The sequence below is a fragment of the Ilumatobacter sp. genome (assembly GCF_046290335.1).
Classification (GTDB): domain Bacteria; phylum Actinomycetota; class Acidimicrobiia; order Acidimicrobiales; family Ilumatobacteraceae; genus Ilumatobacter_A.
The window spans coordinates 1,152,029-1,382,714 of sequence record NZ_JBKAGH010000001.1; the positions used below are offsets into that span (position 1 = coordinate 1,152,029).

Below are 230,686 nucleotides of genomic sequence, written 5' to 3' on the forward strand. Positions count from 1 at the left end.
GCTGCCCAAGCGGACCACCACGGTGCGGCGTGCGATGTCGCTCCCCGACCCGGCGACATACGCCGAGATGTGGGGCGGGTCGGGCAATCAGGAAGTCTCGACCACGATGGGCTTCACCCGTCTGCTGCGCAGCCTCGCCCGCGACGAGCAGATGGGCAAGCGCGTCGTCCCGATCATCCCCGACGAAGCCCGCACGTTCGGCATGGACTCGTTGTTCCGCGAGATCGGGATCTACGCATCGCAAGGCCAGAAGTACCAGCCGGTCGACCACGACCTGCTGCTCTCCTATTCGGAGTCGGCGCAGGGCCAGATCCTCGAAGAAGGCATCACCGAGGCCGGTTCGATGTCGAGCTTCATCGCGGCGGGCACCTCGTACGCCACTCGTGGCGTCCCGATGGTGCCGTTCTACACGTTCTATTCGATGTTCGGGTTCCAGCGGGTCGGTGACCTGATCTGGCAGGCGGCCGACATCCGCGCTCGCGGCTTCCTCATGGCTGCGACAGCGGGGCGCACCACCCTGATGGGCGAAGGGCTCCAACACCAAGACGGACACAGTCTCGTACTCGCGTCGACGGTGCCGTGCGTCCAGGCCTACGACCCGGCCTTCGCCTACGAGGTCGCGGCCATCGTCGAGGCAGGCATCGAGCGCATGTACGGCGGCAGCACCGACGCGAACTGGACCGACGTCTTCTACTACATCACCCTGTACAACGAGAACCACGAGATGCCCGCGCTGCCCGAGGTCGACGGCATCAAGGACGCGATCGTCGAAGGCATCTACCGCTTCGCTGACGCTCCCGATCTCGGCGAGGGTGCCGAAGACTCGGCGAAGCGGGCGACGATCCTGTTCTCGGGTTCGGCGAACCTGGCCGCGCGCCACGCGGTCGACGAGCTGGCCGAGCACTTCGGCGTGGCCGCCGAGCTGTGGTCGGTCACGTCGTACAAGGCGCTGCGCGAAGAGGGGCTCGAAGCCGAACGCGAGAACCGGCTCCACCCGAGCCGTGATCGCCGTGTGCCGAGGGTGGCTCAGATCCTCGACGGAGCGCCTGGGCCGATCACCGCAGTGTCGGACTTCATGGCCGTGGTGCCCGATCAGATCCGCCAGTTCCTGCCGGGTCGCACGTTCACCACACTCGGCACCGACGGAATGGGTCGCTCTGACACTCGTGAGGCGCTGCGACGCCACTTCGAGATCGATACTGGCAACGTCGTCGTGGGCGTGCTCTACGGCCTCGCCCAGGACGGGCTCATCGAGGCGTCGGTCGTGGACGACGCGATCGCCCGCTACGACATCGATCCCGACGCCGTCAATCCCTACATCGTCTGAGCGACAGAGTGGGTCAGACCCACTCTGTCGCTCGCCGGTAGATTCGACGTATGGCTGCGGGAACTCTCTACATCACCGGCGACAAGGCGGCAGACAAGCTGCTCAACTCCAACGCGAACGCGCTCTTGCTCGGCATGTTGCTCGATCAACAGGTACCGATGGAGTGGGCCTTCAAGGGGCCACACACGCTCAAGCAGCGGCTGGGGCATCTCGATCCGAAGAAGATCGCAGCGATGGACGTCGACGAGTTCGTGTCGGTGTGCTGCGAGACACCGGCGATTCACCGCTTCCCCGGCTCGATGGGCAAACGCGTGCACGCGGTGTGCACCGCGCTCGTCGACGACTACCGGGGGAGCGCCGCGAACATCTGGAAGGGTGTCGAAGACGGCAAGGAGATCTACCGGCGGCTCAAGGCGCTGCCCGGCTTCGGCGACGAGAAGTCGAAGATCTTCGTGGCGTTGCTCGGCAAGACCCAGCAGGTGCAGCCCGCTGGCTGGCGTGAAGCGGCCGGTAAGTTCGGTGACGACGTGCCGCGGTCGGTCGCCGACGTCCACGACGAGATCTCGCTCGGCAAGGTACGCGACTGGAAGAAGGCACAGAAGGCCGCCAAGAAAGACAAGCAGGACAACCCGATCACCTGAGCCGGCCCGTCACGGTTTGTGTCGAACACCAACCGTTTCGCCTTCAGCGGCGGAGCCGGTTGGCTGCGTCAGCGATCCGGCGGATCGCCTTGATCGGCCGACGCTGCAACTCGGCGTTGAGCGATGCCGAGTCGACCCGAAGTGCCTCGATGTCACGCTCCAGTTCGGCAACGCGCGCGTCGGATATCCGCAGCGCTCGCAGGATCGTTGCGACCTCGACGGCCGCTCCCGGACCCGCCAGCAGCGGCGCCGACCCGAGGCGTTCGAGCGTCTCCCGTGCTGCGTCGTCCGAGCGCCGCCACCCGGCCGGCGCCGCCACCGTGCCATCTCGGGTGTCGACGACGCCGCACACCATCGTCGCCTCGACCAGCAGTGCATGCGCGTCGAGATCCATCGGACTCGTCGGGATCTGCGTACTCGTCTCGCGCAGAAACGCCGTCGGGAACGCGATGGCCGCCGACGGCGTCACCTCGGCCAGGTAGTGATCGAACAGCGCAAACCGCGCCGGCCACTCGATGTCGAGGCCAGCGCGACCGGACTCGGCTCCGGCCAGCGCGTCGTGGTCCGGGGCCAACGGACCCGAGCGGACGGTTGCGGCCGGGTAGCGGCGTGCGACGGCGAGGAACTGCTCGGCCCAGTCGCCAGCGAGACGTTCGCCGCCGCGCAAGATGGCGACGTACGAGGTCGGGATCGACGCGATGACCGACTCGAGATCGTCGACCGTGCGGAGTCGGATCGTCTCGACCGGGCCGCTGGTCTGCGCGGCCAGTTGCTCGGCGAGCGCATCGTGATCGCCGTCGGAGCAGTCGGCTGCGACCAGCGCGGTCACCGCGTGCCGAGGCCGCGGCGGCACCGTGGCGAGCAGCGTCGGCTCGACCGCGCGATGCAGGTCGGGGGCGAACAGGCGGACGAACTGGAACGTGTCGCCGTGCGCATCGCCGAGCGCGCGAACCTGCCGCAAATGGCTCCCGAGCAACGCCCCGTCCGACAGCATCGGGTGCACGTCGGGCCACTCCTGGTCCGACTTCGGCGACGACACGTCGTGGCGCGCCACTTCGACCATCGCGACCGATCCGAACATCGCGCCGACGGTGCGATCGGTGAAGAAACGGAGATGCGTGTGGTCGAGCAGCCCCGACGGGGTCATGTCGAAACGACCCGACAGCAGTTTGAGCACCACGTCGGCGTGGCTGACGTTGGGCAGGCTCACACCGAACAGCGGCACGCGACGTTCGGTCATCCACGTCCGGATGCCCGCCAGGGTGAGATGCGGGGTGACGAGGTGCTCGAGCACGTCGAGCGCGAGCACGGCCGACACCTGGTCGGCGTCGGGGCCGGGGCCAGCGGCGCTTTCGGGGTCGCCCGCCGCGTGCTCGGGCGCTGCGTCGACGACCGAGGTCATCGCGTCAAGCAGTGCAACGACGTCGTTGGCATCGGCGACCGCTGCTTCGAAGCCGCGTGTTCGGAGATGGGCGACCGCGTCCGGGTCGGCATCGACGCCGACGTAACGGAACCCGCGCTGCTCGAGGCGCTCGGCGTGGGGCGCGTAGCCGCAGCCGACGTCGACGATGATGCCGTTCGGCGCGTGTTCCATCAACAGCTCGACGATGTGCCCGTGCGACGACTCCCACGAGAAGGGCACGTTGTAGATCGGACGCGCGGAGGTCGACGGCTCGTCATCGGCCGTCACGTCGCCGGTCGCGTCGGCCGTCACGTTGCCGGTCGCGTCGGCCGTCACGTTGCCGGTCGCGTCCTGGCCAGGAGGCGTCGGGCCAGCCATCAACGTTGGACCTTCGCTCGAACGCGTGCCACGTAGGGCGCGGCTTCACGGCGGGCACGCCCGGCCAGACGCCGGGGAAGGCTGCGTCGGGACGCGCCGCCCTGGTCCGGTTCGACGGCGTCGCCGGATCCCTCTGCGGGAGGCGACCACCGATCGCCGAGGACGTCCACCACGCTTGGGTCGTGGTCGAGCCAGTGCCGATACCGCACCGCGTCATTGCCGTCACGCTGGGGAAACGCGGCGCGGAGATCGGGACGCGAGTCGTAGAGGCCGACCTCGAGACGGGTGAAGCGGATGTCGTCGGTCCCGGCCAGATCCTCGGCCAACCATGCTTCGAAGCGATCGGCGGTCGAACCGAATGCCATCGGCGCCGACGTGTTCCACTCCCCCGCTTCGGTGCCGGTGCGAGCCCCATTGAGGAGCTGCCGACGACTGATCGATCGCACCAGCGGTGTCAGGTCGTGGCCGGTCGCCGAGGTGTTCCACTGATACGGGGTCGTGCGCCGCGCATGATGCCCGTTCGCCTCGAGCGCAGCGCCGTAGCTGTCCGCGAGCGAACGGATCACCGATCCCGCGGCGTGCGCGGTCCGCGGTCGCTCCTGGTGCTTCGAGAAACGATCGGGCTGCGACGGGTCATACCCGCTGAAGTGGATGAAGCGCAGTGGCGCCCCGTTCGAGGTGACGACCCCACCGGTCATGTCGCCGTGCGGTCCAGCCGCTTCGCCCGACTCGATCGGCGTCACCGCGAGCTCGCGTTCGTGGATGTTCCACCAGGCGATGTTCATGCCCGGGTCCCGGCACACCTGGCAACCGAACAGCGCTGGCACCCAGTCGATCCAACGCTGGTCGGTGAACAGGTTGGCTTCGACGTCGCTGACGGAATCGACGAGCAACCGCTCTTGCCACCAGTCGAGGAAACCCGTTGCGCCGCGACCGACGGCGATGAAGCCGAGGTTGAAGATGCCCGACTGCATGATCATCCGTTCGTCGGGCGCCGTGCCGTCACGCGGGATCGGCGCGAGCACGTGAGGGGTGAGCACGATCCCCGACGTCAGCGCAGGTTGCATCAGGTCGCCGAATGGGGCGTAGACGTAGATGTCCGGGTCGAGATACACCGCGATCGGATCGTCGGCGAGGAGCAGCTTCAAGAACGACGGCTTGACGGCGGTGCTGAGCTCCATCACGTCGTAGATCGTCCTCATCATGTCGAGCTCGGTGTCGCCGAGCTCGAGGTCGCTGAGGCGCACGATGTCGAAACCGCGCTCGGGCTCCGCTCCCTCGCCCGGGTTCGTCACGGTGCCGCCGAGCTCACCGACCGGCAGGTCGTCGACGACGAGGATCGCGAACGAATCGTCGGGGTGTTGCGCCAGGAACGACTCGGCCAACAGCCGTGCCATCTCCAGGTAGTTCGAGGCCACGATCGTGCCGGCACGCATCGTTGCGAGGCTAGCGTCCGCGCCGCGAACGCTGACCCGAAGCGCCGCTTGCGACGAGCCGACCCCATCGGGCGCAGCGGCTCGCACAGTGTCGGGGATCGCAGCTGGTACGCGCTTGGCTCGGCGACAGGCGGTCGCTGATATCGTCCGGTCCCGCTTGGCCATTCACTGCGACGACCTGAACCTGCTCTACCTGTGCACGGCGAAGACCGGCAGTACGTCGGTGTCGTCGGCACTGATCGACCAGCTCGGTGGACGCTGGGTGCCCCGCGACCACATCTGGGACGGCGATCGCATCCTGGTCGACTTCAAGCACTCGAGTCTGCAGGATCTCGTCGACGTCGACCTGTTCGATCGTGCCGAGTTCGAGTCGATGCACGTGGCACTGACCGTCCGCAATCCGTTCGCGTGGGTGCTGTCCGATTACCGCTATCGACAGCGCGTCGTCCGAGAGGCGCAGGATCTGGGCGCAGCGACCCCGAATTGGATCCGGTCCCGACAGGACCTGGTCGAACGCGCCGCCGACGTGTCGTTCGACGAGTTCGTCCGCAACGAACTGACGGGGCGAACCGACAGCATGTTCGGCCGCTACGTCGAGGGGTTCCGCGACCTGCCGTCGCTCACGTATCTGAAGATCGAGTCGATCGACGCCGATTTCAACGCATTGCTCAGCGGGCTCGGCGTGGGATGGCACCTGTCGTTTCCGCACGACAACGCCACCTCCGGGCCTGGCTACCGCTCGGTCTACTCCGACGAGGGCCGTGCACTCGTCGAAGCCGCCTTCGCCGACGACCTGGCGATGTTCGACTACCGGTTCTGATACACCCGCGCCGCAAACCCGATCTCGGCCCCAAATCGCGCCGCGCGAATTCGATCTCGACCCCGAATCGCGCCAGCACCTGGTCCAAAACCGGGTCGAGATCGAAACGAGCGAGCGGGCGGCGGTGTCGTCAACGCTGGAGGTCGAGGAGATCGACGAGGCGTTCGACGAACTCCGTTTCGCCCGGCATGGCCAACATCGCCGCTCGCGCCGCCTGCCCGTAGCGTCGGCACAGGTCCGGATCAGCGGCGAGTCGCCGCATCGCGTCGGCGGCGTCCGCCACACGCGGTTCCGCCCACGTCGCTGCGGCGGGATACGGCGCAAGGCCCGGTCCGACCGGCACCATGTCGGCGTCGATCAGGATCGCCGACCGCTCGTCCATGAAGTCGAGGTTGCCCGAGTAGTTGGTCGCGATGATCGGCCGCTCCAGCCACATCGCCTCGGCAAGATGCAGACCGACGCCCTCGCTGCGATGCAGCGACACGAGCGCATCGAACGCCCCGATCAGCGCGACGTGGTCGGCGATCGGCAAGAGCTCGTCCCAGATCACGATGTCTTCACGCCCCGCGGCCTCGACCAGCAGCCGCTCGTGGTCGGCCCAACACGTGGCCGCGTTGATCGTCTTCACCACCAGCATCGGACCGGCGCCGGTCGAGTCGGGTTCGAACGCGTGGCGGAACGCGCGGATCGCCGCGACCGGATTCTTCCGCTCCGTGATGCTGAGGTGATCGAGCACGACGCCGAACACGAAGCGGTCGTCGGCGTCGGCAAGCGGCGGGAACGTCGAGCGGGCACGCCCCGAGCTCGTCGGCTCGGTGAAGGGCACGTGGACGTGATGCACCGGGACGCCGAGCCCGCGGAACGGATCGGCCATGAACGTCGTCGTCCCCCAGATCTGGTCGACGTGCTGGTGGCCGACGGGGGTGGCGCCGTCGATCGTCTCGAGCTCCCACGACCACATCCCGATGACCTGCTGGCCATCACCGAACATCTCGGGGATGTCGTTGCGCAGGTGGTTGAACTGGTCGCCGTTGACGAACGCGAGGCTGTTGGCGAACTCGATGCGCTGATCGGTCACGGGCTCAGGGACGATGGGCGGACTCCATGTCCGCTCGTAGGCGACCGTCGTGTACGGGACGCCCTGCCGGTCGAGGATGCCTGCCACGCGTCGCCCGACGTTGGAGACACCCGACTGATGCTTGAAGTAGCCGACGAGATTGACGCCGTCGAGCCGCTGGCCGGTGCGTGTGACCGACGAGGTGGAGCGCAGCACCGATGGGTCGATCATCACCGGCGCGTCACCGTCGACGGCGGCGCGCCGCGCCCACGCTCCGAACCGGTCGGCATCGAGGCCGGTCGGGTGCGGGAACACGTGCTGGAGATCGGGTCGTTCGCGATGCAGATCGGTCCAGTACCGAGCGTGCAGCCAAGCGCGGAACTCGCTCGCATCGCTCCAAGGCCGGTGCGGCAGCGCCGTGTGGTCCCGAGCGATCCGCCGAAGCGGCTTGTCGATCTCGATGCCGCCCGGAAGCCGGAGTGGCTCGGTGCTCCCGGCCAGTTGCTCGGCCGCCTCGGCAACAGCTGCGAGACGCTCGGCGGTTCCGAGCGAGACGCGCGGCGGGCCGTCGAGGGTGGCATCAGCCAACCACGGCGTCGCCTGGTCGTGATGCGGTAGATCGAGCAGATGCGCACGGGTGTCGGGCCAGCGCCAGACGGAGGCACCGATGCGCGGATCGTCGCACGTTCGCGACGGGAAGTAGCCCGCCGCCAACTCGAGGAGCCGAGCAGCCGGGACACCGAACTCCAGACGTGACGGCACGATCAGCCGGTCGTGCAACCAGGTGATCGCGGCCTGCGTTCCCACGCCGAAGGCGGCGACCGAGTCACTCACCGCGCCTTCTTCCGCGAGCGCGTCCATCGCCGGGTGACGCCCCGGTTGATCCGGTGGGTCGAGGAGGCGTGGCACGACAACGATCTCCCCCTCGGCGGGTACCAGCGACGACACGTCACCGAGCACCGCGACCCCGCAGACCAGCACGATCGCCGGGTGCTGCGAAGACGGATGTCGGTCACTGGAATCGTCGGATCGCGCAGTGAGCGCGGTCGTGGCGACGAGCCAGGGAACGCCGTCGGCGTCGACGCGCAACAGGTCACCTTCGTCGACGTCGACGTCGAGCCAGCGCCCAGCGGCGAGCGCGGGGCGAAGTTGCGGGTCGGCCGCCCAGACCGGAAAGGCGACCCAGTCCGGGTGAGCAGCAGCGAGCGCTGCCAGCAGGGGCTCGGGTCGGCGACTTCCCGGCGGTACGACGACGAACACGTCGACCCGCGACGTCGGGTTCGCTCCGGTCACGGCCATCACGCCGGGGCCGCCGCGTCGGGCGCATCCGCCACGTCGGGCGCATTCGCCACGTCGAGCGCATCCGCTACGTCGAGCGCATCCGTCGCGTTCGCCGCATCGGATCGTCGTCGATGGCCGAACGCGGCGAAGTCGGCGGCGTAGATCCGTTCGATCGACGCGACCACGTCCGGTGCGAGGAAGTCGTCGGCGTGTGGGAGCGGTGGGCCCTCAGCGATCGTGATCCTCGGTTGCAGATCGGCGATCGCGGAGGCATCGGCAAAGCGATGGGCCGAGCGCTGGACATGATGCGGTGGCTGCGGAAGCGAGCCGAGGTCGACATGGTCGAGTCCGAACCGGCGCTCGACCGCAGCGAGGTCGTCGGCCAACGATTCGAGTCGCAGATACTCGAGGTCGTCGATCTCGGCGTCGAGCGCTGTCAATTGGCTCGCGAGATGGTCGTCGACGAGGTCGATGTCCTGCGTCTCCAACCAGGCCAGGAACTGTCGGAACGAAAACGAGTATCCGACGTCGTCGGTGCCATAGACCATCCGTCGGATCGCTGCCCGCATCGGCAGCGTGTCGTGGGTTGCGCCGTCGGGGATCTCGAGCAGGCTCAGGTACGAACTCACCGCCCGCTGATACGGATCACGCACGAGCTTGAACGCCGGGACGCCGGACTCGAGCCAGTCACGCAGGTGCTCCGCCTGTGCGGGCCGACGGAGCATGACCTCGCGCTCGTAGTCGTGGACCCAGCGTCCGTACGCCACCGCTGCGTCGAGTTGCCCGGCATGCGCGAGAAACCAGGTGAGCAGCGTCGTACACCCCGACTTCTGCGACCAGAGCAGCACGAACGGCACCGACTCGTCGTGGTACGGAGTTCGGCGGTCGAGCAACATCGGATCGATCGACCGCTGCGGCGTCGCGATCGAACGGCGTGAGCGGAACCAACGTTTCACGATGGCGTCACGCAGATCGTTCGGCCGCGGCGAGACGGGCCGAGACGTCGTCGAGCACCACCGACACCGACGCACGGATCTCGGCCATGTGCGCGTCTTGCGTCGCCTGCATCGCATCGAGCTGTTGCTGCAGCGACTGGATCGACCGTTGCATCTCGTCGATCCGGGCGGGGCCCGACAGCATCCACGAGATCCGTGACTTCACACCCATGTGCTCACGGTACCCGCCGCTCGGTGACCAGCGCGTGCTCCTCGAGCCGGGCTGGCTCGACGCCGACGAGCGCCGCGATCGCAGCTCCGACCTCGGCCCGGGCCGGCTGAGCCTCCATCCGTGACCGTGCCGCGCCAGCGATCGAGTCTCGTAGGGCGCAATCGTCGGCGAGTCGTGTCATCCACGCTGCGGCCTGGTCGAGATCGGGGTCGGCCCACTGCGACGAGTCGGGGTACGCCCCGTGGCCGTTGGTGACGGCGATGAGCCGGGCACCGACGAGCGCTGCGGACTCGTCGTCCATGAGGTCGAGGTTGCCCGACCATCGGGTGGCGAGCACCGGCGTGTCGACCCACATCGCCGTCGCCAGGTGCAGGCCGAGCCCTTCGCTGCGGTGCAATGACACGTAGACGTCGGCGGCGGCGATGAGCGCATCGAGTTCGACGTCGGTGACGTAGCGGTCGACGACCGTGATCGACGGGTCACCGCCGGCTGCGTCGAGGATCCGCTGGAGATCGTCGGGGCGCTGGTCGCCGTTGAGCGTCTTGATCACGAGCCGGACGCCACGGCCGTCGGAGGAGCGTCCGTCGGGAAACGCTCGCCGGAACGCCTCGATCACGCCGAACGGGTTCTTGCGTTCGACGACGCTGAACAGGTCGAGGCTGGCGACGAACAACACCGTCGGCTCGTCTGAGCCGTGATTCGTGTCGTGATCTGAGCCGGATGCCGCAGGCGCAGCGAGCAGGGTCGAGCGCCAGGCAGCGACGGACTCGGCGTCGATCTCGGGGCGTTCGATCCGGGTCGGAACCCTCCGCACCGGCGTCGACCCATCGACCGCTGCCGCGTAGGCATCGTGCACGAAGGTCGTCGGGGTCCAGATCTCGTCGACGAGGCCGATCGCGTAGCGGTGCTCGTCGGGGACGTCGGCGAGTTCCCAGAACCAGTAGCCGATCAGACGCTGCTGCGCGGCTCGGACCTCGGGCAGCGCGTCGAGCGCGCCGGGGAGTTGCGGGGCGGTCACGACCGCGATCGTGATGGAATGCAACGTGGCCGGTATGGGTGCGGGCGGGCGCAAGGTCGGGCTGCCGGTGGCGGCCACGTCGACGGCGACGCACGGCACCCCAGCGGCGACCAGCGACGTGTGGATCTCGCGAGCGATCGCCCCGAGCCCGCTCGCCGCATGGTGGTACCCGACGACGTTGATCCCCACCGACCCGTCACGGTTTGTGTCTGACACCGACCGAGACGGGTCGTCGGCGACGTGGGTCGTCGCCCACGCGAGCAGGCCGACCGACGCAGCGAGGTGCATCACCAGCAAGACGACCGGCGGGACGACCGTGTCGTAGGTGTTCCAGTCGAGTGGGTTCATCGACCCGCTGAGACCGACGCCGAATCGGCGCATCATCGTCGCGAGCGCGACGTTGGCGACGATCAACCCGATCGACGCGACGATCACCCCGATGCGGCGACTCTGCGCTCGGTCGAGGCGCACCGCACCGAGCACGAGCGGGACACCGACGAGCAACGGGACGTAGTAGCGGCCTTGCCAGTACAGGCCGGACGGATCGTTCTGCAGCATCGACAGCGTCCACGACGCCGCGATGCCGACGCCGAGTACCGCCGCCGCACCGCCTGCGAGCCGCCATGTACCGGTGACGACCACCGCTCCGGCCAGGAGGCCGAGCCCGATCACCCACAGGTAGACGAACGGCGTCGGCACCGGAGTGTCGAGCCAGCCCAGCACCCCGATCGTTTCGGTCAGGTCGAGCCCGGTCTGGCCGATGGTGGCGCGCAGCACGCCGCGATCGAAACCGGACGAACGCCGCGACATCACCGCCAGCATGACGAACGGGATCAGCGCGGCGACGCCGCCGATGGCAGCGGCGCGGCGGCCTCGGGTAGCGAGGAGGGGGCTGCGCCAGACGCGACGGGCGACGGCCGCGGCGACGATCGTGAGCGGCGCGGCGAACAGCGCCATCGACGCATTGGTCTGACTGCGCCACGCCCAGGCCAACGTGGCGAGCGTCGAGACAGCGATGACGACGAGTGGGCCTCGACCGATCCGACGCAGCACGCGACGAATGTCGTGGTCGACGATCAGGATCGCGAGCGCGACGACGAGCGAGGCGTAGACGAGGCCGTCGCGCCGCGGCAGCACCATCGCGGCCCAGCCGATCGCCAGCAGCCACGCGGTCGCCCGCGCGGTCGTCGCAGGTCTCTCGGCGGCAACCGATCGTTCCTCGAGCGTCACCGAACCGCCCGGTACTGACGCGGGGGCTGGCGCGAGGGACAGAGCGAGCAGCGCGCTCCACACGGCGATGCCACCGGCGATCACCGTGCCCGACGGGTTGACGACGCCGAGCATGAACCACACGATCGGCGTGACGGCGAGCACGGTCGCGCCGAACGGGGCCCAGCCGCGACGCGCAGCGAGCAGCAGCGAGCCGACGATGAGCGCGGCGGGCAGCAGCGCGTCGAAGAGGCGCATCGACCAGTCGTGCGTGGATCGAGGAAGCAAGGAGCCGGTACCTGCGGCGAGGTGCCCCCAGATCGGGTAGTCGGTCGCGCGGGTTCCGAGTTCGGCGTTGCCGGGTGGCGGGTCGAGCGACGTCGCGCACGTCGCCGGCACCTCCGGCTGGAATGCGTAGCAGCCGGGGTCGGGGAAGCCGATCGTGGCAGGCAGGTCGAACCCGCTGTAGGTCGACGTGCCAGGCACCCGGTCACCGTCGAGCATCCCGCGCACGAGCCCGGCGGCGCGCACGGCGTGCGTCGGCTCGTCAGGGCCCGCCGACGGTGGTGTCGCCATGATCCACACGGAGACGAGCAGCACGAACAGCACGGCGAGCAGCGGCGCGCCACGTCGCAGGTTCACGCGCCACGCCCCCGGTGACGCCGAGCGCGTTCGACCAGCGCGCGCGGGAGCCGTGCGAGGCCGCCGAGCAGCGCACGCCGATGCGCGGCCGTCGGTTCGTGTCGGAGGCGCCGAACCGACAACCACCACGCTCGTCCGAGCATCGGCCACGTCCCGAAGCGAGCGACCGTCACGAGGCGATTGCGTTCCTGCAGAGCCCGCCCGCCGTCGTCCAGCGATGCCGTGGTCGCGCCCATCTCGTGTTCGACGACCGAGGCCGGCACGCACGCGTATCGCCAGCCGCGCTCGGCGCCGCGCAACGCCAGGTCGACGTCTTCGTAGTACAAGAAGTAGCGCTCGTCGAACCCGCCGACCTCGTCGAGAAACGCGCGCCGTAGCAGCACCGCGCCGCCGGTGAACATCTCGATCGGCGACACGACCGACGCTGGATCATCGACAGGCCGGCCGGATGCGGCGACGGCGTCGGGCGTTCGGTACCCGAGGTCGCTTCCGGCGCCGTAGCGGTCGATGGTGACGCCCAGGCTGTTGATCAACACCGGGTCGGTACCGGCGAGCAGCAACTTCGGTTGGACCGCGCCGAGTTTCGGATCGCCATCGAGCGCGCTGACGAGCGGTTCGAGCCACCCGTCGCCGACGGTCACGTCGTCGTTGAGCAGCATCACATAGTCGGTGGTGGCGATCGTCGCGTCGCCGAATCCGACGTTGGCGGCCGCACCGAATCCTCGATTGGCGCAGCGTCGACGTGTGACGACCGACGGCGACCCCGGCAGGTCGTCACCGCGGGTCTCGCGGCGATCGTCATGGCCACTGTTGTCGACGACGACCACGCGGCTGTGCGTGGTCGCGGCGACCGCGTCGATGCAGCGCGTCAGCATGGGCCCGGCACCAGCGTGCGTGACGACGACGATCCCGACCCGCTCGTGGAGCCGGCCGTGGCCGTCATGCGTTCGATGCGGATCTTCCGAAACCTGGACGTCCGACAGCTGGACGTCCGGAGGCTGGTGCGCCGGCTCATTCACGCGCTCGCCGCCTGTCGAGCAGCCGGCTGATCGCGTTGGGCCGCGTCTCGACCGGTGGCGCCCCCGATCGCAGCGGACGCTCCATCCAGTCGGAGCGGTTCGGCGCGAGGTTCGGGTTGTAGTACGGATCGTTGTTGATCTCGTAGTGCCAGCGCTGGTTCACGAACTCGTACTCCTCCGGCAGCAGCACGCTGGTTCGAGTGCGACTCTCGAAGTGGTACCACGAGGCGTGCGGCGTCCAGACGACGCGATGCCCATCGGCGCGCAGCTTGAGTGCGAAGTCGACGTCGTTGTAGTTGAGCGGCAGGTCGGTCGAGAACCCACCAACCGCCTCGTACGCGTCGCGGCGCACCACTGCGGCCGCCGCCGTCACCCCGCTCGCCTCCCGCGCCACGGCGAGTGGACGCAGCGGGCTCGGGCCGGTCGCGTCGCTGGCCCAACCGAAGCACGCGTGCATCAGATCGTGGTGATAGACGTGTCCGCCGTGCTGCAGTGTCCCATCACCGAACAGCAGCTTCGCCCCGGCCATCGCTACCCGTCCGTGGGCTCCGTCGGGTCCCTCGGCCGGGCCGAGCACGATCGTCACCAGTTCGTCGATACTCGTGGGCTCGATCAGTTCGGTGTCGTCGTTGAGGAGCAACAGCAGATCGGCGGACGCGGCCTGGACGCCGACGTTCATCTTGGCCGAGAAGTTGAAGTCGCCGGCGAAGGGCACGATCCGCACACGGTCACCGAGCAGGTCGCGCAGGGTCCAGATCACCGCGTTGGGGGTGTCGTCGTCGACCACGATCACGAACTCGAGCGCCGGGTAGGTGGACCGCTCGACGATGCTGCGAACGGCATCGACGACGAACGCTCGAGTCATGCCCCACACACGACCGCTCGATCCGCGGGTCGGGATCACGACGCTGACGAGTGGGGCCGGATCGGGCAGTCGACGCGTCACGCGGGCGACGCCCTCGTGATCGGTGGCGGCGACATCGACCTCGAGACCGATCCGTGCGCAGTGATCGGCAACGGCGCGGCGCCCGGCGTCGAATGCCCACGGCTTGCCAGGGCCCCCACCGGACACGCTCGAGGGCGCCTGGCGCCAGTGGTAGAGCACACGCGGGACGTGCACGACCGGCGTGTGACGTTCGCCGAGGCGCAGGATGAGGTCGTGGTCTTGTGCGCCGTCGAAGCCCTCGCGCAGCCCGCCAGAGTCGGACACCGCGTCACGTCGAGCGACGACGAGGTGGGTGATGTAGTTCTGGTTGCGGAGGCGTTCGGGCGAGAAGTCGGGTTTGTAGCACGGGTCGACGAAGCGGCCGTCGGGTCGGATGAAGTCGTGGTCGCTGTAGCCGACCGCTGCGTCGGCGGAGCGCAGCGCTGCGATCATCGATGCCAGCGCGTCGGGTTCGAGCACGTCGTCGTGGTCGACGAAGGCGACGTACTCGCCGCTGGCACGGGCGAGCGCATCGTTGGTCGCCGCCACGATGCCGCCCTGCTCGGCGCGGGTGACGACGACGGCGCCTCCGGCTGCCGCAGCCGCCTCGGCGAGGATCGATCGGACGTCACCGCTCGTCGACGCGTCGTCGACGAGCACGTGCTCGACGTCGACGCCGAGTTGGTCGGCGACCGATGTGAGGCAGGCTCGAAGGTGCGCCGGATCGGGATCGAACACCGGCGTGACGACCGAAACCGTCGGGGACGCCTCGGACGACGAAGTGGTGGCAGGTCGTGTCACGCGCTGACCGTCAGAAGAAACGCGCCCGCGTCGAGCGGTTGAGACGACTCACGATCGACTTGCCGCGGCCGACGACCATGCGCTGGAAGTGGTCTTGGTCTTGGCGCGCTCGCCCGAGCGCAGCATGCAGTTCGGCGTTCTGGCCGCGCAGCGCGCCAGCGGCCGCCTCGGCTCCCTTGGCGACGTCTCGAGCGGCGAGGAGGTCGAGACGCAAGTCGTCGTACGACTGCTCGGAGGGTCCGACGAGTCGACGCAGGCGGGTCACCTCGGCAAGCAACTCGTCGCGACTCGCGGTCTCGTCGTCGATCATCCCGAGCAGCATACGAGAGCGACAGAGTGGGTCAGACCCACTCTGTCGCTCACTCTGTCGTCAGTTGGATGGCCAGGGCAGGCTCGGGTGCAGCGCGTGCAGATGATCGAGCATGAGGTCGCCGAACAGGTTCGACGTCGCGATCATCGAATCGGGTTGCGTGCGGTACCGGCCGAGGATCTGTGCGACGTGGACCCCGCGTCGACCGGCCGCCGCGAACCGCAGCCACAGCTCCCAGTCTTCCCAACCGAACATCAGCGGATCGCCGGTGCGGTAGCCACCGATCTCCTCCCACGCCGTTCGACGGATCATCGCCTGCGCGTCGATGTAGTTGCCGTCGCACAGCCACGCAACGTGCCAGCCGAGCGCGCTCTGCAGACCGTGCCGGTCGCCGAATTCTTCCAGGATGGCATACGCGAACGCAGCGTCGAGATCGGCGTCGAGCGCGTCGGCGAGGCGCCGCAGGCAGGTCGGATAGACGACGTTGTCGGCGTCGAGCACCATCACCTTGTCGGCGCGAGCGTGAGCGAACGCCTCGTTGCGACTCGCCGGGAGGCCTCGGTTGGCGTCGCTGCCCAACAGCAGGATCGCCACGTCGTCGTGCTCGGCCATGAAGCGAGCGACGACCTCGCGGCCGTCATCGGTCGAATGGTCGTCGACGATCACGATCTCGAACTCGACGTCTCGGGAATCGAGCACGGACGCCAGCGTCTCCTCGATGACCGTCGCGTAGTCGAACAAGGTGACGATCACGCTGACTTCGGGTGACGTCGTTGCGTAGGCCGACGTCTCCCGCCGGTCGACGTGATCAGGGGTACCGAATCGCAGGGCGCAGCGTTGCGCATCGATGCGGCGCTGCAGGTCGGCCTCGGCCGCCCAGGATCGCTGGATCCGTTGCCGCATCGGACGGTTCGGACGGAACGCGGGGAGCAACGGCACCTGGCGCGCACGCGTGAGCTGCGTGCGGTAGCGGGGCGTCCGCGACCGCCGGGGCGCGAACACCCCGGACGGCGACGATCTCGGGGGACTCGCGTCGTCGCCCAGTCGCCGGTCGAGCAGGTCGAGCACCGGGCCGAGGGCGTGGACGAACGCCAGGTCATCGTGGACGAGTTCGGCGGCCCGCTCCCCGATCGCCGCAGCGTGGTCGCGATCGTCGAGCAACCGGGCGACGGCAGCGGGCAGGTCGTCGGTCATCACGAAGTGCTCGTCGGGCACGAGCGGCTCGTACCCGGTCGATGGTTCGGTGACGACGGTAACGCCGTTCGCCATCGCTTCGATCAGGCGCGCCCATTCGAAGTAGCCGCCCGTCGTGTCGGTCGTGTCCGGCGCGCTGCGATGGACGTTGAGCAAGGTGCGAGTCGACGCCAGCAGGTCGTACTTGGCGTCCCCGAAGACCAGTCCGCCGACGCCGCCGTGCACCGGCCGGGTGAACGAGAACAACCGGAGGTCGACCGAGCGATCCCACAGCAGCGGAGCCAACTCGGCGAGGCGCTCCTCGCGATGTGGCGTGCGCCCTCCGAGGAAGAGCAGATCGAGTGTCCGATCCGCCACTGCGCTGCGATGATCCATCGACGGCACCGCACCGATCCGCAGGTGGTGCGCGTCGTGACCTCGTTCGGTCAGTGCGTCGACGCCGTGGCGGTTGATGTCGAGCACCACCGGGCTCGCAGCACACAGCAGACTCGTCATGTCGAACCAGGGGGTACCGGGCTGTTCGGTGCAGACCGGGACGCTGCGTTCCGCCGACCGGTGGATCTGTGCGTCGTGGAGATCAGACAGCACGTAGAACTCGTGCGGAGCGACGACGAGGTTGATCGTGCGCGGATTCGTTGCATCGGCAGGACTCCGACCGTCGCTCACGAGCTGCGCCGATCGACCGAGCAGCGTGGCCGCTTCGACGATCCACGCTGCGATGTCGGTCATGAACGCGTTGCCGCTCGCTGCCACGAAGACGTCGACGGGTCGACGGTCACCGGCGTTCATCGGCGAAGTCGAGCGATGAACTCGCCGGGCAGGCGGGCGATCTTCGACAAGGTTCGCGTCGCGACGGTTCCCTTGTCGGGCGCGTCCCGCACGCTCACCGCGAGTTCCTTGATCACGACCCGACGGCTCGTCACCGCCGGGAGGTCGGCGGCGATCGCCTTCAACTCGGCCTGGCGGCGGCGGGAGTCGGCCTGCAGCTCGGCGAGCGCACGGTCGGCGGCATCGAGGCGAGCAGCCACCTCGGCTTCATCGGCAACGTCGTCGACCACGGCGGACAATCTATGCGACCTACGACAGAGTGGGTCAGACCCACTCTGTCGTCGCTGGCCATGACGTCACGCCCATGCGACAGAGTGGGTCTGACCCACTCTGTCGCGTGGGTTGGCACCGGGCTGGATAGCGTTTCTTCCCGCATGTCGCTCCGGACGGCGGTGGCCCACCGCAACCTGCTCTATCTGCTCTCGCTGAAGGAGCTACGGACCCGCTACCGCAAGTCGGTGCTGGGCTGGGCGTGGACGCTCCTGAACCCGCTCAGCCAGATGGTGATCTTCTCGTTCGTGTTCCTCGTCGCGTTCAAGCAGACGGCGCCGATCGGCAACCCGTCGGGCCTCGAGAGTTTTCCGCTCTACTTCCTCGCCGGACTGCTGCCGTTCCAGTTCTTCTCGATCTCCGTGACGGCGGCGATCGCATCGGTGTCGGGCAACTCGAGCCTCATCACCAAGGTCGCGTTCCCGCACGAACACCTTGCCCTGTCGATCATCATCGCCCAGTTGGCGACGTTCCTGATCGAGATCGCCGTGCTGTCGGTAGCGCTCCTGATCGCCGGCCAGATGGTGCTGCCGTGGCTGATCCCGTACCTCGGGTTGGTCATGTTGCTGACGATGTTCACCACCGGCGTCGCGCTGGCGTTGTCGGCGGCCAACGTGTTCTTCCACGACGTCAACTACCTGTGGTCGATCGTCGCGCAGGTGCTGTTCTACGTGACGCCGATCATCTGGATCCCGTCTCGTATCGACAACGATCTACTCGACACGGCGAGCAACTGGCATCCCACCGGTAGTTTCATCCGAGCATCGCAGCAGCTCCTGTATGGCGGGCACATGCCGAGCATGTGGCGATGGTTGCACCTGTTCGTCATCGCGACCGTCGTGTTCGCCGTCGGCGCCTGGATCTTCAACCGGTTGTCGCCTCGGTTCGCGGAGGAGGTGTGATGGGGTCGATGCTGAACCGCGAACCCGTCCCGACTGGGGAAAGCGAACTGGCGCTCGTCGTCGACCACGTGACCAAGACGTTCCGGATTCATTCCGAGAAGGCCTCGTCGCTCAAGCAGTTCATCGCAACGGGCGGCCGTAACCGGTACGAGGACTTCTACGCCTTGCGCGACATCTCCTTCGAGGTCGAGGTCGGCTCGGCGGTCGGCATCATCGGACACAACGGCTCGGGCAAGTCGACCCTGCTGAAATGCATGGCGCAGATCCTGACGCCCAACGAGGGCTCGATCACGGTCAACAAGCGGATGGCGGCGCTGCTCGAACTCGGTGCCGGGTTCCACCCGGAATTGTCGGGACGCGACAACGTGTTCCTCAACGCGGCGATTCTCGGGATGGCACGCAAAGAGATCGCGGAACGCTTCGACGAGATCGTCGACTTCTCCGGTCTGCACGACTTCATCGATGCTCCCGTCAAGACGTATTCGTCGGGGATGTACGTTCGTCTGGCGTTCGCCGTGGCGATCAACGTCGATCCCGACTTGTTGCTGATCGACGAGATCCTCGCCGTCGGCGACGTCACGTTTCAGCAGAAGTGCATGGAGAAGTTCGCCCGATTCCGTGAAGAGGGTCGCACGCTGGTGCTGGTCACCCACGACACCGGCAGCGTGCGCCACTTCTGCGATCGGGCGATCTGGATCGACCACGGCCAGATCAAGGCCGACGGCGAACCCGCTGCGGTGATCGACGAATACAACGAGAACATGCTCGGCGGGGAGGAGAACCCCGAGGGTGGTGGCATCCGGCGCGGCGACGGCCCGATCCGGGTCACCTCGGTCGAGATGCTGGTCGGCGGCCGGCCGACCGATCGGTTCCGCACCGGCGACGACGTGACGTTCCGACTGCACTACGAGTCGAGCCGGGCGATCCAGAAGCCCGTGTTCGCCATCACGATCAACAGCCTCGCGGGCCCGGTGGTGACCGCTCCCGCGAGTCGTGACGTCGACCAGGTGCCGACCGCGCTCGGCGGCACCGGCCACGTCGACATCGCGATCCGCGACGTGCCGCTGCTGCCCGGCCCGTACGTGCTGCACACCGAGATCACGAAGTTCGGGCGGGCGAGTCTGTTCGATCACCTGCAGAACGCGTTCTCCTTCGACGTCATCGCCGGCACGTCGGCGGAGACCACCGGGTTCATCACGCTGCACCCCACCTGGACGATCGAAGGCAACGAGATCTACCCCTGAGGCTCCGAGCGCGGCCCGCGCCGGTTCCTCTGCGATCTCGACCCCGTTCAGCCCCACCGTCGGCGATCTCGACCCCATCTCGCGCCAGCAGCCGGCACGAATCCGGGCCGAGAACGAAATCAGGCGGCGCGAATCCGGGCCGAGAACGAAATCAGGCGGCGCGAAACCGGGCCGAGAACGCGATTGGAGCTCCGACGCCGCATCCCGCATCCATCCCGACCCGATCTCGACCCCATTTCGCGCCAGCAGCTGGCACGAATCCGGGCCGAGAACGAAATGGGGCGGCGCGAAACCGGGCCGGGAACGCGATTGCGAGCGGGTTGGGGTGGCGAGAAACCGGGCCGAGAACGCATCGGGGCGAGCTGGCGTGCGTCGGGCGGATCGGGTCGGGTGGTTAGCCTTCCATCGATGGCCGTGTCACGAGTTCCCGCACCGAGGTCGGCGCGTCCGTTCTCGCCGGCGCTCGAGCGCGTCGTCGGCGTTTTCTCACGGCCGTTGACCTTCCTGTGGGACCGCGGGTTCCGCTTCCTCGGCGTCCTCGATGCGATCGCGCTCTTCGCGCTGATGATCGTGATCAGCTTCGTGCGATTCGGGTTCGGGTTCGACTGGAACACGTATCCGCTCAGCCATTACTTCGTCGGTTTCACCATCGCTACCGCGATCCACCTCACGGTCAACTACTTCGCCGGACTGTACGAACGCGAGCCGCGTCTCGGGCGCAAGGCGTGGCTCCCGAAGGCGATCGTGGCGACCGGTATCGGTGTCGGCGTGCAGGGCATCGCGTTCGTGGTGCTCGACCGTTACCTGATGCCGCGCCTCAACCTCGCGGTGTTCCTCCTGCTGGCGTCGTTCGTGTTGTCGATGAACCGGGCGCTGTCGAGGCGGCTGGCCGTGCGCCGTCAGGGCCCGCCCAGGGTGGTGCTGGTGGGTGACGTCGATGCGATCGATCTGGCGGCGCAGCATCTCGCCGTGTCCGACCGCAAGGCGACGGTCGTCGACCGGGTCGAGGCACCGCATCGACTCGTCGAGTCCGTCGTCGCCCACGACGCCACCGACGTCCTGCTGCTCGACGTGACCGCGTTCGGATCGGTGTATCCGGAGCCGCTGAACTCGCTCGAGCTCGCCGGTGTCGGGTTCCTGCAGCGGGTGAGCGCCCGCGAAACGCTGCTCGGCTTGAAGTCGGTGCGAGAGATCAGCGGGATGCCCTTCGTCGCGTTGCGAGCCCACACCGTCCCGACCCACAAGGTGAAGCTGAAGCGGATCTTCGACGTGGTGCTGATCGTCGCGACGGCACCGATCTGGCTCACCGCGATGGCGCTCCTGGCGCTGTACGTACGCATCGTGGCCGGTGGCCCCGTGCTGTACCGCCAGGCGCGGGTCGGTCGTGACGGCAGGATCTTCCAGTGCGTGAAATTCCGCACGATGGTCGTCAACGCCGAAGAAGACGGGCGCGCCCGCCTCGCATCGATGAACGACGACCGGATCATCCCGGCGCTTCGGTGGATGCGGGCGATGCGCGCCGACGAGCTTCCCCAGTTCTTCAACGTCGTGAAGGGTGAGATGTCGCTGGTCGGCCCGCGCCCGGAGCGCCCGGAGTTGGTGGCCGAGATCGCCGCTCGCGTGCCGGGCTACGTGCGTCGCAACGAGTTGCCGCCCGGTGTGACCGGCCTCGCGCAGGTCGAGGGGCGCTACGGCACCGACGCCGAGTTCAAGCTCGGCTACGACATCCAGTACCTCGTCAACTGGTCGTTGGTCCTCGACCTGCAGATCCTGTTCCGCACGATCTGGGTCGTGCTGTCGCGCCGTGTCTGAGCCTGCCGTGTCTGAGCGCGCCGTGTCTGAGCGTGCCGTGTCCCAGCGTGCCGTGTCCGAGGGTCCGCAGCGAGACGGATCGCACCATCGGAGACACGCTGACCAGGTGCGATGCAGTCAGCGGCGGGCGGTCTCTCCGATGGCGGACACGGAGCGCCGAGATGTTCGAGACCACGACTGCTCGATGACGAACGCAACGACACCCCGATGACGAACACCAGCGGCTCGGCGACCGGCAGCACAGCCGCCGTGTCGTGGCGAGACGATCCGGCGTGGCCCGATGTCGACGTCGTGATGCCGATCCGCAACGAGGAAGCGCATCTCGCGCAGGCGGTCGCTTCAGTGCGGGCGCAGGAGTATCCGGGCGCGTTGCGGATCATCCTCGGCGTCGGGCCGTCCGACGACGACACCGAGCGGGTCGCCGCCGAGTTGGCGACCGACGCCGACGATCTCCTCGTCGTCGACAACCCGTCGGGACGCACGCCGTCCGCGCTCAACGCGGCGATTCGGGCCGGATCGGCGCCGGTGGTCGTGCGCGTCGACGGTCACAGCGTCCTGGAGAACGACTACGTCCGTCGGGCCGTCGAGATTCTGCGGGCCACCGGTGCGGTGAACGTCGGTGGTGTGCAGCGACCCGAGCCGACGACGCCGTTCGAGGAGGTGGTGGCCGATGCGACCACGTCGCTGCTCGGCACCGGCGGTGCGGCGTACCGCACGGGCACCGAGGCGCACGCGGTCGACACGGTGTATCTCGGCGTGTTCGACCGAGCCGCTATCGAGGCGGTGGGGTTGTTCGACGACGACCTGATCCGCAATCAGGACTACGAACTGAACATTCGCCTGCGCGCTGCCGGGGGTACGGTCTGGTTCGACCCGTCGCTGTCGGTCGGCTATCGGCCCCGGGGGTCGTGGCGGTCGCTCGCCAAGCAGTACTACGAGTACGGCTGGTGGAAGTCGGTCGTGATGCGCCGCCACCCCGACTCGATCCGGCTCCGCCAGATCATCCCGCCGCTCGGCGTCGCCGGCGTCATCGTCGGGCTGGTGGTGGGTGCTCGCTGGCGCCCGGCGCTCGCCGTTCCGGTCGTCTATGTCGCCGCCGTCAGCACGGCCGCACGATCGAGCCGCCAACCCCTCGCCACCGCCGCCGCGCTCACCGTGATCCACACCACCTGGGCCGCCGGCCTGTTGCGCGGCTTGGCGACGCACGTTCGCGGCTCAGCGACAGGCTGATCCAGAGCACCTGTGCTGCCGGCAGCACCTGTGCTGTCAGCCTGCCGCTTGGCTTCGCCACCCGCTTCAGTCGGTCATCGTCGACGTGACCGACGCCGAACTGCGCCGACGAGTTCGCGGACTCCTCCACGTCGCAGCGCCGCCACGGCCGTACGCGCCACGGGCACCCGCGAGTTCGTCTCGGCGCTACAGATCGCGACAGTGGAACGCCATCTGTTCCACGCGGCGATGAAGTCGTCGTCGACGGGATCGGCGCGAAGCAGCCAGTCTTGGTGCTCGGGGGCAGGCTCGACCGTCGGACGGGCTCGCCAGTCGGGGTCGAGATCGAGCGGATAGCAGTGGTACTCGATCCCGTCGATCGCCGCAGCGATCTCGGCTGCCGGCCGCTGGCCCCGACGATTCAGCACCTCGATCACGATGGTCGGCCGGTGCGTCTCGATCGTCGCTCGGGCGCCGGCGAGGACCTTCGACTCGTGTCCTTCGACGTCGATCTTGATGACGTCGGGAACGTTGCCGCTCATCTCGACAACGCGATCGAGCGTGTTGACCTCGACGACCACCTCGCTACTGCTCGCCTTGAAGCCGGCTTCGAGCGAGTTCGACACGTCCGAGGCATCGGCGAGGTGGAGCGTGGCAGTTCCGGCCGACTCCGACAGCGCGACCTGAAGCACGCCCACCTCGGCCCGATTGGCGGCCGCGAGTCGCCGGGCCCAGTCGGCCAGCTCCGGCGTGGGCTCGAACGCCGTCACGCTGCGGGGTCGGAACATGGTCGCGGCCAGGAGTGAGTAGAGGCCGATGTTGGCGCCGATGTCGGCGAACGAGAAACCCGGATCACGGCGCTCGAACTCCGTGAGCAGCGCTGCGACCGTCGACGGCTCGTAACCGGCGAGGCCGGTTCGCCGAAGCGAGCGTTGTACCGCGGTCGAGTACGGATCGATCAGATCGAGCGTCGGCCGCGTCGACGTCGAGCCGGACGGCGAGCCGGGGAGTGCGATCCGATACGTCACGATCGGCGCAGGCGGTTCCGCAGGCTCGACCACCGTCGCCGCAGACCCGGGCGAACGACGTCGTCGACGAATCGTTGGCCACTTGTGCGGAGCTCCCGGACCCCGCCGCGCCGATACGCCGCGCGGGCCGCGCCACCGATGGGCGGGCGCGAGTTGCGATCCCGGGTGCACGCCGTCAGGCGCTGCGACCAGATCGTCCACCGCTCGGCGAAATCGGCGGGCAGCGGCTCGGGTGCGAGAAGCCAGTCGCGTTCGACCGTGCCCGAACCGGTGATCGAGGCCGCCGGCTGCCAGTCCGTCGTCGCCGAGAGCGGGTAGAACGAATAGCCGAGGCCTTCGAACGCCGCCTGGATGATCGGGCCCTGGTCGGTCTTGCGGCGGCGCAGCACTTCGATCACGACGTAGGGCCGTGTCGCAGCGATCATCTCCATCGCACCGGCGAGCACTTCGGGCTCGTGCGTTTCGACGTCGATCTTCAGCACCGCCGGAGCGACGCCGGTCGTCGCCCAATGCTCGTCGAGGGTGATGCGCTGAACGTCGATCTCGCCGATCGACGTCTTGAAACCGTCGACGAGCGAGTTCGACGCGTCGGAGGTCTCCGACAAGAAGAGGGTCGCGGTCCCTGGCGAGTCCGACACCGCCGCCTCGAACACCTCGACCGGCAGCGAGTTGGCGCGGGCGATCGAGCGGGCGATCTCAGCGACGTCGGGCGTCGGTTCGAACGCATGCACGGTCGCATCGTCGAACATCGCGGCGCACAGGTGCGAGTAGAGCCCGATGTTGGCCCCGACGTCGTAGAGCGTGAACGGTCCGTCGTGCTGATCGAACAGTGCAAGCAGCGTGGCCGCTGTTTCGGGCTCGTACGCGGCCAGACCTTCACGGCGAAGGAAACGCTGGACCATCGACGAGAACGGGTCGATCACGTCGAGCGTCGGGCGCGCGCCGCCGGCCGGGAGTGGGATCCGATAGCTCATCGCGATTCACCCATCGGCGTCATCGGTCGATCCGGTGCTCGGGTGCGTCGACGTCGACGTCGATCGCACCAGCCAGGAAGGCCGCGTCGTCGAGGCGCCACGTGTTGTCGTCGGAGCGAACCTGGGTGAAGTTGAAGCGGTCGGCGGCGAAGGTCGAGATGCCGCGCCTATGGCACGCTGCGAGGAACGCACGGTCCTCCCCGAGCGACACGTCGGCGAAGCGCAGATCGCCGACCCGGTCGCGGTCGATGACCAGCGTGCCGCCCGCCAAGGTCGAGCTGTAGCGGAACTCGTTCGTGGGGAATCGGAGCACCGTTCGACCCGACGCAGTCATCGAGGCGTAGTACGAGTGCTTGCCCACGACACCGGCACCAGCGTATATGTGCGCTCGCAGCGAGTCGGCGAGGTGGTGGGGGCCGTAGAGGTCGTCGTCGTCGATCTTGGCGACGAAGCGAGCGTCGGTGAGATCGAGTGCCCGGTTGAGCCCGGCGCCGAGTGTCGTCCCGGCGGGCGGGATCTCGAGGCGGAACGACGAGAACCCGGAGAAAGCCGCTTCGATCTCTGCGACCATCGATGCGCCGTCCGCCGATGCGGGATCGATCGGTCCGGATTCGACCGCGGCGAGGTTCGCCACCACGACCACGTCGAGTCGTGACGGGTCGATCTCCTGCGCTGCCATTTGCTGCGCGACCTGCGCAATCAGCTGCGGGCGCCTCGACACGCAGACCGCGGCGATGCGACCCGCAGCCGGTTCGATCGAACGCCGGTACGCGTCGTGACGGTCGGAGGTCGCGCGCAACCACTCGATCGGGTCGGTGCGGTCGGGCTCGCCCAGCGCAGCGAGCGCCGGCGCGTTCGATCCGGCACGCGTCACGACGCGGCGAGCGTCGGCGGCCGCGCGCCAGGCGCGGTGCTTCATCGCGGCGAGTTGCGCCTCGAGTTTCACGCGCCGCTCCCCTGGCTCGGCTCGCGTTCCCACGGTGACGCGATCGGGAACATCGTCTCGAAGAACGCGCTGATCCGCTCCTCTCGGTCGCGAGCACCGCCGGCCGCGCTGTGGGTCTCGTTGATGCAGAACGTGTCGAACGCGCCGCTGAGTCGTATCCGGTCGAGATGCCACTGCAGTCGACCCGATTCGACGTGGACGTACTCGGAGGAGATGTCGCCGAGCACGCTGTCGGCGACGGCGAGGCCGTAGTGCTGAGCGAACGACGCAGCAATGCTGAGGTCGCTCGGCGATCGGAACCGGCTGTGCGCGGTGCGCCCGACGATGTCGGGAAACTCCGCTTCCATCCGTTGGAGGGTGCTGCGTCGTAGCGGGTACGGCGCATGCAGCGGCTTGTGGGTGACGACCCGACCGAAGCGCTCGGCGAGCAGTTCGCGACCCCGGAGCGCTCCGGTGTCTACGGCGAGGGTGTGTTCGTCTTCGGCTCCTTCGACGCGCGCCCCGCTCTGGAACACCCGAGCGAGACCGTTCGGGGTGAAGAACAACTCGGGGCGGATCGGACGCCCGATCGCCATGTCGTCGTTGAAGTACACGAAGTGCTCGGCGAGACCGTCGATGTGATGCAGTGCGGACTCGATCGCATGCGAATTGAAGGTCGGCAAGGCCTCCGACGGAAGGATCTCGGCGTGGTCGACGACCTGCACCCGTTCGTCGTCGATCAGCCAGTCGGGGCGTTGTCCGGCGGTGACGATCCAGATCTTGCGCACCCACCCGCAATACGCCCACACCGAACGCAACGAGTACCGGAGTTCGTCGCGGCTGCGGTAGCGGGCGTCGTCGAGCGCGACGTCGTCGACGGATCGCCCTGCTGCCTGGGCTGTGGTGCGGAACGACTCGATCCACGCCGGGTCGGATCCGTCGACCCACGTGTAGACGATGTCGATCGGCTCGGCGACGTGCTCGAGGTTGGCGCCGACCGGAAACGCCGTGAGGCCCGGATACTCGCGGCCGTCGATCGCCTCGACGGTCGGTCGACTGCGCACGTCGAAGCGCTCGTGACCGCGTGTGCCGATGCGCTCGGATCGACCCGAACTCCCGACCTGCCAGAACGAGATCTCGGTCGCCTGCTGCTCGCCGATCGCCTCGTCGCCCCAGCCGTACGCTCGGAACACACGCCAGGTGCGGGCACGCCGGACGTGCTTGTCGGTGCCTGCGAGCGGGACCGCGACGAGACCGTCGTGTGCGCCGTCGAACCATCGCAGCATCCATCCGTCACCGGCGAGGTGGGTGACGAGCGCCCCGAGCGCTGCGGAACGGTCGTCGAGCGCGATGCCGAACTCGAGGCCGTCGCCCGAGCGGTCGACGACGAAGGCGTCGACGTCGTTCGATCGCAGCGACTGGAGCACGGTCTGTGCGTTGTCGTGGCCGAGGTCGGCGGTGGAGCGATCGAGTGGGCCGGCGACGACGACTCGACGGTTGTCGAGCACGCCGGTCGCCGTGGCGGCACCGATCGGCCCGACGACGGGACGCCGCCGGGCCTCGCGGTGGCGACGAGCGGCGGTTCGGCGCAGCGACGTGGTCTCGGTGAACAGCGCCATGACCTGCGGCGGGAGCCGTCGGTCGACGCGGTAGCGCCGCACCAACCCGCGGAGTCGCAGCACCTTCGAACGCATCGCTCCGAGGCTAACGGCGACGCTGGGGTGCGGCAGCCGACCCCACCTTGCTCGCGGTCGGGCGGCTCGCATCCCGCCGATCCGCTCGACGGTCGCTCAGATGATCGGCGGCCGGCCGAGGCGGGTCAAGCGCCACACGGTGCGCCAGCGAATGGGCGACCGGCCGACGTCGCCGCTCCACCCCGATCGCCAGCCGCGCAGGTATCGGCGCCGGCTCTCGCCCTTGGGTGCACGCATCGCACCGAGCGCGAGCCACGCCGTGACGTGGACGATCGCGACCGGCCACGGCAGGGTGCGTCGGGCGATCCAGACGCGGTTGCGTCCGGTCAGTTCCCAGCCGTCGGCGTGGCGCTCGATCGTGGTCTTCGGGTGGAAGACCTCGACGTCGGCGAGGTAACGGATGCCCCAGCCCTTGTCGACGAGACGCCACGACAGTTCGAGTTCTTCATGGCCGTAGAACAGGTCGGTGAAGTACCCGCCGACGTCGTCGTAGGCGGCGCGGCGAATCGCACAGGCGCCCCCGAGGAACAGCGCGACCTCGCCGGATTGCTCCGATTCTCGGCCGCCCGGACGCGGCACGTGGCGCCGTGACGTGGCGCCGTCCTCGTCGACCAACCGGAGCGAGACGGCACCGAGTCGGTCTTCAGCGGCGAAGGCGTCGACGATGCGGTCGGTCGCCCCGGGCGGGGCGACCGCATCGTCGTCGAGGAACCCGACGATCTCGGACGTGGTGGCGCGGACGCCCTCGTCTCGGCCTCCGGGCACGCCGTGGTTCGCCTCGAGACGGAGCAGGTTGAACCCGTCGACGGAATCCGCCGGTTCGCTCTCGCTGTTCAACACGACGAGCGGTCGCTGCGGTGACAGTGAGTCGACGGCTGCGACCAGCGCATCGGGGCGGTTGCCCATCGTGAGCAGCACCCAGGTGATCGTGGGTCGTGCCGCCTCAGGCACACGCTCGGACATGTGACCGGACACTATCCAGACGCTGGGACGACACGCGATGAGCACCTCCGACCGAGCCCCGTCGATAGCATCGCTGTGATGTCTGCGACTGCGATGACCGAGCTCCCGGAACTGCGGGATGCTCACGAGTCCTCGCGGCTCGGGGTGTATCTGCGGGAGCTGTACGAGCGCCGCAGCTACATCAACCACGTTGCAACGAACGAGCTCAAGAGCCGTCAGATCACCAACGTCCTCGGCAACTTCTGGCACCTCCTCAACCCGGCGCTCTCGATCGCGGTGTACTACCTCATTTTCGGCCTGCTCCTCGACACAGGCCGAACCGAGAACTTCATCTTGTTCCTCACCGTCGGTCTGTTCATCTACCAGACGACCCAGAAATCGACGACCGACGGGGCCAAGGCGATCGTCACGAACAAAGGCGTGATCAAGGCCGTGCGCTTCCCCCGGGCGCTGCTGCCGATCAGCTCGACATGGACCGAGTTTCTCGCGAGCTTCCCGAATTACCTCGTCATCTTCACGATGGCAATGCTCACCGGAGTGGCTCCGCGATGGTCGTGGCTCGCTCTCGTACCGCTCGCCTTGCTCCAACTCGTGTTCAACACGGGCGCGGCCATGATCGCCGCCAGGCTGACGACTCACTTCGTGGACATGATCCAAATTCTTCCATTCGTCTTCCGACTGCTGTTCTACGGCTCGGGCGTGATCTTCAGCGTCGAGGCGTACGTCGAGAGCGACTCAGCGGTCTCGCTCCTCTTCGAACTCAATCCGCTCTACGCGTTCGTCACACTCGCGCGCTGGTCGGTCATGGGTGGCGGCTTCGAACCCTTGCTGCTGCTGTCAGCGACGGTCTGGTCACTGATCCTGCTCGTGTTCGGATTCTTCTGGTTCCGCGCTGCCGAGGAGACCTATGCCCGTGACTGATGCCCTCGACACCGAGCAGAGCACCGGATCGATTTCGACGCGGCCAATCTCGATCCTGGCAGAGGGTGTCGACATCCGCTACAAGGTCTACGAAGACCGATCGTTCAGCGCCCGCAAGCTCGTCAGCGGCGGGTTCGCCGGACGTCGGGCGATCGAAGTGCATGCAGTGAAGTCAGCGTCATTCACTGTGCACGTCGGGGAAGCTGTCGGTGTCGTCGGCACCAACGGATCGGGCAAATCGACGCTGCTTCGGGCCGTTGCTGGTTTGCAATCACTTGCCAGCGGATCGATCAAGGTGCGAGGCGAGGTCGGCCTGCTGGGTGTTGGCGCTGCGCTCAAGCCATCGCTCTCCGGCTACCGCAACGTGTACCTGGGAGGTCTCGCAGTCGGGCTCTCGAAGGACGAGATCGACGCAAAGCTGCCGGAGATCGTCGAGTTCTCCGGGCTCGGCGAGGCGATGGCTCGACCGATGGCCACCTACTCGTCGGGCATGAAGGCCCGTCTCGCCTTCTCGATATCGACACTCAAGGTGCCCGACATCCTGCTCATCGACGAAGCACTCGCCGTCGGCGACAAGGACTTCCGCGAGAAGAGCTTGGCGAGATTGAACGAGATCCGCGAGCAGGCCGGCACCATCATGATGGTGACCCACAACCTCAACGAGATCCGCCAGAGCTGCACCCGAGCAATCTGGCTCGACCAAGGCGAGCTCCTGGCCGACGGGGCCGTGGACGAGGTCGTCGAGCGGTACGAAGCCGCCCGTTGAGCCCGGCGTCCCGGCGTGATGCCGTCGGCAGGCGAGCCAACTCGGCGATCAGAGCTTGACTGCGTCGGCGAGGCCCGAGCCTTCGGGCTGGCCGTTGATGGCGGCCGCCCGCATCATGTTGCCGTTCTGGTAGCGGTCGACGACATCGATCACCCGCTGGCGACTCTCGTCCGAGTGCGTCCAGCGATCGAGCTCGATGGCTGCGGGGTAGAACGAGCGGAACGCAACCCCGCCGAATCCTGCCCTTCGGAGCATCGGGGCGAGGGTCGCCGGCTCCCAGAACATCAAATGGTTTCGGGTGAAACAGTTCCAGCCGTTGCGATACGCCTTGAGCTCGAGCGACTGGGCGTTGACCGTGTAGATGAACAGAACACCGCCAGGCACGAGGAGGCTCCGCAGTTTCGAGAGCTGTTCGAGCGGGTCTGCGAAATGGGCGAGAACGGACCACAACGTGATGATGTCGAACTTCTGGTCGCGTAGCTCCGGAACGTCGAGGGGGTCACCCCACCACGTCCGCTGCGAGCCAAGTCGCTCGTTCGCGACGTCGACCGCATCCGGCGCAAGGTCCACCCCGTATGCATCGAAACCTCGCTCGAGGGCGAGCTCGACGAAGACACCCGTGCCGCTCCCGAAGTCCAGCAGGCGACGACCTGCCCCGTCGTCGAAGAACCCGCCGTAGGTATTCATCGTCCGGATGTAGCGGCTTCTCCTGCCAGCCCGGTAGTTCCCGTCGAGGAAAGCGCTGTAGCTGCCCGTGTTGTACAGATCCGGGACACGGGTCACCTTGATCGCCGGGACCCTGTACAACAGCGAGCACTCAGCGCATCGTCCAGCCTTGTACTGGTACTTGCTGTGGGACCGGTCATAAAGGACTCGAACACCGTCCGCACCGCAGAGCGGACACAGCTGATGTTGCTCCATCTCATTCGGAATCACCGAGTGGTTGAGTTGTGCCACCGATTGCCGCGGGACGAGACGGCGCCGAAGCGGCTCGAAACGCTCGAGGGTCTCGGCCACACCCGGAACGACGTAGGGAAACACGTCGTTCGGCGTCTCGGAATACGGACCGATCTTTCGAAGTCTGCGAACGGCAAGTCGCGCCGGATTGTCCATGCGCGAAAGCTATCGCTCGGTCGCAACGGCTTCTGGGCGCACGAGTCGAAAACCCAGACCCGAGCCGCTGTGCTGCGAGATGAGACTGCGTGACGCAAGCACCGGCGACTCCACCAGTGGTCGATGGCAGAATGCTGGGATGGTCGCCAGGTGCCAGGTTCCGACGCCGTTCGACGAATGTCGGCGGCCATGATCGTTCGTGATCGAGCGCTCGCTGTCTTGAACACGGTCGGGGCTCTCCGAACGCTGACGCTGTGGGCAGCAGCCACAGTGGCAATCCGGCGCGGTGCTGACGAGTCGATGATCGGCCATATCCGCAATTCGGGGCTGGATCTCACCCGGGCGCTCCAGGCCATCTCGTGGGCCAGCGCAGCGGCGGGCGCCGGCGCACCGCCACGGCACTTCCAGCCGGGCGACCATTTCGTCGACCGAGATGCCCGAGCGCGCGCGGCATCGCTGGCACGTGCCGCCGAGGACCCTCGGGTGCGGAGCGCTCTCATCGGGCTCGATGACGATCTCGAACTCTCGGCGCTTGGAGAGCTCATCCAGACCGACCTCGTGAAGATGCTCGCCGACGCAGCAACGAGCCCATCTCAGCGCACCGCTGTCGCTCCGGGGTCGCAGCGACACATAGCGAAAGCGGTGACGGGCGTGCTGGAGCCGACAGGCATTCAGCCCTTCTTGATGAGTGGCTCATTGCTCGGGGTGATCCGGGACGGCGGCTTCATGGCACACGACTACGACGTCGACCTCGGTCTCGTTCCCGGCACCGACCGCGACCAGGTGCTCGCAGCGCTCCACAGCATTCCCGATGCAGAGGTGGAGTGGATCCCCGGTCGCTTCGTGATTCGGCTCGAGGGAGTCGTGGCCGACCTGTTCACGCACGAAGAACGGGATGGCTTGTGGTGGCATTCGACCCTCGTGCACGACTGGTGGAACACGCCGTTCGGCTTGCAACGTGAAGCTGCGACCGGATGCGACTTCTGGATTCCGGACGACCCGGAGCGGTACCTCGTGGAGAACTACGGCGACTGGTCTCGTCCGGTGCCGTTCTACGAGATCAGCTTCGACACTCCCAACCGGGTCTACCGCCGCGGCCCTGATGCGTTGAGGTTCCTCCACTCTCGTGTTCGCATCGGCTTGCGGACCTCCGATCGATGGCTCGTGGAGTCGGCGGCTCGAGAACTCCGCGACTCGTTCGGCGTCGACATCACGAACCAACTCGCCACATCAGGATTGCTGAAACCCGTAGAAGGGCGGGAGCCGCCGTCGGTCTGACTCGGCTCGATACGGTGAGGGCTCCATGCGCATCATCATCCTCGCCGCAGGTGTCGGATCACGGCTTGGTCGGCCGATTCCTAAACCTTTGACGCAACTTGCCGATGGATACACCATCTTGGAGCGTCAGATTCGAATGCTTCAGGCCCACTTCGACGGAGTTCAGATCGTCGTGGTCGTCGGATTCAAGAAGGACATGATCATGGAGGCCCATCCCAACGTGTTGTTCGCGTACAACGAACGGTTCGGCGAGACCAACACGTCGAAGAGCCTGTTGCGGGCGCTGTCACAGACCGGTGACGATGACGTCCTCTGGATGAATGGCGACGTCGTCTTCGACGCATCCCTGCTCGAGGCGATCTCGAGGGCCAGAACGCGGTCGATGTCGTTCGTCGCCGTCAACCATGCGTCTGTCGGCGACGAAGAAGTGAAGTACCGCCTCGGTGAGTCGGGGTCGATCTGTGAGTTGTCGAAGCTGGTCGTAGGCGGTGAGGGCGAGGCGGTCGGCGTGAACTACGTGACCGCTACGGACAAGCCAAGCCTGATCCAGCGTCTCGACGAGTGTGCGGACGACGACTACTTCGAACGCGGCATCGAACTCTCGATAGATGTCGACGGCACGCAATGGGTGCCCGTCGACGTCGCCGGCCTCTGCATCGAGGTCGACTTCGAATCGGATCTCGCCGACGTGAATCGACGACTGGAGCAACACGACTGATGCGCCGCGCGCTCGTTGCGGTCGTTGCCGTTGTTCTCACTGCCATTCCGGTGATCGATTCGGCTGAGCCGGCGCACGCAGCTCTCCAGGAGTGGAACGCAACCGTCGTGAGCGTGATCGATGGCGACACGTTCTGGGCCGACGTCGACGGGAGTGCCGGGCCGGTTCAGATCCGTGTCGGCGGGTTGCAGACGAACGAGAAGGACGGCGTCTTCGGGGGTACCGAGTGCATGGCTGACGAGGCAACGCTCGGCCTGACCGAGCTACTCGACGGAAAGCGAGTGGTGCTGAAGGCCCGACGAGCCTCGTCCCAGAGTCTCGGGCGCCCGATTCGGCACGTATTCGTCGACGGCGTCAACGTCGCTCAGCCGATGCTTCGCCGCGGACTCGGGGTGCCTGTGGTGTTCAACGAGGAACCGGACTTTGCCGTGTCGAACGCAAACGCTGCGCTCCTCGCCGCTCGCGACGAAGTCGGGGTCTGGGTCGACGACGTGTGCGGTGCTGGCCCAGCGGCTGGCGCCGTGATCGACATGGTCACCAACTATGACGCTGCTTTCGACGACTACACGAACGTCAACGGCGAGTACGTTCAGCTTCGCAACCGCGGAACCGAACCAGTCTCGCTCAACGGATGGACGTTACGGGATACAGCGCTTCGGCGGTTCGACCTTCCGAAGGGATACGTCCTCGAGCCCGGTGACAGGATCCGGATTTTCGTGGGTAGGGGCTTCAACACCGATGACTCGATCTACCTCGGTTCGGACAAACCACTGTTCGGCAATGACGCCGACGGCGTGTTCCTTCACGACCCGGACTTCGACATCCGAGCGTTCAGCCTGTGGCCCTGCACCGAAACGTGCAAGCCGCCACCGCTGCTGAAGATCACTCACGTGAACTACGACGCACCTGGCGACGATCGGGTCAACCCGAACGGTGAGTTCGTCGTCATCACCAACGAGAGCGCTGCAGTGATCGACTTTCAGGACTGGATGATCGATCTCCCGAGATTTCAACTCACGTCGATCGCGTCGCGGGAGCTCTCCCCGGGCGAGTCCTTGACGGTCTTCATGGGTAGCGGGGTCAATACACGAACCTCGATGTATCTGGGCCAGACCGGCGGCGTTCTGAGCAATTCCAACCACATCGTGGTCCTGTACACCCCGGAGCGCACCGTGGCATCCTGCGATGCGCGCGGAGCGAGCGTGTGCCCGCCCGTGGTCTCCGTCACCGACCCGAACGCGCCGAAGTCCGCCGTTCGTCTGGGCGGCGCCTACCGGGTCTGAGCCTGAACGGCACCAGCCGAGGGAAGGCGCCGACGAATCGCCGCAGAGATGATCGCCCGCTGCGCTCTCGTCGGAAGCGTTCGGAACGCTCGGATTCGGTCGGCGAGCGAATCGGACTTGAGCAGCGTTGCCAAAGCACGGGCGTCGCTCGGTGACTGGGCGATGACAGCCTCTCGAAGAAGGCAATGCATCGGTCCGACCGAGCTGACCGCCTGCGGCGACAGCCTAAGCATCACGGGCCGAGCGGCACCGAAGAACTCTTCGGCATAGCCCGAGTCCGACTCATCCGACGGCGTCAGCTCTCGTGCATAGAGCGGAAGATCGATGGTGATCAGCTTCATGCCGTGGCGTCGCCAGACGTTCGGTGGCGCCTCGCCCTGGATGAATGCGTCTGTCGCCCCGAGGGCAGCGAAGCGTGCCGACACCGAGCCCGGTCGTCGACGGTCCTGCGTGATCGACACGTGGTCGGTCGGGCGGCTCCGCCAGAGATAGGTCGGCCTCGCCAGGATGTCAACCGTCTGAGCGAGACAGTGCGCGCGAGTGGCCACTTCGATGTCCTCGAACAGCGTCCGTTCCGGGAACTCGAATCCGTGGCGATCCCAGAACGACCGCCGGAACAGTTTCGAGCAGATGATGTGATCGTTGAGCAAGCTCGGGCGCTCGTAGACGTGCGTTCGCTCGAGGTCGTCATTGAAGCCGCGGCGGTAGAGCGAGGCGCGCCATTGGGACCCGTCGTCGAACCGGTTGGCGACACCCGTCACGAAGTCCGATCCAGTTCGCTCGATGGTTGCGACCATCCGTTCGATCGCATCGAGCGGAACGATGTCGTCGCTGTCCACGAACGCGAGGTAGTCGCCGCGTGCGACTGCGATGCCACTGTTCCGCGCTGCACCCAAACCGGCGTTTTCCTGCGTCACAACACGAAGTCGAGGATCACGAGCTGTCCACTCGGCTAGGACCACCGCCGATCCGTCCGTGGATCCATCGTCGACAGCGATGACCTCGAGATGCGCATAGGACTGCCCGAGCACGCTGGAGAGGCACTCCTCGAGGTAACGCACCGTGTCGTAGCACGGCACGATGATCGAGACCAGCCGGTCGGTCATTGTTCGGTCGAGTCGAAGCTGAGATCAGGCATTGCCGAGAAGCGGTGTTGGGTTGAACGCCGCCGTGACATCTACGCCGAAGCAAGCCTTGAGTTCACGCGCTACCGATTCGGCGTACCACCGATCGCCGTGCTCCAGTGCTCGAACGAAGCGCTTGTGCAGATAGAGGAGCGCCTCAGGCGTCTTTCGGTACACACGGTTGGGTGTGTCGAAGCTGAAGTTGTAGAACGCGACCGGTCGGCTCCAGTCGCCGTAGTTCTCGGTCAGGTAGCGCTCTGCGTCGTCGGGGATCCAGATCGCGATGCCTTCGAGCTCGGCCGGCTCGAGCTCGAACGGTGTGTTCCACCACTCGTGGATGTCCGTTCCGTGCCACAGCAAGCCGTCGCGTTCGTAGTGGAGAAAGATGTCGACCACGGCGCCTGACTCTGAGCGGCAGACGACCTTGTCCTCTCCGATCTCCACGTCGAATCCTGCGACGGTGAGCGCCCGGGCGATCTCGCCAGGGTCACCGTCTCCCGGCAACAGCCCGAGGTCGATGTCATAGTCGTGCGCCAGCAACCCACCATCTCGAACGAGACCCAGAAGTGTCCCACTCACCAAGAACGGTCGAACGCCAAGACTCGTCAACTGCTCGGCGACGCTTCTGAACACTTGCATCTGAGGCGGATCCCGACGTTCGACACCCGCAGCCTCCTTGGGAGGCGACGCTCGAAGGCGGCGATCGAGATCTTCGTGCACGAACGTCGAGAGTTCCGACAGGTCAGGATTCGCTTCGAAAGCAAACAACTGCCTCCAAAGAAACTCGCCCGCATTGGGATTGGCGCCAAGATACGCCCGAAGCGATACCGCTGATTCCGACCGGCCCTCGGCAGTCTTGACGTGGTAGGCCGCGGGAAACCACTTCGGAAAGCGCCCGAACCCTTCGACTGCGTCCGCCCACATGATCATTTCGAGCGTCCGCGTCAGTTCTCGTTGACGTCTCCCCTCGAGCGCTTCGACGAGGATCGGAGAGCTCATATCGGACCGGCTCCGCCACGCAGCGGCGCGCGACACGATCGACCTCGTCGCGGGCAGACGATCGGCAACATCGATCAGGAGCGAGCGGAACTTCGGCATGATGGGTCGGCACCAGGTGGCTGTTTCTCGATCCTAGGGCCTTGGAGTTGCCATCACGCAGATCGGCAACTGTGCGCAGTTCTCCTCCTGCGGTGCACGTGTCGGAAGACCAGCGGATATTGTCACCTGCCATGCGGCGTCTAATGGAACGATCGAACGCGCCTGTTGCGATCGCGCTAGGAACCGTCTGCGCATCGCTGCTGTTCCTCCTGCCTTCCCTTTGGTCAACGCGAAGACTTCGGCCGGTAGCCGACGACTACTGCACTGGGGCGGACGTTGCTCAATTCGGGCTGTTCGGAGCGACACGCAACTCGTACATGAACTGGAGCGGCGACCTCGCCTCCGTCCTCGCCAACAACATCGTCACAGGCCTACCCCTCGCCTACCTGCCATGGAGCATCGCCTCCGCGATCGCTTTTCTCTTCATGCTTCTCGCCATGGGCATATGTCTGGTCTACGTCATCACACTTCGCTGGTCGTTTGATGGGCGTTATCTCCTGCTCGTCCCAGTGATACTTGTGGTCGGTTGCGTCTCATGGCTCACGTTCTTCTGGGTACCCCTCTCCTGGTCTTACTCGGACGAGGAGTTCCGATTCGCCAACGGAATGACTTCGTGGCAGGTCGTAAACGGCCTGTATTCGATACCTGCCATCGGACTCAGCGCACTGCTCGTCTGGGTATTCGTCACCGCGTCGCGGGCATCCTTCTGGGAACGTCCGAACAAATGGATGTTGCTCGCCCAACCGATTGCCGCAATGTCGGGCGTGGTCCTCGGAACATCTTGGAGTCTAGCTTTTGCCATTGTGGCAATGTGGTCGCTTTTCGCTCGGCGTCACGGAGTCGCACCGCGGAGATACCTGCTCACGCTCGTCGCGTACACCATGGCGTACGGGGTCGGTTTCGGAGTCATGTTCTTCTCGCCTGGGCTCAAGGCACGGCGAGACTTCTACGACGAGAGCGAGACCTTCGTCTACCCACTCGCGGACCGTTCGATCGGGTCGCTGCTTGACTGGACATTCCCCGAAACGGTGCGTCTCTGGCTCGAAGGCGTGTACAGCTCCGGTTCGGTCATAGCGTTCGCCACCACCGTCCTACTCGGCGTCATCATGGGTTCAGTCGGCACAGTCCGCCCAGCATCCTCGGGAATGCGCCTCATAGCGCTGAGTACTGCGCTGATGATCTTTTCGTTCACAACGGCGATGATGGCTCGGATTGGCGAGAGCGTCACATACGTTGCGTTTTGGCACCTGGCCTCGTCTCGAACGATTACCCTCGTCGCTGTGCTCGTAGCCGGGCTCGCAGTCGGCGACCGCCTAGCCCGAACCACCGTGGAAACTCGCACCGCCGTTACGTTCGCCGCGGGAGTGGCGATCATCGCGATCGGAGGACCAGCAATACGCCTGATGGATAGAAGTGTAGAGCAACGCTTCGACCAGTGGATGGAGGGACCGGCACCAATCAGCGTGGTACGCGACATTGAACCCGAGAGCGGCTGGGTTCAGGCATGTTGGAACCGGCTAATCGAACAGCGCGATGACGGAGGCCGCGTTATCGAGAATCCTTGATTCGGCTCGTGGCGACGATCTCAGTCGACGCAGCGAGGTCGCGTCGAATCGACTCGATCGTTGCTGCGATTCCAGCAGGCAGGGGCGTGCGAACACGTCGATCGATCTCCGGAACAACCACCGAGCGAAAACTGAGCGCGGATCCTTGCATAGCGCTCCTGCTCGATGTCGTCATGACTATGTTCGGGGCACGACCGAGGACTCGCCGGATCTCGCCGAGGACGCCACCGATCGACACCGAGTCGCCCGAGGCCACGATCTTGATTAGAGATGATCCTTCGCCAAACTCTGCGGCACCAGCGAGTAGGTCGAGAATTATTGCTGCCGCATCATCGACGTAGACGTAGTCTCGGATGGTGTCGAGCGACACATATATAGATACCGGCTTGCGGGTCAGGGTCGCGAGACACGCCTGCGAGATCAAGCCTTGTTGTTTCGCCATCGATTGACCAGGGCCATAGAGGTTCGAGATCCTACCGATCACGGCGCGGGCGCCGGTGCGCGTGGCCCATTCTCGAACGATGGCCTCCTGACGCAACTTGTTGCGACCGTAGGAGGAAATCGGGTTGGGATCCGATTCCTCGGAAATCGGATTCTTCTGGCCCGCACCGAAGACGCCGCCAGCAGACGACGACAGGAAGAATGTGCAGTGTGCACCCGACAACTCGTTGAGGACCGTCTCCAGGGCACGAGTTTCGGCGTCGAGAACGTCGTCCGCGGTCCCGATCACACCTGCGCCGGCACACCAAGCCACCGCACACGTCCGATGGGCGGTCGCCGCTACGAACCGTTTGGCCTCGGAGGCCAACTCCTTGTTTGCCGTTCGCTCGGCCCATCGGACCGTACCGGCTACATGAACATCGAAGGCGGGCGATCCGAGCCGATTCACGGCGCTGCCCAACATCCCCCCCGAACCGATGATCCAGAGCATCGGTCGAGCTTTCATCTCAACTCAAGCGTCCAAGGGGGCCATCCGCTGAGTCCCCGACGATGAGATACGGAGGCTTGCCGAGTGCCATCCGCGATGCTACGCCGATGTACTCGGCGACAATGCCGAGGCTGAAGAGGATCAGCCCAGTCCCTACGAGCACGACTGTCGCAAGTGACGCCCAGCCTTCCACTTCAATGCTGCCACTCATGCGGCCGATGACAATCGCCCCGGCTGCGGTGAAACCGAGCACAGCGAACACCGCTCCAATGACGCTCATGATCCGGAGCGGACGTGTTCCGGACGTCAACACCAGTCGCCAGAAATGCGACATGAGCGACCGAAATCGATACCCCGAGTCTCGATGGCCGTCGTCTCGAAGTACAACCGGGCAATAGGCAAAGTCAGATGTGACCCACCCAAACCCGACATCGAGATACAGACCTGACCCGGAGTACGCCGCTACGCTTCGACCGATCTCACCTAGCACCAGACGGTAGCTGTGGTAGCCCGGTTGCCCCTCGCTCGACAGAACGTTCACGAAGGCCCACTTCGCTAGCCGCGAGGAGGCATTTCGAACTGCACCGTGCGTCGGGGAGTTAGTCGGTGCGGCGTAGACCACGGACGCCTGTTCGCTGAGCGCCACATCGAGCATCCTAGGAATCGCCATTGGGTCGTGCTGTCCGTCTTCGTCGAGCGTCACGATCCAATCGGTTGATGTCGACGCCATCCCTGCGAGAGTCGCTGCATGTTGTCCGAAATTCCGACTTAACCAAATCGGTCGGATCCAGGGGTACTCGGACGCGAGTTCTCGAATCACCCGGTCCGACCTGTCGGGCCCTCGGTCATGAACGAGCAGCACCTCGGAAACGATTGCTCGATGCCCATCTGGTGTGGTGAACGGCTCCGTCAAGGAGAGCATTTCCTTGGCCAACGAGCCAAGCGTGGTCTCGCCGCGGTATACCGGCACGACGATAGATATGGAGTGCGACTGCGCAGGTCTGATGTCCATCCCTCGTCATGGTAGGCGGTCGCGCTCCGCAAGACTGACCCTCCCGTTACCGCCCCCTCGGATCTATGCGGGATGGGGTGAGGGCCCGCCCAGGCGCGGCCAGGGACTCCAACAGTCGGTGGTTCCGACGCCGTTCGAATCCTCGGGGCCTCTGTGCAGTGCAATTCCTACGCGAATGTGCGAGCGGCCAGCCTGATGTGAGCGCCTTCGCCGGCGATGGCCATGATGATCGACCGATGGCGGGTCACGCTGATACCGGGCTAGGACATGCGTAGCGTCCCCGGCGCGGCTCGCGGGCGACGGTCAAGCAACATCCCATTCGTGGAGTTGGCTGGCTTGCTGCGTTTCGGACGGAAGGCCCTGCTGGCGCGGAGCGAGCACCGCTTGGGTTGAGGGAGCGCACCTCGACCAACTCGTCGACGACACGGCGGACCCAGAGATGGCCATCGAGGCCCGCTCACTGGCCGGCACCGTCGTGCGTTGGCACGACCAGACTCTCGCATGCGGACTCGCCAGCGTCGGCAACGGGTCGACCAAGGCACTCAGCAACCTGAACAGACCCACCGGCCGGTCGCGTTCGGGATGCGCCAGTTCCACCACGGCCGCGTCCGCTGCCGGCCATACCCCCTTACTTGTTGAGCAGTCCTGATCGGCAACGATGAGGGCTGGTGCTCGGCAGTACGGGCAGGGTTCATGCCCCCTGTCACTTCGATGGCCTGGGGGATGTTGCCACCTGTGCTGTCCGGGCGCGGCTGACCTCTGACAGGGGCATGCACTTCGCGGCTGATTCGTAAGGTGGTTGATGGCGGCCATGCCGATCGAGCATCGCGTCCGAATCGACTCGAACGGAGAACTCATGGAGAGCTTCGACCATCGCGACATCGACGTGTTCGTCGGTATCGACATGGCCAAACAGGATCACTACGCCCACACGACCAATCGCGATGGGACCTAGTTGTTCGACCGCACGGTCGGCAACGACGAAGCCGCAATCAACCGGCTGATCGACGCCGCCGGCGAACATGGACGGGTTGCGTTGGTGATCGACATGCCGTCCTCGCCAGCTCAGCTGCTACTCACGATCGCCCGCACGCGCGAGATCCCCGTCGCCTACGTGACGGGGCTGCAGATGCGTCGAGCAGCCGAGCTCTACGCGGGTTCAGCCAAGACCGACCCGCGCGACCCATGGGTGCTGGCCGACTTCGAGCGACGTCACACCGACCAACTCGTGTGGCTCGACATCGGCGACGAACTCCTTGCCAAGCTGCGGATCCTGAATGGCCGCGGCGTCGATCTCGCCGAAGACGCCAACCGCTCCAGCAACCGCTGCCGTGACGCCCTCACCAGCATTTCCCCAGCTCTCGAGCGTGCACTCGGCTCCCGGCTCGGTCAATCCGGGGTTCGTGACCTCCTCGCCGCCTACGAGACGCCGACCGCTCTCACCGCAGCCGGACCCGACGCCATCCGTGCTGCGATCGCGGTCCGCTCACCCCGACTCGCGACCAAGATCACCGACGCTGTCGTCACAGCGTTGGCCGCCCAGACCGTGACACTGCCCGGCGAAGAAACCTGGGGCGAGATCGTCGCCGACCTCGACCGCATCCACACCCAACGCAACGCGCTCGCCAAACAAATCGAGACCGTGTTCCTGGAACACCCTCTCGGACAGGTCCTGGTGACACTCTGCGGGTTCGGCCCCAGGACCGGAGCACGAACCCTCGCCGAGATTGGCGACCCCACTCGCTTCGCCAACGGCGGTCGCCTCGCCGCCTACGCCGGCCTCGCACCCATCGACCGCCGCTCAGGCCGCTCCATCAACAACGCTGCTGCGTCCCGCCGAGGAAACCACCGACTCAAGAACGCGATGTTCCTCGCCGCGTTCGACGCGATCCAACACGGCACCCACGCCCGCGCCTACTACGACCGCAAACGGTCCGAAGGCAAGAAGCACAACGCCGACGTCATCTGCGTCGCCCGACGACGCTGCGACCTCATCTGGGCCATGCTCACCACCGACCAGCCCTACGACGCCACCCGAACCCGAAATCACCCGATCGCAGCTTGACAACGAGACAGGACACCCCCAGGGAAACGGACCCAGCCATCAAGGTGGTGGACGCGACCCACCAACGTTCATGGCCAGTGCACTAGCTCAACTCGAGTCCAGATCCGAATCGCCGCACGTCGAGAAGGTATGATTCGGCCGGTGAAGCGCCCGCCCAGCAGGTCAACGACAGGTCGAATGTTTGAGGCCGTCGCAGGTTTCGCTGATCCACACGAAGAGTTTGAGCGAATTCTGAGGCGAGTCTTCGAGACCGCCCTGGAGCCTGGAGACGGTGCGATCGATGCGGGCGCCCACGTCGGGAAGCACACTGTTCCGTTCGCACTTGCGGTGGGCCCGACTGGGTGGGTGGCGGCAATCGAGCCGTTGCCTTGGGCGGCAGAGCGGCTCAGAGCCCGTCTCGACGTCGCCGGCTTGACACCGTTCGTAAGTGTTCACCAGAGCTGCGTTGGCGCCGAGTCAGCGAAGAGCATCCGCTTTCACGAGGTTCGAGATCACCCTGGATGGAGTGCCAAGGCAGTTCGCTCACACGCCACGGACCTGGTCGAGCACGACGTGCCGCAGCTCACAATCGACGATGTGAGTAACGGTCGTCCAACTCGGGTCATCAAGATCGACGTCGAAGGTGGCGAGTTGGACGTACTGCTTGGCGCAAGGGACACTCTCAGGAGATGGCGACCCGTGGTCCACGCAGAACTAGTGGCTGGCGCCATCGAGGCCAACTCCTGGGACGCGATCGAGCTCCTCGATCTGTTGCACGAACACGGCTATGAGGTCTTCGACGTGATCGGCAACGAACTGACCGAGGAGAACCGAGATGGCTACATCCATTCTCCAGGTCCGATTGACCACTTCGGCGGTTTCGACCTCGTAGCGATCCACAAATCCGACCCCGCTCGGTCGGATCTGACCCGGTGCTTGCTTTCCTCATTCGGATCAGAGCGACTCGACCTCGAGCGCCACCGTGTTCCTGAGCTCATCGGACCGTTGCCAGCGGTTGCTTGCACCCTGGACGAGCCCGCAGCAGTCGTTGTTGACAGTGTGGTGGGCTTCCGTGAAGACCTTCTCGTCGGACCTCAACATCCACTGCCGTCCCTTTGGCCATCCGGAACGAGCGACGCCGACAAGTGCGCCATTTTTTGGGCGACAAGCGGGGCCGTCCTCCTCGACTTCAACAGCGCCACGCTTTCGTCACTTGAGCGACTCGAGAAAGTAGAACTTCCGGTCGGTGCCGGCCAACTTGACCTGGACGATGATCACTGTGCGGAGATCGTGGTTGCAACGCCACTGAAGAAGTCGGCGAAGCACGCGCAAACACTCTGCGAATTCGATTTCGGACGTGGATTTGCGACTGGAATCGTCCGGATCACCATGTCCGGAGAACTCGAGATCGTCTGGGAGCAGGACGGTCGCACCGCATCGATTGATCGTGTACCTTGCACTCACCTACCAAGCACGAAGATCACGCTGTCTCGCAAGAGAGACAGTTACACGCTGACCGCGTCTGGCGGCCAGCGGACCGTGGTGTCTCAGGTTCGCCTTCGAGCATGTTCGGGAACACTCTCTGTCCAGGTGGGCCGCCGAGCGGGCTCGATTGCACAAGACCCTGTTGCAAAGCCGGCTCTTTCGTTGAGCGCATCTCTTGCGCCTGCATCGAGCGCTCACCTAACTGAGCTTTCTCGTAGCGCTATGTCGATATCGCGTCGAGGGGCAAAGGCCGTCGCTCATCGGGTGCCGGGCGCGATGAATCTCGTTCGAGCGATCAGACGAGCCCTCGCATGAGGGTGTCGATCCTTGTCGACTTCCTGCGCCCGAACGGAGCCGGGCTGATGGCTCTTCTGCAGGGCCAGTTGCTCAGGGACGCAGGCCATGATGTCTCCTTCATCGCAGCAGCGGCTTCCGACGAAATCTCGTCTGCCATTGCTGAATCCGGGATCAGAATTTCGGCCTTTCTGCACTCCGAGCAGCCATTCGATCGAACACTTTCTCCGCGGGATTTTCTGACGTTACGAGAGGATGCGCGGCAGTGGATGCAGAACGAATTGACGTCACAAAACGCCGATATCTTGTGCGTCCACAATTGCGGGCGGCTCCTCGACCAACACATGGTCTCCGACCTCAGTCGACAGCTTCCGGTCGTCATGACCGTTCACGATGAATGGTTTCTGACCGATGCCCACTATCGGCTGAATATCGACTCCGAACTCGTCAGATCGTTCGAACCGCACCGTGACGCTAGTCTCGCTCGGCATCGCTACGAGCACCTCGACGAGGTCTCCGCACGAGCGGGAAATCTCACGATTATCGCACCGTCCTCTTGGCTCTTCGAGCGCTGCCGGCGTCGTTTTCCAGGCCTTCGTTGTATCCATCTTCGTAATCCTGTTGATCCGCAACTCTTCGATGCAATGGGCCGGACCGAGGCCCGCTCGTTGCTTGGAGTCGATCAACGGGTCCCTTTGGTGATGGCGGTGGGGAATCCACGCGAGAAGCGCAAGGGCCTGGGGCATCTGGCCCAATCGATGAACCTCGTCGAGGGGAACCCGATTCTGCTGGTAGTCGGAGGCAGCAGCAGTTACGTGGGGCAGGAGGCATCGTCCTTCATCGAACCGGGCTGTCTACAGGCTGTCCTCGACGAGAATCGTGTGCCCGACCTCAGACTGCACGGTTATCAAGACAGAGCGATCGCCGTCGGCGGGTGTCCGCGATCGATGATGAGGCTGCTCTACGCCGCGGCTGATGTAGTTGCGCACCCGTCCGTAATGGATAATCTCCCGACCGTCCCGATTGAGGCAGGCTTGGTCGGCGTCCGCTGCCTCGCCACGGACGTTGGTGGAACTTCCGAGACCATCGCGGATGCTGACGGTTTGTTTCCGCACCACGCTTCGGCTGAGTTTCTGGCTGACCGGCTCGCAATCGAGCTCCGCCGCAGCCGTGATGAGACAGCCGAGGTGCGATCCGAGCGAAGAAAACGCCAACTGCATCGCTTTTCACCCGAGCGACACCTGGAACTACTCGAGCCCCTTCTGGAAAGCCTGGTGAGCAAGTGACCGCGCCGCTTCCGCAATCGACGTCGATCTCACTCCGCCTCGCCGAGACGTGGGCGCTTCGAAGCATCGTCGACCTTCCGTGCAGAACCGCGGTAGCCACTGGCGACGCCGCTTCCCATCTTCGATTTGGGTACGTCTCGAAGGTAAGCGACGCGGAGCGGCTGGTCCAGCGAACCTTCCGAGCCGTCGACGTACAGGGCCGAAGTGAACTCGGTCGAGCCGAGGTACTCACACGGATTGCGAATGGGGAAATCGTCGCATTCGTGAGCGACGAAGAGTCGATGCTGCGCGAATGCGTCAATTCCCAGTGCCCCGATCCGACTCTCGTGAAGTCCCGGCAAGCCATACGACGAGAGTTGAACGAGATGCGTTTCCTTCTTCGCCAGTTCGCGCTCGACGAAGCCGGTTCGCATCAAGGTGCCTCCTCTGCACTTGTGGCCACCATCCAGGAAAAATGGCACGACCATCTGGCTGTTGTCATCGACGTCGCCATGCAGCTCTCGCTCGGAGCAGACCGACAGAGGTATACCGATCCGCTCTTCCAAGAACGCTTCAACCTCCGAATCCCCGCCGCATATCGACGACTGGTTCGGCTCGGCGTCCGCTCGAATCCACTGCTGGTGTTGGACTGACCATGCTCGTTTCGATCATCATCCCAAGCTTCGAGCAATCTCAGTTCCTTCTTGCTTGCATCGAAAGCGCCAGGAGTCAAGATCACACAGACCTCGAGATTCTCGTGGTCGATGATGCGAGTTCCGATGCCTCGCTGGCGATCGCTCGTGAGATCGCACTGGTGGACGATCGGATCCGGATCATTCGGCGGACACGCAATGGCGGTCTCGGCCGAGCGCGCAACACCGGGATCGCCTTCGCCCGAGGAGAACTCCTCGGGTTTCTCGACTCCGACGATTGCCTGTATCCGGATTCGGTCTCAGCGCGGGTCGACGCTTACTTGGCCGCGAGCGTCGATCAGCCTGGCCTGATCGGAGTCTTCGGCGATTGGCAGCACACAACCGAGGCCGTCGATCTCCCGGCGCGTCGAGACCCTCGGGAATCCGTTCCGGACGTCACCGCCGAGAGCTTCCGCGGCGAAAACGGCTTCATCTGCTCGGCACCCCTGGTTCGTGCTGATGTCGTTCGCAGCGTCGGCGGGTTTCCTGAGGGATTGCCGCTCTTCGAAGACTTCTCGATGTGGACACGCATTTTGGCGACCGGGGGGTTTTTCCGATACGTCCCATCCGTCGTGTCGACCTACCGGCAGCGACCAATGTCGATGCTTCGACGAGCCGACGTGATCGGTGCCACTTACGCTGACAGCATTGTCGGCGATGCAGTCGAGCGCGGAATCTCTTTGGCCGGCAGCAACATGCTCGGCCTGACGGCGGAGTTCGCTTCACCCCGTTCCGGCCAACGTCTTTCATGGCTTCGCTCGACCCAGTTCGGCACGAACCTCGATCAAGAGTTCGGGGACGCAGCGGCAATCCTGACGGGTGGGAAACGAAGGAACGCTGCCGAACCTGAGCCCCCTCAGGAGTCGGCCCCTTTCGTACAGAGGGCAGCCGGGTCGCTGGACGACGCTGCGAACGACGCCGTCGAGATGCTCACCGCCGATCTTCCAGACAACGACGAGTCCGTGATCGTGGTGTCGCCGTCATCGATCGAAGACGCTTTCGAGATCGTGGCGATTGCTGAGGGTTGGTCCGGCAAACAGAGGCTGGTCGTGGCACTGAACGAAGGCACCGCCCTATCGGACCTGTGGCCGATCGCTGGATACGACCTGCCCGTCACAACCGCGGACAACGCGATCAAGCGGTGGCCCGGGGCACAGTGGATGGTGTTCGGCTCGGACGACGGTGAACGAGGCCAGATCGTTCGAAGAATCGGCAAGCAGCGCTGCACGATTCGCTCCACCGGACTCACCGCTCTGCGCACATTCGAGAACGGTGCAGCACGTCGTTTCCGAGAAGCTTCCCACACCATCGTGAGAAACGAATTGGAGGCTGCTGAGCTCGGCGACCGCTCCGTCGAGATCGTTCGGTCTGGGGTGGCAATCGGAGCTCGGCACATCTTTGAGTCCCAACCCGGGCTTTCTCCCAATGGACCCATCGTGGTCTTCGTGCCCGACGGCTTTCTCGACGAGCCGTACGCTGACGGATGGTTGTCCACAGCGCTCGCCACGGCTGACAGCTTCCCAAACCGCTCCGTCCTTGCGTCGAAAGCGATGCCAGCGTCCAAACTTGGCGGCTTTCGCGTGCGCCCTCTCAGCTTGCGGCTGCTCGGCGAGGCGTCTGCGATCGTCCTACCAATATGCGACGAATTGCCTATGTTCGAGGCGCTTGGCCTTCGGGTGGTCGTCTTCGACCCTGCGTTATCGGATACTCTGAACCTCACACTTGTCAGGCATCTCGCGCCGGCACAGAATTCGGCATCGTTGCGCCGAATCCTCACCCAGACCCTCACTGGATCCAGCCGGCATCCAGACGAGTTCGCTACCCGTCTCAGCCGCTTTTTCCCACACGATGGCAACGCCAGCGAGTTCGTCAGTGATCTGTTCGGGGACTCAACGGAGCACGATCATGAAGGCTGAACGGCCCCTCTCTCGACGAATTCTGAGCCGGGCGTATCGATCCCTTCCTCCTGGACTCAAGCCAATAACGAGCAACGTCTGGAACTCGGCCAGAGGGCGATCCAAACAACTCATGAGCCCTCGTCGCTCCAGGAGCCTGGTCCCGTTGATCGTTCAAAACGACACAGGACGACCGATCGTCAGCGTGATCGTGGCCGCCTTCGACGAGCAATTACATCTTGGGACTGCACTAGAGAGCGTCGCTGCGCAGACCTTTGGGGACTTTGAATGCATCGTGGTCGACGATGCCTCCTATGACCACACGCTTGACGTCGCCATGGAGATGCGTGCGTGCGATAGTCGCTTTCGCGTGATCAGACACCCAGAAAACGCTGGGCTCAGCAAGACACGGAACAGCGGCCTCGCGGCGGCTCGCGGCACCTACGTCACGTTCCTGGACGGCGACGATTTCATGTTCCCGAAAGCACTCGAGCGTCGGATCGAAGCGCTCCTCGACACCGACGATGAAGAGGTCGCAGGTGCGTTTTGCGATTGGGTACCGGTACCCCATGATGCTGCACCCGGCATCGCAGTGCGTGAGCCGAGGAGACTCGGCAACGCTGATTACTTCTCGTCCGCGGGCAAGCCACCATTCATTGCGAGCGCGCCGCTCTTGCGTACCGAGCTCGCAATCGCGAGCGGTGGGTTCGATCCCGATTTCGGATCGGCGGAAGACTTCGAGTTCTGGTCTCGGCTCATGCGGCTCGGGTATAGATTCATCTACAGGCCCGATGTCGGGATCGCCTACCGACAACGCCGCGACGGCATGGTCCAGGGGCAGCCGGCAGTCCATGCAGCTCACGTCGACCGGGTGATGACCTGGCAGGAGTCCGACGTCGACCTGGCCCCGCTGAACGTCGTCGCACCGAGCCCGTTCTCCAGAGGTCGCTCACACTACGACAGCGTTGTTCGCAAGACCGAGCGCCTCATCGAGTCTCTCGCACTGGCGATCGCCGCCGACGACGCACAGCAGATTCGGGACGTCATCGAGATGTTCCCTGCCGACGCTCACCAGGTCGCTCCGTACGCCCTCAACGTTCACGGGATCGCCAGAAAGGCGATGAAGCGAACGGGTCTTGCGGACGAGACCATCAGCGACGACGAGCTTTGCGACATCGCCCGTCGGACTGCCACCCAGTTCGGGGCGTTGAAGAAGGGCGGCCAATCGATCCGCTCCGGCCTCAAGCCTCCTGACCTCCGAAACCGCTCCGGAAACGCCAAGGAGATTCGAGAAGCCGCCAGGCGGGCACCCTCCAGAGGGCGCTTCGGCGGAGTCGTTCTGGTCCCATTGGCGCGGTATCACACAGACGAACTCGTCCCACTGGCACACGCACTCGAACATCTCGGGATGCGGTCATCGATGCTGCTCACAGAGCGTGAAGGGCCCGAGGTCTGCAAAGAACTGTGGAAATCGGACCTTCCCGTCTATTCGTGGCCAGACGAACTCCGATCGATCGGCCGTTTCAGTGCCATGCTGACCCTCAACGATTGGGGCCCAACAATCCCGCTTGCCAAGCTCGCTGCTCAGCGCGGGGCCTTGTCTATCGCCAAAGTCGAGGGAGTTCAGGACTTCGAGGATGCCGACACCGGAAGAATACGTCGCGCATACCGACGAAGCGACCTCGTGCTGTGCCAAGGCCAGAACGACGTGACGGCGTTGAACGGAGAAATCACCGCCGTTGTGGGCAATAGCCGACTTCAGAACGTTTGGGAAGAGGGGGAGCGGAGCTTTGGAACGTCTCGGACCGCGGTGATCAACTCGAACTTCACGTACAACGTGCTAACTGGAGAGAAGACCGGCTGGCTCGAGTCCGTGCTCAAAGCGTGCCGATTGGCCAATGTCCGCCCGCTGATCAGCCAGCATCATGCTGACGGCGGATTGGATGCAGATCTCCCGATCGCGACCCGCCCGATGAAGTGGCTCCTCAAGTACGAAGCGGACCTCTTGATCTCACGGTTTAGTACCGTTCCGTTCGAAGCGATGGCCCGGGGGGTTCCGTTTGTCTACCACAACCCTCATGACGAGAAGGTCCCGACTTTCCGCACGCCGGGTGGCTCGTTTGCGACGAGCGCGTCGGTACATGAACTCGCTGAAGCGATTGATACGGCACTCGAATGGCGAGGTACGTACCGAGAACGATCAGCGGAGTTCTTCGCTGCGCAGGTGTCGATTGATGACTCTCTGACGCCCGCCGAGCGGGCGGCTCAGTGCATCGTCGACCGTGTATCGCATCGGCGGTGATCACTTGGTTGCGAAGAACACCAGCCCATTGCACACCAGATCGGTTTCTCCATAGCGCTCGACAAGATCGAGAGGCGGGAGAGTCGGTACGCATAGCTTTTCGTGCGACACATGCTCGAACGGCGAACGAGCGAATGCCAGGATGATCTCGCTCGCAGCGAGTCGGTTCTGCTCGGGTGACGTGAAGACGTATTCGGCGATGATGGCAGCATCATCTCCCACCTCGGTGGACTCCCTCAGGTAGTCCTCGAGGGATTCACGATCGTGCGTTAGCTGGCACCAGTCTGGAAGCAGATCTGGCATGACATCGAATCCGTAGTGCGTGCCGTCTGCGCCCTTCACGGCCATGTGATGTCCCTTCGGGCTCAGGTACAGGGGGCCACCGTCGAGGTAGAGGACACCGCCGTCCTCAAGCACCCGATGACACTCGGCAAGAAAGTGGTCCAGACCGGAGATATGTTCCAGGACAGCTCGACCGAACAGCATGGAGAACGACGCGTCGGGGAACTCGAGAGCGTCGATGCCGGTCTGCCGGACGGTGATCGGATACTGCCCGACGTTGCCTTCCAGGCCATCGACAACCAAGTTCGTGGCCACAACCGGCAGCCCGGTGAGTTCATGCAAGACTTTGGCCCCGGCCAATTGCCCATCAGCGCCGATCTCGAGGATCGGCCGATCGGAGTTGTCGACCGTCTTGAGCTTGACATTGGCCAGCATGCGTGCGAACGTTGCCCTCACCACAGGAATCCGCGATTCGTTCCACGCTCCACGTCCTCGAAGCGCTGACTCGAGAACCCGTTCCACTGTCGCCAGCGCCTCCGACTTGGCGGCTTCATCTGGGCTCGAACGCCCGGCTGAGGCGCTTAGGGCTACCGAATCCACGATCGGTGATGAAACAGGACTCGCAGCCGAAGGCAGCGATGGGGCCAAGGCGGGCGCGTCCGGCGAAATGATTGCCGCGACCCTGCGACGCAGTGCACGCACAGCTCGCCTCGGGTCGGTCCGAGCAACTCTCGCCGCGTGGGCCAACGACGACGAGAAGATTCTCACGGTCGGAACGCTAGCGCCGGCTGAGCTCTCGTGCCGATCAGGCGACGACCAGGAGCAACGAACGCGAGTTCGTCCTTTCGACTCTGCCACCGAAGCGATGAGCTCGAGCAACAGCGGCATTTGCTTGGACCGATCCTCGGCAAACTCTATCCACTGACGGTTTGCGGCCCGGTCAGGCTCAGTGCTTTGTTGCCCCTCGAGGAGGCGAGACACGATCTCCACCACTCCGTCAGCGTCGCCAGCCTGGACGAAACTCGCTCGGAATCCTTCCGATTCCATCGCCCGATACTCAGGCTGATCGGTACAAACGACGTCCATACCGGCTGCCGCTGCTTGCAGCATGCTCAAGGATCTCATATCGCGGGTCCGCTTCAGTGAGAGGCCTATGTCAGAGGCGCTGCAGTAGGCCTCGAAGTCGTTCATATCGACGTTTCCTGAGACAATTCGGAACTGCTCGCTGACACCGGCCTGCGCCGTCGCACGGAGCGCGGCGCGGGCGTCCTCCCAATTGCCGACCCCAGCAATGACGACGTGGTAGGTCGCCGGAAAGCGTCGAGCGATCGCAATCTGAGCTGCGAGCGCCGTGTCCCCTCCCCAGGCATCGCGTAGACGCCGGGTATTGAAGACGATCGTGCTGTCCTGAGGAAGACCGAGCCGCTCGCGAGCCTCGAATACCACCTCGGTCGAACGACGTGGGATGCCCGACAGATCGACGCCCCACGAGATCGACCGGGCTCGATCCCGCGGCACCGAGAATCGATCGCAAATTGTGGGGAGCGACGACACAGCGCTCGGGATGCAGAGCTCAGATGACCGCAGAGCCGACCGCACGAGTCGACTTGCAGCTCGCGAGGCTGGGGCATAGTCGAAGAGGTCATCGCCCCACGGCATCACGACGACGGGAATACCCGAGACACGTCGGGGAACCCATCCGTAGTGAAATGCGTGGTTGACGAAGACGACACGAGGCTCCAACTGTCGAATGACCGATGCGATTCGCTCGCCGCGCTCGATCGGCCGGCGAATCGACAGCAGTTCAGGATCCCCGCCGAACTCCGCAGCGAATCGGGCGATTGCCCGCTGATCGAAGCGAAGAAGCCGATGCTCCAACCAGCCCCCTACCTGACCACAGCGCTGGGCGCGTTTCTGATCCGCGCTCGCCAGTCTCGTATCCGCCGACAAGAGTGAGACGCCATGCGCAATCTCGAGGTCTTCTGTGGCAACACCGTCGAGCACTGCGACCTTCCAACCTCTTGCGGACATCTCGGAGGCAAGCAGTACGACGATCGGGTGTGCAGCGACACCGACGATCACGCAGTCGAACTGCTCGTCGGTGGTCATTTGACGTGCCGTGGCAACGACGCGGCCTCGTGCCAGATCTCTGCGACGAGTTGACCAATACGATGTGCCGCTTCAACGGTGACGCTACGCCCGGTCGGGAGAGCGAGGCACGCCGCCGCCCACCTGTCGGCGTTTGGGAGTGGCCTCGACGCAAAACCCTCGTAGTCAGCGAACCGATGCAAGCCGGGAGAGAAGTATCGACGTGCCAGCACATTCTCTGCCGTGAGCGCCAACCACAGTTGGTCGCGCTCCAGCGGCGCCGTGCCGGAATCGACTATTGCCACTATGTAATGGTGAGTGGGTTCCACATCGTCGGCGTGCCGGAACAAATCGACTCCGGCGAGTGCGAGCAGTTCTTCTCCATATGCTTCATGCAGTTCGTGATTGTGGTCGATCACTCGATCGAGTTGATCGAGCGAGAGCAATCCCATTGCAGCCTCGAATTCGTTCATTTTCCCGTTGATGCCACGTCGGTCGACAACGTCGTAACCGCTAAATCCGAAGTTTCGAAGTGAACGCAGATCGGCGGCCAACCCATCGTCGTCTGTCACAATCGCGCCGCCTTCGATCGATTGCACGATCTTCGTCGCATGAAAGCTAAAGACCGAAGCGAGGCCCTCTCGCCCGACCGGGGTTCCCTTGCGGCGCACGCCGAAAGCATGAGCAGCGTCGAACATGACGGGGCATCCAACTTCTGTTTCTACTCGCTGCATCTCCGACGCACTCACCGGGTCACCCCAGACGTGAACGGCAAGAAGGCCCGAGACCGATCGCCCGGCACACTCGGCGATAGCTTCGTCAGCGCTGATGTTCGGCGAGGTTGGGCTGCTGTCAACCAGAATCGGATCTTGGCCGATCCACGACGCCGCCGCCGCAGTCGCAACAAAGGTGAAGGCTGGGCACAGGTACCCGTCCGTCCCTCCATCGGCGGCTAGCAATATCTCGATTGCAGACGTGCCACTCGACGTCGCGACGCAATGGCGAACCCCGACTCGTTCGGCAATTCGCTCCTCGAACTCGCGCACGACCGGGCCGTCGTTGGTGATCCACTGGCGGTCCAGGATCTGGTCGATCGATCGGTGGAGCGCAGCGCGATCAGGCAGGCTGGGTCGCCCGACGTGGAGCGGCGCTTCGAAAGCCGGCGTACCGCCGAGGATCGCGAGTTTTCGAGTCATGGGTTCGACACGCTCCTAAGTCAGCGACCCGACGCTAGCGGTCGCGAGGAATGTTCTGCGTTGCGCAGTTCGACACGGTCGCCCAGTTCGTCGCCAGTCGGCCAACGACGTGAGTACATTCGCTCCCAATATGGCGAAGACTTCCGTCTCGAATACGTATGGTCTCCTCGGAGCTGCCGGGCATGCCAGCGACGTACTCGGAGTCATCGAAGCGATTTCGCTGAGCTCCGAGGCAAAGCACGAAGTCGTCGCGTTGTTCGTTGATGGTGACCCTGACCTGGCCAGGTTCGAGGGTCGCAGGGCACGTCTGAGTGGTTCGATCGCTGATGCTCGCCACTTCGACAAACTCCGGTTCGTCGCGGCTGCGGGTTACCCGAGCGCACGGCGGCAGATCGCGGCTGCGGCCGGACTGGCGCCAAGCCGGTTCGTCACGTTGATACATCCGACCGCAACCATCGGCACCCTGGTCGAGATTGCCGCCGGGAGCGTCGTGTTGGCAGGGGCGACAGTATCCCCGCTCGCAACTCTCGGGGCTCACTGCGTTGTCCATCAGGTCGTCTCGATTGGGCACGACACGGCGCTCGGTGACTTCGTCTCGGTCATGCCCGGGGCCACCATCGGCGGAAACTGCAGCATTGAGGACGGCGTATTGATCGGCTCCGGTGCCACAGTTGTCGAACGGATCAAGATTGGTAGCAACGCCGTAGTCGGCGCCGGAGCCGTCGTCGTCCATGATGTCCCCGCAGGGGTGACCGTGGTCGGTGCACCAGCTCGACCGGTCGCATGACCGTCGCGGACGAAGGCCGCTAGCGTTGCGGCGGTGAATGGCGACAACCTGCCCACAACATCGATCGTCATTCGGGCGCTGAACGAGGCGGAGCATCTGCCGGCGTTGTATTCGGGGTTGCTGCGACAGACGCAGCAGCCGGATCAGATCGTGCTGGTCGATTCCGGTTCAACGGATGACACGGTTGCGATCTCGGAGGCGCACGGAGCCGACATCGTTCGCATCGCGCCAGAAGACTTCTCGTTCGGTCGTTCACTCAACATCGGGTGTGCTGCGGCGACGGGCGACATTCTGATCTTCGTCAGTGCGCACGTGTATCCGATCGATGAGCATTGGTTGGCGAATCTGGTGGAGCCGTTCGAGCGTGACGAGGTCGTGCTCAGCTATGGCCGCCAGACCGGCGACCATCGCACGAAGTTCTCGGAGTTGCAGCTGCTTCGTCAGTGGTTCCCCGACGTGTCCGACCCCGATCAGAGGACTCCGTTCTGCAACAACGCGAATTGCGCAGTTCGAAGGTCGGAGTGGGAGCAGCGTCACTACGACGAGGAGCTCACCGGTCTCGAGGATCTGGCATGGGCCGAGCAGGCGCTCAAGCGTGGAGGCAAGATCGCCTATCGTTCCGATGCGACCATCGCTCACATTCACGATGAGCATTTTCCGCGGATCCGTAACCGGTATCGGCGCGAAGCGATCGCTCATCGGCGGATTTTCGACGACCAGCGACTGGGCGCGTTCGAGGCCGTGATGTTGTTCGGCGCGAACGTTGCTCGGGACTATCTCGCCGCGGCGGCGAGACGTCAGCTGCTCCGCAATCTCGTCGACATCCCCTCGTTCCGGGCTGCCCAGTACCTCGGCACGTGGGAAGGCTTCCGTTCGCGTGGCGACGTATCGACCGAGCTCAAGCGACGCTTCTACTATCCGAAGGGCATCGACTTCCGAGCGACCCGCCAACCCAGCAATCGGAGTAACTGATCATGTCGATGTCCGTCGTGGCGTTCATGCCGATGCGCCACAGCAGCGAGCGCGTGCCGGGAAAGAACTACCGAGACTTCAACGGAAGCCCGCTGTTCCACCATGCGGTGCGAACGATGTTGGCAGTGCCCCAGATCTCGACGATCGTGATCGACACGGACAGCCCGACGATCACCGAGCAGTGCGCAGAATTCTTTCCGGAGGTGCGCTGCATCGACCGACCTGAGCACCTTCTGGGCGGCGAGACTCCGATGACCGACGTGTTGCAGCACGACGCCTCGCTGTTCCCGAGCGAGTGGTATCTACAGACGCATTCGACGAATCCGTTGCTGCGCTCGGACACGATCACGGCGGCGATCGAAGCGCTGGAGTCGTCGCTCGACCGCCACGATTCGCTGTTCTCCGTGACTCGCCTACAGACTCGGCTGTACGACGCCGCTGGCAACGCCGTGAATCACGATCCGGCCGTGCTGCTGAGGACGCAGGATCTTCCACCGATCTACGAAGAGAACTCCAATCTCTACCTCTTCACGGCTGATCAGATCGCGGCAGGGCGGCGTATGGGTACGACGCCGTTGATGTTCGAGATCGATCCGCTGGAAGCGGTCGATATCGACGAGGAACACGATTTCGTGATCGCTGAGCTGCTGCAGCAGCGGATCGGAGCAGAGTGATGACGACCGTCGGAGTGACGTGTATCCAGTTGCTACGCGACCTCGCCGGACATCGCGGGCCGATCGACGATCTCGGTTGGTCGATCGTGACTCCCGAGGTCCGGGGACAGCATCTGGAGGGCGAGGAACTGATCGCCGCAATGCAGGGTTGCGTGGGTGTCGTCGCCGGCGACGACAAGTTCACCGCCGACGTCCTCGATGCCCTCCCCGACCTTCGTGTGATCTCCAAGTGGGGGATCGGCATCGATGGAATCGACCTGATTGCTGCGGCCGAGCGTGGCATCGTCGTGCGCAACACCCCTGGGATGTTCGACGACGAAGTCGCTGACGTGACGATGGCCTACATCACGATGCTCGCCCGGCAGTTGGCCTTCATCGATCGGGGCATCCGACAGGGCGCGTGGCCGAAGCCGGCTGGCACGTCGCTGCGTGGCCTGACGGTCGGCATCATCGGGCTTGGCGGTATCGGTCGAGCGGTCGCTCGGCGGACCGCTGTCGCCGGGATGGCCATGGTGGGTGTCGACCCGTCGCCCGAGAGCCAGCTCGCCGCGTCGGAGCTCGGAGTCAACGTCGTCGAACTGGACGAATTGCTCCGGGTCAGCGATGTGATCTCGGTGAACTGTCCGCTCAACGCATCGACGTTCCATCTGCTCGACGAGGCAGCGTTCCGAGCGATGAAGCCGGGCGTGTTCATCGTCAACACCGGGCGCGGCCCCGTCATCGAGACCGCCGCACTGATCGAGGCCCTCGAAGTCGGTCGGATCGGCGGAGCGGCCGTCGACGTGCTGGAGATCGAGCCGCCAGAGGAAGACTCGCCGCTCAAGCGGTTCGACAACGTGATCTTCGGATCGCACAACGCGAGCAACACCCTCGAAGCCTCGGCGCGCACGAGCGACATTGCGATCACACACCTCATCGAAGAGATCCGAGCGCTGTGACGAAGAACGTCATCATCACCGGGGCCTGCGGTGGCATCGGGCGGGGCGCTGCGACCGCCTTCACCGACGCTGGCTGGCACGTCATCGGAGTCGACCGCTCCCCTCCGATCGAGCACCTCGACGTCCACGAGTTCGTCCAAGCGGATCTCGCCGCCGACGACGGGATCAGCGCCCTGCGCACCCAACTCGCTCACGTCGAACGCCTCGACGCCCTCGTCAACAACGCCGCACTCCAGGTCAACCAGCCACTGGTTCAGACCTCTGACGACGAATGGGCAGCGGTGATGAACACCAACGTCCGCGCAGCGTTCCAGATGATTCGCGAGTTCCACTCGGCACTCGCAGCCGTACGCGGTGCCGTCGTAAACGTCAGCTCGGTCCATGCGGTTGCGACGTCGATGAACGTCGCCGTCTACGCGATCTCCAAGGGAGCGCTCGTGGCGCTCACCCGCAGCGCAGCACTCGAACTCGCCGCCGAAGGCATCCGCTGCAACGCAGTGCTCCCAGGCGCCGTGATGACGCCGATGCTCGAAGCAGGCCTGTCTCGTCGACCGCATCCCGACGGCCCAGACGGCAACCTCAACGCGTTGATCGATCGGACACCACTGGGATTCGTTGCAACACCGGCGCAGATCGCACCGACGATCATCCACCTCGCCGACACCGAGCTCTCCCCGTACACGACCGGCCAGATGATGGTCGTCGACGGCGGAGCCACCATTCGCCTCGGGACGGAGTGATGATCGCCGATCGTCTGGCTGCGTGCGGCCTGGTATTGGGCGAGGGCCCGATCTCGCTCGGAGGCGACCGCTTCGCTTGCGTCGACATCCGCTCCAACTCCATCCATGTCGGAAGCCTCGATGGAGAACTGCGCTCGATCGCATCATTCGACGCCACCGTGAGTTCCATCTGCGTCGCCGACGACGAACAGCTCGTCGCCACCGTCGGCACGACGCTGAGGTCGCTCGATGGCACCGCCTCGATCGAGCTGCCAACCCAACCAGCCACGATTCGACTCAACGACGGCAAACCAGATCCATGCGGACGCTTCGTCGGCGGCACGATGGGCGACCCACCTCAGCCAGGCCTCGGAGGACTCTGGGCATTCGAGAACGGCCGCGCCACGCAACTCCTCGCCGATGTGGCCATCTCCAACGGGTTGTGCTGGTCAGCCGACGGCGAGACGCTGTTCTACATCGACACCCCGACGCGTCGAGTCGATGCCTTCGACTACGACCTCGCGACCGGGTCGATCTCGAATCGAAGGACTGCGGTATCGATCCCCGACGGTGCTGGCGACCCCGACGGTATGACGATCGACGCCGACGGTGGACTCTGGGTCGCGCTCTGGGGCGGCAGCGCAGTGCACCGCTACATCGACGGATCGCTGGACGAGGTCGTCGAGGTACCCACCCCCTACGTCACGTGCCCGGCGTTCGTCGGCACCCAGCTCGACAGGCTGCTCATCACCACCGCCTCGGAACCGAATCCCGGCGAACCAGGAGCCGGCGACATGTACGTCGCCGTCCCCGGCGTGAAGGGTCGACCAGCCCTGCGGCTCGTGACCTCGCTCGTCTTCTGATCCCGGAGAGCCACCACGACGCTGCGGAGTCCCCGCACACGGGCGTGCGGCGCACATGTGGCATCATGAGGACATGAGCCATTCTCGTGCAGCACGAGGAGCCGTCAGCGCCGTCGTCGCCTTCACCAGCCTTGCGTCAGTTGGACCGAGCGTGGAGGCCCAGCCTGCCGCGCCGGACCCGCTCGCCACGGTCACCCCCATCGACGGCGCTGAGAGTTCCGACCCGAACGTTCTCGTACTCTCCAACGGCAACTACGTGATCGGCGATGAGTCGTTCAGCCGTGGCGACTCGTCGGGTGTCGGCGCGGTGTCACTGTACGACGGACGCACCAACGCGCTCATCAGCCGCGTCGAGGGCAACTTCACGAGCGACAGGGTCGGGCGTCATCTGTTCGAGGTCGGCGACAGCAACGTGCTGGTCGGCAGCCCCAACGCCAATTTCTTCGGCGTTCCGGATCTGGGGGCCGTGACCTGGATCGATGGTCGCCGAGGACTCGGCGGACGCATCGGGCTGGACAACAGCCTGATCGGGTCGCAGATCAGCGACCGCCTCGGCGCATCGATCACCGTGCTCACGAGTGGTCACGCCGTCGTCTCGAACTCCAGCTGGAGTCCTGACGAGAGCCGAAAGTTCGCCGGAGCCGTGACGTGGATCGATGGTGATCGAGGTCTCGTGGGAACGCAAACCGTCGACAACAGCCTGTACGGAACTCAGGCAGGCGACTACGTCGGAACCCGTGAATTCGGCGACGGGGTCGCTGCGCTCGCAAACGGAGACTTCATCGTGGGGAGCAGGGTAGGTCAGGGCGAACGCGCCATCACCTACGCGAAGGGCGATGGATCGACCATCGGGCCGGTGACCGTCGAGAACAGTTTGGGCGGCCTCGGACAAACCACGCTGTATCCGATGGGTGGCGACGGATTCGTCCTGGCGTCGCATGGATGGAACCTCGGGAACCGCAATGGGGTCGGCGCGGTGGCGTGGATCAACGGCGCCGACGAGGTGCGCGGAGTTCTGACACCCGAGCGGGTCCTTCACGGGACGACTGCGTTGGACCGGGTCGGCGTCGGCGGCGTCGTGCAACTCGACGACCACAGCGCGCTGGTGATGTCGCCCTACTGGTCGACCCAGGGCAGGGCCAACGTTGGCGCCGTGACCGTGCTGCGATCCGATGACTCGGTCACCGGGCCGGTTTCGTCGTCGAACAGCCTGCACGGTACGAATGATCAGGACCAGATCGGCCAGGCCCAGGACGGCGGGGTCGAGTCGGTTCCTGGCGCAGCGGTGATCGTTGCCGAAGGTTGGGACAACGGACCGGTCGAAGACGCAGGCGCAGCCACGTGGATCGCGCCCGACGCTCCTCCAGTTGGCCCGATATCCGCGGCGAACAGTGTGCTCGGCTCCACGACGGGTGACTTCGAACGCCGGCAGCGACCAGGGAACGTGTTCGAGGGGGCTCGCTTGACACCACTCGCCGACGGACAAGCAGTGCTCCGTCTCCCGGCTTGGGACGACGGCGACACCGAGGACGTCGGCGCCGTCGTGTACATGGACGCCACCGGCTCGACGAACGGGACCGTGAGCACGACGACGTCACTTCACGGAACCCGGCCGAATGACCAGGTCGGCATCGTCGTGGAGGCTCTGACCGACGGCCGATACGTCGTGGGATCGCCGTATTGGAGCGCTGCCACCGCGTCCTCCGTCGGCGCGGCGACCTGGGCCGCGACCGACGGATCGACCGTCGGTGCGGTGTCCGAGGCCAACAGCCTGCACGGCACCACGACGAACGACCAGATCGGGAACGACATCGTCGCCGACCGCAATGGTCGGGCCGTCGTCACGAGCCCCGATTGGACCTTCGGCTCGTTCGCGATTGCCGGTGCGGTCACCTGGGTCGGAGCAGGCGAGACCCCGATCGGACCAGTGACTCCGACCAACAGCCTGCACGGAACCAGATCCGCAGACCTCGTCGGCGGCGGAGGAGCAACAGTGTTGTCGGACGGCTCGGTGATCGTCCGGAGCCCTGAGGCCACCGTCGGCGGACGTGAACATGCCGGCGCGGTCACGCGGTTCTCGGCGTCCCCTCCCGTGGGCCCCATCTCGAGCGCGAACAGCCTGGTCGGAAGCACGGCAGGCAACCGCCTCGGTTCCCGCATCGCCGATCTCGGTCGCGGCGACGTGTTCCTCGGTCCTGGCGCCAACGCTCCGACGTGGGCCTTCGTCGCTTCCTCGGCGACGTATCTCGGCATCGTGCCGGGTAGCGCGTCGTTCGACATGTACGGCGGCTCGTTCGACCCCTGGCCGGGCGGGTCGGGCAATGATCGCGAGTTCGTGGATGCGACGCTCACCTCGGGTGACGGAGCGGTCTTCGCAGAGGGCTTCAACGCTCCGACATTTCCCCGTCAACTCATCGTGAACGTCGAGCGAGGGCCGGTGTTCGTCGACCCGCCGGAGCGTGTGTCAGTCGTGTTGCCACCTGGTTCGTCGTCTGGTGCCGTGTGGTACTCGACCCCGGTCGCGATCGACACCACCTCATCCGCCGCGGTGTCATGTTCGCCTGCGCCCGGGTCGGTGTTGCCGGTCGGCGAGAAGGTCGTGTCGTGCACTGCTACCGATCAAGGCAACCTCCAGACCCTCACGTCGTTCACCCTCGACGTGCAAGCACCCACCGAACTCCCTGACGTCATGACCGCTGACCCACTCCGTCTCCTCGACACCCGAACCAGCGGCACCACCGTCGATGGAGACTTCGCGGGTGACGGACGGCTCGCGGCCGGAAGCGTGCTCGAGTTCGATATCGCCGGACGCGGCAACGTGCCGACCAGCGGTGCCGCGGCAGCCATCGTCAACGTCACCGCCGTGCGCCCCGACGACCGCGGTTTCATCACGGTGTACCCGTGCGCCACACGGCCGCTCGCGTCATCACTCAACATGAGCGCCGCAGGCGGCATCTTCGGCAACGAGATCGTGGCTGGCCTCGACGCAGACGGACGCACCTGCATCTACACCTCCACCGACACCGACCTCACCATCGACCTCGCCGGCTGGATCCCTGACACCTCGACCTACACACCCGTCACCCCAGCACGGCTCCTCGACACCCGCCCCGACAGCATCACCATCGACGCAACCAACACCGGACAAGGACGAAACGCCGCAACCGGCGGCGCACTCGAAGTCCAGATCACCGGTCGCGCCGGCGTCCCGACCACCGCCACCACTGCCGTGCTCAACCTCACCGGCATCAACCCCGACCGACGCGGGTTCGTCACCGCCTACCCCTGCGGCCAGCGGCCACTCGCCTCATCCCTCAACTTCGACAACGCAAGGATCGTGCGCGGAAACGAACTCATCGCTCCCCTCTCGCCGACCGGCAGCATCTGCCTGCACTCCTCCACGGCAACCGACCTCACCCTCGACGTTGCCGGCTACTTCACTGCGGGCGACTTCAACGGCATCACCCCAGCCCGAGTCTTCGAAAGCCGAATCGTCGAAAGCACGATCGACGGCGACGGCGAACACAACAAACGCATCCACGGTGGCGAAACCGTTCGCATCCCCATCACCGGACGTGCCGGGGTACCAACCGACGCCCGCTCCGTGGTGGTCAACGCCACCGCCGTCAACTCCATCAGACCTGGCTACCTCTCACTGTTTCCGTGCAACGGCAGACCCCCAACCGCATCCGTCAACGTCACCACCCCCGGCGCCATCGTCGGCAATGAAGTCGCAGTCGACCTCTCTGCGGCTGGCGACATCTGCGCCTTCAGCACAGCGACTACAGATCTCACGATCGACCTCGCCGGCTACATCACCAGTTGAACCACCGGCGTCTTCGGACGGACAAGTGAACCGTCTCCGCTTGAATCGGCGGACCGGGTATCGTCGCCGACGTGGCCACCATGAATTCGCTTGACGGAACCGTGCTCGTGACCGGTGGGGCCGGGTACATCGGGTCGCACACGGTGCGTTCGCTTCGCGAGGCCGGGCGAGACGTGGTGGTGCTCGACTCGCTCGAGTTCGGGCGACGCGAAGCCGTGATCGACGCACCACTCGTCGTCGGCGACATCCGCGACCAAGACCTCGTCACCGCCACCTGCAACGAGCACGGCGTCACCCAACTCGTCCACTTCGCCGCCTACAAAGCCGTCGGCGAATCCATGGAACAACCCGCCCGCTACTGGCGCAACAACGTCGCCGGCACCGTCGACCTCGTCGAAGCATGCCTCGCATCCGGCGTCAACGACATCGTGTTCTCCTCGTCATGCTCCGTCAACGGCACCCCCGCCGTCAACCCCGTCACCGAAGACGCACCGATCCAACCCGAAAGCGTCTACGCCGAGTCCAAAGCAATGGTCGAACGGATCCTGTACTGGTACGGCCAGACCAGCGACCTGCGCTCCGTCAGCCTGCGCTACTTCAACGCCGCAGGCGCCAGCTTCGACGGACGCATCGGCGAAGACTGGACCCACTCGCAGAATCTCATCCCCCTCGCGATGAAAGCCGTCCTGCTCAAAGACCGCCGCCTCAGCGTGTTCGGCGACGACTACGACACCCCCGACGGCACCTGCATCCGTGACTACATCCACGTCGCCGACCTCGCCGACGCTCACGTCAAGTCACTCGACTACCTCGCAGCAGGCGGCGCGACGACGGCGGTCAACGTCGGCACCGGCATCGGCTCCTCGGTCTACGACGTCCTCGAAGCCACCGCCGCAGCCGCCGGCGAACCAGTCCCCTACGACATCGCACCACGCCGAGCAGGCGACCCCGTCGCCACCTTCGCCGAACCGTCCTACGCGCAACGCACCCTCGGCTGGAGCGCCCAATACGGCCTCACCGAGATCGTCGACACCGCCTACGCCTGGCACAAGTCCCAAGTCGAACTCGGCCGCTGAACCACCCACCAAAGGTCATCGTGCCAGGCACCATGACCTTTCCGGGCTGGACGAGCCGACCGATGCCGTGGGCGTCTACTTGTTGAGCCCGACTCGTTCGGTGGCTTGGCGTTGACGGAGGGGTTCCCACCACCATTCGTTGTCGAGGTACCACTGGACGGTGTTGCGGAGCCCGGTGTCGAAGGTGTGCTGGGGCTCCCAGCCCAGCTCGCGTTGGATCTTGGTCTGGTCGATCGCGTAGCGATGATCGTGGCCGGGCCGGTCGGCGACGAAGGTGATCAAAGAGCGGCGCTGTTCGCCGGAGTCGAGCGGCCCGGCGAGTTCGTCGACCAGGTCGCACAGGGTTTCGACGACCTCGAGATTCGTGCGTTCGGCTTTGCCACCGATGTTGTACGTCTCGCCCGCGATGCCGCTCTCGACAACCGTGACCAAGGCTGCGGCGTGGTCTTCGACGTGCAACCAGTCACGAATGTTGTCGCCGGTGCCATACACGGGGAGCGGTTCGCCATGAAGGGCACGAATGGTGACCAACGGGATCAGTTTCTCGGGGAAATGGAACGGCCCGTAGTTGTTGGAGCAGTTGGTGATCAACACCGGCAGGTCGTACGTCTCACCCCACGCCCGAACCAGGTGGTCGGAGCCCGCCTTCGACGCCGAGTACGGCGAGCGAGGGTCGTAGGGCGTCGCCTCGTGGAAGGCCGGGTCGTCGACACCGAGCGACCCGAACACCTCATCGGTGGAGATGTGATGGAACCGCTCGACACCGGCGGCACGGGCTGCCTCCAGCATCGTGAACGTCCCGATCACGTTGGTGTGGATGAAGGCTGCGGGCCCGTCGATCGAACGATCGACGTGACTCTCGGCAGCCAGATGCATCACCACGTCGGGCGCATGCGCCGCGAAGATCTCGGACATGCGACCTGCATCGCAGATGTCCCCGCGCTCGAAACGCAACCTCGGGCTCTCAGCCACCGATTGCGTCGACCCTTCGGTCGCTGCGTAGGTCATCGCGTCGACGATCACGACCTCGTGCTCGGTGTGTTGGATCAGGTGGCGAACCACGGCAGAGCCGATGAATCCTTTGCCGCCGGTGACGAGCACCTTCATCGGCGGCCTCCGTCCAAGAGCCTCAACAGATACTGACCGTAGGTGTTCTTCTCCATCGCATGCCCCGCGTCGCGCAGAGCGGCGTCGTCGATCCAGCCGTTCAGCCAGGCGATCTCCTCCAGACACGCGATCTGATGGTTCTGGCGATGCTGAATGACCCGGACGAACTCCGACGCTTCGACCATCGAGTCGAACGTGCCCGTGTCGAGCCACGCGAAACCCCGGTTGAGCTGCTCGACATGCAACTCGCCGCGCTCGAGGTAGTAGTCGATCACCGAGGTGATCTCGAGTTCGCCTCTCGCTGACGGCTTGACGGCCTCGGCTGCCTCGACGACCCGACCGTCGAAGAAGTACAGGCCGGTCACGGCCCAGTTGCTCGTCGGCCGATCAGGCTTCTCCTCGATCTTCGTCGGGCGCCCCTCGGTATCGAGATCGACGATCCCATACCGCTGCGGGTCCTTCACGTGATATCCGAACACCGTCGCACCCGTCGAGCGCGCCGCCGCATTCGACACGAGCGCTGACAAACCAGACCCATAGAACAAGTTGTCACCGAGCACCAGCGACGCACCCTGCCCGTCCAAGAACTCCGCACCGATCAGAAACGCCTGCGCGAGGCCATCGGGCGACGGCTGGGTTGCGTACTCGAGACGCATCCCCCACTGCGACCCATCGCCCAACAGCCGCTCGAACGCCGCCCGATCGTCCGGCGTCGTGATCACCAACACCTCACGAATGCCAGCGAGCATGTGCACCGACAACGGGTAATAGATCATCGGCTTGTCGTAGACCGGCAACAACTGCTTCGACGTTCCCAGCGTGACCGGGTGCAGACGCGAGCCGGTCCCACCGGCGAGAATGATGCCCCTCATGGCGCCAGAGGATACGTCGCCGACGACGATCCGGGGCTCACCCCACCATCAAGGAACACAGGTCATCGTGCCAGGCACCATGACCTTTCCGGCCTGGTGCTGGCCGGGGTTCAGGCGTCGATCACCGCGCTGACCGCTGCGAGCACGTCGTCGTGGAATCGGCCGCTGGTCGCGACCACGCCACGGTTCGCTTCGAGTCGCGCCCCCTGGCCGAAGTCGAGCGGTGATCCAGCGACGTCGGTCACGACACCGCCGGCGCACTCGACGATGAACTTGCCTGCCGCATGATCCCAGATCTTCTCGACGTAGTCGGCACGTGTTGGCAACCGCAGGTAGATCGACGCATCGCCACGCCCGACCGCGGCGTACTTGCACTGACTGTCGATCCGATACGGCTCCGACACGATCCCGAGCCGGCGAGCGATCTCCGCCGACTGGCCCTGATCGGAGTGGCCTGACTCCACCGACTCGCACAGCCGGGCCTGCGCGAGCATCTCGGGCGAATCGACCCGGATCGGCACCGGCGGCCCCCACGCCGCCCCGCCTTCACGCTGGCGACCCGTGGAGATCGTGGCTGCGCCATCAACACCCACCAAGACCGCACCACGCGACCCGTCCGGATTCACCAGGTTCGGGCACCCCAACACGCCGAGCACGACCTCACCGTCGTCGACCAACGCCAGCGCGATCGCATACTGATCGCCACGCAAGAAGCCCTTGGTGCCGTCGATCGGATCGAGCGTCCAGTACCGGCCTCCGGCCGATGCATCTGCACCGCCCAGCGCGATCGCAGCGAGCACATCCGCGTCGCTCAGCGTCTCGGCCCCCGGAACCGACGCGCCCCGCACCAGCGACGTCACACCCGCCAACAGCTCCGGACGATCGGCCAGGTCGTCGGGCGTCTCCTCGCCGACTACCGCCACCGACCCGAACGCGTCGGCCAGCACACGGCACACGATCGCCTGCGCCGCGAAGTCGGCCACCGTGACCGGGCTGTCATCGCCCTTGGTCAACGTCGAACCCGACGCCAGACGCCCCTGCGCAGCCGACGTCACCGCCGATGCCGCCTGTACCGCAGCAACCGCCACACCGACCACGTCATCGAGTTCACTCATCGCTCACGAGTGTGGACGGGCGCAGACGAACACGCAACCACGGGGGCGATCCATTCGGCCGACCAGCATGGCCGGCGCGCAGATCGCAGCGACCCGGCGGAGTCGTGGACCGACGATCGCGAAGAGCAACACCGGAGGCTTCGCCGACACAGGCAGCGCCGCGACCGATCCGCAGCCCGCCGATCGACCGACCGCCCACCCGGAAAGGTCATCGTGCCTGGCACCATGACCTTGCCATGACCTTGCCATGACCTTTTCGCGGTGCGGGGCGTCAGCGGAACTCGGCGCTCGGGTGGGTCTGCATCGAGCGCATGCGGTCGAGCCAGCCGAGCAGGATCGCCACGGCTCGCGGATCGTGACGCAGCCGGTGGCCGGCACCGTGCAACAGGCTCAGCTCAGCCGAGCCGTGCGCGTTCGCGAGCTGGCGGGCGTCGGTGACCGGGACGCTGTCGTCCTCGTCGCCGTGCATCACCAGCATCGGTCGAGGCGCGAACCGGCGGGCGGCGGCGACCGGACGGAACCGGCGGAACTCGCGGGTCCACTCGTCGACCGACGGTGGGAACCGCGGATCGTGGATCGCCCCGACCTCCCGGGCATGTTCGAGGAAACGGCGAGGATGGTCTGCCCAGTCGTCGAAATCGGCACGCGGGCTCAACAGCCCCACCGCAGTCACCCGCGGGTCGTCGGCAGCGACGCACACCGCGATCGATCCACCCGTGTTCGCCCCCACCAGCACGACCCCGTCACAACCGCTGTCCGAGATCAGGTGCGAGATCGCGTTGCGGAGGTCGTCGACCCACCCCTGCAGCGAGAAGTCGCCCTCGCTCTGGCCACAGCCACGAAAATTGAAGGTCATGGTCACGCAGGCCAACGTGCTCGCCATGCGATCCATCAGCTGCGGGAACGTACCTCCCGACCGCTCGGCGTCGAGCGACGCCAGCGGAAATCCATGGCAGAGGATGACGCCAGGGCCAGCCTGCACGTCGCCGGGAGGTCGGCCGAAATGGCACGACAGCTTCAGGCCGTTCGACACGAACGTCTGGTCCATCCCCGGCATCGCGTGTGACTACCTCATCCTCGACGGCACTCGAGCGAGCGCCACGGTCGACATCGGGACGGCTCGGCCAGCATGGCTCAGGCTCGTGGCTTGCGATGGCGACGCGTCGTGCCGGGCGTGGCGAGCGTGTAGCCGCGGTTGCGTGCCTCGTCGAGCGTGTCGGGGCCGAACCCCAGGCCAACGCCCTCGGCGGCGATCTCGTTGATCACGTCGTCGTCGTCCCACGACTCCAGGTCGTAGACGAGCTGCGTGCGCTTGTCGCCGATGAAGCGGAATCCCTCGAACTTCGGGTGGTGATCCATCACGATGAGCAAACTAGCCGCCGAGGCACCCGATCCGACAGGCCGTGCCCGGCCGAGCCGCATCGACCACACCGTCGACGACGGCCCGTTCGGCCCCGGACGCGACGATGCCAGGCCCCGGGTGAGGCCTGGCATCGATCGGACTGAATGGGACTGAGCTCACCACGAACGAGTCATCGACGGGAGTCGACGGGCTCGAACACCGCTGGGACCACGTGCGGCGATGAGATCAGCGGGGGTTGGCGGGAATTCGCCAGGCCGGTCCAGCCTGTTGACCTAGCGGCCAACCACCTCCAGGGTCCCTCGTAAATTCTCTGGCATTGTCTGGACCACCTCCTCTCTCTGGTGGTGACATCTCAGCACACACCGACGTCCCCCGTCACGTCGGTTTCAGGATTTTTCCACGCCCGTAACACAACGGGGCAGGCGCACGGTTCGGCAGCTCGCAGGCGACGCCGTCAGATCGTGTAGCTCGCATTGGCGAGCACCCGCTCGGCGACCTCGGCGTCGCCGTCGACCTCGATGCGGTCACGCAGCGCGTCGAGCGTGGAGCGACCGGCACACAATCGGGTCATCACGCCGACCGGCATCGTGAGCGTCGTCGTGGCGTCGCCGTCGAGGGCGTCGACGACCTGGGCTCGCTCGCCCACCGCGACGTGGATCGAGCGCACCACCGTTCCCCCGTCGGTGAGAGCGAACGTGACCGATCGCCCCGATTCCACGCCCGCCCGCTTGCCGACGACGAAACCCATCGCCGTCGTCATCTCGTCGAGCGTGACCTCCACGGCGAGCCCGGTCTCGTGACCCGGGCGACCGAGCGCATCACGGATGTCTTGCTCGTGCAGCCAGCAGTCGAACACCCGGATCTGCATGAACCGTCCGAACGTGGCCTTGCCGGCCGGCGTGAACGATTCCGCGTTCCAGTCGTCGAGGCTCATCGCATCGAGCGCGACGAGACGCCGGGTCGTGTAGTCGTCGAACAGTTCGCGGACGTGGGTCGTGGTCGCTCCACGCAGGTGCTCGACCCAGACCTCGTTGAACTCACCGATGTCGTTGCGGACGTGGTCGAGGCCGTCGCGATCGATCTGCACGTCGGGGTTCGAGATGCCGAGCAGCATCGCCTCGGTGCCGACCATGTGCGACACGTTGTCACGCACGTCCCAGCCCGGCAGCGGGCTCGGTTGGTCCCAGTCGCCGTCGTCGAGATCGGCCAACAGCTGCGACGTACTCGCCCACACCTCACGGAGGGCGGCAACGGTTCGGTCCTTCGGAATGCTCGATGCCATCCCCGCATGCTGCCAGACCCGAACCCCCCACAGGTCACGAGAGGTCATCGTGCCAGGCACGATGACCTCTTATGGGGCAATCGGGGCAGGTCATGGTGCCTGGCACGATGACCTTTCGTGAGCTTCGGAATGGTGGGCGGGTAGATTCGGCGCTCATGCGCCGGCCCCATCTCGAGTTTCGTCGACCGCCGCTGCGCGAACTCTTCGACCGCCACGAAGGTCGCCTCGTCCACAAGGTCGACCACTACTTCCCGATCTACGAGCGCCATCTGTCCCGATTCCGCGGCACCAAGCCGCGCGTGCTGGAGATCGGCGTCGCGCAAGGTGGTTCGCTCGAACTCTGGCACCAGTACTTCGGACGCGGCACCGAGACGATCGGCCTCGACATCGAACCGCGCTCGGCGTCACTCGCCGGTCGTCGGCGCAAGATCTACGTCGGCGATCAGGGCGACCCGCAGTTCCTCGAACGCGTCGCGGTCGAGTGCGGCCCGTTCGACGTCGTCATCGACGACGGCAGCCACATGCCGGCGCATCAGATCCTCGCCCTCGAGTTCTTCTGGGAACATCTCTCACCCAACGGCGTGCTGCTCGTCGAAGACCTCTGCACCAACTACTGGCCGACCAACTACGGCGGCGGATACGGGCTTCCGCACACGTTCATGGAGCGGATCAAGCCGATGGTCGACGACCTCAACGCGTTCAACTCGCGGGAGGATCACTTCCGAGCGAGCCACTGGACGAGCACCGTCACCGGCATGCACGTCTACGACAGCGTGGTCGTATTCGAGCGAGGCGAGCATCGGCCGCTCACCACGTCGATGGCTGGCCGACCCAGCTTCGACACCGTCAACGGGCAACCGGTCGACCAAGCGATCCCCGCCGACCACCAGGCACGCATCGCCGCCATGAGCACCCCGGCCGCCAAGGCCAAGCGAGCGGTCCGTCACCCGAGCGCGGCGTTGCGCACGCTGCGACGCCAGGTCGCCCGACACCTCCCGGGTCGCTGATCCGCGACGCCGGCCCAGCACGCCGGTCCAGCACGTTGGTCCGCGCCACCGGCCAGCGCCACCGGCCAGCGACGCCGGTCGGCGGCACGGATCGGCCAACCCGTCCACCCGCGCGCAACGCGACCTAGTCTCTCGGCCATGGCGATCAAGAGCGTGCAGGACATGGTGGCAGCGGCGAAGGAGAAGCTCGACAACATCTCCCCCGCGGAAGCCAAGCGACGGGTCGACGAGGAGGGGGCGCTGCTCGTCGACATCCGCGATGTCCGCGAGCTGCAGCGCACCGGCGTACCGGCAGGGGCGCACCACGCACCTCGTGGCATGCTCGAGTTCTGGGTCGCCCCGGACTCGCCGTATCACCAGGCGATCTTCGCTGAGGACCGGGAGTTCATCTTCAGCTGCGCTTCGGGATGGCGTTCGGCGCTCACTGCGAAGACGTTGAAGGACATGGGGCTCGAGCGAGTGAGCCACATCGAGACGGGCTTCACCGGTTGGAACGTCGACGGGATGCCGATCCAGCCCTACGACGAGTGGAACACCGCCCGCAAGTCCGCCGACGCCTGACGCGCAAGACGACCTGCCGGAACACCTGACAGTTCCACCCGCAGCAACACTTGACAGCCCCACCTGCATGTTCCATGCTGGCGACATGGGGAGGAACCAACACCGCCAGCCACACCGACGAGCGCGCACCGGACGAGGTCGGGCCGTCGCCGCGATCGCCGCCCTCCTCGCCGTCATCTCAGGCAGCCTGCTCGGTGCCACGACTGGCTCATCGCCCGTCGCCGCCACCGCGGTGTCCGATCCACGCCCGACACTGGCCGCAGGCACGAACACCATGTGCGTCGTCGCCGACACTGGCGTCCTGAGCTGCTGGGGCAGCAACCTCTCCAACCAGATCGATGCTCGGCCCGACACGGTCCTGTCGTCACCGGCTGTGGTCGAGCCTCCCAGCGGACGCTCGTTCACCGCCGCGGCACCCGGCAGCAACCACAACTGCGCCATCCTCGACGACGGATCGATGATCTGTTGGGGCGGCAACGGCTTCGGCGAGCTCGGCACCACCGACACGTTCACACCGGGACCCTTCAACCAGTCACTGGTTCCGGTGTCGGTCGCGCTGCCCGCGGGCCGTACCGCCGTCGCTGTCGATTCCGGACAGGTCATGACGTGCGCACTCCTCGACGACGGGTCGATCGCCTGCTGGGGCTCCATCCTCTCGCAAACGCCAGGCCCTCTCGTGCGATGGACATCGCCGACCCCCGTCCTCATCACGCTTCCTGCCGGGCGCACCGCGACGTCGCTCGACCTCGGCGTGTGGAGCGCGTGCGCGACGCTCGACGACGGCTCCGTCGCCTGCTGGGGCACGAACGATCACGGCCAGCGCGGCAACGGAACCATCGGGCTCGGCCCCTCCGATTCCGAGACGATCGCCACGCTGGTGTCGTTGCCCGCCGGCCGCACCGCCACCTCGGTGTCCGCCGAGTACCACACCAGCTGCGCACTCCTCGACGACGCCTCCGTCGTGTGTTGGGGCACGGAGGTCTACGGCACCTTCGGCGATGGAGCGCCGAGCGCGTCGATCTCCACGACACCGGTCGTCCACCAACTCCCCCCAGGGCGCACCGCCATCGACCTCGTCGCTCAGGGCGACAACGTCTGCATCCTGCTCGACGACGGGACGGTCATCTGTTCCGGTCGTGACGTCGAGTTCTACAGCGCCAGCTACTCCGACCCCGACACCCCGGATCCGGTGTCGATTCCGATCCCGCCAGGGGCCGACATCATCGCCATCGACATGCAGTTCGGAACGCTGTGCATCCAGCGCAGCGGCGACACGGTGCAATGTGTCGGCACCGGAACCGCCGGCCAGTTGGGCAACGGCGCCGCAGCGAACTCCGACACGTTCCAGACCACCGATCTCGACTCCGGCGCGCCGTCGCTGACGTTGCCCACCACACCGGTCGTCGCGCCGAACGACCCGGGCGCCGCCACCGCCGTCGTGTCATTCGCCGCCACCGCGACCGATGCGGAAGGCAACGGCCCGGGACACACCAGCTCGGTTCCGGTCGAGTGCGTGCCGGCGTCGGGTTCGACGTTCCCGCTCGGTGTGACCACCGTCGACTGCACGGCCTCCGACCTGCTGGGGAACACGGCAGCTGGCTCCTTCACGGTGCGCGTCGACGATGTCGAACCGCCCGTGGTATCACCACCGACGGTCACGACGTTCGCGCTCGACCCCGGCGCGGCCTCGGGCCCGATCACCTTCAGCCCGATCGCAACCGACAACGCCGGGACCCCGAACGTGGTGTGCACGCCGGCGTCGGGCGTGGTCTTGCCTCCCGGTGACCACGATGTGAGTTGCACCGCCACCGACGGCGCCGACAACCAGACGACCGCACAGTTCACGCTGACGGTGTCGGCGGCCACGACCCCGACGACCGCCGCGCCCACCACCGCCGCGCCCACCACCGCCGCGCCCACCACCGCCGCGCCCACCACCGCTGCGCCCACCACGGCGCCGCCCGCGACCGCTGCACCGACCACCGTCACGGTGACGTCCACGCCGACACCGAGCCCGAACGTCCAACTCCCCGCGACCGGCAGCGACGGTCTCCGCACGCTCACGGTGCTGGGGCTCCTCCTCCTGCTCGCCGGCCTGTTGACGACCGGGGCGACACGTCGAACAGGCAGCGCGGAGCGCCGGTGATGGCGAGTCCGTCGAGACCGTGATGGCCGTCGAGGCCGTGATGTCCGTCGAGGCCGAGGCGACACGGTCCGCAGTAGCGTGACGTGCGTGGGAAGCCCGCAATCGTGACCACACCGTCACGTCGTCCGACGAAGAGCACACCGCCGTCCGCGTCGTTCCCGCCGGCGCCGGCGCCCAACCCGAGCGGTACCGAGCGCGACGCCACCGACGGCCGCATCGCCCTACGCCTCCGAAACCGTCAGCGAGTGGTCGATGCGCTCATCGCACTGGTCGAAGAGGGTGTCGCGTCACCCACGCTGGCCCAGATGATTGAGCGATCGGGCGTGTCGGAGCGATCGATCTTCCGCTACTTCGACGACCTGGGCGACCTGTCGCTGGAGGCGATCCGGGTGGCGATGCTCGAGGCCCAACCGCTCGCAGCGATCGACGACGCCGGCAAAGGCGACCTCGACCACCGGATCAAGCAGCTGGTCACTTCGAGAATCCGGGTGGTGGCGAAGGTGCAGCCGTTCGGGCGGCTCGCGCGCCAACGCCTCCACCACGTGCCCGAGATCGCTGTCGGCCTCGACAACGTGATCGCCTCGCTGCGCGACATCGTGACGACGCAACTCGCGCCCGAGCTGCGCGAGATGACCGCCGCGCAGCGACGACGTGTCGTCGACACGATCGTGGCCCTCCTCAGCTTCGAGGGCCACGACGTGCTCACGCGCCAACTCGGCAACTCCGATCGCGCCGTCGCCCGCCTCTGGACCGACGCCATCCGAGCGCTCGTCACCGCACCCTGACCCGCATCGCCGACCAAGCGACAGAGTGGGTCAGACCCACTCTGTCGCTCGCGTCGATCCGTCGAGCCGGATCCCTCGAGCCGGATCCCTCGAGCCGGATCGGTCGGTGGCCTGTCGGTGGCACTCAGTCGTCGGCCGGCCCGGCGAGCGATCGGCGCAGGACGGGTGTGGCGTGCTCGAGCATTGCGTCGAGCGCGACGACGAGACTGCTCGTCGACGACGACTCCTCGCCTCGCAGTTCGACCAGCTGAGCTCGCCGAGCGAGTTCCTTGATGAACGCCGGCGCCACCCCGTCGAGCCGCTCGACGAGGTCGTCGTCGGACGCGTTGTGCGGGTCGAGCGGGCGGCGGGTGTAGAGCTCGACGAGGCGACGACGAGCACGAGCGTCGGGGAGCGAGATCTCGATCGCCTGATCGATACGGCCGGGGCGAGCGGCCAGCGCCGGCTCGAGCATCTCGACCCGGTTCGTGGTGAGCACGAAGAGCACGTCGGCATCCTCGGCGAGGCCGTCCATCTCGTTCAGCAACTGGAACAGCAGCGCGTTGTGGTCACCGCCGGGAAGCTGACGATCCATCGCGATGAGGTCGACGTCTTCGATCACGATGGTGGCGGGCTGCAGCGACCGGGCGATCGTGCCCGCCTGACCGACCGCACCGACGGCCCCACCCGCCAAGATGATGGTGGTGCGATCGCGCATCGCCCCGACGAGGTACGAGATCGTGTGGGTCTTGCCGGTGCCGGGAGGGCCGTACAGCAGGAGGCCGCGCTTGACGTGCTGGCCGGCAGCTCGGAGCCCGTCGGCGTGCTCGGTGATGCCGATCGAGTGGGCCTCGATCGCTTCGAGCTCACCGGGACCCAGCACCACGTCGTCGCGTCCGACGGCGGGCAGCTTGACGAAGGTGAGTCCGAACTCGCCGTGCATCCCGAACGAGAACGCCACCACCTTGCCGCGAAAGGCGTTGTGCTCGTGCATGAGCTCGCGCAGGCGGGCGAGGAACCCATCGGCTGCGGCCTGGGTCGCGCCGACGACCTCGACGATCAGTTCCTGGCGATAGTTCTCCGACGCATACATCAGTGCGACCACTGGTTCGCCGTCGATGCCGGTCAGGACGAGCCCCGACTTCAAACAGTCGATCGACTCGCCGACGCCGATGTCGACCGCGACGTACTGGCGCGCAGCTTCCCCCGGCCCGTGCCACGACCCCGTGACCATTCCGGTGAGCGAGACGCCGCCGTAGTTGCCGATGTCGCTCTGCAGACCGATCACGTCGAAGCGATCTGTGGACGCCGCGAACGCATCGAGCGCGAGCTGGACGTTGACGCGCTCCACCACCGGCACTGACATCGACGTGCTCGACACGTCGTCCCCCACACCGCCCAGGTGTTCCGACAGACGTCGAGTCAACGGCGACGAGCGCTGCGGCAACGCTCGGTCGGCCATCGAGGCGAGTTGCACGACCGCCTGCACGAACGCCTCCGCCTCGTCTCTCGACAACTCGGTCACCGACCAACCATAGGTCAGCCTCAGCGGCGAGCCCGACGACGACGCCGAGCGACAGAGTGGGTCAGACCCACACTGTCGCTGCGAACCGACGATGGCTCACCACCGGCATGTTCGGTCGTGTCGGACATCGACGACGACGCGACCATCGACGTCGTGCAACGGAATTGCCATCGGCCCGTGTGGTCGGCACGATCGATCTCGGAAACTCGCCGATTCGGTGTTGACGATCGAACACTTGTTCGATACTCTTGCCGTATGTCAGTAAGCAAGCGACTCCAGTGGTTGGAAAGCATCGACATCTCCGCGCTCTCGGCGGGTGCGTCAACGGCTGCGCTGCGCGACATCGCGGTCATTCGCGGCAAGACCGACCAGCTCGAAGCTGCGCTCGCCCGCCGGATCAGCGAGCTCCACGCTGCCGGCGACTCGGCACCGGCCGCGGACGCACTCGGGCGCTGCGGCACCGCCTCGCGGCGTGCCACCGAACGAGCCGAGCGGCGAGCCGACGCCCTGGGCGAGACGCCCCAGCTCGACGACGCGCTCGGAAAGGGCAGGGTCGGCGCCGAGCACGCCGACGCGCTCGCCAGTGCGGCCAGCCGCCTCGACGACGCGCAGCGCGCCGAATTGTTCGCCCGCGACCGCGAGATCACCGAGCTCGCTGCTTCCGCCACACCGGATGTGTTCCGACGACGACTCACTCGCATCGTCGACGACATCACCGACGACGATGGGCTCGACCGCGCCAGCAAGCAGCGGCACGACGCGACGCTGTCGATGAAGATCGACGACGACACCGGGATGCACACGCTGTTCGCCCGACTCACCCCCGAGGACGGGAACCGGCTCCGACGAGCGCTGGATCACGAAGCCGCCGCGCTCGCGAACGGCAACGGCGAGCACAGCGAGGAATGCCGTGGGTTGCGGCGCGATCAGTTGCTCGTTCAAGCGCTCGTTCGAATCGTCGCCGGCGAGGCGATCGGCACCGGGATGGGGCCGGCCGAGGTCGCCGTGCTGATCGACTACGAGACGCTCGTCGCCGGCCTCCACGAACACAGCGTGTCCGAGTACTCCGACGGGTCGCCGATTCCCGCCGAAACGGCCCGACGCCACGCCTGCGAGGCCAAGATCATTCCGGTCGTGCTGGGTGAGGCCGGGGAGGTGCTCGACGTGGGTCGGGCCCAGCGGCTCGCCACGCCGGCACAGCGCACCGCACTGCGGTCGATCTACCGAACCTGCGCGATCGACGGCTGCGACGCACACTTCGATCGCTGCCACGTTCACCACATCCACGAGTGGGAGCACCATGGTCCGACCGACCTCGACAATCTGCTGCCGCTGTGCAGTTTCCACCATCACCGAGTCCATGAAGGACGATGGCAACTCCGACTCGAGTTTCCCGACCGGCGACTCACCGTCACACTGCCAGGCGGCCGATGGCACTCCACCTCGCTCCCCGATCGACTCCCACGAACGAGCGCAGCATGATGAACCCTCGACGCCCTCTCCCGCCGGCGCTCGCCCCGGTCCGCGACTCGGACCGGCCGACCGATCTGGGCAACACGATCTGGGCAACACGATCCAGCATCGCCCGACGCACGACCAGCCGAGGGCGACGCGGCGAGCGTGTCCGGCCACGTCGACCGGCATCGCCTATCTCACTCGGCCTGATATCGCCCCGTCCACACGAAGCGGCCAACGTACCGAACCCGTATCGGCGATTCGTCCGCCGAGCACCAGCAACACCTCAGCCAACGCGGGCGCGCATTGGCATCGGGCGCTACTCGATGACGTCGTCGAGAGGGGCTTGCGGGCCGACCGCACCGATCGCCTCGAAATAAGCGAGGTGCGCTTCGACCACGTTGACGGCGTCGATGTCGTCGAGCAGGTCGACGTCGTTGCGGTCGGCTTCGCCGAGCAAGTAGGCAGTCAGCGAATCCTCGGTGACCACCACGGTGTCGTCGATGTCCTGTCGACGATCGACGACCTTGTCCGGCTGCAGGCCTTGGCTGTGCAGCCACTGCATGTGGAACACGAGCAACTGCTCGACCTCTTCGGGGGTGAGTCGTGCCTGACTCTCGACCGGCAAGCGGTCACACACGAAGTCGACCGCTTCGTCGAGCGCATACACCGCACGCGGCGCCACGGCGTCGAGGCGATGCGCTTCTCGACCGACGGTGACCGCAGCGATCACGAACACGGCGATGGCCGCCACCACAGCGAAGACGATCGTCACCACATCCACCGTCGCAGTCTACGAAGCGCTCGCACTCCCCCTCACTCGTCAACCCACGCCCCTTACGACGCACCCCGCCACCCCCGGACTCGGCGGCGCGTGCCAGCCTGCGACGGATCGGCGTCCCGGCTGCACCCGGCTGCACCCGGCCGTCATCGGCTGAACTCTCCATGCGCCGACACCGCAGTCGGTCCAGCGATCGTCGTCGCCGATACCATCGCAGCCGATGCATGCCAGCTCCCACGAGATGATGGGCGAGTTCGTCGACGTGCACCTCGCCGACGCCCGTACCACCCCACTCGAGATCGTCGACTTCGGCGCGCAGATGATCGGGGCCGAACAGGCGTCGTACCGCACACATCTCGCCGTAGCACCGTGGAACTATCGAGGGATCGACATCGTCGAAGGTCGCAACGTCGACGTCGTCCTCGCCGACCCGTACCGCTGGTCGGAGCTGCCCAGCGAATCGATCGATCTGTTCGTCTCAGGCCAAGCGTTCGAACACATCGAGCACTTCTGGGTCACGATCTTCGAAGTGGTCAGGGTGCTCAAGCCCGGCGGAATCACCGCGATCATCGCTCCGTCGAGCGGATACGAACACCGCTTCCCCGTCGACTGCTGGCGCTTCTACCCCGACGGATTCGCCGCGCTCGCTCGCTACGCGCAGTGCGAGGTCGTCGATGTTTTCGCCGACTGGGGCAACGGCGACTGGGGCGACGCCATCCTCGTGCTGCGCAAGCCCGTGTGGTCCGACGACGAGCGGGCCCGGTTCGACCGACGAGCCGGCATCCAACGCCTCATGTTGTCCGACCAGGCGATCTCGGCGGCGCTGATCGCCGACGAGTGGCAGTTCCAGCCGCAATCCGGCGTCGGGCCCGCCAGTCCGCTCGCGTCGGTACGAGCCGGGGCGCTCACCGACCGACTCACACTGCGACGCGATCGACGCGTCGCGACCGAGATCGGCGAAGCCGAGATCGGCGAAGCCGAGTTCGCCGAGGCCGCCCGCGCCGAGCAGCTCGCCTCGCTCGAGTCCCGCACCGCCCAGCTGAGTGCCGACAACGACGCGCTGCGAGCCGCACTCGACGAGGCCCAGCGAGCGGCAACAGCCGCCACCGACTCGACGCTCATGAAGAGCTACGGCGCCGCCCGCGCCAAGATCGCCGACGCCGCCGGCGACCGCGGGCGGGCGCTCTACAAGAAGCTCCGCGGCCGCGCCTGACACCGCCCGCCCGCGCCTGCTCCCCTGCCGCCACGGACAGAGCGCCACGGACAGAGCGCCGCGGACAGAGCGGGACGGACAGCCCAGGACGAACCCCGACGGATCCGCTCGGTCGCTGCCCGGGCGGCGACCCGGATGGCGACCCGGAAGGCCGACCGACGCTGGCCTGAGCGACCGACCGACGCCACGATCGCAACACCTCCCCGTGGACGCGACGACGCCGGGTGCCTCCGTCGGTGAGGACGGACGCACCCGGCGTCGGGGAGTGTCGCTCGAGGCCAGCGGTGGCGGGGCGATTCGCCTCGTCGCCGTGGAGCTACGACGTCACCGTGTCAGCTCGCCGAAGCGAACCGAGCAGGTTCAGATGCCGATGCGCTGAGCGAGTTGCTCGCGGTGGTACGTCGGATCACCGAAGAGGAGCTCGGAGCTCTTGGCACGCTTGAAGTACAGGTGCGCCGGGTGCTCCCACGTGAAGCCGATGCCGCCGTGGATCTGGATGTTTTCGGCCGCAGCGTGGAAGTACGCCTCCGAGCAGTAGGCCTTGGCGAGCGACGCCGTCGACGGGAGCTCGTCGTTCATCTCCGACGCGCACCACATGCCGTAGTAGGCAGCCGACTTGGCCGACTCGACCTCGAGGAGCATGTCGGCGCACTTGTGCTTGATCGCCTGGAACGAGCCGATCGGGCGACCGAACTGCACACGAACCTTGGCGTACTCGACCGCCTGCTCGAGCACCATCTGGGCGCCGCCGACCTGCTCGGCGGCGAGGCCGACGGCGATGAGGTCGAGGACGCCGGAGAAGATCTCCCAGCCCTTGCCGTCTTCGCCGATGAGCTTGGCCGGCGTGTTGTCGAAGTCGAGCTTGGCCTGCTTGCGGGTCTGGTCCATCGTCGACAGCGCCGTGCGGGTGAGCCCCGACGCGTCGCCGTCGACGGCGTACAGGCTGGTGCCGGCACCCGACTTGGCGAGCACGAGGATCAGGTTGGCGGTGTGGCCGTCGAGCACGAACGACTTGGTGCCGCTGAGCGTCACGTCGGAGCCCGAACCGCTGGCCTCCATCGTGATGCCCGACTCGTCCCACTTGCCCGAGGGCTCGACGTAGGCGACCGTGGCGATGGTCTCACCGCTGGCGATGCCGGGCAGGTACGCCTGCTTGGCGGCGTCGTCACCGGAGTGGATCAGCGTGTTGGCGGCCATGACGACCGTCGAGAAGAACGGGGCGCACAGCAGCGCACGGCCCATCTCCTCGAGCACGATGCCGAGCTCGACGAAGCCGAAGCCCGATCCACCGAATTCCTCGGGGATCGCGAGGCCCTGCAGACCCATCTGCTCGGCCATCTGCGTCCAGACGTCGGCGTCGTAGCCGTTCTCGGTCTCCATCTGCTCGCGGACGGCTTCCTCGGACGACTTGTTCTCGAGGAAGGCACGGATCGTGGAGCGGAGCTCTTCTTGTTCTTCGGTGAAGGCAAAGTTCATGGAGCAAATCATGGCGAGGTTGCGCACGCCGCGCAAATCTGATTGTGTACTCATGTGTACTCATCTTCGCCGCCGTCGAGACCGTCATCGAGACGTGCGCTGCTCCGACCCGTCACCGACACTGCAGCGGTCGCCACCGACGTTCGTGGGAGCGCCCGGTGAGCGAGGTCCGCAGCGCGGGGGTGCGCGAACTCCGAGCGGAACTCGCCGATGCGGTACGGCGTGCCGGCGCCGGCGAACGCACTGTCATCACGTCGTCAGGACGACCGATCGCGCAACTCGGCCCGCTCGACGCCGACGCGCCCGACCTCGACCGATTGATCGGTTCCGGCGGCGTCATTCCCCCTCGACGGTCGAGCACCTGGCGGCCACCCGACGCCGTGCCCGTGTGGGCCGGAGTCCGAATCGACCAGGTCCTGCGGGAACTGCGCGGATGACCATCGTCCTCGACACCTCCGCACTCCTCGCGCTCGCCGTCGACGCTCGCGAACGTCGAGTCGTTCTCGATGCCCTGGCCAACAGCCTCACCGAGGGACACGTCTGGGCAGCCTCGGCAATGGCGCTCACCGAGGCCCTGCCTGCGATCGATCGCCTCATCGACGAACCGATTCTTCGGCTCGACCTCGAGGACGCAGTCCGCCAGGCCTGGGATCACCTCCACGTCGTTCCCGTCGATCAGCGCTGCCTCGACCGCGCCGCGGCGCTCGCCCGTTCACAACCGGTGCGTCTGAGCGATGCCATCCACTTCGCCGCCGCGGAGCGTCTGCCCGCCCCCATCCGCTTCGTCACCTTCGACCCCGCCCACATGTCGGTCGCGCTCGGCCTCGGCTTCGACGTCGTCACCACCGAATGACCACCCAACGCCGCATCGGCGGGCGGCACCTCGGCGCGAACTCACCGACATGCCAGCGGCATACCAGCGACAGGTCAGGGAGCGGATGGGCCCGCGGGTTCGAGGCGGGCGACGAAATGCAAGCCGTTCTCGAACAGCGGCTTCACGACGCGGGGATACAGATCGAGTTCCTCGGTGCCAGCAGTCTCCACCAGACCGGTCGCCGCCCACACCTCCCGCCACTCGGCGCGCGACAGGTACCGGCCGTCACGCCCGACCCCGAACTGCCGGTTCCCCACCCAGTCCATGAACGACAGCGTGACGCGTTGACGAACCGACTCGTTGCAGTGGTCCTTCACGACGATGCCACCACGCGACACGCGAGCCGCCTCCGACACGACCCGAACCGGATCGGCGGCGTGGTGCAACACATCGACGATCGTGACCCAATCGAAGGAATCGTCGGCAAAGGGCAGGTGGTCGCCGTCGTACAGGCTCATCGGAATCGCGCACGACGCTCGCTCCAGGGTCTCCACCCCCATGACCTGATGGCCGGCCGCGGCGAGATCGGAGCCGATCTCCCCGTTGCCGCATCCGATGTCGAGAATCGTCGACTCGCGCGGGAGCGCTTCGAGCAGCGCAGCAGCCAGCCGAGCTCGACGACGGTCGAACACCAGTGACCGGTGCACCCGCTCGTGAACGGTGGCGGCAATACTCACTCGGAGACTCGCACTCGATCCATGACCGCTGAACCTACCCGCCCGCCCTCCCCGCCCGAGGAGGACCACCCGACATCCGGCTGCGACGCGGCCGCAGACGCGATCGAACTGTCCGTGGTGCTCCCCTGCTTGAACGAGGCCGAAACGCTCGAGACCTGTCTCACCAAAGCAGCAGCGTCAGCAGCGGCCAACGGGATCGCCTTCGAGTTGGTCGTCGCCGACAACGGGAGCACCGACGGATCACAGGACATCGCACGCCGTTGCGGAGCGACCGTGGTCGATGTGCCGATCCGCGGGTACGGCGCCGCGCTCGCCGCTGGCATCGCCGCCGCTCGCGGCACCTTCGTCGTGATGGCAGATGCCGACGACAGCTACGCGCTCGACGACCTCGCCCCCTTCGTCGACGAACTCCGTACCGGGGCCGACCTCGTGATGGGCAATCGGTTCGACGGCGGAATCGAACCCGGCGCGATGCCGTGGCTGCATCGCTACCTCGGCAACCCCGTGCTCTCGTTCGTCGGCCGACGGCTCTTCTCGACGCGGATCGGCGACTTCCACTGCGGTATGCGTGGGTTTCGACGGGCGGCGATCCTCGACCTCGACCTGAAGACGACCGGCATGGAGTTCGCGAGCGAGATGGTCGTGATGGCGTCACTACGCGATCTCGACATCCGCGAGGTCCCCACCACACTGCGGCCCGATGGCCGGAGTCGTCCACCGCACTTGCGCACCTGGCGAGACGGGTGGCGCCACCTCCGCTTCCTCCTCCTCTTCTCGCCTCGCTGGCTGCTCCTGATTCCCGGCCTGCTCGCGATCGCTCTGGGTGTCGTCGGGATGGCGCTGCTGCTCCCCGGACCGCTGCAGGTCGGATCCGTCGAGTTCGACATCCACGCGCTCCTCTATGCGCACCTCGCGCTCGTGCTCGGCGTGCAAGCCGTGTTCCTGGCCGTCTTCGTGCGCGTCTACGCCGCGCGCGCCGGGCTCCTCCCCGAGAACGAACGCGACCAGCGGTGGTTGGAACGGATGCCGCTCGAACGCGTGCTCGTCGCGGGGCTGCTCCTGACCGCCGCCGGCCTCGGCGGATCGGTCTTCGCGGTCGCACGCTGGGGAGCCGAGTCATTCGCCGAACTCGACGCGTCCGAGACCATGCGGATCGTCATCCCGTCGGTGACCGCCGTCGCCATCGGCGCCGAACTCGTCCTGACCAGTTTCGTCATCGGCGTACTGCGCCTCGAACGCCGCTGAGCCAGCAGCCACGTTCACGGCACCCACGCCCCGGGAGCAGGTTCGCCGTCACCAAGGCCGCTGACGCTGGCCGGCTCTCGGAGACGACCGCCACCGACCGGCAATCACCTGATTCTTCCAGCCTCGGCCCGGACACGACCGGGACCTGTGCGTCGGGTCAGCGTGGCGCTCGCTCCGGCATGGTCGCCTCGAGCGGAGCCGCGGTCGACCCGCCGGGCGCATCCGGCTCGCTCGACGCTGCGACCACCGGGGCGAGTCGGACGAGCAGCGCTGCGGCGACGATGCCTGCAACCACGCCGACCGAGCGGTACGTGAAGCCGGCGTGCACCTGCGTGTGATTGCGAAGGATCTCGAACCACACGAACGGGATGACGGTCGGGGCGAGCAACACCAGTCGGTCACCGAGCCGGGCCCGACGCTCGGCGGGCGATCGCCTCACCATCACGGCGATCACGGCGACCGCGATGACGGTCACCACCAACGGAGTGAGGGGGTGGTCGAACCAGGTCGACACAGCGAGTCGTGTCGACCGGAAGAACCCGAGGTCGATGTAGGAGCGCTCTTCGTTCAAGCGGATCTCGACGGCGTCACCGATGTTCGAACGCACGTCGTCGATGCCGTACACCAGCGACGCGAACGCCCACTTCGAACTCCACATCCATGCCCACCCGATGATCCACCCAGCAGTCGAGAGCGCGCCCACGACGGCGAGATCACGCCCGGTTCGGCCCAGCGACGCAGCGAGCAGAACGGAGAACACGAGCAACGCCCACGTCCCAGGCGGCAAGGTCAAGATGTCGAAGTACACGTACGCCGAACCAGCGAACACCGACACCGCGACGACACTCGTCAGATCGGCACGAGTCGTCACGACCCGATGGGCCAGCCACGCGGTGAGGATCGACGTCAGTGCACCGGCGGCGTGTGGCAGGCTGCGCGGCAATTCGAGCAGGTCCGTCGTGAGCACGAATGGCACCAGGAGCCCCACCGCGACCATCGAGCTGTGGTGACGAGCGAGTCGACGTCCGAAGCCGGCGAGCGCCGCGATCATCGCCCAGAAGAAGACCATCCGCGTCGCCGCGACACCGACGGTAGCGACGAGCGGGCGGGTCACGGCCGCATAGCCGTGCCAGTACCGGAAGTACTCGTTCGAGCGCTCGAGACCGTTACCGTCGACGTACCCCTGGATTGCCGGGACAGCGCGACTGCATGCGCCGAGCGTCGGACTGCGCAACGGGGCCGACCACCGCGACGTGCCGATCTCGTCCCCGAGCCCGATCGTCAGACCGATGCAGTCGGTGAAGTAGTCCATCGGACGACCCGACGTCGCCCCGCCGAAGTTGCTGGGGATCAGTTCCTGACGGGCCACGGCAGCGGCGAGTTCGTCGAGGATCAACCGATCGGGCACGAGGTTGGCGATCGACACGAGCAGCAATCCGACGAGCGGGGCGAGGATCAGCACGGCGCACGCGGCCAGCACGACGCCAGATGCTCCGGGCCGGTCGACGACGGATCGGATGCGGCCCACGCCGACAGTGTAGGAAGCGGGGTCGCAGCACGAGCGACAGCTGCCAGACTGGGACGCATGGCAGCTCCCACCAACACCCTGCACTGGTCGAACGCCGACGCCGAGGTCCACAAGGTGGTGGTGGGGCCCTACGAGAACAACGTCTTCGTCGTGCGGTGCAAACGAACCGGTGAGGCCGTGTTGATCGACGCAGCGAACGAACACGAGATGTTGCTCGAACTGTGCCAGGCGCTCGGCGTCACCAGGGTCCTCGAAACACACGGACACTGGGATCACATCCAGGCCGTCCCGGCGATGCGAGAGGCAGGCTACGAGGTCGCCGTCACCAAGCTCGACGCCCCGATGCTCGACGCGGTCGGCTACGACGTGTTCCTCGACGACGCGGAAGTCATCGAGTTCGGCAAGCTCCGGATGAACGCGATCCACAATCCCGGCCACACGCCCGGATCGATCTCGTTCGAACTCGTCGGGACCCCGCTGCTGTTCACCGGTGACACCTTGTTTCCCGGCGGACCGGGCAACACGAAGTCCGAGATCGGCGACTTCGACACGATCATCGACTCGATCACCTCGAAGCTGTTCACGTTCCCGGCCGACACGATCATCCTCCCCGGCCACGGCCTCGATTCGACGATCGGCTCCGAACGTCCCCACCTCGACGAGTGGATCGAACGCGGCTGGTGAACCTCGTTCCACCCCGCCCAACACCTGGGGTCAGACCCCAGGTGTTGAAACCTGCGCCCGGGCCGCGATGAGATACGACGAACGGCCGGCCGACGACACGCCGGTACACACCGCCGACCTGCCGCCGACACCCATCCGAGATCGGAACATCCCGGCGACCGCCTGGGTCGAGGCGCCCGACAGTCTGCTGGCGCTCGGTGACGACCTCCCCGACCGTCCCGTCGCCGAGTACAAGCGACGCATCGGTCCGTGGATCCTCTGGCGGGCAGGACCAGCCAAGGGCGGCGACGCTCGCTACTGGGTGGCTCACGACACCACGGGCGCCGAGTACACGCTGCGACTCTTCCCCGACGGCCGCGCTGAAGGAATCGGGCCGAGCGGCATCACCCACGATCGATTCCGCGCCTGGAAGGAAGACCTCCGCGACGCCGAGTGAGCAGGCGTATGAACCGCCGCACGATTCGCCGAGTAGGTCAGCGACACGGCGTCACGGCCCCCGGCACACGTCTCTGCCCCACACCGTGACGCTCCGCCACGGCGTCGTTCACGCTCCGCCTACGGCGCGTCGGTACCGTAGCCTGCATGCCCCGAGCCACCCCTCTCATCGTGAACGCGGCGATAGCCGTCGTCGCCTGCGCATCATGTTCGTCCTCGACCGACGGCACCGAGGTCGTCTCGTCCGATCCCTCGGTCACCGAAGCTCCCGCCGTCGAGTCGACGTCATCCGAGTCGGACACCACCGACCTTGCCGTGAACGATCCGGTGACCAGCGAGACCGTCGCCACGACACCCGCCGAGGGACCACCCGCCGAGGAGTCATCCGCCGAGGAGCCATCCGCCGAGGAGTCATCCGCCGAGGCACCATCCGCCGAGGCACCGCTCGACACCACGGCGCTCGCGGCGCGACTCGCCGACACCATCGCCGGTCTCGACTTCGAGGAGTCCAGCGCCGTGCTCGACGACTGCCCGAGCGATCAGATCTACCAACTCCTGCTCGACCTCGCGCCGACATCGCTGTTGCAGCGAGCCGACCTCGCGGTCACGCCCGCAGAGGTCGCCGAGTCAGCGAGCGCCTACGAACTCCCGATCAGCGGAACCGCACTCCTCGGCTGCTCGGCAACGAGCGACGAGAACGGCATCGGCATCGACATCGGCCCGGCGCCCAGCAGCGTCGAGAGCTATCTGCGGGAGTTCAACGACCCCACTTCGCGTGACGACCTGGTCTACGACCTGGCACAGGTCGGTACGTTCGCGGGTGGCGAGTTCTTCCACGCTGGCGTCGAGACCAACGACCAGGAGACAGAGTTCTTCTTCACCAGCCGCGAAGTCCTCTGGGTGAACGACGACGTCATGATCTCCGCCTACACCTTCGGCGACGTGATGACGCAGGTCGATCTCGATGCGATGCAGACGGTCCTGGCCGACCGCCTCGGAGATCTCGTCGATGCTGCCCTGATCTGACCCGAACCCGCCGATTCGACGCCGGCTGGCATCGCCCACGATCGATACCGCACCCGGACGAACGACCGCGACACCAGCTGCGACGCAAGTCCCCACGGGGCACGTCAGGCGCAACGTCGAGTGTCTGACACACACCGCGACGCCCGGCGCGTACAGTCGGAGGCGATGATCGACGAGTTCTTTCCCGACGTCGAGGCGATCCGCTACGAGGGCCCCGACTCCGACAACCCGCTCGCCTTCCGGTGGTACGACGCCGACCGGGTCGTGCTCGGCAAGACGATGGCCGAGCACCTTCGGTTCGGCGTCTGCTACTGGCACAGCTTCGCCTGGGACGGCTCCGACATCTTCGGCGCCGGCACCCTCGATCGGCCCTGGAACCCGTCGTCGCGCACCGGCGACGCAACGCTCGACCCGATGGACGCCGCCCAACTGAAGATGGCCGCAGCGTTCGAGTTCTTCGAGAAGCTCGGCGCCCCCTTCTTCTCGTTCCACGATGTCGACATCGCGCCCGCCGGCGCGACGTTCGCCGAGTCGGCCCGCAACCTCGACGAGATGGTCGACCTGGCCGCCGAGCACATGGAGCGCACCGGCACGAAGTTGCTGTGGGGTACCACCAACGCGTTCTCCCATCCTCGGTTCATGGCCGGCGCCGCGACGAATCCGGACCCGGCGATGTTCCAGTACGCGGCCGCGCAGGTCGCGCACTGCATGGCCAAGACTCACCAACTGAACGGCGCCAACTACGTGCTCTGGGGTGGACGCGAGGGCTACGAGACCCTACTCAACACCGACATGCGCCGTGAGCTCGATCAACTCGGTCGCTTCATGAACCTGGTCGTCGAGCACAAATACGCGATCGGCTTCGACGGCACGCTGCTCATCGAACCCAAGCCGATGGAGCCGACGAAGCACCAGTACGACTACGACGTCGCCACGGTCTTCGCCTTCCTGCAGAAGTACGGTCTCGCGGAGGAGATCAAGGTCAACATCGAGGTCAACCACGCCACGCTCTCCGGCCATGACTTCCACCACGAGGTCGCCACCGCGGTCAACGCCGGCATCTTCGGCTCGGTCGATGCCAACGCCGGCGACGACCGACTCGGATGGGACCTCGACCTGTTCCCTCGTTCGGTCGAACAGATGACGCTTGGCATGCTCGAGATCCTGCGCGGCGGAGGATTCACCACTGGCGGGCTGATGTTCGACACGAAGCTGCGTCGTCAGTCGATCGCTCGCGACGACCTCTTCCACGGACACATCGGTGCGATGGACACCATGGCCCGCTCCCTGCTCGCCGCCAGCACCCTGCTCGAAGACCTCGACGCGCAGCGAGACGATCGATACGCCCGCTGGAACGCTCGCCGCGACATCCTCGACGGCGAGGTCAGCCTGCAACGACTCCACGACGCGCAGCTGACCGCTCCGGAGCCCGAGCCGGTGAGCGGCCGCCAGGAGTTGCTCGACCGACTCGTCGCCCGCCACATCGAACGCGCCCGCTGAACGACAGAGTGGGTCAGACCCACTCTGTCGCCTGCGCTGGCAACCGGCTCCGGGTTCCGGACACGACAGAGTGGGTCTGACCCACTCTGTCGCTAGTTCCCGTCGATGGCTTCGCGCACGGCGGCGGCGACCTGGTCGGCGGTGGCGCCCGGGGTCAGGATCTTGGCCACACCGGCCGCCATCAGCGGTTCGACGTCTTGATCCGGCACGATGCCGCCGACGATCACCGGAATGTCGACACCGCGCTCGCGGACCTTCTCCACCACGAGCGGCGCGAGGGTCATGTGCGCGCCCGACAGCATCGACAGCCCGATCGCATCGACGTCCTCGTCGACGGCGGCGGCCGCCACCGTGTCGGGGGTCTGGAACAGCCCGGTGTAGATCACCTCGTAGCCCGCATCACGCAAGATGCGCGCCACGACCTTCACGCCACGATCATGCCCGTCGAGCCCGACCTTTGCCACCAGCACACGTTCGCCTGCCATCACTTGCTCCCATAGTCGTAGAAACCGCGGCCCGTCTTGCGCCCCAACAACCCTGCTTCCACCATCCGCGACAGCATCGCCGGCGACGCGTAGAGGGGCTCTTTGAATTCGTCGTACAGCGACTCGGCGACCGCTGCGGTCGTGTCGAGGCCGATGAGGTCGGCGAGCGCCAACGGCCCCATCGGATGGTTGCACCCTTCGACCATGCCGTTGTCGATGTCTTCGGCCGTGGCGAACCCCGACTCCATCATCCGGATCGCGGACAGGATGTAGGGAATCAGGAGGGCATTCACGACGAACCCGGCGCGGTCTTGGCTCCGGATCACGATCTTGCCGAGCACGTCCTCGGCGAAGCTCTCCGACCGAGCCACCGTCTCTTTCGACGTCATCAGGCTCGTCACCAACTCGACCAGCTTGAGCACCGGCACCGGGTTGAAGAAGTGGATGCCCACGACCTGCTCGGGTCGCTTGGTGGCGATGCCGAGCTTCATGATCGGAATCGAACTCGTGTTGCTCGCAAGGATCGCGTCGTCGGCCTCGATGACCTTGTCGAGGGTCTTGAACACCTCGGTCTTGAGCGGCTCGTCTTCGATGACGGCCTCGATCACGAGTTGGCGGTCGGCCATGTCGCTGAGATCCGTCGTGAACGACAGCTTCGCGATCGTGGCGTCACGCTCGTCCTCCGACATCTTGTTGCGAGCCACAGCCTTGTCGAACGAACCGAGCAGCCGGTTGCGTCCTCGCTCCGCGGAGGCCGCATCGACCTCGCGCACCATGACGTCCATCCCGGCGCGTGCACAGACCTCGGCGATGCCCGCACCCATCTGGCCGCATCCGACCACACCCACTCGCTCGATCGCGCTCATCCATCGGCTCCGTTCATCTCGTCTCGATCCACTCTCATGCTGTGCCAGCATCTCGTGCCGGCATCTCGTGCCAGCATGCTGTCTCGGCATGCTCGCCGTCGCACCGCGGCGTTGCGGCGCCTCAATCGGCTCGGGTGAACGAGACGTCGAGTCGCATCAGACCGCGCAGCATGAAGCTCGGAAAGTACCTGAGCTCGTTGTCGTCCGCCAAGGTGATCGACTCGATGCGGCGCCCGAGTTGTCGGAACACGGTGTTCATCTCGAGGCGGCTGAGCGGAGCGCCGATGCAGAAGTGGATGCCCTTTCCGAACGCCAGGTGCTGCTTCATCAGGCCGTCGCGGTCGGGATCGAACTCGTCGGGATTCGGGAACACCTCCGGATCACGGTTGGCCGCCGAGTAGACGACGACCAGGCGGGCGCCCTTCGGCACCGGGAACCCATCGATCTCGGTGTCGCGCTGGACGATGCGGAACATGCCCTGCGTCGGCGTCGACATCCGCAGCACCTCCTCGGTCACGTTCGGCGCGTAGCCCTCGGGGTCCGCCTTGAGCTTCGCCCACACGTCAGGGTTCTCGGCCAACAAGCGCACCCCCTCGGTCAACGACTTGGTGGTCGTCTCGTTGCCGGCGACGAGCAACTGCTGCACGATCGAGAGCATCTCGGGCATGTCGAGCGACCGCTTGCCGTCCCCCTCGATCGCCGGATGGTCGGGCTCGGACTCGATCCGCGCCTGGACCAGATCGCTCATCAGGTCACCGATCGGCTCCGACCTGCGGCGCTCGAGCTGCTCGGCGAAATAGTGCTGGAACTCGACCTCGCCGGCCAGCGCCTCCAGCCGGCGCTCATCGGAGATCGCCGTGCCGATCGACGCGATCGAGTCGTCGCTCCAACGCTTGAAGTCGGCCAGCTTCTCCGGGGGCACGTTGAGGACGTGCGCGATCGCTTCGATCGGCACCGGCACGTTGAGCGCGTCGACCACGTTGACGACGGTGCCGTCGGTCGGCAGCGCGTCGATGAGACGGTCGACGATCTCGGTGATCGGGCCCTCGAGCTCCTTCATCCGCCGCGGCACGAAGTACGGCGCGACCGTGCCACGAAAACGCGTGTGGTGCGGTGGGTCGATCGTCAGCATCGTCGGCACCTTCGGCCACCCCTGCTTGATCACGTCGTTCATCTTCGCGATCAGGTCGGCGTCGGGCTTCATGCCGGTGGTGCTGAAGTTCGACGAGAAGGTCTCGACGTCGCGAAGGATCGGCACGACCAGGTCGTGGCGAGTGACCAGGTAGATGTCGGTGCCAGGCACGTGGAAGACCGGCGTCTGCTCGCGCATCAGCGCGTAGTACGCGTGCGGACACTGCTGCACCTGGTCGCTGAACAGGTTGAACCCTTCGAGTGTGAGCTCGGGCGCGTCATCGACATCGGTCATGGGGTGATTCTCCCAAGACCCCGACGTCGGCAGCGAGCCGGACGCCGGACCGAGGCGCACCGGCGCCCGGCACGCTCACCCACCACGCGCACACGCACCCGGGCGAACGCATCGAGGCCCAGCTACTGCGTGCGTCGGTTCCCAGTGGGAGTCGACCGCATGCGAAGCTTTCCCGATGCAGCTCTCCCGGCGGATGTTCCTCGCACTCTCGGCCACCTTCACGATCGCCGCCTGCGGCGAGGACGACACCGCCGTCGACAGCGACACCTCCCCCGGCACCACCCCAGACCCCGCACCCACCGAGGCGCCCGCCGACACGACCACCACCCCCACCACCGCGACCACCGCGACCACCGCGACCAGCACGACCGTGCCGGAGGTGGAGCTGGCTGACGACCCGTTCCTGTTCGGCGTCGGCTCTGGCGACCCCGACGCATCGTCGGTGGTGCTGTGGACGCGCCTCGCCGGTGAGTTGCCCACCGACGGCATCGACGTGACGTGGACCTTCGAGCCCGAAGATGGCAGCGAGACCATCGTCGGCACGACGACGACCAGCCCTGCGGTCGGCGGATCCGTACACGCACTCGCCGAACTGCCAGGACCGGGCTCTTTCACCTTCAGCGCGGGCGGCTGGGAGTCGCCGGTCGGCCGAACCGCTCCGATCGACCCGGCCACCGCGGAGTTCCGCTTCGCCACCGCGTCGTGTCAGAACTACCAGTCGGGCCGGTGGGCGGCCCACCGTGACATCGCCGACTGGCAGCCAGACCTCGTGGTGTTCCTCGGCGACTTCATGTACGAAGGGTCGGCAACGGAACTCGGTGAGGGCGTCATCCGGCTGCACGATCCGGGCGAACCGATGGACCTCGACGCCTACCGACGCCGGTACGCGACGTACCTCTCCGACCCGCAGCTCCAGGCGAGTCGCGGCGCAGCGCCGTGGCTCGTGATCTGGGACGACCACGAAGTCGAGAACGACTACGCCGGGCTCAGCTCCGAAGACCGCGTCCCCGAAGCCGAGTTCGCTGCCCGTCGAGCCCAGGCGTACCAAGCTTGGTGGGAGAACACGCCCACGCGTCTCCCCCCGCCGGTGGAACTGGTCGACGACCCGACCGCCCGCTACGAGATCTACCGCGGCCTCGACGTCGGTTCGCTCCTTCGGATCTCGGCGCTCGACGGCCGCCAGTTCCGTGACGATCAGGTCAGCGACGCCATCCTCGAGACCGGTCCGCCGGCAGCTGGGTGGGACGATCCCGACCGGTCGATGCTGGGCGCGGAGCAGGAGGCCTGGGTCGTCGACCGGTTCGCGACCACGACGAGCACCTGGAACTGCCTGGCGCAACAGACCGTGCTCGCCGACGCTCGACTCGGCGAGGTCGGCGCGATCCTCAACTACGACCAGTGGGACGGATACGCCGCAGCTCGCCAGCGTCTGCTCGACGCTGCACCCGGCAACTTCGTCGTCGTCACGGGCGACATCCACCTCGCCGGGGTCGCTGAGCTCGGACCAGCCGACGACCGACTCGGAGTCGAGTTCATCACCACGGCGATCTCGTCGACAGCGAACGTCGACCCCGAGCTGGCACCGGTACTCCTCGCGCTCCCCAACATCTTCGACGGCGAACTCGTGTTCCGCGGCTACACGCGCCACACCGTGACGCCAGCCGCCTGGTCGGCCGAGTTCCGCCAGGTCGTCGACGTCTCCGATGCCGACTCCGAAGTTCGCACCTGGAAGACCTTCACCGTCGACGCCGACTCCACCACCATCACCCCGGCCTGACCAGAACCTCGCGCCGCACGCGAATGTGCCCCGGTGCCAGGCACCGGGGCACATTCGGAATCGGACGTCAGGGTCGGATCAGAGCTGCAGGGACTTCGTCTGCAAGAACTCGTCGATGCCGTACACACCATTTTCGCGGCCGTAGCCGGACTGCTTGTACCCGCCGAACGGGGCGGCGATGTTGAAGCTGCCGCCGTTGACATCGACCGCACCGGTACGCATACGACGGGCCACCGAGAGCGCACGGTCCTGATCGCCCGACCAGACGCCACCCGACAAGCCGTAGAGGCTGTCGTTGGCGATGCGAACCGCATCGTCGTCATCGTCGTAGCCGATGATCGACAGCACGGGTCCGAAGATCTCCTCCTGGGCCACCGTCATGTCGTTGGTGACGTTGGCGAGCACCGTCGGCTTGACGAAGTAGCCGGTCTCGCGACCCTCTGGCTTGCCGAGTCCGCCCGCAGCGACGACAGCACCCTCGTCGATTCCCTGCTGAATGTAGCTCTGCACGCGATCCCACTGCGACTGGCTGATCAGCGGGCCGAGATGCATGCCTTCCTCCGTCGGCGCGCCGACCTGGGTGGCTTCCGCGGCAGCGGCGGCGATCTGGACCGCTTCGTCGTAGCGACTGTTCGGCACGAGCATCCGGGTGTGGGCCGTGCAGGTCTGACCCGAGTTCAGGTAGCAGGCGAACAAGCCCTTCGGGATGACCTGAGCGAAGTCGGCGTCGTCGAGGATGATGTTGGCCGACTTGCCACCGAGTTCGAGCGCCACACGCTTGACGGTCTGCGAGGCCACCTCTGCCACACGCTTGCCGGCCCTGGTCGAGCCCGTGAAGCTCACCATGTCGACGTCGGGATGCGCAGCGATCGCCTCGCCCACGACCGGCCCCGTTCCGGTGACGAGGTTGAACACACCGGCAGGCAGCCCGACCTCGTGCACGATCTCGGCGAGGATGAACGCATTGAGCGGCGCCACCTCGGACGGCTTCAGCACGATCGTGCATCCGGCGGCCAGCGCACCGCCGACCTTGCAGATGATCTGGTGCAGCGGATAGTTCCACGGCGTGATGGCCCCGACGACGCCGACGGGCTCCTTCACGACCAGGCTGTTGTTGATCTTCTCCTCGAACTCGAACGAGTCGAGCAAGGTGGCGAAGGTCTGCATGTTGCCGGCGGGCAACCCGGCCTGGATCATCGTCGACCACGTGATCGGCATGCCGACCTCACCCGCGATCGTCTGGGCGATCTCGGCCGAACGGGCCTGCAGCGCTTCGTTCAGTCGAACCAGGTATTTCTGACGCTCCTCGACCGGGGTCTGCGACCAGCCGTCGAACGCAGCCTTCGCGGCCGCAACGGCCTTGTCGACATCGCTCGCCGCTCCGTCGGGGATCGAGCCCATGACCTCTTCGGTGCCGGCATTGATGACCTCGATCGAGCCGTTGCCGTCAGAGGGAACCCACGCCCCGTCGATGTAGATGTTGGTGTAGTCACGCATACATCGAGTCTGACAGACCGCGCACCCCCCGACACCACCAGGCACCAGGCACCAGGTCGAGGGCCGCACTCACACTGTCCGACCAGAGGTCGCCGAGATGGCGTCGCTACCGTCTCGGCCATGACAGCTCGATACGAGAACAAGGTCGCCGTGATCACCGGCGGGGCGAGCGGGTTGGGCGAAGCGACCGCCCAGCTGCTGGTTGCGGAGGGTGGCAGCGTCGTCATCGCCGACTACGGCGAGGCACGCGGGCGCGCGGTCGCGGAATCCCTCGGCGACGCAGCGGTGTTCGCCAAGTGCGACGTCACCGACGAGGCCGACGTCGCCGCCGCGTTCGACCTCGGTGTCTCGACGTTCGGCCGCATGGACGGAGCCTTCGCCAACGCCGGGATCGTCGGCGTCGTCGGGCCGATCAGCGCCACGCCGATGGAGGATTTCGACCGCACCATGGCGGTGCTCGTCCGGGGAGTCTTCGCCACGACCAAGCACGCCGCCCGCACGATGAGCGCTGCCGGCAACGGCGGGTCGATCGCGATGACGTCATCGATCGCCGGCGTCCAGGGCGGACTCGGGCCACACGCCTATGCGATGGCCAAGGCGAGCGTGATCGGACTCGCCCGGTCGGCAGCCGCCGAACTCCAGGCCGACCGGATCCGCGTCAATGCGATCGCTCCCGGCACGATCCCGACCGGGATGACGGCGCACGTGATGACCGGCGACCCCGACAACGTCGACGCTCTGGTCAACCGCGTCGACAAGGCGCCCCTACTCGGCCGCACCAGCAGTGCGCACGACATCGCCGAGGCCGTGCTGTTCTTCTTCTCCGACGCGGGAAGCTGGATCACCGGGCAGACCCTCGTCGTCGACGGCGGCCAAACCGGTGCGCCACCCATGTCGGCCACCTGGGACAGCACCAAGATGGTCATCGCCCGCTGACCGCGCCGGCGATGAGCATCGTCCCGTCACCGCAGGATGTCGCTCATCGCGACTGCCAGCCATATCGGCGTGATGAGCATGGTCCGGTCCCGGCAAGATGATGCTCATCGCGTGGGCGTCACGGTTCAGGTGTCGAGGAGTTCTTCGGCGCGGTCGATGCTGGTCACGATGCGGTCGAACAGCGCCGGCATGTCGACCCCCTCGGTCGACTTCATCCCGAGCCGGTACCGGGCGTACACCCCGTGGATGATGCACGCCGTCTTGAACGAGTTGAAGCTGCGGTAATACCCGAGGTTCGACAGGTCAGCGCCGGTCCGCTCCGCGTAGTACCCGACCAGATCGTCACGCGACGCGAATCCGGGGAGCGCGGTCGGTGCAGTAGCGGCAGCCAACGGCGAGTCGGACGCCTCGGACCACGCGTTGAGGGCGTACGCGAAGTCGGCCAGCGGATCACCCAGAGTCCCGATCTCCCAATCGAGCACCGCAGTGATCGCCCCCGATTCGTCGACCATCACGTTGTGGACCCCGTAATCGCCGTGCACGACGCGAGCTGGGCCCTGCTCGGGCAGGTTCGCGACGAGATGATCGTGGAGCGCGTGCAGCCGGGGCGAGTCGTAGTCGGCAGCCTCGGCCGAGGCCGTCCACGACCCGTACCACGTCTTGATCTGGCGTGCGACGTAGCCGTCGTGGCGACCCAGATCGCCGAGCCCGACCTCGACGGGATCGACCGCGTGGAGATGCGCGAGCACCGCCATGAACGACTCGCCGACGCGTCCTCGGGCCGCGAGGTCGAGACGCGGTTCGGTCTGCTCGGCGGTGTACAACGCTTCTCCACCGACCTTGCCCATCACGTAGAAGTGGGCGTCGCACACCTCGCGGTCGTCGCAATAGCCGAGAGGACGAGCGACCGGTACCCCCACGGGATACAGCGCGTCGATGATGCGGAACTCGCGGAACATGTCGTGCGCCTTGGGCAGCAGTTCGCCCTGCGGCGGGCGCCGAATGACCGCCTGCGCGCCGACCGAGTCGGTCAACTCGTAGGTCAAGTTCGAATGGCCGCCTTCGAGGCGCCGCCACACACACGGCGGTTGCAGATCGGTGTGCTCCCCGATCCACGTCTCGACTCGCTCGACCTCGAACCCCACCACGTCGCTCATGGCGACATCTTCGCGCCCTGACCGACTCGGACCCGCTATCGACGACGGTCAGCGGTGCGCTCGGTACCAGGCGATCAGCGCGTTGGTCGCCGCATCGTGCGCGTCGGGCGTCGGTTCGCCGACCAGTTCGGGAGTGATCTGGTTCGCGAGTTCCTTGCCCAGTTCCACACCCCACTGGTCGTAGCTGTTGACACCCCACACCGTGCCCTGAACGTGCACGACGTGCTCGTAGAGCGCGATCAACTGGCCGAGCACCGACGGGGTCAACCGCTCGGCGAGGATGACGGTGTTAGGTCGGTTGCCCTCGAAGTTGCGGTGCGGTTCCGCTTCGTTCGAACGCCCGAATGCGAGCGCTTCGGACTGCGCGAAGAGGTTCGCCATCAGGAGATCGTGATGCTCCTGATCGCCGTGCTCTGCCCGAGCGACGCCGATGAAGTCGCACGGGATGATGCGCGTGCCCTGATGAATCAGTTGGTAGAACGCGTGCTGACCGTTGGTGCCTGGCTCGCCCCAGATGATCGGCCCCGTGTGATGACCGACTCGCTCTCCGTCGAGATCGACCGACTTGCCGTTCGATTCCATGTCGAGTTGCTGAAGATAGGCCGGGAACCGTGCAAGATCGTTCGAGTACGGCAGCACCGCCTTGGTGTCGTACCCCAGCCCGTTCGCATACCAGACGCCGAGCATCGCGAGCAGCACCGGAGCGTTGTCGCGCAGCGGCGCCGTGCGGAAGTGCTCGTCGATCGTGTGGAAGCCGGCGAGGAATTCGCTGAACGCCTCCGGTCCGATCGCGATCATCAACGACAACCCGATCGCCGAGTCGACGGAGTATCGACCGCCGACCCAGTCCCAGAACCCGAACATGTTCGCCGTGTCGATCCCGAACTCGGCCACGCGCTCCTCGTTGGTCGATACGGCCACGAAGTGATCGACGACGGCATCCTCACCGAGCGCATCGACGAGCCACGCTCGCGCGGTTCGAGCATTGGTCAGCGTCTCGATCGTTCCGAAGGTCTTGGAGGCGACCACGAACAGTGTGGTGGCCGGGTCGGAGTCGGCCAGCACCGCTTCGATGTCCGCACCGTCGACGTTCGACACGAACGAACAGCGGATCCGTTCGTGACGAAAGGGTCGGAGCGCCTCGTACGCCATCGCCGGGCCGAGATCGGACCCACCGATCCCGATGTTGACGACATGGTCGATCGGACCGCTGGCTCGAACGCGACGGGCGAAATCCGCCAGTGCGTCGAGCACCGCGTGCACCTCGGGCACGACATCATGGCCGTCGACGACGAACGACGACGTGTGCGGCATGCGCAGCGCGACGTGTCCGACCGCTCGGTCTTCGGTGACGTTGATGCGCTCTCCGGCGAACATCGCGTCGCGTCGCCGCTCCACGCCAGCGCGTTCCGCGAGTCCGAGCAGCGCGTCGAGGGTCACATCGTCGACCGACGCTTTCGACCAGTCGATGCGCAGATCTCCGGCGTGCGTCACGTACCGCTGCGCCCGGGTCGGGTCCTGCTCGAACAGGTCGCGCAGATGTGCCGGACGGGGAAGGTCGGAGAGGTCGTCGAGCGGCGTCATCACCGCCTGACCGTACCCGTCGAGCAACCTCGCTGCCGCCCGGTCGAGGAAGACGATCGTGTCGCTGTCGGACACCGAGTTGATCGGCAACGACGGATCGCGGTCGGCCAGCCACCGCCGAACCACCTCCGCCTTGCCTGCTCCGGTGGCGAGGACGATCCGGGTCCGAGCACCGTTGATCACGGTCGGGCCGAGCGTCATCCGTCGGCAGCCGTTGAACGTGTCGACGAGTGCCACGGGCGTATCGGACCGCACGACCCCGGCGTCGAGGTGCGGCTCGGGCGGCCACGACGCCGTATGGCCATCGTCGCCGACTCCGAGGTGGACGACGTCGATCGGCGTCGGCAGCATCGTCGCATACTCGCCTGCTGCCTCGTCGAGGTCGAGCGCTGTGACGGGCATCGGATGAGCCTCGACCGGAAGTATCGACAGCTGGTTCGCGTTGCGTGCCTCGTGTCCGTCCGGAGCGATGCGCTCGTCGACCTGAACGACCGTCGCCGACGACCACGGCACGTCGGCCTCGTCGGCCAACGCGGCGAACAGCGGCGGAGCGGTGCTCCCCCCGCTCACGGCGAGCGACGCTGTCGAACGAGCTGCTGCGGCCGACGTCAGGCGCGTCGCGATCGCCGCCGCGGCCGCACGCGCTGCGTCGTCGGGTCCGTCGCAGATCACCACATCCACGCCACCGAGCGTAGAACATGACGACAGCCCGCTCTCCCGCAACCCGCCCACCCCCGATCTCGACCCCGATTCGCCAGCGCCTGGCACAAAACGGGGTCGAGATCGAGAATCGGCGGCGCGAATCAGGGTCGAGATCGGGGGTGGGCGCGGCGTAGCGTGGGCGGGTGACATCGACCGGGCGCGCACCCGACCTCGCCCAGACGCCACCGCTCGACACGCCCATCGGTGTGTCGGTGACCCGCGGCGTACAGGTCGGTGTCGCCGCCTACCTGATCTGGGGGCTGCTGACCATCTACTGGAAGCAGCTGACGGCGTTCGAGGCCGCCGAGCTGATCGGCTGGCGAATGCTGTTCGCGGCCGTCGTGATGGGAGTCATCGTCACCGTCCGAGGCACGTGGCCGAAGATCTACGCAGCATTTCGTGACGCGAGGACGCTGATGCGCCTCGTCCTCGCCGCACTCCTCCTGACTGCCAACTGGGGCAGTTACGTGTGGGCCGTCGTCAACGACCGCGTGATCGAAACGGCCCTCGGCTACTTCATGGCACCGCTCGCGACGATGGCGATCGGGGTGTTCGTCCTGCGCGAGACGCCCTCGCTCGCGCAGCGAGTCGCGTTCGGACTCGCATCGGTCGCGGTGGTCGTGCTCACGCTCTCCTACGGCCGTCCGCCCTGGGTCGCGATCATCCTCGCCGGTACGTGGAGCTTCTACGGGTTGACCAAGCGGCGGATCAGCCTCGATGCCGTCGACAGTCTCGCCGGGGAGACGTTCGTCCTGCTCGCCCCCGCCATCGTGCTGTTGTTCGCGATCAGTGGGCGCAGCACCAGTGCCGTGTCCAGCGCCGACGGCGGTGACTGGATGTTCATCGCCGGCACCGGCATCATCACGGCCGTGCCGCTGATGCTGTTCGCGTCGGCGGCGAAGGCGATTCCGTTCACGCTGCTGGGCCCGCTGAACCTCATCGTTCCGGTGATCAACTTCGGGCTGGGCTGGCTCTTCTACGACGAGTCGATGCCGGCCGACCGCATCGTGGGCTTTTCGTTCGTCTGGGTGGCGCTGCTGGTCGTGATGTGGGATCGAGTCGATGCGGCCAAACAGGCGCGCATTTCGATTCCGACGTGACTAGTCTGCGCGGATGCGCCGCCTTCTCATCGCTGCCCCCATCGTTCTGCTCGTCGCTGCGTGCTCGACCGATACCACCGACTTCAAGGACCAGACCGAGAGCTTCATCAACGACAGCTCCGAGGTCGCGGCGATCTTCGACGGCGCAGACGTGTCCAACGCGTCGTGCGAGGAGCCGGCGAGCAAGGATGTCGGCACCACCTACGTCTGCACCGCTGACGTCGAAGGCTTCGGATCGGTCACCTTCGACGGTCTCATCGACGCCGAAGACTCCTTCACCATCGCACCGCGGCCGTAGTCGGCGCGGCGGTCGACGACTGCCTGATCACACACCCGGCGGCGGCCGCGTCGATATTCGGCGCATCGAGATCGCCGAACCTGCCAGGGTGCAGCCGACCGTGAACTCGATCACGGAACCTCGACCTGGGAGCAGCACGTGAAGAAGTACGCAACAGCAATCGTCGTGGGCATGTTCGCCCTCACCGCCACCGCATGTGGTAGCGACTCCGGCGGTGGCGGCGACGACGCTCGTGACCGCCTCGTCGCATCGTTCGTCGCTGACAACGAAGCTGGCTCGGTGGACGAGACGTGCGCCCGAGAGGCGATCGATCGGCTCTCGAACGACGACGTCGAGATCATCGCGGCGAACCTCGATGCCGACGACGTGCCCGATGGTCTCAGCCCCGAGGCGATCACCATCCTCGGCGACCTGATCGGCTGTATCGAGTTCGACTTCGAACTGGAGGAGTGACCGTCACGCGTCGATGGTCGGGGCCGATCTCGTCATCGGATCCCCGATACTCGGCGCTGCGTCGGCTCGGCGAAGCTCATCCGCCGTCGGCATCGAGACCGTCGGGAGCGTCGCGCTCCGTCGTCCGGTAGTCACCGAAGGTCTCGTCGCGTGTACTCAGCGCCGAGGTGACGCCCTTCGCGAACTCGCGGTGGTATTCGATCGAACTCGGCTGATGGAAACCGATCGCGTTGATGTCAGCCGTGGCGCGCATGCCATTGCGCATCCCCATCGCCTCCATCGCTCGGTGCACCACACGCTTGTTCAGGGCTTGGAGATCGGCTGGCACCTTGGCGACGCGCTCGGCGATCGCGAGGACGGCGGCGTCGAGCTCGTCGGCCGGGAACGACCGGTTGGCGAACCCGGCCTCGACGGCTTCGACCCCGGTCATGGAGTCACCGGTGAGCATCGCCTCCATCGCACGCCGCATCCCCATCATCCACACGTGCCAGCCCATGTCGGGGCTCGACATCGATCGCACCGGCGGGTAGCCGATCTCTGCGTCGTCCGCGACGTAGACGAGATCGCACGCGGTCGCCAGTTCCGTGCCACCGGCGAGGCAGTACCCGTGCACCTGGGCGATCAGCGGGATGCTGAGGTCCATCATCTCGAACCAGCCCTGGAGCACGTGGCGAGCCCAGCCGCCGTCGGCCGGGCTGATGGTCCAGGGCGGGCGCTCGCTCGGGTCCTGCGCCAGGTCGTAGCCGGCCGAGAAGCAGGGCCCGTTGCCACGGATGACGACCACGCTCACGTTCGGATCGCGGTCGGCGCTGCGGAGCGCGTCGAACAACTCGCTGCGCAACCCGTGCGACAACGCATTGCGCTTCGTCGGTCGGTTGAGCGTCAGCCGGCGAACCTTCGGTGCCGGGTCGTCGATCAGGATCAGCGCGTCGTCGGACATGGCTGGACCGTACCCAGCGCGGGGTCCGCGACCCGAGGCGAGCGCACCGGCACCGAAACGCGGACCGGCCGACGATTCGTGAGAATCGCCGGCCGGCTCGGTGTTCGTGCGTCAGCTCAGCGAGCCGATGCGATGTTCATGGGATCAGCCCTGGAAGGAGCCGCCCTGGCCTTCGAGGTCGATCGGATCGCCCGTCGCCTCGAACGACAGCACGCCGTCCTCGGTGAGGATGACACGCTGCAGCTGGGCTGCCTCGGTGAAGTAGGCATCGTTGACGCCGTCGGTCTTGAGCGTGCCGCCCAGGTACAGGTCGTTGCTGGTGTCGGCGTTCCACACCGATGCCATCAGGTTGACCCGGTTCAGGCCACCCGGCATCTCGGCTGCGGGACGAAGCACCGCTTCGACCAGCTGGCCGTAGAGCACACCGGTCGAGTACGAGCCGTCGGCGCAGGTGACGTCGCCGTACTCGGCGAGGATCTCCTTCGTCAGCTCGATGGAGGGATCGCCGTCGAACGTCGGGTCACCACAGACCTTGTTCGAGTTGGTGAACTGCGGGCTTGCACCTTCAGGCGCCAACACGGCAATCGCATCCTGTACCGGCGCGTAGAACGACGCCAGGTTGTTGCAGGTGTAGGAGTTGTAGAACACCGGGCGCCACGCCGACGCAGCGAGGTTCGCTGCGACCTGCGGGCAGTACGACGCCGTCGTACCGCTCACGAGCACCTGCGCGTCGGTCGCGATGAGCGTCGTCATCTCGTTGGTGATGTCGGGCGCCGCCGGATCGTGCAACTGCTCTTCGACGAGATCGATGCCCGCACACGCGTCGGAGTTCTTCAGCGTGTTGAGGTACGTCGTACCGAAGTCGTTGTTCATGATCAGCGCGGCGACCGTGACACCTTCGCCGAACTGCTCCAACATGGCCGAACACCAGATGTCGGTCTCGGTGGCGTAGTTCAAGATGTTGCCGACGGTCCACGGGAAGTTCGCCGGGTCGCCCCAGAGCGGGAAGCCCGTCGAGTTGAACAGCTGCGGGACGCAGTTGTCGTCGGTGATCGGACGGGCCGCCAGGTTGTTGGGCGTTCCGATGATGTGCGCCAACGCAAAGATGTCGTCGGAGTCGATCATCTCTTCGACGTTGGCAACGGTACGACCGGCCTCGTAGGCGTCGTCACGCAGCACAGCAACGAGCTGCTTGCCGTCGATGGGATCGTTCTCGTTGAGGTAGTCGAAGTACATCTGCATGCCTTCGCCGATCGCGCCGAAGGCAGCGATCGGGCCGGACTGTGGCAGCGACATACCGATACGGATCTCGTCACCGTCGACGCCCTGGAGCGGATTCCAGTCGTCGGGGCAGTCACCGAGGTTCAGCGTGGTTCCCGCTGCGATCTCGACGTCGCCTTCGAGTGCGAGCGCTTCGCCGCTGCCCATGTCTTCGTCTTCGGACATGTCTTCGTCTTCGGACATGTCTTCGTCCTCGGACATGTCTTCGTCCTCGGCAGGCGCCTCATCCTCGGCAGGCGCGTCATCCTCGGCAGGCGCGTCGTCTTCGGCCGGTGCCTCGGTCTCGGCAGGTGCGTCGTCGGCACCGCCATCGTCATCGCTGCCGCAGGCTGCGAAGATCAGGCCGGCGGCCAACAATCCTGCAACGCTGCGCTTGGTACGTGATCGCATCTAGCTCCCCTTATGTGTTGTTGTTGCTGAGTGTTCAGCTCTTGAACCGACCAGCGGGCCCGCTTGGCGAGCACTCGGTCGGCGATCTCGGACCGACGATCGAATGATCGTCGGCCTCGACTTGGTCACCGTGAAGATGTCACCGTGACGTGTCCCCGTGAAGATCTCTTCGTGAAATGTCACCGTGATGTGTTCTTCGTCACCGTAGTCGGCCAGCGTGACGGATGAACAGTCACGCGCCGTCGCTCGACGAGCCGACCGGCTCACGATCGGGTGCAGGCGCATCGCCAGCCGCCGAAGTGGCCACCGGAAGGTCCGGCGGCTTGGGCAGGATGCGGATGAACCGGGCCTTGATCTGTCGAGCTCCCGCCGTGACACCGCCCGGCAGCACGAAGGTCAACACGATGAGCAAGATGCCCATCAGCAGCGGACCCGTCGGGCCCTGCAACCAGCGATCGGGAATCCCCGGGAACTCGCTCGTCGCCGACGCCCACTCCGGAATGAACGTGATCACCAGACCGCCGATCACCGCTCCCGGCAGCGTGCCGACGCCGCCGACCACCATGCCGACGATGAAGTAGATGGAGATGAGCTGCGTGAAGTCGCCGGGCGAGGCGATCTTCAATTCGGCCACGTAGATGAAGCCACCGATACCACCGAGGGCAGAGGCGACACCGAACGACAGCGTCTTGTAGAGGGCGAGGTTCATGCCCGTGACGGCAGCGCTCGTCTCGTTGTCACGGATCGCCCGCAGCGCCCGCCCCGGGCGGCTCTTGACGAGGTTGCTCACCAGTTTCGTGCAGACCGCCGCCACGATGACCATCAAGAAGAAGATCCAGACTCGATCGGCCTCTCGACTCGAGAGGTCGCCGTCGCCGAAGTACCCGCCGATGAGCGGAATCCCCTGCAGGATCGAGGCGATGCCGTCGAGGGGAAGCCAATCCGGAGCGACCAGCTTCGAGTCGACCTGGAGTCCGCCCGCACCGTTGGTGTACTCCTGCAACGCTTCGAGTTGCACGATGGCAGGGAACACAGCCGCGAGTCCCAGCGTGACCAGCGCCAGGTACAGACCCCTGATCCTCAACGCCGGTATGCCGAAGGCCATCCCGACGATGAAGCAGGCGGGAACGACGACGATCAACGTGGAGAACCACGCCCAGTTGTGATCGGCGACGAGCCACGCGGACAGATACGCGCCCATGCCGAAGAAGAAGCCTTGGCCGAGCGAGAGTTGACCAGTGAATCCGGCGACGACCTGGAGTCCCAGGATCGCCACCATGAACGCGATCGCCTTGGTGAGGCGCGGCGTGCTCAACGAGTACTCGTTGCCGAACAACGCCAGCTTGCCGGTGTCGTTGTAGGCGAACGCGATCAGCACGAGGAACACGACGAACAGTGCGATGAACACCCACTTGTAGGTGAGGTGCGCCCGACTGCCGTCGACGAACTGGTAGCGAGGTGGTGATGCCATGGCGTTCTCCTAGACCCGTTCCACTTGGGGTGTGCCGAACAATCCGGACGGTTTGAACAGCAAGACCAACATGAGCACGACGACGGCGGCGGCGAGCCCCATCTCGTTCGGAATCGGCGTGTACGGCACGAGGATCGACTGGACCATCCCGATGGCGATCCCGCCGACGATGGCGCCCCAGAGACTGTCGAGTCCGCCGAGCGCAGCAGCGGAGACGGCGAAGATGAGCACCCGGATCATGATGGTCGGCTCCAGCTGACGGAACGGGTCGGCCACGAAGACCGCCGCACCGAGCGTGCCCACCGCCGCGGCGATCGCCCAGCCGAACTGCAGCGTCGGGCCGACGCGCACGCCGACCAACTCACTCGACTGCAGGTTCGACGACACAGCGCGGAACGCCAGGCCGACCTTGGTCTTGTTGAGCAGCAGCGTCAGCGCGGCCGCTGTCACCAGGACCGTGATCGTGACGCCGACCGTGTACCAGCGCAGCGCCGCGTTGCCGAACGTGAACACGTTGCCCGACGGGAACAGCTCGGGGAATCGCCGAGGGTCGAAGCGCCAGATGATGCCGGCCACGGCGTTGATCGCGAGGAACAAACCGAGCGTGATGATCACCAGCGGCAGGTGATCGGACGGATCGAACGGTCGGATCAGTGTCCGTTCGACACCGGCTGCAGCGACCGCTGTGATGAGCATGCCGAGCACGACGGCGATCCACATCGGGATCCCCCGCTCGGCGGCCATCACGAACACGACGAACGCGCCGATCATGGCGAACTCGCCCTGAGCGAAGTTGATCAGGGTGGTCGCCTTGAAGATCATGACGAGCGCCAGTGCGACGAGCGCATAGGTGGCCCCGTTCGACAGACCGTCGAAGAGGCGGGCAACGAAGAGTTCCATGTGTCGTCAGACTCCCAGGTAGGCCTTGCGGATTTTGTCGTCGTGCATGAGTTCGTCGGCGGGACCGTCGAACGCGATCGTTCCGGATTCGATGACGTAGCCGCGGTCGGCGATACCCAACGCGAGTTGGGCGTTCTGCTCGACGACGAGCATGGTCATGCCGGTCTCTTTGTTGATCTCGGCGAACCGCGCGAAGAGGTCTTGCACGATGAGTGGGGCGAGACCCAGTGACGGCTCGTCGAGCAGCAACAGATCGGGACGCGACATGAGTGCCCGCGACACCGCCAGCATCTGCTGCTCGCCACCGGACAACGACCCGGCGCGCTGATTGCGCCGCTCGCGCAACACCGGGTAGACGTCGAACCACCGCTCGATGTCGGCGTCGACCTCGCCGTCTTTGCGAATGTAGGCACCGACCCGAAGGTTGTCCTCGACCGAGAGTTCGGGCAACGTGCCACGACCCTGCGGGACGTGGGCGACGCCCTTGCGAACGATGTCCGGCGTCTTCTTGCCGAGGATCTGCTCACCTCGGAGGGTGACACTGCCCGTGGTGGCGATCATGCCGGAGACCGCACGCAGAGTGGTGGTCTTTCCCGCGCCGTTGGCACCGAGGATGACCACGATCTCACCGTCGTCGACGTGGAAGTCGAGGCCGTGCAGGACCTGGATCTGACCGTACCCGCCGGAGAGACCGGCAACGTCGAGCACGCGAGCGCCAGATGGCGCTGCCGTGGCCGACGGCTCCGATACCGTCGCCGCGTTATCGGTGGGGGTGTGTGTGTCGTCGCTCATGATGCCGGCGCTCCCAGGTAGGCCTCGATGACGGCCGGGTCGTCTTGCACCTCGGAGGGAAGGCCCTGCGCGATCTTCTTGCCGAAGTCGAGCACGACCACCTTTTCGGAGATGCTCATCACGAGGCCCATGTGGTGCTCGACCAGGAGGATCGTGAGGTCGTAGTCAGTTCGAATCTTCTGGATGACGTCCGAGAGTTCACCGACCTCGCTGTGGGTCAGGCCGGTGGCTGGCTCGTCGAGCATCAGCAGCTTCGGATGCCCCATCATCGCCCGAGCCAGTTCGATCCGCTTCAACGTCCCGTACGGGAGCCCTGCGCACTGCTGGAAGGCGACGTGCGCGAGATCGAGGTTGTGGAGGATCTCGAACGCTTCCTGGCGGAGTTCGTTCTCTTCCTTGCGGCGGCCGATGTTGAGCATCGCCGTGAAGATGTTCTGCTTCGACCGGACGTGTGCTCCCGCCATGACATTCTCGATGACGCTCATCCGATCCCAGAGCGCAAGGTTCTGGAAGGTGCGGAAGATGCCGATCTCGGAGATCTTGTGCGGCGGAACATCTGCGGTCGTGTCGTCGTTGGCGCTGGTGCCGACGAGGTCGAGCCCGTTGAAGCTGATCACTCCGGAGGTCGGGTCGTAGATACGACTGATGACGTTGAACATCGTCGTCTTGCCCGCACCGTTCGGACCGATGAGGCCACAGATGGAGCCTTCGTCGATGTCGAAGGTCACGTCGCTCAATGCGACGATGCCACCGAATCTCACCGAGATGTCATTCACCTCGAGCAATGCCATGCATCTCCCCCTTCGATCGGACGACGAGACGTCCGGTTCCTACGAGGTCGGCAACGTAGCATGACAAGTGCCGACCGTCACAAACCGGAGGAGCAAGAACCGACCGACCCGGCCGCCACGGAATCACTGGCCGGTCCGTGCGAGATCGTCGTGCGATGGCGGCGAGATGGCGAGCCCGCGTGCCGCGGCGGGAGCGGAGTGTCTAGAGTCGCCTCGTGAGGACGCGGCTCGCACTGATCTTCTCCCTGACGACGCTCGTGATCGCTGCGTGTGGCAGCTCCGACGTGCTGGTGCGGAGCGAACAGTCCGATCGGATCGAGACGACGTCCCTCGACGGCGACCCGTTCGAATCCACCACACCGGTCGATCCCGACGACCTCGCTCCGGTCGACGCCGATCCCGATGACACCGCCGATGACACCGCCGATGACACAGCCGATGACACGGCCGATGACGAGGCGTCGACGTCCACGACGCTCGCGGATCCGATCGTCAGCGATCCCGATGCGATCGACTTCGGCTCGAACAAACCCGAACGCGCGTACGACGACTTCTTGCTCGCCACCCTCAGCGACATCGAGGCGTGGCTCACCGACGCCTACCCGGCGGCCTACGACGAGCCGTGGCGTCCGCTCGAAGGCGGCGTGTACGCGGGCTACCCCGAACGGGTCGAGCCGATCCCCGGGTGCGGGGAGGCAACGACCGACTACGAGGACCTGCAGTTCTTCGTTGCGTTCTACTGCCCGGTCGGCGACTTCATCGTCTACGACGACGGTGACGAGCCGATCGTGTTCCCCGGCGGCGTCGAGCAGGAACCGCTGCTGTTCTCGCTCGCCCAGCGCTACGGACCTGCCACGATCGGCATCGTGCTCGCACACGAGTACGGCCACGCGATCCAGCAGCGCAGCGGCGCGCTCGACCTCGGCTTGCCGACCGTGGCGACCGAGCAGCAGGCCGACTGCATCTCCGGAGCGTGGGCGGGTCGAGCCGCCGCGGGCGACGCGTTCGGCGTGCCGTTCAGCGACGGCGACGTCCGAGCGGGCCTGATCGCGATGATCGAGGTCCAGGATCCGGTCGGCACCACCCCCAACGTCAACGGAAGTCACGGTTCGGGCTTCGACCGGGTCGGCGCGTTCCAGGTCGGCTTTCGCGAGGGCCTGTCACGGTGCGCCGAGCTGATCGACGCTCCCTTGCCACTCACGCCACTCAACTTCCTCGGTACCGACGACGCCGCCTCCGGCGGCAACGCTCCGTTCGGTTTCGACCCGCCCAACGGGCTGTTCAGCTTCCTCGTTCCCGACCTCAACCTGTACTTCGACACCGATCTCGAGGTCGTGTTCCCCAACTTCGAGCCGCTCGAACTCGCGCCGACGCAGTCGATCGCCGAGGTCGACTGCGACTCGCCGGTCGGCCGCTACGACGACGGTGCGGTCCTGTGCCCGGACACGAACACCGTGTATCTGAACGAGCCCCAGGCGAGGATCCTGTACGACGAATTCGGTGACTTCGGACCCGGATACGTCATCGGCACCGCCTGGGCCGAAGCAGCACAGCGCTCGACCAATTCCTCGCTCGTCGGCGAGGCCCGCCAGCTTCGCAATGACTGCTTGACCGGCGCCTGGGTCAACTCGGTGATCCCCGTTCGCGATGCCAACGGCGAACTCGTGCTCGTCGAGGACCCCGAGACCGGCCTGTTCCGGATCCAGCTCCCGCAGCCTCGAGCGGAGGGGCGGACCGCGTCGATCTCACCCAACGACCTCACCGAAGCGATCCAGACCGCCATCATCATCGGCGACGAGAACGCCAGCGACGATGTGATCGGCAGCGCATTCGAAAAGATCGACTCGTTCCGCCGCGGCACGCTCGACGGCATCACCGCCTGCACCTGAGCCCGCCCACTGAACCCGCCACGGAGCAAGGCAGTTGGCGCCTGACGTCGGCCCCGTCCACGACCACGGCGGGGCGAGACAGCTGGCCCCCGTCGGCCGGACGGCGACCGCGCGTGCGGACCTGCGATGATCATGCGATGAGTTCGCATCATCACGATCACGGCGCCCTGGACCCGCCGCGCGTCGGCGCCCTGGACCCGCCGCGCGTCGAGGAAGTCGCCGACCGAGTCTTCGCATACGTGCAGCCGGACGGAACGTGGTGGATCAACAACACCGGCTTCGTGGTGGGCGGTGTCGGCGACGGCGTCGTCGCGGTCGACACATGCGCCACCGAACGCCGGACCCGCCGCTTCCTCGATCACGTCAGCCAGGTGACCGCCGAGCCGATTCGCGTGGTGGTCAACACGCATCACCACGGCGACCACACCCACGGCAACTTCCTGACACACCCGGCGGCCATCGTCGGCCACGAGCGCTGCCGTTCCGCGATCCTCGCAGCGGGGATCACCCATTTCGACGGCGTGTTCGGCGACCCCTCCCCCGACTGGGGTCACCTCGAGGTCGCCCCACCGATGATCACCTTCACCGATCACCTGCACGTCCACGCTGGCGACATCGGGGTCGAACTGCACTACATCGGCACCCCTGCGCACACCGACAACGACGTCGTCGCATGGCTTCCCGAACAACGCGTGCTGTTCAGTGGCGACCTGGTGTTCAACGGCGGAACCCCGTTCGTCCTGATGGGATCGGTGACCGGTGCCCTCGACGCCATCGATCGACTGCGTGCATTCGATGCCGACGTCGTCGTTCCGGGGCACGGCCCGGTCTGTGACATGTCGGTCCTCGATCGGCTCGGCGACTACTACCGCTTCGTGCAGCGCGTCGCACTCGACGCGCACGCGTCCGGTGTGACCCCACTCGAGGCTGCCCGCGACACCGATCTCGGCGAGTTCGCGGAGCTGAGCGACAGCGAACGCATCGTCGGCAATCTCCACCGGGCGATGTTCGAACTCGACGGGGCAGCCCCGGGGGCTCCCATCGACCTGGTCGGGGCGATCACCGACATGATCGTCTACAACGGCAACCGCCCGCTGCGCTGCCTCGCCTGATCGGCCGCCCAGCGCGTCAACCCGGCGGGCAGGCGTGGCGCCGCGTCAGCTCGCCAGCAGCGCAGCGAGAATCGCAGCGAGTTCGACCGGACGATCGCCTTGCACGCTGTGACCTGCGCCGTCGACCACGACCACGTCGAGGTCGGGCTGGCGCCGCCGCGCCTCGGCGACGTCGGCGTCGTCGACGACCGGCGACAGTGAGCCACGGACGAGCGTCATCGGGCAACGAACTCGGCTGAAGTCGTCCCACATCGGAGAGAGCACCGGAGTGGCGTCGACGGCCGGCTCAGATGGCGGCTCAGCGGGGTCCGGGAGTGACGAGCGAGCATGACTCGAACGGTCGTATCGCCACTGCCACGAACCGTCCGGATGCTGCTTGGCGTTGTGCAGGATCCCTCGTCGCAGAGACGACTCCGAGCGCGTCGGATTGTGTTCGATGGTGCGCGCGACAAGATCGTCGAAGCTGGCAAACGTCTGTGGTCCGTCGACGAAATCGAGGACGGCCTTGGCCTTGCGCTGATTGACACCGGGGGTGATGTCGACCATGACGAGCCGTCGGACGAGCTCGGGGTGGCGCACCGCCAGCTCCATCGCGGTGAGCCCGCCCAGCGACATGCCGACGATGACCGCCGCATCGGGCGCCAGGTCGGCGACGGCCGGAGCCACGTCGTCGGCGAGGTTCGGCGGGCTGTAGGCACCGTCAGAACGCCAGTGCGAGTGGCCGTGCCCGGGCAGGTCGATCGCGACGGCGGAGCGGCCCAACGCCAGCAGCACGGTGTCCCACGTGTGCGCGTTCTGCGCTCCGCCGTGAATCACGACGATCTCCGGCTCATGGCGTCCCCATCGCAGCGCGCTGACGTGGCGGCCGAGGTCGTGAGGCAGACCGATCTCCCGGCGCTCGACCGGCGGGATCTCGGCCACGTCGAGCTCGAACTCTGCGATGTTCTCGTGGAACAGCGCGAATTCGTCGTAGGCAACCAGCGGCGTGTCGTCAGTCATCGACGCCGAACCTAGCGACCGTGATCAGCCGTCGCCGGATCCGCCGTCGGCCGTGTCGCCGCCGCCACCATCATCGCCGCCACCGCCGTCGCCATCATCATCATCGCCGCCGCCATCATCGCCTCCGGTACCGCTCGCAGCGACCGTGGTCGTCGTCGCAGCCGGCGTCGTGGCCACTGGCACCGTGGTCGGCGGCACCGTGGTCGCCGTCGGGGTCGTGTCAGGGGTGGTATCGGGAGTCGTGTCGGGCGTGGTGTCCGGTGGCGTCGTCGTCTCCGGAGCAACGGTCGTGGTGGTTTCGGGCACGGTCGTGGTGGTCGTCGTCGTCGCTGCCCATTCCGGGTCCAGCCAGTTGAACGTCGGGAGCCGCTCGCGCTCGCTCTGCTCCTCCGGTTCCTTGATGCCGTCCCAGACGTAAACCTGATCGCCGATCGATGCAAAGCTCTGGAAGACGTCGGAGACCGACATCGGCAGGCGGATGCAGCCGTGCGACGCCGGCTGCAGCGGCACGTTGAGCGCGCCGTGGATCGCGATGCCGTAGTTGAAGTACATCGGGTTCCACATGCTGCCGAGCGCGCTGTCACGGATGCCGTCGACCTGTCGGTAGAACTCGAACACGCCACCTGGAGTGTTCGAGATACCGCACTCGCCTCGAATCAACGGCTCCTCGCCATCCCGGTTGCCGTATTCGCCGGGGCTGATCGTGACTTCCTCGCACCATTCTTCGCCCGTGCCGCTCGACATGTGTGAGATCAGCACCGGCTTGTCATCGTGGAACACCGCGACCACCTGCTCGGGCAGGTAGATCTCGGTGTGGTTGACACTCGTCGCGTTGGGGCGACGCGGCTGGATGACGAACGGATCCTGCATCCGATCCCACATCTCGGGGGTCACGCGTCCGCTCGGCGCGTTCGACGGTACGTCGAGCACGAGCTTCTCGTAGGCCCACACGGCCTGGATGGTCTGGTCGCCGTAGATGCCGTCGGCGGGTCCGGGCATGAACCCGAGTTCGGTGAGGCGGAGTTGCACGTCGCTGACGTCGCTACCCGCCACGCCTCGTGCGAGCGTGCGGTTCAGCGTGGTCTTGACGACGGGCGCCGTGGTCGGGACGGTCGCGGTCACCTCCGGGATCGAGTCGGGCACGGTGAGCGCTGGCGCGACCGGATCGAGAATCGACGCCGGGTCGGCCGACGTGCCGTCACTCGAGTCACCGGACCCACCGCCGAGGACGATGCCGAGCACCACCACCGAACCGAGGAGTCCGGCCGCCGCGATCGCGGGCAGCCATTGGGCGAGTGGGCTCTTGGGAGGTCGGTTCGGCTGGTTCACGATGGAGTGGTCGCGCCCGGGATGCTGTTCGGAGGATGCTGTTCGGAGCGACGTCGCCGACGACGATATCCGTCCTGGACAGACCCGGTGCCGCGCGACGACGGTGTTTCGCGGGCCTTCACCGTTTCCGAAGTCCGACGTGCTCCGAGCCAACACCGGTCCGACCCCGGTCCAACCCCGATCCAGCCCGATGCCGATGAGCGCCAGTCGTGTGTCGACGTCCGTCGCCGTGCCCGAGCAGATCAGTCAGCAGGTTCAGTCCGTCCGGATCGGTTGGATACCGTCGAGATCGCTGCGCAGTTCGCGCATCTCGCGCAGGATCTTCAAGATGACGCCCGGCGAACTCAGTGTCGACTCGCCGCGCGTCCGGGGGAAGTAGTCGACGCCGAACTGCAGCATCTCGAATCCCAACCGCGTCGCCCGGATCACGAGTTCGGCATCGATGAAGGATCCTTCGCTACGGAGTTCGACATGGTCGAACAGCCGGGCCCGGCACAACTTGAACGCGAAGTTGATGTCACGCGCCTTCACGCCGAACATCGTGCGGATCAACAGGTTGTACCAGAACGTGTAGACGGTGCGTAAGTAGCCCTCACCGGTGCGGTCGAGGCGGTAGGCGCTGACGAGATCGACGTCGTAATCGCGCATCAACCGGACGGCCCGAGGAAGTTCGGCCATGTCGAACGGCAGATCGGCGTCGGTGTAGAGGATGAGGTCGCCCGTCGCTGCGGCGAAGCCGGTCTTGATGGCGCCGCCCAGCTTTCGATTCTGCGGATGGTGCACCGCAACCACCCGCGCGTCCGCGGCCGCCAGCCGGTCGGCGATCTCTCCGGTCCGGTCGGTCGACGCATCGTTGACGACGATGAGTTCGTAGTCGGCGATGTCACCGCGCTCGATGAGACGCCGCCCAGCACGGTGCCCGGCAGCAAGTGCCCGCTCGATGTACAGCTCCTCGTTCCACATCGGATAGAAGATCGACAACTTGGCGAACGGCGCAACGGGTGACACACCCGAGTCGTTCAGCTGCTTGGCTCCGACCGGGTCGCCAGCTCTCGGATCGGCAGGAACGATTGGTGCCTGGTCGCGTGTCACGACCCGAGACCGTAGCCCGCGAGCGCGCCTCGGCGTCCTCACCCACGCCGCCGACGGAACGGCCGCGCGCCTGGCGGAGCGACGCCGGAGGAACGGCCCCGGGCCGGGCGGAGGGTCGGCAGGAGTGAGCGGCCGCTGGCGGCCGGATGCCGTCGGCGCTCGACGAGCCATGATTTTCGATCGACCGGTAGCCTGCGCGCGATGTCCGAGTTGCCGCCGCCACCGACCGGATCTGCGGCACCGCCGTCACCGTCATCGACACCACCACCCTCCTCGCAGCTGCTCCCAGGGCCGTCACCGCGACCAGGATCGTCACCGGCGACCGCCCCACCTCCTTTGGCGCTGCTCGGAGTGCGCCCCGGCGATCTCACGGGTACCTGGCGGATGCTGCTGGCTGTCGGCTGGCTCGCGGCGGGCTTCGCCTACGCAGCCGTCTGGCAGGCAAGCGTGCAGATCGGCATCGCGACCTGGTGGGTCGGCCCTCGTTCGGAGCCGACCCCCGCCGCCGTGCGCATGATCCCGTTCGTCGTCGTGCTGCTGATGGCGCTCGCCGTGCTCTACAACGTCCGAGGACTCCTGTGGCTGAGCGTCATCGCGGCTGGCGGCACCGTGCTGATCGCCGTCCCCGACTTCTCCCGCTCGGCTGGCTTGGCGCTCACCGAACTCGTGATCTCGTTGTCGCTGCTGATCCTCAGCGCTGTTGCCTCGACCGGCCGATACCGAGTCGTCGGTGCCGGCGAGCCGAACCCCGCCGAGCCCTACCGGGGCGAGCCGGACCCGGCCAGCCGCGACCGTCGGTAGCTCTGGCCCGTTGTCAGCCTTCCTCGCCACGGGGGAGCATGCAACCGCGTGGGACCATCGACGGCGATCGTCGACCGGACACTCGCCGGGTCCGAGCGCAGCGCGTGGCACCTGGTCGAGGCGGGAACCTTCCACGATGCGGCGACGAGCCACCGGTATCGTGCACGGCGCATGACCACCTCAGCAGACCGCGATCCCCGCGACGATCAACACGGCGACGCCCACGAGCCTGTCGACGCGACGACAGCACGCACCACCAACGTGCTCATGTCGCTGCCGATCGGGGAACGAGTCGGCATCGCCTTCTCTGGCGGCCTCGACACCAGCGCTGCCGTCGCCTGGATGCGCGAGCGCGGCGCGATCCCCTACACCTACACCGCCGACCTCGGTCAGTACGACGAGCCCGAACTCGAGACCGTGCCCGATCGCGCCAAGGTGTACGGCGCCGAAGTGGCCCGCTTGGTCGACTGTCGTGACGAACTCGTCCGCGAGGGTCTGATCGCACTGCAGTGCGGAGCGTTCCACATTCGCACCGCGGGCAAGACCTACTTCAACACGACCCCGCTCGGCCGCGCCGTCACCGGAACCCTGCTCGTGCGGGCGATGCAGGAAGACGGAGTCGACGTGTGGGGCGACGGCTCGACGTACAAGGGCAACGACATCGAACGGTTCTACCGTTACGGGCTCCTGGTCAACCCGAAACTGCGGATCTACAAGCCGTGGCTCGACCCGCAGTTCGTGGACGAACTCGGCGGCCGCCAGGGCATGAGCGACTTCCTGGTCGAACGAGGACTGCCCTATCGGGACCCGTCGGAGAAGGCGTACTCCACCGACGCGAACATCTGGGGAGCGACCCACGAAGCGAAGGCCCTCGAGGAACTCGGCACCTCGATGGAGATCGTGTCACCGATCATGGGGGTCGCTCACTGGGATGCGGCAATCGCCATCGAGACCGAGGACGTCACCGTCAGTTTCGTCGAAGGTTGGCCGGTTGCGATCAACGAGCGTCGCTTCGAGTCCCAGGTCGACCTCGTGCTCGAAGCGAACGCCATCGGTGGACGCCATGGGCTCGGGATGAGCGACCAGATCGAGAACCGGATCATCGAAGCCAAGTCGCGCGGCATCTACGAAGGCCCTGGGATGGCGCTGTTGCAGATCGCGTACGAGCGTCTGCTGACCGGCATCCACAACGAGAACACGCTCGAGAACTACACGACCATGGGTCGCCGGCTGGGGCGCCTGTTGTACGAGGGGCGCTGGTTCGACCCGCAGAGCCTGATGCTGCGTGAGCCGTTGCTGCGCTGGGTCGGCTCGGCGGTGACCGGCGAGGTCACCATCCGTCTGCGGCGCGGTGACGACTACTCCATCGTCGACACGCGCAGCCCGAACCTGACCTACGAACCCGATCGTCTGTCCATGGAACGCGTCGAGGATGCCGCCTTCGGCCCGCTCGACCGCATCGGTCAGCTGACGATGCGCAATCTCGATATCGCCGACACCCGCAACAAGCTCGACGTGTACCGCAACGTCGGCACCCTCACCTCCGGCGACATCACCCCCGCCCTCGACCGCTGACCAACACCTGGGGTCAGACCCCAGGTGTTCGACACGTGGGGTCAGACCCCAGGTGTCGAGCTGGGGTGGGTGAGCTGCGCGACCACGTTGGCGACGAGGGCGGCGCGGGCGGGCATCGTCGCCACGACGAGATGCTCGGAGTCGGCGTGGGCGCCACCGCCGACCGCCCCGAGCCCGTCGAGGGTCGGCACGCCGATCGCTGCGGTGAAGTTGCCGTCGCTGCCGCCGCCGACGGCGTAGCCAGCGATGCCCGGCACCGCCCGCGAGGCCAACGGGAACAGCGTGGCGGAGGCGGACTCGGGCATCGGCGGGCGGCTGATCGACCCGTTCACCTCGATGGTCGATGCGGGGTCGACCGGGCGCAACGCCGCCATCGCCGCCTCGACCCGTTCCTTCTCGTCGGCCGACTCGACGCGGACGTCGACCCGGATCCTGGCCTGCGCCGGCACCACGTTGTCGGCGGTGCCGGCCGAGGCGACTGTCGGCGTCACGGTCGTACCGACTTCGGGTCGTGCGAACGTCGCGATGGCGAGCACCTGATGCGCCGCCTCGACCAGCGCATTGACACCCTTTTCGGGTTCCAGTCCGGCGTGCGCTGCCCGCCCCGAGATCACGACGTCGAACGTGCCGCATCCCTTGCGACCGGTCTTGAGCGCCCCGCCGTCTGCCGACGGTTCGAGCACGAGCACGTTCCCGCAGGCGGCGGCGCGAGCTTCGATCAAGTCGCGCGAATGCAACGAACCGACTTCTTCGTCGGCGCTGAGCAGAATCTCCACACCCGACAGGTCGTCGAGTGCGGCCAGGCCGTGCAGCGCCTGCACGATGCCGCCGAGCATGTCGAACACGCCCGGGCCGGTCGCGATGCCGTCCTCGACCCGGAACGGTCGCTCCGCCAGCGTTCCGATCGGGAAGACCGTGTCGTGGTGACCGAGCAAGAGCACCTTCGGCTCGCCGCCGCCTGACCAGTGGACGTGCGGTCCGACCGGGCTGTCGACCAATCGAACGTCGCCACCGAGGTGACGCTCGATCATCGCGCCGACAGCGTTGGCCGACGTGGTCACCGCCTCGACGTCGAGTGACGGAGACTCGATCTCGACCAGCACCTTCAGGTCGTCGAGCATCGCCTCCAGGTCGAATCGATCGGGGGACACGGCACCGGTCAGCACATCATCACTCACAGGCTCCACGCTACGCCCCCGCTGAACGAGCCGCGATGCCCAGATCGAACCCCTCTGGGTCGTCACGGTGCGCTCGTCGTCGGCTCGGCCGCGACATTGCACGCTCGACCTGTCAACATCTTCGTGTGCAACGACGACGCCAACCTTTCCGCACCCGTGTCATGGGACTCCTCGCCGCCTCGGCCCTCGCGATCACCGCGTGCTCGGGGAGCGACGACGCGTCGTCTGATTCCGACGACGCGGATGTGGCGAGCACCGAAGCGCCAGCCGGCACCGAGGCCACGACGACGGACGAGTCCGCACCCGACGAGGCCGACGACCAGCTCAGCGACGAAGCCGACGACGAAGCCGACGAGGAAGCCGACGAGTCGCCTGCGGAGACCTTGCCGCTCGTCGAGGGGTTCGGCGAGATCCGTCCGGGCGTCGAGCAGATCACCATCACCGGCGCCGAGCCCGGTACCGACGTGCGCGTCGTCGACGCGTCCGTCACCACGACCGGCTTCGAGGAGATCGACCTGGGCGAGGGCCTCGGTGGCGTGATCGACGAATACGGGTCGCTGCTCGTCCGCGGCGTCGACGCCGATGCCGATGTCCGACTCATCGTCGACGCGGCGGCGATGACCGAGCCGATCGACGTGCTCGGCCGCGACGAGCACCCCGCGCCGGCGTTCTACGCCGAGCAGCGGCTTCCGGCTCCTGGCTTCGGCTACATCGAGATGCGTGACGGCACGCTCCTGAGCGCCAACGTCGTGCTGCCCGGACCGGTCGAAGACGGCCCGTATCCGACCGTGGTCGAGTACTCGGGCTACACGCCGAGCGACCCCGAGGCAGGCGGGTTCGCCGACCTGTTCACGGCGCTCGGGTACGCCTACGTCGGCGTCAACATCCGCGGGAGCGGATGCAGCGGCGGATCCTTCCGCTTCTTCGAGTACCAGCAGAGCCTCGACGGCTACGACGTCGTCGAGGCGGTCGCGGCGCAGCCGTGGGTGCAGGGAAACCGCGCCGGCATGGTCGGGATCTCCTACCCCGGCATCAGCCAACTCTTCGTCGCCCAGACACAGCCGCCGAGCCTGTCGGCGATCACCCCGGTCTCGGTGCTCGACGACAGCTACCAGGCCACCCTCTACCCGGGTGGCATCCTCAACACCGGGTTCGCAGTCGAGTGGACCCAGGACCGCGTCGACGACGGCCAGCCCGCGCTGACGCCCGACGGTGACTTCACGAACGAAGGCCAGGGGTGGGCGACCGACCGGATCGAGTCGGGCGACGAGACGTGCGCGGCGAACCAGTCGCTGCGACTCCAGAACCCCGACCTCGTCGCCGAGATCCGAGCCAACGGGTTCTACACGCCCGAACTCGGCGACGAACTCGCGCCGCGTGTGTTCGTCGACCAGATCACGGTGCCCACCTTCCTCGCCGGCGCCTGGCAGGACGAGCAGACGGGAGGGCGATTCCCGACGATGCTCGACCGCTTCACCGGCACGGATCACCTGTACGTCACCTTGCTCAACGGCCTCCACACCGAGTCGATCAGCCCGGCCGTCCTTCCCCGGATGCTGGAGTTCCTCGACCTGTACGTTGCCGAACGCACCCCGTCACTCGACGTCGCCCGGATCGTCGGGCCCATCCTCGCCGGCGGCATCTTCGGCACCACCGACATCACGTTGCCCGACGATCGCTTCGCTGGTCTGAGTCACGCCGATGCGCTCGCGGCGTTCGAGGCCGAGCCGCCGATTCACGTGCTGTTCGAACAAGGCGCGGCAGAGGGGGCCGCCCCGCTCACGCCGCTCGCCCGCTATGTCGAGACGTTCGAGACGTGGCCGATTCCGTCGACCGTCGCCACGACCTGGCACCTCGGGGCCGACGGCGCCCTGCTCGGCTCGCCAGCCGCCGACGACGGCACCGTCGACTACCTCGCCGTGCCCGACGGTGTGCCCGCCACGTTCTGGGATGGCAACTCGTCCGATCTGTGGCGCACCGACGTCGTCTGGGATTGGCAGGAGCCGGCGCCTGGCACGTTCGCCGATTTCCAGTCGGCTCCGTTGACGGAGACGCTGGTGATGGTCGGCTCGGCCTCCGCCGATCTGTGGGTCAACAGCAACCTCGGCGACACCGATCTCGAGGTCACCTTGACCGAGCTGCGCCCTGACGGCAACGAGGTGATGGTGCAGTCCGGCTGGTTGCGAGCCAGCCATCGGGCGCTCGACGACACCGAGTCGACCGAGCTCCGTCCGGTGCACACACATCTCGAGGCCGACGCAGCACCGCTGCCCGGCCCCGACGACGACGAGCCGTTCGCCCTCGCTCGCGTGGAGATCTTCCCGTTCGCTCACACGTTCCGAGCGGGCTCGCAGATCCGACTGATGGTCGACGCTCCCGGTGGGAACCGCGCCACCTGGGTGTTCGAGACGTTGAGCAACGGCGAACAGGTGCAGATCGGTGTGGGTCCGTCCACGCCGTCCCGACTGGTGCTCCCGGTGATCCCGGGCATCCAGGCGCCCGCCGCCTACCCGGACTGCAACTCGCTGAAGGGACAGCCCTGCCGCCTCCGCTGACACCGCGCCAGCTGTGGCGGATGACGCCATTTCGTCCGCGACGCACGGCGCGATGGTGTCGGCGGGAGGCCGGGAACCGCGAGTACCACCCAGATCGCCGCGGCGACCGGCGCCGTTTGATTGACTGAGCGCCGTGCCCGGTTCGAGCGATCATCGTCAGGAGTTGGCTCGGTTCCTGCGCGCCCGGCGTGAGGCCATCCGCCCCGAACAGGTCGGCCTGCCCTCGACTCGCGGCCGGCGGACGCCGGGTCTGCGACGCGAAGAGGTCGCGCTGCTGGCGGGCGTCTCGGTCACCTGGTACACCTGGCTCGAACAGGGTCGCCGCATCAACGCGTCGCACGACGTGCTGCTGGCGATCGGGCGGGCGCTGCGCCTCGACGACGCCGGGCTCGAACACCTCGTCGCACTGACCGACCCGGGGACCGCCGACGTCGACGCACCGACCGAAGCTCCGAGCGCGCTCACCCGACTGCTCGACGCGCTGATGCCGGCGCCTGCCTACGTGCTCGGCCCGCATTGGGAGTTCGTGGCCTGGAACACGGCGCAAGCTCGCCTCTACCCACGGATCACCGAACTCGACGGGCCGCGCCGCAATCTGCTCTGGGTGTTGTTCGCCGATCCCGCGACCCGCGAGTTGATCATCGACTGGGACATCCACGCTCGTCAGGCGCTGGCCGAGTTCCGCTCGGCGACGTCGGCGATCCGCCACGACGCGGCGATGACCGAACTGATCGCGCTGCTCTCCGAGGAGAGCGACGAGTTCGCGTCGTGGTGGCCCGAACAGCAGGTGTCGGGGTTCGAAACCCGTCTGCGGCGGTTCCAGCACCCAGCGGCCGGTCAGTTGACGTTCGAATACCAGCAACTCACCCCGGTGGAGTGGCCGGCACTTCGCGTCGTCGCACAACTCGCCGTGCCCGGCGACGATTCGGCCGAACGGCTCTCGGTTCGTCACTACCTCGTCTGAGCCTCGCGTCGACCTCGCCGGGCCCGGTGTCCGGCGCTGCATCTCGACGTGGCCGGGTCAGCCCAGCAGACCACCGAGTTCGTCGCGACGCGGCGGGTCGGCTCCTCGTCGTGTGACGACGATGCCGGCAGCGGCGTGACCGACGTCGACCGCGCGCACCACGTCGTCGTGACCGAGTCGGTCCCGCCCGACCCCGCTGGCGTGGAGCGAGGCGAGCAGGCCGGCGCCGAACGTGTCGCCGGCGCCGATCGTGTCGACGACCGTGCCGGAGATCGGTGGCACCGGCACCTCGGTGACCCGACCGTCCCCGACGACGTGCGTGGTTCGGGCGCCGGCGGTGACCACCACCATGCGTGCGCCGAGTTCGACGAGGGCTTTGGCGGCCACGCTCGGTTCGCGTCCGGGCAACAGGTAGTCGAGGTCTTCGTCGCTCACCTTGACCACGTCGGCGCGGCGCACGAGATGCTCGATGCGAGCGCGGTAGGCATCCCGGTCGGCGATGACGGCCGGCCGACAGTTGACGTCGACCATCACGCTGACCTCGTCGCCGATCCGATCGATCACGTCGACGACGGTCTGGGCCATCGGTTCGAGGACGAGGCCGAGACCGCCCGTGAAGATCCAGGGCCGCTCGCCGGCGCTCGCCAGCGCAGCGTCGACGTCGACGGCATCGACGAGCGGCGCCGACGTCTCGGCGAAGTAGAACCGGTACGACGCAGCGCCACGGTCGTCGATCTCGGCGGCGGCGAGCGTCGTCGGCCGCTCGGTGCGGGTCAGCCATCGGACGTCGACGCCGTCGGCCTCCAGCGCCGCGACGAGATCCGTGCCGAATCGGTCGACCGACATCCCGCCGACGAAGGCGACCCTCGTGTCGAGACGCCCGAGCGCACGCGCGGTGTTGTACGGCGCCCCTCCCCGTGCGGCGACCACACTGCCGTCCGGCGAGATGACGAGATCGATGAGTGCTTCTCCGACGACGACGATCATGGCCGACATGCTGCCATCAGTGCTGCCCGACCCCGCGCTCTTCGCGCGAGCGGCCGCGATGCGACCTCACCGCCACGATCGCAAGCACCGACTCAGGGACGCTCGGAGCCCCGTTGCGGCAACGTGGTGGTCGGGACGATCGAGGTCGCTGGCGCGGTGGTGGCCGGCCTCGATGGGGAGGTCGTCGCGGGGCGAGTCGGGTTCGTCGTCGGCACCGGAGGGTTCGTCGTCGGCGCAGGTCCGGGGGCAGACGTCGTCGGCGCCGCAGGTCGGACGGTCGCCGGCGGAGCGTCGACGGCACGACCGGGTCCCACGGTCGTCGGCGCGGAGTCGTCACCTTCCACCGTCGGTCGCACCACGCTCGTCGGCGGGGAGGGATCGACGCGGCCGGGCGCAGCCGTCGTCGGTGCCGCGGTGTCGACGGGGCCGGTCGAGACCGTTGTCGCCGGTCGGTCGACGTCGAGTTCCTGGTCGAGATCGTGCTCGGTCACGTCCTCGATCCGGTCGTCGGCGGCGTCGGTCGAGGGCACCCCGCTCGTGTCCGAATCGGAGGACCCCGACCGGGGCGACGTCGCGGGTTGCCCGGCCGACGAGTCGTCGGCCAGACGTTCGAGCTGCGATGCGTCGACGACATAGGTGCCCGGGCCGAATCGGGTTCCTTCGACGTCGACGAAGCCGGTGACGGTCAACACCGTCCCGTCCGGCAGTTCGAGGCCGGCGCGGCCTTCCACGGCGGCACCGGTCGGGAGCACCACCTCGACGCCGTCGGCAGCAGCGATGACCAACCGGTCCCGGTCGTCGCCGAGCATCCCGAACGCCACGGTCACCACCGCGATGAGTGCCGCCGCCGTCGCAAGCAGCGCGACCCGTGCGCGCGACCGCGCGGAGGCGGACGGCTCGACCTCCCTCATGGCGCCGAGGCGCGCTTCGATCGCGTCGAGGCGAGCATCGCTGATCTCGGCCACAGGGGTACGCAGCGCGTCGAGCTTCGTGACGAGTTGGGTGAGGTCGGGGTCGCTGCGCCACACCGCGTCGACGTCCGGGTCGGGCTCGGCGGCAGTCATCGGTCAGCTCCTGGTTCGTTCGTTCGACTCGAGTGATCGGCGTCGCCGTCGGCAAGCACCGCTTGGAGTTCGCGCAGCGCACGATGCAGTCGAACCGCGACCGCGCCGGGGGTCATCTGGAGCGCCTCGGCGACTTCTCCGGTCGTCAGGTCGGCGAAGAAGCGCAGCGCGATCACCTCGTGATGCGCCGGCTTGAGTTCTCCCACCGCGTGACGCACGCGCTCCGCGTCGATGGTCGCCAGGGCGGTGGCTTCCGGCTGCGAGACGGCGTCGACGGCACGGTCGGCCGTGCGTTGCTCGCGTCCGGATCGCCGGGCGTCGGATCGGTACCGCGACGCCATCTCGTTCGCCGCGATTCGGAAGACCCAGGGTCGGAATCCGTCGCCTGCATCGGCGATCGTGTCCAATCGACGCCAGGCCTTCTCGAACGTCGTCGCCGTGATGTCGTCGGCAAGCGACTCCGAACCCGATCGCCGACGAGCGAACGCGATCACGGCGGGAGCGTGTCGTCGGAACAGCAACGCGAACCCGTCGGGGTCGCCGGCGAGCGCGAGGCCGACCAGGGCGGCATCGCTCTGGTCGGCCGTGCGCTGACGGCGCACCCTGAGGATCCGGGGCGTTCTCAGCCGTCGCCTCCACGAGTCGACTCACTCCGTTCCGGCCGCGTCTCCACCGGCTGCACGTCCGGCTGCGTTTCGACCGGTGGCACCTCCGCCGGCTGCACCTCGGGCCGCGTCTCCACCGGCCGCACCTCCGGCCGCGTGTCCACCGGCTGCACCTCGGGCCGCGTCTCCGCCGACTGCACCTCGGGCCTCGTGTCCACCGGCTGCGACTCCGGCCGCGTCTCCACGGGCTGAGCCTCGACCGGTTGCACGTCCACCGGCTGGTTCGGCAGCGGCGGCGCCACCTCGGGCCGGGCGTCGACCGGCACGACGCTCGTCGTCGGCACGGTCGGTCCCGCATGCAGTCGAACGGTCTCGGCGCGCGACCTGGCGACGATCTCGCCTCCGCCGTCGGTGACGATCACGGCGTAGGCCACCGATGTCGCACCGCTCGACACACCATCACCGTAGGCGGTCGGGAACGGATCGCCGAACGATGCGACGACGGAGCGCGCCCCGCCGTCGACCGAACGCCACAGCGTCAGCGTCCGACCTTCGACGACGGGGTCGCTCCACGAACACGACACCCGCTCGGCAGTGACCTGCTCGCACTCGAGACGCACGAGCTCGGCGGTCGTCGGCGCAACCCCGACCACCACCGGACGGCTCGCCGCCACCACGCGACCGTTGCCGTCGACGGCCTGCACGGCGAAGAGATACCGGGCACCGGCGCGGACCTCGTCGGTCACCGAGTTCTGCGTGACGTCGTCGGTTCGGAAGATGACCGTTCGCGGCGCGTGGTCGACGAGTGCTCGACGCACCACGCGAACCCCCGCAGCGTCGGAGCGAGGAACCGACCAACGACACTGCACCGTCGGAGCGCCGCCCTCCTTCGCGGTACACACGAGATCCAAGACCTCGATGGGTACGGCCGACCTCCACGGACGTGCCACCGAGCTTGCGGTCGAGCTCGCGGTCGAGCTCGCTGCCGTGGCCGGCGGCGGCGCCAGCATCGACGCGATCACGGCGGTGATGGTCGCGAAGGTCGACACCACGCGCCGTCGCTTCGGACCGCCGCGATGTGGTCGGGGGCGAGCCGCCGAGCGGCGGCGAGAAGACATGATCGTCATGAGTTCGGCTCCTGTGTTCGATGATGGGTCCGGGTGGATGCACCCGTCGTGGTCGCGCTCGTCGCGTGGGGCCACATACTCTTCGACGTCACCGACCCGACATCGATTACCGCACGCGCTCGAACGACACGCGCCCGCACCACACGCTCCCGAACGAGGCCGGAGGTCGCGAGTCCTGGAAGTTCGCGGCAGACTGGATCAGGTCATGCGTTCGTGGTCGACCCGGTTGTTCCGAGAGATCCGAGATGACGGACTCTTCGATGCCGCGGCGAGCGTCGCGTTCTGGATCCTGTTGAGCTTGCCCGCCGCACTGCTCGCCGGGTTGTCGTCGGTGTCGCTGTTGGGCGACGGCCTGACCGCCGATCTTCGCCGCGTGACGCTCGAGTTCATCGAGCGCGTCTTCACGACCGAGGCCGACACGCTCGCCGACTCGGTCAACGATCTGTTCGATCAACAGCGCAGCGGGGTACTGAGCATCTCCATCGCCGTGGCGATCTTCACCGTGTCGCGCGGGTTCGCCGGGCTGATCCGAGCACTCGACACCGTGTACGACATCGAGGAACGGCGCAACTTCATCCACACACGAGCGCTGGCGATCGGGCTCGCCATCGGCACGTTGGTCGTGATCGCGCTCTCGACCGCGTTGTGGTCGTTCGGAGCCGATCGCAGCGTGCCGATCCTGCTTCGGCTCGCGATCGCTGGCGCCGTCCTGATCGCCTGGTCGGCCACCGTGTTCCACATCGGGCCGAACCATCACACGCCGTGGAGGTACGACCTCCCCGGCGCGGTGTTCACGACGATCGGCTGGCTCGCGTTGTCGATCGGGTTCGGCTGGTACGTCCGTCTGCTCGGCGGCGCCGGAACCAACGACGTGCTCGGGGCCGCCGGAGCGTTGCTGCTCGCGCTCACCTGGCTGTGGGGCGCCTGCACCGTGTTGCTGATCGGCGGCGAGATCAACGAGATGCTCGCGTCACGCGCCGGCGTGGTGAGCGACAGCCGAACGATCGTCGACGTCGTACGCCATCTTCGCAGCACCGGTGACGGTGCCAGCACGGATGACGGTGACGGTGCGAGCACGGGTGACGGTGACGGTGCGAGCACGGGTGACGGTGGCTTCGGGCCGGCGTCGACGCACGCGGCCGACGGCGACCCGCTCAGGGAGCGTTGAGCGCGGCGCCGACGATGCCAGCGTTGTTCTGCATCACCGCCGGGACGATCTCGGTGCCGATCGACACCTTCGGCAGCCACCGGTCGGCTTGTTTGCTCGCCCCGCCTCCCACGATGAAGAGCTCCGGAGAGAACAGCGCCTCGACGTGGCGCAGATAGCGCTCGACCCGTTCGGCCCACTGCGTCCACGACAGGTCCTCGCGCTTCTTCGCGCTCGCGGCGGCGCGCTTCTCGGCGTCGAAGCCGTCCAACTCGAGGTGTCCGAGTTCGGTGTTGGGAACGAGGATGCCGTCGACGAACAACCCGGATCCGATACCGGTACCGAACGTCAGCATCATCACCACACCATCTCGGCCTCGCCCCGCACCGAACCGCATCTCGGCGACGCCTGCAGCGTCGGCGTCGTTGAGCATGTGTACCGGGGCACCGATCGCGTCCGTGAACACCGCGTCGGCGTCGACGTCGAGCCACGAGTCGTCGATGTTCGCAGCCGACCCGACCACGCCGTTGCGCACGACCGCCGGGAACGCACATCCGACGCTTCCGGTCCAGCCGTGCACGGCGACGAGTTCACGGACCACCTCGGCCATCGCCGCGGGCGTCGCCGGTTTCGGTGTGTCGATTCGATGCCGCTCGGTCGACAAGTCGCCCGTGTCGAGATCGACGACCGCCGCCTTCATGCCCGTTCCACCGATGTCGATACCGAATGCACGTCGCTCGGCCGGCCCCTGATTCGTCACGCCGACAAGGTAGCGCTCCCGCCCCGCCGTCGAACCTGCGCGTCGAACCTGCGCGGCACACCTGCGCGGCGAGCTGGCCCGTCGAGCGGGTACCTGGCCGACTCGACGGCACGGGACTCCGTCAGCAGGTGGCGGAGATGGAGCAGCGTTGCGCCGGTCGCGTGACGACGGCGAGGCCGGCGACGCCATCGGAGGGCGCTGGCGTGGTCGACAGCGTGGTGGTCGTCGTCGCCGTGGCGGGAACCGTCGTGCTCGTCGCGGCCGGAACGGTCGTCGTCGTGGTGGTGGTGGTCGTCGTGGTGGTGGTGGTCGTCGGCGGAGGAACGATGAGGCCTGCGGTCACCGGTCGTCGGAGGGAGAACTCCGAGGTGCTGCCGTTCGTGTCGGTGACGAGCGCACTCACGAATTCCCCCTCCGCGACGACGAGCGGGTCGCTCGGATCGTCGCGGAACACGAACGATGCGGTCCCGCCCACCGCGATCGCCGTCCCCAGGGACCGACGCCCCTGCCCGTACTGGCCGGTGTCAGCAGCGGTCTCGAACAGCTCCACCACACAGTCGCTGCACGCCGTGACGGTGGCGCCGTCGGTACTCACCTCGACGACGTCGCCGAAGCTGACGCCGTGCTGCACCTCCAGCGGGTCGGGAAACAGGGTCACCTCGCCTTCCGGGGCGAGGTCGATCCCCAACCCGGGTCCGACGTTCTCGATCGAGTTCCCGCGGAACGTGTTGCCGAACGACGGCCATTCGCTGTCGCCGGCGTTGGTGCTGTTCGGCCGAACGACGATGCCCTTCTCGACCTGCGAGATCCGGTTGTTCTCGATCAGGTTGTCGATCGCTCCGACCTCGATCAGAACACCCCACTCCGTCGCCGCCGTCGACCCCGTCGTGCCGTCGGCCAGAACACCGATCCAGTTGTCGCGCACGACGTTCCGCTGTGATCCCCGCCAGATCTTGACGTTGATCCCGCTGCCGACGATCACGTTGTTCTCGACCAGGTTGTCGTTGCTGTCGGGAGCACAGAACTCGTTGCACAGACCGCGCCCTTCCAGGCCCACGCCGTACTCGTGGTTGCCGAAGATGGCATCGGCGTTCAGGCCGGTCGGGTCGGTGCCGATCAGGTTGAAGACGACGACGTTGAGCTCGGTGTCGCCGGCGCCGCCGTGCGCCGAGATGCCGAGCGCGTCGTGGGAGATCTCGATCCCCGAACCCCCGTTGCCGGAGATCACGTTGTTGCGGATGATGTTCTCGCTCGAGCCCCAGTTGATGTCGACTCCATGCGAGCGATTCATCAGCGGTGCCGTTCCGGCCGGATTGAGCCCGACGACGTTGTTCTCGATGATGTTGTGATCGGAGGTCGGGTTGAAGATGCCGACACCACGGCCGGACGAACCCGAGATGACGTTGCGGTTCTCGACCCCCGACGCACCGATCTGGTTGTAGGCGGCCCCTTGCTGGAGGTGGACGCCATCGCCCGACGTCGTGGTCGCCGACGCTGCGAACGTGCCGGCCGCATTGGTTCCGATGAAGTTGCCGACGATCAGGTTCCGATCGGCGGTCACCGTGGGCGACCCCGCCCAGAAGCGAATCGAGTTGTGGAAGTCGTACAGCGAGAGCCCTCGGACGACGTTGTCGCTCGACTGGAAATACAGCCCGTCGAACGCGAACGGCCCGATACCTTTCACCTCGATGCGGATGTCGGCATTCGATCCGGTCGGGGCGGTGTTCGGCGCGGCGTAGGGCTGGGTGTACCCGTCGATCGTGAGCCCCCCGGCTCGAATGATCGGCAGCTGCGACGCGAGTTGAATCGTGTGCACCTGCACCGGCGAGCCCGCGATGTCGAACTCGATCGTGTCGTGGCCAGGGTTGGCGTTGGCTTCCTGGATCGCTGCCCGCAGCGTGCACTCTGTCGTTCCGGGCGCCAGCAGGCCGGTGTCGCAGATGCCGTCGCCGACTGCGGTGTCGGGATCGTCGGCCACCGAGTCGACCGTGTACGTGGCCCCGGCGGCGAAGACGACCGGCTCGGGGGCGAAGCCGATGGCTGCCGACGACGCCGTCAACCCGATCGCCGACATCACCGCGACGGGCCTGCGTACCGAGGCGCGCCACCGCCCGGACCGCCGCGCCACCGCCCCGTCTCCAGACATCGACCGTACGGTAGCCCGGCGACGCAGAGTGTCATCTCCTCACGCTGCGTGCTTGACGATTTCTTGACGTCAACGGTGCCGGACCGTGAACGTGTGCCGCAGCGCAACGAGGTCAGCAGCGCAGCGAGACGGCGCAACGCTGCGCGCCGAACGCCGAACGGCCGAGCAGCGAGAACAGCGAAGCCGTCGCCGGTGGCTGCGCAGCTGCACCGACCGGCAACCGAACGACCGAGTCGTCGGCCGGCGGTCCGAGGACGCCCGGCCCCACGGTGACACGCAGCGAATGCTCGGAGGTGTTCCCCTCGGCGTCCGTCGCGTGCATCACGACCTGTTCACCGAGTCGAACCACGTAGCGATCGTCGGCCCGTTCGCGGAAGGTCACCTCGACGCGTCCCTGGGTGTCGGCGACCCCGTCGGCGACCCACCAGCGACCCCGACCGTGATCCGCCCAGCAGTCGACGCAGCGCGGCGTCGTCGTGGCGAAGATCTCGACGGTGCACCCGGCGCATGCCGACCCGATCAGTGCGTCGGGCGTCACGACCTCGATGTCGGGCATCGCGATGCCACCGTTGACGAGTTCGTCGGAGCGCAGGCTCGGGCCTGCGACCCAGTCGCCACCGAACGAGCGGACGTAGAGGTCGATACCGAGCCCGGCGTCGATGTCGTGGATCGAGTTCTTCGAGAACGTGTTGCCCGAGGTGTCGAACGCCGCGTCCTCGGGACACACCGTGTCGATCGAGAAACACGCGGCGGGATAGTCGTTGTCGGCCTTGACGTGGATACCGCGGGCGACGCCGGCGATCAGGTTGCGCTCGATTCGATTGTCGAACGCGCCCGTCTGGATCAGCACGGCCCACGTGGTCGCCTCGGAGGACTCGGCAGTCGACCCGTCGGCGAGCACGCCCAACGTGTTGAAGGTGACCAGGTTCTCGTGAGCGCCCTTCCAGATCATGACGTTCGCGCTCGACCCGACGATCACGTTGCCACGGACTTCGTTGCCGCTGACCTCGGCTGGACACACGTCGGCACAGCGCGGCGCACCTTCCAGGTTGACCCCGAACTCCCGGTTGCGCGCATAGAGCGGCGCGGCCGAACCGTCGGGCGTGGTTCCGATGAGGTTGTCGACGACCACGTTGTCAGTGGTCGTGCCGCCCGGCCGATCGTGAGAGATCTCGACACCGGAGAGTTCGTTGCCGGACAGCACGTTGCCCTGTCCTGCGACCGGACCGCCGACCAGGTTGCCGCTGGCGTTGTGGTTGATGTCGACGCCGTGTCCCCAGTTGCCGAGCCGAGCCGAGCCGTCGGGTGTGAGACCGAAGAGGTTGTTCTGGATGGCGTTGTCGTCGGAACCCGCGTCGAAGATCCCGACACCGCGGTCACCGTTGCCGGCGATGAGATTGCGATGCTCGTTGCCGATGCGTCCGATGCGATTGCGGTTCGCGCCTCGCTCGATCTGCACACCCGTCGAGTTGGTCACCCGTGCCGGCTGGGCGAACGTCGCTGCCGCGTCCGTGCCGAGGAAGTTGCCCGAGATGTCGTTGGTCGACGCGTCGGCGCCGAAGAGGCGGACGTGGCGGCGAAAGTCGAACAGCGCGAGCCCGCGCACGGAGTTGTTGGCGCTGCGGATGTCGAGCCCGTCGATGGCGGCGGGCCCGAGCCCGCGCACTTCGATCATGATCCTCGCGTCGGTACCGTGGTCGAGCGTGTTCACCGTGGCCCCGGCTTGCGTGTAGCCGTCGATGTCGAGCCCGACCGGGTCGTCGATCAACGGCAGCGGGCTCTGCGGCTCGATCCGATGCGGTCCGGTTCCGGCGATCGCGAACTCGATCCGGTCCCGGCCGGCGAACGCGGCCGCCTCGGCCAACGCCGCTCGCAGCGTGCAGTCGCCCGTCGCCGTGGCGCACACGCCGTCTCCCGGGGCGAGGTCGTCGTCGTCGGCGATCGAGTCGACGACGAACACCCCTGCGGCAGAGGCCACTCCCGGGTCAGGCAGGATCGGCAGCGTGACCGGGATGACCGGAACGAGGGCGACGGTCGCCGAGACGACGACGAACAGACCACGCCGCGCCCGAGTCCATCGGTCGCCCTCTGCCCTCCGCCGAGTCGACACCGACGCTCAGAGTACCGTCACGGTCGACCGGCGGTGCAGCGCCGATGGTTCGATGCCCGCCCCGACCCCGAGCGGGGCACGTCACGGCGCATTCGGCCGGCGCCGCTCAGACGGCGAGCTTTCGGCCCTCCGACCACGTCATCCCGCGCTCCACGTTCGGTTCACGCGGGAGGCCGAGCACGTGTTCGGCGACGATGTTGCGCTGGACGGCGAACGTCCCACCGCCGAGCGTGAGCGCCGGGTGGAAGAGATAGCCGTAGTGCCAGATCGGGTCGACGTCGGGGAACTGCGCCTCGGGCCGAGACGCGAAGTTGTTCTCGGTCGGCCCCGCCTGCATCTCCGACGGCACGCGACCCGCCGGGCCCGATCCGTCGAGCATCCCGTTCGCGCCGACCAGCGCCTTGGCGAGCGCCATCACTCGTTGGCCGTGGTCGTCGGCCATGATCTTCTGGATCGACGCCTCCGGGCCGGGTGTCTTGCCCTGCAACGTGGCGCTGAGGCTGCGGAACCGGTTGAGACGGAGCAACTCGGCCTCGATGTAGACCGCCGCCGCTTCGTCGCGCAGGATCGGGTCGTCGATGCCGCCGTTGTTCCGGACGAGTTCGAGCAAATGTTCGGCCGACGGCCCGACACCCCACAGCGAGCCGGCCGACGACAGCGACACCCGCTCGTTCGACAGGGTCACCTTCGCGAGCCGCCAACCGTCGCCTTCCTCGCCGACGCGCAGCGACGCCGGAATGCGGACGTTGTCGAAGAACACCTGGTTGAACGAATGCGCGGTGGTCATGTCGACGATCGGCGACATGGAGAGGCCCTCGGCGTCCATCGGCATGATGAAGTACGAGATGCCTTTGTGCTTGGGCTGATCCGGGTCGGTACGAGCGATCAGGATGCCGTACTGCGAGTAGTGGGCCCCGCTCGACCAGATCTTCGAGCCGTTGATGACGTACTCGTCGCCGTCGCGCTCGGCACGCGTCGCGAGATTGGCCAGGTCGCTGCCGGCTTCGGTTTCGGAGAACAACTGGCACCAGATCTCCTCACCGCTGAAGATCTTGGGGAGGAATCGCTCGTGCTGTTCGGGCGTGCCGGCGAGCAGGATCGTCGGTGCCGCCCATCCGATACCGATGGCGTTACCCGGTCGGCGGATGCCGGCTCGGTGCAACTCGTCGTCGATGATCAACTGCTGGATCGGGTCGGCTTCGAGGCCCCACGGCTTGGGCCAGTGCGGTACGACGTAGCCTGCCTCGGCCAACTCCCTTGCGCTCGGATTCGGGTTGGCGGCAATCCACTCCCGCACGGCGTGACGGTCGGGATGATCGTCGGGTGGCAGGTCGAAGTCCATCGCAGCTCGATTCTCGTCGTGGTGCCCGGGGAGTCCCCCACCCGCACCGTGGTACGCAAACGGTGACGACAGTACCTCAGGCCCGTCGCGATGCTGCGATCCGCTCTGCCGTCGTCACGGCGAGTTGACGTAGCTCCAGCCGAACCGACCCTTGATGCACAGATGCCCATGGGTCACGGAGTGATCGGCAGGGCTGGTGACCTTGACGATCTGGTCGTCTTGCACATGAAGTTCGAGGTTGCAGCCGACCCCGCAGTACGAACACACGGTGCGCGTGACGGACTGATCCTCCTCACGCCACTCCCCCGCCTGGCGCAGATCGAACTCTGTGCGGAACTGCAACGCGTTGGTCGGGCACACGCCGATGCAGTTCCCGCAGTACACGCAGGCGGAATCGGGCAGGGTCACGTCGAACTCGGTCGAGATGCGAGCGTCGAACCCGCGGCCCGCCACCGCGATGGCGAAGGTGAACTGCGCCTCCTCACCGCACGCGTCGACGCACTTGTAGCAGAGCACGCACTTGTCGTAGTCGCGCACGTAGAGGTTGTCCTGCACCTTGACGGGCTCGTCGACTCGGGCTGCAGCATCGGGGTATCGGTCGACGTCCGCGCCATAGCGTTCGCTCATCGCGACGATGTCGGGCGCTTCGCTCAGGTCGTTGGCGGTGCCGAGGAACTCGAGCACCATCCGGCGGCTGTGTCGGACCCGTTCGGAATCGGTCGACACGACCATGTTCTGCTCGGCGGGCCGCGAGCACGACGGCACCAGCGTCCGGCTGCCGTCGAGCTCGACGACGCAGACTCGGCACGCGTTGACGGGCGTCAGGTTCTCCGCGAAGCAGATGGTCGGCGTATCGACACCGCTCGCGGTGCACGCGTCGAGGATCGTCGAGCCGGCCGGCACCGTGACCTCGGCGCCGTCGACGATCAGCGACACCGGTACCGCGTCCGGCTGCCCGGGCGGCGCGGTCACGGCGCCGCTCCGATGAGACCCAGCCGCAGCGCGGACTGCACGGCACCCGAGGCCGTGTGCCCGAGCCCGCAGATCGACGCGTCGCTCATCGCTGCGCCGATGTCGTCGAGCAACGCTCGCCGGGCGGCGCTCAACTGGCCCAGCGAGCGCATCTCGACCATCACCTCGTGTTGGCGGACGGTGCCCACCCGGCACGGCACGCACTGGCCGCACGACTCGCTTCGAAAGAACTCGGCGATCCGTTCGACGACGTCGGCCAGGTCGACGTGGTCGTTGAACACCGTGACCACGCCGGAGCCGAGCGTGACCCCCGCTGCACGGGTCGCTTCGAGCGACAACTCCAGGTCGAGGTGATCGGGTCCGACGAACATGCCGGCGGCCCCGCCGAGGAGCACGGCCTGGATCTCGCCGGTCGCGCCACCGGCGGCGTCGAGGAGGTCGCCGAGTCGGACGCCGAACGCCAGCTCGTACAGACCCGGTCGAGCCACGTGACCCGAGACGCAGAACAGTCGATGCCCCGACGAGCCGTCGGTGCCGAGCGTGCGGTAGTGATCGGCGCCGTGTTCCAAGATGTCGAGCACGTTGAGCAACGTCTCCGGGTTGTTGACCACGGTCGGCTGGCCGAACAGGCCGTGGGTCGTCGGGAACGGAGGCTTGTTCCTGGGCTCGCCCCGGAACCCTTCGATCGATTCCATCAACGCTGTCTCCTCGCCGCAGATGTAGGCACCTGCGCCGCGCCGTAGTTCGATGTCGAAGCGCCGGCCCGAGCCCGCCACGTCGACGCCCAGCAGGCCAGCGGCACGCGCTTGGTCGAGCGCACCGAGTAGCCGTGCGGTCGCCAGCGGATACTCACCGCGGATGTAGATCCACCCTCGCTCGGCGCCGGTGACGATCCCCGCGATCGTCAGGGCCTCGATCACGGCGAACGGGTCGTTCTCCAGCACGAGACGATCCTTGAACGTGCCAGGCTCGGACTCATCCGCGTTGGCGATGACGTGCTTCACGCGCCCCGATTCGGCAGCGACCGCTCGCCACTTGACCGCCGTCGGAAACGCCGCGCCCCCACGCCCGGAGAGTTCGGCTGCGGCGAGTTCGTCGATCACCGCGTCGGCACCGACCTCCAGCGCATGCGCCAACATGCGATATCCGCCCACCTCTCGATACGACGCGAGCGATGTCGGATCGGCGACGCCGACCCGATGCAGCAGGCGCAGCTCCTCGGCGCCGTGCTGCGGGAGCCGATACGAGGTGGGATCGGCGATGAGCGACGCGTCGGCGGGGACGTGGTCGGCCTCACCGCGACCTTGGACGAACTGCGCGGGCGCACGCTCGCACTGGCCGAGGCACGGTCCGCGGTGCACGGCGGCACCGTCCGCTTCCAGTCGGCGAGCGAGATCGTCGGCACCTGCGATCCGGCAGGCCGTGTCGATGCAGACGTGGTGCACCGACCGATCGTGCCGCGGGTCGGTGGTGCGGAACAGGTCGTAGAAGGTCGCCACGCCGAACGCCTCTGCTGGCGGGACCTGCAACGCGTCGCACAGGTAGTTCATGCCGCCGGGGCTGATCCAACCGGCCGTCGCCTGGAGGGCATGCAGCCCGGGCAGGAGGAGATGCCGTCGAGCAGCGCGGCGAGCGATGCCGCCGAGCACGAGTCGCTCGGAGACGTGCTCGACCGACCGCCCCTGCGTCGCCACCACCGCGTCGACCGCTGCGCGCTCCTCGGTGGTCGAGGTGTCGACGGTCAGCTTGAGATCAGCCATTCAGCCGGTCCGCTTCCCGGCGTCGAGGACTGCATCGGATCCGGCATCGATGACGGCGTGCGTGTCCGGTTCGAGTCGATCGATGCGGATCGCAGCGGCCTTGAACTCCGACGTGCCCGACTTCGGATCCCATGCGTCGTTCGTGAGCACGTTGACGTCGACGAGTTCGGGGAAGTGGAACGTCGTGAACGTCAAGCCGACGGGGATGTCGGGTTGGAGGCGCACCGCCATCTCGACCTGACCGCGTGGCGACGAGACCCGCACGACCTCACCGTCGACGATGCCGAGCGCGGCCGCGTCGAGCGGGTTGACGTCGAGTGCGTCGCCGTAGCGGATCGGCGACGTGTACCCACCGCTCTGCACGCCCGTGTTGTAGGAGTCGAGCGAGCGTCCCGTCGTCAACCGCAGCGGAAAGCGTTCGGACAATTCCTCCTTGGGCCCGGCATGTTCGACCACCGAGAACGGCGCCGGTTCCCGGCCACCCAGATCGTGCTCCCACAGCCATCCGTGCAGGAACGGTGACCCCGGATGCTCCTCGTCGGGACACGGCCACTGCAGACCCCCGGTGGCCTCGATGCGCTCGTAGCTCATGCCGGCGTGCGCGGGTGACAGCGACCGCAGCTCGCCCCACAGAGCCTCCGGCTCACGCGGGCCGAGTTCGACGCCCATCCGAGCGGCGAGGTCGCAGAGGATGTCGATGTCGTGGCGAGCCTCCCCGGGCGGGGGAACCGCACCGCGCACGCGTTGCACACGCCGCTCCGACGACGTGACCGTGCCCTCCGACTCCGCCCACGCGACCGACGCCGGGAACACGACGTCGGCGAGTTCGGCCGTGCGCGTGAGGAAGATGTCTTGCACGACGAGGCAATCGAGCGACGCAAGGAGATGTCGCGCGTGCTGGATGTCGGCCTCGGAGTCGGCGGGGTTCTCGCCGATGACGTACGCCGAGCGCAGCTCACCGCGCTCCATCGCCTCGAACATCAGCGTCAGGTGCAGCCCGGGCGTCGGGTTCAACGGCTGCCCCCACGCCGCTTCGAAGCGTGCCCGTACGGCGTCGTCGGCGACGCTGTGGAAGCCGGGAAGTTTGTCGGGCAACGCTCCCATGTCGCCGCCACCCTGCACGTTGTTCTGCCCCCGCAGCGGAACGAGACCCGAGCCCCAGCGACCGACGTGGCCGGTGAGCAGCGCCAGGTTGCACAACGCCAGGACGTTGTCGACGGCGTTGTGATGTTCGGTGATCCCGAGCGTCCACAGGATCTGGCTCTTCGGCGCGGTGGCGTACGCGTGCGCGAGATCACGGATCGCCTCCGCCGGCACGCCGGTGATCTCGGCTGCGAGGTCGAGGGTGTAGGGCTCGACCGACGCAGCGAACGCGTCGTAGCCCTGCGTCGAATGCTCGATGAACGCGTCGTTCGCCAACCCGGCGTGGATGATCTCACGGGCGATCGCGTTGGCCAACGCGATGTCGGTGCCGACGTCGATGCCGAGCCACACGTCGGCGAACTTCGACGATGACGTCCGGCGCGGATCGACGCAATACATCCGCGCCCCCCGCTTGAGTCCCTGCATGAGGTGGTGGAAGTAGATCGGATGGGCTTCTCGGGCATTGGATCCCCAGAGCACGATCACGTCGGCTTCTTCGACCTCGGCGTACGACGAGGTCCCACCTCCTGCTCCGAACACTGTCGCCAGACCGACGACGCTGGGAGCGTGTCAAGTTCGGTTGCACGAGTCGATGTCGTTCGACCCCATCACCGTTCGGGCGAACTTCTGAGCGAGGTAGTTGACCTCGTTGGTCGCCTTCGAACACGAGAACATGCCGAACGCATGCGGGCGAGAACCGTCGGCGATGGCCTGACGGGCGACGCCGAGTCCGGCTGCGGCGCGATCGAGCGCTTCGTCCCAGGTCGCGGGCCGCAACGACCCGTTCTCGCGCACCATCGGTGTCGTGAGCCGAGGGAGCCCCGGACGAGCCACCGTGTCGTGTCGAGCGATTCGAGGACCCTTCGCCATGGCCTCAACGGTAGTGCCCTCACCGTCGTCGGCACCGGCTGCTGGGTGGATCGTCGCGGCGCATCGACCAGCCGTCTCGGCGATGGGTGCGAAACAATGACGAACGCGCGCGCCCTCGTCCCCCGCGCGTTCGGTAGCTTGGAGGGGTCATGCGTGAGGTACGGGAATGGTCCGGCGAGCGACATCAGTCGTTCGACAAGCCGGTCGAGCAGCGACGACGTGAGTTCGTGCTCGGTGTCGCCACCGTCGCCGTCCTCGGGGCGGCCGCCATCGGCGTCGTCGTGACCTCGGGTGGCGACGACGCTGCCGACGAGACGATCGTCAGCTCCGACCAGACCGCCGCCGGCGCCGAGTTGGTGCAAGACGCACGTGACATCCTCGCTGCCACCGCCAACGACGACGAGCCCTTCGTCGAGATGGTCGACGTCGAACTCGCCGGCATCACCGATCCCGACCCCGAGAGCTCCGAAGGTGCGATCACGCGGGCCGATGGCGGCTGCACGATCGGCGCCTTGTCACTGCGACTCGGCGCATCCGGCGAGGGCGTCGAGTGCCTGCAGGGTGCGCTCGCCGAGGCCGGCCACTACGACGGTGCGATCACCGGCGACTTCGATCAGGCGACGTTCGACGCCGTGCAGTCGTATCAGCTCGCCGAAGACCTGTTCGTCGACGGCGTCGTCGGACGCGAGAGCGCGCTCGCCCTCGAGATCTGGCCCGACGAGGAGTCGCTGGTCGTCCGTACGCCGGCGCCGCCGCCCGGAGCCACCGATCTGTGGGGCGTCGAGTTGTCACCGGTCGCATCCGCTGGCGATGACGCTCCCCCGCTTCCCGACAACTCCGGGACCGGGTACCGGGTCGTGTACGACCGCGCCGGCCAGCGCGTCTGGGCGGTCGACGGCAACGAGCGGATCATCCGGTCGTGGCTCGTCTCGGGCAGCACCTACTCCAACGAACTGCCCGGAACGCACTACGTCTACAGCCGCTCGGAAGTGTCGACGGCGTGGAACGGCAAGGCGTACCTCCCGCTGATGATCCGCTACCTCAAGACCGAGCGCGGCAACATCGGCTTCCACGGGATTCCCACGAAGGTGACGACCGGTGAGGTGTACCAGACCACCGAAGAACTCGGGACCCGTCTGTCGGGCGGATGCCAGCGCCAGCACAACACCGACGCAGCGTTCCTGTGGGGCTTCGCCGACGTCGGCACCAAAGTCGTCGTTACCTGACGACCAGCGTCACGTCACCTGACGACCAGCGTCACGTCACCTGACGACCAGCGTCACGTCACCTGACGACGCCTGCCCGGTCAGCCGATGACCCAGCGCGACTCGGCGCCAGCGTGACCGGTGCGGATGAGCCAGATCGTCGCAACGACCGCGATGAGCGCGACGACGATGCTGAGTCCGAGGGCGATCGCATCACGGGGCGGGCTCGCGACATCTGACGACAACGCCTTCGTCGACGTCGTCTGACGATCCCGAACGGCCAGCGCGATCGACCCGACGAGCCAGACGAACGCGATGAGCACAGTCTGTTCGCCGAGTTCCTGATGGCGATCGACGTTGCCGAATACGTTCTGGGAGTCGAGCACGGCCTCACCCGATTCCTTCGCGACGAACAGCATCGCGAAGAGCACGAGGATCGTCGCCGGCGCTGCCCACCAGATTCGCCGACGCCAGTCGGACCGAACCACGAGGACCACGGTGGCCACCGCCGCGATCGGCAAGAGCACGATCGGAGCGTGGACGGCGAACGGATGGGTGGGAACTCCGAAGAATTCGTCGAACAAGCCTGCGAGCACGTCGACAACCTAGTGCCCTGACCGGAACGTCGGTGGGTTGCGCGTCCACCACCGAGGTGGCGGGATCTGTCCGCACTGCCCGAGCGGCAAGAGATCAAGAGGATTGCGCTTTCACGTCCGACAAATCACGATCTGCCGTTCTCGACCTGGTCATTGTCGAAGCTGGCCGAGTTCGTGGTCGACAAGGGGGTGGCGCAAACGCAACGCCGCCAACCAACCACTCGCCGACATCATCAACCGCGCAAACGTTGCCTGACACGACACGAGCTCACTTCTCGACCTCGATCTGCTCGATCTCGCGTCGGACACCATCCAAGGTGTTGCCCTCCATGAACAATGCCAGCGGCGGACTGCCCTCGACCCCTCGACGCGGAAGGAGACGGCCGTCAGCTGCAATCTCCATCCAGTCCAGCGTGTGATAGGTGCTCCCGAGGGCAGCGTCAGGGCTCCGACCGGGCGTGACATCACTCGCAACAAGCAGAATTTCCGCGCCGGGCGTCGTTGACGCTGTCGATTTCTCGGGCAGACAGCCAAGCTCGGTGATCAAGATCTCCGCCCCCGCTTTCGCATCTCCGAGGAGCACCTCGGTCACCGTTGCTTTGACCTGGGTGAGGTCAAGCGTGTAGACGTTGGCGTCGTTGCCGTCGGCATCGAGCGGGAGTTCGTCTTCCACTCCGATCGGCGCGAACGCTGAGCCGGGCGACACCTGATCGATGCGAACCCGGAGGACCTGAGTTGCGTGCTCGGCCATGTCTTGAGCGGTTCGGTACCCAGCTTCTTTGACGAAGTCGTTGAGGGGATGTTCGCCGGGCCCGTAGATGTAGGTCTGGGTGGTGGTGCACGTTCCGCGCTCGAAGTCGTCACTCGGATGCTCACCGATGTTGAATCCTCCACCGGGGCCGGGTACCAGGTCGATTGGGTTCACCGGAATCGTCCGGCCCGTGAGAACCGTGGTCACAGGAGTCTCCGGCTCGGGTCGAGGCAGGCCGTCGTTGGCCGCGTCGTTCGTCGACGGTGTCCCGCATGCTGTGAGGAGCAGGCCGAGAACACATGGAATCGTCTTGATCGATTGCGTCTTCATCTCGCTGCTCCTGTCACGTCCCTGGGTAGGCCTGGTTGAGTCCATCGATGTCCTACGCCTGGGGTGAGAATGCTTGCAGCCCGGTGGAGAATGTGGCCATTACGACTTCGGAGCCGGGGTTTGGTATATGAGCCATGCCGAGTGTGTGGCCGAACTCGTGAGCGATGGTTCTGCGGCGATTCGACCCAGCGCCCATTCCTGGGCCGACGGTGTTTATCCACATGTAGTTCTGAGAGTACGCCGCACCGGACCACACAAGTGGGGGGCAGGAACTCGTGATGCCCGCACAGGTTCCCGCGTACCTCGCTCGACCTCGCAGTGTCGAGTTGATCCAAGACAGATCGGCGGCGGTCGTCCAGACGTTGTTCGAGTTCTGCGAATTCGTTCTCGAGACGGTGAGATTCGGGGTACCCGCTTCCCAGTTCTCGATGCCGGTGTCGAAATCTGAGCCTGCGAAACTCGTGGCGTTGCTCGTTCGGTACCAGGTGACGCTTCGGACTTGACCCTGGCCATGCTGCCAGAGCCTGCCGAGCCAGCGGCCTTCGCTGGTCGAGCCGCTTATGTCGATGTGCCACTGCCCGCTGGCGGGGCCCTGGCAACCAATCGTGACCCACGAACTTGTGTCCCACATCTCGACACAGATCGTCTTGTTACGGCCGTTCGATACGGGAATCCTGAACACGTATCCGTGCCAGCCGATTCCTCCATCGGCACGCCACGTGTTTGCACGCCGATAGTTCGTTGCCGGGAAGTGATATGTGTTCCCGAGCACGTTGGCTCAAACCAGGACCTGGTCGTTCGGACGCGTCGGATTTCGGGCCCAGCCCTGGAGGTGAACCATGTTCGAGTGCTGAACTGTAACGACATCTAGGTTTCCCTCAGCCGTCGCTGCCTGCGCTGGTCCGCTGCTACTGCCGAGTGCTGGAACAACCAAACACGCCGATGCGAGAACGACGACACAGCGCTGACTGTTTCGCCCCATCGGCGGTCCACGTCGCAACCGTACGCACCTTCGTGGGCGCCGTCAGGAGACCGTGATGTCGAGGCGCTGACCGGCGCCCGCATGGCTGTTCGAGCCGCCGCCGAGGTTGCAGATGAGCACGTAGCTCCCTGCCGGGAGGTCGACGGTCAGCTCGGTCGACTGCCCGCCCGACAAGCGCTCGGTGCGAGCGATGAGGGCACCGGTCGGGAGTTCCTCCTCGATGACCGCGCCACCTTCTTCACGCGGGAGCGACTCGTAGCCTTCACCGGCGATCACCACGAGTTCGTGCGGGAACCCGCCGCCGTTGGTGACGTTGAACGTGATCGGGCCAGCGCTGTATTCGGTGGGCGCGACGATCTCCCACTCGAGCAGCGAGGCGTCGACGATCCCGCCGGGCGCGGCGGCGGTGTCGGCCGGCGCCTCGGTGTCGACCGGGGCTTCTGTCTCCACCGGGGCTTCTGTCTCGACCGGTGCGTCGGTCTCCACCGGCGCTTCGGTCTCGACCGGTGCGTCGGTCTCCACCGGCGCTTCGGTCGACGGTGCCGTGTCTGCTGGGGTCTCGTCGGCGTCGTCGGAGCCACCACAGGCGCTGAACGAAAGGGCCGCAACAGCGAGCAGAGCGGGCAGAATCTGATTGGAGCGAGAACGCATGAGGCGGCAGGATAGTTGTCGCCGCAACGGACGTGTCGTCATCAGCGACGATTCTCGTTCGAGCCATCGGTTCGTGTCTCGTCCGAGGTCGAGGCAACACGATCGCGCAGGCGTTCGACGATCGAGATGTCGTACGGTGCCGACATGCCGACCACCAGGCGGTCGACGCCGCGAGCGCCCAGATCGGCGACGCGCTCGGCGGTGACGTCGGCGGGCGCCACGAGGATGCTGACCTCGAACTTCGGCGGCCGGAGCTCGGCGAGCGCCGCCAGTTGGTCATCGGTGCGAGCCCCGAGACGCACGTTGACGCCATCGGCGACGGCGAGTGCGACGTCGATCGTCGGCCACGCGGACGCGCCGACCACGATCGGCGGCGTCGTCGCCCCATCGGTCACGCCGATCAGCCCGCTGAAGCCCACCCGATCACGTCGGTCGGCGAGCGGCGCCGGATCCGACCCAGCGTGATCGACGGGTGGCTCGCCGGCGAACTCGTCATCGCCGCGCCAGATCGCACGCAGCGATGCGATCGTCGCGTGCAGTTCGCGTCGACGACTCGCCGCGTCATCGAGTGATCGACCGATCGCCTCGTGCTCGACGGCGAATCGGGAGCCGGGCGCCGCCCCCGAACCGATGCCGAGCACCACGCGCTCGCCCGCCAACGACTGCACCGAGTTGACCGCCGAGGCCAGTTGTGCCGGGTGTCGGTTGACCATGTTCGCGACGAGCGGGCCGAGCCGGATCCGCTGTGTCGTCGCCGCCATGGCCCCCAGGCACACGAACGGATCTCTCGACCAGTCGGCACCGACCACCGCTCCGCTGAAGTGGTCGGTCACCCAGACCCCGTCGACTCCCGCGTCGTCCGCGACACGGGCGAGTTCCACCATCTCGGCGACGTGTGCGCCGAACGGATTGATCGCGAGGTCGAACCGCACCCACTCGACGGTATCGGCGAGCCGCCGCCGACGACCCGGCGGTACGGTCGACCCATGAGCGCTCCATGGACCGTCGACGTCGACCGGTACCTCGATCGCCTCGGACTCGACCGCCCCGAGGCCACCGACCTCGCGGCGTTGGCCGCGCTGCAACGGGCGCACCTCGTGCGGGTTCCGTTCGAGAATCTCGACATCGTGTTCGCCGGCGGCGTGGCACACGATCGTCGCCGGGCGTTCGACAAGATCGTGTCGGGACGCGGTGGTTGGTGTTTCGAGGTCAACGGAGCATTCGGACTCCTACTCGACGCGCTGGGCTACGACGTGCGACTCCTCGGCGCGGCGGTGTTGCTCGGCGGTCCGACGACGGTCATCGAACATCTCCTCCTGGAGGTGTCAGGCGGTGACGGCAACCTCGATCCGCACCTCGTCGACGTCGGCTTCGGCGACTCGTTCACCGTGCCCGTACCGCTGAACCAGCGCGGCCCGCTCGACGGCGGGTCGGCGACGTTCGAGTTGCTCGCGAGTCCACAAGGCACCACCCTCGCCGAGCACGTCGACGGTGTTCCCGAGGCACGCCTGCGGTTCAAGCGCGTCGCCCACGACTTCGACGATTTCGACGCGATCGCCACGTCGATGCAGATCGACCCCGACAAGAACTGGCACCGCAAGCCGTTCGCGACGCGCCTGACCGGACACGGCGACGACCGGGTCTGGCTGAACCACGACGCGCTCAAGCTGCGGCGCAGCGGTGACGTCGAGGAACGCCCGGTCGAACGCGACGAGTGGGATGCGCTGCTCGACGAATGGTTCGCCATGCGCCGCCCCGGCCCCTGGCCCGACTGACACCGCGCTCGTTGCGTCGCTGATCACTTGGCGTTGGGAACGAGTCGCTGGGTTCGCTCGGCACACGCCAACAGTTCGAGGCGAACTCGTGGCGACAGGTCTGCCCGTCGCAGCGACACCGACGCGGCTCGCACGGTCCGGTCGGAGAAGTCGTTGCAGATGGCGATCGACTCGGGCCGATCGACGAACTCCCCCGGCGCGACCTCCACGAACTCGACGAACGCGAGCAACCCGTCACTCGTCCGCGGCGACGCGTAGCGGCCGACCGACGGCGGCCCCATCTCCGACACGAAGTTGCCCAGGCTCCACCAGACCGGCACCCCGTTGACGCGCTCGACCGGCTGCACGACGTGAGGACCGTGCACGAACACGGCGTCGACGTCGGCCAGTGCAGCGATCTCCGTCACGAGCGCACGGTCGGTCGGCGCCGGCTGTTCCTCCAACTCCTTCGACACGTGGAGGCTCAGCATCACGACCTCGGCACCGCGGGCACGCACGTCGGCGATCGCGGCGACGATCGGCCCGGCCCGACGCGTGTAGTTGAGACGCCACGCTTCGGCGGGCACGACGGTGTTGCTGTAGTTCGTGAAGGCCAGGTGAGCCACACGGACGCCGTCGACCTCGAAGATCTGATCGACGGCTTCGGCGGGATGCCGAGCGGTGCCGACCGTGCTGATGCCAGCGCCCTGCAGCGCCTCGATCGTCGACGCCAGCCCGGTCACGCCGACGTCGAAGCTGTGGTTCGACGCCGTCGAGCAGCGGTCGAAGCCGACATCGGCCAGCCCCTGGGCGACCTCGTGCGGGGCACGTAGCAGGTTGCCACCGAACGGCGAACGCCCGACGAATCCCGCCGCCTCCCCGGGGCGGCCGACTGGGATCTCCATGTTGCAGATCGACAGGTCGACCGCTTCGAGCACGTCACGGAGCTCTGCGAACATCGGACGGAAATCGAACCGTTGGCCCGACGCCGCTCCGTACGCGGCCGCCGGGGCGCGCACGCGCGCCTCGGTGAGGACGTCGCCGCCCGCCAGCACGGTAAGCGATCGCAGGGGCGGCGAAACGCGCGTCGCCCGGTCGGTGACCTCGCCGGGCGTGTCGGCGCTCAGTGCGGCGCCGACGAGGGTGGTCGGGTCGGCAGCGGCGACCGCACCCGACGCCATGACGGCGAAGGCGACGAGCAAGGAGAGGATCAGCCGACGTTCGATGGCGGGAGCGTAGATCACCGGACCGACCGCGCGTTCCACGTCGCCGTGCGCCAGACTTCGGCTGCGGAGCACCTCATGAACGACCCGAGCACCACGGCCGCCGACGCCGAACCAGCGACCGAACGCCGACCACGCGTGACGTGGTGGCTCGGACTCGCACTGTGTGTGCTGCCTGCCTCCTTGCTTGCTGCGTGTTCGCTGGCGAGCGACGACGACTCGGCCTCCTCACCACCCGCGACGACAGCCGCTGCCGACTCGAACGTCACGACGGAGCCGACGGCGACCGACGACACGCGGCCTGTCGACACCGGCGCGGTCGACGATCCAGCGCCGAGCGAAGCAGCGCCGAGCGAAGCAACGCCGGGCGAGGCAGATCCCGCGCCGATCTCGTTCGCCGCCGACATCGAACCGATCATCACGAGCACCTGCGCCAACTGCCACACCGGCAACGGTCCCGGAACCCAGCACGTCCGCCTCGACACGGCCGGCATCGTTGCCCGCTCGTCGCTCGGGATCGACTTCGTCGTCCAGAGCCACTTCATGCCGCCGTGGCCGGCTGGTGACGACAGCGTCGACTTCGATCACGACTGGAGCCTGTCCGACGACGAGATCGCGCTGCTCAGCGCGTGGCACGAGGCAGGGGCGCCGCTCGACGTTCCCACCGATCACGTCATCGCGCCGCTCCCCGGTGCGAGTGCCCGACTCGACGATCCCGACATCTCCGTGCGGTCGCGGGGCTCCTACGACGGCGAACTCGGCCAGCCCGACACGTACCGCTGCATGGTGTACGACCCGGCATTCGACTCCTCGGGGTTCGTGACGGGGATGGACTTCGTTCCGGAACAGGAGCAGGTCGTGCACCACGCCGTCGGGTTCGTGCTCGAGGCCGCCGATCGAGAACTCGTCGACGGCCTCGACGGCGTCGACGGGCAGGGCGGCTGGGAATGCTTCGGGTTCAGCCCCGGACCGACCGCCCGACTGATCTACGCGTGGGCGCCCGGGCAGTCGGCGACGCGCTACGACGACGGTGCCGGGCTGCTCCTCGACGACGGCGACTTCTTCGTCGTGCAGACCCACTATCACTACGACGTCGAAGCCCCGGCCGACCAGTCCCGCCTCGACCTCGACTGGGTGCCGATCGACGAGGCCGAGGGGCTCGACCCGGTCGACGTCCAGGTCCTCCTCGCGCCCGCCGAGATCCCGTGCTCCGCCGACGAGACGGGGCCGCTGTGCGACCGCGAGGCCGCACGTCAGGTCGCCATCGACAAGTACGGGCCCCCGGGTGCGTTCGCCGACTTCATCCTCGCGATCTGTGGCCAGAGCGCCGACGATTTCGCCGGCTTCACCGAGGGTGTGGCCAACGCGTCGTGCGACCAGACGATCGGCACCTCCGGCGAGATCCACTCGATCTTCGGCCATCAGCACGAACTCGGATCGAGCTTCCGACTCATCCTGCATCCGGACACGCCCGACGAAGTCGTCCTGCTCGACATTCCGGTCTGGGACTTCGACTGGCAGTTGAACTACGAGCCCGCCGAGTCGATCGTCCTCGAGCGCGGTGACGTGATCCGGATGGAGTGCTCGTGGGATCGATCGTTGCGCGACCCGGCGCTGGAGCCCGCGTACGTGTTGTGGGCGGACGGGACCGACGACGAGATGTGCTTCGCGTCGTTGACGACGCGTCCCGTTCGTTAGGCGACGACGGCGCCCGAGGCGTCACGCGGCGGATGTGACACGTCGTCGGGGCCCAGCGGCTGGGTCCACGCGGCGAGTTCGAGCGAGATGCCATCCGGGTCGGTGAAGTAGATCGAACGGACGTACACGTCGTCGGTCACCTCGCGCGAGATGCCCCACTCGCTGTTGTCGTGGTTGGCGACCTCGGTGCAGTCGACACCCGCAGCGCGCAGCACCTCGACGTAGTGATCGATCCGATCGGCCGACACCCCGAACGCGACGTGGTTCATCGAGCCGTGCGCGCTGGTGATCGGGCCCTGATCCGGACGATGCGCCGGAGCCGACACGCCCGGCACCGCCGTCGGCGCGTCGGGGAACCAGAAGAACGCGAGCGAGTCGCCGTTGCCGACGTCGAAGAAGAAGTGCTGGCCCGCACCGCCACCCAGCTCGATCGTCTTGATGAGCGGCATGCCCAGCACGCCCTGATAGAAGTCGACGGTGCGCGCCATGTCGCTCGACACGAGCGCGAGGTGATTGATCCCGGTGAACTCGATCTTGCTCATGCCGCGACAGTAGACGGATCCGGCGTCGGCCCGAGTACGAGCCGGGGGCGAGCGACACGGGCGAGCGACACGGGTCGCCCGTCGGGGCGGTACGGTCGAAGCGTGAGCGAGCCGGCGCTGATTCGACATCTCCCGCCGAACGCGGACGACGACGCACTGCTCACCTCGTTCATGACCTATGCCGACGAGATGGGCATCGAGCTCTACCCGGCGCAGGAGGAGGCGATCTTCGAGTTCCTCGTCGGCAACCACGTCATCGTCAACACCCCGACCGGCTCGGGCAAGTCGCTCGTCGCCACGGCCGCGCACTTCGCGTCGCTCGCCACCGGTCGACGCAGCGTCTACACCGCACCGATCAAGGCGCTGGTCAGCGAGAAGTTCTTCGCGCTGTGTCGCGAGTTCGGCTCCGAGCGCGTCGGGATGATCACCGGTGACGCCTCGGTCAATCCCGATGCACCGATCATCTGCTGCACCGCCGAGATCCTCGCGAACTGGGCGCTGCGCGACGGAGCCGAGACCGACGTCGACGTCGCCATCGTCGACGAGTTCCACTACTACGGCGATCCGCAGCGAGGCTGGGCGTGGCAGGTGCCGTTGCTCACGCTGCCGCACGTGCAGTTCGTGCTGATGTCGGCCACGCTCGGCAACGTCGCCTTCTTCCAACGCGACCTGACCGATCGGACGGGCAGCGACACGTCGGTCGTCAAGACCGCCGCACGCCCCGTGCCGTTGCACTTCGAGTACCGCACGTCGACGCTGCACGCATCGGTCGAGCAACTCCTCGAATCGGGACGAGCGCCGGTCTACATCGTCCACTTCACCCAGAAAGACGCCACCGATGCAGCGCAGGGCTACCTGGCGCTCGACCCGTTGTCGAAGGACGAGAAGGTGCGGGTGCGCGAGGCGATCGGCGGCTTCCGATTCGACACCCCGATCGGCAAGGACCTCAAGCGATTCCTCACCGCCGGCGTCGGTGTTCACCACGCGGGGCTACTGCCCAAGTATCGGCTGCTCGTCGAGAAGCTCGCGCAAGACGGCCTGCTGAAGATCATCTGCGGAACCGACACACTCGGCGTCGGGGTCAACGTGCCGATCCGTTCCGTGCTGTTCACCCAGCTCTGCAAGTACGACGGCACGTCGGTGCGCATCCTGTCGAACCGCGACTTCGCCCAGATCGCCGGGCGAGCCGGCCGCAAGGGGTTCGACGACCGCGGCGACGTGTGGGTGCAGGCGCCCGAGCACGTCGTCGAGAACCTGCGGGCCGATCAGAAGGCCGCGGACGGCGGCAAGAAGCAGAAGGTCAAGAAGAAGGCGCCCGACCGCAACTATGCGCACTGGGACCAGAACGTGTTCGACAAGCTCGTCAACGGCGAGCCCGAGCCGCTGCGCTCGCACTTCCAGGTCAACCATCAGATGGTGATGAGTCTGCTCGATCGACCGGTGATGGAGGTCGCTCGTCCGGGCGGTGGCTCCGACGCGATCGACGGCTGCGGCGCGGTGCGCCGGCTCCTCGTCGACAACCACGAGACCCGCAAGCGCCAGCGCGGTCACATCCGTCGCGCCATCTCGATCTACCGCTCGCTCGTCGACGCCGACATCCTCGAGTTCCTCGACGAACCCGACGACCTCGGTCGCCGAGTCCGCGTCAACTTCGACCTCCAGGACGACTTCGCCCTGCATCAGCCGCTGTCGCTGTGGGCCCTCGAAGCATTGGGGCAACTCGATGCGCCGACCGAACCCGGCGACGACGAGGTCCACGCACTCGACGCGTTGACGATCATCGAGGCCGTCCAGGAGAACCCGGGGGTCGTGGTCGCCGCACAGGTCAACGCCGCCAAGTCCGAGCTCATGAGCGAGATGAAGGCGTCGGGGGTCGAGTACGAGGAGCGGATGGCGCGCCTCGACGAGGCCGACGCACCGAAGCCGAACAAGGAGTGGTTGTACGAGAGCTTCAACCGGTTCCGGACTCGGCACCCGTGGGTCGGGGGCGACACGGTGAAGCCGAAGTCGGTCGCCCGCGAACTGTTCGAGCGTTCGATGACCTTCGGTGAGTACGTGCACCACTACGGACTCAAGCGGTCAGAAGGCGTGCTGCTGCGCTACCTCTCCGACGTCTACAAGGGCCTGCGCCAGAACATCCCCGACGACCTTCGCACCGACGAGATCGACGACCTGACCGCATGGCTCGGTGCGCTCGTGCGCCAGGTCGACTCGAGCTTGATCGACGAGTGGGAACGACTCGTCAACCCCCTCGTCGACGGGGACGGCGTCGACGCGCCGATCCGCTCCACTCGCGAGATCACGATCGTCGACGATCACCGAGCGTTTCGCGTCATGGTCCGCAACCAGGTCTTCGACTGGCTGCAACGCCTCGCTCGCAGATCGAGCCGCGCCGATCTCGCTGCGCTCATCGAGCAACCGGTCGATCCCGAACGCTGGTCGTCGGTCGACGACGTCGTGGCAGCGATGGACGACTACTGGGCGGAGCACGACGAGATCCTGCTCGGCGCCGGCGCTCGCAGTCCGCAACGCTTCGTGCTCGACCGCCACGACTGGTCGGTGACCCAGATCATCCACGACCCGGCCGACTCGAACGAATGGCGCATCGACGCGGTCGTCGACGTCGACGCGTCCATCGAATCCGCCCGCGCCGTCCTGCGCCTCGTCGCCATCCACCGCCCCACCTGACACCAGATTGACGTCGGGGGTCGGTCAGGTCGAGGTCGATGCGGCGGGGTCGAGGCGGCCGGCGGGGCGTGGGATCGCCGAGACCGAAGCGGGCGCACCGGAGCCGTTTCCGTTGGCGCTGCCCGGGCGTGACGGAGGGGTGGGCACCTTCGAGGGGTCGCCGCCGACCACGCTCGGGCGACGCGGCGAGACGCGCTGCTGCTCGCCCTCGGGCTCCGCGTGGACCTCGGTCGCTGGCGCCGACGTGTCGAGTTCCTTGCCGGCGTAGACGTCGACGTACTGCTGACCACTGAGATGCGCGATCTCGAACATCACAGCATCGGTGAATCGGCGCAGCGTGCGAGGATCGTCGGCATCGCCGTACTCGTGCGCCCACATCGGTTCGCCGAATCGAACCGTGATCGGCCGACGGATCTTCATCGCGACCGAGTCGGGCGGCTGGATCTCGAGAGTGCCCTCGTGGCCGACCGGGATGATCGGCGCGTTGCACCGGATCGCGAGCCGCGCAGCGCCCGTACGACCCTTGTGGAGGTTGCCGCTCCGAGACCGGGTCCCCTCGGGGTAGATCATGAACAGATGACCGAGCTCGAGGACCTTCGCCGCCGTGTCGAGCGCCGCCTGCGCCGCGTCGCCGCCCGACCGATCGACCGGGATCATCCCCATCGCCGGGAACAGATGCTTCGTCTTCCAGTCGTCCATGTACTCGCCCTTGCCGATCGCCCACACCCGGCGCGGCAGCGCGGCCGGGACGAAGATCGAATCGCAGAACGACAGGTGATTGGGCGTGATGATCGCCGGACCGTCGGTCGGGACATGCTCACGACCTTCGACGGAGAACTCCCACAGACGATGCGCCAGATTGCGAACGGCCCCGAACCCGTACTTGCTGAGCCGGTCCGCGCCCGGGAGGGCCGGCGCCGGCTCGAAGTCGAAGTCGGGTGCTCGCCCCATCAGCGCAACGCCCGTCGAATCGCTTTACCCGTCGCCGCGATCGGCAACTCGTCGAGGAAGTAGTACTCGGTCGGTCGCTTGTACCGAGTGAGCTGGCTGGCGACGAACGCCTCGAGGCCTGCACGGTCGGAGGTCCCGGTCACGTGAGCGACCACCTTCTCGCCGGTCTCCTCGCACGCCGCACCGGTCACGATCGCTCCGGTCACGTCCGGGTGACGCATCAGCACGTTCTCGACCTCGGCGGGATACACGTTGAACCCCGAGACGATCACGACGTCCTTGATCCGGTCGACGAGGTACAAGTAGCCGTCGTCGTCGAAGATCCCGACGTCGCCGGTCCACAGCCAGCCGTCGGCCGTCAGGACCGACTCGGTGGTCGCAACGTCGTCGAGGTAGCCCTGGAAGACGCCCGGGCTGCGCACCACGACCTCGCCTTCGTCACCGACGTCGACCGGCGCACCCGACGCGTCGACCAGCGCGACCGTGACGCCGTCCATCACCTTGCCGACCGACGACGGCCGCACCGGGAACCCGCGTCCGTGGGTGACGACCGGAGACGTCTCGGTCAACCCGTAGCCCTGTGCGACTTCGATCCCGAAGCGATCACGGACCGCTTCGAACACGCCGAGCGGAAGGGCGGCCGCACCCGACGCTCCGTAGCGCACCGATGCCAGCGAGTCGTCCGGGGCGTCGATCGCGGCCCAGCGCGACCACATCGGCGGCGCACCGGCGAGGATGGTGACGCCGTGATCGCGGACGAGATCCACGCTCTCGTCGGCGTCGAAACGCCGCTGCAGCACGATCCGAGCGCCGATGCGAAGCGACGCCAGCAGGATCACGTTGAGTCCGAAGATGTGCGCGAACGGCAGCACGCCGAGCACGACGTCGTCATCGGTGAGCGCCTCGGGTCCGGTGTTCAGCGCTTCTTGCACCCACGAGAGGTTGCGATGGCTGAGCACCGCTACCTTCGGCGAGCCGGACACGCCGCTCGTCGCCATGAAGAACGCCCGGTCGTCATCATCGCGATCGACGACGACGAAGGACCCGTCATCGGCCGACGCCGTCGACGCTCCCGATGCCAACTCGCTGAGCCCGAGGGTGGGAACGGACAGATCGTCAGCGTACGACAGCACGTCGCCTCCGACGTCGCCGACGAGCAGCGCCACGGGCTTACCGGATTCGATCTTCTCCTGCATCTCGGGGAGTCGGCTCGACGGATTGAGCGGCATGACGATGCCGCCGAGGCCGAGCACGGCGAAGGTGGCGACGGCGAAGTGTGTCTCGTTGCCCGCGGCGAGCCCGACCGCGTCGTCGGGACCCACGCCGAGTTCACGCAGTTGGAGTTGCAGCGCCGCAGCCCGTGCACGGAGATCGCCGAAGGTGACGACCTCGTCGCCGTCGATCAACGCCACTTGCTCCCCGTCATGGCCTACGACCACGTTCGCCAGATTCATTCGGTTCCCCTCGTCCGCTCACCGAGTCGTCGTCGGCGGAACCCCAGTATGCCACGCAGGACCTGCCAGACCGAGGCGTCCCGTCGCGTTCCGACCCGCCCGCAAGGCGGCCGACGGTTCTCCGGGCAGTGCCGTGGCGGCCCCGACACCACTCGTCGTCGGGGCGCGAACAGCCGACTCGGCGACGACGGTCGGACGCGGTCGACCGCCCCCACCGTGCAGTCGACCGCGCCCACCGTGCGGTCAACCGCGCCCATCGTGCGGTCAACCGCGCCCATCGTGTGGGCGATCGAGCAGGTCGAACAGCAGATGCGGGTGCGTCAACGCGACGTGGTGATCGGCCCCCTCGACGTCGACGATCGATGCGCGCGGCGCCACCGACGCCAGGTACGCGCGATCTCCGATGGTGTCGTCCGCGCCGCGGACGACCGTGACCGGCGCATCGAGGTCGAAGAGGTCGGCCCAGTCCGCATCGAGGACGAGCGACCCGAGCGAGCCCATGAAGGCGTCCCAGGTGTGGAGCGCTGCACGACGGCTCACGTCGATCGGCCACGTCGGGGCGAGCGCCGCCATCACCCACCCGCTGGCGCGACGGTGGTCGCAGTTCCATCGACACAGCCGCTGCGCCCACTCGTTGTCGGCGAGCAGTACTCGCGACAGGCCGCCGACCTCCTCACCCAGCCGCTCGATCGCCTCGGACGACGACGTCGGTGGATACACCGGTGGCGACCACAGCACGACGCCGACCACGCGATCCGGATGGCGCTTCGCGAACGCCAATGCCAATGACGCCCCCATCGAGTGCGCCGCGAAGAGCAACCTCCGCTCGCCGAGCCCGAGGGCAGCGAGCGCACCCTCGAGCGCATGCACGTGCGCGTCGATGCCGAAGTCGACTCGCTGCTCGTCGAGCGATCGCCCGAAGCCAAGCAGGTCCGGCATCACCAGCCGATGCGTGTTCGCCAGCCCTTCGTAGACGTCACCGAAGTAGTCGGCCGTAGAGCCGAGTCCGTGCAACAGGACGATCGCCTCGGGGTCGCGGTCTCCGAGAAGATCCGACACCACCCCGCCCTCCAACACCCCGAGGCCACCGCCGAAGCGACCCGGAAATGACGACGGGTTCCACAACCGCACGATGCGCGACCGTCGGTGCACGATCTCCCAGGTGACGAGCGAGACGATCGCGGTGGCCAGCACGAGCACCAGCAACGTCAACACCAGCCGCATCACGTCCGCTCCCGATCCGCTCGATCAAGATCTCCGCGAGCGTGATCCGGTCGTTCACGAAGGTAGGTCACGTCGCGGCCGCGACCAGCCATGCGGTCACCAGCACGACGAAGGTCAACAGGATCGCCTCGACGGCGAGGGTCGTACGAATGCGTTCCAGGGTCCGCGGATGCGCGGGATCACGCTCGATCGCCGGCACGAGGACGAAATGATTGAACCCACCCACGACCGCGGTGATCGCCACCGCTGCGGTCTTCAGCAGCAGCGTCTGTCCCCACTCGGTCGACGTGAGATCCCCCGGCGAATCGAGCACGATCAGGGCCATGGCCAGACCGGCGCCGACGACCGCAGCGAGCGAGATCGTCGCCAACCCGGAGAAACGGACGAAGGTGGCCGCCGAGGCGACGGGTCGACCGTGGCGGCGACGGACCCAGAACAGCGCCGCCATCGTCACCACGCCGCCTGCCCATACCGCACCCGCCACGACGTGCACGCTGTCGACGAGCCCATGCACGAGTCGGTTGCCCTTCGAGGCGGTGTGTCCGTCGAACCAGAAGGATGCGACGATCGCAGCCAGGGCGACGCCAACCGGAACGGAGCGACCGTCGATGCGCCAGCGCGCCGACCCCGATCGCAATGCGCCGTGCGATGTGCTGCGAGGCCCGTCCAGGTCGCCACCGCGCTCGATGACGGCAGACGACAACGCTCGGGGGCGTTCGATCACGCCACCGGCGAGCACTCGGCTGACACCGACCACGAGTGCAGCGCCACCGACGGCGCGCAGCACGGCGGCCGCTCCGGCACCACGGCCGACACCGCCGAACGCGGAGAGATCGAGCAGACGAACGACTCCGACGTACTCGACCACCGCACCGACGACGAGCACGAGGGCCGATACCCGGCTGAGTTGGAGCACGAACCGCAGGTCACCGGCCGAGCCTCGGAACGCGACCGCGGCGAACGCGAGTGCCCCGATCGCCAGGATGGCGGTGCTCAGCGTGAGCAGGCGGCCGATCAGTGCCGTCGTCTCTCCCGGACGCGATGGTGCGACCGACAAGAACTCGTCGAGCGTCGGCGCCGATCCGCTCGCAGCTGCGCCGCCATCGGGGCCCGACGGCGAAGGCGTCACCGCGCCGGCTTCCGTATCGGTAGCGGCATCGGTATCGGCATCGGTATCGGCATCGGTAGCGGTAGCGGTAGCGGCATCGGCATCGGCATCGGCATCGGCATCGGTAGCGGCATCGGTAGCGGCATCGGCATCGGCATCGGCATCGGTATCGGCACTGTCGGCATCCGCCGCAGCGGTCGGATCGGCCACAGTCCCGGCGATCGGCAGTGCTGCGGTCACCTCGAACGCGAAGGCGCCGGTCAGCGAGTGGGAGTCGGTCGCGGCGATCTCCCAGCGGATGCCGATCTGGCCCCCGGCAAGGGGCGGGTCGAACCGCAGCGTGAACACACGCTGGTCGGTGACTTCGACCTCGACGGGCGCTCGGACGACGCCCGCCGCATCGCGTGCCACGAACTCCTCCCCGATCGGTTCTGCGGCGGCGGTGAAGGTGAGGACGACGGCATCCACCGGTTCGGCGACGATCTCGCCCGCAGCGGGGGACGAGGATTCCAGGTCGGTGTGAGCGTGCGCGACGCTCGGCGCCGCCGCCTGGATCCCTGCGGCAACGAGCAACATGAAACCGACGAACCGACCGCATGCCGTCACGCACTGCGACGACCGTGCACGTCGCGACGGCGATGCGCTGGCGCGTCGAGCTCGGCGCGTCGCTCGCGATGCGGTGGCAGCGGCGGCACGGATCATCGACCGACGACACTAACAGCGAAGCCACAGGTGAGACTTTCACGATTTCGTAACAGTCGTGTGACGGGGCCGCTCTCCCAGCGGGCGCGGGCACTTCCTGGTCGCGATCTGGCAGCGACCTGGACGCGATCCTGCCGTGATCTGGCCGTGGTCTGGCCGTGGTTTGGGCGTGGTCAGACCGTGATCCAGTCGTGATCCGGTCGTGATCCGGTCGTGATCCTGTCGTGATCCTGTCGTGTTCGGCGTGTCGACGCGACACTTCGGCAGCGGGCTCGACATCATTTCGTCATGAAGCGACACCAACGACGACTCGCGGCGCGGTAGCGTCATCGCTCATGCTCACGACGATGCGTCAGGACGGTGCGCGCCCGGGCAGGCGGGTCGGCATCGTGTGGGGCGGGGTCGTACTCGTCGTCGCTCTGGCGTTCGGCAGCGCTCCTGCCGGCGCGGATCACGGGGACGAAGCCGCCGCACAAGCAGCGCGCGAGATCCAGGCCGCGCGTGACGCAGCCAACGCCGCTGCGCAGGCGCTCTTCGACGCCGAGGCCGAGATCGACGCGCTGTCGCTCGAGATCGCCGACACCGAGCGCGACCTCGCTGCGAAGGAAGCTCGGCTCGGCGAGATGCAGTCGTCGCTCGAAGCACAGGCGGTTCGGCGTTTCGTCGGTGCCGGCGCCGAGGACTTCGCACTGATGATCGACATCTCCGACGCGAACGATCAACTCCTGGTGCAGATGCTGGCGTCGGCGTCGACCGAGACCGTGCTGGTCGATCTCGACGATCTCGATCTCGCGATCAAGGAAACCGATGCCGCTCGCGAGCTGCTCGGGACCCAGCAGGCGAACGCTCAGGCGGCGCGCGAGAACTACGCCGCGCTCGAATCCGCTGCCGGACAACGCATCGTCGAGCTCACCGAGATCGAAGAACAGCGACTGATCGACGAAGCCGTCGAGCACGAACTCCAGCGTCAGCGGCGAGAACGCGAAGCCCGAGAAGCTGCCGAAGCCGAAGCGGCTCGACAAGCGGCCGAACGCCAGGCCGCGGCGAATGCCGCCGCGAGTTCGTCAGGCGGCGGCTCGAACTCGTCCGGCTCCAACTCGTCCGGCTCGGGATCGTCCGGGTCCAACTCGTCCGGATCGAGCTCGTCGGGGTCGTCCGGCTCAGGTGGGGGCGCCGCTCCCCCACCTCCACCGCCCAATCGCGGGAGCAACATGGTCTGCCCGATGCGGGGGTCGTACGCGTTCGCCGACACCTGGGGCGCAGCACGCTCCGGTGGCCGCAGCCACCAGGGCGTCGACATGATCTCGCCGACCGGCACGCCGATCATCGCTGTCGAATCCGGGTCGGTCCGGTTCTCCCAGAACCGCCTGGGCGGCAATGCGGTGTGGCTCACCGGCAACAGCGGCACGAAGTACTACTACGCGCACCTCAGCAGCTACGAGGGCTCGTCCCGCAGCGTGTCGCAAGGCGAAGTCATCGGCTACAACGGCTCGACCGGCAACGCCGGCACCCCGCACCTCCACTTCGAGGTGCACCCTGGCGGCGGCCGCGCCGTCAACCCGTATCCCTACGTCCGCGCCGTCTGCTGACCGGCCTCGCGAGCTGCCGCGATCTGCACGTCGGGCTCGCCCTCCACATCCTTGGCCACCTGAGCTGCAACGCCGATCCCGCCGCTCACAGCGAACGCTGGTGCTGAGGGTGCCCCGGTTCGACGGACGTGAACACCCCAACCGCTGGGTCGTCGTGGCGGTTGTTGAGGCAAACGAGGCCACGTCGGCTTCTACGTGCGCAGAGCGCATCTCGCCTGTGTCGACATGCCCCGCCGTCCAGACCAGCACTTCGATCAGGATAGGACTGCATCGTCAACCCAACGAGGTCATCGACGCACACGAGAACCAACCGTGAGGTCGAGTCGAGCGTTGATGCTCGAAGCGAGGGGCAACCCGACCCGTCCCGAGAGCATCAAGGGGACCCCGCAGTCAGGAACCGGAGTGGATCGCAACGTTCTCTGTTCGGTACACCAGCGCAAGCGGATCAAGTGTGCTCGCTCCGTTGATCGGTGTCGCGGACAACAGCACGACTGGTCCAATGGTCTCGACGTTCACATCGTCGTACATCGTGCGATACGGATCGCCGTTCGCAGTCGCGCCGTTCCGCCAGAGATCGCGGACGACTGGTGCCATGGTGTCGGCAGCGGCGGACTCTTTGAAGACATACGCCACGACCGAAACAGGTTCGCCGCCTGGCGCCGCGGTCCCAACAGCGATGGCATCGAAAGATTCCGTGATGGGATAGTCCACTTCCGGGCGCACTTCTTGGAGCCTTGGCCACAACGGATTCGAGATCGAGAAGTCGTCAAGCAGGATGCGGGCGCTCACGGTGTCGACCGAGTCCAACGCGGCTCCAACAGCTGAGAATCGCTCGTCGTCACCCAACCGCTCAAAGTCGCCCGCGTTCCATGAATCAACGGCCAAGGACGATCCGCTGAGTGCGAGAAGGCCGTCTCGGACGCCGGCCCGCACCGGCTGTCCGTATGGACGCCACTTCGACACCTCCTCCACCGAACGCTCATAGTCCTCGCCCGTCCCGAGCGTCATTCGGCCACCGTCGTCAACGAATCCCGCGCCAAGTTCGAGATTGCCGGACAACACGGTGAACACAGCCAGACGCTGGCTGATCTCGGCCAGCGCATCGCTCTCACCAAAACCAAAGCCGAACTCGCTCGCAAACTGCTGAGACTCCCCGATCGACCCGGTTCCAAACGGAAACCCAAGGCGATTCACTCATCTCGGGACTGTCGGATAGTTCTCGACGCTGACGCTCATCCCGGTGTGCACGGTGGGCCCGTATTCGCACCCCAAACCAATCGACTCGTCAAGCAACGGCAAACGCTCAGTACCGACGATGACAGAGACGCCCACATCAAGTGGATTCACCATCTCCCAGAACGATGGATCCGCATGCTTGGCCCCCAGCGAGATGTCCGAACCTCCAGCTCCTAGGTCCGCACTGTTCACGTTCGCGTTGATCCCCCACGCGTCGAAGCACGAGCCACTCTGCCGACACGACAGAACTCTCGGGTGAGCGAGTCAGGGCTCGAGGACGACGATGGTCCAGTCGACGAGTGCACTCGTGTCGCACGACCCGACGGTCGTCACGAGGATCGCTTCGTCGGCGTCGGCGGCCTCGGGGAAGTCGCCGATCTCGTCGAACGAGCACGGAGCAAACGGTTCCACCCCGGTCAACTGCAGCGTCGACTGCCACGAGTGGACGAGGTCGACGCTGCGGCTCTGGCCGTGTGCGAGCGCGAACTCGCTGCGTTCCGCGTTGTCGAGTCGATCGAGTTCGCGTGGCACGTCACGCCACACGGCCTGCATCGGATTCGACGAATCGACGAAGACGAACACACGCGACGTCTCTTGCACCAGCGTCGCAACGACGGCGAAGGCGCCGAAGACGACGACGACCGCAACGAGCCAGATGGCGAGCGGCTTCACCGATCAGCCACCGGCATTGAACAGCGCGGCGATCTTGAACTCGACGTCGTCCTCGGTTGCGTCGATGCTGGCCGCTTCGACGAGCGACGACACACGGCCGAGTTCGTCGAGGTCGGCTTCGAACCCGACGGTGTAGACCGGGATCCGCAGCCCTTCGATCATCTGGCTGACGTCGCCGAAGCGGAGGCCGTCGGTGGTCTGGCCGTCGGTCAGCACGACGAGGATCGGCTTGACGTCGGGGTTCGCCGTGCGTTCGGCGTCGAGCATGCTCAAGCCGAGGACGATGCCGTCGTACATCGCCGTGCCACCGAACGGACTGAGGTCTTCGGCGATCGCCGCGTAGCGACCCTGTTGGTTGAGGTCGAACTCGGCGATGTCGAGCCGCTTCTGGGCGGTGTCGTTGAACTCGACGACACCCACCTTCGTCTCGGGCTTGATGAACTCGCGGGCCGACTGCATGGCGTTGCGCAAGGTCAAGATGCGCGTGCCCTCCATCGAACCGCTGACGTCGACGACGAACACGGTGGCGACCGGACGACCGCCGTCCTTCTTGTCCTTCCAGACGTTCTGGACGTCGATCAACGTGCGGCCGGACGGTGCTTCGACCCTCGGCGTGAACGCCGGCGGATCGAACCCGAACTCCTCGGCCTTCTCGCGGTACTCGGAGCGCTGGGCGAACTCTGCGAACAACTCCAGCGCCTCGGTCTGTGCTGCGGTCAACTCGCCCACCGCGTGCAGCGGGTTGTCGTGGCGGACGCCGAACGGGATGAACTCGAAGCCGTCGCGCAGCGAATCGGTGTTGGTGTAGGTCTGCCACTCCATCACGAACGTGTCGAGCGTGCCCGTGTCTCGCTCGACCGAGTCGCGCATCTGCAGCGTGGTCAACGCGACGAACGGCACCTGACGCTGGAACTGCTCGAACACGCTGGCGACGTCGGGTGAGGTGAGCTGTGATTCGTCGCCGTCAGCGATCGACGACAACACGGTCAGCAAGAAGTTGAGGCCCGTACTCGACGCGAACGGGTCGGTGTAGCCCATCACGAGGTCACCGGCGATCACCGCGTCGACGAGGTTCTCCGGCGTCAACTCGCCGTAGGTGGCGCGCAACTCCTCCGCGGTCTCGTCCTTCATCACGATCCCGGCGACGTTGGACACGGTGCTCGGCATGATCTCGGTCATCGTCTGGAACTCCGACGCCATCGCGGTCCACAGTTCGTTGGACGGCGAGAACCCGTGCGGAAGCTCCTGCCCCCGAGCGATGAACTGGTAGCCCGTACCCGAGGCGATCCGGCGCAGATCGACCGCAGCGGGCGAACCGTCGGCCAACGTGATCCCGGCGCGGTTGAACTCCTCGGCGACCTCGGTCATCCAGGCATCGGTGCCCGTGCCCGACTTCTCCGTCGACGCCCAGATCTCGATGGCGCTCGGGAGCGGCGAGTCGACGATGAGCTCGAACTCGTCGATCGGCGGCAACGTGTTCGCGAGGTCGGCACCCGACGGCGGCGGAATCGACGCGCTCCGGGTGATCGGATTGTCCACCCAGTCGATGTCGCTGGCCAACTCCTCCAACCGGTCGGCAGCATCCGCCGGATCGAGCGGCTCGGCATCGCTGGCCCCGCCGCAGGCTGCTGCGACCAGCGCGGCGGTGACGGCAACCGCGCCGAAGCGCAGCCCACGCCGAGCCACGCCACTCGATGTCACGGTTCGACTCGTCATGACGGAGCACCTCCGTCGCCGCTCCCAGACGGCCCGATCTCGTCAGCGTCGACATCGGCGCCGGCACCGATCTTCGTGGCGGCCGCCCGGCCGCTCTCCATGCTGACGATCGCCTGCTCGGACTCGGCGGTGAGTTGATCGAGTTCGAGGATCGTCGACGCCATCGTCGGCAGCGCCTCACGCCGATAGCGGGAGATCTCCTCGAGCGCGATGTCGATGTCGTCGAACGCCGCCCGCAGCGCCGTCATGTCGAGCATGGTGCTCGACGCCTGCTGATGGATCTCGGCCCCTTGCGTCTTGAGCCGCTCGGCGGTGCCGGCGATGATCGACGACGTCGTCGCGTTGACGGCGGCGATCTTGTCGAGGACGATCTTCTGGTGCGCCAAGGCGAGCGCGACGGTCACCGCGACCTGGAGCGCACTGATCGTCACGTCGAGGGCCCGATCGACACCCCGGATCAACTCGCGATTGTTGCGGATGATGATCTCGACCGCCAGCACGCCCTGCTGGTTGACGGCCAACTGCTGCTGGAGGTCGAGTGTGCGCTGGCGCAGCGTGAACAGGATGTCTTCTTCGATGAACTGACGACGCGGATCGTCGGAGGTGATCTCGTTGTTCAGCTTGTCGACGAACGCAGCGTCGAGCGCCCCCGCGAGCGCGATCTGATCGGTGAGCGCGATCGTCAGTTCGCGCATCCGCTTCTGATCGTCGACCAAGGTCACGTTGTCACGCTTGAGCTGATCGCGGCCCTTCTCGAGCGACTTCACGATCGCATCGATCTGCGTCTGCGAACTCTCGTAGCGCATGAAGTAGCGCTTGAGCGGCGTGCCGACGCCCGGGATCTTGCCGACCGCACGGGTGAACCAGCCGGCGTCGGTGTCGAGCCCGGACGGATCGAGCTTCTCGACTTCGATGCGCAGGTCCCCCAACGACTTGGCGACTTCGCCACCGTCTTCACTGTTGCGGGCGATGTCCTTCAGCGGCGCCTGCAGCATCTGGCTGCGCGTCGCCGACCGCGACTGCAACTCGCGGCCCATCGTGTCGAACGCGTCGCGAGCAGCGGCTCGCGCGTCTTCGTCGGTCGGGTCGACGGCGAGCAGGCGTTCGACCTGTGCGTTGGCCTGCTCGCGCAGGGTGTCGGTGGGTTCCGGCTCGGGAAGCGCGAGTTCGGTCTTGGCCGACTCGACGTCGAGGTCGAGAGAGAACACATTGGATGCCGGGGTGGATGCGGTATTGGTCATGGCTGCTTTCGTCGCGGCTGCTGTCGTCACACCCGCAGGCGTGATGAGGTGATGGGTCGAATGGTCATGTCGCGTACTGGCTCGCTCGGGCGGCGAGTTCTTCGAGGGCTTCCATTGCGCTGTCGGCGTCTTCGGGTCGTTTGCCGATCGGCACGTCGGCGAGCGCGGTCGTGGTCCGGTTGAGCGCGGTGAGCGCGGATTCGTTCTGCGCCAACAGCCGGGCGATCTTGCGCCGTTGCGAGGTGCGCAGCTCGAGACGCTGACCCAAGGTGTCGAGCTCGCGAGCCTTGGACTCGTCGTCGCTGTCGTCGGTGGCGAGCTCCGCCATGCGGCGTTCGATGTAGCTCTCGTCGATCGAGCTGATGGACTCGTAGGCGACCGCGACCTCCTGCAGGTTGTGGAGCGCTGCGTTGTAGACCTGCTGCGCGGTGGCCAGGTAGCGGGAGTAGGTGAGTTCGCCGGCGTCGAGTCGTCGCGTGAGGACCTTGACGAGACTCTCGCGCTTCTGCTGCAACGCTTCGAGCTGCTCGGCGGGCTGCGTGTCGTCGAGCGCCTGGAGTTCGACGGTGAGCGTGACGAGCTCGGCCGGGTCGATCTCCTCGATCCGCGGTACGGCGAACTGCAGCTTCGTCAAGGTGCCGGTCGCCGACATGGTGAGCGGCCACGTGGCGGCGGCGAGCGCGGCGAGGCCGACGAGCACCCCGACGAGGAGCCCGGGCGGGTCGAAGATCGAGATCATCCCCCACACCGTCGCGCCGAGCACGCCGGCGGCGACCCACGTGGGCGGATAGCTGACGACCGCCCGCCACCAGCTCTTCATCGCCTGCTCGATCCACTCGGGGTGTTCACGGTGACGTCATCCTACTCGCCGGTCGCAACGGCTCGCCCGGTTTGCCAGCGACAGAGTGGGTCAGACCCACTCTGTCGTCGCGACGGCTCGTTCGTGGCTGCAAGCGACAGAGTGGGTCTGACCCACTCTGTCGCTTCACCCTGCCGCATTCCGATTCGGTAGCGTCGCGGCGATGAGTGCCACGCCGCCTCGTCACGTCGTCGTCGTCCTGCTCGACTCGCTCAACCGGCATCTGCTCGGCTCGTACGGCGGCACCGAGTTCGCCACGCCGAACCTCGATCGTTTCGCCGGCCGCTCGACGCGCTTCACCAATCACGTGACCGGCTCGCTGCCGTGCATGCCCGCCCGCCACGACATCTTGTGCGGGGCGCTCGACTTCTTGTGGAAGCCGTGGGGCTCGATCGAGCTGTGGGAGGAGTCGATCACCGCGACGCTGCGCCGCAGCGGCGTGACCACGATGCTGGTCTCGGATCACCCCCATCTGTTCGAGACCGGCGGGGAGAACTACCACACCGACTTCCACGGCTGGGACTACGTCCGCGGGCACGAAGGCGACCCGTGGCACACGGCCGCGGACCCGTCCGCGATCGGCACGCCGTCGCTGCCCGCGGCCCGCGACGGCGGCTGGTTCATCCGCGACCGTTTCGACATCGCCGACGAGCACTTCGGACGCCGCCACTACGACGACGCTCGCACGTGGTTTCGCGCCGAGGACGACTTTCCCGGCCCGCAGACGATGCGCTCGGCCACGCGATGGCTGCGCCGCGAAGCACCGTCGCACGATCGCTGGATGCTGTTCATCGACGAGTTCGATCCGCACGAACCGTTCGACACGCCCGAACCGTGGGCGTCGATGTACGACGACCCGGCCGACGCCTGGGGCGACGAACCTCGCCTGATCTGGCCGCCCTACGTCGTCGGCGGCGTCACCGCCGGCGCGTTGAACGAACGTCAGGCGAGACACATCCGGGCGAACTACGGGGCCAAGCTCTCGATGATCGACCATCACCTCGGTGTGCTGCTCGACGAACTCGACGCGCAGGACCTGTGGGATTCGACAGCGGTGATCGTGTGCACCGATCACGGTCACTACCTGGGCGAGCAGCGGACGGCGGGTCGCGCCGGCAGCGAGGCCACCCACGACATCTGGGGCAAGCCGATGGTGCCGCAGTTCGAACCGCTCGGGCACACCCCGTTGATGGTCCACTGGCCGGGCCGTCCCGGGGGGTCGACGATCGACGCGCTCACCACGAACGTCGATCTCAACGCGACGCTCGCCGACGTGTTCGGCGTCGAGGCGGAACACCGCACACACGGACGCTCGATGGTGCCGTTGCTGACCGGCGAGGCCACCTCGATCCGCGAGTGGGCGATCGGTGGCGTCTTCGGGAACTGGGTGCAGGTGACCGACGGCCGCCGCAAGTATGCGCGAGCGCCGGTCGGCGACAACCACCCGATCTCGATGTGGTCGAACCGGTGGTCGACGATGCCAGCCCACGACGGGATGGAGCAGTTCATGCACCTGCCCAAACCCGACCGTCGAGCGGTGCTCGACTTCATGCCCGGCAGCGACGTGCCGGTCATCCGCCAGCGCTTCGAGCCCGGCGACCGGTTGCCGTACTGGGCGGGCGGGGCGAACGCCGTCGGCCAGCACCATCTGTACGACCTCGACGTCGACCCCGACGAGCAGGAGAACCGCGCCGGCGAGTCGAGCGAAGCCGACCTGGTCGACCTCTTGCGCACGGCGCTCACCGACGTCGAAGCCCCGGCCGAACAGTTCCTCCGCCTCGGGCTGTAACCGCCGACGAGGCGTAACGGTTTGTGTCTGACACAAACCGTTACGCCGTCAGAGGCGGTAGGCGTCGAGGGTCGGCTTGAGCGGGCGGGCGTACCAGAGGGGACGGCGCAACCCGGAGTCGTTCGTCGTGCCGGCGGGTCGGGTCTTGGCCAGCCAGTCGAGGTACGCCTCACGCGACTTGGCCGTGTCGACGACGACGTCGCCGTACTCGTCACCGGCAGCCGCCGGCGTCACGCGCACGCGCTGATGCCAGCACTGCATCCCCGAGATCGGATCGGGCTGCACGCAGAACGTCGCGTTCTGGTGGACACCCGTGTCGTGCCACCAGATCCGGCCGGTATCGGGATCCGACGACTCGTAGGCCGTCATGTTCTTCTTGTCGGCGCCCTCTCGCTTGAGCGTCCACGTCGTCCCCGACTGGTCGATGGTCGCCTTACCGGCAGCCCAGTTGCGTCCCTCGGTCTCGTCGAGACGCCAGCGGCCCATGTGGTGCGACGCTGCGACGACGCCCGGCCGGATGCCCTCGGTTCGCCACGCCTGGATGACGAAATGCCCGATGCGCGTCGAAATCCGCACCAGGCCGCTCTCCTCGATGCCGAGTTGCTCCGCGTCGCTCGGGTGAATCCACAGCGGGTGGCGGTGGCTGATCTCGTTCAGCCACTTCGAGTTCGCCGAACGCGTGTGGATCAGCGTCGGGATGCGGAACGTCGGGAGCAGGATGCGCTCGTTGCCCGCCAGGTCCATGTCCTCCCAGTGCACATGGCTCGGAATCCACCGGGGCGTCGCGTATTCGGGCCAGCCCCACTCCTTGAGCGTCGTCGAGAACAGCTCGAGCTTCTTCGACGGCGTCGGGAACCCTTCCTTGATCTCGCCGTCGACCTCGACGGCGGGCGAGCCGTCGCCGAGCTTGGCGAGCTCGGTCGAGGCGAACGCGGCGTCCGACCCGTCGAAGGTGCCGATCGTGCCGGGCTTGCGGAACACGCCGAGGTCGTCCTTCACACAGTCGGCGACCGCGTCGGGCGACACCGCACGCTCGTAGGGCGTGTACGGATCGCCGGGAACGGCAAACGACCCGCGATCGCGCATGTACTCCAGCGGCGACTGGCCGGTCTCGGCGGCCGCGTCGGCCAGACCTGGGATCTCTTCGGTGAAGATGTGCGCGTAGTACTCGTCGACCGAGATCGGCTGGCCGGGTCGCTCGTCGGACTCGAACCACTTCCGGATCCCGAGCTCACCGTCGGGGTCGATCCGCCACGACAGGTCGATCCAGAACTCGTTCTCCTCCCACACTTCGCCGGGATTGAACTCGTGACTGCGCGAGTCGGGGCCGACACCGTCGCCCTCACCGCGACTCGCCTTGATCTCGGCGTAGCGACGGAACACCGACTGGCGGAACCCGACCCAGCGGCCGGCGTGGGTCTCGTACGAGGCGAGGTCGTGACGCTCGGCGCCCACGCCCATCGGCAACACGTAGTCGGCGAACCACGACGTCTCCGACCAGGTCGGGGTCAATGCCACGTGGCACGCGACCTTGTCGCGATCCTTCAGCGCTTCCAGCCAGGTGAAGCCGTCCGGGTTCGTCCAGATCGGGTTGTAGACGCGCGAGAAGTACGTGTCGAGCTTGCCGCGACCCTCATTGAGGAAGTGCGGCAGCAAGATCGACATCTCGTGGTACGCGAGCGGATATTCCTTCGGCCAGTTCAGCTCGTTCCACTTCGTGAGCGGCGGCGCACCCTTGGGCTGATGCGGCGCGAACTTGTTCCAGCCGTTACCGCTCGTTCCACCCACCGTCGCCACCGACCCGGTGAGCACGTTGAGGAAGAACAGCGACCTCGCGACCTGCCAGCCGCCGAGATTGCCAGCACCGGCCGCACGCCAGTTGTGCGACGCGAACTTCGTCGGGTGCTTGCCGATGATCGTCGCGATCTCACGGATCTGTTCGGCCGACACACCGGTGACGTGCTCGGCCCGCTCGGGCGTGTACTCGGCGTAGTGATCCTTCAGCGCGGCCTCGACCGACTCGAACGTCTGCGGCAACTCGGGATACTCCTCGGCGAGGAACGTCTCCCAGTTCACCCAGCGCCGGACGAAGTCGCGCTCCCAGGTGCCGTTCTCCAACAGCAGGTGCGCGATCGACAGACACAAGAACGCCTCGGTGCCCGGCCACGTCGGCAGCCAGTGGTCGGCCTTGCTGCCGGTGTTGCTGAGCCGCGGGTCGACGCAGATGACGGTCGCCCCCTTGCTCTGCGCTTCGATGATCCGTTGCGCATGCGGGTTGAAGTAGTGCCCCGACTCGAGATGTGACGAGATCAGGAAGATGACCTCGGCGTTCGCGAAGTCGCTCGACGGGCGATCGTGGCCCATCCACGACTGGTATCCGATGCGCGCGTTCGACGAGCAGATATTGGTGTGGCTGTTGTGACCGTCGGTCCCCCACGCCTTGAGCACCCGGTCGGCATAGCCGTCCTCACCCGGACGACCGACGTGGTACATCACCTCGTTGTGGCGGTCCTCCATGAACGCCGTACGGATGCGTTCACCGATCTCGTCGAGCGCCTGATCCCAGCTGATCCGCTCCCACTGGCCGCTGCCTCGCTCGCCCATCTGCTTGAGCGGATACAGCACGCGTTCGTTGTCGTAGATCTGGTTGAGCGTCGCGGGACCCTTGGCACAGTTGCGACCGCGGCTCGCCGGGTGTTCGGGGTTCCCCTCGATCTTGGAGATCTCCCCGGTCTCGTTGTCGAAGTAGGCGAGAAGCCCGCACGCCGCTTCGCAGTTGAAGCAGGTCGTCGGAACGAGCGTGTAGTTGCGCTCCTTCCTGTCGGGCCACGCCTTCGCATCGAGCTCGGTCCAGTCGTGCCACCGAGCCTGTGGCGGATACTTGTCGAGGGTCATCGTTCGACTCCAGTCGTCGGGTCGGTCAGCACGGTCGTCGGCAGGGGCAGGTTGGGCAGGGTCCGCGGCCTGGGCGGGTTGGGCGGGTTCAGCGGGGTCAGCGGGTTGGGCGGGTTCAGCGGGTTCAGCGGGTGGGGCGGGGTCAGCGGGTGGGGCGGGGTCATCACGATCACGAGAGCGGCACCGACTGACCGGCACGGACGAAGGCGGTCTCGGCGAGCCACATGCCAGCGAGCGACAGCACCCCGGCGACGGCGGCGAGGGCGGGGCTGCCCGCGTCGGACGCCAGCGCGACGATCAACAACACCGCAGGGGCCACGAGGCCGACGACGTTGCCGGCTCGGAACCACTGTCGATGCGCTCCCTTGGTCATCTCGTGGACCGCCATCTCGACGTGGCGGCTGCCGTGGCTCTGGAGTTCGACGAACGTGAGGAACGCGACGGCTGCGATGCCGCCGAGCATCGACCACCACACGGCTCGCGCCGACGGCACGTCCATCACGACATCGAGCACCGAGTACGCCGCGGCACCCGCGGCCACCGCTCGGGCGAGCAACATCGGCAGCAGCAGTGGTGTCTGCCACAGGTCGCGCCCTTCGCACTGCGCGAACAGGTACGCGGTGTAGCCCGCGGTCGCCGCACCGAGCAGAGCTACCGGGATGGCCGCGATCTTCAGACCGTCGCCGGCGTCGGCCAGGCCGAGGATCCACCACACGCCGCAGGCGGCGCCGAACGCACCCAGGATGTAGGCGCCCTTCACGAGCCAGGAGTTCCAGTTGGAACGAGTCAGCAGGTAGTAGAAGCGGCCCGGTTGCTTGAGGTCGCCGATCAACAGCGCTCCGGTGATGGCGAGGAAGACGCCGGCCACCATGGGCGGCACGACCCCGACCGCCGCTTGTTCGTCGGCGTGCCCGAGCAGGACGAGCAGCGCCGCCATCATCATGATGCCGCCGGCGATCGCCTTGGTCACGAGATAGCCCGACACCATCCGATCCCACGTGGTCTTGTGGGCGGTCGTGTAGGCGGTGCGAGCGACGACGCCCGGATCACCGTGCCCGTGCGAGTCGAGTTCGGGGGTCCGCCGATGGTTGGCGGTCGTGTCGGCCCAGATCATCCCGTCGGCGTGGATCTTGGTGCGCGTCGGATCGAGCGACGCCTGATCGGCGCCGCGGTAGTACACCTTCGGCTTCGTGTTCTGCTCGGGTGCTCGCACGGCGACGTCTTCGCGGCCGATGATCTTGGCGACCGGGTCCTGCGGGTCGTCGAAATCGACGACCTTGATCGCCTCGGTCGGACACACGACCACGCACGACGGCGCCAGGTTCATCTCGACGCGGTGGTTGCAGAAGTTGCACTTCTGCGCCGTGTTGGTCTCGGGGTTGATGTAGAGCGCGTCGTAGGGACACGCGTTCATGCACGACTTGCAACCGATGCAGTCGTCATCCTGGAAGTCGACGACGCCGTTGTCGGCACGGAACAGCGCGTTCGTCGGGCAGATCGTCATGCACGGTGCGTCTTCGCATTGATTGCAACGCATCACCGAGAAGTGCCGGCTGGCGTTCGGAAACGAACCCGTCTCGATGTACTTCACCCACGTCCGGTTGACGCCGAGCGGCACGTCGTGTTCGCTCTTGCACGCGATCGTGCAGGCGTGGCAGCCGATACATGCATCACTGTCGAGCAAGAACCCCAGTCGGGTCATCGCTCCCCCCATCTCTCGTCTCGGCGGCGTGTAGGCCGATGCCCCGCCGCAGTGTCGGCCCGCTTCGCCCTCCGTGATGGACGACGAACGAACGAACCGTGAACCTCGTGTGACCAGTGTGGCCCGCCCCAGCGCCCGGCGGTAGGGGTCGATCGTCTACCGGGTCAAAGACTACTTCTATGGCTCCTCATAGAGCAGACCTAGATCACCGGGAGGTGGTCATCTAGGATCGCGCCATGCCGCTGCCCGCCGACGTGCCTGATCTCTCGGCACTCGACCTGCTGCGTTCGGTGGTCGAACTGGGGAGCGTGTCGAAGGCTGCCGACGCCCACCGCATCACGCAGCCCTCGGCGAGCAGCCGGATCCGCACGCTCGAGCGTCAGCTCGGCCTCACCGTGCTCGACCGGTCCCCCACCGGTTCGGTACCGACGCCCGAAGGCCAGATGGTGGCCGGCTGGGGCGCCGACGTGTTGCGAGCCGCCGAACGGCTCGCCAGCGGCGTCGCCTCGCTCAAGGCCGAGCTCAGCGGGTTGCTGCGGATCGCGGCGAGCTACACGATCGCCGAGTACGTCCTGCCGCCGTGGCTCGACGAATTCCTCGAGGATCGCCCGGGCGACTCGGTCACGCTCGACGTCACCAACAGCCGGGCGGTCATCGAGCGCCTCGACGCTGGCGCGGTCGATCTCGGCTTCGTCGAGTCACCGACGGTCCCGACGACCATGGACCAGCTCGTCGTCGGCAACGACGAGCTGATCCCGGTCGTGTCGCCACGGCACCGATGGGCGCCGCGCGGAGCGGTCGGCCTCGACGAGTTCGCACACACCCCGCTGGTACTTCGCGAGCAAGGCTCGGGCACCCGCGAGGCGCTCGAACGCGAACTGCGCCGACTCGGCTGCGACGCACCGACCTCGGCACTCGATCTCGGCTCGATCTCCGCGGTCCGGATCGCCGTGATCAACGGCGCGTCGCCGACCGTCATCAGTCGTCTCGCCGTCGCCGACGATCTGGCCGCACATCGTCTCGTCGAGATCGACGTGCCCGGCCTCACCATCCAGCGAGAGCTGCGCGCCATCTGGCTTCGCCGGGCGACGCTCCCACGACTTGCGACCACCCTGCTCGACGCGATCGCGCATCACGACCTGCGCGGCGCGTGATGCTCGCCGCGCAGCAACCGGCTCAGCCGGCGAGCCCGGCCATCATCGCCTGGACCGGCGCCATGTCGAAGTAGTCGCGCCAGAGCGCGATCTTGCCGTCGTCGGTCAGTTCGAAGACGCCGACGACGGGGATGTCGTACTGCTGGTCGCCACGCACGAACCGGTCGGTGCGCTCATTGAGCACCACGTTGCCGGTCGCTGCCTCGCGGTGGACGATGAACTCGACCGTGTCGAACCCGTCGACCATCCCGCCGGCGAACGCCTTGATGCCCTCGGGGCCGAAGTTCTTGCCGATCGGCACGTTGTCGTACTCGACGTCGGCCGTGACGAGCTCACACGCTCCGTCGAGGTCCTTGTCGCAGAACCGACGCATGAACTCGTTGACCGTCTCGAGAGGTGTCATGACCCAACGCTACTCAACGACCCAGCAAAGGTCGTGGTGCAAAGGTCGTGGTGCCAGGCACGATGACCTTTCCGGCGAAGGTCAGGCACGAAGGTCATGGTGCCAGGCACGATGACCTTTCCGGCGAAGCTGCAGCGGATCGCTCGCAATGGCCGCGAGAAGCGAGAATGCTTCTCACTTCGGTACGCTGCTGGGCGCATGACCACGGCGGCGACGATCGAGCTTCGAGACGTGAGCGTGGCGCGTGGGCGAACGCCGGTGCTCCACGTCGCGCACCTCGAATTCGGGCCGGGCGTCACGTCGATCGTGGGACCGAACGGATCCGGCAAGTCGACGCTGCTCCACGCCATCGCCGGGCTCCTCCCCACGACCGGCACGCTCACGGTGCTCGGAGCTGCGCCGACCCTCGTGCGCCCTCAGGTGGCCTACGTGCTCCAGTCGCAGCACGCGTCCGAACACCTGCTGGTCACCGCTCGCGAAGTCGTCTCGTTGGGTCGGGCTGCCCGACGGGGCCCGTTCGGCCGGCTCCGCTCCAGCGACCGGTCGGCCATCCAGCACGCGATGCAACGCCTCGACGTCACCTCGCTCGGACGCAAGCACCTCGCCGAGATGTCGGGCGGCCAGCGTCAGCGCATCTTCGTCGCGCAGGGACTCGTGCAAGAAGCCGACATCTTGCTCCTCGACGAGCCGGTGGCCGGGCTCGACATCGCGTCGATGCAGCGCATCCGCGAGGTGATCGCCGAAGAACGCGAGGCCGGTCGCACGATTCTCGTTGCCACCCACGACCTCGCCGAGGCCGCGAAGTCCGATCATGTCGTGTTGCTCGACAAGCGCGTCATCGCAGCAGGCCGCCCGGCCGAGGCGTTGAGTCCACCGAATCTGCGAGCGGCGTACGGGGGCCGCGTGCTCGATCTGGGCGACGGCGTCGTCGCCGTCGATGACGGCGTCCACCACGACGACCACGAGCATCATCATCACGACGATCATCACGACGGTCAACCAGCGACCGATTCGCACCGCCACTGACCCAGCAACTCGACGAGCACTGGATCGACCCGTGACGATGGGTCAGCGTCGCATCGCGACGATGCCCACGGCGGAGTCACCGTCGAAGGCGAGCGAGCGTTCGCCGATCACCACGCCCGCAACGGAATGCTCCGACTGCTCGGCGCCATCGACGCTGACCGCCGTGGCGTCCGTGCCGAGGCCGGCCTCGAGCAGATCGACGGTTGCCGATGCACCGGCGCGACGCGCCAAGTGCACGACGACGGCCTCGTCGTCCAGTTCGCGCACGTAGGTGACCGAATCGTCATCGGCCGCCAACCACCGCATCGAGCCGGTACGCAGCGCGGCGAACCGCCGTCGCACCGCGATCAACGAGCGGGTTCGCTCGAAGTGCTCGTCGTCCCACTCCGCCTCGTCCCACGGGAACGGCACGCGGCAGGTGTCCATGTCGGCGCCTTCGACGCCGACCTCCGACCCAGCGAAGATCGTCGGTACACCCGGCATCGTCAACAACGCCGCCATGCCCACGGCGTGGCGACGGCGATCGCCACCGACGGCAGTGCGGAATCGCGCGCTGTCGTGGGAATCGAGCATCGTCATCGACGCGTGCCGCGCCGACCACGCGACGTCGGCGCCGAGTTGCCGCATCGACGCCACCATCTCCTCGCCACCGAGCTGCGGCAGTTCCAACTGCGCCATCAACGAGACGTCGCCTTCGCCGCGCAACCACGACCACAGCGGCCGTGAGAACCACTGGTAGGCCATCGCACCGTGCCAACCCGGACCGTGGAGATCGGGTCCGGCGTCGTAGCAGTGCTCGGCGAGGAGCCACCCGTCGGGTCGTATCGACTCGAGGGTGCTGCGGGTCCGCTCGGCGACCGTCGCGTTGAGGTCGACGTCGCCGTGGCGGGCCGTCGTGTTGGCGCAGTCGACACGCCACCCGTCGAGCCCGAAGGGCGGCCGGAGGTACTTGGCGATGACCGACTCGTCACCGGCGACGAGACGACGGGCCAGTTCCTCGCTGCGATGATCGAGTTTCGGCAGCGACGGGACTCCGTGCCATGCCACGTATCCCTGCTCGGAGTCGTCGAAGAGATAGAAGCCGGACTCGATCGACGCCGGATCGTTGCGTCCGCGCTCGAACCACTCGTGATGGTCGCCGGTGTGGTTCAGCGTGATGTCGCCGAGCACCCGGATCCCTCGAGCGTGCGCCGCAGCGATCAGCGAGATCAGGCCGCGATCGCCCCCGAGCAACGGGTCGGCGTGCTCGAACGACGAGGCGTCGTAGCGGTGGCTGGATCGCGCCGGGAAGAACGGGGTGAGGTACACCAGGTTCACACCGAGGCGTTCGAGATGATCGAGTCGCTTCTCGACGCCTGCGAAGTCGCCGCCGAACAACTGGCGCGTCTGGCGGCCCGGCCGCGGGTCGATCGGATCGCCCCACCGTTGCGGGATGGCCCAGTCGGGGAGGTCACGGCGTTCGCCGGATGTCGCGAATCGGTCGAGGAAGATCTGGTAGCCGACGGTGTCGGCGAGCCACGACGGCCCTCCCCCGTGCGTCGCGATCCGGAAGTCGGCGTGGTCGGGCACCTCGTGGGGCCACAGCCCGGCCTCGTTCAACCAGGCGTAGCCGACCGCGCCACCGGTCAGCAGGAAGCGATACGAGGTCACGGGGTTCTCGATGTCGAGGTCGGCGACCCACCAGGTCGCGCCCGGATCCTCACGGTCGATGCGGGCCTCGACGATACGGGGCTCCGCGTCGGGCGTCGACCGCAACCGCACGCGATCGGCCCGCGCCGCGTGCGGGACGCGGACGCGCACGGCGACACGGTCGCCCAGACGGGTCGACCCCGGTTCGGTGTACCGCGGCGATCCGTCGTGATGCGGTCGATCGATCTGGCGAATCGGTCGAGGTGCCGAGCCGGCGCGATCGTCGACGCGGTTCACGGCGCGGTTCCCGGCGCGCTTCACGGCGCGATCCACCTGCGGGCTCGATCCGGGTTCATTCCTTCACGGCGCCCGAGGTCAGGCCCGACACGATGTAGCGCTGGAGGAAGAGGAACAGCACGACGACGGGCACCGCGCCGATCAACGCCCCGGCGGCGAAGGGACCCCAACGGTTGTCGAAGCCGGCGAGCACGTAGTTGGAGAGCCCGACGGCGAGCGTCTTCTGGCTGTCGTCGCCGCCGAGGATGACACTGGCGACGATGTACTCGGCTTGGCTGGCGATGAACGACAACAGCCCGATCACGGCGAGCACCGGCGCGGCGAGCGGCAGAATGATCTTGAAGAACGTCTGGCTGTGCGTGCAGCCGTCGATCTTCGCCGCCTCGTCGAGCGAGTGAGGAATGGTGTCGAAGAACCCCTTGATCAGATACGTGTTCACCCCGAGCGCGCCGCCGAGGTAGATGAAGATGAGGCCCCACGACGTGCCGAGACCGATCGCTGGGAACAGCCCCTTGATCCGCGTCATGAACAAGAACAACGCGACGACCGCCAGCAGGTTCGGAAACATCTGGATCAGCAGCAAGGCGAGCATCCCGGGGCGGCGTCCCTTGAAGCGGAGCCGGCTGAAGGCGAATGCGCCCAATGCACACATGAAGACCGTGAGGATCGCGGTCACCGAACCGATGAACATCGAGTTGAAGAACCAGCGCCAGAACGGCGGGTGGCCGGGCTCGGTCATCAGCGCCCGGAAGTTGTCGAGCGACGGGTTCGTCGGGATGAACGACTGCCGTGCGAGGCCACCGTCGGCGGTCACCGCGGCCGACAGCACCCACAGCACCGGGAACAGCGCGAACGCGAGCGCGAAGATCGCGACGAGGTGTCGCCACCCGGTGCGGCGGAACCACACGCGCTTCGACACCTTTCGGCGCTCGAAGTGGGTGACCTCGCCGGGACGGACCGGAACGCTCATCGCAGCTCCTCGAAGGACTTGGTGAACCGAAAACTGAACGCCGAGATCGTGGCGACGATCAAGAAGATGACGAGCGACACCGCCGAGGCGAAGCCGTAGTCGGCGCCACCGCCGCTGGAGAACGCGATCTTGTAGACGTAGGAGATCAAGATGTCGGTGCGCCCCGCGTCGCTCCCCTGCACGGGGGGCCTCCCCTCCGTGAGGAGGAAGATCAGGTTGAAGTTGTTGAAGTTGAAGGCGAAGCTCGCGACGAGCAACGGTGCCACGGCGACCAGCAACAAGGGGAACGTGATCGTCTGGAACCGCTTGATGCCGGTCGCTCCGTCGACGGACGCAGCCTCGGTCAGATCCTCCGGGATGCTCTGCAACGCACCGCTGCACACGAGGAACATGTACGGATACCCGAGCCAGGTGTTGACCAGGAGGATCGACGCATACGGCAGCCATTGCCCGTCGAGCCACGGTGGGGACGCGTCGAGCCCCGGGATGAGGTCGAACAGCCCGCCGAACCATCGGTTGATCACCCCGAACTGCTCGTTGAGCATCCCCTTCCACACGAGCGCGGTCATGAAGCTCGGGATCGCGTAGGGGATGATGATCAGGCTCCGGTAGATCTTGCGTCCGCGCATGCGCTCGTCGTTGAAGACGATCGCCAGCCCGAGTCCGAGCGCGAACGACAACACGACCGAGAACAGCGAGAACAGCACCGTCCAGATGAACACGCGCACGAAGACGTTGCGGGTCTGCTCGTCGTTGATCAGCCGCTCGTAGTTCTCGAGACCGACGCCCGAGCGCCATCCCGGCAGGAGTCGCTCGCCGTCGTCGTTGACGAAGTAGCCCTGCTCGATCGTGTACGTCTGGTTCGTCGACGAGTCGAACATGGTGTCGGTCGCCGGGTCGTACACGCGGGTCTGCACCTGCGCGAAGGCTTCGGTGAACCCGTCGTTGTCGATCGCTCCGAACGGGCCGGGCACCGCGAACTCGGCGATCTCGGCACTGCGGTCGTTGGCGGCGCCGAGGTTGAGCGCCATGTAGCCGTCGACGGTCTCGCGGCGGCCGTCTTCGACGATCTCGCCCGGTTCGAGGGTGGTGAGGCCGTCCGCGGTCCCGAGGAATCGGTTGCCATCGCGATCGGCGAGGAGAAACGCGAGTTCTCCGGCGAGCGGGTCGTCGCCCGAGGCGAGGATCTGCAGCTCGTAGCGGACGGCGTCGGCGGCGGCCCCGACCGAGTTCGCCTCGATGCGCTCGATCGCCTGGTTCTTGGAGAGGTTGTTCCCGGTGCCGTAGTTCGTCGTGGAGATGAAGACGAGGTAGAGCACCGGGTACAGCGCGAACACCAGCAGGAACAAGGTCCCGGGCAACAGGTACTTACCCGGGACGAACCGACGCTTCGAGAGGTAGACGATGTCGATCGCGATGGTCGCCAGCACCATCGCGACGGCAATCGGGTAGTCGGGCTTGTCGAGGACCCGGGGCAGGCTCGCCAAGACCACGGCGTTCAGGAATCCCAGCGACGCGATCTTGACGATCAGACCTCGCGAGGCGCCGTAGCGCGGCCCGCTCGGCATCGCGCCGAGCCCGCCCGTGACGGGATCGCTCGTGCCGGTCCGCTCACCGAGCCCTGGTGATGCCGAACTCATCGCTGTTGCTCGATGTGCATGGTGCGTGTACCCCGGTGCGTGACGAACGATCGGGCGGGACCGCCGCCCCCACCGACAGGTGGTGAGGTCGGCCCCGCCCGATCAACGACGTGGACGAATCAGCCTTCGGCGATCTTGTCGCGGATGGCGGTCGCCGCCGAGGTGAAGGCCTCGACCGGATCGGAACCCGTGAAGATCAGGTTGTACGCATCCGTCCAGCTCTCCCACACCGAGCCCATCTCGGGGATCGACGGCTGGGGGGCACCCTGCTGACCGGAGAGGCCGAAGCCCTGCACGATGGGATCGTCGGCGACCTGTTCGAACGCCGACAGCATGGCCGGCGGGCGACCGCCCGTGGCGAACAGCTCCAACTGGACCTCCTCGGTGTTGAGGTAGTCGAGCAGGAACGTCTTGGCGAGGTCCTCGTTCTCCGTGAACGACGAGATCATGAAGCCCTGCACACCGACGAACACCTGCGGCGTGCCGCCGTCGACGCTCGGGATCGGCTCGACGGAGAAGTTCACGCCGGCATCGGCGAACCCGCCGGTCGCCCACGGACCCGTGATCGCGAAGGGTGCCCGACCGGTCGAGAACGACTCGTTCATGATGTCGTAGCTGACGTCTTTGCTGATCAGCCCCGACTCGCTCCACTCGGCGAACTTCTGGGCGGCGGCGAGGCTGCCTTCGGAGTCGAGACCGAGGTCGTCAGGCAGGTAGCTGCCGTCGTCGGCCTGGCCGAAGATGTAGCCACCGGCGCCGGTGAACAGCGGGTAGTTGTGGTACGGGTCGCCGGGATCCTGCTGGATCGCCAGCGGCACGTCGACCGCTCCGTCGGCGAGCAGGCCGAGCGCGATGTCGCTGAGTTCCTCGAACGTCGCGGGGGCCTCCGGCACGAGGTCGGTGTTGCGGATCAGGGCGATGTTCTCCGTGGCGTACGGCAGGCCGTAGAGCGCGCCGTCGTAGGTGAAGGCCTCGACCGCGACGTCGGCATAGAGCGCCGCGTCCTCGCCCAGATCGAGCGGGAGGACGACGCCGTTGCTGACGAGTTCGCCGAGCCAGTCGTGCGCACCGATGATGATGTCGGGGCCCTCGCCGGCGGGGCCGGTGACCGAGAGGTTGTCTCGGATCTGGTCGAACGGGACCTCGAGCACCTGGACGTCGAGTCCTTCGTCGGCGGCGAACGCGTCGGCGATCGGCGTGAGGACCGGGGTGCGGGTGTCGTCGGCCCAGATCACCAGGTCGGCGTCGCCGCGGGACGGCGGCACGTACTCTTCCTCTTCCGGCGGTGCCGGTGCCTCGGTGTCGACCGGAGCCTCCGTGTCGACCGGTGCCTCGGTGTCGACGGGAGCCTCGGTGTCACCCGGTGCTTCGGTGTCGACGGGAGCCTCGGTGTCGGCGGGTGCCGAGTCGGGCGCCTCCGAACTGCTGTCGTCGCTTCCACAGGCAGCACCCACGAGTGCCAGAACTGCGACAGCGCCGACCAGGCGACGTGTTGCTTTCATGATGAACTCCCCCTCAGGACGTTCGTGCGATCGACGGTTCGGTCGCGGTGATGGTTCGTCGTGCAAACTACGAGATCTTGCAAGTGTCCGCAAGAAATTTGCAAGAAAGGGGTACAAGGTCCCGAATTCGGCAGATTTTTCCTCTAGGGTCACGACGCGTGCGGATCAGGTTGCAAGACGTCGCTGCGCTCGCCGAGGTGAGCGAAGCAACCGTGAGTCGCGTGATGAACGGCAAGACCGGCGTCAGCGCCACCACCAAGGCGAAGGTCGTCAAGGTGCTCGCCGATCTCGGCTACGAGCCCGAAGCGCTGCGCACCTCGCCGCGAGTGGGATCGGTCGGACTCGTCGTTCCCGAACTCGACAACCCGATCTTCCCGGCCTTCGCGCAGGCGATCGAATCGCTGCTGCTCTCGAACGGCTACGTCTCGGTGCTGTGCTGCGCGAGCCGATCCAGCGCCACCGAAGACGCCTACGTCGAGACGCTGCTCGATCGCGGTGTCGCGGGGATCATCGTCGTGTCGGGTCGTCACGCCGACGTCGGCGGCGACCATGCGCACTACGCCGAACTCGTCGAACAGCGGGTCCCGCTCGTGTTCGTCAACGGACACGTGGCCGGGCTCCCGGTGCCGTCGGTGTCGTGCGACGAATCGGCAGCCGCGCGCGCCGCGCACGATCACCTGCGCGAACTCGGTCACGATCGCATCGGCTTCCTCACCGGTCCCGACTGCTTCGTTCCGGTCATCCGGCGGCTCGCCGGGTTCACCGACGCGGCGATCAAGTCCGGCGCGACCAAGCACGATCTCCGTCACCTCGTCTCGGAGGCGATGTTCACCCTCGAAGGCGGTGACGCAGGCGCCCGGCGGTTGCTCGATCACGGGGTCACGGGCATCATCGCCGGCAGCGACATCATGGCGCTGGGGGCCATCCGTGCCGTTCGCCAACGCGGCCTGTCGGTCCCCGACGACGTGTCGGTCGTCGGCTACGACGACACGCCGCTCATGCGCTTCACCGATCCACCGCTGACCACGGTGCGACAGCCCGTGCGGCACATCGCACAGCACGCGGTCGAGATCCTGCTCGGCCAGATCGGCGGCAAGGACTTCGACGACTCCGAGTTCCTGATCGAAGGCGAGTTGATCGCCCGGGCCTCGACGGCCGCCTCCCGCCTCGCACTCGTGCGCTGAACGCAGTGACCGTGCCGGGTCGATCACCGCTGACGCGAGTGGCGACGGTGACCGCTGGCGATGTCAGGGCCTGTCGCCGAGCGCTTCTGCAGCGACGCGCTTCGCCCATCGGTAGTCGGCCTTGCCGTTGGGGGCACGGTAGATCTCGTCCACGAACACCACCTGTCGCGGGGCCTTGTAGTCGGCGATCTGCGACGAGATCGTGGCGATGACCTCATCGGCATCGGTCGGCGCCGACACGGCACACACCAGCGTGCACGTCTCGCCGAACCGTTCGTGCGGGAGCCCGACGGCGTTGGCGTCGATCACGTTCGGGTGCGAACGCGCGGCGACCTCCACCTCCTCGGGGTAGATCTTCTCGCCACCGGAGTTGATGCACACCGATCCCCGTCCGAGCAGCGTGACGGTGCCGTCCTCGTCGATGAGCGCGTAGTCGCCCGGCGCCGAGTAGCGCACGCCGCCCACCTCCGGGAACGTCGCCGCTGTCTTGTCGGGATCGCCCCAGTAGCCCTGCGGTTGCGGCCCAGCCGACGCGAGACGACCGGGGACGCCACACCCTCGCGGCAACGGTTCGCCCGTCTCGTCGCTCAGCGTGACGACGTTCGGCGGCGCCGTGAAGACCGCCGTCTCGAGCGGTTCCTCGCCCGGCATCGTCATCGCCAGCGCGTACGGTCCGCCCTCGGAGGCCCCGATCATGTCGATGATCATGACCTGCGGTGCAGCGGCCTGGAAGCGCCGTTTCTGACCGGCCGACAGCGTCGCCCCGGTCGACACGATGCGCTGCAGCGACGACAGGTCGCGACCGGAACTGGACGCACCCGGCTCGACCGCCGCGGTCAACGGACGTGCGAACGCATCGCCCACGAGCGAGATCTGCGTGACCCGACGCCCCTCGACCAGCGCCCACAACTCGTCGGCGTCGAACGAGCGACCGCCGAGGAGCACCACGGTGCCGCCCATCACGAACGCACTGATCGCCAAGAACAGCGCGGTCCCGTGCATCAGCGGCGGAGCGCACAGCATCACCGGGCTGCTGCCGGTCGCCTGGAGACGGGCGGCGACGTCGCCGACCTCGTCGGCCGTGGTCGGCACCTCGATCCCGGCGGCGACGTACCCGGTGAACGCGAGCGCTCCCCACAGGTCGACATGTCGCCACATCACCCCTTTCGGGTTGCCCGTGGTGCCTCCGGTGTAGAGCAGCAGGAGGTCCTCGCCGGATCGGTCGATGCGTTCCGCCGGCGACGCCGCGTCGCGAACCTCGTGGTACCACTCGGCCCCGTCGAGCAACGGCGAACCGTCGTCGACCTGGAGCAGCACGCGCACGCTCGGCATCGACGCACGCGCATCGGCGACACGGTCGGTGAGCGAGCCGTGGAACACCAGCACCTCGGCGCCAGCGTTGTCGCAGATGTACGCGATCTCGCCACCCTTGTAGCGGTAATTCACGTTGACCGGCGACGCCCGCACCTTGAACGCGGCGTACGTCGACTCCAGGTACTCCGGGCAGTTGTACATCAACTGCGCGAGGCGGGTGCCTTTGCCGACGCCACGATCCTGCAGCGCCGACGCCAGTCGTGCCGCACCGTCATCGAGTTGCGACCACGTCATCTGATCCGCGCCGACCACCACTGCGGTGTGATCGGGCTGGGCATCGGCCAGCGCTTCCCACAGCGTGGCCCAGTTCTCGCTGAGTCCAGGTCGGTCGGCCGAAGCGCTCATTGCGGCACCTCGTCCGTCGTGCTGGTCGTGCTGGCCGCGGTGAACGAGATCGGCAACTCCTTCAGCGGGCGGAGCATGAAGCTGAACTCGTGCGCGATCTCATCGAGCGGCTGCGTGAGCGCGAGGTCGTCGAGGCGCGCGAGGATCGCCGTGAACGCGCAACGCAGTTCGGCGCGAGCGAGCCACGCTCCCACACAGAGATGGTTGCCCCAGCCGAACGCGATGTGCTCGCTGGCGTTGTCGCGTTCGATGTCGAAGGTGTTCGGGTCGTCGAACTTCGCGTGGTCCCGGTTGGCGGCGGCGTATCTGACCATGACCGCCGCATCGGTCGGAATCTCGACACCAGCGACCTCGACCGGGCACGTGGCCCGGCGCCACAGCCCGGCGACCGGGCTGTCGATGCGCAGGCTCTCGTCGATGAAGTTGTTCATCAGGTCGGGGTTGGCACGCAGTTTGGCCATCTGGTCAGGATGTCGCAGCAGCAGCCACAGACCCGTGCCGAGCGCAGCCGTGGTGGTCTCGAACCCGCCGGTGATGAGCTGATGCATGAGATCTTGGAGTTCCTCCATCGTCAACGGCTCCTCGTCGGTGCCGTGTGCGTGGACGAGCGCCGAGATCAGATCGTCGGTCGGCGCCTCGCGTCGACGTTCGAACTCGCGGGCGAGGTGATGCTGGGCTTCCAACTCGATCTCCGCCTGCTCGATCGCCTCCTCGACGGTGAGGACACGCTGCGCCGAGGCGAGCATGGCGTCGGCCCAACGCTTGAACCTCGGATAGTCGGCGGCGTCGAGCCCGAGCTGCTCACAGATCACGATGCCCGGCAACGGCAACGCGAAGTCGCGAACGAACTCACACTTGCCTCGCTCGACGAATCCGTCGATGAGCTCGTGGCACAACTGCTCGATGCGTGGGACGAGTTCGTTGACTCGCTTGATCGTGAACACCCGACCGAGCAGTCGACGGTAATGCGTATGCACCGGCGGATCGGTGCGCTGCAACGTCTGTGCACGCTTCCAACCCTTCTCCGCCATCGTCGCCGCAGCCGCTCGACTCGCTTCGGAGGGCCGAAACCCGGCCCCGACCGGGTTGCTGGAGAACCGCTCCCGGTCGCTCAACACCGACTTCACGTCGTCGTAGCGGGTCACCATGTACAGCCCGTTCTCCGGCAGCCGATGCACCGGGCAGTGTTCGCGCATCAACTCGTACGCCTCGAAGGGGTCGTCCTGCACGGCCGGGTCGAAGAAACTGGGGATGTCGACGGGTGACGTCGTCGTGTCGGTCATGTGGATCTCGTGCTCCTGGTGGGCGGTGCGGCACGTCCAGTGTTGTCCACGAGCGCTGCCGTCACGGTGTCGGAGGTCACGCCGACCGTGTCGAGCAGCTGAGTTGGTGGCCCCGACAGCGGGGCATCGGACAGTCGATGGTCACGTACCGATGCACAGCGCGACACATCACCGAGCTTTTCACCGATCTCTCAGCGATTCATCCGACGATCTCCGTTCGAAACAGGCACCCCACACGATGAGCAACGACATCTTCCTCGGCCGCCAGCCGATCCTCGACGGGTACCGCGACACATTCGGCTACGAGCTGTTGTATCGCTCGGGACCGAACTCGACGTCGTTCTTCGACGACCCCGACGACGCCAGCCGCACCGTGATGGAGCGCGCCCTGCTCGACTGGGGGATGGAGCGCATCATCGGCGACCGATTCGGGCTGATCAACGCCGGCACGAGCCTCATCAAGAACGGCATCCACCGCGGCCTTCCGCCGGAAGGCATCATCTTCGAGATCAGCGTCGACGAGACCTTCGACGACTCCGCCGTGGACGCGATCGAGCAGGCCCGACGCGACGGCTACCACTTCGCACTCGACAACGTGAGCGCGCTCGACCAACTCCAGCGGTCACACCTGCTGCCCTTGGTCAGCATCGTCAAGATCGAGGCGGGTCGAGTCGGCACCAACGACCTTCCGGCGCTCGTCCAGTATTCCCGACAGGAAGCGCCCGGCGTGCTGATGGTCGCCGAGAAGGTCGAGACGATCCAGACGTTCGACGCGTGCAGCCTCGCCGGGTTCGATCTGTTCCAGGGCTACTTCTTCGCCGAGCCCGAAGTCCTCGGTCGCGAAGCGCGCCCGACGGGGTCGCTGTCGGCGCTCAAGCTCATGGCGGAGATGCAGAAGGGCGACCTCGACATCAACCGCACGACCGAACTCGTATCGACCGACCCGTCGCTGGCCTACCGCCTGCTGTCCGTCGTGAATTCGAGTGCATTCGGTCTGAACCGACGTGTCGAGTCGATCCGCCATGCGATCGTGATGCTCGGCCTCAACCAGGTGCGCCACCTCGCCACGCTGCTGGCGCTGTCGCACAATGCGGAATCCAACGAGGAACTCATCGCGATGGGTGCCACGCGTGGACGCCTGGCAAGCCAGTTGGAGGACGATCCGAGCTTGCGCGACAGTGCGTTCACCGTCGGACTGTTGTCGGTCACCGACGCGATCTTCAAGACGCCGATGGACGAATTGCTCGCCGATCTGCCCGTGTCGGAGGAGATCTCCGAAGCGCTGATCGATGGGACCGGCCCGTTCGGACGTGCACTGCGCATCGTCAAGGCCTGCGAACGTAGCGACGTCGAAGAGCTGCAAGAGCTCATGCCGAACCGCTCCGAGCAGCTGCTCGAGGCATACGGCGAAGCGATCAGCTGGGCCAATGAGGTCCGACAGCAACTCCCGACCAAACGCAGCGCCCCCAAATTGCTGCCTCCCCCCAACCCGCGCGAACTCGTCCACCGCTGACGTCGGTCACCCCGGTCCGCTGACGTCGGCGGCACCGTCGACGAGGAGTTCTGCGTCGGCCACGCCGTGGGTGCGGTCGTGGACGATGGCGGCTGGGTCGCGATCGGCAGGATCACCCCAGCCGCCCCCGCCCGGGAGTTCGAGGATCAGGCGTCGGTCGGCAGGCACGGTCTGTCGTCCTTTGCCGGCAAAGGGCGTCCCGTCGTCGAGCGACACGCGACCGCGCGCTCCGTCGCCACCGCCGTGACGCCCGCGGGCCGGGTGGTCGATGCGGTCGAACATCGCCGAGAACTCGAACTGGTAGCCGTCGGTCGGACCCAGCTCGATGACCTGACCGAGGCCACCGCGCTGCTTGCCGATGCCGCCGCTGTCCGGGCGGATCTCCTTGCGCCAGATGACGATCGGGCCGACCTGTTCGGTCGCTTCGACCGACATCGTGCGCACCCCTGACGGGAACGCCGTCGAGGTCAGCCCGTCGAGGGTCGGACGCGCTCCGGTACCGCCGCTGTTGAACATGAGGATCTCGACCGGCGGGCGCGGCTGGGTCGGATCGGCCGAACGGGCACTCGCCTGGAAGTTCCACAGGGCGCCGGCGCCTTCGGCGGGAATTCGTTCGGGGAGCGCAGCAGCGATCGCTCCGAGGCACAGATCGGTGACGAAGTGACCGAGCACGTGGCGCACCGACACGGGATCGGGATGCTTCGCGTTGAGGATCACGCCGTCGGGAGCGCTCACCGAGAATGCGTCGAGCGACGCGAAGTTGTTCGGCAACTCGGGCGCCAACGCCACGAGCATCCCGTAGGTGAAATACGCGTGCGCATACCCGAGCGGCACGTTGATGCCGAGCGGGCACACCGGCGACGTGCCGGTGAAGTCGGCGTGCATCCCGTCGTCGGTCACCGTCACCGTCACCGCGAGCGTCACCGGCTCGCCGTACCCGTCGACGACCATCTCGTTGCGGTACCGGCCGTGCGGCACGGCCGCGATCGCCGCCCTCGTCGCAGCAGCGGTGCGATCGAAGACGAACTCGCAGACGGCACCGAGATCGGCCATGTCGAACTCGTCGAGCATCTCGAGGAGTCGGCGGCGGCCGGTTTCGTTCGACGCAGCGAGCCCGTGGATGTCGCCGACGACCTGGTCGGACTCGCGCACGTTGGCACGGATGATGCCGACGAGGTCGTGGTTGAGGCGCCCGACGTCGATCCACTTCATGATCGGGATGTTGATGCCCTCCTCGTAGACCTCGCGAGCGTCGGGTCCGTAGCCCCGGCCACCGATGTCGACGACGTGTGCGGTCGAGGCGAAGAAGCCGATCAGGCGGTCGTCGACGAACACGGGCGTGCACACGGTGATGTCGTGGAGGTGACCGGTGCCCTTCCACGGGTCGTTGGTGATGTAGACGTCGCCGTCGTGGATGCGTTCCAGGCCGATGTCGGCGATGAAGTGCGGCACGGCGGCGGCCATCGTGTTGACGTGGCCCGGCGTGCCGGTGACGGCCTGGGCGATCATGCGACCGTCGGGGTCGAACACCCCGGCCGACAGGTCGCCGGCTTCGCGCACCGAGGTGCTGAACGCCGTGCGCACCAGCGTCAGCGCCTGCTCCTCGACGATCGCGATCAGCCGGTTCCACATCACCTGCGACGCAGTGACCCGATGCAGCACGTCTCGCTGCGCCGAGTCAGGCGGCTCTCCCGGCTCGCAGAGTGCGTCGAGGGAATCGAGTTCGGTGGTCATGTGGCTCCTCGATATCGATGGATCAAGAGCGAACCGTCGGCTTGCACCACGCAGCACTGACGCGAGCCGACGATGGTCGTGGTCTGGGCTTCGCTGATGACGGCCGGGCCGTCGACACGGTCACCGGCCGCGAGGTCGACACGATCGAACAGCGCGGCCTCGACGACTCCGAGCACTGCGGAGTCGTAGACGCGCCGGGTCGCACCAGCGACGCGACGGCGCGACCCGGTGCGATCGAGCTCGATCGTTTGGCGTGCCGGAACCACCGACGACACGCGTACCGACCAGCTCACCGACTCGATGTCCAGGTCGTCGATGGCTCGCCCGAAGAACCCTTCGTAGGCCTTCGCGAACTCGGTCGCCAGCACCTCGGCGGCCAGATCGTCGAGATCTGGCGCCAACGACACCGGAATCTCCCAGCCCTGCCCCGAATAGCGCATCGACACCTGACGTTCGATGACCACCTCGGCGTCGGTCCCCTCTCGGACGAAGCACAACGCCTCCTCGGTCAGCGCGCCGAGCAACTCGGTGGCGCCGGCGACGTCGAAGTCGACCGTCGAGGTGTAGAAGCTGCGCACCGCTTCATAGGAGAACGGGGCGACGAGGAATCCGATTGCGGAACCGACACCGGCACCGGATGGCACGATCATCTCGCTGACGCCCAACTTGTCGATCAGACGCCCGGCGTGCAATGGCGCTCCCCCGCCGAATGCCACCATCGTGTACTGAGAAAGATCTTTGCCGTGCTCGACCGCGTGCGCTCGAGCAGCATTCGCCATGTTCTCGTCGACGACTTCGACGATGCCGACGGCCGCGGCGAGCGTGTCGACCTCCAGCGGCTCGCCGACCACCCGATCGATCGCGGCGCTGGCGAGCGCCGGAGCGAGATCGATGTCGGTCGCGCCGAACGTGTCCGGGTGCAACCGGCCGAGCTCCAGGTTCGCGTCGGTCACCGTCGGATGCTCCCCACCGAGGTCGTAGCAGGCCGGGCCCGGCTCGGAGCCGACGCTGTTCGGGCCGACTCGGATCCGGCCGAGCGAGTCGACGCTGGCGATCGAGCCGCCTCCGGCACCGATCTCGATCATGTCGATCACGGGGATCGAGATCGGCATCCCGCTGCCCTTCTTGAAGCGAGCGGTGCGATCGACCTCGAAGGTCGTGGCGGTGTCGGGCCGCGCGTTCTCGATCAACGAGATCTTCGCCGTGGTGCCGCCCATGTCGTACGACACCACCCGATCGCAGCGAAACCTCGCCGCCAGATCGGCTGCGAAGATTGCGCCCCCGGCCGGGCCGGACTCGATCAGCCGCACCGGGAACGCCGCAGCGCTCTCGACGCTCATCAGCCCGCCACCGGAGTGGACGAGGTACAGCGGCGCGACGATGCCGCGGGCGGCGAGTTGGTCACGAAGACCGATGAGATACGACGACATCTGCGGCCGGACGTAGGCGTTGGCGCACACGGTGTTGAAACGCTCGTACTCACGCATCTGGGGTGACACGTCGCTGCTGATCGACACCGACAGATTCGGTGCCACCTCGTGCAGCAGGTCGCGGAACCGGCGTTCGTTCGTCGGATCGACATAGCTGTGGATGAAGCCCACGGCGACCGATTCATAGCCGGCGTCGACCAGGTGACGGACGAGCGAACGCGCTCCTGCCTCGTCGAACTCGACGAGCACCTCACCGCGAGCGTTTCGTCGCTCGGCCACGGTGTACCGATCGGCGCGTTCGATGAGGGGTCGGGGAAGCACGATGTCGAGGTCGTACTGCTCGAACCGGCTCTCGGTGCGCATCTCGATCACGTCGCGGAACCCATCGGTGGTGACCAGTGCCGTGACGGCTCCGCTCCGCTCGATCAGGGCGTTGGTGGCGAGCGTGGTCCCGTGGATGAACTGGGCGACGTCAGCCGGATCGATCCCACACCGTTCGAGCAGTTCGACGACACCCTCGATGATGCCGCGTTCGGGGGCATCGTGAGTGGTGAGCGCCTTCGTCGATGCATAGTCGCCCGGAGCGAGTTCGACGACGACGTCGGTGAACGTTCCGCCGACGTCGGCTCCGATTCGCGTTCCCATCAACTCAGAGACAACTCGCTGAGACAGCAGCCGTCAAGCTGTACCCGATGATCGAGACAGCCGCTCAGTGCGCGTTCATGTAGTCGCGGTAGTACGTGATCTGGCCGTTGCGGACCCGATACACCCCGACGCCCTCTCGCGGAGGCTTGTCGTTGGTCGTGACCCGCCACTGTGCCCAGGCGGTGTCGCCGCCGCCCGACAGTTCGACCAGGTCGAAGGCGGCATCGAGCTTGCCCATCTCGACGTTCATCTTCGCCATGAAGGCGCCGATCGCCTCGCGCCCTTCGAACGTGCCGAAGATCGGATCGACGAGGACGGCGTCGTCGGCGAACAACTCGACCACGGTGGTGTAGTCACGGCTGTTCTGGAGGTTCCAGAAACGCTCGAGGGTGTCATAGGCGTCAGTGCTCATGTGACGAGTCTCACCGCGTCGAGGCCGCCACGACGAAGCAGGGTGCCGCCGAACGGGGCGACGGGGTTCTTACACTCGGCGTCGTGAACTTCACTCGACGCCTCACCGTCACCCTCGTCGCCGCGGCCGTCTCGATCACGGCCTGCGGTGGTTCCGATTCGTCGGATCCGGAGAACGAGTCCGACACCCCGACCGCCGACGAACCCGCCTCCGCGCCTGCAGTCGAGGAAGCGGCTGGCCTGCCCGAGCTCGTCTCGCCAGCGGCGGCCGCCGCCCTCCTGGAGAATCCGCCCGACGACCTCGTGATCCTCGACGTTCGCACCGACGACGAGTTCCAACAGGGCCACATCGACGGCGCGACGATGATCGACTTCTACCGACCCGACTTTCGCGAGGCCCTCGCCGAACTCGACCCGGAGGTGCCGTATCTCGTCTACTGCCGATCCGACAATCGCAGCGGGCAAGCCACGGCCCTGATGTCGGAGCTCGGGTTCACCTCGATCTACGACGTCGACGGCGGCGTGCTGTCCTGGGAAGCTTCCGGCCTCCCGCTCGTCACCGACTGACAACCGTGCGGCGGTGCAGCGAGCAGCGTCGCCGCACGTCTCGCGCCGACCATCGTGCGCAGCGCAGGAAACGCCGGACGGTGATGGGGCATTCACCACCCAACCGAAATGCGGCGCACGATGACGACCACACTCACCGATGAACTGCGGGAACGAATTCGATCCGCGCGAGCGCTGCCGTCGCCTCCGGCGGTCACCGCGCAACTGATCGAGCTCGGAAACGACCCCAATCTGAGCATCGACCAGATCCTGACCGTCCTCAAGACCGACCCGGCGCTCGTGGCCCGCCTGCTGCGGCTGGCGAACTCACCGCTGTACGCACGCCGCCGCCGCACCGACAACCTGCATCAGGCGGTCATCTTGCTCGGCGTCGATGCGGTACTCACCGCCTCGCTGAGCTTGACGCTGTTGTCGACGCGCACGTCGGCGTCCTCCACGACCCCGAAGTTCCGCCAGGCGACGTGGAGCCGCAGCGTCCATTCCGCGATCGCTGCGCAAACGCTCGCAGCTCGCGCGGGGCAGGTGCTGCCGAGCGACGCGTTCCTCGCGTCGCTGCTGCAAGACCTCGGCATCCAGGTCGTACTCCGCTTGGAGCCCGATGCGTACGCGGCGGTCGCCGATCCGGTGATCCATGCGGAGTTGATCGCGCTCGAGACCGACCTGCTCGGCGCCGACCATGCTGCCGTTGGTGGCGAACTCCTCGACGAATGGCGACTTCCCGAACACATCGTCCAGGCGGTGCGGTCGAGTCACGATGTCGGTGGTCCGGGCTCGTCGCGGTTGTCGAACGTCGTCGCGATCAGCGCGCTCATCGCCGATGGCATCGACGACATCGACATGCTGAGCCACGCCGCCGATCTCGCCGAAGAGCATCTGTCGATGAGCCGCTCGGAGTTCGCGCTCGCCGTCCATGACCTCGCGGAGGCCATTCCCGAGCTGTCGTCGATGCTCGAAGCTCGATCGCCCGACCCCGAAACGCTCGCCGAGATGGCCCACGAGGTCATCGTGGCCCGCACGATGAAGACCCAATCCGATGCAGCGCACCTCCACGATCAGCTCGCGACGATGACGAACGTCGCTGAGGAACTGAGGGCGGAGAACCGGCTCGATCCTCTCACCGGATTGTCGAACCGACGCGACCTCGATGACGTGCTCGCCCGCGAGTTCCGCCTCGCCATCGAGCACCAGTTCCCCCTCTCGGTGCTGTTCATCGACCTCGACGACTTCAAGAAGGTGAACGACCGCTACGGCCACAACGTCGGCGACGACCTCCTCGTCCACACCGCTCGGCGGATCAGCAACTGCGTGCGCGACGGCGATGTCGTCGGACGCTTCGGCGGTGAAGAGTTCGTCGTCGTCCTGCCTGGCGCCGACACCGTCAGCTCGAACGCCGCGGCCACTCGACTCATCGACAAATTCAACGCCCGGCCGTTCGGTCTCGGACCGGAGTTGCTGCTGGATCAGACCGCCTCGATCGGCGTGGCGACCATGGACGCCGGACGTCCGTACCCTTCGGTCGCCGAGATGTTGCATCATGCGGATCTCGCGCTGTACGAGGCGAAGCGCAGTGGCAAGAACCAGTGGCGCCGAGCCGCTCCTGAAGACAACGTGACCGAGTTCGACGCCGAGATCGTCACCGACATCGCCACCGCCTGAGTCCGGCGGATCGGAGGCCGGCACCTCCATCGGAAGCTTCGGACGTCACGATCACGGCTCGTCGCGGCACAGCAGATCGGTCGATTTCGCACGGTCGATCGCACGTGCGGTCCAGTCTCCGTGCGGCCCGTCGTTGCTGAACACGTACGCGTTGGTGCGTCCCGGGTCACCCGCGACGGCGATGGCGAATTGCTCGGGCGTCGTGACGATCGGCACGAGACGTTCTGGATCGTCGGATACGCCGAAGACCGGCGGCACGTGCCCGGCCACGGCGAGATCGACGAGTCGCCGCCTCCCCGACGTCAGGTTGGTCCACTCCCCGATCAGTTGCTCGAAGCGTCGTGCCGGGAGTCGCGCACGCTCGAACAGCGCGCCGCGAACGTGGGCTTTGGACCAACCGGCGGCTGCGAACACGCGGGCGAGAACGGGCGACAGGATCAACAGCGGTCGGTACTGGGCCTGACCGAGCCCGTACACGTGGGTGAGATCCCATCCGCTCACCCGGACCAGGCCGTCGGCGAGGTAGGGCAAGATCTCCTCGGGGGTCGAGCCGTAGACGCTGCCGATGATCAACCCGCTGTTGAGCCGCGTCATCGTGAGCACATCGTCGGCGTCGTCGAACCCGAAGTCGGCGCTCAGCGGCGGCCACCCGATGTCGGCCAGTGTCTCCAGGTCCTCGGCCAGGACGACGCGCGCCGAGTTCCCGAAGGTCGCCTTGTCGTGCTCGTCGGCCGTGAAGTCGAAGACGTTGCGCAAGAACAGTCGGAGCCAACGACCGACGGTCGTGTTCGCACGATGCCCCTCCCGGAGCGCACCCGCACCATGGTGGAACCCGAGTTCGGCAACGCACGGTCCGTCGAGGATCATCAACGCGTCAGCGCCCGTCGTGTTGCCCGAGTGCGCAGCGCCGTACTGGTCGCCGGCGAGGATCTCCGCCGCGGCGATCAGCACGGGAAGATCCTCGGCGCGGCACCCCGCCATGACGGCGTTGACGGCGATCGACCAGATCGTGATGTCTCGTCCCGACGAGGCGGCGGTGCCGAGGCATCGCCACGGGTCGTGCCCGCAGGCCGCGAGAAACGAGTCGACGCGCTCGCGGGTCGGTGGAATGAATGGTGACCCGTCCGACCACCCGCGATCGACGAACGCCTCGTAGATCTCGTCGATCGTCCCGGTCACCGCGACATCGAGCGGGGTCAACTCGGTGCGCACGGTCCCGGTACGCAGGGTCCCGGTGCTCGGACGTTCGTGGTGGGCGGTCGTCAGGCCGTCGACGACCTGATCGACGAGTGATGCGCGAACGTCGGCGAGCATCGACTCGGCCGATTGCGCGTCGACATGGTGCGGCATCACCGCGAGTCGCATGCCATCGATTCCGAGCCCGCGGCCGGTGGCCGTGGCCTGCCCGACGAAGCCGTGACAGACGAGCGAGACCGACGGGATCCCGACGGTTTCGGCAGCGATCGATGCCCGCATCACGGCGGGCGTACAGCTACCTCAACAGCCCATCGCCGACACGACGGCGTCGATGTGGCGACGATGCAACTCTTCGGGCAGTGCGGCGATCACGGCCGCCTCGTCGCTACCGTGCGTGTTGCCGAAATGCTCGTAGCCGATGATGTCGAGATCCGGGTAGCGAGCGTTCAGTTCCTCGGCGAGTACGGGGAAGATCTCGTCACCGCGGAACAGATCGTCCCACAAGAACGCGACACGTCGGCCAGCGAGACCGTCGAGACGCGGTGCCAGGGGCGTCGGAGCGATCCCGCGGGTCGACTTCGGCCACACGACGTCGTAGCAGACATCGCTCCTCGAGTCGCCGTCCGGATCGCTGGTCGTGTCCATCGGTCCAGTCTTGCCGATCACGGTGGCCGATCAGACGAGTGAGCCAGACCAGCGAACCAGACCAGTGACCTTCGCCCCTGACAGGGAGGACGCCGTTGCGGCATCGTGGAATCAGACCGGCCGCAGCAGACGGCCGGAGCAAGCCATCGAGGACACAATCGATCACGTGAAGGAGTGACGATGACACAGGCCCCCATCAACGATCCCCATGACGAGGAGCAGCTCATCACGACCGAGCTCGCCATCTCAGGGGAAGTCTCCGAAGGCGAGCAGCGCCACGCGGTCGACGCGGTCAGCCATGCGCTTCACGATGTCGATCTGCCGGTGTTGCACTGCCGGATCTTCCTCGAGCACAAGACCGATCCGCACCACGTGCGACGGGCGAAGGCGAAGCTGTCGGTCGTGCTCAACGGCACGCCCGTTCACGCACACGCCGACGCGGAGACGATGAACGGGGCCGCCGACCTCGCCGCCGACCGCCTGCACGAGCAACTTCGCAAGCAGGTCGATCGGCGTCAGCACGCTCGCCGTCACGGCGAGTCGATCTCGGGACGTCACTGAGACGCACCGCGTCAGAGCGTCACCGCGCTGGCAGTGCCAGGCACGCCCCTGGCCCCGGCGGCAAGTGCGCCCGATCACCTCGAGGTGATCGGGCGCTCGTCGTTCAGGCGCCAGCGGCGGGCACCTGCTGCGTGATGCAATGCACGCCTCCGCCGCCGAAGGCGAGCAGGCGGCTGCGTACTCCGACGACCTCACGATCCGGGAACGCTGCGGAGATGACGTCGAGCACGATCCGATCGCGTTCGCTTCCGTCGCCGTCGGCGACGGGCACCACGACGCCGCGGTTGGCGACGTAGAAGTTCATCGCACTCGTGCGATACGGCGCATCATCGACGTCGAAGTAGGAGATGTGCGGAATCTCGATCACCTCGAAGGGCGCACCGGTCGCATCGACCGCCGAGCGCAGCACGTCGAGGTTCGCTCGCATCAGATCGGCGTTCGGATTCCCAGGGAACTCCGTCGTATCGGGGACGCCGTGCGCCACGACCACCCCGGGTGCCGCGAACGTGCACACACCGTCGACGTGCCCGTCGGTCTCGTCGTCTTCGGCGAATCCCCAGGGCAGCCAGATCACCCTCGAGACACCGAGCGTGCGGGCGAGTTCGGCCTCGATGTCGGCTCGCGACCACTCCGGGTTCCGATTCGGGTGCAGGAGGCACTGTTCGGTGGTGATCGCCGTGCCCTGTCCGTCGACGGTGATCGAGCCCCCTTCGAGCACCATCGGCGACTCCACGCGTTCTATGCCGAGGCGCTCGAGCAGCCGACGCGAGATCTGCCGGTCGTCGTCGAAGGGGTGCCAGCGCTCGCCCCAGGCGTTGAACTCGAAGTCGACCGCTCGCCGATTCCCGCAGTCGTCGACGATGCCGAGCGGGCCGGAGTCGCGCAGCCACGAGTCGTCGATCGCCAACTCGATCACGTCGACGTCAGCAGGGCACTCGGCACGCGCCGAGTCCGCGTCACCGGGCGCGGCGACGACCGTCACCGGCTCGAACGCCGCCACCGCCACGGCAACAGCGGCATGTTCGGCACGTGCAGCGTCGAGGTGGTGGCCCCACAGCTCACGGCGCGTCGGCCAGGCGATCAGGCAGCGCTCGTGCGGCTCCCACTCCGCTGGCATACGCCAGCCGCCGCTCGCCGGTGCGATCACTTCGGGTTGCGGCGAAGCCGGCTCGCCAACGCACCCGACATCATCAAGGCCACCGACACGACGAGCAGGATCGTGGCGAGCACGTTGATCTGCGGTGAGAACGAGTTCTTGAAGCTCGCGTTGACGAAGAGCGGGAACGTGTTGACCGAGCCGTTGTTGAAGACCGAGATGATGAAGTCGTCGATCGACAGCGCGAACGACAACAACGCGGCAGCGAGGATGCCGGGCAGGATCAGGGGGAACGTCACCGTCCAGAACGTTCGCAGCGGGGACGCGCCGAGATCCTGGGCAGCGTCTTCCAACGACCAGTTGAAGCCGCGCAGACGCGCTCGGACGGTCAGCGCGACGAACGAGATCTGGAACATCACGTGCGAGATCACGAGTGTCCACACGCCGAACTCGATCTGGCGACCGAACACCTCGAGGTCGAGGAACTGCGCTCGCAGCGACGAGCCGATCACCACTTCCGGGGTCGTCAGCGGCAAGATCAACAAGAAGTCGAGAAAGACGTTGCCCTTGAACCGGTAGCGGACGAGACCGATCGCGATCAGCGAACCGAGGATCGTGGCGATCACGGTGGAGATCGCTGCGATGCGCAGGCTCTCGACGAGCGCGTCGGTCAGACCTTCGTCCTTCAGCGGGTCGCGCCAGTTGTCGAGCGTGGCCTCTTGCCACACGAAGTTGAACTTGCCCCGCGGCTGGTTGAACGAGAAGACGACGATCCAGATGATCGGGAGGAACAGGTACAGCAGCCCGAATGCGGCGAAGCCGTTGAGGCCCCACCGAGCGATCGAACCGCGCACCGACGTCGGCTCGCTCACGCCAGGTCCTCCGTCCCGAAGAATCGGCTGTAGACGACGACGCCGACGGTGATGATCACCATCAGCACCAGCGACATCGCCGCAGCGACCGGCAGGTTGTTCTGCACGAGGAACTGGTTCTGGATCGACTGGCCCACCACCGACGTGTTGGGGTTGCCGAGATACTGCTGGTTGACGAAGTCACCGCTCGCCGGGATGAACGTGAGCAGCGTGCCGGCGAACACGCCGGGAAGCGACAGCGGGAAGACGATCTTCGCGAACGCTCGCACCGAGCCGGAATACAGGTCTTTCGCTGCGTCGACGAGGTTGACGTCGATCTTTTCGAGACTGACGTAGATCGGCAGGATCATGAACGGCAAGAAGTTGTAGGTGAGGCCACCGATGACCGCGGCGGGCGTGTTGAGCAGCTTTTCGCCGTCCATGATCCCGACCGCGTCGAGAATGGGCTGCACCCCGACCGTCGACAGGAAGCTGGGGATCGGCCCGCTGTCGGCCAGCAGGCTCTGCCACGCGATCGTGCGGATGAGGAACGACGTGAAGAACGGAATGATCACCAACCCGAGCAGAAACGACCGGTACTTGCCGCCGCGGAACGCGATGACATAGGCGAGCGGATAGCCGATGACGATCGTCAGTACGGTCGCGATGGCCGCGAAGAGAAACGCTCGACCGAACTGCGGCCCGAAATCGGTGAACGCCGTCGCGTAGTTCCCGATGTTCCAGTCGAACTCGGCGTCGATCGCGAACCGACTCGGCAGCGTCGACAGCGAGTTGCGCAACAGCGTGAACAGCGGCGCGAGGTAGAACAACGCCAGCCAGAGCATGCCCGGCTTGAGGAGGCCGTACGGCGCCAGCTTGCGGCGAACCTCCGGCCCCCCGAGGAGGGCGGCGACGACGAGCGCGACCACCGCCCCGAGCGTCATCGCCAGCGCGAGCGTGGCGATGACCCCGGTGACGAGGCGCATACCGACAGCGATGAGGAGTACGCCGGCGAGCAGCAGCGCGCCGAGTCCGACCCGCTCGGGATGAGCGGTCCAACCCGGTGCGCTGCGCGTCGCCGGCGACTCCGTCTGTGTCATGGCTGGTGTTGCGTCATGACGAGTGGCGCGTCAGGCGCCCGTGATCTCGGCGAATCGGGCGTCGTATTCGGCTTCGACGTCCTCGGCCAGGTTGGCGAAGGCGAAGGTGCGCGACACCGTCTCGTCATCGGGGAACAGCAGCGGGTTCTCCGCCAGCTCGGGATCGATCTTCGCGAGTTCGTCGCGAACACCGGCGACCGGCGACACGTACTGCACCCACGCCGTGATCTGCGCGGCTTGCACCGGGTCGTAGCAGAAGTCCATCCACTTCGCTGCGGCGTCGCGGTTGGCTGCGCCCTTCGGCATGACCATCGCATCAGCCCAGCTCGTGCCGCCCTCCTCGGGGATGACGAAGCGGATGTTCGGGTTCTCGACCGACAGCTGCACGACGTCGCCCGACCAGCCGATGCAGGCGGCGAAGTTGCCGGTGCTCAGGTCGTTGAGGTAGTCGTTGCCGGTGAAGCGGCGGATCTGGCCGTTGTTCTTCGCCTCTTCGAGGCGCTCGAACGCCGCAGCGGCCGCGTCGAACGTCGAGACGGTCGAGATGTCGACACCGTCGGCGAGCATCAAGAGGCCCATCGTGTCGCGCATCTCGGTGAGCATGCCGATCTTGCCGTTGAACTCCGGGTCGAACAGATCGGCCGTGCTGGTGAGCTCTCGGCCGGTGGCCTCGAGGTTGTAGGCGATGCCGGCGAACCCGGTCTGCCACGGGAGCGAGTACTCGCCGGTCGGATCCCACGACGGATTCTGCAGGTCGGCGCGCAGGTTGGCCGCGTTGGGCACCTGGTCGACCGGCAATTTGTCGAGCCAGCCGAGGCCGATGAGGCGGCCGACCAACCAGGAGGTCGGCGCGATGATGTCGGGCTCGATCGTGCGTCCGCTGCCGAGCAGCGGCTGGATCTTGGCGAAGTACTCGACGTTGTCGTTGTAGGTCTCCGCGTAACGCATCTCGACGCCGCTCGCCGCGATGAACCGATCGACGGTGCCGGTGAGTCCGTCCTCGGTGGGGTCGATGTACTCGGGCCAGTTCTCGAAGAACAGCGAGTTGCCACCGCCGCTGGCGGGAGGATCGTCACCACCGCTTTGGTCGGACGGCTCGGTGGTCGGGGCATCGCTGTCGCCGTCGCTGCCGCCACAGGCTGCGAGGAGTGCCGGCAGGGAGACGCCGGCTGCGCCCATCGCTCCCGCGCGTCGCAGCAACTGTCGACGGCTCAGGCCGCTTCCCCGCATCGGGAACGGGTTGGGGGTCGATCGGTTCATGGGAATGTCCTTTCGTCGCCGGCTGAGCCGGGCTGGGTGAGAGATGGATGGAAGATCGCTGGCAGAGATGGATGGCAGAGATGGATGGCAGAGATGGATGGCAGAGATGGATGGCAGAGAATGCCGTCGGGCGACGGACAGCGAGTCAGTTCTGCGCTTGGGCCTCGAGGGTGTCGATGTCGTCAGAGGTGGCACCGGCATGAGCGGGATGACCGGTGAGCACATACGCGGCGCCAGGGGTCCAGCCGAGATGGACGTCGTTGCCGGGGAGCAGAAACGGGAGATCGGTGCCCGCAGCGACCGTGGCGATGACCTCGCTGCCGTCGGCGAGCGCCACTCGCAGGCGCGCCGACGCCCCCTGGAACACGACGTCGATCACGGTGCTCGCGATGGAACGACCGTCGGCGTTCGACTCGGTGGCGACGACGAGACGCTCCGGTCGCAGCATGACCGACACGTCATCACCGACCTGATGTCCCGATCCGTCGGTGGCGCGGACCGTGGCGCCGCCGATGAGGTCGACGACCACGTCGTCACCGTCACGCTGCGTGACGGTGCCCGGCAGCAGGTTCGCGGAGCCGATGAATCCCGCCACGAACAGCGAGGCGGGCCGGTTGTAGATCTCTTCGGGCGTACCGATCTGCTCGACGACGCCTTCGCTCATGACCGCGATCCGGTCGCTCATCGTGAGGGCCTCACCTTGATCGTGGGTGACGAACACGAAGGTGATGCCGACTTCGCGCTGGATCCGCTTCAATTCGAACTGCATCGCCTCGCGCAGCTTGAGGTCGAGTGCCGCGAGCGGTTCGTCGAGCAGGAGTGCGCTCGGATAGTTGACGAGCGCACGGGCGAGGGCGACTCGCTGCTGCTGCCCGCCCGACAGTTGCGTCGGCTTGCGATGGGCGAAATCGGCGAGGCGTACGACCTCGAGCATCTCGTTGACATGCGGCTCGTACTCGGACTTCGCGACGCGGCGCGACTTGGGCCCGTAGCGGACGTTGTCGGCCACCGTCATGTGCGGGAACAGCGCGTAGTTCTGGAAGACCGTGTTGACGTTGCGCTTGTAGGGAGCGACGCGGCTGACGTCGTTGCCGTTGAGCAGCACACTGCCCGACGTCGGCTGCTCGAACCCGGCGATCATCTTGAGGGTCGTCGTCTTGCCGCACCCCGATGGACCGAGCATTGCGAAGAATTCCCCTTCGCGGATCGAGAAGTTGGCGCCCTGGACCGCGACGAAATCGCCGAAGGTCTTGCGCACACCGTCGAGCGCGATGACGTCAGCCGTCATCGCCCCGCCCGATCAAGAACGTCTTCACGCTGCCTGCTCCCACCTCTCCAGTCGCCACCGGACTTCGCCGACGACCGCTCGTCGGCTGATGAACGCGACAGACTAGGCCGTCGGGCAGGTCCGCGGCGACCGCCGGTGCCGTCAGCGGCCCTGCGAAACGGAGTGTTCACACGAGCCCCACCAGCAGCGGGGCGCCGAGCGGATGGTACGTTCCGGCGGTGACGACGATGCGATCGCCCCGCGACCTGCGCAGCGACGATCTCGTGCTCAGCCACTTCACCCTCGGTCGTGACCATCCGATCGACGATCGGATCACCGCAGCGAGCGCTGCTGGGTTCGCCGGGCTCGGCTTCTTCGCCGGACAGTTCCCGACGTTGGCGGCGCAGGGGTACTCCATCGGCCGGTTCCGCGATGATCTCGACGCGGCGTCGCTGTGCCTCGCCGAGGTCGAAGCCCTGTCGGGATGGGCCGACGCGACGCCGAGTGACTCGTACCTCGAGTTCGAAGCGCTGGTGTGGCACCTGGTCGACGCTTTCGAGAGCCGCTACGTCCAGGCGATCGGGCCATACCACGGCACGATCGACGACGCAGCCCGGGCGTTCGGGGCGCTCTGCGACCGTGCGGCCGAACACGGCGCGGTCGTCGGCCTGGAGTTCTTGCCATTCACCAATCTCACGCATGCCGACGACGTCCGGCGCATCGTCGAGCAGGCCGGTCGCCCGAACGGCGGCGCCTGCGTCGACATCTGGCATCACGCTCGTGGCGCGGCCGATCTCGACATGATCCGTGCGATTCCCAGCGACCTGATCACCGGCATCCAGATGAGCGACGGCCCGCTGGTCGCGCAACTCGACGACTACAAGCAGGACTGTCTCCGCAACCGCGTGCCACCTGGCGAGGGCGAGTTCGACGCCGTCGGTTTCGTCCGGCTCCTGCTCGATTCGGGCGTCGACGTTCCGTGGTCGCTGGAAGTCTGCAACGACGACGTCTGGGGCGAGCCCGCTGGCGACCACGTGCAGCGCTGTGCCGACGGGATGCGGCGCGTGCTCACCGCCGCTCACGCCTGACCAACGTCCGTCGCATCCCGAACACGCGACACGATGCCGCCCGACACGATGCCCCTTGACGGCGCGGCGGCGATGATGTGGCGGCGGTGGCGTGACGGCATGACGTGCCGTTGGACCCTGTCGGGCTCGACGCCGCTCATCGCACACTAGGGAGGTGAGACAGGACCGAGACTTCCCCACCGAAGAGCGTGACGCCGGCTACGCCGATGACACCTCCAACGACTTCACCGACGGCGACGACCCCGTCGTGGGCCAGGCGGGCGCACAACCCGTGCTGGCGTTCGTCGCCGACGAGATCATCCGACTCGCACCGTCGACGCCGCTGCGCGACGCCGCGATCGCGTTGCGCAACGGCGACACGAGCATCGCGGTGGTCGAAGGTGACGGCGGTATCGAAGGCGTCGTGTCCGAACGCGATCTCGTGGCCGCCATCGCCAACGGCCTCGACGTCGACACGACGACGGTCGCGCAGGTCGAGTCGAGCTCGATCAAGTGGGCGGTCAGTTCGCTCACCGTCGGCGACGTGGCCGAAGAGATGCTCGAGACCTACGTGCGCCACATCCTCGTCGCCGACGACGACGGCGAACTCGCCGGCGTGGTGTCGATGCGCGACCTCCTCGGCGCCTACGTGCTGTAGCGACGTTCGCGGGCGCCGCGAGTCCCCACGCCTGCGATCGGCGGTTGCCCGGCTGCCAGGATGACGCGCATGCTCGGAGGCGACGACATCATCTCGATCCATCAGTTGCTCGGTCGGTACGGGCACACGATCGACCATCGCGACTGGGAAGCGTTCGCTGCGCTGTTCGTCGATGACGCCTCGATCGACTACCGAGGCGGAACCTCGACGGTCGAACGAGAAGGTCGCGCCGACATCGTGGAATGGTTCCGGCAGGTCGATCTGCAGCACCCTCCGGCGCATCACGTGACCAACATCGTCGTCGACGACTCAGCAGACCCGGCGGGGCCGGTCGACGTGCACAGCAAGTTCATCGCACCGTTCACCCGGCCCGACCACGCTCCCAAGCGCCTGTATGGCGGCGACTACCACGATGTCGTCGTCCGCACCCAGGAAGGTTGGAAGTTCCAGCACAAACAGTGCCTCCCCCGCTGGAACGTCGCGATCCAGATCGACGACACCGCCCCAGGGCACCGCCTCACCTTCTGACCGCACCGCGGAGAGCCGCCACCGACAGCGAGCGCCGTCAACACCTGGGGTCAGACCCCAGACGTTGACCCGCCACCCGAACACCTGGGGTCAGACCCCAGCGGTTGACCAGCGCCGTCAGCGCCCGTGTCACCCCGACGCGTCAGGGGCCGACCGAGGTCGGAGGTCTGCATCAGTCGTCCGTAGCGATCGGGTCGGCGGGTGTAGAGCAGGCCGAACGACAGCCAGTCCCGTCGCTGATCGAGGTCGAGGTCGGCGACGAGCACGGTGGGCGTGTCACGAGACGCCTCGACGAGCGTGCGGCCGTAGGGATCGGAGATGAACGACGAGCCGTAGAACGTGAGCGCGCCTTCGGTTCCGATGCGGTTGACCGCGATCATGAAGGTCGCGTTGGCGAGTCCGTTCGCGGTGATCATCTGGTGCCACATGGGCTGCGAGTCGCAGTCGGGCACATGAGGCTCGTTGCCGATCGCGGTCGGGTAGACGATGACCTCGGCACCATCGAGCGACAGGCAGCGCGCCAGTTCCGGGAACCACTGATCCCAGCAGGTCGGGAACGCGAAGCTCGCTCCGTCGACATCGACGACCCCGGCGTCGGCATCCGACGGCTCGAAATAGCGATCCTCCCAGTAGTACGGAAACTCGGGAATGTGGGTCTTGCGGGTGCGGCTGACGACCTCACCGGCAGCGTCGACGCAGATGGCCGTGTTGTACCCGCGGGGACGATCGTCGCACGACGTCGTCGCCTCGACACGCTCGAACAACGAGGCGTGGACGTGGATGCCGTGGCAGACAGCCAACTCCCGCGCGAGGGCCGCAGTCGGACCCGTCTCGAGGTCTTCGGCGAAACGGTCGACGGCGTCGTCCACGTCGTCGTCCACGCAGAAGTACGGCGAAAGCGTCAGTTCCTGCAATGCGACGAAGGTGGCTCCTGCCTCGGCGGCGATCGCCACGCCCTCGCTCACCCGGGCACACAACTCGTCGGAATCGGCCGACCATGCACACTGGACCGCACCGACCCGCAACGGAGGTCGCGTCGGCGCCTCGGTCCGGAACGGCGACGGCAGCGCCTCGTCGACATGGGTGCGAACGTCGAACGTCGTCATCGCACCAGTATCGACGACGACACGCTCCGACCAGCACCCTTCAGCCGTCGAAACAGCGCGTGCATGCATCGCACCGGGACGCCCACGGAGACGGTCGCGCCGTCACTCGAACGACACCGGACCGCGAGCCGCCTGCATCGCAGGAACTACCGTGATCGCGACGCCGACGAGAAGGGACCGATCATCATGAGCCACGGAGGACGACTCGCAGCCAAGGCGCTGAAGGCGGCCGGGGTCGAGTGTGTGTTCACGCTGTCGGGCGGGCACGTGATGGGCATCTACGACGGCTGCATCGACGAGGGAATCCGCGTCGTCGACGTTCGCCACGAGCAAGCGGCGACGCATGCTGCCGACGCGTGGGCACGACTCAACCCCGGGCGGGTCGGGGTGGCGATCCTGACCGCCGGTCCGGGCGTGACCGACGGGGTGACCGGCGTGGCCAACGCGTGGCGTGCCAACTCGCCCATCCTCGTGTTCGGTGGTCAGGGTCCGTTCAACAACCTGCGGCGTGGCTCGTTGCAGGAGATGGATCACGTGTCGCTGATGCGGCCGATCACGAAGTGGGCCGATGCGTGCTACGAGACCTCACGGATCGGTGAGTACATCGAAGCCGGCATCCGCACGGCGATGTCCGGCGTGCCCGGACCGGCGTTCCTCGAGATCCCGATGGACGTGCTCCATTCGCCGATCGACCTCGACCAGATCACGCTGCCCGCCTTTCGTGACTATCGGGTCGCGTCGACGGCGCCCGCGGCCTCGATCTGCGCTGCTGCCGATCTCTTGCGGTCCGCCCGCGCCCCGATGGTCATGGCCGGGACCGCACTCAAGTGGTCGGAGGGCGGCCCGGCACTGCGCCGCTTCGCCGAGGCAACCCACGTCCCGGTGTTCACCAACGGCATGGGTCGCGGACAGCTGCCGATGAACCACCCACAGTTCTTCAACCGGAGCCGCAAGCAGGCGCTGGCGGGTGCCGACGTGGTGGTGCTCGCCGGCACGCCCCTCGATTTCCGGATGCAGTACGGCGCGTCGATCCCCGCCGACGCGAAGATCGTGCAACTCGACCTCGACGAGACGCTGATCGGCCAGAACCGGTCAGCCACGGTCGGCCTCGTCGGCAACCTCGGCGCCAACCTCGACGCGCTCCTGGCCGAACTCGACGGAGCCGTCGACGCGAGTGATCACTCGACGTCACTCCGTGCGATCGAGGACGCCGCCGACGCAGCGCTCGCCGAGCAACTCGATTCCGACGAGGTCCCGATCGACCCGATGCGGTTGTGTCGCGAGATCGCCGACTTCATCGCCACCGACGACGACATGATCGTGATCGGCGACGGCGGCGACATCGTCGCACAAGCCTCCAAGGTGTTGAAGGTGCCGCCGAACGGGACGTGGATGGATCCGGGGCCGCTCGGCACCCTCGGCGTCGGGATGCCGTTCGCCCTGGCGGCGCAGATCGCCAACCCGGATCGCCGCGTGATGATCATCTACGGCGACGGCTCGTTCGGCCTCAACGGCTTCGAGTACGACACGGCCGTGCGTTTCGGCCTCCCCATCGTCGGTGTCGTCGGCAACGACGCGGCGTGGGGGCAGATGATGCGGCCACAGGCGATGATCTACGGCCAAGATCGCCTCGTCGCCACCGAGTTGAGCCCGACCCGTTACGACAAGGTGGTCGAAGCTCTCGGCGGTCACGGCGAACACGTCACCGAACCCGGTGAGATCGCCGACGCGCTCGAGCGGGCGTTCGCGTCGGGCAGACCGGCGTTGGTGAACGTCGAGATGCGTAAGGACGTCGGAGCGATGAAGGGCTCCACCTACGTCTGACGTGCCCGGCACAGATCTCGGATCGTGCAGACTGCGCACATGAGCGACTCGCCGATCACCGAGGGATTCGAAGGCGCGACCTTCGTCAGGACGAGCTTTCGGGGCGCGACCCTGCGGTCGTGTGACGTCAGCGACGTGACCATGCGGAGCGTCGACGTGAACGGCCTCGACATCGACAGCCACGACCTGTCCTTCGCCAGCCTGATCGTGAACGGCGTCGACGTGGTGCCGCTCGTCGACGCCGAACTCAACCGGCGGTTCCCGGGCCGCGAACTGCAGACGGCACAGACCCCCGAGGGCCTACGTGACGGTTGGGTCGCAGCGCAGGCGGCGTGGGAGGCGACCGTGACCACGACGGATCCGGAGTTGGTGAACGTCCGCGTCGACGACGAGTGGTCGCTGGCCGAGACGTTGCGTCACCTCGTCCTGGCCACCGATGCGTGGCTCCGCGGCGGGATCATGCGGCTGAAGCAGCCGTTCCACGAGATCGGTCAGATCTTCGCAGGCGCAGCATCGATGGGCTTCGACATGTCGATCTTCCGAGTCGACCCGCCGACGTTCGAGGAGATTCTCGTCGTGCGTGCCGAACGACAGCAGATGGTGACCGACTTCTTGGCGACCTCGACGCCGGACCTGCTCGCCGAGGACCGCCACAACCCGTGGGACGGAAGCGACGACTGGCACCCCACGGTCGGCGACTGCGTGCGCGTGATCCTGGAAGAGGAGTGGGCACATCTGCGCTACGTCCGACGAGATCTCGCCCTGCTCGGCGCGACCGGCCACGGCTGACGACACCACGCGAGCGCGAGCCGCTCGCCACGGCGGGCGGTTCGACGGGGAACGCATCTCATCTACCGTCGGCGGATGCACATCGAGCACACTGCGATCATCGTCGACGACTACGACCGAGCCATCGACTTCTACGTGCACGCGTTGGGCTTCGACCTCGTCGAGGACACGCCGTCCACGACCAACGACGGGCGGCCGAAACGATGGGTGGTGGTGCGACCGCCCGGCGCTGCGACCGGGCTCCTTCTTGCCCGAGCCGACGGCGAGCGCCAACGCACGGCGATCGGAATGCAGTTCGCCGGACGGGTCGGAGTCTTTCTCCGAGTCGACGACTTCGACGCCAGCTATCGCCATATGCTCGACCGCGGAGTCGAGTTCGTGAGCGCGCCACGCGACGAGCCCTACGGTCGTGTCGCGGTGTTCCGCGACGTCGCCGGCAACACGTGGGACCTGCTCGGCCCGCCGAACGGTCAGGCCTCCTGACGGGGCCGACGGGGCGAACGAGGTCAGGGAACCGGACGACGAGACCGTACGGGGCAGACTGGTCGGCATGAGTGACAGCGACATCGTCTCGGTCGGGGCACGATCCGGCCTCGCCTACCGGCACATCCGCGAGGAGTGGGCCGACCGGCTCGAGGCGGTCGAGCACGGAGTCTTCTCCACCGCGGATCCGGATCACCTCTGCAGTGCTGCGCAGTTCGCCGACATGGCACGACGCTTCCCCGAGGGTTGCTTCATCGGGTTCGACGGTGACGAGATCGTCGCGGTCGGTACGGGCATTCGCACGCATTTCGATCTCGCCGCCCCGCTCCACACGATCGACGACATCTTGACCGACGATGGTTGTGGCCACGAGCCGGACGGTCGTTGGTACTACGGCATCACGATCGCCGTGCTCGAGTCGCATCGTCGCCGCGGGATCGGCAACGAGTTGTACGAACTCCGCAAGGCGGTCTGCGCCGAACTCGGGCTCGACGGCATCGTGGCGGGCGGCGTCATCCCCGGCTTCGCCGACCACAAGCACGAGATGACCGCAGACGAGTACATCGATGCCGTACGGCGCGGCGATCTCGTGGATCCGACACTGACGTTCCAGCTGTCGAACGGCTTCGACGCGCTGTGCGCGCTTCCCGGCTACCTCCACGACCCCAAGGTCGACAGCTTCGCGAGTTGCATCGTCTGGCGCCGACCGGCGGACGCGACCACGTGACGACACCACCACGCTGAACTCCCCCGAAACGCGCCTCCGGGGGCGCTCCTGATGGAGCGCCCCCGGAGGTCGAGGTGCACGAGCGGAGTGCACCGAATGTGGACGGTTCAGTCGTCGTCGCCGCCTCGGCCAGAACCCAGGTCGTCGCCACCCCGGCCCCGGCCACGGCCGGAATCGTCGTCATCGTCGTCATCGTCATCGTCGTCGTCATCGTCATCACGATCGTCGTCGTCATCGTCGTCGTCGTCACGATCGTCGTCATCGTCGTCATCGTCGTCGTCGTCGTCGGGCAGCGTGTTCGACGGGGTCGAGTTGCTCGGCGTGGAGTTCGAGGGAACGCTGTTGCTCGGCGTGCTGTTCGAGGGAACGCTGTTGCTCGGTGAGTCGTCGCTGTCATCGTCGTCGCGATCGCCGCCGTTGTCGTCGTCGTGATCATCGTCGTCGTCGCCCGGCAACGTGTTCGACGGAGTCGAGTTGCTCGGAGTCGAGTTGCTCGGCGTCGTGTTCGACGGCGTCGAGTCGCTGGGAGTCGAGTTGCTGGGAGTCGAGTTGCTGGGAGTCGAGTTGCTGGGAGTCGAGTTGCTGGGGGTCGAGTTGCTCGGCGTCGAGTTCGACGGAGTCGAGTCGCTGGGAGTCGAGTTGCTCGGGGTCGAGTCGCTGGGCGTCGAGTCGCTGGGAGTCGAGCTGCCCGGCGCGCTGTTCGACGGCGCCGTGCCTGATGGTGCCGAGTTGCTCGGTGTCGTCTCGGCAGGGGTCGTCTCGGCGGGGGTCGTCTCCGGTGCCGTTGCTGCGGGGTCCGTCGCCGGCGGGTCCTGGCATTCGGGGTCGTTGCGGTGTTCGGCCTCGTCACAGTTGCCCGAGATGTCTTCCGGAACGACATCGTCGATCGAGAGGCTCGGGCGGCTGGCGGCGAACGTCGGCACCGCGATGCCGAGTGCGGCGAGACTGGCGATCAGAATGACGGCTTGCTTCTTCATGGGATGCTCCTGGTGTATCGAGAGAACGGTGTGGGTTGTCGATGACCATTTCCTCACAGGGCCGGGGCGCGCCACCATCGGACGTTGGTCGTAGGACTCCGCCCCCGTTTCCGCTCGGTGCGGGGCCGAGGTACTACGACCATGGTCCAGTACAGGGCAGGTTCGCCAGGTGGCACACTCGCAGAGTGCTCACCAGCTCCCCTCCGTGTGGCGCCGCCCTCACCCGGCGGCGCCTCGTTCTCCGACGAGCACCGCGATCCGGATGCCGACGATGAACTCACCGCTCCGGGAGCCGCCCGTCTCCGTACGCACCCTCATGATGCGCTTCGTCCTCACGGGCTTCGTGGCACTCATCGCGGTCGCGTTGGTGACCGCACTCGTGAGCCGAAACGTGGGGACCGATCAGGCGATCGACGACGCCAAGCGCGTCACGTGGATCAGTAGCCAGGGCGTCGTGGCACCCGAACTGACGCAGGACGTGCTCGAGGGTCGAGCTGCCGCCCTCGACCGCCTCGACGAGGCCGTGCGAGAGTACGTGCTCCGCGGTTCGCTGGTTCGCGTGAAGATCTGGGACGACACCGGTGGCATCGTCTATTCCGACGAACCTCGGCTCATCGGCGAGACGTTCGAGGTGGGCACCGACATGCGGTCCGTCTTCCTCACGGGTGAAGCGCACGCCGAAGTGTCCGACCTCTCGGGGCCGGAGAATCGCTACGAGGTCGAGACGAAGCTGCTCGAGGTGTATCAGCCGATCGAGACGATCGACGGCACACCACTCGTCTTCGAGGCGTACTTCCGATACTCGGGCGTGACCGACGTCGGGCGACGTCTCTGGGGTCAGTTCGCGCCGATCGCCATCGGTTCGCTGGTCGCCCTGCAACTCGTCCAGTTCCCCTTCGCCTGGCGGATGGCGAGACGCCTCGAATCCGGTCAACGTGAACGGGAACGCCTCCTGCAGCAGGCGATCGACGCATCCGACGCCGAACGCCGACGCATCGCGAGCGACCTGCACGACGGCGTCGTCCAGGACCTGACCGGTGTCTCCCTCGGGTTGGCCGCCCTCGGGCGCGGCGACCACATCGACCCGGCCGAGGCGGAGCGAGCGTCGGCCTCCGTGCGCAACAGCGTGAAATCGCTGCGCTCACTCCTGGTCGAGATCTATCCCCCGAACCTCGCCGACGAAGGGCTCGAAACGGCCGTCGGTGATCTCCTCAGCGGCCTGCCGATACGGGGGATCGCCACCGATCTCACCGTCGACGTCGACGAGACACGCGTCTCGGACGGAGCCGCCAACCTCGCCTACCGGGTCGTTCAGGAGGCACTGCGCAACGTGGTGAGCCATGCCGGCGCCACGGCGGTGCGGGTCGTGTTGCGCTCCGACGACGGAGGCATCAACGTCACCGTCGACGACAACGGACGAGGGTTCGACGCCGACGACGCCGCTCGACGGAGCCGCGACGGGCACGTCGGACTGCGTGCGCTCGGTGGCCTGTTGGCCGACTCGGGCGGTACCTTCGAGGTCTTGTCCGCTCCCGAGACCGGCACCCGCGTGTTGGCGGTCGTTCCCGCCCGAATCGAGGCCATCCGATGATCCGAGTCGTCGTCGTCGACGATCATGCCGTGGTTCGGTCGGGGCTCGCGCAGTTCCTCGCCACCACCGGCGACATCGAACTCGTGGGCGTGGCCGGCGATGGGATCGAGGCACTCGACGTCGTCGCGGCCGAGCGACCCGACGTGGTGATCATGGATCTGTCGATGCCGAGAATGGACGGCGTCGAAGCGACTCGCCGGCTGAGCGAGTTGCACCCGGACAGCCGAGTGCTCGTCCTCACGTCGTTCTCGGATCAGAATCGGATGCTCGACGCGCTCTCCGCTGGCGCCGACGGCTACCTCCTCAAGCACTCCGACCCCGAAGCGATCGCCGCTGCGGTTCGCAGCGTGCACGCTGGCGAGTCTCCGTTGGACCCGAAGGCAGCCCGTGCGCTGCTCGAGTCGCGGCGGACCGCGTCTCGTGAGCCGACGCTCACCGCCCGAGAGCGAGAAGTGCTCGAGTTGGTTCGCCAGGGTCTCGCGAACAAGCAGATCGCCCGCCGGCTCGGCATCAGCGAACGCACGGTGAAAGCGCATCTCACGAGCGTGTTCGCCAATCTCGGTGTCGCCGATCGAACGCAAGCTGCGCTCTGGGCGAACGACCACCTCGACCCAGACTGAGTGCAGGCGCCCGACGGGGCGCCGACGCTGCGGTCGAACGCTCAGACGTTTCTCGACGCGTCAGTCGTCGTCACGATCATCGCGATCGTCATCGCGATCGTCACGAGGGCGATCGCCCCCGGAACCACTGTTGTCATCGTCATCGTCATCGTCGTCGTCGTCGTCATCGTCATCGTCATCGTCATCGTCGGTGGTGACGGGTGCGGAGGTGCTGCCCGCCGACGGCGTCGTCGCAGGCGTCGAGACCGTCGGCGCCGAGTTGACCGGCACGTCATCGTCGCCGTCATCGTCATCGTCGCCGTCATCGTCGTCGTCGCTGTCGTCGCTGTCGTCGGTGGTCACCGGACTCGACGGGACCGACGCGGTGGGCACGGAGCCTGCCGTCGACGGGACCGAGTGGCCATCATCATCGCCATCATCATCGTCATCGTCATCGCCGTCGTCGATCGTCACCCGCGGTGTCGAGCCCGACGAGGAGGTCGAACCCGACGACGGGCTGGTCCCGTTCGATGGGGTGGTTCCGTTGACGGGCGGCGTCGACGCGTTCGGAACCGACGACGCCGAGACGCTGGTGCCGCTGGTGACATCGGGGGTCGTGTCGGGGGTGGTGGTGCTGACGTTCGTCGTGGTGGCGGCGAGTGTGGTCGACACGTCGTTCGCATCGCTGGTCGTCGGCGCCACCGAGCCCGTTGGTTCGATCTCAGGTGTTCCCGGGTTCTGCCAGACCGACCGAGTGGTGGAGTCGCCGACGGCGGGGAACAACACGTCGCGAAGCGCCAACGCGGATCCCGTTGCTCCGAAGAAGACGACGATCGTCAGGAGCGTTCCAACTCGGCGCTGCGTTCGCCGAGAGACCCGCTTGGCAACGGGGGTCGCGGCGGACGAGCGGGATGCTTCGACCCGATAGACCGACGAGAGCTCCGACTCGGAGGTGCCGTGCCCCTCCGCGAGCCAGCGACGAGCATCATCCGATTCGGGGGCACCCCACGGGCTGCTGGTCGAGTTCACGGCTTCATTGTGAAGCCCGCAGCGTGGCGCCACAACCGTACGATGGTCGTAGTACCTCGCCCCTCGAGGTCGTCGTCGGTCGCGAAGCGCCGCGGGTCAGCGTGCGACGTCGTAGCCGGCGTCTTCGATCGCTGCGACGATCGCCTCGGTGTCGCCGCCGACCACAGCGACGGTCTTGGAGTCGATGTCGACGTTCACGCTCTCGACGTTCGCGACGTCGATGACGGCTCCCTCGATGGCCGCCTTGCAGTGGCCGCACGAGATCTCGGGAACGGAATAGGTGGTGGTGTCCATGGGAATGATGCTCCTGGAGTGATGATTCGGGTGACTCTGGTGACTCGGGGGACTCGGGTGACTCGGGGTGCGGCTCGTCGATACAGATGATCCGGTCAGCGGCCGACGGAGGTCGACGCTCGCCGGGCGACCGGCGACGGCTCGCGTTCGACGGCTCCGCCGGTGTCGTGGGGCGACGCCGCGAACCGACGCAGGCGGATGCTGTTGGCGACGACGCTGATCGACGACATGGCCATCGCCGCACCGGCGATGAGCGGGCTGAGCAGGCCCGACACGGCGAGCGGGATGGCGATCGTGTTGTAGCCGAACGCCCAGAACAGGTTCTGGACGATGGTGCGGTAGGTGCGACGCGACAGTTCGATCGCCGTGACGACGCCACGAACGTCGCCTCGCATCAACGTCAGATCGCTCGACTCGATCGCGACGTCGGTACCGGTGCCGATCGCGATGCCGAGGTCGGCCTGGACGAGCGCTGGCGCATCGTTGACACCGTCGCCGACCATCGCCACGACTTCGCCGGCGTCTTGCAGACGCTGCACCTCACGCTGTTTGTCTTCCGGCAGCACCTCGGCGATGACCCGGTCGATCCCGACCGCGTCGGCGATCGACTGTGCGGTTCGCTGGTTGTCACCGGTGATCATCGCAACGGTGAGCCCGAGGTCGTGCAGCCGCTGCACGGTGGCAGCAGCCGACGGCTTCAGGGTGTCGGCGACGGCGATCACACCGTGCACCTCGCCGTTCCAGCCAGCGAAGACCGCGGTGCGACCTTGCTGCTCGAGCGCCGCTGCTTGCTCATCGAGGTCGAGCGGCAGGACGAGGCCGGCCTGTGCTGCGAGCTCGCGACGCCCGACCCACACGGTCGTGCCGTCGACATCTGCGCGGATGCCGTGGCCCGGAATCGTGTCGAAGTCGGTCACCCGGTCGAGGTCTCCCGTCGCCTGACGGGCGGCCTCGGCGATGGCGTGGCCGATCGGGTGCTCACTGTCGGCTTCGACCGCGCCCGCCTTCGCAAGCAGTTCCGCTTCGCTGACCGGTCCGGCGGCGACCACGTCGGTGACCGACATCGCCCCTTCGGTCAGCGTGCCCGTCTTGTCGAACACGACGGTCGTGATCTTGCGGGTCCGTTCGAGGACTTCGACCGACTTGATCAAGATCCCGAGCTGCGCGCCTCGACCCGTTCCGACCATGATGGCCATCGGCGTAGCGAGCCCGAGGGCGCACGGACACGCGATGATCAGCACGGCGACGGCGGCGTACACCCCATCGCGGACGCTGTCGCCGATGACGGCCCACCCGAGGAACGTCAGCGCGGCGATCACGATCACGACCGGCACGAACACGGCCGAGATCTGATCGGCGAGCCGCTGTGCCGCCGACTTGCCGGTCTGCGCGTTCTCGACGAGTTTCACGATCTGGGCGAGGGCGGTGTCGGCACCGACGGCCGTTGCCTCGACGGTCAGCACCCCGGAGGTGTTGACCGTGGCACCGGCGACTTGATCGCCCACCTGCTTGTCGACTGGCAACGACTCGCCCGTGAGCATCGACTCGTCGACGGCGCTGGCTCCGTCGACGACCACGCCGTCGACCGGGACCTTCTCCCCCGGTCGAATCTTGATGTGGTCGCCCACGCGCACCGCCTCGACGGGCACCATCTCCTCGGTCTCGCCTCGAACGAGACGTGCCTGCTTGGCACCGAGCTCGACGAGCGCCCGCAGTGCCTTGCCGGCCCGACTCTTGGCTCGTGCTTCGAGATAGCGCCCGAGCGTGATGAAGAACATGATGACGACGGCTGCCTCGAAGTACAGCTCCATGCCGCCGGTGAGCAACTGGTACACGCTGAACGAGAAGGCGGCCATCGTGCCCATCGCGATGAGCGTGTCCATGTTCGCGCTGCCGTGGCGGGCCCGCTTGGCTGCACCGACCAGGATCGGCCAACCGACCCAGAACTGGACGGGAATGGCGAGCCCGAACTGCAACCAGCGCAACGCGTCGTTGTGCATCGCGAGGTCGTGGTACAGCATCGTCGACACCATGAACACAGCGATCGGAGCGGCAAAGACCGCTCGACGGAGCCACATCGTCCGGTGCGCCACCTCGTCACGTTCCGCCTGTTCGGCGCGATCTGCGGCGCTCGGAGCGTTCGGGTTCGGCAGGGACGCTTGCGGGGCAGCGTCGATGAGTTCGTAGCCCGCCTTGTGGACGGCCGACGACATCGCCTCGACGTCCAGCAGCACGCCCGGCTGCGCGGTGACCGAGGCACGGCCCGTGGCGTAGTTGACCTCGGCGACGTCGACCCCGTCGATCCGCTGCAGCACCTTCTGCACACGGGCTGCGCAGGATCCACAGGTCATCCCGAGCACGTCGAACTCGCCACGCGTTTCACCCGAGGTGTCGGGGCCCTCGGTCGGCCCGACGAATCCGTAGCCGGCTCGCTCGACCGCAGCGCGCAACCCGTCGACGTCGACGTCGCCGGCGGCCTCGATACGAGCCCGGCCGGTGGCGTAGTTGACCTCGGCCTCGATGACTCCGGTCTGTTTGCCCAACACCTTCTGCACGCGCGCCGCGCATGAGCCACAGGTCATGCCATGGATCTCGACGTCGAGCGAGCGGCTCGGCACGGTGCCGGCGCCAACGACGGAGCTGGAGCTGGAGACGGAACTGGACATGGTTTCAGGCTACGCCTTCCAGTCAGGGGGAAGGTCAAGCGTCATCCGACACATCGCCCCGTGATGGGCGCAGAACATGCAGATCAGCGGAACGAAGAGCGGAGCAGTCGGAGCTCACGCGGTGTCGGTGATCACCTGACAGCGGTTGGCGTCGGTGCAGTCGCCCGGGTCGAGTGCCGCCGATCGCTCGTACATCGAGCGCAGTTCGGCACGCGCCGTGTGCAACTCGGCGATCTTGCGGTCGAGTTCGTCGAGATGGCGCGCCAGCAGTTCACGGGTGTGTTCGCACGACGCTCCACCGCGATCCTTGATGTCGAGGATCGATCGGATGTCGGCCAGCGACAGCCCCGACGCCTGCGCCTGCTTGACGAAATCGAGTCGTTCGATCGCGGGGAGCCCGTAGGAGCGATAGCCCGACTCGGTACGGGCGGGAGGATCGAGCAGCCCGATCGACTCGTAGTACCGAATCGTCTTGGTGGTCACGCCAGCCGTGTCGGCCAACTCACCGATGCGCATGCGATGAACGTACCAAGCAGCAGTGTGGGTCAGGACGCGAGCATGCCGCCGTCGATGGCGAGGGCGTGGCCGGTCGTGAACGACGAGGCATCCGAGCAGAGCCACATCGCGGCTGCGGCGATCTCATCGGGGCGGCCGAATCGGCCGATCGGGCTGAGCCGGCGAGCGGTGTCGTCGGCGTCGCGGCCGCGGCGCTCCATCGCGGTGCGCAGCATCGGCGTGTCGATCGCTCCCGGGCAGATCGCGTTGATGCGGATACCAGCGTCCGCGTAGTCGAACGCCGCGCTGCGGGTCAGCCCGAGCACGGCGTGCTTGCTGGCGGTGTAGGCAGGCTGGTCGTGTTGGGGCCGGAATGAGTTGGTCGACGCGATGTTGACGATCGAGCCACCCTCGCCGTGCTCGAGGATCGCCGCGATCTCGTGCTTCATGCAGGCGAACACGCCGCGAGTGTTGACGTTCATCATGCGGTCGAAATCGTCGTCGGTGCACTCCCCCAGCGGGACGGTCTCGAACTCGATGGCGGCCGCGTTGACCGCCGCGTCGAGCCGTCCGAATCGTTCGATCGCCGCGGCGACGAGCCCGGCCACCTGGTCGGAGTCGGAGATGTCGGCGCGGTGGAATGCGACCCGCGCACTCTCGATCGACGCAACGAGCGCTCGGCCCGCGTCATCGGAGAGGTCGCTCGCCATCACGTTGGCGCCGGCTGCCGCCAACGCTTCGGTGATCGCTCGACCCATTCCTCCGGTGGCACCGGTGACGAGCGCGGTCGTGCCGCTGAAGTCGTAGATCGGGGAAGTCATGTCGAAGTCCTTGCTGGGCGGTGCCCGGTGAGGCAGGTGATGAACGCTGTGGCGAACGAGACGTTGAGCGTGATGGTGTGCGTGATGGTGAGCGTGATGGTGAGCGTGATGGTGAGCGTGATGGTGAACCCGCTGGCGCACGACGCGGTGAGGCGCTCGGGTGAGTGAATCAAGCGCGGGACCGTGAGCTCGAATCGGAGCAGGCCAGCGCCGCGTCGACGGCGGCGATCTGGCGCTCGTCGGTCCAGAGGTCGCGGTCGAAGAGTGCCTGCAAGGCGACACCGTTCACCGCGGCGATGAGACGCTCGGACTCGACGGCCGCCTGATCGCCCGGCTCGGCGCGACCACTCGCGACGACGAGCTCGATCACCGACGAGCGGAACTGCAGGTACGCCTCGCGCTGCATTGCGGCCAGCTCCGGGTCGGAACTCGCCTGCGCGGCGAACGCCAACGTCACGGTCCAGTGCAGGGTCGTGTCGGGATCGGTGGGCAGCGGGCCGACGAGGAGGTCGCGCAGTGCGTCGTCGGGGGCCATCCCGGCCCGATCGGCATGGCGAGCCCGGCGTCGATCGAGCGAGGCCTGCAGCGTGAAGGCGAGCAACTCGCGCTTGGTGGCGAAGTACGGCACGAGCGCCCCGGTGGTCCAGCCCGCTTCGGCGGCGACGGTCCGCAAGGACGCTGCGTCGATCCCCTGGCGGGCGATGACTCTCGCTGCGGCATCGGCCAGATCGCTGCGCCGTTGATCCAGGTCGACCACCTTCGGCATTGACCCAGAATATCACGACTGTTATACATAACGAGTGTGATCTGACGATCCCGGTCCTTCCGCCTTCCCCGCACCTCCGTCTCATCTCGTCACCTCCGTCTCATCTCGTCAGCCACCGTTCTGCCTTCACCGTTCTGCCTTCACCGTTCTGCCTTCACCGTTCTGCCTTCACCGTTCTGCTTTCACCGTTCTGCTTTCACCGTTCTGCTTTCACCGTTCTGCTCGTCCCATCACAGGAGTACTCATGGTGCACATCCCCACTCGCGGCGACGTTCCCGTCCGCCTCGGCCCGACCATCAAGAACGTGCCCGACTACGGGCCCAGCACCATGAGTCGAGATCCGTACACCGATCCGGTTCGCTTCGAACTCGAACGAGAGCGCGTGCTCGGCCGACACTGGTTGCTCGCCGGCAAGTCCGACCAACTCGTCGATGCCGGCGACTGGCTGACCTACGAGGGCCACGGCGAAACCGTCGTCGTCACCCGCCAACCCGACGGATCGCTCGCTGCGTTCCACAACGTCTGCCAGCACCGCGGACCCGCGCTCGTCGGCGAGGCCGTCGGGTGCGGCGCGCGCCGCTTCACGTGTCCGTATCACGGCTGGGTCTACGACACCACCGGGGTCGTCGTCGGGGTGCCCGAGCGCGAAGACTTCGACCCGGCACATCTCGAGGGGCTCCGCTCCCCCGCCGTCGCCGCCGACGAATGGGGCGGTCTCGTGTGGATCAACCTCGCTGGCCCCGACGAGGCGACACCGCTGATCGACAGCATCGGCCCCGAGATCGCCGCCGACCTCGGACGCTTCCGGTTGGACGACATGATCCTGCACGAGATCGTCGAGTGGGACGTGCCGGTCAGCTACAAGGCGGTCGTCGACGGCTTCAACGAGATCTACCACACCAAGGCGCTGCACGGGGTCTCCGCCGAGTGGGTGAAAGCGGCTCGCGACGCGTCGTTCCACATCGTGGGTGACAACTACATGTGCTTCGTCCCGCGCGCCGAACGCCTCGACGAACTCGCTGTCGATCCCGACCACCACCGCCACGCGATCTGCCACTACGTCGTGTTCCCGAACACGGTCTTCAACTGCAATCCCGAACACGTCCAGATCTTCCAGCCGATCCCGATCGACGTGGATCGCACTCGCTTTCTGTGTTGGGAGTTGATCTACCCGGGCGACCTCGCCGACCCGGAGTACGCGGAGTACCACCAGCGCACCATGAAGCACTGGGAGCGGCTGCAGATCGTCGTCGGCGAAGACATCGAGATCTACCAACAGCTCGAGCGGACGAAGCGCTCGAGTGGCTACACCCGCCACGTGCTGAGCGAGCGCGAATGCAAGATCGCGCACTACCACGAGAACATGGATCGAAAGATCCAGGATCCGTGAACGACGCGAACCGCGACGTGAACCTCGACGCGGCACCCGACGCGTTGCTCGATGTCGACGTGATCGTGCTCGGCTCGGGCGCCTCGGCGCTGGCCGCCGCAGTGGCGGCGCACGGCTTCGGTGCCGAGCGCGTCGCGGTGTTCGAGAAGGCCGACGTCGTCGGGGGGACGTCGGCGATGTCGGGCGGGATGATCTGGGTGCCCTGCAATCACCACATGGCCGAGCAGGGCATCGGCGACTCGCGCGACGATGCGTTGCGCTACCTCGATTCGCTCTCGCACGATCGGATCATTCCCGCGCTGGCGGAGGCCTACATCGACACGGGGCCGGAGATGGTCCGCTGGTTCGAAGACCACACGCCGGTGCAGTTCGAGATCGTCGAGGATTTCCCCGACTACCACCCCGAGCAGCCGGGCGGTTCGACGACGGGTGGTCGATCGCTGGAGTGTCCGTTGTTCCCGTTCGACGAACTCGGCACATGGCGTGACCGGGTCTCACAGAGCCGCCAGATGGGCCGCCACGTCGTGATGAACGAAACGACACTCGGCCGCGGTGCCACGACGGGCATCGCACGAGAGGTGCTCGCCCAGCGCGAGCTCGACGACGTGCGCGGCTGCGGTCAGGCGCTCATCGGGCGACTGTTGCGGGCGTGTCTCGACCGTGGCATCGAACCCCGGATCGGTCATCGAGCAGTCGGCCTCGAGGTGACCGACGGTCGCGTCACCGGCGTCCGGTTCGAGGGGCCCGACGGCTCGGTCGTCGCCACGGCGAGCCGCGGCGTGATCCTCGCCACCGGCGGTTTCGAGTGGAACCCCGACCTGATCCGCAGCTTCATCCGTGGCCCGCTCGAGCGCCCGGTCTCGATCGAGACCAACACCGGCGATGGCTTGACGATGGCGATGCGCATCGGCGCCGCACTCGGCAACATGCAAGAGGCATGGTGGGTCCCGGTCATCGACGTGACCGACGAGCGAGGCGAGACGATCCCGTGGATGGTCAACCGCGAGCGGGTACAACCCCGCAGCATCATGGTCAACCGATCGGGCCGACGCTTCGCGAACGAGGCCGCCAACTACAACGCGTTCGGTGCGGCGTTCCATCAACTCGATCCCGGGAGCTTCGACTACCTGAACATGCCGGCGTGGCTCGTGTTCGATCAGGGATACCTGTCGACGTCAGGGATCGCGAGGTATCGAGGCGAAGGCGTGGTCCCCGAGTGGCTGACGTCGGCCGACACCCTCGCCGAACTGGCCGACGCGATCGACATCGACGGTCCCGGATTCGAAGAGACGGTCGCACGCTGGAACGCTCAGGTCGCCGATCTCGACGATCCCGACTTCGGGCGTGGGCGCAGCGTCAACGACACCCACTGGGGCGACGGCACGCGCACCGCTGCGGCGACACTGGGTCCCATCGACCGTGGGCCGTTCTACGCCGTGCAGGTGCGTCCCGGCGCGCTCGGCACGAAGGGCGGACCTCGCACCAACGAGCACGCACAGGTACTCGATGTCGGCGGCGAGGTCATCGATGGTCTGTACGCCGCCGGCAACGTGATGGCGTCGGCCATGGGCATGACCTACGGCGGTGCGGGAGGCACACTCGGACCCGGCATGGTGTTCGGGTTCGCCGCTGGCCGACATGCTGCGACGACGCCACCGACACGACCACCGACACGACCACCGATCGAACGGATCTCAGCATGAGCATGCTCGACGAGCTCGTCGCACGACTTCGACACAACGTCGCCGTCGGGCTGCCCGATCAAGCCGAACAGCCGATGAAGATCCCGGCGTCGAGCTACGGCGACCCCGACCGTTTCGACGCCGAGATGCGCGAGATCTTCGCGCGGGTGCCGCTGCTCGTGGCGCTCGCCTGCGAAGTCCCGAACCCAGGCGACTACATCGCCTACGACATCGCCGGACGGCCGCTCGTCGTGATCCGCGGCGACGACGGGGTCGTCCGCACGTTCCTCGACATCTGTCGCCACCGGGGAGCGAAGGTCACCGACGCCACCTGCGGCACCGCGCGCCGACTGATGTGCCCGTATCACTCGTGGAGCTACGACACGACCGGCAAGCTCGTCGGCGTACCGGGACAGGACTCGTTCGGAGAGATCGGCGCGATCGGACTCGTCGAACTGCCGAGCGAGGTGCGCGCCGGTGCGGTGTTCGCGACGCTCGACGCCGACGGCGAGATCGACCTCGACGGTTGGCTCGACGGGCTCGACGAATCGCTGGACGCGCTTCGCCTCGACGAGTTCCACGCCTATCGCACGCCGACCTACATCGACAGCCCCAACTGGAAACTCGCCGCCGACGGCTACCTGGACGGGTACCACATCGGCTATCTCCATCGGAACAGCATCGGCGCGCGGGCGATCACGAACCGCAACACCTACGACTTCTTCGGCCCGCACGTGCGGATCGGTTTCGCCGCGAAGGGCATCGACGAACACGATCCGGTCGAGTCGCCGAAGCCCTACGGCGAGATCATGAGCCTCGTCCACTACGTCTTCCCGAACGTGTCGATCTCGGGCGGCCACCACGACACGCTGATGCTCAGTCGTCTGCTGCCCGGCCCGACGGTCGGCGAGTCACGGACCCTGCAGTTCCAGTTCTACCGACAGCCGATCGAGGGTGACCTCGTCGAGCAGGCCGAGGCGAAGCGGCGGACCTACGAAGCGGTCGTGCGCGACGAGGACTGCGCGACGATCTTCGACATCGGCAACGCGCTCGACGCGGTCGGTGACGGCCACTTCGTGTTCGGCCGCAACGAACCCGCCAACCAACACCTGCACACGACCATCGAGCAATTCACCAACGGCGAACACCACAGGTGGTCTGACCAGTCGCTCGTGACGGCTCAGTCCGGTGCGTCGGCGGCGAGGTCGGAGGCGTAGCCCTGTTCGAGGAGGCCGTCGAGTTGCGCGCCGGTGATCTGGTCGGCAACGCCAGCGTGGTCGACCAGCATCTGTCCCGGTGACGGTCGAGCGGCCGGGTCCGGCCACGCGTCCGGTGTCCACAGGCCGCCGCGGCGAACCGACTTCGCGCAGTGGACGAAGGCCTGCTCGACCTCGACGCCGATGGCCGAGATCGGACGTCGCAACTCGCCGACGAACAGGTCGAGGATCTCGTCGTCGACGGTGACCCACGCGCGCCCGTTGACACGCAACGTCTCGCCGGAACCCGGGATCAGGAACAGCAGCCCGATCTGGTCGTGCTCGATCACGTTGCAGAGCGAATCGAGTCGGTTGTTGCCGTTGAGGTCGGGGATGACCAGGCGACGTTCGTCGATCACCTTCACGAAACCGGCCGGACCTCCTCTCGGAGACACGTCGAGGCGACCGTCCCGGTCGGACGTCGCGACGAGCACGAACGTCGAGGTGGCGATGAAGCGTGCACACCCGTCGTCGAGGACCGAGGTCTCCTTGTTGCGAACGAACTCGTTCGGTTCGCGGTAGTACGTCCGCAACTCGTCGACGGAGTCGATCGTCGATGCGAACGCCGGAGCGGCAGACGGCGTCGAACCCGCGCTCGCGTCGTCGGGGGCCACGCTCATCGCAGCGCCTCGACGGCCTGGGCGACGTCGGTGACGAATGCTGCAGCTCCCGCGGCGCCGGGATACGAGAGTCGGTCGAAGGTGATCACCGCCCCATTCTGCACCGCCGGCAGGGTCGACCAGAGCGGCGAGGCCGCGATCTCCGCCGCCGCGGCGTCCTCCACGCCCTCGCGCTGCAACAACACCAGGACGTCGCCCTGGAGCTGACCGAACTGCTCGAGCGACAACTGCACGCGTCCGACCTGGTCGACACCATCGATGGACTCGGCGCCGGGGACGAGTTCGACGCCCGCATCGAGCAGCGCGTCGACGAGGAACGTTCCCTCGCCGACGTAGGCGCGGATGAACGAGGGGTCGAACACCGAGATGATCGACATGGCGATGCCGTCGAGCACCGCGCTCGCCGCTTCGTGCTGGGCCTGGAAGGCAGCGATCCGTTCGGACGCCAACGACTCGATGCCGAGTACCTCGGCGGTGAGTTCGAGCCGTTCGCGCCAGTCGCTCGTGTCGTCGCCGATCGCGACGGTCGGCGCGATCTGGTTCAGCGCGTCGTAGCCGACGAGTTCGATGTACACCGGGTACGCGAGGATCAGATCGGGGCGGAACCCGGCCAGTTGTTCGAGATTGAACGTCGCCGAGGTGGTGATCTCGATGCCGTCGGTCAGCGCAGGGTCGATCCCGCCGAAGGAGGAGTCCTCGTTCGAACTCGACGCCACCGGGGTGACGCCGAGCGCGAGCAGATCCGCAAGGAGGAACTCTTCCGAGAGCGCCACGATCCGCTGCGGGTCGACCGGAACGTCGGTGGTTCCGTATCGATGCTCGAACACGCGCGGACCCGGCTCGGGCTGGGGCTCGGGCTGGGGCTCGGGCTCGGGCTCGGGCTCGGGCTCGGGCTCGGGCTCGGGAGACACGGTCGGCGACGAGTCCGCTGGTGGCGCGGCATCGGTCGAGTCGCCCTCATCGGCACGGCATCCCCCGAGCGCGAGCACAGCCGCGATCACGAGTGTGATGACAGAACGTGAGTGAATCATGCGGATGCCTCCTGGTCGGCGTCACGGGACGACGAGGGCGAGATCGCCGGTGCGACGGCGGCTGGTGGTACGTCGGATGGCGCGGCGTCGAGCGGCTCACGATCGACACTGCGGGAGCGAATCGGAACGACCAACGGCGTGTGGCTCACCGGATCGTCGATCACCAGCGCTTCGAGACCGAACACGTCGAGCACGGTCGACGCGGTGATCACGTCGGCGGGAGCGCCCGCAGCGACGACCGATCCGTCGCGCATCGCGACGACGTGATCCGCATAGCGACACGCCAGGTTCAGATCGTGCAGGACGACGACGACCGTGCGGCCGCGCTGCACGTTCAACTGCGCGACGAGGTCGAGTACATCGATCTGATGGGCGATGTCGAGAAAGGTGGTCGGCTCGTCGAGCAAGAGCAGGTCGGTGTCTTGCGCCAACGCCATCGCGATCCACACCCGTTGCCGCTGCCCGCCCGACAGTTCGTCGACCGCTCGCTCGGCGAGATCGCCCGTTCCCGTCACGTCGAGCGCGGCGCGGACCGCAGCTTCGTCCGCGTGCGACCACTGCTGGAAGAGCTTCTGATGCGGCGTCCGACCACGGGCGACGAGGTCGACGACCGTGATGCCTTCCGGAGCGATCGGCGTCTGGGGCAACAGACCCAGGCGACGGGCGACGTCCTTGGTCGGCAACTTGTGGATCAGCTCACCGTCGAGGATCACCCGACCGGACGAGGGCCGCAGCAACCGTGCGAGCGCTCGGAGCAGCGTGGACTTGCCGCACGCGTTCGGGCCGATGATCGCCGTGACCCGCCCGTCGGGGATGTCGAGGTCGAGTCGTTCGACCACGACACGATCGTCGTAGGCGAGGGAGACCTCGGTCGCACGGAGGCGAACCGGCCGGTCCGATGTCGGGGCGACCCGGGACGGGCGGGACTGGCGGGACGGGCGGGACTGGCGGGATGGGCGGGATGGACGAGACGTCATCAGAGCGCTCCGGTTCGGGCTTGGCGGGTGAGCAACCACAGCAGGTACGGCGCGCCGATCAGCGCGGTCATGATGCCGACGGGCAGTTCCGTCGGCGCGAGGAGGCGCCGTGCGGCGAGGTCGGCGACCACGGTGACCAGGGCGCCGACGAATGCCGCCGGGACGACGCACGCACGCGGCGAGTCGACGAGTCGACGAGCGATCGGCCCTGCGACGAACGCCACGAAGGCGACCGGGCCCGCAGCGGCGACGCCGAGCGCAGCCAGGCCGACCCCGACGACGACGAGCGAGAGCTTGGCTCGACCGACGCCGACACCGAGCGACGCTGCGGTGTCGTCGCCCAGGTCGAGCCGGTCGAGCGTGCGCTGCAGCGCCACGGCGAGCGGACCGAGGACGAGCAACGCGACGGCGACGATCCGCACCTCGTCCCAGCCTCGCCCGTTGAGCGATCCGGTGAGCCAGACCGCCGCGCGCTGCACGTCGGTGATCTCGGCGCGGGTGATCGCAAAATCGATCATCGCGGTGATGGCGAAGCCGGCGCCGATACCGACGAGCACGAGCCGGAACGGTTGGACCCCCCGCTTCCAGGCGAGGAAGTACACCGCGAGCGCGGCGACCAGACCGCCCGCCACCGCCCCGATCGACACGTCGAGTGCGGTCGCGTCGGTGTAGACGATCATCACGACGGCACCCAGGGCAGCGCCGCCGTTGAAACCGATGATGTCGGGGGACGCGAGTGGATTGCGAACGAGCGACTGGAAGATCGCGCCCGACATGCCGAACGCGGCGCCCACTCCCACGCCGACGAGAACCCGCGGGAGTCGGAGCGTGCCGACGATGAACTCCGAGTCGTCGGTCGGGTTGCCGAAGATGGTGGCGATCACGTCGGAGATCGGGATCGGGAAGTCGCCGACGCTGATCGACCAGACCCCGACCATCACGATGAGCAGGGCCAAGGTGGCGCACACCACGAGCGAACGCACATCGAGCCGGACGGAGAACCGGGCGCGGCGAACCACGTACCCGGAGATCGGAACCGGACGCGGCGCCTGCTCGGCCGTCGTCTCGTCGCCGGGACGCGACGGGACGATCTCGGCCGTCTCGGCCGTCTCCGTCGATTCCGTCTCACGTCGCGGCAGATCACGCGTCGCAGCACGGCTGATCATGTTGGTCACAGCTGCGCCATCCGGACTCGGCGGACGAGTACGACGAAGGCCGGGCCACCGATCGCCGCCGTCATGATGCCGACCTGGACCTCACCGGGCCTCGCGATGATGCGTCCCGCTGTGTCACACCACAGCAGGAAGGCAGCACCGGCGAACGCCGCGCCGGGGATCAACCAGCGCTGGTCCGGCCCGAACCATGCTCGCACCGCGTGCGGTACGACGAGGCCGACGAACCCGATCGGTCCCGCCGCTGCGACGGCGCTGCCGCACAGCAGCGTGATCCCTGCGACGCTCACGAGTCGGGCGAGCCCGACCCGGGTCCCGAGCGCCCGAGCGGTGTCATCCCCCAACGCCAACGCGTTGAGTTGGCGAGCCGCCGCCAATGCCAGCACGGCGCCAGCGGCGACGAACGGTGCCACCTGTCCGGCAACCTCAGCGCTGCGACCTGACAACGAGCCCACGGCCCAGAACCGGAACTGGTCGAGTGTCGCCTGATCGAGCAGCGTGACCGCACGGGTGAGCGCGAACAGGAGCGCCGCGAGGGCGGCACCCGCCAGCGCCAAGCGCACCGGTGTCGCACCACCGCGACCCGCCGTACCGAGCACGTACACGGCCACCGAAGCGAGCGCAGCACCGACGAACGCGAACCACACCAGACCGCCGACCGATCCGATACCGAACAGCCAGATGGCGAGCACGGCGGCGAACGAGGCGCCGGCGTTGACCCCGAGCAGGCCGGGGTCGGCGAGCGGGTTGCGGGTGACGCCCTGCATGAGCGCACCGGCCACGCCGAGCGCGCCGCCGACGAGCATCCCGAGGAGCGTGCGCGGAAGTCGGAGCTCGCGCACGATCAGGTGGTCGGTGACGTCGGCGTCGTAGCCGACGAACGCCTCGACGACGACGCTCCACGGGATCGACTTCGCGCCGACCGCGAGCGACAGCAGGACACCGAGCGCCAACGCGAAGCCCAGTGCGACGACCCCTCCCACGCGACGACGAACGAGCCGCCCCGGCGCAGCGGCCGTGACGTCCGCGACGACCGCGTCCGCGCGGACAGGATCAGCTCGCGGCGCCCCGATCGAGGGGGGGTTCACGGTCGTCACGGAGGTCGAGGGCGTCATGGGTTTCGCACGGCCGCCGCCCAGGCAGCGAGATAGCCGCCCGACACGCACGCGTTGCCCGATGCCGCGCCGTCGGCCCGCTCCGCCGCGGCGGCAAGCGACGCGACCTCACGGAGCGACACCACCTGAGCCCGCCGTCGTCCCAGGGACGACAGGCGCCGGCGCTCGACGCGATGCCCACGGCCCCTCACGGACAGCTCACCCGCGCCGACGACATGAACGAGCAGAACTCGTCCCGGCTCACCGTCCACACGCCGTCGACCAACTCGATGGTCCCGATCTGGTCGCCGTACGCGGGGTTGCCGCCGAAGTTGACGTCGTACGTGATCTCGGCGACCTCCGCGCTGGCCGCGACGCCGGTCGGAGCCAGCGTGATGCCGCCGAAGCCCTCGCCCGCCGCGGCATACGCCGCGACGGTCGACTCGAGCGCAGCCGCGTCAGCCAGGTGCATCGCCTTGTCGGCGAACGACACGGTGGAATCGAACACGAGCGCCCAGGCCGCGCTCGCCGCGTCACCGGCGGCATCGGCCCCGTCCGTGTCTGCTGGGTCCGTGTCTGCTGGGTCCGTGTCTGCTGGGTCCGTGTCTGCTGGGTCCGTGTCTGACTGCTCGGGCGCACCAGCGACGTCGAGAGTCGCTCCGGCCTCCACCGCCGACGGCACCGGCGTCGAGAGATCCCCGTCAGCGGCAGCTTCGATCTCCGGCACGAGCCGTTCGAGCGCGTACTCCAAGCTGAGGGGGCTGCCGTGGGAGAAGGCGCCGGTCAACTCGAGATCGGCGAAGATCTCGCGGCCCTCCTGCACAGCGGTGAGCGATGGGCGGGTCGGGAGGCTGGTCAAGATGCCCTCGATCTGTTCGAACGCTCCGGCCACCCAGACCAGCACGTCGACGTCGAGGGGCGAGATGTCCTCCGGGCTCAACTCGAGGAAGAACGAGCCCTCGCCACCGGAGTCGTTCGCGTCGGGGATCGTGAATCCCAGGTCGGTCATGATCCGGCTGCGCGTATCTTGCGAGGTGTAGGCGCCCGGCCCGTCCTCGGTCACGAACGCCACCGACGCCGTCATGCCCTCCCATTCGGGGTGCGCGTCACGGATGGCGGCGAACTCCGCTTCGATGTCGGCGACGACCTCGGCGGCTTGCGCCTCCCGGCCGGTCGCTCGACCGAGGATCATCGTCTGCTCTTGCCACGGTGTTCCGTAGTCCTCGTAGGTCTCGGGCTGCGCCACCGTGGGAGCGATCGCAGACAGCAGTTCGTAGTCGGCGTCGGTCATGCCCGACCACACACCCACGATCAGGTCGGGATCCAATGCGGCGATCTGCTCGAAGTTCAACTCCGACGACGCGATGACCTCGGGGGTGGCGTCGCCGAGTTCGTCTTGAGCCCACGGCCACACCGAGTTCGGTTGGTCGCCGTACCAGTCGCGCAGCCCCACGGGAACGACACCCAGCGCGAGGAGGAAGTCATGCTCGTTGAACCCGACCGACACGACCCGCATCGGCTCGGTGTCGATCGTCGTCTCGCCGAACTTGTGCTCGATCGTGACCGGGAACGCCGCCGTCTCATCGTTCGTGCCGTCGTTCGTACCGGTGCTCCCGTTGGACTCGACGGACACCGCCGGCGCATCGACGTCGGCCGCCGTGTCGTTCTCTGGCGCCTCGTCGCTCCCCCGCGCGTTGTCGTCGGATCCGCAGGCGGCACCGAGCAATGCGAGCACCGCGACGACTCCGATCAGTCGCCGGGTCATGCTGCACCCCGCTCGTTGCGAACTCGCTCGGCATCGGCCGATCGGGCACCGGGCTCCGACAGGCCCACCGCTGCTTGCAACAACTCCTCGGCGAAGATCAAGGCGGCAGCCTGCTGTGCGATCTCGTCGAGGACCTCCCCAGCGCGAGGATCGTCGGACGTCACCACCAGCATGGTCACGCCGAGTTCGCAGTCGGGCTTGAGGCATCCGTGCATGGCCTCGGCCGCTGCATCGTCGAGGCCGACGAGGAGTTCGGCGACGACGTCTGGCTCGAGCAGCGTGGCGATCCAGCGCTGCTCGATCCCGTGCCGCAGGACGCGATACACACCACCGCCGAGGTCGTCGAGCGCGCCACCGATCGTGACCTGATCGACCTTGCCGGAATGGTCGAGGCACCGCTCGTGCCCGAAGGCGATGACGACACGACGCAGCGCGCACGGGTCGACGTCGGCGGCCGGGTGCGATGCGACGACGATCTGTTCGCCGCGGTCGGTGTGCAAGGTGAGTTGCGCTCCCGGCACGGCGTGGCCGAGCGCAGTCGCGAGTCGAAGTCGGTCGAGCGGTTGCATGGGTCTCCTGATCGGGGTTTGGATGTCGAACGAGTGGTCGAGGGGGTGGTCGAGGGCGTGGTCGAGGGGGTGGTCGAGGCGAGTGGTGGAGGGGTGTGGAGGGGTGTCGATCATCGAGTGATGTCGGGAAGACCGCGACGCGCTGGCGAGCGCGATGCGGCACGGTTCAGTCGGCGACGGCTCGAGCACGAGCCACCAGGTCGACCGTCGCGGAGCGAACGTCGGATGGTGAGTTCAGCGGCGTCGGGAAGGCGACGCGCGCGGTCGCGAGGGACCGTGCATCGTCATCGATCAGGACGTCGAGCGTGAGGCCGTGGCGGTCGATCGCGACCACCGTCGCTGCGGTCGCCGAACCGACGCCGCCGAGATGACGGGCGATCTCGAGGCAGGCGTCGGCATGGTCGTCGTTGAGATGCTCGATCATCGGCGCCGACACCGGGATGATCGGATCGATGTCGGCGACAGCGAACTCGTCGGCGGTGATCCACCCCATGAAGCCGAAGCCACCCACGTAACGCAGGCTGAGCGCCTGGAATCTCCACCACGAGAAATCGTCGAAGCCGATGTAGTGACGTGCGAGCGGGTGCAGTTGCAGGTGGGCCTCGATCTCACGCCCATGCGGCGAGTGCGGCACGAACGAACCGACCAGGGTCACGCGGGCGAGCGCCAGCGGGTCGACACCGTCGGGAACCGTCTCCCCGAACAGCACACTGGAGCGAGGGTCTCGCCGGAGGTTCTGCGTGTGCTCTGCGAGATCGGACACGCAGATGAGCGGCGAACCGTCGGCGACCACGGAGAACGGAGCGAGCGACGCGTACGGGTGTCCGGACGCGGTCAGCGTCGACATGGTGCCGACGCCGCCGACACCGATCAGCGTGCGCGCGAGCTCGGCGTGGGACGGGAAGCTGGTGACGTCACCGACGAGCGCCGGTCCGGCCGTCTCGTGTCGAGTCGCCGACGCTTCGGTTGCGCTGCTGGTCGTGCTGGTCGTAACCGTCATGGGATGTCTCCGTGGAGGTCGGTGATGAATTGGTCGAGGAAGGCACCGGTGCGGGGACCGTTGCCGAGGAGGAACTGGTCGTCGTAGGTCAGGATTCGGCGCTGCTGCCCGGCTGGCGTCTCGGCGATACCGGGCAGCTCGAGCAGGCCGTCGATGCCCCCGACCGACTCCAGCCCGCGAGCCGGAATGACGAGGACGTCGGGTGCAGCGCGCAGGAGCGCCTCGGCGTTGATCGGCGCGTTGTCCACCACGCCGAGTTCGTCGGCGATGTCGACGCCGCCGGCGGCCTCGATGAGCCAGTCGACGCCGCTGCCTTCGCCGAACAACAACTGCACGTTCTGGCCGCGCAGATACAGCACGGCGACCCGCGGAGCGTCGTCGACGCCGACCGCACGTGCGGTGGCCGCGTCGATCTCGGCATCGACTGCATCGGCGAGTCGATCGCCACGCGCGCCCACGCCGAGTGCGGCTGCGACAGTGCGAATCTTGTCGCCAGGGCCGCTGGCGACACTGTCGTTGGGGATCATCGCGACCTCGACGCCGAGGCGCTCCAGCGCGTCGAGCGTCTCCGTCGGCCCCGCGATGTCGGTCGCGAGGACGATCGTCGGCTCGAACGCCATGATCGGCTCGGCGGCGAGCGCCCGCTGGTAGCCGATCTCGGGCAGTGCGTCGGCGGCTTGCGGGTAGGTGGCGGAGATGTCGGTGGCGACGACCTGGTCGCCGAGGCCGAGCGCGAACACGATCTCGGCGAGGTCCCCGTCGACCGGCACGATCCGAAGATCGTCAGCGATGTCGTCGGCGTCCGCGGACGACACGGCACCCGGCTCGGGGGAGGCAGCCGGCGCTGGCGCCGTTGCAGCGGGAGCGCTTCGTACCGGGAGCGTCGTCACCGTCACGACACCGTCGCTGGCACCGTCGCTGGCACCGTCGCTGGCACCGTCACCGGCACCGTCGCTGGCACCGTCGCCCGCGGGACCGACGTCAGCATCCTGCGATCGACACCCCACGAACCAGGAGGCAGCGATCATGACGCCAACAGCCAGCATCAGCAGCCGAAACGGGCCGATGCCGGATCGAAACAACAGTAGTCGGGCTGCCACTCGACCTATGTTAGGGATACCTAACTCTCACCGCAAGTCCCTTCTTTTTCTCCGCACGGTCATTTCTCTCGCCGCGGCGCCACGTCGCGAAGTTCGAGGCGCGGGACACTCCCGACAACACACGAAGCGACGACACGACGAGAAACGACGGCAAGATAGGACGCGTCCCCGGGAATCCTGAGGAGAGTCATGTCGTACGACGAACAAGTGGCGCAGCGCACCGAAGTCACGCGGATGCAGGCGGTCGGCAACGGCGCCGTCGGCCAGAGGCCGATCCGCAACGGCGGTCGGACATGAAGGCGCATGCGTCCTCTGTCGACCGGGTACTCGACTCGATCGGCTCCGACCGCGGCGGACTGAGCACCGACGAGGCCGCACGACGACTGGTGCGCGACGGACCCAACCGACTCCCGAACGCGACCAGAGAACACCTCCTCGTTCGGATTTTTCGACACGTTCACGACGTGCTCATCTACGTGTTGCTCGTCGCGGCGGTCGTCACGGCTCTCCTCGGACACTGGATCGACTCGATGGTGATCTTCGGTGTCGTCGTGATCAACGCGGCGATCGGTTTCGTGCAGGAAGGCAAAGCAGAAGAGGCCCTCGAGGGCATCCGGAAGATGCTGTCGCTCGACGCTCGCGTGCGTCGCGACGGGCAGTGGACCCACGTCGACGCAGAAATGCTCGTGCCCGGCGACGTCGTCCGACTGCGATCGGGAGATCGGGTTCCGGCCGACGTGCGCCTGTTCGAGACGACCAACCTGCAGATCGAAGAGTCAGCGCTCACCGGCGAGTCGGTGGCGACAAGCAAACATCCCGATGCGGTCGACGACGACGCAGGAATCGGCGACCGGTCGGGTATGGCGTTCTCCGGAACCCTGGTCACGGCCGGCCGAGGTGTCGGCGTGGTCACCGCGACGGGTACGGCCACCGAGATCGGCCGCATCAACACCATGATCGGCGAGGTCGAGACCCTCGCAACACCACTCACCCGCCAGATGGCGACGTTCGGCAAGCAACTCTCCCTTGCCATCGTCGTCCTCGCCACGATCGTGTTCGCGAGCGGAGCGCTACTTCACGACACGGCGTATTCGGAGCTGTTTCTCGCCGCGATCGGGTTCTCGGTCGCGGCCATCCCCGAGGGGCTCCCGGCGATTCTCACGATCACCTTGGCCATCGGCGTCCAGCGGATGGCAGGCCGCAATGCGATCACCCGCAAACTCAACGCCGTCGAGACACTCGGTTCGGTGACGGTGATCTGCTCCGACAAGACCGGCACGCTGACCAAGAACGAGATGACGGCGCGCCGCGCCGTCACCCGAGCGCACCGCTACGACATCGACGGGACCGGGTACACCCCCACGGGAACGGTGAGCATCGACGGCATCGCCACCTCGCTCGACGAACGCGCCGACCTGGCAGCGCTGGTGGAGGCTCTCGCCGTGGCGAACGACAGCGTGGTGATCGAGAGCGACGGACGTTGGGTCGTCGACGGCGAGCCGACCGAGGGAGCGCTGCGCACGCTCGCGCTCAAGACGGGGTTCGAGTCGGCGGAGTATCGGCGTGTCGCCGTCGTTCCCTTCGAGTCCGAGCACAAGTTGATGGCCACGATCGACGACGCTCCCGACCGCGGTCGGGTGATGCTCGTGAAGGGCGCCCCCGATCGTCTGCTCGACCGCGCCACGACGCAGTTGGGCTCCGACGGCACCCTGCAGACCCTGCACCGAGCATGGTGGGAGCGGGAGATCGACGAGTTGAGTGGTGAAGGTCTACGCGTGCTCGCTGCGGCGCGGCGGCTCGCCGGCCCCGACCAGAACTCCATGACGCTCGACGACGTCGACGATCTCGTGTTCCTCGGCCTCGTCGGCATCGTCGACCCGCCGCGACCGGAGGCGATCGAAGCGATCGCCACCTGCCGCGGGGCCGGCATCGCCGTGAAGATGATCACGGGTGACCACGCCGGAACGGCGAGCGCGATCGGCAGCGAGATGGGGATCGGCGACCGCCGCAGCGCGATATCGGGCGCCGAACTCGAAGTTGCATCCGACGACGAACTCCGAGACATCGTGCGTCATCACGATGTCTTCGCGCGCACGAGCCCCGAACACAAGCTTCGCCTCGTGACTGCGTTGCAAGCCAACGGCGAGGTCGTGGCGATGACCGGCGACGGCGTCAACGACGCCCCGGCACTCAAGCGTGCCGACGTCGGGGTCGCCATGGGCATCAAGGGCACCGAAGCCACCAAAGAAGCAGCCGAAATCGTGCTCACCGACGACAACTTCGCCTCGATCGAGCAAGCGGTCGAGGAGGGCCGCACGATCTACGACAACCTGCGCAAGTCGGTGCTGTTCATCCTGCCGACCAACGCCGCCGAAGCGCTCGTCATCGTCGTCGCGGTCGTCGTCGGGTTCGACCTCCCGCTCACACCGACGCAGATCCTGTGGGTCAACATGGTCACCGCCGTCACGCTGGCGATGGCGCTGGCGTTCGAGCCGCCCGAGCCCGGCATCATGCACCGACCGCCACGGGCTTCGCGTTCATCGATCCTCGACCGTTACTTCCTTTGGCGAATCGCCTTCGTCGGCACCCTCGTCGGAGGAGCCACGATCGCGGTGTTCAGCCTCGCGGGTCACGACGGTGACGACGTCGCCGTCGCGCGAACGGTCGCTGTCAACACACTCGTGTTCGGACAGATCTGCTACCTCTTCAGCGCCCGGTTCCTCCGGGCGGCCAGCTATCTGCCGTCCCACCTGCTGGCAAACCCGGTGGCGTGGGTGGCCGTCGGCGTCCTCAGCCTGTTGCAACTCGGATTCGTGTATCTCCCGTTCATGAACACGACGTTCGAGACCACACCGATCGGATGGTCCGGCTGGATCATCCCCGGCGTCATCGGACTCGGGGTCTTCGCCGCCGTCGAGGTGGAGAAGGCGGTGATGCGAGCCCGCGACCGTCGGTGAGCGGGTCGTTCAGGTCGTGCAGGTCGTTGTACGGTCGCTCGCCGACCGCGAGCACGTCAGGAATCGAAGCCGAGACCCAGGCGGTCGAGTGTGCGCAGCCAGCGGTTGCGCTTGCCCGTCTGGTCCTCGCGGTTCATCGACCAGCGCGTCGCCTGGATACCCACGAAGCGGAATGGCTCCGGCGGGAACGGGAGCGGCTTGTTCTGTACGAAATCGGTCCGCGCCGCGATCGACTTACGGCCCTGCAGCAGATCGAGCATCGTCGAGGCAGCGAATCGAGTGGCCGCCACGCCGAGCCCGGTGTAGCCGACCGCGTAGACGACGCGGTCCGACAATGCCTTGCCGAAGAACACCGAGAACCTGGTACTCGTGTCGATCGCGCCGCCCCAGACATGACTGAAGTTCACATCGATGAGTTGCGGGAACGTCTGGAAGAAGTGCTCTGACAGCTTCGCCCAGGTCTCCGGGCGACTCTCGAGCTCGACCGACACCTTCGAGCCCCAGTAGTAGATGGCGTCGTAGCCGCCCCACAGAATGCGATTGTCCGCGGTCAGTCGGTAGTAGTGGAACTGGTTGGTGATATCGGACAGTCCCTGGCGGCGCTTCCAGCCGATGCTCGCGAGCTGCTCGGCGGTCAGTGGCTCGGTCACGAGGCAGTAGTCGTAG

Annotated in this window: 194 protein-coding genes and 2 pseudogenes (2 of these 196 cut by a window edge); 79 read left to right on the forward strand and 117 right to left on the reverse strand. The window is 66.8% G+C overall.

Annotated features, from left to right (window positions below; genetic code table 11):
• On the forward strand, nucleotides 1-1,327 hold the 3' end of the coding sequence (aceE, locus tag ACE37B_RS05210) for a pyruvate dehydrogenase (acetyl-transferring), homodimeric type (RefSeq protein WP_409922215.1). The gene continues 1,418 nt to the left of window position 1, outside the view; the window shows 1,327 of its 2,745 coding nt (coding positions 1,419-2,745); its start codon lies beyond the left edge, outside the window; it ends in the stop codon at nucleotides 1,325-1,327.
• A 50-nt stretch (nucleotides 1,328-1,377) separates the two neighbouring features.
• On the forward strand, nucleotides 1,378-1,968 hold the full coding sequence (locus ACE37B_RS05215) for an HhH-GPD-type base excision DNA repair protein (RefSeq protein WP_409922216.1): 591 nt from the start codon (nucleotides 1,378-1,380) through the stop codon (nucleotides 1,966-1,968).
• A 43-nt stretch (nucleotides 1,969-2,011) separates the two neighbouring features.
• On the opposite strand, the gene ACE37B_RS05220 is transcribed toward ACE37B_RS05215, so the two are convergent.
• Both ACE37B_RS05220 and ACE37B_RS05225 read right to left on the reverse strand, forming a co-directional pair.
• Nucleotides 2,012-3,748, reverse strand: a complete 1,737-nt coding sequence (locus tag ACE37B_RS05220) for a class I SAM-dependent methyltransferase (RefSeq protein WP_409922217.1) — start codon at nucleotides 3,746-3,748, stop codon at nucleotides 2,012-2,014.
• Nucleotides 3,748-5,184 carry a hypothetical protein gene (locus ACE37B_RS05225; RefSeq protein ID WP_409922218.1) on the reverse strand — a complete coding sequence of 479 codons (1,437 nt, stop codon included), beginning with the start codon at nucleotides 5,182-5,184 and terminating at the stop codon, nucleotides 3,748-3,750. Before ACE37B_RS05225 ends, ACE37B_RS05220 begins: the two co-directional genes overlap by 1 nt.
• A 157-nt stretch (nucleotides 5,185-5,341) precedes the next feature.
• Between ACE37B_RS05225 and ACE37B_RS05230 the strand changes: the two genes are divergently transcribed.
• Complete coding sequence (locus ACE37B_RS05230) at nucleotides 5,342-6,004, forward strand: sulfotransferase family 2 domain-containing protein (RefSeq protein WP_409922219.1); 663 nt, start codon at nucleotides 5,342-5,344, stop codon at nucleotides 6,002-6,004.
• Between the two features lie 130 nt (nucleotides 6,005-6,134).
• Here the strand turns inward: ACE37B_RS05230 and ACE37B_RS05235 are convergent, their stop codons facing one another.
• Genes ACE37B_RS05235 through ACE37B_RS05275 form a run of 9 tightly spaced genes read right to left on the reverse strand, consistent with a single transcriptional unit; the run spans nucleotide 6,135 to nucleotide 17,685 of the window.
• Nucleotides 6,135-8,354, reverse strand: coding sequence for a hypothetical protein (locus tag ACE37B_RS05235; protein ID WP_409922220.1), 2,220 nt, complete (start codon nucleotides 8,352-8,354; stop codon nucleotides 6,135-6,137).
• Nucleotides 8,355-8,359: 5 nt separating this feature from the next.
• On the reverse strand, nucleotides 8,360-9,298 hold the full coding sequence (locus ACE37B_RS05240; RefSeq protein WP_409922221.1) for a sulfotransferase family 2 domain-containing protein: 939 nt from the start codon (nucleotides 9,296-9,298) through the stop codon (nucleotides 8,360-8,362).
• 7 nt (nucleotides 9,299-9,305) lie between these two features.
• Nucleotides 9,306-9,509 (reverse strand): hypothetical protein, encoded by a 204-nt coding sequence (locus tag ACE37B_RS05245; RefSeq protein WP_409922222.1) that lies wholly within the window; start codon nucleotides 9,507-9,509, stop codon nucleotides 9,306-9,308.
• Between the two features lie 4 nt (nucleotides 9,510-9,513).
• Nucleotides 9,514-12,378, reverse strand: a complete 2,865-nt coding sequence (locus ACE37B_RS05250; protein ID WP_409922223.1) for a DUF2142 domain-containing protein — start codon at nucleotides 12,376-12,378, stop codon at nucleotides 9,514-9,516.
• Nucleotides 12,375-13,397, reverse strand: coding sequence for a glycosyltransferase family 2 protein (locus ACE37B_RS05255; protein WP_409922224.1), 1,023 nt, complete (start codon nucleotides 13,395-13,397; stop codon nucleotides 12,375-12,377). The genes ACE37B_RS05250 and ACE37B_RS05255 overlap by 4 nt, the downstream gene beginning before the upstream one ends.
• Entirely contained in the window at nucleotides 13,390-15,123 is a 1,734-nt protein-coding gene (locus ACE37B_RS05260; RefSeq protein WP_409922225.1) for a glycosyltransferase family 2 protein, read from the reverse strand. Before ACE37B_RS05260 ends, ACE37B_RS05255 begins: the two co-directional genes overlap by 8 nt.
• Nucleotides 15,124-15,133: 10 nt before the next feature.
• Entirely contained in the window at nucleotides 15,134-15,433 is a 300-nt protein-coding gene (locus ACE37B_RS05265; protein ID WP_409922226.1) for a hypothetical protein, read from the reverse strand.
• Nucleotides 15,434-15,493: 60 nt separating this feature from the next.
• Nucleotides 15,494-17,416: a glycosyltransferase gene (locus ACE37B_RS05270; protein WP_409922227.1), complete on the reverse strand. Its 1,923-nt coding sequence runs from the start codon at nucleotides 17,414-17,416 to the stop codon at nucleotides 15,494-15,496.
• A complete protein-coding gene (locus tag ACE37B_RS05275) occupies nucleotides 17,413-17,685 on the reverse strand; it encodes a hypothetical protein (RefSeq protein ID WP_409922228.1) in 273 nt (90 codons plus the stop codon). Before ACE37B_RS05275 ends, ACE37B_RS05270 begins: the two co-directional genes overlap by 4 nt.
• 144 nt (nucleotides 17,686-17,829) lie before the next feature.
• On the opposite strand from ACE37B_RS05275, the gene ACE37B_RS05280 reads away from it, so the two are divergent.
• From ACE37B_RS05280 to ACE37B_RS05295, 4 genes are all read left to right on the forward strand, one after another.
• Nucleotides 17,830-18,627 (forward strand): ABC transporter permease, encoded by a 798-nt coding sequence (locus tag ACE37B_RS05280; RefSeq protein WP_409922229.1) that lies wholly within the window; start codon nucleotides 17,830-17,832, stop codon nucleotides 18,625-18,627.
• Complete coding sequence (locus tag ACE37B_RS05285; RefSeq protein ID WP_409922230.1) at nucleotides 18,627-19,871, forward strand: ABC transporter ATP-binding protein; 1,245 nt, start codon at nucleotides 18,627-18,629, stop codon at nucleotides 19,869-19,871. The genes ACE37B_RS05280 and ACE37B_RS05285 overlap by 1 nt, the downstream gene beginning before the upstream one ends.
• A 408-nt stretch (nucleotides 19,872-20,279) precedes the next feature.
• Entirely contained in the window at nucleotides 20,280-21,683 is a 1,404-nt protein-coding gene (locus ACE37B_RS05290) for an exopolysaccharide biosynthesis polyprenyl glycosylphosphotransferase (protein ID WP_409922231.1), read from the forward strand.
• Between the two features lie 207 nt (nucleotides 21,684-21,890).
• Nucleotides 21,891-22,913 carry a glycosyltransferase family 2 protein gene (locus ACE37B_RS05295; protein ID WP_409922232.1) on the forward strand — a complete coding sequence of 341 codons (1,023 nt, stop codon included), beginning with the start codon at nucleotides 21,891-21,893 and terminating at the stop codon, nucleotides 22,911-22,913.
• A 74-nt stretch (nucleotides 22,914-22,987) separates the two neighbouring features.
• Here the strand turns inward: ACE37B_RS05295 and ACE37B_RS05300 are convergent, their stop codons facing one another.
• The 5 genes from ACE37B_RS05300 to ACE37B_RS05320 all read right to left on the reverse strand — a co-directional run bounded on the left by ACE37B_RS05300 (nucleotide 22,988) and on the right by ACE37B_RS05320 (nucleotide 28,476).
• The gene (locus ACE37B_RS05300) at nucleotides 22,988-23,920 is read right to left on the reverse strand and encodes an FkbM family methyltransferase (protein ID WP_409922233.1); all 933 of its coding nucleotides are present in this window, start codon (nucleotides 23,918-23,920) and stop codon (nucleotides 22,988-22,990) included.
• Nucleotides 23,917-24,894 (reverse strand): FkbM family methyltransferase, encoded by a 978-nt coding sequence (locus ACE37B_RS05305; RefSeq protein ID WP_409922234.1) that lies wholly within the window; start codon nucleotides 24,892-24,894, stop codon nucleotides 23,917-23,919. The genes ACE37B_RS05300 and ACE37B_RS05305 overlap by 4 nt, the downstream gene beginning before the upstream one ends.
• Nucleotides 24,895-24,913: 19 nt before the next feature.
• On the reverse strand, nucleotides 24,914-25,840 hold the full coding sequence (locus ACE37B_RS05310; RefSeq protein ID WP_409922235.1) for a hypothetical protein: 927 nt from the start codon (nucleotides 25,838-25,840) through the stop codon (nucleotides 24,914-24,916).
• On the reverse strand, nucleotides 25,837-27,513 hold the full coding sequence (locus ACE37B_RS05315; protein ID WP_409922236.1) for a stealth family protein: 1,677 nt from the start codon (nucleotides 27,511-27,513) through the stop codon (nucleotides 25,837-25,839). Before ACE37B_RS05315 ends, ACE37B_RS05310 begins: the two co-directional genes overlap by 4 nt.
• 96 nt (nucleotides 27,514-27,609) lie before the next feature.
• A complete protein-coding gene (locus ACE37B_RS05320; protein ID WP_409922237.1) occupies nucleotides 27,610-28,476 on the reverse strand; it encodes a glycosyltransferase family 2 protein in 867 nt (288 codons plus the stop codon).
• Nucleotides 28,477-28,554: 78 nt separating this feature from the next.
• Between ACE37B_RS05320 and ACE37B_RS05325 the strand changes: the two genes are divergently transcribed.
• Both ACE37B_RS05325 and ACE37B_RS05330 read left to right on the forward strand, forming a co-directional pair.
• Complete coding sequence (locus ACE37B_RS05325; RefSeq protein WP_409922238.1) at nucleotides 28,555-29,397, forward strand: ABC transporter permease; 843 nt, start codon at nucleotides 28,555-28,557, stop codon at nucleotides 29,395-29,397.
• Entirely contained in the window at nucleotides 29,384-30,163 is a 780-nt protein-coding gene (locus ACE37B_RS05330) for an ABC transporter ATP-binding protein (RefSeq protein ID WP_409922239.1), read from the forward strand. Before ACE37B_RS05325 ends, ACE37B_RS05330 begins: the two co-directional genes overlap by 14 nt.
• Before the next feature lie 48 nt (nucleotides 30,164-30,211).
• Here ACE37B_RS05330 and ACE37B_RS05335 read toward each other — a convergent pair whose 3' ends face one another.
• Nucleotides 30,212-31,276, reverse strand: a complete 1,065-nt coding sequence (locus ACE37B_RS05335; protein ID WP_409922240.1) for a class I SAM-dependent methyltransferase — start codon at nucleotides 31,274-31,276, stop codon at nucleotides 30,212-30,214.
• Between the two features lie 189 nt (nucleotides 31,277-31,465).
• Between ACE37B_RS05335 and ACE37B_RS05340 the strand changes: the two genes are divergently transcribed.
• Genes ACE37B_RS05340 through ACE37B_RS05350 form a run of 3 tightly spaced genes read left to right on the forward strand, consistent with a single transcriptional unit; the run spans nucleotide 31,466 to nucleotide 34,555 of the window.
• Nucleotides 31,466-32,554, forward strand: a complete 1,089-nt coding sequence (locus tag ACE37B_RS05340; protein WP_409922241.1) for a hypothetical protein — start codon at nucleotides 31,466-31,468, stop codon at nucleotides 32,552-32,554.
• Nucleotides 32,555-32,579: 25 nt separating this feature from the next.
• Nucleotides 32,580-33,272 (forward strand): NTP transferase domain-containing protein, encoded by a 693-nt coding sequence (locus ACE37B_RS05345; protein WP_409922242.1) that lies wholly within the window; start codon nucleotides 32,580-32,582, stop codon nucleotides 33,270-33,272.
• Nucleotides 33,272-34,555, forward strand: coding sequence for a lamin tail domain-containing protein (locus ACE37B_RS05350; RefSeq protein WP_409922243.1), 1,284 nt, complete (start codon nucleotides 33,272-33,274; stop codon nucleotides 34,553-34,555). Before ACE37B_RS05345 ends, ACE37B_RS05350 begins: the two co-directional genes overlap by 1 nt.
• On the opposite strand, the gene ACE37B_RS05355 is transcribed toward ACE37B_RS05350, so the two are convergent.
• Nucleotides 34,543-35,661 carry a glycosyltransferase family 2 protein gene (locus ACE37B_RS05355; RefSeq protein WP_409922244.1) on the reverse strand — a complete coding sequence of 373 codons (1,119 nt, stop codon included), beginning with the start codon at nucleotides 35,659-35,661 and terminating at the stop codon, nucleotides 34,543-34,545. The genes ACE37B_RS05350 and ACE37B_RS05355 overlap by 13 nt on opposite strands.
• A gap of 24 nt (nucleotides 35,662-35,685) precedes the next feature.
• Nucleotides 35,686-36,777: a hypothetical protein gene (locus ACE37B_RS05360; RefSeq protein WP_409922245.1), complete on the reverse strand. Its 1,092-nt coding sequence runs from the start codon at nucleotides 36,775-36,777 to the stop codon at nucleotides 35,686-35,688.
• Between the two features lie 317 nt (nucleotides 36,778-37,094).
• Here ACE37B_RS05360 and ACE37B_RS05365 point away from each other — a divergent pair, with 317 nt between their 5' ends.
• On the forward strand, nucleotides 37,095-38,342 hold the full coding sequence (locus tag ACE37B_RS05365) for a hypothetical protein (RefSeq protein WP_409922246.1): 1,248 nt from the start codon (nucleotides 37,095-37,097) through the stop codon (nucleotides 38,340-38,342).
• Here ACE37B_RS05365 and ACE37B_RS05370 read toward each other — a convergent pair.
• Together ACE37B_RS05370 and ACE37B_RS05375 are read right to left on the reverse strand one after the other, a co-directional pair.
• Nucleotides 38,326-39,288, reverse strand: coding sequence for an NAD-dependent epimerase/dehydratase family protein (locus tag ACE37B_RS05370; RefSeq protein ID WP_409922247.1), 963 nt, complete (start codon nucleotides 39,286-39,288; stop codon nucleotides 38,326-38,328). The genes ACE37B_RS05365 and ACE37B_RS05370 overlap by 17 nt on opposite strands.
• Nucleotide 39,289: 1 nt before the next feature.
• Nucleotides 39,290-40,282: a glycosyltransferase gene (locus ACE37B_RS05375; RefSeq protein WP_409922248.1), complete on the reverse strand. Its 993-nt coding sequence runs from the start codon at nucleotides 40,280-40,282 to the stop codon at nucleotides 39,290-39,292.
• Nucleotides 40,283-41,084: 802 nt separating this feature from the next.
• On the opposite strand from ACE37B_RS05375, the gene ACE37B_RS05380 reads away from it, so the two are divergent.
• From ACE37B_RS05380 to ACE37B_RS05395, 4 genes are all read left to right on the forward strand, one after another.
• Entirely contained in the window at nucleotides 41,085-41,237 is a 153-nt protein-coding gene (locus ACE37B_RS05380) for a hypothetical protein (RefSeq protein ID WP_409922249.1), read from the forward strand.
• A complete protein-coding gene (locus ACE37B_RS05385; protein ID WP_409922250.1) occupies nucleotides 41,238-42,347 on the forward strand; it encodes an IS110 family transposase in 1,110 nt (369 codons plus the stop codon).
• Nucleotides 42,348-42,524: 177 nt separating this feature from the next.
• Nucleotides 42,525-44,126, forward strand: coding sequence for an FkbM family methyltransferase (locus tag ACE37B_RS05390; RefSeq protein WP_409922251.1), 1,602 nt, complete (start codon nucleotides 42,525-42,527; stop codon nucleotides 44,124-44,126).
• Nucleotides 44,123-45,391 carry a glycosyltransferase gene (locus ACE37B_RS05395; protein ID WP_409922252.1) on the forward strand — a complete coding sequence of 423 codons (1,269 nt, stop codon included), beginning with the start codon at nucleotides 44,123-44,125 and terminating at the stop codon, nucleotides 45,389-45,391. The genes ACE37B_RS05390 and ACE37B_RS05395 overlap by 4 nt, the downstream gene beginning before the upstream one ends.
• Nucleotides 45,392-45,420: 29 nt before the next feature.
• Here the strand turns inward: ACE37B_RS05395 and ACE37B_RS05400 are convergent, their stop codons facing one another.
• Nucleotides 45,421-45,936 carry a hypothetical protein gene (locus ACE37B_RS05400; RefSeq protein ID WP_409922253.1) on the reverse strand — a complete coding sequence of 172 codons (516 nt, stop codon included), beginning with the start codon at nucleotides 45,934-45,936 and terminating at the stop codon, nucleotides 45,421-45,423.
• Nucleotides 45,937-46,025: 89 nt separating this feature from the next.
• On the opposite strand from ACE37B_RS05400, the gene ACE37B_RS05405 reads away from it, so the two are divergent.
• Together ACE37B_RS05405 and ACE37B_RS05410 are read left to right on the forward strand one after the other, a co-directional pair.
• Entirely contained in the window at nucleotides 46,026-47,978 is a 1,953-nt protein-coding gene (locus ACE37B_RS05405) for a glycosyltransferase family 2 protein (RefSeq protein ID WP_409922254.1), read from the forward strand.
• 145 nt (nucleotides 47,979-48,123) lie between these two features.
• Complete coding sequence (locus tag ACE37B_RS05410) at nucleotides 48,124-50,259, forward strand: glycosyltransferase (protein ID WP_409922255.1); 2,136 nt, start codon at nucleotides 48,124-48,126, stop codon at nucleotides 50,257-50,259.
• Here the strand turns inward: ACE37B_RS05410 and ACE37B_RS05415 are convergent, their stop codons facing one another.
• Both ACE37B_RS05415 and ACE37B_RS05420 read right to left on the reverse strand, forming a co-directional pair.
• A complete protein-coding gene (locus ACE37B_RS05415) occupies nucleotides 50,260-52,650 on the reverse strand; it encodes a methyltransferase domain-containing protein (RefSeq protein WP_409922256.1) in 2,391 nt (796 codons plus the stop codon).
• Nucleotides 52,647-53,825: a DegT/DnrJ/EryC1/StrS family aminotransferase gene (locus ACE37B_RS05420; protein WP_409922257.1), complete on the reverse strand. Its 1,179-nt coding sequence runs from the start codon at nucleotides 53,823-53,825 to the stop codon at nucleotides 52,647-52,649. Before ACE37B_RS05420 ends, ACE37B_RS05415 begins: the two co-directional genes overlap by 4 nt.
• A 130-nt stretch (nucleotides 53,826-53,955) precedes the next feature.
• On the opposite strand from ACE37B_RS05420, the gene ACE37B_RS05425 reads away from it, so the two are divergent.
• The 8 genes from ACE37B_RS05425 (at nucleotide 53,956) to galE (ending at nucleotide 63,680) form a co-directional block, all read left to right on the forward strand.
• On the forward strand, nucleotides 53,956-54,612 hold the full coding sequence (locus tag ACE37B_RS05425; RefSeq protein ID WP_409922258.1) for an acetyltransferase: 657 nt from the start codon (nucleotides 53,956-53,958) through the stop codon (nucleotides 54,610-54,612).
• Nucleotides 54,613-54,645: 33 nt separating this feature from the next.
• Nucleotides 54,646-55,584 carry a glycosyltransferase family 2 protein gene (locus ACE37B_RS05430; RefSeq protein ID WP_409922259.1) on the forward strand — a complete coding sequence of 313 codons (939 nt, stop codon included), beginning with the start codon at nucleotides 54,646-54,648 and terminating at the stop codon, nucleotides 55,582-55,584.
• Between the two features lie 2 nt (nucleotides 55,585-55,586).
• Complete coding sequence (locus ACE37B_RS05435; protein ID WP_409922260.1) at nucleotides 55,587-56,258, forward strand: cytidylyltransferase domain-containing protein; 672 nt, start codon at nucleotides 55,587-55,589, stop codon at nucleotides 56,256-56,258.
• On the forward strand, nucleotides 56,258-57,196 hold the full coding sequence (locus ACE37B_RS05440; RefSeq protein WP_409922261.1) for an NAD(P)-dependent oxidoreductase: 939 nt from the start codon (nucleotides 56,258-56,260) through the stop codon (nucleotides 57,194-57,196). Before ACE37B_RS05435 ends, ACE37B_RS05440 begins: the two co-directional genes overlap by 1 nt.
• The gene (locus tag ACE37B_RS05445) at nucleotides 57,193-57,936 is read left to right on the forward strand and encodes an SDR family NAD(P)-dependent oxidoreductase (RefSeq protein ID WP_409922262.1); all 744 of its coding nucleotides are present in this window, start codon (nucleotides 57,193-57,195) and stop codon (nucleotides 57,934-57,936) included. The genes ACE37B_RS05440 and ACE37B_RS05445 overlap by 4 nt, the downstream gene beginning before the upstream one ends.
• Nucleotides 57,936-58,778 carry an SMP-30/gluconolactonase/LRE family protein gene (locus tag ACE37B_RS05450; protein WP_409922263.1) on the forward strand — a complete coding sequence of 281 codons (843 nt, stop codon included), beginning with the start codon at nucleotides 57,936-57,938 and terminating at the stop codon, nucleotides 58,776-58,778. Before ACE37B_RS05445 ends, ACE37B_RS05450 begins: the two co-directional genes overlap by 1 nt.
• A 73-nt stretch (nucleotides 58,779-58,851) precedes the next feature.
• Nucleotides 58,852-62,604 (forward strand): HYR domain-containing protein, encoded by a 3,753-nt coding sequence (locus tag ACE37B_RS05455; RefSeq protein ID WP_409922264.1) that lies wholly within the window; start codon nucleotides 58,852-58,854, stop codon nucleotides 62,602-62,604.
• 80 nt (nucleotides 62,605-62,684) lie between these two features.
• The gene (gene galE / locus ACE37B_RS05460; protein ID WP_409922265.1) at nucleotides 62,685-63,680 is read left to right on the forward strand and encodes a UDP-glucose 4-epimerase GalE; all 996 of its coding nucleotides are present in this window, start codon (nucleotides 62,685-62,687) and stop codon (nucleotides 63,678-63,680) included.
• Between the two features lie 75 nt (nucleotides 63,681-63,755).
• On the opposite strand, the gene rfbB is transcribed toward galE, so the two are convergent.
• From rfbB to ACE37B_RS05490, 6 genes are all read right to left on the reverse strand, one after another.
• A complete protein-coding gene (gene rfbB / locus ACE37B_RS05465) occupies nucleotides 63,756-64,787 on the reverse strand; it encodes a dTDP-glucose 4,6-dehydratase (protein ID WP_409922266.1) in 1,032 nt (343 codons plus the stop codon).
• Nucleotides 64,784-65,659, reverse strand: a complete 876-nt coding sequence (rfbA, locus tag ACE37B_RS05470) for a glucose-1-phosphate thymidylyltransferase RfbA (RefSeq protein ID WP_409922267.1) — start codon at nucleotides 65,657-65,659, stop codon at nucleotides 64,784-64,786. Before rfbA ends, rfbB begins: the two co-directional genes overlap by 4 nt.
• Nucleotides 65,660-65,769: 110 nt before the next feature.
• Entirely contained in the window at nucleotides 65,770-66,774 is a 1,005-nt protein-coding gene (locus tag ACE37B_RS05475) for a 3'(2'),5'-bisphosphate nucleotidase (RefSeq protein ID WP_409922268.1), read from the reverse strand.
• Between the two features lie 271 nt (nucleotides 66,775-67,045).
• On the reverse strand, nucleotides 67,046-67,822 hold the full coding sequence (locus tag ACE37B_RS05480; protein ID WP_409922269.1) for an alpha/beta hydrolase family protein: 777 nt from the start codon (nucleotides 67,820-67,822) through the stop codon (nucleotides 67,046-67,048).
• A gap of 86 nt (nucleotides 67,823-67,908) precedes the next feature.
• A complete protein-coding gene (locus ACE37B_RS05485; protein ID WP_409922270.1) occupies nucleotides 67,909-68,133 on the reverse strand; it encodes a hypothetical protein in 225 nt (74 codons plus the stop codon).
• A 458-nt stretch (nucleotides 68,134-68,591) separates the two neighbouring features.
• Nucleotides 68,592-69,419, reverse strand: a complete 828-nt coding sequence (locus ACE37B_RS05490) for a maleylpyruvate isomerase family mycothiol-dependent enzyme (protein ID WP_409922271.1) — start codon at nucleotides 69,417-69,419, stop codon at nucleotides 68,592-68,594.
• 155 nt (nucleotides 69,420-69,574) lie between these two features.
• Between ACE37B_RS05490 and ACE37B_RS05495 the strand changes: the two genes are divergently transcribed.
• The 4 genes from ACE37B_RS05495 (at nucleotide 69,575) to ACE37B_RS05510 (ending at nucleotide 73,918) form a co-directional block, all read left to right on the forward strand.
• The gene (locus ACE37B_RS05495; protein ID WP_409922272.1) at nucleotides 69,575-70,426 is read left to right on the forward strand and encodes a class I SAM-dependent methyltransferase; all 852 of its coding nucleotides are present in this window, start codon (nucleotides 69,575-69,577) and stop codon (nucleotides 70,424-70,426) included.
• 138 nt (nucleotides 70,427-70,564) lie between these two features.
• On the forward strand, nucleotides 70,565-70,987 hold the full coding sequence (locus ACE37B_RS05500; RefSeq protein WP_409922273.1) for a rhodanese-like domain-containing protein: 423 nt from the start codon (nucleotides 70,565-70,567) through the stop codon (nucleotides 70,985-70,987).
• An 85-nt stretch (nucleotides 70,988-71,072) separates the two neighbouring features.
• Entirely contained in the window at nucleotides 71,073-73,133 is a 2,061-nt protein-coding gene (locus tag ACE37B_RS05505) for an HYR domain-containing protein (protein WP_409922274.1), read from the forward strand.
• Between the two features lie 104 nt (nucleotides 73,134-73,237).
• On the forward strand, nucleotides 73,238-73,918 hold the full coding sequence (locus tag ACE37B_RS05510) for a TetR/AcrR family transcriptional regulator (RefSeq protein ID WP_409922275.1): 681 nt from the start codon (nucleotides 73,238-73,240) through the stop codon (nucleotides 73,916-73,918).
• Between the two features lie 124 nt (nucleotides 73,919-74,042).
• Here ACE37B_RS05510 and ACE37B_RS05515 read toward each other — a convergent pair whose 3' ends face one another.
• Nucleotides 74,043-75,422 carry an AAA family ATPase gene (locus ACE37B_RS05515; RefSeq protein WP_409922276.1) on the reverse strand — a complete coding sequence of 460 codons (1,380 nt, stop codon included), beginning with the start codon at nucleotides 75,420-75,422 and terminating at the stop codon, nucleotides 74,043-74,045.
• Nucleotides 75,423-75,677: 255 nt separating this feature from the next.
• Between ACE37B_RS05515 and ACE37B_RS05520 the strand changes: the two genes are divergently transcribed.
• Nucleotides 75,678-76,904, forward strand: a complete 1,227-nt coding sequence (locus ACE37B_RS05520; RefSeq protein ID WP_409922277.1) for a DUF222 domain-containing protein — start codon at nucleotides 75,678-75,680, stop codon at nucleotides 76,902-76,904.
• Between the two features lie 292 nt (nucleotides 76,905-77,196).
• On the opposite strand, the gene ACE37B_RS05525 is transcribed toward ACE37B_RS05520, so the two are convergent.
• Nucleotides 77,197-77,652, reverse strand: coding sequence for a hypothetical protein (locus ACE37B_RS05525; protein WP_409922278.1), 456 nt, complete (start codon nucleotides 77,650-77,652; stop codon nucleotides 77,197-77,199).
• Nucleotides 77,653-77,878: 226 nt separating this feature from the next.
• On the opposite strand from ACE37B_RS05525, the gene ACE37B_RS05530 reads away from it, so the two are divergent.
• The gene (locus ACE37B_RS05530; RefSeq protein ID WP_409922279.1) at nucleotides 77,879-78,871 is read left to right on the forward strand and encodes a methyltransferase domain-containing protein; all 993 of its coding nucleotides are present in this window, start codon (nucleotides 77,879-77,881) and stop codon (nucleotides 78,869-78,871) included.
• A gap of 360 nt (nucleotides 78,872-79,231) precedes the next feature.
• Here ACE37B_RS05530 and ACE37B_RS05535 read toward each other — a convergent pair whose 3' ends face one another.
• The gene (locus ACE37B_RS05535) at nucleotides 79,232-80,347 is read right to left on the reverse strand and encodes an acyl-CoA dehydrogenase family protein (protein ID WP_409922280.1); all 1,116 of its coding nucleotides are present in this window, start codon (nucleotides 80,345-80,347) and stop codon (nucleotides 79,232-79,234) included.
• Nucleotides 80,348-80,505: 158 nt separating this feature from the next.
• Here ACE37B_RS05535 and ACE37B_RS05540 point away from each other — a divergent pair, with 158 nt between their 5' ends.
• Nucleotides 80,506-80,784 (forward strand): type II toxin-antitoxin system Phd/YefM family antitoxin, encoded by a 279-nt coding sequence (locus ACE37B_RS05540; RefSeq protein ID WP_409922281.1) that lies wholly within the window; start codon nucleotides 80,506-80,508, stop codon nucleotides 80,782-80,784.
• A complete protein-coding gene (locus ACE37B_RS05545) occupies nucleotides 80,781-81,200 on the forward strand; it encodes a type II toxin-antitoxin system VapC family toxin (protein ID WP_409922282.1) in 420 nt (139 codons plus the stop codon). The genes ACE37B_RS05540 and ACE37B_RS05545 overlap by 4 nt, the downstream gene beginning before the upstream one ends.
• A gap of 74 nt (nucleotides 81,201-81,274) precedes the next feature.
• On the opposite strand, the gene ACE37B_RS05550 is transcribed toward ACE37B_RS05545, so the two are convergent.
• Nucleotides 81,275-81,898, reverse strand: a complete 624-nt coding sequence (locus ACE37B_RS05550; RefSeq protein ID WP_409922283.1) for a class I SAM-dependent methyltransferase — start codon at nucleotides 81,896-81,898, stop codon at nucleotides 81,275-81,277.
• Nucleotides 81,899-81,919: 21 nt separating this feature from the next.
• Between ACE37B_RS05550 and ACE37B_RS05555 the strand changes: the two genes are divergently transcribed.
• Nucleotides 81,920-83,143: a glycosyltransferase family 2 protein gene (locus tag ACE37B_RS05555; RefSeq protein WP_409922284.1), complete on the forward strand. Its 1,224-nt coding sequence runs from the start codon at nucleotides 81,920-81,922 to the stop codon at nucleotides 83,141-83,143.
• 157 nt (nucleotides 83,144-83,300) lie between these two features.
• On the opposite strand, the gene ACE37B_RS05560 is transcribed toward ACE37B_RS05555, so the two are convergent.
• Nucleotides 83,301-84,671 carry a hypothetical protein gene (locus ACE37B_RS05560; RefSeq protein ID WP_409922285.1) on the reverse strand — a complete coding sequence of 457 codons (1,371 nt, stop codon included), beginning with the start codon at nucleotides 84,669-84,671 and terminating at the stop codon, nucleotides 83,301-83,303.
• 57 nt (nucleotides 84,672-84,728) lie between these two features.
• Between ACE37B_RS05560 and ACE37B_RS05565 the strand changes: the two genes are divergently transcribed.
• The 4 genes from ACE37B_RS05565 to xylA all read left to right on the forward strand — a co-directional run bounded on the left by ACE37B_RS05565 (nucleotide 84,729) and on the right by xylA (nucleotide 88,316).
• Complete coding sequence (locus ACE37B_RS05565) at nucleotides 84,729-85,355, forward strand: MBL fold metallo-hydrolase (protein WP_409922286.1); 627 nt, start codon at nucleotides 84,729-84,731, stop codon at nucleotides 85,353-85,355.
• 67 nt (nucleotides 85,356-85,422) lie between these two features.
• Nucleotides 85,423-85,791, forward strand: coding sequence for a hypothetical protein (locus ACE37B_RS05570; protein ID WP_409922287.1), 369 nt, complete (start codon nucleotides 85,423-85,425; stop codon nucleotides 85,789-85,791).
• Between the two features lie 146 nt (nucleotides 85,792-85,937).
• Complete coding sequence (locus tag ACE37B_RS05575) at nucleotides 85,938-86,816, forward strand: hypothetical protein (protein WP_409922288.1); 879 nt, start codon at nucleotides 85,938-85,940, stop codon at nucleotides 86,814-86,816.
• A gap of 165 nt (nucleotides 86,817-86,981) precedes the next feature.
• Nucleotides 86,982-88,316 carry a xylose isomerase gene (xylA, locus tag ACE37B_RS05580; protein ID WP_409922289.1) on the forward strand — a complete coding sequence of 445 codons (1,335 nt, stop codon included), beginning with the start codon at nucleotides 86,982-86,984 and terminating at the stop codon, nucleotides 88,314-88,316.
• A gap of 92 nt (nucleotides 88,317-88,408) precedes the next feature.
• Here xylA and ACE37B_RS05585 read toward each other — a convergent pair whose 3' ends face one another.
• The 3 genes from ACE37B_RS05585 to ACE37B_RS05595 all read right to left on the reverse strand — a co-directional run bounded on the left by ACE37B_RS05585 (nucleotide 88,409) and on the right by ACE37B_RS05595 (nucleotide 91,093).
• Complete coding sequence (locus tag ACE37B_RS05585) at nucleotides 88,409-88,801, reverse strand: cobalamin B12-binding domain-containing protein (protein ID WP_409922290.1); 393 nt, start codon at nucleotides 88,799-88,801, stop codon at nucleotides 88,409-88,411.
• The gene (locus tag ACE37B_RS05590; RefSeq protein WP_409922291.1) at nucleotides 88,801-89,667 is read right to left on the reverse strand and encodes a 3-hydroxybutyryl-CoA dehydrogenase; all 867 of its coding nucleotides are present in this window, start codon (nucleotides 89,665-89,667) and stop codon (nucleotides 88,801-88,803) included. Before ACE37B_RS05590 ends, ACE37B_RS05585 begins: the two co-directional genes overlap by 1 nt.
• Before the next feature lie 121 nt (nucleotides 89,668-89,788).
• Nucleotides 89,789-91,093 carry a cytochrome P450 gene (locus ACE37B_RS05595; protein WP_409922292.1) on the reverse strand — a complete coding sequence of 435 codons (1,305 nt, stop codon included), beginning with the start codon at nucleotides 91,091-91,093 and terminating at the stop codon, nucleotides 89,789-89,791.
• 175 nt (nucleotides 91,094-91,268) lie between these two features.
• On the opposite strand from ACE37B_RS05595, the gene ACE37B_RS05600 reads away from it, so the two are divergent.
• Nucleotides 91,269-92,870 carry an alkaline phosphatase D family protein gene (locus tag ACE37B_RS05600; protein ID WP_409922293.1) on the forward strand — a complete coding sequence of 534 codons (1,602 nt, stop codon included), beginning with the start codon at nucleotides 91,269-91,271 and terminating at the stop codon, nucleotides 92,868-92,870.
• A gap of 78 nt (nucleotides 92,871-92,948) precedes the next feature.
• Here ACE37B_RS05600 and ACE37B_RS05605 read toward each other — a convergent pair whose 3' ends face one another.
• The gene (locus tag ACE37B_RS05605; protein WP_409922294.1) at nucleotides 92,949-94,367 is read right to left on the reverse strand and encodes an aldehyde dehydrogenase family protein; all 1,419 of its coding nucleotides are present in this window, start codon (nucleotides 94,365-94,367) and stop codon (nucleotides 92,949-92,951) included.
• Nucleotides 94,368-94,487: 120 nt separating this feature from the next.
• On the opposite strand from ACE37B_RS05605, the gene ACE37B_RS05610 reads away from it, so the two are divergent.
• Nucleotides 94,488-95,303: an SDR family NAD(P)-dependent oxidoreductase gene (locus tag ACE37B_RS05610; RefSeq protein ID WP_409922295.1), complete on the forward strand. Its 816-nt coding sequence runs from the start codon at nucleotides 94,488-94,490 to the stop codon at nucleotides 95,301-95,303.
• A 125-nt stretch (nucleotides 95,304-95,428) separates the two neighbouring features.
• Here ACE37B_RS05610 and ACE37B_RS05615 read toward each other — a convergent pair whose 3' ends face one another.
• The 3 genes and pseudogenes from ACE37B_RS05615 to ACE37B_RS05625 form a co-directional block, all read right to left on the reverse strand.
• Nucleotides 95,429-96,460, reverse strand: coding sequence for a phosphotransferase family protein (locus ACE37B_RS05615; RefSeq protein ID WP_409922296.1), 1,032 nt, complete (start codon nucleotides 96,458-96,460; stop codon nucleotides 95,429-95,431).
• Between the two features lie 48 nt (nucleotides 96,461-96,508).
• Nucleotides 96,509-98,044 carry a glucose-6-phosphate isomerase gene (pgi, locus tag ACE37B_RS05620; RefSeq protein ID WP_409922893.1) on the reverse strand — a complete coding sequence of 512 codons (1,536 nt, stop codon included), beginning with the start codon at nucleotides 98,042-98,044 and terminating at the stop codon, nucleotides 96,509-96,511.
• Between the two features lie 78 nt (nucleotides 98,045-98,122).
• Nucleotides 98,123-98,896 (reverse strand): annotated as a pseudogene (locus tag ACE37B_RS05625) (6-phosphogluconolactonase); the annotation flags it as partial.
• Between ACE37B_RS05625 and rarD the strand changes: the two are divergent.
• The 3 genes from rarD (at nucleotide 98,890) to ACE37B_RS05640 (ending at nucleotide 100,597) form a co-directional block, all read left to right on the forward strand.
• Nucleotides 98,890-99,846, forward strand: coding sequence for an EamA family transporter RarD (gene rarD / locus ACE37B_RS05630; RefSeq protein WP_409922297.1), 957 nt, complete (start codon nucleotides 98,890-98,892; stop codon nucleotides 99,844-99,846). The pseudogene ACE37B_RS05625 and the gene rarD overlap by 7 nt on opposite strands.
• A gap of 13 nt (nucleotides 99,847-99,859) precedes the next feature.
• Nucleotides 99,860-100,144: a hypothetical protein gene (locus ACE37B_RS05635; protein WP_409922298.1), complete on the forward strand. Its 285-nt coding sequence runs from the start codon at nucleotides 99,860-99,862 to the stop codon at nucleotides 100,142-100,144.
• A 138-nt stretch (nucleotides 100,145-100,282) separates the two neighbouring features.
• Entirely contained in the window at nucleotides 100,283-100,597 is a 315-nt protein-coding gene (locus tag ACE37B_RS05640; RefSeq protein ID WP_409922299.1) for a hypothetical protein, read from the forward strand.
• Between the two features lie 76 nt (nucleotides 100,598-100,673).
• On the opposite strand, the gene ACE37B_RS05645 is transcribed toward ACE37B_RS05640, so the two are convergent.
• The 6 genes from ACE37B_RS05645 to ACE37B_RS05670 form a co-directional block, all read right to left on the reverse strand.
• Nucleotides 100,674-101,537 (reverse strand): enoyl-CoA hydratase-related protein, encoded by an 864-nt coding sequence (locus ACE37B_RS05645; protein ID WP_409922300.1) that lies wholly within the window; start codon nucleotides 101,535-101,537, stop codon nucleotides 100,674-100,676.
• Between the two features lie 144 nt (nucleotides 101,538-101,681).
• Entirely contained in the window at nucleotides 101,682-103,208 is a 1,527-nt protein-coding gene (locus tag ACE37B_RS05650) for an ABC transporter substrate-binding protein (RefSeq protein ID WP_409922301.1), read from the reverse strand.
• Nucleotides 103,209-103,440: 232 nt separating this feature from the next.
• On the reverse strand, nucleotides 103,441-104,679 hold the full coding sequence (locus tag ACE37B_RS05655) for a branched-chain amino acid ABC transporter permease (protein ID WP_409922302.1): 1,239 nt from the start codon (nucleotides 104,677-104,679) through the stop codon (nucleotides 103,441-103,443).
• Between the two features lie 9 nt (nucleotides 104,680-104,688).
• A complete protein-coding gene (locus tag ACE37B_RS05660) occupies nucleotides 104,689-105,579 on the reverse strand; it encodes a branched-chain amino acid ABC transporter permease (RefSeq protein WP_409922303.1) in 891 nt (296 codons plus the stop codon).
• Nucleotides 105,580-105,585: 6 nt separating this feature from the next.
• Entirely contained in the window at nucleotides 105,586-106,371 is a 786-nt protein-coding gene (locus ACE37B_RS05665) for an ABC transporter ATP-binding protein (RefSeq protein WP_409922304.1), read from the reverse strand.
• Nucleotides 106,368-107,162, reverse strand: coding sequence for an ABC transporter ATP-binding protein (locus tag ACE37B_RS05670; protein WP_409922305.1), 795 nt, complete (start codon nucleotides 107,160-107,162; stop codon nucleotides 106,368-106,370). Before ACE37B_RS05670 ends, ACE37B_RS05665 begins: the two co-directional genes overlap by 4 nt.
• 215 nt (nucleotides 107,163-107,377) lie before the next feature.
• Here ACE37B_RS05670 and ACE37B_RS05675 point away from each other — a divergent pair, with 215 nt between their 5' ends.
• Nucleotides 107,378-109,051 carry a hypothetical protein gene (locus tag ACE37B_RS05675; RefSeq protein WP_409922306.1) on the forward strand — a complete coding sequence of 558 codons (1,674 nt, stop codon included), beginning with the start codon at nucleotides 107,378-107,380 and terminating at the stop codon, nucleotides 109,049-109,051.
• A 137-nt stretch (nucleotides 109,052-109,188) separates the two neighbouring features.
• A complete protein-coding gene (locus tag ACE37B_RS05680; protein WP_409922307.1) occupies nucleotides 109,189-110,163 on the forward strand; it encodes an MBL fold metallo-hydrolase in 975 nt (324 codons plus the stop codon).
• Between the two features lie 45 nt (nucleotides 110,164-110,208).
• On the opposite strand, the gene ACE37B_RS05685 is transcribed toward ACE37B_RS05680, so the two are convergent.
• The 3 genes from ACE37B_RS05685 to ACE37B_RS05695 all read right to left on the reverse strand — a co-directional run bounded on the left by ACE37B_RS05685 (nucleotide 110,209) and on the right by ACE37B_RS05695 (nucleotide 113,583).
• Nucleotides 110,209-111,162: an alpha/beta fold hydrolase gene (locus ACE37B_RS05685; RefSeq protein WP_409922308.1), complete on the reverse strand. Its 954-nt coding sequence runs from the start codon at nucleotides 111,160-111,162 to the stop codon at nucleotides 110,209-110,211.
• Nucleotides 111,163-111,186: 24 nt separating this feature from the next.
• Entirely contained in the window at nucleotides 111,187-112,491 is a 1,305-nt protein-coding gene (locus ACE37B_RS05690; RefSeq protein WP_409922309.1) for a L,D-transpeptidase family protein, read from the reverse strand.
• Nucleotides 112,492-112,746: 255 nt separating this feature from the next.
• Nucleotides 112,747-113,583 (reverse strand): glycosyltransferase family 2 protein, encoded by an 837-nt coding sequence (locus tag ACE37B_RS05695; RefSeq protein ID WP_409922310.1) that lies wholly within the window; start codon nucleotides 113,581-113,583, stop codon nucleotides 112,747-112,749.
• Between the two features lie 384 nt (nucleotides 113,584-113,967).
• Here ACE37B_RS05695 and ACE37B_RS05700 point away from each other — a divergent pair, with 384 nt between their 5' ends.
• On the forward strand, nucleotides 113,968-114,384 hold the full coding sequence (locus ACE37B_RS05700) for a hypothetical protein (protein ID WP_409922311.1): 417 nt from the start codon (nucleotides 113,968-113,970) through the stop codon (nucleotides 114,382-114,384).
• A gap of 267 nt (nucleotides 114,385-114,651) precedes the next feature.
• Complete coding sequence (argG, locus tag ACE37B_RS05705) at nucleotides 114,652-115,959, forward strand: argininosuccinate synthase (RefSeq protein WP_409922894.1); 1,308 nt, start codon at nucleotides 114,652-114,654, stop codon at nucleotides 115,957-115,959.
• Nucleotides 115,960-116,000: 41 nt separating this feature from the next.
• Here the strand turns inward: argG and ACE37B_RS05710 are convergent, their stop codons facing one another.
• Entirely contained in the window at nucleotides 116,001-117,080 is a 1,080-nt protein-coding gene (locus tag ACE37B_RS05710) for a M20 family metallopeptidase (protein ID WP_409922895.1), read from the reverse strand.
• A 182-nt stretch (nucleotides 117,081-117,262) separates the two neighbouring features.
• Here ACE37B_RS05710 and ACE37B_RS05715 point away from each other — a divergent pair, with 182 nt between their 5' ends.
• Nucleotides 117,263-119,692, forward strand: coding sequence for a CocE/NonD family hydrolase (locus ACE37B_RS05715; protein WP_409922312.1), 2,430 nt, complete (start codon nucleotides 117,263-117,265; stop codon nucleotides 119,690-119,692).
• Between the two features lie 133 nt (nucleotides 119,693-119,825).
• Entirely contained in the window at nucleotides 119,826-120,656 is an 831-nt protein-coding gene (locus ACE37B_RS05720; RefSeq protein WP_409922313.1) for a helix-turn-helix transcriptional regulator, read from the forward strand.
• Nucleotides 120,657-120,713: 57 nt separating this feature from the next.
• Here ACE37B_RS05720 and ACE37B_RS05725 read toward each other — a convergent pair whose 3' ends face one another.
• The 4 genes from ACE37B_RS05725 to ACE37B_RS05740 form a co-directional block, all read right to left on the reverse strand.
• Entirely contained in the window at nucleotides 120,714-121,643 is a 930-nt protein-coding gene (locus tag ACE37B_RS05725; protein WP_409922314.1) for a carbohydrate kinase family protein, read from the reverse strand.
• A 92-nt stretch (nucleotides 121,644-121,735) separates the two neighbouring features.
• Nucleotides 121,736-122,707, reverse strand: a complete 972-nt coding sequence (locus ACE37B_RS05730; RefSeq protein WP_409922315.1) for a hypothetical protein — start codon at nucleotides 122,705-122,707, stop codon at nucleotides 121,736-121,738.
• On the reverse strand, nucleotides 122,704-123,309 hold the full coding sequence (locus ACE37B_RS05735) for an RNA polymerase sigma factor (RefSeq protein WP_409922316.1): 606 nt from the start codon (nucleotides 123,307-123,309) through the stop codon (nucleotides 122,704-122,706). The genes ACE37B_RS05730 and ACE37B_RS05735 overlap by 4 nt, the downstream gene beginning before the upstream one ends.
• Before the next feature lie 20 nt (nucleotides 123,310-123,329).
• The gene (locus tag ACE37B_RS05740; RefSeq protein ID WP_409922317.1) at nucleotides 123,330-124,364 is read right to left on the reverse strand and encodes a hypothetical protein; all 1,035 of its coding nucleotides are present in this window, start codon (nucleotides 124,362-124,364) and stop codon (nucleotides 123,330-123,332) included.
• Between the two features lie 280 nt (nucleotides 124,365-124,644).
• Here ACE37B_RS05740 and ACE37B_RS05745 point away from each other — a divergent pair, with 280 nt between their 5' ends.
• Nucleotides 124,645-125,607, forward strand: coding sequence for a YihY/virulence factor BrkB family protein (locus ACE37B_RS05745; protein ID WP_409922318.1), 963 nt, complete (start codon nucleotides 124,645-124,647; stop codon nucleotides 125,605-125,607).
• On the opposite strand, the gene ppgK is transcribed toward ACE37B_RS05745, so the two are convergent.
• The 7 genes from ppgK to ACE37B_RS05780 all read right to left on the reverse strand — a co-directional run bounded on the left by ppgK (nucleotide 125,594) and on the right by ACE37B_RS05780 (nucleotide 136,689).
• Nucleotides 125,594-126,346: a polyphosphate--glucose phosphotransferase gene (gene ppgK / locus ACE37B_RS05750; protein ID WP_409922319.1), complete on the reverse strand. Its 753-nt coding sequence runs from the start codon at nucleotides 126,344-126,346 to the stop codon at nucleotides 125,594-125,596. The two genes, ACE37B_RS05745 and ppgK, sit on opposite strands and share 14 nt — an antisense overlap.
• A gap of 121 nt (nucleotides 126,347-126,467) precedes the next feature.
• Nucleotides 126,468-128,492, reverse strand: coding sequence for a CSLREA domain-containing protein (locus ACE37B_RS05755; protein ID WP_409922320.1), 2,025 nt, complete (start codon nucleotides 128,490-128,492; stop codon nucleotides 126,468-126,470).
• 112 nt (nucleotides 128,493-128,604) lie between these two features.
• Nucleotides 128,605-130,602, reverse strand: coding sequence for a hypothetical protein (locus tag ACE37B_RS05760; protein WP_409922321.1), 1,998 nt, complete (start codon nucleotides 130,600-130,602; stop codon nucleotides 128,605-128,607).
• A gap of 106 nt (nucleotides 130,603-130,708) precedes the next feature.
• Entirely contained in the window at nucleotides 130,709-131,944 is a 1,236-nt protein-coding gene (locus ACE37B_RS05765; protein WP_409922322.1) for an acyl-CoA dehydrogenase family protein, read from the reverse strand.
• A 114-nt stretch (nucleotides 131,945-132,058) separates the two neighbouring features.
• Entirely contained in the window at nucleotides 132,059-132,916 is an 858-nt protein-coding gene (locus ACE37B_RS05770) for a 2Fe-2S iron-sulfur cluster-binding protein (protein WP_409922323.1), read from the reverse strand.
• Nucleotides 132,913-134,676 (reverse strand): NADH-ubiquinone oxidoreductase-F iron-sulfur binding region domain-containing protein, encoded by a 1,764-nt coding sequence (locus tag ACE37B_RS05775; RefSeq protein ID WP_409922324.1) that lies wholly within the window; start codon nucleotides 134,674-134,676, stop codon nucleotides 132,913-132,915. The genes ACE37B_RS05770 and ACE37B_RS05775 overlap by 4 nt, the downstream gene beginning before the upstream one ends.
• Nucleotides 134,677-136,689, reverse strand: a complete 2,013-nt coding sequence (locus ACE37B_RS05780) for a molybdopterin oxidoreductase family protein (protein ID WP_409922325.1) — start codon at nucleotides 136,687-136,689, stop codon at nucleotides 134,677-134,679.
• Between the two features lie 149 nt (nucleotides 136,690-136,838).
• On the opposite strand from ACE37B_RS05780, the gene ACE37B_RS05785 reads away from it, so the two are divergent.
• Nucleotides 136,839-137,915 (forward strand): peptidoglycan-binding protein, encoded by a 1,077-nt coding sequence (locus ACE37B_RS05785; RefSeq protein ID WP_409922326.1) that lies wholly within the window; start codon nucleotides 136,839-136,841, stop codon nucleotides 137,913-137,915.
• 80 nt (nucleotides 137,916-137,995) lie between these two features.
• Here ACE37B_RS05785 and ACE37B_RS05790 read toward each other — a convergent pair whose 3' ends face one another.
• Entirely contained in the window at nucleotides 137,996-138,490 is a 495-nt protein-coding gene (locus ACE37B_RS05790) for a DUF2231 domain-containing protein (protein WP_409922327.1), read from the reverse strand.
• A gap of 75 nt (nucleotides 138,491-138,565) precedes the next feature.
• Between ACE37B_RS05790 and ACE37B_RS05795 the strand changes: the two are divergent.
• A pseudogene (locus tag ACE37B_RS05795) lies at nucleotides 138,566-138,682 on the forward strand (IS630 family transposase); the annotation flags it as partial.
• A gap of 76 nt (nucleotides 138,683-138,758) precedes the next feature.
• Here the strand turns inward: ACE37B_RS05795 and ACE37B_RS05800 are convergent.
• The 3 genes from ACE37B_RS05800 to ACE37B_RS05810 form a co-directional block, all read right to left on the reverse strand.
• Nucleotides 138,759-139,571, reverse strand: coding sequence for a hypothetical protein (locus ACE37B_RS05800; protein ID WP_409922328.1), 813 nt, complete (start codon nucleotides 139,569-139,571; stop codon nucleotides 138,759-138,761).
• Between the two features lie 1,024 nt (nucleotides 139,572-140,595).
• Complete coding sequence (locus ACE37B_RS05805; RefSeq protein WP_409922329.1) at nucleotides 140,596-141,204, reverse strand: hypothetical protein; 609 nt, start codon at nucleotides 141,202-141,204, stop codon at nucleotides 140,596-140,598.
• A 41-nt stretch (nucleotides 141,205-141,245) separates the two neighbouring features.
• Nucleotides 141,246-142,136 (reverse strand): LLM class flavin-dependent oxidoreductase, encoded by an 891-nt coding sequence (locus tag ACE37B_RS05810; protein ID WP_409922330.1) that lies wholly within the window; start codon nucleotides 142,134-142,136, stop codon nucleotides 141,246-141,248.
• Between the two features lie 54 nt (nucleotides 142,137-142,190).
• Here ACE37B_RS05810 and ACE37B_RS05815 point away from each other — a divergent pair, with 54 nt between their 5' ends.
• Entirely contained in the window at nucleotides 142,191-142,979 is a 789-nt protein-coding gene (locus ACE37B_RS05815; protein ID WP_409922331.1) for an arylamine N-acetyltransferase family protein, read from the forward strand.
• A gap of 23 nt (nucleotides 142,980-143,002) precedes the next feature.
• Here the strand turns inward: ACE37B_RS05815 and ACE37B_RS05820 are convergent, their stop codons facing one another.
• Nucleotides 143,003-144,202, reverse strand: a complete 1,200-nt coding sequence (locus ACE37B_RS05820; protein WP_409922332.1) for a CapA family protein — start codon at nucleotides 144,200-144,202, stop codon at nucleotides 143,003-143,005.
• A 57-nt stretch (nucleotides 144,203-144,259) separates the two neighbouring features.
• Here ACE37B_RS05820 and ACE37B_RS05825 point away from each other — a divergent pair, with 57 nt between their 5' ends.
• Nucleotides 144,260-145,879: a hypothetical protein gene (locus tag ACE37B_RS05825; RefSeq protein WP_409922333.1), complete on the forward strand. Its 1,620-nt coding sequence runs from the start codon at nucleotides 144,260-144,262 to the stop codon at nucleotides 145,877-145,879.
• Here the strand turns inward: ACE37B_RS05825 and ACE37B_RS05830 are convergent.
• Nucleotides 145,876-146,421: a VOC family protein gene (locus ACE37B_RS05830; protein WP_409922334.1), complete on the reverse strand. Its 546-nt coding sequence runs from the start codon at nucleotides 146,419-146,421 to the stop codon at nucleotides 145,876-145,878. The genes ACE37B_RS05825 and ACE37B_RS05830 overlap by 4 nt on opposite strands.
• 102 nt (nucleotides 146,422-146,523) lie before the next feature.
• Between ACE37B_RS05830 and ACE37B_RS05835 the strand changes: the two genes are divergently transcribed.
• Complete coding sequence (locus ACE37B_RS05835) at nucleotides 146,524-149,109, forward strand: DEAD/DEAH box helicase (protein WP_409922335.1); 2,586 nt, start codon at nucleotides 146,524-146,526, stop codon at nucleotides 149,107-149,109.
• A gap of 24 nt (nucleotides 149,110-149,133) precedes the next feature.
• Here ACE37B_RS05835 and ACE37B_RS05840 read toward each other — a convergent pair whose 3' ends face one another.
• The 4 genes from ACE37B_RS05840 to ACE37B_RS05855 all read right to left on the reverse strand — a co-directional run bounded on the left by ACE37B_RS05840 (nucleotide 149,134) and on the right by ACE37B_RS05855 (nucleotide 154,422).
• Nucleotides 149,134-150,060 (reverse strand): lysophospholipid acyltransferase family protein, encoded by a 927-nt coding sequence (locus ACE37B_RS05840; protein ID WP_409922336.1) that lies wholly within the window; start codon nucleotides 150,058-150,060, stop codon nucleotides 149,134-149,136.
• Entirely contained in the window at nucleotides 150,060-151,514 is a 1,455-nt protein-coding gene (locus ACE37B_RS05845) for a class I adenylate-forming enzyme family protein (protein WP_409922337.1), read from the reverse strand. Before ACE37B_RS05845 ends, ACE37B_RS05840 begins: the two co-directional genes overlap by 1 nt.
• 264 nt (nucleotides 151,515-151,778) lie before the next feature.
• On the reverse strand, nucleotides 151,779-152,729 hold the full coding sequence (locus ACE37B_RS05850; protein ID WP_409922338.1) for an alpha/beta fold hydrolase: 951 nt from the start codon (nucleotides 152,727-152,729) through the stop codon (nucleotides 151,779-151,781).
• A 76-nt stretch (nucleotides 152,730-152,805) separates the two neighbouring features.
• Nucleotides 152,806-154,422, reverse strand: a complete 1,617-nt coding sequence (locus ACE37B_RS05855; RefSeq protein ID WP_409922339.1) for a copper resistance CopC/CopD family protein — start codon at nucleotides 154,420-154,422, stop codon at nucleotides 152,806-152,808.
• A 461-nt stretch (nucleotides 154,423-154,883) separates the two neighbouring features.
• On the opposite strand from ACE37B_RS05855, the gene ACE37B_RS05860 reads away from it, so the two are divergent.
• Nucleotides 154,884-156,137: a peptidoglycan DD-metalloendopeptidase family protein gene (locus tag ACE37B_RS05860; RefSeq protein WP_409922340.1), complete on the forward strand. Its 1,254-nt coding sequence runs from the start codon at nucleotides 154,884-154,886 to the stop codon at nucleotides 156,135-156,137.
• A 390-nt stretch (nucleotides 156,138-156,527) separates the two neighbouring features.
• Here ACE37B_RS05860 and ACE37B_RS05865 read toward each other — a convergent pair whose 3' ends face one another.
• The 5 genes from ACE37B_RS05865 to ACE37B_RS05885 form a co-directional block, all read right to left on the reverse strand.
• Nucleotides 156,528-157,331 carry a hypothetical protein gene (locus ACE37B_RS05865; RefSeq protein ID WP_409922341.1) on the reverse strand — a complete coding sequence of 268 codons (804 nt, stop codon included), beginning with the start codon at nucleotides 157,329-157,331 and terminating at the stop codon, nucleotides 156,528-156,530.
• A gap of 306 nt (nucleotides 157,332-157,637) precedes the next feature.
• Nucleotides 157,638-158,045 (reverse strand): hypothetical protein, encoded by a 408-nt coding sequence (locus ACE37B_RS05870; RefSeq protein ID WP_409922342.1) that lies wholly within the window; start codon nucleotides 158,043-158,045, stop codon nucleotides 157,638-157,640.
• A 3-nt stretch (nucleotides 158,046-158,048) separates the two neighbouring features.
• A complete protein-coding gene (locus tag ACE37B_RS05875) occupies nucleotides 158,049-159,761 on the reverse strand; it encodes a VWA domain-containing protein (protein WP_409922343.1) in 1,713 nt (570 codons plus the stop codon).
• Nucleotides 159,758-161,002, reverse strand: a complete 1,245-nt coding sequence (locus ACE37B_RS05880; RefSeq protein WP_409922344.1) for a toxic anion resistance protein — start codon at nucleotides 161,000-161,002, stop codon at nucleotides 159,758-159,760. Before ACE37B_RS05880 ends, ACE37B_RS05875 begins: the two co-directional genes overlap by 4 nt.
• A 64-nt stretch (nucleotides 161,003-161,066) precedes the next feature.
• Nucleotides 161,067-161,822: a hypothetical protein gene (locus ACE37B_RS05885; protein ID WP_409922345.1), complete on the reverse strand. Its 756-nt coding sequence runs from the start codon at nucleotides 161,820-161,822 to the stop codon at nucleotides 161,067-161,069.
• A gap of 202 nt (nucleotides 161,823-162,024) precedes the next feature.
• On the opposite strand from ACE37B_RS05885, the gene ACE37B_RS05890 reads away from it, so the two are divergent.
• Nucleotides 162,025-163,650 (forward strand): sulfatase-like hydrolase/transferase, encoded by a 1,626-nt coding sequence (locus tag ACE37B_RS05890; RefSeq protein ID WP_409922346.1) that lies wholly within the window; start codon nucleotides 162,025-162,027, stop codon nucleotides 163,648-163,650.
• Between the two features lie 48 nt (nucleotides 163,651-163,698).
• Here ACE37B_RS05890 and ACE37B_RS05895 read toward each other — a convergent pair whose 3' ends face one another.
• Both ACE37B_RS05895 and ACE37B_RS05900 read right to left on the reverse strand, forming a co-directional pair.
• Entirely contained in the window at nucleotides 163,699-166,545 is a 2,847-nt protein-coding gene (locus ACE37B_RS05895; protein ID WP_409922347.1) for a molybdopterin-dependent oxidoreductase, read from the reverse strand.
• Between the two features lie 169 nt (nucleotides 166,546-166,714).
• Nucleotides 166,715-168,247 (reverse strand): 4Fe-4S dicluster domain-containing protein, encoded by a 1,533-nt coding sequence (locus tag ACE37B_RS05900; RefSeq protein ID WP_409922348.1) that lies wholly within the window; start codon nucleotides 168,245-168,247, stop codon nucleotides 166,715-166,717.
• A gap of 236 nt (nucleotides 168,248-168,483) precedes the next feature.
• Between ACE37B_RS05900 and ACE37B_RS05905 the strand changes: the two genes are divergently transcribed.
• Nucleotides 168,484-169,401, forward strand: coding sequence for a LysR family transcriptional regulator (locus tag ACE37B_RS05905; RefSeq protein ID WP_409922349.1), 918 nt, complete (start codon nucleotides 168,484-168,486; stop codon nucleotides 169,399-169,401).
• Between the two features lie 22 nt (nucleotides 169,402-169,423).
• Here the strand turns inward: ACE37B_RS05905 and ACE37B_RS05910 are convergent, their stop codons facing one another.
• A complete protein-coding gene (locus ACE37B_RS05910; protein ID WP_409922350.1) occupies nucleotides 169,424-169,804 on the reverse strand; it encodes a limonene-1,2-epoxide hydrolase family protein in 381 nt (126 codons plus the stop codon).
• A 198-nt stretch (nucleotides 169,805-170,002) separates the two neighbouring features.
• On the opposite strand from ACE37B_RS05910, the gene ACE37B_RS05915 reads away from it, so the two are divergent.
• Nucleotides 170,003-170,830, forward strand: a complete 828-nt coding sequence (locus ACE37B_RS05915; RefSeq protein ID WP_409922351.1) for a metal ABC transporter ATP-binding protein — start codon at nucleotides 170,003-170,005, stop codon at nucleotides 170,828-170,830.
• A 42-nt stretch (nucleotides 170,831-170,872) separates the two neighbouring features.
• On the opposite strand, the gene ACE37B_RS05920 is transcribed toward ACE37B_RS05915, so the two are convergent.
• The 4 genes from ACE37B_RS05920 to ACE37B_RS05935 all read right to left on the reverse strand — a co-directional run bounded on the left by ACE37B_RS05920 (nucleotide 170,873) and on the right by ACE37B_RS05935 (nucleotide 176,868).
• The gene (locus tag ACE37B_RS05920; RefSeq protein WP_409922352.1) at nucleotides 170,873-172,756 is read right to left on the reverse strand and encodes a glycoside hydrolase family 13 protein; all 1,884 of its coding nucleotides are present in this window, start codon (nucleotides 172,754-172,756) and stop codon (nucleotides 170,873-170,875) included.
• Between the two features lie 55 nt (nucleotides 172,757-172,811).
• The gene (locus tag ACE37B_RS05925; protein ID WP_409922353.1) at nucleotides 172,812-173,726 is read right to left on the reverse strand and encodes a sugar ABC transporter permease; all 915 of its coding nucleotides are present in this window, start codon (nucleotides 173,724-173,726) and stop codon (nucleotides 172,812-172,814) included.
• A complete protein-coding gene (locus tag ACE37B_RS05930) occupies nucleotides 173,723-175,366 on the reverse strand; it encodes an ABC transporter permease subunit (RefSeq protein WP_409922354.1) in 1,644 nt (547 codons plus the stop codon). Before ACE37B_RS05930 ends, ACE37B_RS05925 begins: the two co-directional genes overlap by 4 nt.
• A gap of 119 nt (nucleotides 175,367-175,485) precedes the next feature.
• Nucleotides 175,486-176,868, reverse strand: a complete 1,383-nt coding sequence (locus tag ACE37B_RS05935) for an extracellular solute-binding protein (protein WP_409922355.1) — start codon at nucleotides 176,866-176,868, stop codon at nucleotides 175,486-175,488.
• A gap of 158 nt (nucleotides 176,869-177,026) precedes the next feature.
• On the opposite strand from ACE37B_RS05935, the gene ACE37B_RS05940 reads away from it, so the two are divergent.
• Nucleotides 177,027-178,052 carry a LacI family DNA-binding transcriptional regulator gene (locus tag ACE37B_RS05940; protein WP_409922356.1) on the forward strand — a complete coding sequence of 342 codons (1,026 nt, stop codon included), beginning with the start codon at nucleotides 177,027-177,029 and terminating at the stop codon, nucleotides 178,050-178,052.
• Nucleotides 178,053-178,115: 63 nt separating this feature from the next.
• Here the strand turns inward: ACE37B_RS05940 and ACE37B_RS05945 are convergent, their stop codons facing one another.
• A complete protein-coding gene (locus ACE37B_RS05945) occupies nucleotides 178,116-179,771 on the reverse strand; it encodes an AMP-binding protein (RefSeq protein ID WP_409922357.1) in 1,656 nt (551 codons plus the stop codon).
• Nucleotides 179,768-181,054 carry a cytochrome P450 gene (locus ACE37B_RS05950; RefSeq protein ID WP_409922358.1) on the reverse strand — a complete coding sequence of 429 codons (1,287 nt, stop codon included), beginning with the start codon at nucleotides 181,052-181,054 and terminating at the stop codon, nucleotides 179,768-179,770. Before ACE37B_RS05950 ends, ACE37B_RS05945 begins: the two co-directional genes overlap by 4 nt.
• A 238-nt stretch (nucleotides 181,055-181,292) precedes the next feature.
• On the opposite strand from ACE37B_RS05950, the gene ACE37B_RS05955 reads away from it, so the two are divergent.
• Nucleotides 181,293-182,567, forward strand: a complete 1,275-nt coding sequence (locus ACE37B_RS05955) for an EAL and HDOD domain-containing protein (protein WP_409922359.1) — start codon at nucleotides 181,293-181,295, stop codon at nucleotides 182,565-182,567.
• Nucleotides 182,568-182,573: 6 nt separating this feature from the next.
• Here the strand turns inward: ACE37B_RS05955 and ACE37B_RS05960 are convergent, their stop codons facing one another.
• The 3 genes from ACE37B_RS05960 to ACE37B_RS05970 form a co-directional block, all read right to left on the reverse strand.
• On the reverse strand, nucleotides 182,574-184,199 hold the full coding sequence (locus ACE37B_RS05960) for a hydantoinase B/oxoprolinase family protein (protein WP_409922896.1): 1,626 nt from the start codon (nucleotides 184,197-184,199) through the stop codon (nucleotides 182,574-182,576).
• Between the two features lie 98 nt (nucleotides 184,200-184,297).
• Nucleotides 184,298-186,376 carry a hydantoinase/oxoprolinase family protein gene (locus ACE37B_RS05965; protein WP_409922360.1) on the reverse strand — a complete coding sequence of 693 codons (2,079 nt, stop codon included), beginning with the start codon at nucleotides 186,374-186,376 and terminating at the stop codon, nucleotides 184,298-184,300.
• 64 nt (nucleotides 186,377-186,440) lie between these two features.
• Nucleotides 186,441-186,788, reverse strand: a complete 348-nt coding sequence (locus tag ACE37B_RS05970) for a nuclear transport factor 2 family protein (RefSeq protein ID WP_409922361.1) — start codon at nucleotides 186,786-186,788, stop codon at nucleotides 186,441-186,443.
• An 83-nt stretch (nucleotides 186,789-186,871) separates the two neighbouring features.
• Between ACE37B_RS05970 and ACE37B_RS05975 the strand changes: the two genes are divergently transcribed.
• On the forward strand, nucleotides 186,872-187,354 hold the full coding sequence (locus ACE37B_RS05975; protein WP_409922362.1) for a rhodanese-like domain-containing protein: 483 nt from the start codon (nucleotides 186,872-186,874) through the stop codon (nucleotides 187,352-187,354).
• A 120-nt stretch (nucleotides 187,355-187,474) separates the two neighbouring features.
• Entirely contained in the window at nucleotides 187,475-189,010 is a 1,536-nt protein-coding gene (locus ACE37B_RS05980) for an HDOD domain-containing protein (RefSeq protein WP_409922363.1), read from the forward strand.
• A gap of 51 nt (nucleotides 189,011-189,061) precedes the next feature.
• Here the strand turns inward: ACE37B_RS05980 and ACE37B_RS05985 are convergent, their stop codons facing one another.
• On the reverse strand, nucleotides 189,062-190,852 hold the full coding sequence (locus ACE37B_RS05985; RefSeq protein ID WP_409922364.1) for a UGSC family (seleno)protein: 1,791 nt from the start codon (nucleotides 190,850-190,852) through the stop codon (nucleotides 189,062-189,064).
• A 180-nt stretch (nucleotides 190,853-191,032) separates the two neighbouring features.
• On the opposite strand from ACE37B_RS05985, the gene ACE37B_RS05990 reads away from it, so the two are divergent.
• Nucleotides 191,033-191,413, forward strand: coding sequence for an HPF/RaiA family ribosome-associated protein (locus tag ACE37B_RS05990; protein ID WP_409922365.1), 381 nt, complete (start codon nucleotides 191,033-191,035; stop codon nucleotides 191,411-191,413).
• 103 nt (nucleotides 191,414-191,516) lie between these two features.
• Here the strand turns inward: ACE37B_RS05990 and ACE37B_RS05995 are convergent, their stop codons facing one another.
• The 5 genes from ACE37B_RS05995 to ACE37B_RS06015 form a co-directional block, all read right to left on the reverse strand.
• Nucleotides 191,517-192,560, reverse strand: coding sequence for an agmatine/peptidylarginine deiminase (locus ACE37B_RS05995; RefSeq protein ID WP_409922366.1), 1,044 nt, complete (start codon nucleotides 192,558-192,560; stop codon nucleotides 191,517-191,519).
• Entirely contained in the window at nucleotides 192,557-193,381 is an 825-nt protein-coding gene (locus ACE37B_RS06000; protein WP_409922367.1) for an ABC transporter permease, read from the reverse strand. Before ACE37B_RS06000 ends, ACE37B_RS05995 begins: the two co-directional genes overlap by 4 nt.
• Nucleotides 193,378-194,304, reverse strand: coding sequence for an ABC transporter permease (locus ACE37B_RS06005; RefSeq protein WP_409922897.1), 927 nt, complete (start codon nucleotides 194,302-194,304; stop codon nucleotides 193,378-193,380). Before ACE37B_RS06005 ends, ACE37B_RS06000 begins: the two co-directional genes overlap by 4 nt.
• Before the next feature lie 186 nt (nucleotides 194,305-194,490).
• Entirely contained in the window at nucleotides 194,491-195,720 is a 1,230-nt protein-coding gene (locus ACE37B_RS06010) for a PotD/PotF family extracellular solute-binding protein (RefSeq protein ID WP_409922368.1), read from the reverse strand.
• Nucleotides 195,721-195,865: 145 nt separating this feature from the next.
• Entirely contained in the window at nucleotides 195,866-197,008 is a 1,143-nt protein-coding gene (locus ACE37B_RS06015) for an ABC transporter ATP-binding protein (RefSeq protein WP_409922369.1), read from the reverse strand.
• Nucleotides 197,009-197,235: 227 nt separating this feature from the next.
• Between ACE37B_RS06015 and ACE37B_RS06020 the strand changes: the two genes are divergently transcribed.
• From ACE37B_RS06020 to ACE37B_RS06030, 3 genes are all read left to right on the forward strand, one after another.
• The gene (locus tag ACE37B_RS06020) at nucleotides 197,236-198,075 is read left to right on the forward strand and encodes a sugar phosphate isomerase/epimerase family protein (RefSeq protein WP_409922898.1); all 840 of its coding nucleotides are present in this window, start codon (nucleotides 197,236-197,238) and stop codon (nucleotides 198,073-198,075) included.
• Nucleotides 198,076-198,229: 154 nt separating this feature from the next.
• Nucleotides 198,230-198,712, forward strand: a complete 483-nt coding sequence (locus ACE37B_RS06025) for a cyclic nucleotide-binding/CBS domain-containing protein (protein WP_409922370.1) — start codon at nucleotides 198,230-198,232, stop codon at nucleotides 198,710-198,712.
• A gap of 60 nt (nucleotides 198,713-198,772) precedes the next feature.
• Nucleotides 198,773-199,240, forward strand: a complete 468-nt coding sequence (locus ACE37B_RS06030) for a nuclear transport factor 2 family protein (RefSeq protein ID WP_409922371.1) — start codon at nucleotides 198,773-198,775, stop codon at nucleotides 199,238-199,240.
• 50 nt (nucleotides 199,241-199,290) lie between these two features.
• Here ACE37B_RS06030 and ACE37B_RS06035 read toward each other — a convergent pair whose 3' ends face one another.
• Nucleotides 199,291-200,346 carry a nitrilase-related carbon-nitrogen hydrolase gene (locus ACE37B_RS06035; RefSeq protein WP_409922372.1) on the reverse strand — a complete coding sequence of 352 codons (1,056 nt, stop codon included), beginning with the start codon at nucleotides 200,344-200,346 and terminating at the stop codon, nucleotides 199,291-199,293.
• 186 nt (nucleotides 200,347-200,532) lie between these two features.
• On the opposite strand from ACE37B_RS06035, the gene ACE37B_RS06040 reads away from it, so the two are divergent.
• From ACE37B_RS06040 to ACE37B_RS06055, 4 genes are all read left to right on the forward strand, one after another.
• On the forward strand, nucleotides 200,533-202,170 hold the full coding sequence (locus ACE37B_RS06040; RefSeq protein ID WP_409922373.1) for a thiamine pyrophosphate-binding protein: 1,638 nt from the start codon (nucleotides 200,533-200,535) through the stop codon (nucleotides 202,168-202,170).
• Between the two features lie 39 nt (nucleotides 202,171-202,209).
• Entirely contained in the window at nucleotides 202,210-202,959 is a 750-nt protein-coding gene (locus tag ACE37B_RS06045; RefSeq protein WP_409922374.1) for a DinB family protein, read from the forward strand.
• A 75-nt stretch (nucleotides 202,960-203,034) separates the two neighbouring features.
• Nucleotides 203,035-203,442, forward strand: a complete 408-nt coding sequence (locus ACE37B_RS06050; protein WP_409922375.1) for a VOC family protein — start codon at nucleotides 203,035-203,037, stop codon at nucleotides 203,440-203,442.
• A 67-nt stretch (nucleotides 203,443-203,509) separates the two neighbouring features.
• On the forward strand, nucleotides 203,510-204,169 hold the full coding sequence (locus ACE37B_RS06055) for a GNAT family N-acetyltransferase (RefSeq protein WP_409922376.1): 660 nt from the start codon (nucleotides 203,510-203,512) through the stop codon (nucleotides 204,167-204,169).
• Between the two features lie 107 nt (nucleotides 204,170-204,276).
• Here ACE37B_RS06055 and ACE37B_RS06060 read toward each other — a convergent pair whose 3' ends face one another.
• Together ACE37B_RS06060 and ACE37B_RS06065 are read right to left on the reverse strand one after the other, a co-directional pair.
• On the reverse strand, nucleotides 204,277-204,624 hold the full coding sequence (locus tag ACE37B_RS06060) for a hypothetical protein (RefSeq protein ID WP_409922377.1): 348 nt from the start codon (nucleotides 204,622-204,624) through the stop codon (nucleotides 204,277-204,279).
• Complete coding sequence (locus tag ACE37B_RS06065) at nucleotides 204,602-204,988, reverse strand: hypothetical protein (protein WP_409922378.1); 387 nt, start codon at nucleotides 204,986-204,988, stop codon at nucleotides 204,602-204,604. The genes ACE37B_RS06060 and ACE37B_RS06065 overlap by 23 nt, the downstream gene beginning before the upstream one ends.
• A gap of 474 nt (nucleotides 204,989-205,462) precedes the next feature.
• On the opposite strand from ACE37B_RS06065, the gene ACE37B_RS06070 reads away from it, so the two are divergent.
• Together ACE37B_RS06070 and ACE37B_RS06075 are read left to right on the forward strand one after the other, a co-directional pair.
• The gene (locus ACE37B_RS06070; protein WP_409922379.1) at nucleotides 205,463-206,737 is read left to right on the forward strand and encodes a sensor histidine kinase; all 1,275 of its coding nucleotides are present in this window, start codon (nucleotides 205,463-205,465) and stop codon (nucleotides 206,735-206,737) included.
• Nucleotides 206,734-207,357, forward strand: a complete 624-nt coding sequence (locus ACE37B_RS06075; RefSeq protein WP_409922380.1) for a response regulator — start codon at nucleotides 206,734-206,736, stop codon at nucleotides 207,355-207,357. Before ACE37B_RS06070 ends, ACE37B_RS06075 begins: the two co-directional genes overlap by 4 nt.
• Before the next feature lie 60 nt (nucleotides 207,358-207,417).
• Here ACE37B_RS06075 and ACE37B_RS06080 read toward each other — a convergent pair whose 3' ends face one another.
• The 7 genes from ACE37B_RS06080 to ACE37B_RS06110 form a co-directional block, all read right to left on the reverse strand.
• Nucleotides 207,418-208,365, reverse strand: a complete 948-nt coding sequence (locus ACE37B_RS06080) for a hypothetical protein (protein ID WP_409922381.1) — start codon at nucleotides 208,363-208,365, stop codon at nucleotides 207,418-207,420.
• Nucleotides 208,366-208,461: 96 nt separating this feature from the next.
• Nucleotides 208,462-208,659, reverse strand: a complete 198-nt coding sequence (locus ACE37B_RS06085; protein WP_409922382.1) for a heavy-metal-associated domain-containing protein — start codon at nucleotides 208,657-208,659, stop codon at nucleotides 208,462-208,464.
• 95 nt (nucleotides 208,660-208,754) lie between these two features.
• Entirely contained in the window at nucleotides 208,755-211,325 is a 2,571-nt protein-coding gene (locus ACE37B_RS06090; RefSeq protein WP_409922383.1) for a heavy metal translocating P-type ATPase, read from the reverse strand.
• 114 nt (nucleotides 211,326-211,439) lie between these two features.
• Nucleotides 211,440-211,841: a heavy metal-responsive transcriptional regulator gene (locus tag ACE37B_RS06095; protein ID WP_409922384.1), complete on the reverse strand. Its 402-nt coding sequence runs from the start codon at nucleotides 211,839-211,841 to the stop codon at nucleotides 211,440-211,442.
• A gap of 29 nt (nucleotides 211,842-211,870) precedes the next feature.
• A complete protein-coding gene (locus tag ACE37B_RS06100) occupies nucleotides 211,871-212,641 on the reverse strand; it encodes an SDR family NAD(P)-dependent oxidoreductase (protein WP_409922385.1) in 771 nt (256 codons plus the stop codon).
• Nucleotides 212,638-212,814: a hypothetical protein gene (locus tag ACE37B_RS06105; protein ID WP_409922386.1), complete on the reverse strand. Its 177-nt coding sequence runs from the start codon at nucleotides 212,812-212,814 to the stop codon at nucleotides 212,638-212,640. The genes ACE37B_RS06100 and ACE37B_RS06105 overlap by 4 nt, the downstream gene beginning before the upstream one ends.
• Nucleotides 212,811-213,407: a TetR/AcrR family transcriptional regulator gene (locus ACE37B_RS06110; protein ID WP_409922387.1), complete on the reverse strand. Its 597-nt coding sequence runs from the start codon at nucleotides 213,405-213,407 to the stop codon at nucleotides 212,811-212,813. Before ACE37B_RS06110 ends, ACE37B_RS06105 begins: the two co-directional genes overlap by 4 nt.
• Before the next feature lie 244 nt (nucleotides 213,408-213,651).
• On the opposite strand from ACE37B_RS06110, the gene ACE37B_RS06115 reads away from it, so the two are divergent.
• The 3 genes from ACE37B_RS06115 to ACE37B_RS06125 are packed head-to-tail and all read left to right on the forward strand — an operon-like array spanning nucleotide 213,652 to nucleotide 217,696.
• Entirely contained in the window at nucleotides 213,652-214,797 is a 1,146-nt protein-coding gene (locus ACE37B_RS06115) for an aromatic ring-hydroxylating oxygenase subunit alpha (RefSeq protein WP_409922388.1), read from the forward strand.
• Entirely contained in the window at nucleotides 214,794-216,500 is a 1,707-nt protein-coding gene (locus ACE37B_RS06120; protein WP_409922389.1) for an FAD-dependent oxidoreductase, read from the forward strand. Before ACE37B_RS06115 ends, ACE37B_RS06120 begins: the two co-directional genes overlap by 4 nt.
• A complete protein-coding gene (locus ACE37B_RS06125) occupies nucleotides 216,497-217,696 on the forward strand; it encodes an aromatic ring-hydroxylating oxygenase subunit alpha (RefSeq protein WP_409922390.1) in 1,200 nt (399 codons plus the stop codon). Before ACE37B_RS06120 ends, ACE37B_RS06125 begins: the two co-directional genes overlap by 4 nt.
• Here the strand turns inward: ACE37B_RS06125 and ACE37B_RS06130 are convergent.
• From ACE37B_RS06130 to ACE37B_RS06175, 10 genes are all read right to left on the reverse strand, one after another.
• On the reverse strand, nucleotides 217,660-218,355 hold the full coding sequence (locus tag ACE37B_RS06130; protein WP_409922391.1) for an MSMEG_1061 family FMN-dependent PPOX-type flavoprotein: 696 nt from the start codon (nucleotides 218,353-218,355) through the stop codon (nucleotides 217,660-217,662). The genes ACE37B_RS06125 and ACE37B_RS06130 overlap by 37 nt on opposite strands.
• Entirely contained in the window at nucleotides 218,352-219,356 is a 1,005-nt protein-coding gene (locus ACE37B_RS06135) for an ABC transporter substrate-binding protein (RefSeq protein WP_409922392.1), read from the reverse strand. Before ACE37B_RS06135 ends, ACE37B_RS06130 begins: the two co-directional genes overlap by 4 nt.
• 26 nt (nucleotides 219,357-219,382) lie before the next feature.
• A complete protein-coding gene (locus ACE37B_RS06140; RefSeq protein WP_409922393.1) occupies nucleotides 219,383-220,225 on the reverse strand; it encodes an ABC transporter ATP-binding protein in 843 nt (280 codons plus the stop codon).
• A 137-nt stretch (nucleotides 220,226-220,362) separates the two neighbouring features.
• The gene (locus ACE37B_RS06145; protein ID WP_409922899.1) at nucleotides 220,363-221,529 is read right to left on the reverse strand and encodes a FecCD family ABC transporter permease; all 1,167 of its coding nucleotides are present in this window, start codon (nucleotides 221,527-221,529) and stop codon (nucleotides 220,363-220,365) included.
• A gap of 5 nt (nucleotides 221,530-221,534) precedes the next feature.
• On the reverse strand, nucleotides 221,535-222,518 hold the full coding sequence (locus tag ACE37B_RS06150) for a FecCD family ABC transporter permease (protein ID WP_409922394.1): 984 nt from the start codon (nucleotides 222,516-222,518) through the stop codon (nucleotides 221,535-221,537).
• A 128-nt stretch (nucleotides 222,519-222,646) separates the two neighbouring features.
• Nucleotides 222,647-222,772 carry a hypothetical protein gene (locus ACE37B_RS06155; protein WP_409922395.1) on the reverse strand — a complete coding sequence of 42 codons (126 nt, stop codon included), beginning with the start codon at nucleotides 222,770-222,772 and terminating at the stop codon, nucleotides 222,647-222,649.
• A 65-nt stretch (nucleotides 222,773-222,837) separates the two neighbouring features.
• The gene (locus tag ACE37B_RS06160) at nucleotides 222,838-224,394 is read right to left on the reverse strand and encodes an iron-siderophore ABC transporter substrate-binding protein (RefSeq protein WP_409922396.1); all 1,557 of its coding nucleotides are present in this window, start codon (nucleotides 224,392-224,394) and stop codon (nucleotides 222,838-222,840) included.
• A complete protein-coding gene (locus ACE37B_RS06165; protein ID WP_409922397.1) occupies nucleotides 224,391-225,077 on the reverse strand; it encodes a hypothetical protein in 687 nt (228 codons plus the stop codon). The genes ACE37B_RS06160 and ACE37B_RS06165 overlap by 4 nt, the downstream gene beginning before the upstream one ends.
• 52 nt (nucleotides 225,078-225,129) lie before the next feature.
• Nucleotides 225,130-225,963, reverse strand: a complete 834-nt coding sequence (locus tag ACE37B_RS06170) for a HugZ family protein (RefSeq protein ID WP_409922398.1) — start codon at nucleotides 225,961-225,963, stop codon at nucleotides 225,130-225,132.
• Nucleotides 225,960-227,063: a hemin ABC transporter substrate-binding protein gene (locus ACE37B_RS06175; protein WP_409922399.1), complete on the reverse strand. Its 1,104-nt coding sequence runs from the start codon at nucleotides 227,061-227,063 to the stop codon at nucleotides 225,960-225,962. The genes ACE37B_RS06170 and ACE37B_RS06175 overlap by 4 nt, the downstream gene beginning before the upstream one ends.
• 293 nt (nucleotides 227,064-227,356) lie before the next feature.
• On the opposite strand from ACE37B_RS06175, the gene ACE37B_RS06180 reads away from it, so the two are divergent.
• Nucleotides 227,357-230,020 (forward strand): cation-transporting P-type ATPase, encoded by a 2,664-nt coding sequence (locus ACE37B_RS06180; protein WP_409922400.1) that lies wholly within the window; start codon nucleotides 227,357-227,359, stop codon nucleotides 230,018-230,020.
• A 56-nt stretch (nucleotides 230,021-230,076) separates the two neighbouring features.
• Here the strand turns inward: ACE37B_RS06180 and ACE37B_RS06185 are convergent, their stop codons facing one another.
• On the reverse strand, nucleotides 230,077-230,686 hold the 3' portion of the coding sequence (locus ACE37B_RS06185) for an NAD(P)/FAD-dependent oxidoreductase (protein ID WP_409922401.1). Its footprint extends 869 nt past the window's final position; 610 of the gene's 1,479 nt are visible here — the last part of the coding sequence; its start codon lies off the right edge, out of view; it ends in the stop codon at nucleotides 230,077-230,079.

Coding starts and splice junctions, on each gene's coding strand:
- ACE37B_RS06005 (WP_409922897.1), bottom strand. CDS start 194,304: ATGACGCTCGGGGCGGTGGTCGCGCTCGTCGTCGCCGCCCTCCTCGGG.
- xylA (WP_409922289.1), top strand. CDS start 86,982: ATGATCGACGAGTTCTTTCCCGACGTCGAGGCGATCCGCTACGAGGGC.
- ACE37B_RS05370 (WP_409922247.1), bottom strand. CDS start 39,288: ATGAAAGCTCGACCGATGCTCTGGATCATCGGTTCGGGGGGGATGTTG.
- ACE37B_RS05730 (WP_409922315.1), bottom strand. CDS start 122,707: ATGACTGCCGCCGAGCCCGACCCGGACGTCGACGCGGTGTGGCGCAGC.
- ACE37B_RS05390 (WP_409922251.1), top strand. CDS start 42,525: ATGTTTGAGGCCGTCGCAGGTTTCGCTGATCCACACGAAGAGTTTGAG.
- ACE37B_RS05910 (WP_409922350.1), bottom strand. CDS start 169,804: ATGACACCTCTCGAGACGGTCAACGAGTTCATGCGTCGGTTCTGCGAC.
- ACE37B_RS05930 (WP_409922354.1), bottom strand. CDS start 175,366: ATGAGTTCGGCATCACCAGGGCTCGGTGAGCGGACCGGCACGAGCGAT.
- ACE37B_RS05555 (WP_409922284.1), top strand. CDS start 81,920: ATGACCGCTGAACCTACCCGCCCGCCCTCCCCGCCCGAGGAGGACCAC.
- ACE37B_RS05805 (WP_409922329.1), bottom strand. CDS start 141,204: ATGCGTTCTCGCTCCAATCAGATTCTGCCCGCTCTGCTCGCTGTTGCG.
- ACE37B_RS05955 (WP_409922359.1), top strand. CDS start 181,293: ATGAGCAACGACATCTTCCTCGGCCGCCAGCCGATCCTCGACGGGTAC.
- ACE37B_RS05840 (WP_409922336.1), bottom strand. CDS start 150,060: ATGGGGCGAGCACCCGACTTCGACTTCGAGCCGGCGCCGGCCCTCCCG.
- ACE37B_RS05455 (WP_409922264.1), top strand. CDS start 58,852: ATGAGCCATTCTCGTGCAGCACGAGGAGCCGTCAGCGCCGTCGTCGCC.
- ACE37B_RS05440 (WP_409922261.1), top strand. CDS start 56,258: ATGACGACCGTCGGAGTGACGTGTATCCAGTTGCTACGCGACCTCGCC.
- ACE37B_RS06115 (WP_409922388.1), top strand. CDS start 213,652: ATGGTGCACATCCCCACTCGCGGCGACGTTCCCGTCCGCCTCGGCCCG.
- ACE37B_RS05395 (WP_409922252.1), top strand. CDS start 44,123: ATGAGGGTGTCGATCCTTGTCGACTTCCTGCGCCCGAACGGAGCCGGG.
- ACE37B_RS05585 (WP_409922290.1), bottom strand. CDS start 88,801: ATGGCAGGCGAACGTGTGCTGGTGGCAAAGGTCGGGCTCGACGGGCAT.
- ACE37B_RS05895 (WP_409922347.1), bottom strand. CDS start 166,545: ATGACCCTCGACAAGTATCCGCCACAGGCTCGGTGGCACGACTGGACC.
- ACE37B_RS05845 (WP_409922337.1), bottom strand. CDS start 151,514: ATGAATCTGGCGAACGTGGTCGTAGGCCATGACGGGGAGCAAGTGGCG.
- ACE37B_RS05935 (WP_409922355.1), bottom strand. CDS start 176,868: ATGAAAGCAACACGTCGCCTGGTCGGCGCTGTCGCAGTTCTGGCACTC.
- ACE37B_RS05745 (WP_409922318.1), top strand. CDS start 124,645: ATGCGTTCGTGGTCGACCCGGTTGTTCCGAGAGATCCGAGATGACGGA.
- ACE37B_RS06020 (WP_409922898.1), top strand. CDS start 197,236: ATGCGATCGCCCCGCGACCTGCGCAGCGACGATCTCGTGCTCAGCCAC.
- galE (WP_409922265.1), top strand. CDS start 62,685: ATGAATTCGCTTGACGGAACCGTGCTCGTGACCGGTGGGGCCGGGTAC.
- ACE37B_RS05900 (WP_409922348.1), bottom strand. CDS start 168,247: ATGACCCGACTGGGGTTCTTGCTCGACAGTGATGCATGTATCGGCTGC.
- ACE37B_RS05480 (WP_409922269.1), bottom strand. CDS start 67,822: ATGGACCAGACGTTCGTGTCGAACGGCCTGAAGCTGTCGTGCCATTTC.
- ACE37B_RS05225 (WP_409922218.1), bottom strand. CDS start 5,184: ATGCGTGCCGGCACGATCGTGGCCTCGAACTACCTGGAGATGGCACGG.
- ACE37B_RS05425 (WP_409922258.1), top strand. CDS start 53,956: ATGGCGAAGACTTCCGTCTCGAATACGTATGGTCTCCTCGGAGCTGCC.
- ACE37B_RS05655 (WP_409922302.1), bottom strand. CDS start 104,679: ATGGCATCACCACCTCGCTACCAGTTCGTCGACGGCAGTCGGGCGCAC.
- ACE37B_RS05960 (WP_409922896.1), bottom strand. CDS start 184,199: ATGTGGAACCGGCTGATCGCGATCGTCGAGGAGCAGGCGCTGACGCTG.
- ACE37B_RS05600 (WP_409922293.1), top strand. CDS start 91,269: ATGCAGCTCTCCCGGCGGATGTTCCTCGCACTCTCGGCCACCTTCACG.
- ACE37B_RS05285 (WP_409922230.1), top strand. CDS start 18,627: ATGGGGTCGATGCTGAACCGCGAACCCGTCCCGACTGGGGAAAGCGAA.
- ACE37B_RS05350 (WP_409922243.1), top strand. CDS start 33,272: ATGCGCCGCGCGCTCGTTGCGGTCGTTGCCGTTGTTCTCACTGCCATT.
- ACE37B_RS05360 (WP_409922245.1), bottom strand. CDS start 36,777: ATGCCGAAGTTCCGCTCGCTCCTGATCGATGTTGCCGATCGTCTGCCC.
- ACE37B_RS06180 (WP_409922400.1), top strand. CDS start 227,357: ATGAAGGCGCATGCGTCCTCTGTCGACCGGGTACTCGACTCGATCGGC.
- ACE37B_RS05645 (WP_409922300.1), bottom strand. CDS start 101,537: ATGTCCGACGACGCGCTGATCCTGATCGACGACCCGGCACCGAAGGTT.
- ACE37B_RS05725 (WP_409922314.1), bottom strand. CDS start 121,643: ATGATCGTCGTCGTCGGAGAAGCACTCATCGATCTCGTCATCTCGCCG.
- ACE37B_RS05875 (WP_409922343.1), bottom strand. CDS start 159,761: ATGACGAGTCGAACCGTGACATCGAGTGGCGTGGCTCGGCGTGGGCTG.
- ACE37B_RS05365 (WP_409922246.1), top strand. CDS start 37,095: ATGAACTGGAGCGGCGACCTCGCCTCCGTCCTCGCCAACAACATCGTC.
- ACE37B_RS06130 (WP_409922391.1), bottom strand. CDS start 218,355: ATGAGCGTGGCCCCCGACGACGCGAGCGCGGGTTCGACGCCGTCTGCC.
- ACE37B_RS05270 (WP_409922227.1), bottom strand. CDS start 17,416: ATGAACGCCGGTGACCGTCGACCCGTCGACGTCTTCGTGGCAGCGAGC.
- ACE37B_RS05340 (WP_409922241.1), top strand. CDS start 31,466: ATGATCGTTCGTGATCGAGCGCTCGCTGTCTTGAACACGGTCGGGGCT.
- ACE37B_RS06075 (WP_409922380.1), top strand. CDS start 206,734: ATGATCCGAGTCGTCGTCGTCGACGATCATGCCGTGGTTCGGTCGGGG.
- ACE37B_RS06165 (WP_409922397.1), bottom strand. CDS start 225,077: ATGATCGACACCCCTCCACACCCCTCCACCACTCGCCTCGACCACCCC.
- ACE37B_RS05990 (WP_409922365.1), top strand. CDS start 191,033: ATGACACAGGCCCCCATCAACGATCCCCATGACGAGGAGCAGCTCATC.
- ACE37B_RS05330 (WP_409922239.1), top strand. CDS start 29,384: ATGCCCGTGACTGATGCCCTCGACACCGAGCAGAGCACCGGATCGATT.
- ACE37B_RS05905 (WP_409922349.1), top strand. CDS start 168,484: ATGCCGCTGCCCGCCGACGTGCCTGATCTCTCGGCACTCGACCTGCTG.
- ACE37B_RS05680 (WP_409922307.1), top strand. CDS start 109,189: ATGAGTTCGCATCATCACGATCACGGCGCCCTGGACCCGCCGCGCGTC.
- ACE37B_RS05855 (WP_409922339.1), bottom strand. CDS start 154,422: ATGTTGCTCGTTGCCGCAGGGATCCAGGCGGCGGCGCCGAGCGTCGCG.
- ACE37B_RS05710 (WP_409922895.1), bottom strand. CDS start 117,080: ATGCTCGACGACCTGAAGGTGCTGGTCGAGATCGAGTCTCCGTCACTC.
- ACE37B_RS05670 (WP_409922305.1), bottom strand. CDS start 107,162: ATGGCATTGCTCGAGGTGAATGACATCTCGGTGAGATTCGGTGGCATC.
- ACE37B_RS05450 (WP_409922263.1), top strand. CDS start 57,936: ATGATCGCCGATCGTCTGGCTGCGTGCGGCCTGGTATTGGGCGAGGGC.
- ACE37B_RS06050 (WP_409922375.1), top strand. CDS start 203,035: ATGCACATCGAGCACACTGCGATCATCGTCGACGACTACGACCGAGCC.
- ACE37B_RS05925 (WP_409922353.1), bottom strand. CDS start 173,726: ATGAGCGTTCCGGTCCGTCCCGGCGAGGTCACCCACTTCGAGCGCCGA.
- ACE37B_RS05325 (WP_409922238.1), top strand. CDS start 28,555: ATGTCTGCGACTGCGATGACCGAGCTCCCGGAACTGCGGGATGCTCAC.
- ACE37B_RS06010 (WP_409922368.1), bottom strand. CDS start 195,720: ATGAACCGATCGACCCCCAACCCGTTCCCGATGCGGGGAAGCGGCCTG.
- ACE37B_RS05800 (WP_409922328.1), bottom strand. CDS start 139,571: ATGAAGACGCAATCGATCAAGACGATTCCATGTGTTCTCGGCCTGCTC.
- ACE37B_RS06090 (WP_409922383.1), bottom strand. CDS start 211,325: ATGTCCAGTTCCGTCTCCAGCTCCAGCTCCGTCGTTGGCGCCGGCACC.
- ACE37B_RS05220 (WP_409922217.1), bottom strand. CDS start 3,748: ATGGCTGGCCCGACGCCTCCTGGCCAGGACGCGACCGGCAACGTGACG.
- pgi (WP_409922893.1), bottom strand. CDS start 98,044: ATGACGCCGCTCGACGACCTCTCCGACCTTCCCCGTCCGGCACATCTG.
- ACE37B_RS06065 (WP_409922378.1), bottom strand. CDS start 204,988: ATGCCAGGACCCGCCGGCGACGGACCCCGCAGCAACGGCACCGGAGAC.
- rfbA (WP_409922267.1), bottom strand. CDS start 65,659: ATGAGGGGCATCATTCTCGCCGGTGGGACCGGCTCGCGTCTGCACCCG.
- ACE37B_RS05615 (WP_409922296.1), bottom strand. CDS start 96,460: ATGAGCGACGTGGTGGGGTTCGAGGTCGAGCGAGTCGAGACGTGGATC.
- ACE37B_RS05950 (WP_409922358.1), bottom strand. CDS start 181,054: ATGACCGACACGACGACGTCACCCGTCGACATCCCCAGTTTCTTCGAC.
- ACE37B_RS06110 (WP_409922387.1), bottom strand. CDS start 213,407: ATGCCGAAGGTGGTCGACCTGGATCAACGGCGCAGCGATCTGGCCGAT.
- ACE37B_RS05435 (WP_409922260.1), top strand. CDS start 55,587: ATGTCGATGTCCGTCGTGGCGTTCATGCCGATGCGCCACAGCAGCGAG.
- ACE37B_RS05375 (WP_409922248.1), bottom strand. CDS start 40,282: ATGGACATCAGACCTGCGCAGTCGCACTCCATATCTATCGTCGTGCCG.
- ACE37B_RS05970 (WP_409922361.1), bottom strand. CDS start 186,788: ATGAGCACTGACGCCTATGACACCCTCGAGCGTTTCTGGAACCTCCAG.
- ACE37B_RS05320 (WP_409922237.1), bottom strand. CDS start 28,476: ATGTCCGAGCGTGTGCCTGAGGCGGCACGACCCACGATCACCTGGGTG.
- ACE37B_RS05965 (WP_409922360.1), bottom strand. CDS start 186,376: ATGGGAACGCGAATCGGAGCCGACGTCGGCGGAACGTTCACCGACGTC.
- ACE37B_RS05755 (WP_409922320.1), bottom strand. CDS start 128,492: ATGTCTGGAGACGGGGCGGTGGCGCGGCGGTCCGGGCGGTGGCGCGCC.
- ACE37B_RS05485 (WP_409922270.1), bottom strand. CDS start 68,133: ATGGATCACCACCCGAAGTTCGAGGGATTCCGCTTCATCGGCGACAAG.
- ACE37B_RS05945 (WP_409922357.1), bottom strand. CDS start 179,771: ATGAGCGCTTCGGCCGACCGACCTGGACTCAGCGAGAACTGGGCCACG.
- ACE37B_RS06015 (WP_409922369.1), bottom strand. CDS start 197,008: ATGACGGCTGACGTCATCGCGCTCGACGGTGTGCGCAAGACCTTCGGC.
- ACE37B_RS05605 (WP_409922294.1), bottom strand. CDS start 94,367: ATGCGTGACTACACCAACATCTACATCGACGGGGCGTGGGTTCCCTCT.
- ACE37B_RS06035 (WP_409922372.1), bottom strand. CDS start 200,346: ATGACGACGTTCGACGTTCGCACCCATGTCGACGAGGCGCTGCCGTCG.
- ACE37B_RS05545 (WP_409922282.1), top strand. CDS start 80,781: ATGACCATCGTCCTCGACACCTCCGCACTCCTCGCGCTCGCCGTCGAC.
- ACE37B_RS05380 (WP_409922249.1), top strand. CDS start 41,085: ATGGCGGCCATGCCGATCGAGCATCGCGTCCGAATCGACTCGAACGGA.
- ACE37B_RS05265 (WP_409922226.1), bottom strand. CDS start 15,433: ATGATCGACGACGAGACCGCGAGTCGCGACGAGTTGCTTGCCGAGGTG.
- ACE37B_RS05825 (WP_409922333.1), top strand. CDS start 144,260: ATGAACGACCCGAGCACCACGGCCGCCGACGCCGAACCAGCGACCGAA.
- ACE37B_RS05595 (WP_409922292.1), bottom strand. CDS start 91,093: ATGACCGATGTCGATGACGCGCCCGAGCTCACACTCGAAGGGTTCAAC.
- ACE37B_RS05785 (WP_409922326.1), top strand. CDS start 136,839: ATGCGTGAGGTACGGGAATGGTCCGGCGAGCGACATCAGTCGTTCGAC.
- ACE37B_RS05295 (WP_409922232.1), top strand. CDS start 21,891: ATGACGAACACCAGCGGCTCGGCGACCGGCAGCACAGCCGCCGTGTCG.
- ACE37B_RS06055 (WP_409922376.1), top strand. CDS start 203,510: ATGAGTGACAGCGACATCGTCTCGGTCGGGGCACGATCCGGCCTCGCC.
- ACE37B_RS05635 (WP_409922298.1), top strand. CDS start 99,860: ATGCGCCGCCTTCTCATCGCTGCCCCCATCGTTCTGCTCGTCGCTGCG.
- ACE37B_RS06045 (WP_409922374.1), top strand. CDS start 202,210: ATGAGCGACTCGCCGATCACCGAGGGATTCGAAGGCGCGACCTTCGTC.
- ACE37B_RS05590 (WP_409922291.1), bottom strand. CDS start 89,667: ATGAGCGCGATCGAGCGAGTGGGTGTGGTCGGATGCGGCCAGATGGGT.
- ACE37B_RS05830 (WP_409922334.1), bottom strand. CDS start 146,421: ATGAGCAAGATCGAGTTCACCGGGATCAATCACCTCGCGCTCGTGTCG.
- ACE37B_RS05775 (WP_409922324.1), bottom strand. CDS start 134,676: ATGGCTGATCTCAAGCTGACCGTCGACACCTCGACCACCGAGGAGCGC.
- ACE37B_RS05495 (WP_409922272.1), top strand. CDS start 69,575: ATGCGCCGGCCCCATCTCGAGTTTCGTCGACCGCCGCTGCGCGAACTC.
- ACE37B_RS05765 (WP_409922322.1), bottom strand. CDS start 131,944: ATGGACTTCGACCTGCCACCCGACGATCATCCCGACCGTCACGCCGTG.
- ACE37B_RS05815 (WP_409922331.1), top strand. CDS start 142,191: ATGAGCGCTCCATGGACCGTCGACGTCGACCGGTACCTCGATCGCCTC.
- ACE37B_RS05880 (WP_409922344.1), bottom strand. CDS start 161,002: ATGACCAATACCGCATCCACCCCGGCATCCAATGTGTTCTCTCTCGAC.
- ACE37B_RS05860 (WP_409922340.1), top strand. CDS start 154,884: ATGCTCACGACGATGCGTCAGGACGGTGCGCGCCCGGGCAGGCGGGTC.
- ACE37B_RS05610 (WP_409922295.1), top strand. CDS start 94,488: ATGACAGCTCGATACGAGAACAAGGTCGCCGTGATCACCGGCGGGGCG.
- ACE37B_RS05315 (WP_409922236.1), bottom strand. CDS start 27,513: ATGCGTTCGAAGGTGCTGCGACTCCGCGGGTTGGTGCGGCGCTACCGC.
- ACE37B_RS05335 (WP_409922240.1), bottom strand. CDS start 31,276: ATGGACAATCCGGCGCGACTTGCCGTTCGCAGACTTCGAAAGATCGGT.
- ACE37B_RS05980 (WP_409922363.1), top strand. CDS start 187,475: ATGACGACCACACTCACCGATGAACTGCGGGAACGAATTCGATCCGCG.
- ACE37B_RS05490 (WP_409922271.1), bottom strand. CDS start 69,419: ATGGCATCGAGCATTCCGAAGGACCGAACCGTTGCCGCCCTCCGTGAG.
- ACE37B_RS05405 (WP_409922254.1), top strand. CDS start 46,026: ATGCTCGTTTCGATCATCATCCCAAGCTTCGAGCAATCTCAGTTCCTT.
- ACE37B_RS05575 (WP_409922288.1), top strand. CDS start 85,938: ATGCCCCGAGCCACCCCTCTCATCGTGAACGCGGCGATAGCCGTCGTC.
- ACE37B_RS05565 (WP_409922286.1), top strand. CDS start 84,729: ATGGCAGCTCCCACCAACACCCTGCACTGGTCGAACGCCGACGCCGAG.
- ACE37B_RS05475 (WP_409922268.1), bottom strand. CDS start 66,774: ATGAGTGAACTCGATGACGTGGTCGGTGTGGCGGTTGCTGCGGTACAG.
- ACE37B_RS06070 (WP_409922379.1), top strand. CDS start 205,463: ATGATGCGCTTCGTCCTCACGGGCTTCGTGGCACTCATCGCGGTCGCG.
- ACE37B_RS05665 (WP_409922304.1), bottom strand. CDS start 106,371: ATGAGCGACGACACACACACCCCCACCGATAACGCGGCGACGGTATCG.
- ACE37B_RS06100 (WP_409922385.1), bottom strand. CDS start 212,641: ATGACTTCCCCGATCTACGACTTCAGCGGCACGACCGCGCTCGTCACC.
- ACE37B_RS05290 (WP_409922231.1), top strand. CDS start 20,280: ATGGCCGTGTCACGAGTTCCCGCACCGAGGTCGGCGCGTCCGTTCTCG.
- ACE37B_RS06085 (WP_409922382.1), bottom strand. CDS start 208,659: ATGGACACCACCACCTATTCCGTTCCCGAGATCTCGTGCGGCCACTGC.
- ACE37B_RS05530 (WP_409922279.1), top strand. CDS start 77,879: ATGCATGCCAGCTCCCACGAGATGATGGGCGAGTTCGTCGACGTGCAC.
- ACE37B_RS05700 (WP_409922311.1), top strand. CDS start 113,968: ATGCTGCTGGCTGTCGGCTGGCTCGCGGCGGGCTTCGCCTACGCAGCC.
- ACE37B_RS05420 (WP_409922257.1), bottom strand. CDS start 53,825: ATGACTCGAAAACTCGCGATCCTCGGCGGTACGCCGGCTTTCGAAGCG.
- ACE37B_RS06170 (WP_409922398.1), bottom strand. CDS start 225,963: ATGACGGTTACGACCAGCACGACCAGCAGCGCAACCGAAGCGTCGGCG.
- ACE37B_RS06030 (WP_409922371.1), top strand. CDS start 198,773: ATGACGCGCATGCTCGGAGGCGACGACATCATCTCGATCCATCAGTTG.
- ACE37B_RS05535 (WP_409922280.1), bottom strand. CDS start 80,347: ATGAACTTTGCCTTCACCGAAGAACAAGAAGAGCTCCGCTCCACGATC.
- ACE37B_RS05305 (WP_409922234.1), bottom strand. CDS start 24,894: ATGAGCTATCGGATCCCACTCCCGGCCGGCGGCGCGCGCCCGACGCTC.
- ACE37B_RS05280 (WP_409922229.1), top strand. CDS start 17,830: ATGTCGCTCCGGACGGCGGTGGCCCACCGCAACCTGCTCTATCTGCTC.
- ACE37B_RS06145 (WP_409922899.1), bottom strand. CDS start 221,529: ATGATCAGCCGTGCTGCGACGCGTGATCTGCCGCGACGTGAGACGGAA.
- ACE37B_RS06125 (WP_409922390.1), top strand. CDS start 216,497: ATGAGCATGCTCGACGAGCTCGTCGCACGACTTCGACACAACGTCGCC.
- rfbB (WP_409922266.1), bottom strand. CDS start 64,787: ATGAAGGTGCTCGTCACCGGCGGCAAAGGATTCATCGGCTCTGCCGTG.
- ACE37B_RS05660 (WP_409922303.1), bottom strand. CDS start 105,579: ATGGAACTCTTCGTTGCCCGCCTCTTCGACGGTCTGTCGAACGGGGCC.
- ACE37B_RS05885 (WP_409922345.1), bottom strand. CDS start 161,822: ATGAAGAGCTGGTGGCGGGCGGTCGTCAGCTATCCGCCCACGTGGGTC.
- ACE37B_RS05520 (WP_409922277.1), top strand. CDS start 75,678: ATGTCAGTAAGCAAGCGACTCCAGTGGTTGGAAAGCATCGACATCTCC.
- ACE37B_RS05345 (WP_409922242.1), top strand. CDS start 32,580: ATGCGCATCATCATCCTCGCCGCAGGTGTCGGATCACGGCTTGGTCGG.
- ACE37B_RS05890 (WP_409922346.1), top strand. CDS start 162,025: ATGAGTGCCACGCCGCCTCGTCACGTCGTCGTCGTCCTGCTCGACTCG.
- ACE37B_RS05650 (WP_409922301.1), bottom strand. CDS start 103,208: ATGCGATCACGTACCAAGCGCAGCGTTGCAGGATTGTTGGCCGCCGGC.
- argG (WP_409922894.1), top strand. CDS start 114,652: ATGTCGCTGCCGATCGGGGAACGAGTCGGCATCGCCTTCTCTGGCGGC.
- ACE37B_RS05500 (WP_409922273.1), top strand. CDS start 70,565: ATGGCGATCAAGAGCGTGCAGGACATGGTGGCAGCGGCGAAGGAGAAG.
- ACE37B_RS05915 (WP_409922351.1), top strand. CDS start 170,003: ATGACCACGGCGGCGACGATCGAGCTTCGAGACGTGAGCGTGGCGCGT.
- ACE37B_RS05355 (WP_409922244.1), bottom strand. CDS start 35,661: ATGACCGACCGGCTGGTCTCGATCATCGTGCCGTGCTACGACACGGTG.
- ACE37B_RS05505 (WP_409922274.1), top strand. CDS start 71,073: ATGGGGAGGAACCAACACCGCCAGCCACACCGACGAGCGCGCACCGGA.
- ACE37B_RS06095 (WP_409922384.1), bottom strand. CDS start 211,841: ATGCGCATCGGTGAGTTGGCCGACACGGCTGGCGTGACCACCAAGACG.
- ACE37B_RS05685 (WP_409922308.1), bottom strand. CDS start 111,162: ATGACTGACGACACGCCGCTGGTTGCCTACGACGAATTCGCGCTGTTC.
- ACE37B_RS06040 (WP_409922373.1), top strand. CDS start 200,533: ATGAGCCACGGAGGACGACTCGCAGCCAAGGCGCTGAAGGCGGCCGGG.
- ACE37B_RS05415 (WP_409922256.1), bottom strand. CDS start 52,650: ATGACCACCGACGAGCAGTTCGACTGCGTGATCGTCGGTGTCGCTGCA.
- ACE37B_RS05245 (WP_409922222.1), bottom strand. CDS start 9,509: ATGGGTGTGAAGTCACGGATCTCGTGGATGCTGTCGGGCCCCGCCCGG.
- ACE37B_RS06160 (WP_409922396.1), bottom strand. CDS start 224,394: ATGACCCGGCGACTGATCGGAGTCGTCGCGGTGCTCGCATTGCTCGGT.
- ACE37B_RS05570 (WP_409922287.1), top strand. CDS start 85,423: ATGAGATACGACGAACGGCCGGCCGACGACACGCCGGTACACACCGCC.
- ACE37B_RS05215 (WP_409922216.1), top strand. CDS start 1,378: ATGGCTGCGGGAACTCTCTACATCACCGGCGACAAGGCGGCAGACAAG.